Raw genomic sequence first — 230,686 nt, forward strand, 5'->3', positions numbered from 1 at the left:
CGATGACCATCGTTGTTCTCGTAATCCTGACCGAGACCACCGCTGACATCCTGGCCGTGGGCGAAATTGCAGACACCAAGGTCGACTCCAAGCGCATCGCCAACGGCCTGCGTGCAGACATGGTTTCCTCCGCAGTTGCACCAATCTTCAACACCTTCACCCAGTCCGCCTTCGCACAGAACGTCGGCCTGGTAGCCATCACCGGTATCACCAGCCGTTTCGTAGTTGCAGCCGGCGGCGGCATCCTGGTTGTCCTTGGTCTGCTGCCAGTGCTGGGCCGCGTCGTCGGCGCCATCCCACCACCAGTCTTGGGCGGTGCAGGCATCGTACTGTTCGGCACCGTGGCGGCATCCGGTATCCGCACCCTGTCGAAGATCAAGTACGACGGCATGAACCTGATCATCGTGGCAGCTTCAATCGCCTTCGGCTGCATCCCGATCGTGAAGCCTGACTTCTACGAGGCCTTCCCAGTATGGTTCCAGACCATCTTCCACTCGGGCATTTCCTCCGCAGCGATCATGGCAGTCCTGCTGAACCTGCTGTTCAACGTCATGAAGGCGGGCAACACCAAGGACGCTTCGGTCTTCTCCGCAGCCCCACCTCGCATGGTTCGTGAAGACGAAGTGTGCGGCCTGATCGACGGCGACCACTACGAAGGTGGCAAGCTGATCGACAAGGACGGCTACGAAATTCCAGTGCTGAACCACGAGGACTACGAAAAGGTCCAGACGGGTGCTATCGAGATGCCTGTACCCAGGCTTGCCAAGACCTCGGAACACTGAGGCGGAGCTCGACGGCAACGCAGCTGACAAAGCAAAGAATGATACGGATGAGGACCTAGACAAGGATCCCTCCTAAGTCATCCAAGGAAGACCCGCAGGCAACGCCTGCGGGTCTTCCTTGTGTACTCGGCGGTAACTTGAGGCTAGTGTGGTGCCATGGGCCTACGCGAGATTCACTCAAGGACGGTTCGGATTCTGGTGACCGCCAAACACAGCGTGACCGCCGCGGTGTACGAACCCGCGACCGCGCCCAAGGGGGTGCTGCTGGTTCACCCGGCCACCGCAACGCCCCAGGGCTTCTACAAGGGCTTTGCCCAGTACGCGGCGCGGGCTGGATACACGGTCATCACCTACGACTATCGAGGAACCGGCGTATCTGGTGTGCCCAAGGACCACCGCAGCATCAGGATGCGCGACTGGATCCAGCAGGATGTGGCTGCCGTGTCCCATTGGGCCGCGGAACACTACCCCCAGCTGGCGCATTTTGCCGTCGGACACAGCGTCGGCGGGCACGCGCTGGTGCTTAATTACGGCACCGAGAACCTGCGCGGCGCGGTGATCGTGGCCAGCCACGTGGCAGCCATTCGCACCATCAAACCGGTGGGCGAAAGGCTGCGGGTCATGCTGATACTGAACCTCATCGGCCCCGCGGCGAGCAGGGTTGCCGGATACATGCCTGGGCGCAGGCTGGGCCTTGGCGAAGACATTCCAATCGCGGCGCTGCTTGAATGGAGCCGCTGGACCAGAAAACGCGACTACTTCTTTGACGACCCGAGCATGCAGGCACAGGAGCGGGCCGCGCAGATGACGGTGCCGGTGCTCGCGATGGGGGCCAGCGACGACCCCTGGGCCTCGCCGCGGCAGATGGATCTGCTCACCGGGCGGCTGCGCTCGGCCCCGGTGCAGCGCATGACCCTGAGCCCGGAGCAGCTGGGCGTGCAGCGCATCGGGCACCATGGCCTGCTCCGCCGCGGCGTGGGGGAGAAGGCCTGGGAACAGATCCTGACGTGGGTGGACTCCCGGAACCAGGACTAGAGTTCAACCATATTTTTCAGCACCGGCAGCTTTTCGCGCGCCCGATCGACCAGGTCGAGGTCCAGATCGACGACCAGCAGCTCGGGTTCACGCCCCGCCTGGGCGATCACCTGCCCCAGGGGGTCGACCACCATCGAATAGCCCACGCCCCGCGGGGCGGTGCCCGTCAGTTGGTGCCCGACGCTTTCCGGATCCGCCTGATCCACTGCGACGACAAAGGTTGTGGTATCCATGGCCCGCGCCTGGGCCAGGGCCTTCCATTGCTCCGCCTTGCCAGGGCCGGCACCCCAGGAAGCGCTGACGATGCTGATCTTGGCCCCGGCTTTGGCATGGGTGAGGAACAGCCGTGGAAAGCGCAGGTCATAGCAGATCGCCAGCCCGATCGTGGTCCCGTCGAGCTCGAACTGCACCGGCGCATCCCCGGGAGTCACCGCGTCGGATTCCTGGTAGCCGAAGGCGTCGAAGAGGTGGATCTTGTCATAGTGGGTGTCCACGCCGCGGCCGGCGGCCAGCAGGGTGTTGCGCACCCTGCCGTTCTCTCCCGGGGTGAACATGCCTGCAACGATGGTGATGCCCAGGTCCCGGGCCTGCTGCCGGATGATTCCCGCCCAGCGGGCATTGACCGGCTCGGCAAACGACGCCACGGGGTTGCCGAAGGCCACCTGCATCGCCTCGGGGAAGACCACGATGCTTGCACCCGCGGCGGCCGCCTGCTTGGCGTTGTCGCGGATGATGGCAAGGTTGTGCTGCGGGTCGGAAGTGCTCAGCACCTGTGCCAGGGCGATCTTCATGGGTTGTGCCATCCCTTCAAGGCTGCGGCCGGTGTACCACCTCGACTCTACGGAACACGGCTGCCGGCTGCCAGCGCACAGGAAGAAGAGATACACTTTTTCTGCACGGCATCCGGCCGCGCAATGGTTTGTGGAGGTGATACCCGATGTTTGCAGTACCGACAGCGGGCGCATCACACCCAAACACCGCGGACTAACAATGCGATGGCGCCCGAAGAATCTTCTATGAAGGGCCATGCCATGAACACTTCTTCTTTTCCCACCCCGCAGCGCGCCCTGGTTCTGGGCGGCGGCGGATCAACCGGCAACGCGTGGCTGATCGGCGTCGTCGCCGGCCTGCAGGCCGCCGGACTGGACGTCAGCCGGGCCGACCTGACGGTCGGAACCTCTGCGGGATCCACCGCGGCGGCTCAACTGACCACGACCAGCGCGCAGGAACTCTATGCGGCGATTCTCGACGCACCCGACACCGGTGCGCGTCCGGCGGCCAACAGGCCCGTCTCCGAGCACATGACGCGCATCCAGGGGATCATCGATTCCTGCGACAGCCTGGAACAGCTGCACCGGGCCATGAGCTCTGCGGCGCTGGGGCTTCCCGGGGCCGACGAACCCGAATTCAGCGAACGCTGGCGGGGGATTGTCGCAGCCAGGTTCCCCGGGGCGCAGTGGCCGAAGGGGCGGACGCTTAAGCTGACGGCAGTGGATGCATCCGCCGGGAAGCCGGTGGTTTTCGAGAACCACAGCGGGGTCGACCTGGCCGATGCCGTGGCGGCCAGCTGCTCCAGCTCGCTGCCCTACTGGCTCGACGGCCGCGCCTACATCGACGGGGGCTACCGGCGCAATGAAAACGCCGACCTGGCTCAGGGCTGCGCCAAGGTCCTGGTGCTCTCCCCGCTGGGAGGCAGGACCCTGCACCCGCTGGCCTGGGGCAGCGGGCTCGACGCGCAGGTCAACGAGTTGCGCGAGGGCGGAAGCCAGGTCCGCGCGCTGCTGCCCGATGAACCGGCGCAGCCGTTCATGGGCGCCAACGCGATGAACCCTGCACTGCGCCCGGCCGCGGCCCGCGAAGGCCACCGCCAGGGGAGGGACGCCGCCGCGCAGCTCGCACAGTTCTGGGGCTGAGCCGCTAGCGGATGATTTCGGCCAGCTGCAGCTCCTCGCGCCCCTTGGACACCGAATAGATGTCCTTCTGACGCTCGCCGGCCACCTGGCCGGCGAGCCTATCCAGGGCGGCCAGCGCCTGGGTCGAGAGCTGGATGTCTGCGGCCGACAGGTTTTCGTCGAAGTGCTCGGCAAAGCGGGTGCCGGGGATCGGGGACACCGCCAGCCCGAAGTCGCGGGCCTTCACGTAGACCCAGGCCAGCGAGGCCTGCGCGGGGCGGATGCCCTCATCGGCAGCCACCGCATCGATCTGTCGGCGCAGCGCAATATTGGCGGTGATGTGCTCCGGGGCGAAGCGGGGGAAATGCCTGCGCAGGTCCTCCGGCTCCAGCTGCTCCAGTGAATCGGCCTGGCCGGTGAAGAAGCCGCGGCCCAGCGAGGCATAGGGCACCAGTCCGACGCCGAGCTCCCGGGCCGCCGGGAGCAGGTGGGATTCGATGTCGCGGCTGAAGATCGAGTACTCCATCTGGATCGCGGTGATCGGGTGCACCGAGGCGGCGCGGCGCAGCTCGTTGCTGGTCACCTCCGAGAGGCCGATGTGCCTAATTTTGCCGGCGGCCACCAGTTCAGCGTAGGCGCCGACGGTGTCCTCGATGGGCACCCGCGCATCCACCCGGTGGTAGTAGTACAGGTCGATCTCGTCCACGCCCAGGCGCTGCAGGCTTTCATCCAGGCAGCGCTTGATGAAGGCGGGGTCTCCGTTGGCGCGCGGCTCGTTTGGGTTCTTGGGCCGTACGATCCCCGCCTTGGTGGCAAGGACCACCTCGTGGCGGCGGGTTTTAAGCACCTGGGCCAGCAGCGTCTCGTTGTGGCCGTTGCCGTAGACATTGGCGGTGTCTAGGAAGCTGACGCCCGCGTCGATGACGTGGTTGAGCGTGCGCAGCGACTGCGCGTCCTCGGCCGCCCCGTAGGTGCCGCTGAGGGACATGGTGCCGAAGCCCTGTGCAGTGGTTTCAAGGCCGTGGCCGAGGTTGATGGTGTCCACCTGATTCCTTTGTACGAAGTTGGTATTGCCTAGAGGCCCGTGTAGCGGTGCTCGTCGTGTCCGTAGGCTGCGGCGGTGCGGGAAAACACGATCAGCCAGGAGAACAGGAAGCTGGCGGCCACGAACTCCATGCCCGTCAGGTTGTAGTAGCCGATCGGGATCCACAGCAGGGCGGCGATGACGACGGCGACCACCACGACGGCGGCGAAGATCAAGAGGTCCAGGGGTGCCTGCGGGAGGAAGCGCGCAATGCAGGACATGAAGACCACGTAGAGCAGCACCATGCCGGTGGCGAAGCTGACGTGGACCGCGGTGTTCTGCGCATCGGTGACCAGCCCGACGCCCATCATGCACAGGCCCATGCCCGCAAACATCCAGCTCAGCGCGGTGATGAGCCTCTGGTTTTCCACCCCGCGCAGCTTCATGCCGCGCTGCAGGTCGTGGGCGATGTAGGTGGACAGGGCGGTCAACGTCAGGCCGGTGACCGCAAGGGTGAGGTTGAACTGGGCCCCGGAGCGTGAATCGCTGTTGCCCAGGGCCGAGAAGTGCCATTCCCACCAGGCCTGATCCGGTGCCGTGATCATGCTTGCCATGGTTCCGGCGAAGACCGTGGACACCGCCAGCTGGGCGATCGACTGCGAGTTGACCTTCGCGCCGCCCTGGGTGCTGATGTAGGTGGTGGCGGCCGTGGCCACCGATGCCAGTACGGCGCCGCCGAGGCGGTCGACGGTCAACCCCACAAAGCCCATCTGGAACAGGTAGGAGATGGCGACGATCATCAGGTGGCTGAGCATCATGGAAGCGGCGCAGAGGATCAGCAGGTCGGCGATGCGCTTGACCAGCGGCAGGCGCAGGCGCCATTGCTGCGGGTTGTACCGCGATTCCAGATAGTAGGAGGTGCCGAATCCGACGCCTGCGAAGACCATCGATGACCAGGCGGCCAGCGAACCCAGCGAGTGGGATCCGGCCACCGGGCGGCGTTCTGCTCCGAAGAGCATCGGCAGGATGACCAGGCTGATCACGAAGGCGATGACCGCCCATCGGGTGGCGCGTGCTTCAAGCAGTGCGGCGGGTCGCAGTGCGGGGTTCAGTGTTTCCGCGCTGGCTTGTTTGCTCACTGGTTCTCCTGGGTCAACTGCCGTCAAGGTTCAACTGGCCGCCTGCCACAGGTGCATCGCCGCGTAGGACCGCCATGGTGAATAGTTTAACGCGTACCTCTCCAGCTCCCGATGACGCTGCGGAATTGAGAACCCCGGGTCGATGATCCCCAGCTTCAGGGCGCCTGCCACCAATGCCACGTCCCCGGGCAGCCAGGCATCGGGGTTCCGTGCGACCCGCATTCCCACGTAGGCAGCGGTCCAGGGGCCGATGCCGGGGGTGTCCAGCAGCTGCGCCCGCAGCTGGACCGGATTTGCCCCCGGGCTGACCCGCAGCCGGCCGGAGGACAACGCCTTGGCGGTGTTCACCACGGTGCCGATGGACCTGCGCGGCAGCCGCAGCGGGCGAGCCGGATCCAATTCCTCCTGCGGCCCGGGCACGTGCAGGGTTTCGGCGATCTGCCCTGCAGTGGGGAAGAGCCTGGCCAGTGAGCTGAACCGCGAGTGGTAGGTGCTGCCGACGGCGGCCGTCAGGCGTCCAAGGTGCATCGTGGCGGCCTTGACTGAAATCTGCTGTCCGACGATGGCGCGGGTGACGATTTCGTGGGGGTCGACGGTTCCCGGCACCCTGATCCCACCGGTGGCCGCCACCCTGGGGGCGAGCAGCGGGTCCGCCGCCAGCGCCGCATCGATCTTTGGGGCGTCGGCGTCGAGGTCGAATGCGCGGCCGATCAACTCCAGCGCCGCCTGTTCGTCGTCGGCCGCCGCCAACTCCAGCTCAACCTGCAGCCGCCAGCGGCCTGTGTCGCGCAGCGCGGTGAGCTCGAAGGCGCTCGGTCCGCCGGGTAGCAGCAGCGTCCTGGCGTAGCGCAGCCGATCCGGGTCGCCCAGGTCCGCAACTTCCACCCCTGCCACGGCGCGGGCGGCGAAGAAGGCGAAGATCCCCGGCGCGTCAAATGGCTGGCTGACGCTTAATTGCATCGGCCGGTTCCCGCGCGATCGGTAATGAAGAAGGACAGGCACTGTTCCAACCCCGAAATTTCGACGTCGGATGAGTCAACTGCGGCGAATTGCCGGGCCGAAAGCCTCAACCGGTCGGAGATTATTGGTTCGCCATGGAGGATGTCGCGGCTGATGCCATCCTTGCGGTACCCGAGCTTCGCGGAGACAGATTGCGAGGCAAAGTTGTCTTGGAACACCTCGGTGAGTGCATACTGCGCATCTAAGGCGCCGAACGCCAGCTTCAGCAGGGCGCGGCGGGCTTCGGTTCCATACCCATGGCGCTGAAACTCCAAACCCAACCAGGATTCGGTCTTCACTTCCCGCAGGGAGGAAAAGTCGCGGCCCTTGAGCGCCACCATGCCCATTGGCTGTTCTTGACGATAGACCGCAAGTTCCAGGGCCCAGTGGTCGACAGTCCACGCACCTCGGCGGGCCCAATGCTGTTGGATGACATGGCGGGCCCGCTGCATGGGCGGCAGCTCGGTCCAGGGCGTGAGGAACGGTTGTTCGCCCGGCCTGCTGACGCCACCTGCCGCAACCTGAGCCACGGCAAAAAGTTCGGCTTCGGTGGGGACCCGCAGGGCCAGCCGCTCGGTGTGCAGCCGCAGCTTGGCCAATGGCCAGTAGTCGTTGATCACCACGCAAGTATTGCATAGCGGTTATTGGTGCTTCAGGCGGGAAAGCTAGCCCTCAAGTTCCAACAGCTGAAGAACTCGTGCAACCTCTGCACGCTGCGCCCCGTCCAGTCCCTGGATCGGGTAGGGCAGGCAGTCGGCAGGAGCCAATCCCAGCAGCTCCGCGATGGCGGCGACGACGCGGATGCTTCCGCCGAACCTGGCAAACAGCTCCCACAGTGGAGCCAGCCGCTCGGATTCCGCCAGGGCCGCGGCCTGCTGTCCCGACTGGGCAAGCCTGGTCAGGTGCAGGGCGAGGTGCGGCAGGATGCCGCCGATCACCGAGTACCACCCGTCGCAGCCCGCCAGCAGGCCCGCCGCGGCCAAGGCGTCCTGCGAAACGCCCAGGCTCACCCTCCGCGGCAGCGCATCCCGCAGCGACTGCACGTGCTCCCGCGCGGCGGCGGGGTCCGCCGGCACCCCGGGAATTTTGATCGACGCGATGTTCTGAAGTTGGGCGATGCGTGCGTAGAGCTGCGGGCTGAAGTTGAAGTGCGTGGTGCCGGGATTGTCGTAGATGATGATCGGCAGCTCGCTGTGTGCGCTGGCGGCCGCGAACAGCCCGAACACCTCCTCGTCGTTCATGCGCTGGTAGCTCAGCGGCGCCAGCAGGACGCCGCTGGCCCCGGCCGCCTGGGCGCCGTCGATGCGTGCGAGCACCCGGGAGGTGCGCAGGTCGCCGACGCCGATGAACACGGGGGTGCCCGCGGCGTGCTCCACCGCCAGCTGTGCGACGTGATCGCGTTCTGCCCCGTCGAGATAGGCGTAGGAACCGGTGGAACCCAGGGCGGTGATCGAATCGACGCCGGCCGAATGCAGCCGCCGGATCAGCGCCGCAAAGGACGCCTCATCCACCCGGTCGCGATGCAGCGGGGTCAGCGGGAAGGCGCTGAGCCCGGTGAAGACGCTCATGGCTTGCGCGGGGCGGGGTTGATGCTGATGGAGTCGAGGTTCGCAGCCTCGCCGAGGCTCAGCGCGGTGAGCAGCGTCTGCGCCACCTGTTCCGGGCGTACCCAGGCGTCAGCGTCGTATTCCTTGTTCTCCCAGGCGTGCAGCTGGGCCTGCATGTCGGTGCCCACGCGGCCGGGATGGATGGAGGTGACCAACACACCGTGCTCGGCCTCTTCCAGGCGCAGCGCATCGGCGAAGGCCTTCAGCGCGAACTTGCTGGCGCTGTAGGCGCCGGAGCCTGCAATGGTGCGCAGCCCGAGCCCCGAGTTGATCATGAACACGTGCCCGCCCGCCGCGCGCAGGGCCGGGAGCAGGGCGCGTGTCAGCTCCACCGGCGCCAGCACGTTGACCTGGAAGCTTTCGGCCCAGTCCTCCTGCATGGTCTGCTCCACGCTGCCCATGCGCAGCACCCCGGCGCTGTGCACCAGCACGTCGAGGCCGGTGACCTGTGCCAGGTCCGCCGCCCCTGTCCCGGTATTCAGCTCCGCCTCGATGACTGTCGCCTGCGGATAGCCGTCGGCGAGCTGCTGCAGGGCCTGGGTGTTGCGGCCCAGCAGGTACAGCCGATGGGTGGGTGCCAGCAGATCGGCGATGGCGCGGCCGATGCCGCCGGTGGCTCCGGTGATCAGTGCGGTGGGTGTCATGGTTTCAGCCTCTTTCGCTGGTGGGGTGCTCGATGATTTCTTCCGGACCCTGCGGTTCGCTGCGCGCCGCCCCGCGCTGGGCTGCGGCCCCGGCAGTCACCACAATAGCGATGCCGAGCACCTGCGGCACGGAAGGCGCCTGCCCGAGCACGAGCAGACCCATCAGTACGCCGAAGGCGGGTTCGATGGACAGCAGCGTGCCGAAGGCAGTGTGGTTCATCCGCCGCAGCGCCAGCATTTCCAGGCCAAAGGCGATCACCGGGGTGATCAGCGCGATGCCCGCCACGGCCGGAAGCACCCACCAGGTCAGGTTGCCGTGGATGACCTGCGGCAGGCCCACCGGCGCGGTGGCGATGGCGGCGATCGGGATGGTCAACGACAGCCCGCTGATCCCGGAGAAGCGGTCGCCCACGCGCTGGGTGTACACGTTGTACAGCCCCCAGCAGGCGCCGGAGAGCAGCGCCAGCCCGACGCCGACCAGGTCGATCTTTCCGGCCCAGGGCTCGGTCAGCAGGACTACGCCGAGCAACGCCAGCCCGGGCCAGAGCAGCGCCGCGCGGTTCTTGCTCATGATGCCCGCCACCGCCAGTGGCCCGAGGAATTCGATGGCCACCGCAGTGCCCAGGTCGATGCGTTCCACTGCACCAAGGAAGAACGTGGTCATGAAGCCGGTGACCACGCCGAGGGTAATCAGCGAGGGGATGTCTTTGCGGCGGATGGTGCGGATGGCCGGCCTGGCGATCATCCAGAGGAAGAGCACGCCAAAGCACATGCGCAGCCAGGCGGTGCCGGCGGGGCCCACCTCGCGCAGTACGCCGACCGAGAGTGCGTTGGCGAATTGGATGGAGAGCATCGCCGCCACGGCCATGGTCCATGGCGGCAGGGTGGAAATGCGCGGCTTCATTATGAGTCCTCTCCGACCCCGGGCTCGTAGACCGCCAGGCTGAATCGGGTCGGCGCCGCCGCGGTATTGGCATAGGAGTGGAAGATGTCCCCGCTAAAGCACAGGGCATCGGACGCGTTCAGTTCGTAGGTTTCGGCGCCTACCTGCACCGTGAGCACACCGGTGATGACCTGCAGCAGCTCCTCGGTGCCGGCGGTGTGCGGGTCGATGTGGTGTTCTTCTCCGGGGTTCAGCGTCCAATCCCAGAGTTCGACGACATTGGGGGAGCGGGTGCCGCCCAGCAGCAGCCCGGTTCCCCCGTTCTCGCCGTTCCACAGGGCGACGCCTTCGCCCTTGCGGGTGAGTCTTGCCGGCTTGCTTCGCGGTGGTTCGACCAGGGCGGGCAGCCCCACGCCCAGGGCGTCGCTCAGGCGCAGCAGTGTTCCGACGCTGGGGTTGGTGGTTCCCTGCTCGACGTTGACCAGCATGCGACGGCTCAGGTTGGCGTTCGCCGCCAACTGATCGAGCGTCCACTGGCGTGCTTGGCGCTCGTGTTTGACCCGCGCGCCGATGGCGCGGGCGAGAAGTTCGGTTGGTGCATCCACTAATGCAGAATACTGCACTAATAGTGCAACCGGTGAACCTTGGCACTCGATGACGGAATTGTCTGCCACCTCACTCGCGTGATCCATAGCGAATCTATGTAAATAATTGTATAGTGGAGCTATGGAACACGAAGTGCTGGAACAGCCATCGCTCAGCGATGACACGGCAGCCAGGGTTTCACGCACCGCCGGATCCATTTCCAAGTATCTGGGCCGACTTGTCGGGCAGGGCCGATCGGTATCCGCCTGGCGGGTGCTGGGACTGCTGGCAGATCAGGGGCCGCTGCGCATCGGTGATCTGGCGGTGGGGGAGCGAATTGCCCAGCCCACCATGACCTCCATGGTCCAACGCCTGGAAGGCGAGGGGCTGATTGAGAAAACCTCGGACCCGGCCGACCATCGGGCCGCACTGGCACAGCTGACCAAACAGGGGCTTGACCAGGTCCACGCCTACCGGCGTAGGGCGGCCAACGCGCTGAATCAGGCCATGGAACACCTGGACGACGAACAGCGAAACCTGCTTGCCGACGCTGTAGGAATCCTGGAGCGGGTTGCTGACCAGCTGCAGGAGAACGCATTGAACGCAAATCATCACGCGAGCACGAAGAAGAGTACTACCGAATGACACACACCGAAGAAAAACAACCCTCGCTGCTCAAGCAGCCCAGTTCCGTATGGGCCATCGCCTTTGCCTGCATGGTCTCCTTCATGGGCATCGGACTAGTCGACCCAATTCTGCCGGCCATCAGCCGCGCGCTGGAGGCCACCCAGTCCCAGACCATGCTGCTGTTCACCAGCTACCTCTTCATCACCGGCATCGCAATGTTCTTCACCAGCTGGGTATCCGGCAAGATCGGCGTGAAGAAGACCCTGATCATCGGCCTGGTGCTGATCGTCGCCTTCGCCGCGCTCGCCGGCGCAAGCTCCAGCGTCAACCAAATCCTGGGCTTCCGCGCGGGCTGGGGCCTGGGCAATGCGCTGTTTATTTCTACCGCATTGGCTGCCATCGTGGGCGCGGCCAGCGGCGGCAGCTCGCAGGCCATCGTCCTCTATGAGGCGGCGCTCGGCATCGGCATGGCGGTCGGCCCGCTGGTCGGCGGTGTCCTCGGCACCCTGTCATGGCGTGGTCCGTTCTTCGGCACCGCGGTGCTCATGGCCATTGCGCTGGTCGCCATCATCGGGTTCCTGAAACTTCCCAAGGATGCGCCGGCCCCGGCCAAGGTTTCGATCTCCGCAAGCTTCAAGGCACTGCGCAACCCTGCGCTGTTGGCGCTATCGATCACCGCCCTGTTCTACAACTTCGGCTTCTTCGTTCTGCTGGCCTACACGCCGTTCCCGCTGGAGGCCGCAGCCAAGGCGGTAGGACTCGAATTCGGGGCTACCGAACTCGGCTACGTCTTCTTCGGCTGGGGCCTGGCCCTGGCGCTCACCTCGGTGTTCGTCGCCCCGCCGGCGACCCGCAAGTTCGGTCTGCGCCCGGTGCTGTTCACCATGCTCGGCGCGTTGACCGTGTTGCTTGGTTTGATGGCGGTCTTCCACGACCAGCTCACCGCACTGATTGTTCTAGTCATTGTCGCAGGTTTGGTGCTCGGCGTGATGAACACCTCGCTGACCGAGGCTGTCATGGAGGCCACCGGTCTGCCGCGCAATGTCGCCAGCAGCACCTACTCGGGCGTGCGCTTCCTCGGCGGCGCCATCGCCCCCGCCGTGGCCGGCCCACTCGCCGCTGCTGCAGGCCCTGCTTCGCCGTACTGGCTGGGCGCCGCCGCAGTCCTCGTCGCCATCGTGGTGCTGGCGCTGGCCGGACACCAGCTCAGCCATATCGGCAAGGCCCATGAGACTCCGGAGGAAATCGGTGAAGACGTCCTGGTAGGCGACGCCTAGGCGCGGCTTTAACTGAGAGAAAACCATCGGAAACGGCAGATGGCGCACCGCGCGTCATCTGCCGTTTCCGCACCCCCGACCCGGCGGCTTAACGAAGAGCCCCGTTGAGCAACGAGGCAACGGAGAACTGTAGACTTTTTCGGTGGACCTGCCGCCAGTGCCAAGATGAGTCGAGGATGCCGTGCCGAACGAAGAAGTCTACTTGTCGCGCAAACTACGCGTGAAGCGGATGCGCCCCCGCGATCCGGCGGAGATTTTCCGCTCATCAAGTCCGCTTGAACTCTTCTTCGACCTGATCTTCGCCGTGTCGGTATCGCTGGCCTCGGCCCAACTGGTGGCCGCCGAAACCCATTCGGATATCGGCGGAGGCCTGCTTGCCTATCTCATAGTGTTCTTTGCGGTGTGGTGGGCATGGATGAACTTCACCTGGTTCGCGAGCGCCTTCGACGCCGACGACTGGCTGTATCGGGTGCTTGCGCTGACCCAGATGGCCGGGGTCGTGGTGCTTGCTGTGGGAACAACACCCGCGATGGCCAACGGGGATTTCCGCATCATCATCGCCGGATATGTGGTGATGCGCCTTGCCCTGGTTGCACAGTGGATCCGAGCCTCAAGAAGCCATCCGACGTTGAAAAGGACCGCGCTGCGCTATGCGGTGGGAATTTCCTTGGTCCAGGTCCTCTGGATCTGCTATCCGCTGGTGCCTGCGCAGTTCTCCATGGCGGTGTTCTTCTTCCTGGTGCTGTGCGAAATCTCTGTCCCGCTCATAGCCGAACGGGCTGGTCAGACCCCGTGGCATCCAGAACACATCGCCGACCGCTACGGCTCATTTACCCTGATCGTTTTGGGTGAATCGGTGCTGGCCTCTACCACCGCCGCGGCCAACGCCTTTGAAAATGCATCGCAGATTCTCCAGTTCGCGCTCCTGGGAGCTGGCGGGTTCATCCTCGCCGCCGGCATGTGGTGGGTGTACTTCTCTTCGGATGCCAGCGTCTGGCTGCAGAAGCGCAAGGCTCCGATGATTTTCGGCTACGGACACTACTTTGTTTTCGCCGCGGCAGGTGCCTATTCCGCCGGTTCGAAGGTGCTGATCGACCATGAGGCGGGGAACTCCGGACTGACATCAACGGTTGCCGTGGCCACCTTGACCATTCCCGTGGCGATCTTCCTGCTGGGGGTCTGGGGCTTAATCCTGAAGCATTGCCTGCGCGGCATCTACAAGTGGGCGTTCCTGGTGATCTCCCTCTTGATCGGAAGCTGTTTGTTCCTGCCCTACATCACGCCCACGACCAGCACGGATGTGACGATCGCCGTTATCTCGGTGCTCAGCGCCGCCGGGTTGATGGTGCTCCTGGTGGTGTTGATCGAAGCCTCGGGCGTCCGCGACCAACAGCGGCCAACGGCCTAGGCCTTCAGAAGCCGAAGAACATGAAGGCCGGGTCCAGTGTGGACCCGGCCCTCGCTGCCTTGCCCGCTGGTTGCCTACTTGGCGGCGCTCAGTGACCGTGCCTTCTGCGCCGCATGCGTGGCGATGATGGTGCCGTAGACCAGACCCTGGCTGATCGTCGCTCCGGCACCGGGGTAGACCTCGCCGAAGATGTTCGCCGCCGAGTTGCCCTGGGCATACAGGCCCTCGATGACCTCGCCCGAGGTATCCAGCGCGCGGCCGTGGCCATCGGTCAAGATGCCGCCGCAGGTGCCCAGATCCGAGAGGACTACCTTCACCGCGTAATAGGTCTTGCCATCCAGCGGACGCAGATTCGGGTTAGGGCTCTGGGTTGGATCTCCGTAGTAGCGGTCGTAGGCGGAAGCGCCGCGGCCGAACCGGTCGTCGATTCCCGTGCCCGCCGCCTCGTTGAAGGCGTGCAGGCTCTGCGCGAGGGACTCGGCGGATACTCCCATCCCCGCGGCCAGCTCGCCGATGCTCGATGACTTGTGCGCGATCCCGGCGGTGTACCAGGCCTCGGGCAGCGCCATGCGCGGGAATACCTGGCCGGCGAACAAGTAGCTGTCGCGGTAGGTCTGATCGAAGACCAGCCACATCTCGCCCACCGGGTCGCCGGCGGCTTCGCGGCGCAGCACCTCCTGGCCGAAGCTCATGTAGTCGGTGGACTCGTTGATGAAGCGTTTGCCCGCCGAGTCGACCATGAAGGAGCCGGGCAGGGAGCGTTCGGCAAGCAGAATCATCGGCGAGGCGCCTTCTTCCAGCGGCGCCACTGAAGGGAACCACCAGGACTGCCCCATCCCTGCCAACTGGGCATCGAGCTTCTCGGCCAGCACGATGGCATCTCCGTTGTTGCCCGCAGCGCCCAGGCTCAGGTCCTGATGCATTGACGGGCTCTGGTATTTACGGCGCATCGGCATGTTGTGGTCGAATCCTCCGGCGGCCAAGACGATTCCGTACTTTGCGTGCACCGCAATGCGTTCGCCATCCTGTTCCAGGACTGCTGCGGTAATCACCCCGGCGCTGGATTCCAGCTCGACCAGCGAAGCCTCGGTCCAGACGGGAATGCCTGCCTCCAGGGCACCCGCATACATCCCAGCGGCGATGGCCTGTCCGCCGGCCCCGTAGTCGCGGCCGATGACTAGGCCGCCGACTCCCTGGGCGACACGTTTGATGGCGCGGGGCAGCGCCTTGACAGGCGTCTTAGCGATCAGGTTGAGCCATTTGTAGTCTGCGCCGGTGACGGGCATCGGCATCGGCGCCTCCATCGTGGCGGGCTGGAACCTGCCGCGCTGTTCTCCGAGTTTGTTCAGGTCGAAGGGGTGGGCCTCCACCGAACGTCCAGCAGCGCTGCCGCCGGGCTTTTCGGGGTGGTAGTCCGAATAGCCCTTGGCCCAGAAGAAGCTGAGCTGGGTCATGCGTTCGAGCATGCGAACTGTTTCATCGCCGAACTCAAGGAATGCCTTCCAGCGTTCTGCGGGGCTTGTGCCGGCGACGACCGCCTCGATGTATTTCTCGCCGCGCTCGGCTGAATCCACCGCGCCGTCGCGCTGCAGCACCGGGTTGGCGGGAATCCAGAAAGCGCCGCCGGAACGAGCGGTGGATCCTCCGACGTACTGGGTCTTTTCCGCCACCGCAACATTGAGTCCTAGTTCCTTGGCGGCCAGGGCTGTAGCTAATCCGGTACCCGAGCCGATGACGAGCAGATCGACCTCGGTATGGTTGATTTTTACCGGTGTGAGTACTGTTTTTGATGCCATGGGAATGCTCCTTGAAAGGATGGCTGGGTCATAAATACTCCAATCCACCCATACTAGCCAATCGGCTAGTTTTGTCTAGGGCTAGGCACTGGCATGATGCTTTTCCGAGCCTTCGCGGGGCTCGGGAGCAGCGAAGAAAATCTTGTCAACGACTGCGCCGACGCCGACGCCGAGCAACAGCGGCAACGCCATTCCCGAATCCAAGACCAGCACCAGCACCAGCAAGGTCGCCAGAGGACGACGCCATCCAACTGCAAGGGTTGCCGCCATTGCTCCGGCCATGGCACCAGCCGGATCTACCCCCGGAAGCATCAGCGCGGTAGCCGCGCCGGCAGCGGCGCCGACGAAGACCAGCGGGAAGATTTCACCACCGCGCCACCGAGCGACCAGACACAACACCACCGCAATGATCTTTGCCAGAGCCAGGATCCACAGGGCGCCGGTTTCACCGCTGGAATAGACGTCGATCACCTCGGTGATCTCATGGTGTCCGGAGAACAGGACCAGCGGGATCGCCGCCGAGAGCGCCGCAAAGAGCACGGTGCCGATGATGGTGACGACCCAGGGACGCGCGATCTGCGAGGCTAGGCGATTTGCCCCGTGATGCAGCCAGCGGAAGAGCACGCCCATGCCGACGCCAACAAGCACCGGCACGATGAGCAGCCAAGCGGTGCCGTCTCCCGGTTCAGGCAGCGGGATGGAAGCAAGTCCCGTGGAGTCGAAGATCGCGTGCGACAAACCGGTGAAGGCGAGGAAACCTGAAATACCTGCAACGAAGGACATGAGACGGCTCGGTGCGAGGCTTTCACCGTCACCGGTAATAGCGGCGGCGGCCGGCGGCGAGCCGTACAGGCCGCCCATGACGCCGGCGGCTCCGGCTTGAGCGATCGCGCGGGCCTGGGCTTCGTCTCGGGCAATGAAGGCGGACACAATCACGGCGCATTCTGCGACGACGGCCAAGAGGCCCGCCTCGGGGCCGATGGCACCGCCAAAGGCAACAGACACGATGGCCGCCAACGCGGTGATAGCGATCTTGCGCGGCGAACGGCCCAGCGGCCTATTGGCGTCACGCAGCAGCTGATTTACCGATTCGGACGGTTCAATGCGCGTCAACAGCAAGAGCAGGATGCCGCCGAGAATAATTGTGAGGAAGATGCGCAGCGGTGCGGCGAATGACCCATCGGAGGCCGGAGGCCAAACCAAGTGCTGCAGCGCCATCATTCCCTGATAGGTCAGCAGCGCGACAGTTCCCGCTAGGCCGCCTGCAACGACGGCGGTAACTGAGGGTTTAAGCCGAACGGCCAAAGTGCGATTGCGCGGGGTCACTGATCTATACCCGAGTTTCTACTACGTCGTTCGGAGGCGTGGCGGGAAATCTCGCCGCCAACCAAACCCAAGAAAATCACGTCAAATACCAAGGCAAGCGACACGAGGATCCTAGCGAGCTGGCCCGTGGGATGGACATCTCCGTAACCGGTTGTGGTCATGGTGGTCAGAGTGAAGTATAGGGCATCGACTCGGGTACTGATGCCCTCGAACTGACCGGGCATATGGACCGCGACGCCATAGAAGCCGAAGGCAAAACCCATGGCCACGATCATGAGCAGATTGAGCAAGCGGAAGAGGCTCGCCCCGTGATTGATGAGGCGTACCAGCGCCGTGAGCAGGACGGCCACCGATGCCACGGCAAGAAGAATCAACCACCACGGGCTTGGATCCAGGTGGCTAATCGGAACGGTGAGGAAAAGGACCATCAACGAGATGGCAACTACAACCGATCGAAGGACATCGCGCTTGCGGTTTTTGTGCTTGCCTTGAGGCGGCAAATGCTCCTTGTTCATCCTCGAATTCTCCCATGAACTCGGCGGCAATATGATCTGCGCCTGCAGTTAATATGTGCGGCCAGCTTCCCGCCGCCACGTGCAACTATCCGGCCCAGTGGCTAGGACTTCCCTAGGGCTAAGATGATGTCGTGGAGGGACGCAAAGAATGAGCACACGGCAGCCGCCCAAAAAACAGCGATTGGCACCTGGGCGTTCGGGGGTGCTTGAAGCGGCGTTGGCACTATTTGCCCGTGACGGAATCGACGGGGTATCGCTGCAGCAGATCGCCGATTCCCTCTCGGTGACCAAAGCCGCGGTCTACCATCATTTTCAAGCCAAGTCGGATATTGTCCTTGAAGCGCTGAAGCCGGGCCTGGAGGTATTGGGCGACGCCGTGCGGCAGGCTGAAACTTTGCCGGCAGGTCCCCGTCAGGCGCAGACCGTCATCGCGGGTCTCGCAGATTGCATCGCCAAGAACGCGCGCTCCTATCAAATCATCATGGCCGATTCGGCTGCCGCACGAATCCTTGAAACCGATCCGCAGCTGGTGCGGATGTTCATCTGCATCCGCGCAATGCTTGCGGGGGAGCACCCCGATGCCCAAATGAGGTTGGCAGTCAGCTGCTTCCTCGGCGCATGCCTTGGACCGAGCCTTGATCCGGAATTCGACGCGTTTACCGCGCAGCAGCTTCACGACACTGTAATTTCCGCGGGAGAACTGATCGTCCTGAGCCGACTGACATGATGTAGTTCATCGCCTCTTCGCCAGAGCACTGCTCGAGGCGACCTGCCTGAACTTTGGCTACCGCTCGCAATGATGATTTGATGAGGGTGACTTTTGCGAAAAGTTGAGGTCAGCGCCCTGTAGCGGGCACGAGATGAACTGGCGAAAGGGTGATCGTACGATGAAGGTTGCACGTACCCGCGAAGAGCGGATCCTGTTGAAATTGATTGCAGGAACGGCTCTTGCTTTCGTGATCGCCGGATTCATCGTACAGCCGCCCCAAAGTGTCCTGCTGGGAATCGGACATATTCTCTCACCGAACAATATTCTGGTGACTGACTTCATCGAACTCGGCGGGGTAGGCGGTGCCTTTGCTCAGGCGGGGTTGCTGACCTTGGTCGGATGCGCACTGTATTACCTAACCGGCGCCAAGGTCGATGGTGCGGCAGTGGGCTGCCTTTACATGTTGCTGGGATTCGCTCTATTCGGCAAAACGCTCATCAATGTTTGGCCGATCATGCTCGGTGTGGCGCTGTACGCAAGGTACAAACGAGAACCGGTGCGGGAAATTGTGACGGTGGCAATCTTTGCCACCGCATTGTCTCCGATCTTCACCCAGGTAGCTTTTAATTCGGCGCTGTCGCGGTGGATATCGGTACCGTTGGGATTCTTCCTTTGCGTCCTCCTCGGATTTGTCATCCCTTCAATTGCTAGGCAATTGTTTCGGGCGCACAACGGATTCACCCTGTACAACATGGGGTTCGTGGCAGGCATTCTTGGCTCGGTCGTGGTGGCGGTGCTTTCAAGCTATGGGCTTCGTGCGCAACCTGCGATGGTTTGGTCGAGCGGATCCGACAAGCAAATACTCGTGATGATCGTGCTGATTCTGGTGTCGCTAGTGGCCGCAGGATTGCAGATCGAGCGGAATCCATGGAAGGCATATCGGGACCTGCATCGCCAGACGGGACAGGCGCCTACCGATTTTCTGGCAGCTTCTGGATTCGGGGCAACACTGCTGAACATGGCGTCGGTCGGAGTCATCGCCACCTGCTATGTCCTGTTCATCGGAGCCGATCTCAATGGGCCGGTTCTTGGCGGCATTGTGAGCGTCATCGGTTTCGGCGCCTGTGGAAAGCACTCGCTTAATATTCTGCCGATTTTCGTCGGCGTAATACTGGGAGCGCTGCTTAAACCATATGGCCTGACAGACCCGGCGGTTGTCTGGGCGGCGCTCTTTGGAACCTGTCTTGCGCCGATGGCAGGACGCTTTGGTCCGCAGTGGGGCATCCTTGCAGGGTTCCTACTGGTGTCGGTGGGTCAGACCACCGGAGTGCTGTCCGCCGGTCTGAATCTGTACGGCAATGGATTTGCTGCAGGATTGATAGCTTCCGTACTGAGCGCCGTGGCGCTCAGCATCTCAAAGCAACGTCGAGGTACCGACCAACCTCAAGAAGTGCAACAGGTCCCGGCAGCATAACCAGCGACTGTATCGTAGAACCGCCGAGGGCAGGAGAGCTGTCAGAGAATCAGCGTGCTGTACCGCAGACGACCGGCCTGGCGTTCAAGCTGGCTCAAGAGAACGGTCTAAGCCGAGCCTACCTAGCATTTAAGGGTGGGTAACTGTCACTATGAGCAGGTTGAACCACCGAAACAACCTGAGCAAGATCGCGAGTAGACCCACATGAGTATGGAAAGCGCCGCATGGCATTCCTTATGGAAAATATCGGGCGACAAGGGGCGTGCCTACGCCGAGACAACTCCAAAGCGAGTGCTTAAATTCGCTGTGGGTTATAAATCGCGTTTGATAGTTTTCGTGATCTTCTCGGTCGTCTCGGCATTCTTGGCGGTGATCACCCCGGTGCTTGCGGGCCGCATCGTTGACGAGATTGTCGCCCGCAGCGGAGTTGAGGTCATCATCAAGCTTGCGTTGATGATCGCAGTCGTCGCCGTGCTTGATGCCGTCGTTTCAGTGGTGGTTCGCTGGTTCTCATCAAAACTCGGTGAGGGAATCATCTACGATCTTCGTACGGCGGTTTTCAACCACGTACAGAAGATGCCGATTGCGTTCTTTGCACGCACACGCACCGGTGCATTGGTCAGCCGTCTGAACAATGACGTCATCGGCGCCCAGTCCGCTTTTGCGGGAACTCTCTCGGGCCTTGTCTCAAATACGGTGGCGCTGATCCTCACCGCGGCGGTCATGTTCACCACCTCGTGGCAGGTTACCGTGCTGGCCCTGGTACTGCTTCCCATCTTCCTGCTGCCTGCACGGCGCTTCGGAAAATCCGTGGCACTACTGCGCAAGGAATCGGCAGATCTCAACGCCTCCATGGGTACGCAGATGACCGAGCGCTTCTCGGCACCTGGCGCCACGCTGATTAAGCTCTTTGGACGCCCGAAGGACGAGGCCGACCAGTTCGCGCTGCGCGCAGGAAGAGTGCGCGATATCGGTGTGAAGATGACAATGCGCCAGTTCTATTTCGTCGCAGCGCTGACCCTTGTTGCGGCGCTTGCCCTGGCATTGGTTTATGGCCTTGGCGGTGTTTATGCGGTGCGCGGCGAATTGGCGGCCGGCGATGTGGTGGTGCTTGGGATGCTGCTGACCCGTCTCTATGTTCCGCTGACCGCCCTGGCCAACGCCCGGGTGGAAATCACCAGCGCACTGGTCAGCTTCGACCGTGTATTTGAAATCTTGGATCTTGAACCGTTGATTGCAGACGCGCCGGACGCTCATCGACTTCAGCCCGGACCGGTGGCAGTGAAGTTCGCCAACGTCAACTTCTCCTACCCGAGTGCAGACAAGGTATCTCTTGCCTCCCTGGAAGAAGTGGCGGTGCTCGATACCCGTGGCGGCCAAGAGGTACTGCACGATATCAACTTCGAAATTCCTGCCGGTAAGACCGTCGCCCTGGTGGGTTCCTCCGGAGCCGGAAAATCGACCATTGCTTCATTGCTGGCACGCCTTTACGACGTGGATTCCGGGAGTGTGCAGCTGGCTGACACCGACATCCGACACCTCAAAATGGATTCGCTGCGAGAAGTCGTCTCGATGGTGACGCAGGACGGTCACCTTTTCCACGAATCGATACGATCGAACCTGCTGCTTGCCCGTCCTGGAGCCAGCGACGAGCAGTTGTGGGAAGCTCTGGAGCGCGCACGCCTGCGTCCTGTCATTGAAGAGCTGCCGGATCAGCTGGATACCGTCGTCGGCGAACGAGGGTACCGGCTTTCAGGCGGTGAACGTCAGAGAATGACCATTGCGAGGCTACTGCTGGCGGCTCCCCAGGTCGTGATCCTCGACGAGGCCACCGCCGCCCTTGACTCGGCCAATGAAGCGGCGGTTCAGGCTGCCCTGACCGAGGCTCTGGAGAACAGGACGGCGTTGATCATCGCCCACCGGCTGTCGACGATTCGATCTGCCGATCAGATCCTTGTCGTTGAAGGCGGCAGGATCATTGAACGAGGAACGCACAGCGAGCTTCTCAGCCTTGGCGGTCGGTACACGACGCTGTATGAAACCCAGTTCGCGCAGTAGCGTCAATCAACGACAGCTGCCGCTGATCAATGGATGACCTGTGGCAAATTGTCGCCTCTTCACCCTGGTTACGCGCGGTTACTGCTTTTTCTTGCTCCGGAACCACGGAGTGATGGAACCTACGACGAAACCGATGGCCAGCAGGGCGATGAACCAGAGCCACCCGGGCAAAGCAATGTCGATGCCGACGAAGCTCAGGGTCATGGTTTCCGTATTTGAAAATACGAATAGCAACGCGATGAGTGCCAGGATCAGCGCGAGAATGCGTTTCGGAGTAAAGAAGCCAGCCATCTTGAAGGTCCACCCTGTTTTTGCGAGATGATTAGGGAAAAGTCTACCCGGCGGACATGCTATTCAGGGATTTCACCCGGACGATATTTTGGAAGCCGCGAGGCGGGGATCGCCGCAACGGCACTAAGCCCGGCCAAGATCAGGAAGCCAAGCTTCAAAGTGCGCAGGCGCTGCTCTTCATTGATGGCCACGGCTTCTGCAACCTGTTCACCGGTGGCGGTGGTCTCCTGCAGCCTATCTTCCAGCGCCTCGTTGCTCATGAAGTTAACGTTATCCAGGTCCACCTGGGCTACGAGTTCCTGAGGCAGATCCGGATGATCCTGCACGCTGGTGGCAATTCCGGCGCTGAGCGTTGAAACAAGTACTGCCCCCATGACCGCTGTACCTACCGCTGACGCCAGATTCTGCGTGGTGCCGCGCAGGGAGCCGACGTCGCCTGCCAGATGTTTGGGGGCGGCGGTGACGAGCACGTTAAAGACCAGCGTGACCAGTGCGCCCTGACCAATACCGAAGGCGATCAGTCCGAGGATCGTCGGCAGGGTTTCCCAGTTGTTTGTGACGACGAACGACAACCATGCCAGCGCCGCGGTGGTCAGCCCGAAGGAAAACAGAGCGATCGTGCGCGGGGTGTACTTCTTGTAGAAGCGCACGATGAGCGTTGCGGTGATGAACACCGTCAGGTTGAAGGGCATCATCGCCAGCGAAGTATCAAATGGCGTGCGTCCCTGAACTACCTGGATGTAGATCGGGACAGTGAAGTTCACCGCGGCCTCCATCGACACGATGATGAACATCGCGTATACCGCCGAGCGTTCGGTCGAATGGTCCAAGACGCTCAGATCAACCAGCGGCACCTTGCCTTGGCGCATACGGCTGCGGGTGCGCAGGAAGAACAGCTGGCCGCACACGATGCCAAGCACCACGAGCACCGGGGCGGGAGAGAGCGAACCTAGGACAAATGGCGCGCTGTCGGTCGCGAGAAGGACGCCCCAGCCGTTGAGATTGTTGAATCCCAGGGTCAGCATGACGATGGCGATGCCTACCAATGCCGATGCCAGCAGGTCGATCTTGACCGAAGCATCGCCCTTGTCTCCGCGCAACTTGAAGCTCAGTGCGATGACTATGATAGCAAGCACCAGAGTCACCACGAAGATCGGACGCCAACCGACGAGGGTGCCTAGGGTGCCGCCGATCAAGAACGCGCTCACCCCGGAAATGGCGCGCGCAGAACCCAGCGAGCCCACGGCAGTAGCCTGCTGTTCTCCCTTGTAGTTTTCGGCGATCAGCGCTACCAGGGCCGGGACGATGATTGCCGCCGCGGCGCCGGCAAGCACCTGTCCGCCGATCGCCCAGGCGACGGTTGGACCGAAAAGCATCATCAACGAGGAAACGATGAACAGCAGCAGCACGCAGCGGAAAATCAGCACCCAGCCGACTCGTTGGCCCAGTTTGGCGCCGGTCATCACCAGGGCGGCGACCGAAAGTCCGTAAACCACGATGGTTGAACTGGCAGTTGTGGGTGGTACCCCGAAATCTTGAACCATGCCGCCCAGGGAGATCGGCAGGGCCGCGACATTGAATGACATGAGCACCTGAGCCAGAAACAATCCGACCATGGGAGCCCAGGAGCGCTTCTCAAATGCTGGTGTCTGGGCCGAGGGCCTCGCGGTCATGTCGTTGAGCCTTTCCGTGGGTGGAGAAAATCAGAACTGCCATGTCACTGCCGTCAAAAACCAACGCGTAGGGAGGTCAAAGATTCCAGCTACTGTCCAACCTATACCCTCCGGACGGTTAAAACAGGAGGTTGCTTTAGCTCAACTTTTCGTACCTTCGTCATATTCGGTGACTAGTCGTCAATCGCTGCGATAGTTCGACTCGCTCAGGTGGACGCAAAAATGCGCCCGATTGCTCTGTAGCATTCGGGCGCAGCGCGGCTAGCTGGGAGGGATTAGTCGGCGGCGGCGACCAGCTGCATGCCAAGCTCGCGGGCAGCCTGCTGCAGCTCGGGAATTGCCATGTCGATGAATGCCTGGTCGACGCGGGTGACCGGACCAGATACGGAGATGGCCATCGGGGTTGGTGCGCCGGGAACTGGTACGGCGATGCAGCGTACACCCAATTCCTGCTCTTCCTCGTCGATGGAGTAGCCGCGCTCGCGGCTTGCCTCGACATCGGTGAACAGTTTGCCCAGCGTGGTGATGGTGTTGGCGGTCTTCGGTGGCATGCCGGCCTGAGCCACCAGACGCTGTACCCGCTCGTCGTCAAGCACCGAGAGCACTGCCTTGCCGACACCCGAGTTGTGCAGCATTGCGCGGCGTCCAACTTCGGTGATCATGCGCATGGAGTGCGGCGACTGGACCTGGGCGATGTAGGTGACCATATCGCCGTCGAGTACCGCAATGTTTGCGGACTCGCCAAGCTTGGCCACCAGTTCCTTCAGTACTGGGGAAGCCAGGGCGCCGAGCTGGCGGTTTGCCACCTCGCCCAGGCGGATTAGGCGTGGGCCCAATGAGTAGCGGCGGTTGGGCAGCTGACGGACATATCCGACGCCGACCAGTGTGCGCAGCAGTCGGTGGATGGTGGGCAGGGGCAGCGGGGTATCTGCGGCCAACTCGCTCAGGGCCGCCTCGCCGCCGGCGCGGGCGATGACTTCTAGCAATTCGAACGCGCGTTCAACGGACTGGACTCCGCCGGTCGTCGATTTGCTGGTTGTCTGCGTCATCTTCTGCTCCTTTAAGTACCCGCTAATTTTGGAAGTCGCTAGCCGTAAACTTCTGCGATGCGAAATCTTTGATCTAACAATAGCCGGAAAATCCCCGGAAGTTCCGGGATGCGAGAAAATTTGTGTCCAAAACTTGTGTCTTGGTGCACAAAACGGTGTTGCGTTTTCATTTTGAGGATATTAGTATCCACTATACGGAAAAGATTAACAGGAGGCACCGGTGGAAGCACCAAGCTCGGGACATTCCTCGGCGAGGCAGGATCAAAATCCAGCAGCCAAGGCATCGAACGAACTTGCAGCGGCCGCTGGACCGACTGGAACCAAAACACTAGCACCCTAATCCTCAGGGGTCTTTGGAACGGGCCGATGACGAAGTCGCCGCAACCGTGAAGCAGACCACGAGGCAGGAGCTAGTCAGATAAGTTGTAAGGGGCTAGTCACCCCTGCCCCGACATGGGGAAATTCATCACTGGAACAGAGCAAAGAGGTTAAGGAGCAACCATGAGTATTTCACTATCCCGCGTTCCGCAGATTGACGGAGCCGCAGACATCCTCTCCGATGAAGCACTTGCCTTCATCGAGAAGCTGCACCAGAAGTTCGCCGGCACCCGCGATGAGCTGCTGGCAGCCCGCGCAGTGCGCCGCAAGCAGTACTCGGATGCAAAGCGCATCGACTTCGATCCAGAGACTGCAGACGTCCGCAACGGCGACTGGAAGGTCGCACCGGCTCCAGCAGCACTGACCGACCGCCGCGTAGAAATCACCGGCCCGGCAACCCCTGCCAAGATGGCCATCAACGCGCTGAACTCCGGCGCCAAGGTGTGGCTGGCAGACCTCGAAGACGCCTCCACCCCTTCCTGGGACAACGTCATCGACGCTGTGCTGAACCTCTCCGCAGCAGCTCACGGCAACCTTGCCTACACCGACGCCAAGACCGGCAAGTCCTACGCACTGCGTACCGACGCCCCACTGGCAACCATCGTCGTGCGCCCTCGCGGCTGGCACATGGTTGAAAACAACGTGATCGTCGACGGCAAGCCTGCTGTTGGTGCACTGGTTGACTTCGGCCTGCACTTCTTCCACAACGCCAAGGCACTGGCAGAATCGGGCCAGGGTCCGTTCTACTACCTGCCGAAGATGGAGCACTACCTGGAATCCCGCCTGTGGAACGAGGTCTTCACCTTCGCCCAGGCCGAGCTGGGCATCGAGCACGGCACCGTGCGCGCCACCATGCTGATCGAAACCATTCCAGCTGCCTTCCAGATGGATGAGTTCCTCTACGAACTGCGCGACCACGCAGCGGGCCTGAATGCCGGCCGTTGGGACTACCTGTTCTCCGTCATCAAGACCTTCCGCGAGGCCGGCGAGCAGTTCATCGTTCCAGACCGCGCCGATGTCGCCATGACCGCACCGCTGATGCGCGCCTACACCGAACTGCTGGTGAAGACCTGCCACAAGCGCGGCGCCTTCGCCATGGGTGGTATGGCCGCCTTCATTCCTAACCGCCGCGAACCAGATGTCACCGCAGCTGCCTTCGAGAAGGTCCGCGCTGACAAGACCCGCGAAGCAAACGACGGCTTCGACGGCTCGTGGGTTGCACACCCAGACCTGGTTTCGACCTGCCGCGAAGTCTTCGATTCGGTACTTGGCGACAAGCCAAACCAGATCGACAAGCAGCGCCCAGAGGTCGAGGTCACCCCAGAGCAGCTGCTGGACGTCGCCAGCGCACCGGGCTCCGTGACCGAGGCTGGCGTTCGCCTGAACCTGTACGTGGCAGTTGCCTACACCGCCGTATGGCTCTCGGGCAACGGCGCCGTGGCAATTCACAACCTGATGGAAGATGCAGCAACCGCTGAAATCTCCCGCTCGCAGATCTGGCAGCAGATCCGCAACAAGGTTGTCGCCACCGACACCGGTAACACCATTACCGCCGAACTTGTTGCCAACATCCTCGCCGAGGAAGTTGAGCACCTGCGCGGTGAGATCAACGACGAAGCACGCTTCGCAGCCTACTACGAGCCAGCAGCCAAGCTGATTGGCACCATGGTTTCCGGCCGCGACGAGGACTTCGCCGACTTCCTCACCACCCCTGCATACGAACTATTGGAAAAGGAATACGTGACCAAGCCATGAGCAACGTCTTCGATGAGTCAACGCTAGCCAGCGTAGAGGCACAGCTCGCCGCTACCGATCAGCTGCTGGAAAACGCCTACCCAGGCGATACCGGCGCACGCCAGCCAGTGCACACCGTGTACGTGCCGGGTGACAAGTTCACCGGCGAACTGCCAGCAGCCTGGGGCTCCAACGCCCTGGCCGCCGCCGGCGATTCGGCAGGCCTTGCCAAGCTCGCTGCAAAGCTGAACCTGGCAGAACCAGAGCGCCTGGGCGAGCTGGTTGCCGCAAAGCTGGTCAGCGAACCCATCGAAGATCTTCGCTTGGACTTTGAAGACGGCTACGGCAACCGCCCGGATGCCGAGGAGGATGCGTCCGCACTGGCCGCAGCCGACGCGGTATCCGCTGCCGTAGCCGCCGGTCAGGCTCCTGCCTACATCGGCATCCGCTTCAAGTGCTTCGAGGCGCCGACCCGCGCCCGCGGCATCCGCACCCTTGACCTGTTCGTTTCGCGACTGGTTGAGAACGGCGGTTTGCCGGAGGGCCTGCGCCTGACCCTGCCAAAGGTCACCACCGTGGCTCAGGTCGAGTCGATGGTGTTCCTTGCCGAGAAGCTTGAAGAAGCCCACGGCCTGGAAGCCGGACGCATCCGCTTCGAGGTGCAGGTGGAGACCCCGCAGGTCATCATCGCCGCCGACGGCACCCACCCGGTTGCCACCCTGATCCATGCAGGCAAGGGCCGCGTGTCCTCGCTGCACTACGGCACCTACGACTACTCGGCATCCCTGGGCGTAGCCGCCGGCTACCAGTCCATGGAGCACCCGGTCGCAGACTTCGCCAAGGACGTCATGCAGGTTGCCGTTGCTGGCACCGGCGTGGAACTGTCCGACGGCTCCACCAACATCATCCCTGCCGGCGATCCTGAGAACATCGCCGCAGCCTGGGAACTGCACGCCCGTCTGGTCAACCGCCACCTGACCCGTGGCATCTACCAGGGCTGGGATATGCACGAGAACCAGCTGGTCACCCGCTACCTGGCAACCTTCGCGTTCTTCCGTGAAGGCCTGCAGGCAGCCGCTACCCGCCTGCGCAACTACGTGCACAAGATCGAGTCCGCCATCATGGACGAGCCTGCCACCGCCCGCGCGCTGGCTCGCTACATCCACCGCGGCGTGACCTGCGGCGCAGTAACCGCCCAGGAAGTCACCGATCTTGCTCAGATTTCCCTCGACGAACTGGAAGCGATTGCGCTGAATCGCTCCCACGCAAAATAGGAGAATTTTCTCATGACAGTTCCAGCACAGGTGAAGAGCCCGTACTACAACACCTATGGTGGCCACCCACCTCAGACCGATCTGCTCACCGACCGCGCAGTGGTCACCGAGGCCTACACCGTGATCCCCAAGGGCGTTCTGCGTGACATCGTCACCAGCGTGTTCCCTGAGTTCACCGGTACCCGCGCCTGGGTCCTGAACCGTCCGGTTGCCGGCGGCCCAACCACCTTCTCCCAGGTGATCGTTGAGATCTCTGCAGGCGGCGGCGCTGCAAAGCCAGAACCACAGGCGGATGTTTCGTCCTTCCTGTTCGTTGTTGGCGGCGAGCTGACCATCACCATCGACGGCTCCGAGAGCGTTCTGACCGAAGGCGGCTTCGCTTTCGTTCCGCCAAACGCCGAATGGTCGCTGAAGAACAACGGCGCAGACATCACCACCTTCCACTGGATCCGCAAGCGCTACGAAGCTCTTGACTACGTTCCAGCACCGAAGGCTGTCGTCGGCAACGAGAAGGACATCGTTCCAGGCTCCATGCCTGACACCGACAACAAGTGGCGCACCACCCGTATGCTGGATCCAGAGGATCTGTCCTACGACTTCGGCGTGAACATCGTGACCTTCGAACCAGGTGCATCGATTCCATTCGCCGAAACCCACGTCATGGAGCACGGCCTGTACGTGCTTGAAGGCAAGGCAGTTTACCGCCTGAACGACGACTGGGTAGAGGTCGAGGCCGGCGACTACATGGCACTGCGCGCATTCTGCCCACAGGCTTGCTATGCAGGCGGTCCAAGCAACTTCCGTTACCTGCTGTACAAGGATCAGAACCGTCAGATCACCTTGTAAGTCGATGATGAACTAAGACTGCCGGGGCCAGAACCCGCGTAGACCCGCCGCATAACGGCGCACCATGTCCACCTCATGTTCCAGTGATGTTTCTTTGCTCGGACATGGTGCACCGGTATGAGGGTCACGCAGGTTCTGGCTTTGGTTTTTAACCGAACAATTGAACTGCTGGCAGATGACGCATCATCGGCAGGAGCCTGGGGTACCGAGGCGCGAACCCGAACCTGAGTCTCTTTGGACGCTTCAGGAGCCGCCAGGTTGATGGCAATTTTTGTAGTGACACCGCGCTCAGAGTTCGGCACGGCCAAGCAGGGCCGGATACTCCACGTTCATCAGCAGCTGCAGCGTTGCCTTTTGCATGTAGGACATGACCAGCACGTCGATAATGAGCGCCGCGGACAGCGCGACGATCCAGAGGTTATCCAGGACCCAGGCCGCAGGGTCGAATCCGGAAATCGTGTAGCGCAGGATGATCAGCACAATGACCGCCAGCAGCACAGGCAGTGCAACGACTCCCGAAAGCATGTTGAATAAGCGCGAGCGCTTATAGGTCTTGCGGAAACCTTCTCCTCCCACGAGTTCCTCCAGCGCAATGCACTGCTCGTAGAAATCGCCCTTGACCTGAACAGGAAGGTTTTTCGCTGGAATGGCGACATGCAATTTACGCAGTTCCTCAGCAAGGTGAAGCGTGCCAAGGGCGGTGCTGGCCATTTGATACATGGAGCTCATTGTTAGCGGGTTCCTCAGCGATGAGTAGTGCGACCCCAGCACATCGAGTGAAACAGGGGAGCGTAGTCTGTCCACAGCAATTTCCACACGGGGCTTTCAGCGAGGAGCCTGCGTGCGGTGGTCGCTGATTGAACGGCCGACATGCATCAAGCTTATCGAGCAAGCGGGGCGACAAGTATTCGCGAGTTCACCGAGTACTTCTCACGTGAAGCTGTTGGCATGACGTGTAAAGAATCTGCCCAATTTTTTACACGTTTTGTCGATATGTAAAAAACCTTGACACGTCGCTTCGAATCGTTCCACGTCGCACACGCTGCGGTGACAGCGGGCCACAACAGAAGCTTGCGCTTGCCTTGATCTTCACACATCGCAGTCAGCTCCGCGGTCATATGGTGCCGAGCCTGTCTGCGAACTGGATCGCGACTCACCGGCCGAAGTATCGTAGAAACCGAACTTTAAGGTCTCGAAGGTCATAAATCGGAAAGCACGATGCCATGCGCGAAAGCAGTGGTAAATACTGATGTATGACATCATTTACCGTCCGTGGCGGAACGGCGCAAACCGTCGGTGAGCTCCCGTCGATCGACACGCAAGCTCCTCAATTTACGTTGGTCGGAACCGACCTGAGCGATATTTCCTTGACCGATCTGGCAGGCCAGCGCATCGTGCTGAACATCTTCCCCTCCGTTGATACAGGAGTGTGCGCAGCCTCGGTTCGACGTTTCAATGAATTAGCCGCCGCGCTGGAAGACACCACAGTCATCTGCGTATCGAAGGATCTGCCATTTGCCCTAGAACGGTTCTGCGGAGCCGAAGGTATCGAGCGTGTGATTACCGCGTCAGCCTTCCGCTCCAGCTTCGGTACTGACTATGGAATTACACAAGCGAACGGCCCGCTTGCAGGTCTTCTGGCCAGAGGCATTGTCGTAATTGATCCGCGGGGAACTGTACTGCATTCCCAAATCAATGAAGACCTACATACGGAACCGGACTACGATGCGGTGCTTGCTGCCCTCTCGGACTAGCGAGCTGGGATCGATTTCAACCCCAAACGCCTGTGCCCTCGTCTCTAAAAAGAGATGAGGGCACAGGCGCAAATTGTCATCGTTAGACTTCGAAGCTTAGCTGCGGGTTCATCCGGGCGCGGATCATCTCGGCACGCGGCACAACGCCTTGATCAATTGCCTCCGGCTGCGGAGTGACCCAATAGCGCCCCTCGGCGACCTGCTCAAAGACCCGGCGGGCATGCTCCTCAGCGGTAATGCCCATCTCATCGGCACGCTGTTGCAGTGCATCGTTGAATGCCTGCGCCGCCGGAAGGGTGGCTCCTTCTTTAGCGCTGGAGAAGATATCGGACTTCACCGAATCCGGCAGCACCACCGAGACCTGGATCGGCGCTTCCTGCATCTGCAGTTCATAGTAGAGCGACTCGGTCAGCGCGAGCGTGCCGAACTTGGTCACGCTGTAGGGAGCCATCAAGGGGCTGGGGAACATTCCGCCGATGGATGAGACCTGCAGGAACCAGCCCTGGGTCTTCTGCTGAAGCATGCGGGGGATGAAAGCGCGCATAACGTTGACGTATCCGCCGATGTTGACGCGCAGGACCGAATCCCAACGCTCCGCTGGAACTTCCCAAGAGAAGCCCATTGCCATGATGCCCGCATTGTTGATGACCATGTCGACTTGGCCAAAGCGGTCGACCGCCTGGCTGGCCATGGCCTCCACCGACTGCGGGTCGGAGACATCGGTGACCACCGCTTCCACCTCGACGCCGTTTGAGCGCAGCTCAGCGGCAACCGATTCAAGCCGATCCGCGGCGATATCTGCAAGCACGAGCTTCATGCCCAGTCCGGCGGCATACCGCGCGAAGCCTTCGCCGATGCCGGCGGACGCTCCGGTGATCACGGCGGTCTTTCCTGCAAATAGGTCCGATGGTGCCAAGGTGCTCATGGAGTTCCTCTTTCTACAGCGGTGGTGCTGCCCGATGCCTCCCCCTGCAGCGAGGCTAATACCACGGGTGGGCAAAGGGGCAGGGTGTTCTTCGGCGGCAAAAATGCTGGACAAGCGCACCCAAAGCGCCTACCCGTGAACGGTGACGGCGTCCTGGGCGCGGGTATTCGCCCTAGCGCGAACTGACCTTGCCGAAGGCCCCGGCGATCATACTGAGCACGATCGGCCGGCAGGCGAACCAAGCAGCGGCGATCACCAGTAAGGACAAAGCGAAGAACAGCAGCCCCGCCCAGTTCTCCGCATAGGCGCTCGGGTCGGTCGACCCCTGCGCCGCGTACATGTGGTTCAGGTTGCGCAGCGCCCCGGTGGAGAACACCAGGATCACATGGACGAGGATGAACAGCACGAAGTACAGCATTGTGGGGAAGTGCAGCGCTCGGGCAACCTCGATCGGATACTTCTTGCTCAACCCCGTCGCATTCTTCGGCCAGTAGGCGCTGAGCCTGAATCCGGTCACCGCCGCCAGCGGGGCGGCGAGGAACACCGTGACAAAGTACGCCAGCTGCTGCAGCGAGTTGTAGTTCACCCAACCGTTTTCGGTGGGCCAGTCCAGGGTCAGGTATTGCAGGGCCGCCGAGACGGCGTTCGGGAATACCTCCCAGGAGGTCGGTACGATTCGCATCCAATGCCCGGTGGCAAAGAGCAGCACCACAAAGACCAGGCCGTTCAGAATCCACAGCATGTCCAGGCTCAGGTGCAGCCAGAGGTAGATGCTGACCTTGGGGCTGCGCTTGGAGGACCAGTAGGCCGGAGGTTTTTTCTGGTGCCGGACGTACATGGCGGAGCGGATGATGAGCACCATCAGGAAGAAATTGAAGAAGTGGTTCCATGCCAACCATGCGGGCACGCCCACCGGCGCCGAGGCTGGCAAATGGTACTCGCCCGGATATCGGGTGATGAAGTCGGACACCGGATCAAATCCGACAATCCAGCGGGAGAGCAGCACCACGGCGGTTGCCATGCCCAGTGCGCTGAACGCGCCGAAAATACCTGCCAACACCCACTGCTTGGTGGTCAGTGGACCGTGGCGCACCGGCTCCGGTTTGCTCGTCGTCGGCGGTGGCGCCTTCGGCTTTTCGACTGGCTCGGCCGCGGGCGCTGCAGTGGCGGCCGGCCGAACCGGGGCTGAGCGCACCGCAGTCGCCGGCGCAACTTCCGGCGTGGCGGCTACCGCAGGTTCCTCCTCAGCAGCAGGCTCGGTTGTCGGCTCAACTGCTGGAGCAGGGGTGGATCCCACTGCGGGGAATGCGTCGAGCGGCGGCCAAGGACTGCCGCCTGCCGCCCGAGGCAGGCCCTGGCGGACATCGTCACGCACCGCCCCGCTGGGTACCGGCGCACGTTTCGGGGCGCTGGCTGGTTCGGGGAGAGTCTGTTGTACTTCCGGGACCGGTTGAGGCGTGGCGGGCTGCACGGATTCTGCAGGTGCAGCCACCGAAGCGAGCCCGGCGGCGGGCGGCCACGGATCGCCGCCCGATACGCGGGGCAGGCCCTGGCGTATGCCGGTGGCGGGTTCCGCAACCTGTACCGGCTGCGCAGCTTCTGGCTCCAGAACAGCCTGTTCGGCCACCGGCGCGGCGGCCTGTTCTGCGACGTGTACCTCTGGCTCTGGTTCGATCACGGTCGGCTGGGCTGCGGCATCTGCCGGCGGCCAGGGGGTACCTCCGGGTACGCGAGGTAGACCCTGCCTGATGGGGCGGGTAGGGGTGCTCATCATGCCTACGCCTTGCGCTCTTCCAGGGCCGCAATCAACTGCGGCACCACCTTGAATACGTCGCCCACCACGCCGAAGTCGGCGATCTCAAAGATCGGCGCCTCGGCATCCTTGTTGATGGCGACGATGGTCTTGGCTGTCTGCATGCCAGCCTTGTGCTGGATGGCGCCAGAAATTCCCAGCGCAACATACAGCTGCGGGGATACGGAGACGCCGGTCTGGCCCACCTGGGCCGCATGCGGGACGTACCCTGCATCCACCGCCGCGCGGGAGGCGCCGACAGCGGCTCCCAGGGCGTCGGCCAGCTGCTCCACCAGTTCAAACTGTTCGGCGCTTCCCAGCCCGCGGCCGCCGGAAACCACCTTGGATGCTGAACGCAGCTCGGGACGCGAGGATGCGGATTCAATGCTTTCGACGCGCTCCACGGTGATCTCCGGCTTGCCGCTGGCGGCCACCGTGAGCGCCGACGCATTCTCCGGCTGGGATTGCGCACGCGCCTCGATGCTGCCAACCCGCACGGTGATCACCGGGGCGCCGAAGGTCGGGGCACTGGTAGTGGTGAAGCTGCCGCCGTAGACGGCGTGCATGGCCGTCACGCCGAGCTCGTCGCGCGCTATGCCCACCGCGTCGATGCTCAGCGCGCTGCGGGTGCGCACGGCAAACCGGGCTGCCACCTCGCGGCTGATCTCGGTGTGGCCCGCCAGCACCGCCTGCGGCTTGACCAGTGCGGCGGCCGCCTGCAGTGCATCGACCAGCGGAACCGAGGGCTTGCCTTCCAGCTCAACCGTGAGCACCTGGCTTGCCCCCGACGCGCTGGCCTGGGCCGCCAATGCGGGCAGTGAATCGGCGGGCCCTGCCACGAGGACGACCGGGGTACCCACCAGTGCGGCGGCGCCCAGCAGTTCGGCATGGTTCTTGGCCAGCGTTGGACCGGGGGCGGTTTCCGCAAGGACGAGGATTGAATCCGTTGCAAACTCAGACATGTTTTCCGTCCTCATGCCAGGTTGTTCTTGACCAGGAAATCAGCCAGCGCGCGGCCCGCGTCGCCGTCATCGGCGAGAACGGTTCCTGCCTCGCGCGGCGGCTTCTTCGCCACCGAGAGCATAATGGAGCGCGCGGTGTCCCCGGGCAGCGCGTCGACGCCCAAATCTGCGAGGCTGAGAACTTCAATCGGCTTCTTCTTCGCCGCCATGATGCCCTTGAAGTTTGGGAAGCGGGCATCCGGCAGCGCTTCGGTGATGGAGGCGATGGCCGGCAGTGGGGCGCTGATCTGGGCGCGGATTCCCTCGAATTCACGGGTTCCGGACAGGGCAGCGGCGGAGATCTCAATGGCCGAGAGCGAGGTGGCGGCGGGGAGGTCGAGCAGCTCTGCGAGCATCGCGGGCAGCACTCCGGCCGAACCGTCGGTAGACATGTTGCCGGTGAGGATCAGGTCGTACCCGCCGCGGCGCAGGGCGGGAGCGAGTGCCTCGGCGGTCAGCAGCAGGTCTGCTCCCAGCAGCTGCTCGTCGTTGATGTGAATCGCGGTGGCCGCACCCATGGCCAGTGCCTTGCGCAGGGTGGCTTGTGCCGAATCGGGCCCCATGGTCACCACGGTGATCTCGGTGCCGGGGTTGGCGTCGGCGTGCTTCAGCGCAACCTCCAGCGTGCGCTCGCCGATTTCATCGAGTACCGCCTCGGACGCCGACCTGTCTGCCAGGCCTGTTTCAAGATTCAGCAGGCGGTCTTCTCCCGTATCGGGGACCTCCTTGATGAGTACCGCGATCTTCATGTATCTCTCCTTGATCGAAAGCCGTTTGCCACAGGCAGCCCGGGTGGGGCCTAGATTTCGTCACCGCACAGCACTTGGGTCATCAAGGCTGTGCCGCCGTTTGTCGTTGGGCGCGCAAGGGGCAAAAGCATCTCTCGCTCCACCTCCTGATTCATCCGCAAACTACGAAAACCTGTGTCCTAGGACACAAGAGCATCTGTTGCTCATCTTGTCGGATTCGGTGGCCTAGGTCAATGGCAGTTTCCCTGAAAACCGCAAGTGAAGTGGTGGGAATCCGAATATTTGCGAGTTCATGAGGATTAACTGATCAACTCGGCGCTCTTCAAGCTGCCAGGCCCGAACCTGGGTTGGCCGGGCGTGGACCCATCCTTGGCATTCACCCTGCAGTGCCGATGGCGACCGCCCGCGTGAACGTCATTGATGGACCCCCGGGGCGGCGGTGCAGTGGTCACCTTGGGAACGCGTCGGCAATCAATGATACAAGGGTGCATCTTCTGCATTTTTGCAGCATTCGGCGGCGCCGTGTTCGGGTAGACACGGGCTCTTCGCGACCCCTGCCGTTCCGATTAAATACTCCCTGACTAGCTAGTTTAGTTGCCAAGGACTCGCTTCATGGAAGTCCTCGCAAAAAGTTCAGCAAAACTATTGCGTGATATGTGATCACAAAATACAGTTGAAGTGTGAGGGCGATTACATCGAGCTCACGCGTTGAAGATCGGCTGCCTTAGCTGCAGATCCGATCCATTTTCCCCACCCCACATTTCCCGCCATTCGTGCGCGGTTTACCATGCCCATATACCGAGGAGCCAAAAATGAAAGACGTCGTAATCGTAGGTGCTGGTCTAGCTGGTCTGTCTGCCGGCTGGCGCCTGCGCCACTGGGACAGCTTGATTTTGGAGTCCGATACCCGGGTCGGCGGGCGCATCAAGTCCGAGCGCCGCGGCGCGTACTGGATGAACTGGGGTGGGCACGTCTTTGCTGGGGAGGGCTCATCTACCGAGTCGCTACTCAATGAAGTGGGCGTCACCGCGGTGGCCATCCCGGGTTCGCTGCAGGCAATGAGCATGAACGGCAAGTTCATCCGCAGTGGACACATTGCCACCTACCCGCTGCGCCTGCCGATGTCCATGGCAGACCGCATTGCCACGGTGCGTGCAGGGTTGAAGGTCGTTGCAGGCGTTGCCCGCTACACCTCGGTGGTCAAGAAGCGGGCCGGGGAGTCCGGTGCCATGCGCCAGCAGCGCATCTACGACTTTGAAAATACCCGGACCTTTCAGGACTTCGTCGGCGATCTTCCCGAAGATGCCGCGTCGCTGTTCAAAACCACGGTGACCCGCTCCGCCGGCAATATGGATCAGATCGCGGCGGGTGCGGGAATCGGCTACTTCAGCCTGGTCCTCGGCTTCGGCCAAGGCCTGAGCAACGGCATCGTCGGCGGGCCGTCCACGCTCACCGAATCTATTGCCGCAGCGTTGGGAGATCGCATCGAACTGGGTGCGGCGGTACGCGAAGTGGTGCACAAGAAGGATTCGGTGGTGGTCCGCTATGTCCAGGACGGACGTGAACACGAGGTGGAGGCCCGTGCGGTAGTGCTTACCACCACCGCCGATGTTTCGCACCGCGTCGGCGTCGACCTGCCCGAAGACCTGCGCGATGCGCTGGGGCAGATTAAGTACGGACCGCACGTCAGCACCGCATTCCTCACCAACGAACAGGGTCCGCGCCCCTGGGACGACATCTACGCCATTGCAGCCCCCAAGCGTTCATTCGCCATCGCACTGAACCAGGCGAATATCGTGCGGGGTTCCGAAGCCGAGCGTCAGCCGGGCGGCAGCATGATGACCTTCTCGCCTGCGGCGCTGGGGCAGGCATTGCTCCACAAACCCGAAGAGGAAGTCATCGCAACCCACCTGAAGGACCTGGACGAGGTGCTCGGCGGCAAATTCGCCGACAGCGTCATCGAAGCAAAAATGTCACGCTGGAAGAACGCCTCGCCGTATTCATTCCCCGGACGTGCCAAGCTGCAGTCCACGCTGACCCGTGGATCCGACCGCGTCTTCTTGGCCGGCGATTTCATGGGCACCCTGTACACCGAAAGCTCGATCACCTCCGGGTTCTCCGCCGCGCAGTCGGCGGCAAGCCTGCTGGCAACACATCGGCAGCGTACCGCACCCGCCGTTCACGAGGTCGCCTGACAACCGAGTACGAAGGCTCACGGGCTCCCGCCTGGAGTGCAAGAAATTTTCATCATACTTATTGACGCAGAAATCTTAAGGAGGGGTTGACATGGGAAGCATAGACTTCGCTGAACTCCTATCAGAAATTTCAGATGCTATCTGGGGGCCGATGGCCTACGTGGTTCTTGGGCTTGGCATCGCCTATTCGGTAGCTACCAAGGGCGTGCAGTTCACCCGCATTCCCGACATGTTCAGGCAGCTGCGGGAGAACGACGGCAGCCAGGGCGGCCTGTCTTCCTTCCAGGCCCTGGTGCTCGCCCTTGCCTCGCGCGTCGGCGTGGGCTCCATTGCCGGTGTGGCCACGGCGATCTTCGCCGGCGGCCCCGGGGCGCTGCTATGGATGGCGGTGACGGGCCTGGTCGGCTGCACCGTGGGCTATGCCGAGGCAACCCTGTCCCAGGCATTCAAGCGCCAGGTGCTGGACGAGGACCGCCGGGCGGCCAACGAAGACATCGGCGGCATGCCCTATTACATCAAGTTCGGCCTGAAGCTGCCGAGGATCGGCGCGCTGGTAGCCGTGCTCGGCGTCATCGGCTACGGTGTGGTTTTCCCCGGGTTCCAGGTCAACACCATCGCCGCCAGTGCCAAGCTGGCATTCAACATCCCCACCTGGGTCCCCGCCGTGCTGGTCACCGCGATGATCGCGGCGGTGATCTTCGGCGGCACCACCCGGCTGGTCAAGGTCACGCAGCTGCTGGTTCCGGTGCTTGCGGTGGGCTACCTGCTGCTCGCGCTGACGGTGATCTTCCTGAACATCGACAAGGTTCCCGATGCCGTGACGCTGATCTTCGCCTCCGCCGTGGGCGTCGAACCGGTCTTCGGCGGCGTGGCCGGCGCGGCCATTGCCTGGGGCGTGCGCCGTGCGGTCTTCGCCTCCTCCAACGGGCTGGGTGAAGCCACCTTCGCCGCGGCCGCCGCCCGCACCTCGCACCCTGCCAAACAGGGGCTGGTCCAGACCTTCAGCATCTACATCGACGTGCTGCTGATCTGCATGGCCACGGGCCTGATGATGGTGGTCTCCGGAAAGTTCAATGTATCCGACGGCTCCGGCGGATTCCTCGCCAACAATGTGCCCGATGTGGCCGCCGGCGCCAACTGGGTGCAGGAAGCCATCGACTCGGTGGTTCCCGGCTGGGGTGCGGGCTTCGTAGCGGTGGCGGTGCTGCTCTTTGGCTTCGCCTGCCTGCTTGCCTACTTCTACGTGGCAAATTCAAACCTGCTCTTTCTGCTCAACGGCAGAACCGGCCATGGCTGGAAACTGTTGTTGAAGCTGGGAACGATGCTCATCGTCTTCGTCGGATCCATTGCGAATGCAAAGTTGATCTGGGCCGCGGGGGACATCGGCCTGGGCCTGATCGCCTGGGTCAACCTCATCTGCCTGGCGCTGCTCTTCCCGACGGTGCGCAAGATCCACCGCGACTACGAGCGGCAGCGCAAGCTGGGCATCAATCCGGTCTTCGATCCGCAGGCCCTGGGCATCACCGGCGCCGACTTCTGGATCAATGACTCGAAGAAGAGCGATGTCCACGTGAAATAGCCGGCCTAGGCCCTGTCCGAGTTCACAAAGAACTCAGGCAGGGCCTTTCGCTGCGCCGCAAACCCATTGTCGGCCCGGGGCAGTGGATAGAATGATGAGTATGACGCTGAACAAACTTGAACCCAACGCGCTGGTTGGCGAGCAGGTTTTCGATGCAATTCACCGCAGCATTATCAATGGCGAGTTGAAAGCTGGCGAGCGCCTGCGCATCCGTAACCTGGCCGAACAGCTTGGCACCAGTGTGATGCCGGTGCGCGAGGCCCTGCGCCGTTTGGAAGAGGGCGGCCTGGTGGAGACGGTGCCCTACCGTGGAGCGGTGGTCAAGGGATTCACCGCCCAGGAGCTGTTGCACATCTACGCCGTGCGGCGCGTGCTTGAGGTGGAAGCCGCCCGCCTGGGGACCGTGAACCTCAGCGACTCAGACGTTGTTAATCTGCATGCTGACTACGGCAATATGATGGCGGCGCTGAAGCGCGGGGATTTGAGCGAGTGTCTGGCGCAGGATGAAAACTTCCTCTCGCGCATTTACTCGGCCTCCGGCAATCCGGTGCTAACCGACAGCATCGAGAGGCTGTGGACCCAGTGCCGCGCCTATAAGCTCATCGGCGCCCAGCGGGCGGTGGCCGATGGTACCCAGAAGATGCTGTGGGAGTTCCAGGAGCAGATGCTCGCGGCCGCCGCGGCCCGCGATGGGCGGCTGATGGCTCGGCTGAACGAGTCCTCAATTCTTGCCGCCATGGAGCGCATCCGCGCCGCCCTGCCCGCCGCCGAGGACGCCTAGACGGCACCCCCGATTAATTAGCCCCGCTATTTCCCTGCAACCTATTGTGTGATTTGTGATCACATATTACGCTTGAGTGAGACGCCGCACATCGGCGCATTGTTGTCGCACCGGCCATCGGGCCACCTTAGGTTTCGCTGCATTGTCAGCAACCGCCATCTGGAACACACAACACCATTCAGCAAGGGAATTCTCACCATGTCTGTTAATCTGCACGGCATCCTGACCGCACTCGTCGCCCCATTCGCCGCCGACGGCAGCCTCGATGAAGCAGCACTTCGCGCCCTCGTGGAGCGCAGCATCGCCGGAGGCGTCAACGGCCTGGTGGCCAACGGCTCCACCGGTGAATTCAGCGCCATGACCCACGAGGAGCGCATGCGCGTTGTCGAGGTAGTCATCGAGGCGGCCGCCGGACGCGTTCCGGTCGTCGCCCAGACCGGTGCCACCACCGCCCGCGAAGCCATCGAGCTGACCCAGCACGCCGAACGCTCCGGCGCGGACGTGGTCATGATCGTCACCCCGTACTACGAGCCGATCAGTGAAGAAGAGACCGTCGACTACCTCAAGACCGTGTGCGCCAGCGTCGAGCTGCCGGTCATGCTCTACAACATCCCGCCGGCCACCGGCATTAATCTGCACCCGGCGCTGGTGGCCCGCCTAGTAGCAGAGATCCCGAACGTGAAGTACATCAAGGACTCCTCTGCCAATATGGAACAGGCGGTGCAGCTGATCCACCACCATGCGGACCAGGTCAAGACCTTCGTCGGCTGGGACGTGCTCACCCTAGCAGGGCTGCTCGAAGGCGCGGAGGGCATCGTCGCCGGAGCTGCCAACGTCGTCCCCGAGGAACTTGCAGCTGTCTACGCTGCGGTGCAGGCAGGGGACCTGACGGCCGCGCGCAGCCGGTGGAACCGCGTCTACCCGGTGGTCGACGGGCTGATCACCGAACCGTTCATCCCCGCCATCAAGGCGGCGCTGCGCCTCAAGGGCGAGGACTACGGCCAGCCGCGTCTGCCGATCCACCCAGCCAGCGAAGAAACCACAGCACGTATCGCGGGACTGCTCGATGAGCTGTCCGCCGCAGCGGTAGCGAACTAAGGGGGGCGACATGCAGAGCACCGAACTCTTACTGCCGCCGGCCAAGCACTTCGTCAACGGCGAGTTCATCGACGGCACCGACTTTTTCAGCGTTCTTGACCCGAGTACCGAGCGGGCGGTGCTCGATGTGCCGCGGGCCGGCGTGCAAGACGTCGATGCCGCGGTGGCGGCCGCCAAACGGGCATTCACCACCTGGGGCCGCACCCTGCCCGGTGAACGCGCCGCGGTGCTGCTGAAGATCGCGGACCGGCTCGAAGCGCACCAGCAGGAATTGATGGCGCTTGAGTCGCTGAACACCGGAAAGCCCGCCGCCGTGGCGCAGGACGACGTGGCATCGGCCATCGACTCCTTCCGCTTCATGGCAGGAGCCCTGCGCTCCGGCACCAGCCTGTCGGCAGGCGAATACGCCAAGGACCACTTCTCGGTGATTGTGCGCGAGCCGCTGGGCGTGGTCGGCGCCGTCACCCCGTGGAACTACCCGCTGCTCATGGGCGTGTGGAAGATCGCCCCGATCCTCGCCGCCGGCAACACGCTGGTGCTCAAGCCCTCGGAAACCACCCCGCTGAGCACCCTGAAGTTCGCGGAACTCACCGCCGACCTGATGCCGGAAGGCGTGTTCAACGTGCTGACCGGCAGGGGATCGGTCATCGGCACCAGGCTCAGCGAGCACCCGGACGTCGCCATGGTCGCGCTGACCGGTTCGGTGGGCAGCGGCGTCTCGGTGGCAAGCGTGGCCGCCCAGTCGGTGAAGCGGGTTCACCTGGAACTAGGCGGCAAGGCCCCGGTGCTGGTCTTCGAGGACGCAGACATCGACGCGGCGGTCGACGGGCTGCGCGCCGCAGGCTACTGGAACTCCGGGCAGGAGTGCGGGGCGGCCTGCCGCGTGCTGGTCCACGAATCCATCGCCGAAGAATTCACCGCCAAGCTCGGCGCGGCGGTGGCCACCCTGGCCGTCGGGGCACCCGACGAGGGCGAGAGCGTGGAGCTCGGTCCGATGATCTCCCGTGCCCATTACGAGCGCGTGCTGGCGCACCTGAGCAAGGCGGAAGCTGAAGGCGCACGCTTTGTCACCGGCGGCGGCCCCGTCGAGCGCACCGGCTACTTCATTGAACCGACGGTAATCGCAGCCCCTCGCGGGGCCTCCTGCACCCAGGAGGAGATTTTCGGTCCGGTGGTGTCGGTGGAAACCTTCGCCACGGAGGCCGAGGCGATCGAACGCGCCAACGAGGTGCCCTTCGGGCTGGCCGCCTCGGTGTGGACCAAGGATGCCCAGCGCAGCCACGATGTGGCATCGCGCATCGACGCCGGCACCGTCTGGGTGAACTCCCACCTAGCGCTGGCCACCGAAATGCCCTGGGGCGGGTTCAAGGGCTCGGGCTACGGGCGGGACCTGTCGGCCTACGCCATCGACGACTATTCGCGCACCAAGCATGTAATGCACCATACGGGCCGCTGACGCCGATCGCACGTGTGGATTCAGCAGGATGCATTCGACGGCGTGCTTCCCCTGGAACCCATCTGCGCTTGCGTCAGCTCCGAGAGGTAGTCCGCGAAGCCGCCTTTCAGCCGCCCGGACAGGCGCCCGGAGGTCACAGCATGAAGCCGGTCGGTAGCCACCACTTCAAGGCCATGGTTGCGCAAGCGTTGCACCAGCTCCACGTCCTCGCCGGCGCTCAGCGGTGCAAATCCTCCGGCCCGCAAGTAGGCTGCAGCGCTGAATCCGAGATTCGCTCCGTGGATATGCGGGTGCCCGGCGGACAACGTGTACTCGCGGTGCCAATTGGCAAAGATCTGCTGCGGCACTTCGTCGCGGTCGGGCTCCACGGTGCCGGTGACAACTTCGGCACCCGCGGCGTAGGCCTCGGCGAAGCCGCTCAACCAGTGTTCCGGAACCCTGGTATCGGCGTCGGTGCAGGCGATCCACAGGCGCGCGGGATCTGCCGTGTCGCTGAAGGACTGCAGTGCGTACTCAATGCCCAACGCCCTGCTGGACCCGACGTTTCTGAACTGCGCAGCCAAGATCCGCAGCATGGCTCCCTTGCAGCCGGTGTTTCGCGCCGTGCGCTCGGTGCCATCGGTGCAGGAATCGAGCAGCAGCGTCACCTGAACCTGGAGCTGCGGGTGAAGTTCATGCAGGTTGGCCGTGCTGGCCGCCACCGAGCGAAGACAGTCGGCGATCCGCTGCTCCTCATTGTGTGCGGGAATCACCACGAGGATTCCCTTCAGTTCTCTAGCCATCACCGACCCCGGGCTTGCGAAGGACTTCGAGTAAGAAGTCGGGCTCTTCGTGGAGCACCACGCGAGGCCAATTCAGTCGGTGCGCGATGCGGTGGACGTCACGTCCATCCAGCGGCCATCCTTCAATCGGGTGCAGCCAGTGGCACAGGAGCAAATCTCCCCCTGCCCGGAGCGTCTGGCTGCTGTGATACAGCAGTTCGGCGAGCTCATCGGCTGCAAGGAAGTAGCCGATCTCGCTGAGGACGACGAGATCTACGCTGTCTGGGTCCAGATCGGGCCACTGTGCCGGCAGGTTGGCTTGAAGCAATTCAACCCGCTGCATTCCCGAGGTTTCCCTGTGTGCGTGTTCCAGCGCAGATTGGCTGGAGTCGATGCCGAGCAGCGCATCGCACCGCCTGCCGAGGGCGGCTGTCTGAATGCCGATCGAGCACCCCAGCTCAAGTGCGGAGCTGTAGCGCTCCCGGGGGAGGGAGGCCAGTAAAATTCTGCGTTTGCGCTGTTCATAGGCGCTGGACCGGTAGTTCCAGGGATCCGGCCTAGCTTGATAGAGCTGCTCGAACACAATCTCTGCTGTGGCGGCGTCCCGGTGCCCCGGCCTGGTCAACCTGAAAAATTCCTGCGGTCGAGCAAAGTGCGCTAGGAACTCGGGGCTCAGGAGTGCTTCGTCGCCCGGTTCATTTGATAGTGGCTGCGTTTGCGAGGTGTGCTCCGACAGGGCGGCGGATTTGCGCTGCAACATAGACTCATCTAGCGGCAGCTGGTACCAGTGACGCCATTGCTCCTGCTCTTCCGGGGCGGCCCAGTGCCAGTACCACAGCGGAAACTCCAGATGGACGATCCCCGATTCTTGTGCCGCCTGCGCAGCGCTTTCGCCCACCGTCTCATGATCGCTGTGCCCGTCTCCGCGGTAGGTGCTGGCGATCAGGCAATCACCGCCCGCCGCTTCGGCACGCAGGATGGCGTCCAGCTTTCCTCGATGCTCGGCGAGCTTTCCGTCGGGCAGGCCAAGCGAGCGAAGGCAGATCCCCTTTCCGCTGGCATCAAGATCGATGGCTGCGATGGCTTGAACGAGTTCAGCCACACGCCGCTCGGAGAGCTGCTTCGGGCAAAGCGTGGGGGAATGCGGATGGGAGGCTTCTCCATTGCTGCACAGGATAAGTTCTACCTCCATTCCGCTGCGCTGGGCTTGCTGAATCAGCCCGGCAGTGCCGAGGGTTTCATCATCCGGGTGTGCCGCCACCACGATCAGCCGACGTGCGTCGCCGAAAATTTCCTGCAGCGGCAAAAGTTCCAGATTCTGCAACCCCTGCCGGTCCCATGCGGCAGCGGTGGTGCCCGCATCTAGATGACTAAAGTTCACCATGGGTTCACCCCGGTCTCCTGCGTCTCTTCCAGCAGTATGCTCCCCAGCGCCGCCTCGTCCCGGGCGGCGTGGTGCTGACGCAGGTAAATGCTCAGGTCTGCCACCCGGCGCGCATGATTTTCATCGAGACTCAGCGGCCCGGGTCCGGTGGCGTGGGCACTGATCTGTAGCATGCGCTCGCATATACCGGCGATCTGGCCCCTGACTTCGGAAGCCTGTCGTGGCCCCAACTGCAGTGCATCGGCTTGTTCCGCGGCCCTGAAGAGCGTCGCTGCTCCCGAAGCCAGCAGGGTATCGGCCTCCCCAAGCCAGGACAGGGCCAACTGGTCCGGGGCCCGACGCTGGGCGCTGTGGAAGAGGTGCCGGAACAGTCCCACGGCACCGCCAAACCAGCAGGCGGCCACCCCGACGCCGCCCACAGCAAACCCTGTGCGTTTCAGGTACCAGTCGACCTCGCCGACTGGTTCGGCGGAAACCTGCTCAAAATGCACCGGCACGCTGGGGATGGACGCCAGTCCGCGGCTGACCCATGCTGTAGCGGCGGGCTGCACCCCCGGATCATCAAGCCGGACGGTGAAGAGGCGCCGTCCGCCGGGAACATGGGCGCTGAGCAGTGCGTGTGTGAGGTCGCCCGCGAGCGAACACCAAGGTTTATCCCCGTTCAACTGCCAGCGTCCCCGATGCTCGGAGGCTTCAAGACGCAGCCCGGGACCTTCGGCGGCAAAGACTCCCCAGGTTGTGCCGGGATGCCAGGGCAGACCCGCTTGCTCCAAGATGGCTGCCGCGTCGAAATGCGGCTCCAGAGCTCTGGCCGCGACAAGGTCTTGTGCGGCCACCGACGCGAAGAACTCCCACAGTGCCCCGGTGCCGCCGCGGCCCGGCGTCGGGGGAGTCGCAGGGTACTGACGCAATGCGTCGAGAGTAGGTTGCGCAGCTCCTTCGCTAGTGCACACCGCATCCCATAACGAATCCGAGGCTGACTGGACGGCGGGATTGGTGCGGCCCCAACTTTTCGCTGCTGCGCCGGAAAAACTGACTGCCTTAACCTTCACTGCGGCTCCTTGCTCGTTTGCCGGTCAGTCTAGAACAGCACTAGTCGGCGGCGGTGAAGCCTGAAAGTTTCCGCAGAGCCGGAAATGAACATTTGCGATGATTCGTCCCAAGGGCAATGCCCGTAGGCTTAAACCAAGATATTTTTCGACAGAAGGACGACCATGGCCAACAAGAAGCGTCAAAGCAAGAAGAACTCGGGCCCGGGTAACCCTGCCAAGGCTGCCCCGCGCGGGCGCAGCGTGCACCGCATCCAGGCCCAGCAGGGCATCGACGCGCTGCGCGATGACTATGTGCGCTGGGTTGCCGCCCAGGTTCCCGGGTTCTCCACCGCCGACGCCGCCCAGGCATCGGAGATCCAGCTGGAGGTGGTGCAGGCGGTGATCGGCGACTACGCCGAGGCCGCCCGCAGCGCGCAGATCTTCAACATCGACGCCGAGGTCTTCGGCGAGGCGCTGGCGCAGTTCCTGATCGCCCTGCCCGACGAGGTGGCTCCGGAGCCGATCTTCACCACCTGGCTCGACTTCCTCAGCTTCATCGAAGAGCACGAGCTCTGGGAGGGCGATCAGGAGGACTACGAGGAGCTGCGCGAAATGCTCGAGGATGCGCTGGAAGGCTTTGCCCAGGGCGACGCGGAGATCTGCGAGCTGCTGCGCGCCACCGAACTGTTCGCCAAGGTCAAGTCCTTTGCGCTGGCGCTGGGGGATGGCATCGACGTCTCCGACTTCTCCGAGTCGAGCAACGCACCGCGCGCCCGGGTGCTTGAGGCCATGGGCGTCGACCCCGACTCCATCGAAGAGGACGCCCCGGCCCCGCTGGTCTTCAACTACGTCTGGAACGCAGCGATGATGTCCGTGGTTGAAACCGAGGGCGAGAAGATCGTGCGCGACGACGAGGCATTTGCGGCATTCGTCGAGGGCGAGGACGCCGTCAGCGCCCAGCTCCTTTTCGAGATGGCGGTCGGCGCGGTGCAGGGCCACCTGAACCCGACCATGGACGACACCCTGCGCGACGAGGCCCACTACCTGGTGCTGCGCAACCTGCTGGTCACCGCCTCCACCGGGCGCGAGGGAGACATGGATGGACTGCGCCGCAACGTCGGGCCGAAGATCTACGACCAGGTTCTCCCCGAAGCGCAGGCAGCTATGGCGTCCCTGGCATCCTTTGGGCTGCTGGAGTTGAACGACGGGGCCTACAGCATTGACGAGCGCCTGACGCCAATCATCTCGGCGGGCATCAGCGAAGTAGAGGCATTCTTCGAGGAAGCCGAGTAGCATCCAGCGGGGCCGTGCGCGGCCCCGCTCTTGCTTTAGTAGGACATCAGCGCCTCGCGCAGCGCCACCTCGAAGGCGCGCACATGCTCCTCGGAGAGCCGCGCCGCACGTTCTTCATCCCCGTCGATCACCGCGTCCAGCAGGTCCAGATGTTCCTTGATGTGCTCGGTCAAATGCGGAAGTTTGTCCGCCACGGTGCACCAGATGCGCGTGCCGAGGTTGTTGTAGCGCACCAGCGAATCTTCCAGGTGCGGGTTCCCGCAGGCGCTGTAGATGCTGCGGTGCACCATCGAGTCGAAGGTCAGCAGGTCTTCGATGCTGCTTTCGGAATTGTCCCGTTCCTCGATTTCACGCGCCAGGCTGCGCAGGCTTTCGCGGGTTGCTTCATTGGCGGTGCGCGCGGCTCGGGCCGCCGCCATCGGCTCCAGCCCCTGGCGGATTTCTGAGATATAGCCCAGGTCGCTGATCTCTACACGCGTGGCGAAGGTGCCGCGCTTGGGGTAGCTGACCACCAGTTTGTCGATTTCCAGGCGTTTGAGCGCCTCGCGCAGCGGGGTGCGCCCGACGTTCAGCTCCTGCATCAACGCGTCCTCGCGAATCGGATCTCCCGGGGCGATGACAAGGGTGAGCAGCATCTGGCATAGCTGCTCGTAGGCGAAGTCAGCCATGGTGACCCCGGGCTGGCGCGTAGCTGCGATGGTTGACTGGCTCATGACGACCTCCTGATAACTTTTCGAAAAAGTCTTGACCTCAAAAATTCCTGTGACCTAGACTACATTGCAATTCATAATATATTAGTCGGATATCTTTCGAGTATATCGATAGGGAGTTGTCATGAGCGTACTAAACCTTTCCAGCCAGACCGAAGCGGCACAGGACGCGGGTCTGGACACCGAATTTGTGCTGACCGCCTCCTGCCTTGACCAGGTGGGCATCGTCGCCGGCGTCGCCGATTTCCTGTCATCGCGCGGCTTCAATATCAAGGAGCACCAGCAGTTCGACAACCGCGGAGTCGGTAAGGTGCACATCCGCACCGCCTTCACCACGCCCGAGCCGATCTCGGTCCAGGCGCTGGAAGCAGACTTCGCCGCCGTCGCGCAGCGCTTCGATATGAACTACCAACTGCGCGGCTCCCAGCCTACCCGCCTGCTGATCATGGTCTCCAAGGGAGGGCACTGCCTGAACGACCTGCTCTTCCGCTGGCGCCAGGGCGAGCTGAACGCCGAGATCGCACTCGTGGTCTCCAACCACGAGGACCTGCGCCAGATGGCGGAGGGCGCAGGCATTCCGTTCGTCCACGTGCCGATCACCAAGGACACCAAGGAGCAGGCCGAGGCCAAGCTGCTGGAACTGATCGACGAGCACGAGATCGACCTGGTGGTGCTGGCCCGCTACATGCAGATCCTCTCCGATGACTTGACCCGCAAGCTCGAGGGCCGCGCCATCAACATCCACCACTCCTTCCTGCCGGGCTTCAAGGGTGCCCGCCCCTACCACCAGGCCCACGACCGCGGCGTGAAGATGATCGGCGCCACCGCCCACTACGTCACCGCGGACCTCGACGAGGGCCCGATCATCGAACAGGAAGTGATCCGCGTGGACCACACCTACGACCCGCGCGCGCTCTCCCAGGTGGGCCGCACCGCAGAGTCCCAGGCCCTGTCCCGCGCGGTGCAGTGGCACTGCGAGTCCCGCGTCCTGCTCGACGGCACCAGCACCGTCGTCTTCCGCTAAAAACCACCAGCTTAGAACCTAATCAGGAGAAATAATGTCCAACGAGCAGCACATCGTCATCATCGGAGCCGGTATCGTCGGCACCAACCTGGCCGATGAACTGGTGGCACGGGGCCACAACAACATCACCGTCATCGAGCAGGGCCCGCTCACCCTGCCCGGCGGTTCCACCTCGCACGCTCCGGGTCTGGTCTTCCAGGCCAACCCTTCCCAGTCGATGATGAAGTTCGCGACCTACACCCGCGACAAGCTCGAAGCCATGGGCTGCTTCAACCCGGTGGGCGGCCTGGAGATCGCCACCACCGAAACCCGCCTGCGCGACCTGCGCCGCCGCCACGGCTACGTCAAGTCCACCGGCGTGGAAGCCTTCCTGCTCTCCGCCGAACAGTGCCTTGAAAAGTACCCGCTGCTCAACGCGGACAAGGTGCTTGGCGGCCTGTACGTCCCCACCGACGGCCTGGCCCTGGCCACCAAGCAGGTGGCGGCGCTGATTCAAAGCACCCAGGCCGCCGGCGTGGTCTACCGCGAGCAGACCGAGGTCACGAGCATCGCCAAGGAAGAGGGCAGGATCACCGGCGTCTGGCTGGGCGAGGAATTCCTGGCCGCTGACATCGTGGTCTCCTGCGCAGGCTTCTGGGGCGTGAACGTCGGCGAGATGGTGGGCGTGGACATCCCGCTGCTGCCGCTGGCCCACCAGTACGCCAAGACCACCAAGGTCGCCGGGCTTGAGGGCCGCAACGAGCTGCCCAACGGCGCTTCCCTGCCGATCCTGCGCTACCAGGACCAAGACCTGTACTACCGCGAGCACGGGGACCGCTATGGCATCGGCTCCTACGCCCACAAGCCGATGCCGTCGCCGGTGAACAAGCTGCCCAAGATCGCCGCAGCCGACTACACCGAAGAAAACATGCCATCGAGCCTGGAATTCACCATGGAGGACTTCCTGCCCGCCTGGGAGGCCTCGCAGGAGATCCTGCCGGACCTGGCGGACACCGAGATCGAGCACGGCTTCAACGGCATCTTCTCCTTCACCTCCGACGGCGGCTCGCTGGTCGGACAGTCCCCGAAGGTCCAGGGCTTCTACATGGCCGAGGCAGTGTGGGTGACCCACTCCGGCGGCATCGCCCGCGCCGTGGCAGAGCTGATCACCGAAGGCCGCAGCTCCATCGACCTGGGCGACAGCGACGTCAACCGCTTTGAGGACGTCCAGCTGGCACCGAGCTTCGTGGACGAGACCTCGGCGCAGAACTTCGTGGAGATCTACGACGTACGCCACCCGCTGGAGCCACGTCTGGCCCTGCGCGACCTGCGCGTCTCGCCGTTCCATGCCCGCCAGCGCGAGCAGCAGGCATTCTTCCTGGAGGGCGGCGGCTGGGAGCGCCCCTACTGGTACGAGTCCAACGCCAAGTACCTCAAGGACCTGCCGGAGGACTGGAAGGAGCCGCTGCGCGATACCTGGTCCGCGAAGTTCCACTCGCCGATCGTCGCCGTGGAAGCCTGGAAGACCCGCACCGCAGTGGCCATGTACGACATGACCCCGCTCAAGCGCTTCGAGATCTCCGGCCCGGGCGCCGCGGCCATGCTGCACCGCCTGAGTACCGGCAACGCCAAGAAGTCCGTCGGCTCGGTGACCTACACCCTGCTGCTGGACGAGGCCGGCGGCATCCGCAGCGACATCACCATCGCCCGCCTGGAGGAGAACACCTTCCAGGTCGGTGCCAACGGCAACATCGACCTTGCCTACTTCACCGTCGAGGCCGAGGCGCAGAACTCCGGCAAGATCCCCGGCGGCTGGGTGCAGGTACGCGACATCACCGGCGGCACCTGCTGCATCGGCCTGTGGGGCCCGCAGGCCCGCAAGGTCATCGAGAAGCTGTCCGACGACGACTTCAGCAACGAGGGCCTGAAGTACTTCCGCTCCACCAAGGCCCACATCGCCGGAGTGCCGGTCAGCGCCTGGCGCCTGTCTTACGTCGGCGAGCTCGGCTGGGAAATCTACACCACTGCGGATAACGGCCAGCGCCTCTGGGACGTCTTGTTCGAGGCCGGCCGCGAATTCGGCATCATCCCCGCCGGCCGCGCGGCCTTCGCCTCGCTGCGCCTGGAGAAGGGCTACCGCTCCTGGGGCTCGGACATGAACACCGAGTACAACCCCTACGAGGCAGGCCTTGACTTCGCCATCGCCAAGAAGAAGGAAGAGGACTTCGTGGGCAAGGCGGCCCTGGCGGAAATCGCCAAGCAGCCGGTCACCAAGAAGCTGCGCTGCCTGGTGCTGGACTCCCCGAACCAGGTCGTCCTGGGCAAGGAGCCGGTCTACGCGGGCGATGACGTCGTCGGCTACGTGACCAGCGCCGCCTTCGGCTTCACCGTGGGCCGCCCGATCGCCTACTCCTACCTGCCTGCCAGCTACGAGTTCGGCGATAAGGTTCAGATCGACTACTTCGGCCAGCGCCTGTCCGCCACCGTGACCCAGGATCCGCTGTACGATCCGCAGATGAAGCGCCTGCGCGACATCCAGGACGCACCGGTGGCTGAAAAGGTGTCGGTGTAACGGTGCCAGTCATTTCCGATCTCTCGATCCAGGACTACCTGGCCGGGCTGTCATCCAACGAACCGACCCCGGGCGGAGGTGCGGCCGCCGGGCTGCACCTCGCCCAGGGGGCGGCCCTGGTGGCCATGGTCGCGCGCTTCTCCACCGGAACCCGCTATCGCGACGTCGAAGAGCGGGCACTGGAAATCGCCCGCCTCGCTGACGAGCTGCGCGAAGGTGCGGTGCAGGTGGCGCAGGACGACCAGCTGGTCTTCGCGCAGGTCATTGCGGCCTACCGGCTGCCGCGGGGCGACGACGAACAGCGCGCCGCCCGCGCCGAGGCCATCGAGGACGCCACCATCAAGGCCTCCATGCCGCAGTTTGAATCGGTGTCCCTCGCGGAGCAGATCCTTGCCCTGGCCGAGGAACTGGTGAAAATCGGCAACCGCAGCGTGCTCAGCGACGTGGCAGCCGCCGCGGAGGCGGCCCGGGCCGCCCTGGGCACCGCGGTAGTGACCATGGAAATCAACGCCAACTCGTTGAAGACCCAGGCGCTGCGGCTCAAGCTCGCGGAGGCGGTGACCGAGGCCGAGGAGGATATGGCCCTGGCTGAGACGATCAGCCGCAAGGTGCGCAAGGAGCTGGCGCAATGAGTTCACAGCTGCTCACCGGCCTGCCGGTGGCCAAGAACCTGCGGGCCGACACCGCGCGGAACATCAAGGCGCTGTCCGGCACCGGGGTGGTCCCCAAGCTGGCGGTGGTGCTTGCCACCGACAACGAGTCCACCGCCTGGTACGTGCGCTCCATCGTGCGCCAGGCGGCCGAGTCGGCGGTGCACTGCGACGTGGTCGACCTCGGGCCCCAGGCTTCGGGGTGGCAGCTGCAGGAAGCACTGCAGGCGCTCGCCGAAGACCGAGCGGTGCACGGCATCATCCTGCAGACGCCGCTGCCTGCAGGGGTCGACGCGGCCGCTCTGGCGGCGCTGATCCCGCCGCACAAGGACATCGACGGGGCCAACCCGGAGAGCCTTGGCCGCTTGGCCGCCGGGCTGCCTGCCTATGCCGCGACCACCGCCCAGGCGGCGATCGAGGTCCTGGAGCACTACCAGGTGCCGCTGGCTGGCGAGCACGTGACGGTGATCGGCCGCTCGATGGTCGTCGGCAAGCCGCTGGCGCAGCTGCTGCTGGCGCGCGACGCCACCGTCACCACCTGCCATTCGCGCACCAAGGCGCTGGCAAGCCACACCAAGGCTTCCTCGGTCGTGGTGGTCGCCGCGGGCAAGGCGGGGCTGCTGACGGGCGCCGAACTGCATGAGGGCAGCGTGGTCGTCGACGTCGGCACCAATGTCGACGAGGCGGGCCGCCTCATTGGAGATGTCCATACGGAAAGTGTGCTGCCGGTTGCCAGGGCTCTGAGCCCGGTGCCGGGAGGGGTTGGTACTGTGACCACCTCGCTGCTGATGCTGCGCACTTCTCAGGCGGCGTTGGACACGCTTGTGGCCAGCGGTCAACCCGTCTGATCTCCGTATGGAATAACAGGAAGACCGTCGTGAACTTGGGTAGGTTCACGACGGTCTTCCGCTATGTTCCGAGCAATCACGGTGTCTCATAATTCGTATAGATCCTTCTCGAATAGTGGGCAAAAATCTATGCTTGAAAGATGACTATTCGAACGCCGGATTTGAGCCTCTTGTGAACGTCGAGTGGTTGGAATCTCGGCGTGACCAGTGGTTGTTGCCGACGTGCGCTGGCTACCTTGACGGATCCTCCGGAGCAGAAGAATATCGCCGCGGACATATTCCAGGTGCGGTCTTCGTCGACCTGGACCGCTGGCTCTCGGCGGAATCCGGGTCGCAAGGTCTTAACCCGCCGCCCAGCCCCGAGGTATTTGCGCAGGGCCTGGGCTTGCTGGGAATTGGCGACGAGTCGACGGTTGTCGCCTATGACGACGCAGGGGGAGTGATTGCTGCACGGCTTGTGTGGATGCTGCGCGCCATTGGCCGAAGCGCCGCATTGCTCGACGGGGGAATTTCCTCCTGGGGTGGACCATTGGAAACCGGGGCTCCCGAACCCTCCTCGGTGCAGTTCTCAGTTGCGGCTTGGCCGGAATCCATGCTGGCAAGCGCCGATGTTGTTGAACGGTTCACCGGGCCGGTTGTCGACGCGCGCAACCCCGACCGGTTTGACGGCAGTCTTCAGGTGCCCAGCGACCGGCTGCCCGGGCATATTCCGGGCGCGGTCAATGTGCCCTGCCGCAACAATCTCGATGCCGCAGGTCGGCTCCTGCCGGCGGCGCAATTGCGTGAAAATTTTGAGCGAGCGGGCATCGTGGACGCCTCGCAGACTATTTCCTATTGCGGTTCAGGCGTCACCGCGTGTCACAACCTTCTGACCATGGAGCACATTGGATTGGGGCGTGGTCGGCTTTATCCCGGGGGCTGGTCGCACTATGCGGCGCTGGAAGGGCGCACCGCGGAATTGTAAAACCGTTTCTGCATCAGCGCCCTGCTTTACGGGGCGAATGCGTCTTGTGCCCCCGAGTTTCCATCCGAGGTGGAAGGAAAATTCTCAGATTAAATTCGAATATATTTTCTAGTAATGAGAGTATACTAGAAACATGTCCGAAGCAATGGCGCTAAGACATCGCCCACCCCAGACACCCCTGCAGCGGCGGCTGACCGAACTGCGGCAGGAGGTTCACGCCCTGACCATGGAGTTGTTGGAGGCGGGGGACGCGACCGACCTGTTGGGCGGGGTCAACGAGCTGCAGTCCACGATCGCCGCGTTCCACTACCTGCAGGCGGCGTTGAGTCATCAGGCCGAAAAGCGGATCTGCTATGACCATGAAGAGCGCGGGGTCCATATTGACTATCCTGCGACCGGTGCTGCCAGCAGTGTCGCGCTAGCCCGCCGTCAGGCCCCGCAGGGGTTTATGGCCAAGCTGGCAGGGTATCGGATCCTCTTTGAAGACACCCCCAACCTCGCAGGCACCTACGCCACCGGCGCGTTGGACGAAGATCGCATCGACATCGTCCTGACCGAGCTGGGACGGGTCAAGGCCGCGCAGCGGCAGGACTTTGACGTGTTCTACGGTGAGAATCCTGATCTGTTCACGAACAAGGGCCCGGGCAAGGTCCGCGAAACCGTCCGGGAGTTCACGCTCCCGTTGATGGATGATGACGAAGCGGTCAAGCTGCAGGACGCGGCGGATAAGCAGTATGTGCGGTTCTACCGTGACGGGGCTTCGATCCGTTTCAGCGGCAGCCTTCCCTCGGTGCTGGGGGTAGCGTTGCGGGAGCACCTGCGCCATGAATCCTTCCAGGCTAAGCAGCAAGGTGATCCTCGCACGCGGGCGCAGATTGAAGCGTCAGCCTTGGTGGGGAACCTCGTGGCCGGGCAGCATCGCAAGCTGCCGCTGAGGTTGAACCTGAGTTTGATCATGACCGATCGGTCCTTGTTTATGGGGAAGAAGCAGCCGGCCTATCTGGAGGGGTATGGGTATATTTCTTCCCAGGTGGCCAGGGAGCTGGTGGCGGGGTCCTTTGATGGGGTCGGCACCGATATTCGCAAGCTGCGTGAGGGTGAGTATCAGGATTACCTGGAGAATCTGGAGACGGTGACCGAGATGGTCCGGTTGTATACCGCTCCGGGTGGGAGTGAGTTGGTGGCGATGGATTCGAAGGCCAGGTTGTTCCCGCCGAAGTTGAAGCGGTTTATCCGGGTGCGTGACCGGAATTGTCGTACCCCGTTTTGTGATGGGATGGCGACTGAGGCCGATCATATTGTGCAGCATCATTTGGGTGGTGCGACGGATGCTGATAATTCTGCTGGCCGGTGTCCTATTTGTAATAAGGCGAAGGAGAAGTGGGGGTGGAATGAGTATGTGGGGTTGGCGCATCCGCAGACGATGGTGATTGAGAATGCTGGGATGCGGTTTGTGTCGCAGGCTCCGCCGGTGTCGGGGTATGTGCAGGCGGTGTTTCCTGAGTTGAAGGTGCGGCATGGGTGGTGGCGTGCGGTGCAGGAGCGGTTGAATGATGCTGCGTAGGGGATGTGGTGGGCGCTCACGTGGGTGAGCGCCCTTTTTGTTGCGTCTATTAGCTCGCGGGAAAGCGGCCCTGGCGGCCGGAATTGATCAAGGGGAATCGAAGAGGCGACTCAAATGCTTATCGATGGCTGCAAGTGCCGCAGATGGTTCGATGACCTTCAGGTCTAGGAGCGGGGCGAGGCCGCTCAAGGCAAGGATCAGGTCGGTTTCGATGGCTGGATCGCAAGTGGAGCTCAACTGTCCATTATCTATCGCCTGTCGGATGAGCTGTTCAACCATTGCGCGTCCTGCGCGCATCTGATTGCCAACCTGGTCGCGTAGTGACGAATCGTGCATGGCTTCGAGAACGTAGGCCGCGTTCATTCGGCTGGTTGCACGGGAGTCGGGTTGCAGAGGCAGTAGATCGACAACTACAAGGCGCAGCACCTCGCGTGGATGCGGCTCAGGACCAAGCGCAGCCAACCCTTGAGCGACGCGATGAGATGACTGCTCGGAAGCAAACTCCATCGCAAAGGCGAGCATCTCGGCACGCGATGAGAAGTAATGTTGAAGCTGACCCAGCGACACCTTGGCCTCGCTCGCCACCTCGCGCATGGTCGTTCTTGCCCAGCCCTTCTGATCAACAACCTGCCACAACGCGTGCGCTATCAATTCGCGTCGCTCACGGTGATCTACCTGCTTCGGCATCTCATCTCCTTTTTCAATACACGTGTAATAATACAGGTGACTTAAGAATTGGAAAGGAATGGTCATGGCGGAATCGAATTCAATTCAGCCACTCATGTTCTGCAATCCCTCAGCCTTCGTGTATGACACAGAAACGATCATTGCGCTGCTCGCCGACGTGCAAATACGTAGGGCGATCAAACGCGGTGAATTCGACAATCTACCGGGCAGCGGCAAACCGATCGATATTTCGGATGCTCACGACCCCGATTGGTGGTTCAAAAGCCTGGTGAAGCGCGAGGGACTGGCGCTGCTGCCTCCGTCCATTCAACTACGCAAAGACGACGCGGCATTGGACGAGGTCCTTGACCAGCTTCCGACCACGGCGGCAGTGCGCCGTGAGGTCGAGGAGTTCAACGAGCGCGTCATCCGCGCAAGGTATCTTCTCCCAGATGGCCCGCCCCTGACCACCATGCCGCGAGATGTTGAAATCGCGGTCGCCGCATGGGCGGAGCGTCGGGCCGCTAGAACAGCGATGGCCCGTCAGAAAGCTATTGAAGAGGAGCGAGAACGCGAAGAACTGATGCGAAACAAGCGTCGCCGGTTCTTTTCTAGGCGTGGCAGGGGCCGCTCTCGGCGCGACGCTGAAAACTGATTCTGCCGGATCGGGGAAACAAAAAATCAGCCCTTGCGGGTGGCGATGTTCGCCGCCCGCAAGGGCTGAAATTATGCGTCGATGACCAGGTCGGTCTTTGCCGTGGAGCAGCAGGCCAGGAACTTGCCAGCTGCCACCTCGCGGGCGCGGATTCCGCCTTGGTGGTTCATCTCAATCTCACCTGAGACCTTAACTACCTTGCAGGAACCGCACATTCCTTCCTGGCAGTTCGTTGCAATACGCACGCCAGCACGCTTTGCAATGGGAAGGATCTTCTGGTCCGGGTCGATCTTCACCTTCAAACCGGTCTTGAGGAATGACAGTGTCAATGTTCCCTCGCCGACGGTCTTGAAGGCAGAATCATCCACCGGCCCATCAGGATCGGTCTTTCCGGATGCTTCGGCTGAACCAGAATCTTCCGCACCGGTCTCATCCGGGAAGGCGCCGCCCTTGGCGACTTCCAGCGGGAGGCCGGCCGCCTCCACCACGCCGTCCTTATCGAATGCCGGCTCGTAGAGTTCAAGCTCCACCGGTTGATTCTCAAAGTACTCTTCGGTGGAGTCGGCAAGTTCATCTGCCAGCTCTCCTGCGAGTTCCTCGGCGATCGCAACTTCCTGCTGGTACTCAAGCAGGGTCTTGCGGTCGCCGGAGAAGAATTCCATGTGGATGGAGGTCTCGTCGACGCCAACCTGCTTCAGCAGCTCAGCGGCGTTGTTCAGGTAGCCCTCCGGACCGCAGGCGTAGACCTGGCGTCCGTTGGCATCCGGTGCCACCTGCTCGATCATCTGGCTGGTAAGTCGTCCAAGCATCCACTCCCACTTCTCGGGAACGTTGCGGTCGCCCAGGGACCAGAAGACCTGAATGCGCTCGTCTACCGATGCGAGGTATTCCAGCTCCTTGGCGAAAGCGAACTGTCCCGCCTGTGCGCCGTGGTACAGCACCACGACGTCTGCCTGGCCCGGCAGGCTGTGGATGGTGCGCAGCATCGACATGATCGGCGTGATGCCGGCACCCGCAGCCAGGAACAGGAAGCGAGCTCGACGCTCAACATCCGGAAGGTGGAACGCCCCCACGGGGCCGAGCACGTCGAGCACGGTACCAGGACGGACGTTCTCGTGGACCCAGGGTGAAACTTCGCCCATATGGTCGCGCTTCACGCTGATGCTGAAGGTCCAGGGCTCGGTTGGCGCACTCGAAATCGAGTAGCTTCGATCCAATGGATCTTCGTCTTCGCCGTTGACCGGGAAGGCAAAATTCAGGTACTGGCCCGGGCGGAACGCCAGCGGCGCTCCGTCGGTGCGGCGGAAGACAAAGGTCATGATGTCGCCGAGGTCTGGGATGACCTCAACGCATTCAGCAGTGAATTCCTGGGGATGCCACGGACCCAGGGCGCGGGCTGCGCCTGCGGCTTGCTCGCTTGAGCTCAGCACGCGGTTCCACGGCATCTCCAAGCCCCGAATGCGATGGGTCTCCGGGGCCTGGATGCTTACGGTAGTGACTGTCATGCCAGGTGCTCCTGCATGCGCTGGGTGTACCAGTTGATGAATGCCTCAACCTGGTATTCGCTCTTCATGTAGGGACCCTGCTCGTAGTTCGGGCTGGCAGCACCCTGCTGGCACAGTTCGACGAACGCACGGTCCTGGATGTTGGTCTGCTTCCAGGTGTGGGTCAGTGCCTCGACATCGTAGTCGTCGCCCTCGACGGCGTCGTCGGCAACCAGCCAGGTGGTGCGGACCAGGGTCTTGCTTTCGGTGATCGGGAAGACGCTGAAGGTGACGATGTGGTCGCCTAGGAAGTGGAACCAGCTGTTTGGCTGCAGGTGCATGGAGCAGCGGCCGAGGCGGAAGTCGCGCAGATCGCCCAGGAGCTTCTTGGACAGGCGGCGACCGTCGGGGGAGAATGACTCGCCCTCGCCATCGAGTGGTTCGCGGGAGATGCGGATGCCCGCGATGCGGTTATCCAGCTCCTCGACTACCTCGTATGGCAGGCCGTAGCGGCGGCAGCGCTCTTCCAGGGCGCGCTCGGATTCCTTATTGCGCTCCCAAATTTCTTCCAGGTGCGGTGGAACCGTTTCTTCGGTCAGGCCCCAGGTGGGGAACAGCGAGCAGGCAAGTTCCGGGTGGCCGTCGCAGTGGTAGCACTCGCGGTTGTTCTCCATCACCAGCTTCCAGTTGCCCTCTTCGACGATGTTCTGCTGGTAGGCGATCTTGGTGCGGGCGATATCGTGCGGGGCCAGGTATGGCTCGAAGATTTTGGAGGTCTCGTCGAAGTCGGTTGGCGGCTCGTCGGCGATGCAGACGAAGATCAGGCCTGCGACGATACGGCTGTGAGCCTTCTTCAGGCCGAAGCAGCTCTTGTCGAAGTTCATTTCACCCGGTGCGGAGGCGTGGATTAGGTCGCCCTCCGAGGAGTAGGTCCACGAGTGGTAGCCGCAGACCAGGTTGCCGGTGGTGCCGGACTCTGCAGTCAGTACGCGGGCTCCGCGGTGGCGGCAGACGTTGTGCATCACGTTGACGCCGCCTTCATCGTTGCGCAGAACGATCAAAGAGATCGGGCCGTACTCGACGGTGACGTAGTCGCCTGGCTCCGGAAGCTCAGCGACGCTGGCGGCAAAGAGCCAGTGGTTGCTGAAGATTCCTTCCATGTCCATCTTGAAGATCGTAGGGTCCGTGTAGAACGGGGCTTCAAGCGAGTAGCCTGCGCGGCGGTTGTTAAATAGCTCTTTTGCGTTCTCTAGAGCTTCTGCTGGCAGGCCTGCAGTGAGTCTGCCCTTCTGGGTGCGCGGCGCTGGGGCTGAAACGGACATGTGGTAACTCCTAGGCAAAGCTGAATTTCCGGCGGGATGCCTGCGATGCAGACGTGCGGGGGTCTATGGCGTGAAGCCACGAAATGATGTTATACGAATCACAATATGTCCTGATATATGACAAGAAAAGCGTAAGAATTTGGAGGAAGTCGTGCAAAATATCTGCATGATCGATCAGCGCCTCAAAACCTTGAGGATTTTTGCCAATTGCGGCACCGTCGCCGCTACCGCGGAGCTCACCGGATACTCTCCATCGGCTGTTTCTGCGCAGCTTCGTGAACTGCAGCGAAGCCTTGGAATGCAGTTGCTGTCCAAGGAGGGACGCGGTGTAAGGCTCACCGCAGCCGGCCGGCAGCTTGTCCGCGGGGCGGACAAATTGGTTTCCGAATGGGAGCTGCTGCGCTCCTCCGCCCTGAATGCCGACGACCAGGTTCCAGCCCACCTGGGCCTAGGTGGCTTCTCTACCGCGGCAGCGCACCTGCTGGCTCCGCTGGCTCAGAACCTTCGGGTGAACCGCCCCTCGGTGGAAGTTGAGTTGGTCGAGGCCCATCCCGAACAGTGTCTGAATCTACTGGTTGCCGAAAGGATCGACCTCGCGGTCATCGTCGCCGCGCATGCGGGGCTGCAATCTGACGAGGATCCAAAATTCGAGCAGGTGACGCTGCTGAACGATCCGCTGGATGTCATCGTTCCCAATGACCACCCGTTGGCGGGCCGGTCGCATCTGCACCTGGAAGAACTTGCCGGCGAGCCATGGATCACCGACTCTGAGGGGTCGGTCTATCGCGCGCTGTTTACCGCCGCGTTTGCGGCGATCGGCCAAATGCCGCGCATCGCCCATCAGGCCAAGGAGTGGGAAACCATGTCGGCCTTCGTGGGTGCGGGGCTGGGCGTGGGATTGCTGCCGCGGCTTGCTGTCCTCAACGGGCTGGAAGGCGTGTCCCGGGTGCGCCTTGCCGGGGCGAATCATCCAACGCGCCGGATCGTTGCCGCGGTGCGCCGTGGATCTATGGGAGCTCCGTTGATTCGAGAGTCGCTGGAATTCCTGCAATCGGAAGCGTCCAGGATTCTGAAAGTGCGTTTGGCGGAAGGCGGATAATCGTTCGGGCCCACTTTGACTGCCATTCGAAAAGTGTCGATTAAAACCTTGACAGCTCCTGTGACGGCAGACACACTGATGTGTAGTCGACTAAAGGTATCCAACTAATATTTTAGAAGTAGGTGGTTCCCACATGGGTAACAAGGCAGTCAGCTACGCCGGTGCAGGCAAGGTCGAGGTCATTGACACTCCGTTCCCGGAGTTCATTCTGCGTGACGGACCGGGCGTTCATCCGGACAACATCGGCCGCCAGGTGAATCACGGCGTGATCATCAAAACCATCGCCACCAACATCTGTGGTTCGGACCAGCACATGGTGCGCGGCCGCACCACCGCACCAGAGGGCTTGATCCTCGGCCATGAAATCACCGGCGAGGTGGTTGAAGTCGGGCGAGACGTTGAGTTCTTGAAGGTTGGAGACATCATTTCGGTGCCTTTCAACATCTCCTGCGGCCGCTGCCGCAACTGTAAAGAGGGCCAGACCGGTATCTGCCTAAACGTCAACCCTGACCGCCCAGGCTCCGCCTATGGCTACGTTGACATGGGCGGATGGGTCGGAGGCCAGGCCGAGTACGTGTTGGTTCCCTACGCGGACTGGAACGCGCTGAAGTTCCCGGACCGCGATCAGGCCATGGAGAAGATCCTCGACCTGGCAATGCTGGCAGACATCTTCCCAACCGGCTTCCATGGCGCAGTCGGCGCCGGCGTCACCGTGGGCTCCACAGTGTACGTCGCAGGTGCTGGTCCGGTCGGCTTGGCTGCCGCGACTTCGGCACAGCTGCTGGGTGCAGCAGTGGTCATCGTCGGCGACCTGAATGAAGACCGCCTGGCCCAGGCCCGCAGCTTCGGCTGCGAAACCGTCAACGTATCGCTGGGCGACCCGGCAGGCCAGATCGAGCAGATCCTCGGCGTTCCAGAGGTCGACTGCGGCATCGACGCGGTGGGCTTCGAGGCCCGCGGCCACGGCCACGACGCTGGCAGGGAACAGCCCGCAACCGTGCTGAACTCGCTGATGGAGATCACCCGCGCCGGCGGTTCGCTGGGCATCCCGGGCCTCTACGTCACCGGCGATCCAGGAGCCGAGGACGAGGCAGCCCGCGTGGGCTCGCTGTCCATGCGCTTCGGCCTTGGATTCGCAAAGTCCCACACCTTCGTCACCGGCCAGTGCCCGGTTATGAAGTACAACCGCGGACTGATGCAGGCGATCTTGAATGACAAGGTATCCATCGCTAAGAACGTCAACGCTGCATCCATTTCCCTGGATAAGGCACCCGAGGGCTACGCGGCATTTGATGCTGGAGCGGCACAGAAGTTCGTCCTCGACCCACACGGCCTGATTCGGGCCTAACGATCGATACACGGAAAGGGCCGGCAACGCCCAGACGTTGCCGGCCCTTTCCGTAGCTGAAAACAACATGCCGTCTAGTAGGTTCCTGCCTTGCACCTTGGGTCAAGGCGCGGCATGAACATCAACTGACTATGTGCATTCCCTGAACTCGCAAAATTCCGGCGCGCATGAAGTCTTTACCGGAACTGGTGATCACCGTTCCCCAACGGATAAAGAAGAACGCAAATGAGCAAACGCGACGAGTCGCTTCAAGGTTTGGTCGGTGAATTACGTACCGCCCGAAAACGTCTAAACAGAAAATACAACCAATCCGGAACAGACTTCTGGGTGTTCGGAATCGCTGCAGCTGTTGTCGTAGCATTTATTATTTGGGGCGTCTCCACGCCCTCCGGGCTGGGCTCGGCAGCAAGTTCCGCCCTATCCTGGGTGATGACCAATACCGGTTGGGTATTCGTCATTGCCGGGGCAATTTTCGCCACCTTCGTGCTGGTGGTGGCGATCAAGAATTTCGGCAGAATCCCACTGGGACGCGACGGCGAAAAGCCGCAGTTCTCGACGGTGTCTTGGATTTCAATGATGTTCGCGGCCGGCATGGGCATCGGACTGGTGTTCTACGGCGTCGGCGAGCCGTTGTTTTTCTACATGTCCCCTCCGCCGGGAACGGTTGACGGCGAGACGACCAAGGCCCTGAGCACTGCCATGGGAACCACGCTGTTCCACTGGACCTTGTTCCCATGGGCCATGTACGCCATGGTTGGCCTGGGCATGGCCTACGGCAGCTATCGCCTGGGCCGCCCGCAGTTGTTTTCATCCATGTTCGTGTCCATTTTCGGCGATCGCGCAACGACCGGTTGGGGCGGGCGCATCATCAACATCCTGGCGATCTTGGCGACGCTGTTCGGTTCTGCCTGTTCGCTTGGTTTAGGCGCACTGCAAATCGGCGGCGGCATACAGTCGGCCGGTTTGGCACAGAATGTCGGCACAGGCTTCCTTGTTGTGATCATTGCGATCCTCACCGCGCTGTTCGTAGCATCGGCAGTCTCCGGTATCGAGCGCGGCATTCAGTGGCTTTCGAATATCAACATGGTGCTCGCGGTGATCATCGCACTGATCGTCTTCATCGGCGGTCCAACGCTCTTTATTCTGAACATTATCCCGAACGCAGTCGGCTCCTTCATCGCCGACCTACCGATGATGGCAGGGCGTACCGGCGTGGGCGACCAAGCAGTCGCCGATTGGCTGTCCTCGTGGACGGTGTTCTACTGGGCTTGGTGGATCTCCTGGTCGCCATTCGTGGGTATGTTCATGGCGCGGATCTCCCGGGGCCGCACCATCCGCCAGTTCGTCACCGGCGTGCTTTTGGTTCCTTCTGCAGTCACCTTGATCTGGTTCGCCATCTTCGGCGGCGGTGCCATTGGAATTCAGGAACGGGCAACGCTGGCAGGGGACACCGGCCAGAAGCTGGCCAATATTGTGGACGGCGCACCCGACATCAACTTCGATACGGTGCTCTTCGAGCTGTTTGACAGGCTGCCGTTGCCTTCGGTGATCTCCGTGATTCTGATGGTTGTCATGGTGCTGCTCATCGGCATCTTCTTCGTCACCGGTGCCGACTCGGCGTCCATCGTGATGGGTGGATTGAGTGAACGCGGTGCCGAGGAGCCAACCAAGAAATCCATCATCTTCTGGGGCGTTTCGATGGGAATCGTGGCCGCCGTGATGCTGATGGCTGGGGGAAATAAACCGGCCGAGGCGCTCAACGGTCTGAAGAACATCACCATCGTCTCCGCCTTGCCCTTCGTCCTGGTGATGCTGCTGCTTTGCGTGGCGATCTGGAAGGACCTGAGCCGCGACCCGTTGATCCTGCAGGACCGGGTGGTACGCGAGGTGCTGGAGAAATCGGTTTCGGACGGTGTGGACCGCCACGACGGTAGCGAATTCAGCCTGATGACTGCCGGAATCCCGATCGTTCAGAAAGCCAGCGAGCCGCAGATTCAGATTGAAGCTGACAGCGGGGAGCTGGAGATCTTGGACGCTGAGCTTGACGAAGGAAATACCACGTCGGTGGACCGATAAACCGGCTCCACTAGCAGAGCCCTCGACTCCCGGGTCGAGGGCTCTGGCGTACTACGAGTCAATATGTACGAGAGGGATATATTGTTTGAAGCCAAGGGTGAGAACGCCTTCGACTACCGCATGCACGAAGGTTCCGCGATGCGGGTCAGTCATCATTTCGGCGGCGCGACGCAGCTGCCGGTGGCCATCCAGACCTGGGTGATCCCTCCCGGCGGCTTCGAAGGCTACCACCGGCACGACCACGAGCTGCCGTTGACCGAGTTCTACCAGGTGCTTGAGGGCCAGGCCCGCATGCGGATCGCTGACCGGAAGTACGTGCTCGGCCCCGGTGACAGCGCGCTGGCCCCCGCCGGCATCGACCATGACTTGGTCAATACCGGCGAGGGTGAGCTGCGGGTACTGGTGGTGTGGGGGCCGCCGGGAGAATTCGACATGTCGCAGTTCGGATCGCACCGGCGTTCTGCGGAACTGAGAAGCAGTTAGAGTTTCTGCCGTGTAGCTATGCGGGTAAAGGTCTTGACCAGCATGAGCACCAGCAGCAGGACGCCGACGTAGCCGTTGATGACGTAGACGATGTTGACCATCTGGCTGAACGGAACCGCCAGCCCAATGGCGGTTCCCAGCACCGCCAGCGCGATGGTGGTGTATTTGAAGCGCGGCGTCTTATCGGGGAAGAATCTTGCCGACACGGTCCAGAGCAGCGGAACCGCAGTCGTGTAGATGCCGGCGAGGATCATGACCGAAATTCCGGAAGCCAGCACCGGACTGATATCGCGGGCGAGAACCAGCATCGGGATTTCCGTGCCCGCCACCTGCACGATGTTCGCGAGCAGTCCAAGGGCGACGATGATGCAGGCGACGGAAAACGCGACAGCTCCCAGGGCTCCGCCTGCTCCTGCTTCCTTTTTGCTCCGTGCGGTTTTGCCCAGCGCGGTGAGGAAGGCGGCGAGCCAGAGCATGCAGAATCCAACATAGGACAGGCCCGCCATGAACCAGTTGCTTGATGCCTGGGTGAGGTCCAGCGTGGGAATCAAAGCGTTCCCCTCGGCGATGCCCCCGGGATTCCGGATAATGCCCATGGCGCCCAGGGCAATGGCGACAATGACGATGACAGGCCCGATCTTGCCGATGACGTCGACCAGGGAACTGAGTCCAAACCACACGCTGGCGCCGACGAGTACCGCCAGACCGATGCCGCCGAGGTACTTTGAAAGCCCATAGTGCTCTTCAAAGACCGCCCCGGCGCCGGCGACCATGACGGTGAAGCTGAGGAAGACGAAGAGGATGGAAAAGTAGTCAAAGAAGACACCCAGGTATTTTCCGCAGTAATAGTGGAAGATCCGCGAAGGCTTCTCGAACTTCTTGGCCTGCCCGACGATGAAGAATTCGATGACCACATAGGTCATCAACGCCAGTACCAGGAGTCCTGTACCGAAAACGCCCCAATAACCGTAGGCGGTGAAATACTGCAGAATTTCCTGGCCGGTGGCAAAGCCTGAGCCGATGAGGAAGGCGATGATGGCGCCGGCGAAAGTCAGGACCCGCGAAGCGCTGAGTCGTGATCCGAGTTGAACGGGGGACTGTTCGGTTGCTTTGTCCGCCATGGGGGAATCCACTCCTTGGGTGTGTTCTCTTCATTGAGACGAATAACGCGCGTCACTGATATATCAGTGACGCGCGTTACACGCTACGGCTTCCGGGAAGCAGATTCAAAACTGTTACGGAGTGCTTAGAGCACCGAGCGGACGGTCTTTTCGAAGTGGAGGATGTGCTCTCCCGCTAGGGCCGCAGCAGCATCGCTGTCTCCTGCCAGGATGAGGTCGATCAGTGTCACGTGCTCGTCGATGTGCTGGTGGATGTCGGGCAGGCGGTTCAGGACCATGCACCAGATGCGAGTTGCGAGGTTGTCCAGCCGGACCAGCGCCTCTTCGAGGTGGTGGTTGTTGGCGGCGCGGTAAATCAGCCGGTGGACCTTGAGGTCGAATTCGATGAGCTGTCGATGGTCGTGGAGTGTCTCCAGCCCGACGATTGCTTCGCGGGTGGCCTCAAGTTCTGCGCGGTAGGCGCCGCCGTGTTCTTCCGCGGCTCGGCGGGCTGCGAGGCTTTCGAGGGAGAAGCGCACATCGGAGATCGATGCCAGTTCGGTGATGTCGACGCCGGTGGCGAAGGTGCCGCGGCGCGGGTAGGAAACCACCAGGTGGTCGATCTCGAGGCGCTTGAGGGCTTCGCGCATTGGAGTACGTCCGGTCCCCAGGTCCGCGGCGAGTGTTGCCTCGTTGATGGGGTCTCCGGGAGCAATGTCCAGCATGATCAGGCGGTCGCGCAGAATCCGGTAGGAACGCTCCGCCATTGATTCGCTGTCCGCAATTTCGGCTGTGGTCGTCATTTAGGTAGTACTCCTTTCATAACTAATTCTGCCTTGGCATGCCTTTTGGAGGAAATGTTATCTCGACCTATTGACTCAGTGTGACAACGGTCATACGCTAGTGGTAAATCCTTGATATATCAGTTGTCTATAACACGTTGCGAAGGACTGACCGATGGCAGAACTACAAACACTGGTGCCAACCTCCCTCACCCAAGACTTGAGCACCCTCGACCCAGAGGTGGCTGTGCGGATCGATGCTGAACTGGCTCGCCAGCAGCGTGGTCTGGAAATGATCGCCTCGGAGAACCACACCGCGCAGGCAGTGATGCAGGCGCAGGGCTCGGTATTGACCAATAAGTATGCCGAGGGCTACCCGGGCAAGCGCTATTACGGCGGTTGCGAAGAGGTCGACGTGATTGAGACGTTGGCGATCGACCGCATCAAGGAGCTGTTTGGTGCGCAGTTCGCCAATGTGCAGCCGCATTCCGGTGCCCAGGCCAACGCTTCGGTGTATCACGCGTTGGTGCGTCCGGGCGATACCGTGCTGGGGTTGAACCTGGCCCATGGCGGGCATTTGACCCATGGCATGAAGATCAACTTCTCGGGCCGTTTGTTCAACATTGTTCCTTATGGTGTGAATGAGCAGACGAACCTGGTGGACATGGACGAGGTGGAGCGCCTTGCCATTGAGCACCAGCCGAAGATGATCGTGGCCGGCTGGTCGGCGTACCCGCGTCAGTTGGACTTCGTCCGCTTCCGTGAGATCGCCGATAAGGTCGGGGCGTACCTGTTTGTGGATATGGCGCACTTTGCTGGTCTGGTCGCTGCGGGGTTGCATCCTTCGCCGGTGCCGCATGCGCATGTGGTCACGTCGACCACGCATAAGACCCTGGCTGGTCCTCGTGGCGGCATTATTCTCTCGAATGATCCGGAGATTGCGAAGAAGATTAATTCTGCGGTGTTCCCTGGTCAGCAGGGTGGTCCGTTGGAGCATGTGATCGCTGGTAAGGCGGTGGCGTTCAAGATTGCCGGTTCGCAGGAGTTCAAGGAGCGTCAGGCGCGGACCTTGGCTGGTGCCCGGATTTTGGCTGAGCGTTTGACTCAGGCGGATGTGGCGGCGAAGGGGATCAGCGTGTTGACCGGTGGTACGGATGTGCACCTGGTGTTGGTGGATCTGCGCAACAGTGAGTTGGACGGCCAGCAGGCCGAAGACCTTCTGGCACAGGTGGAGATCACCGTGAACCGCAACGCGGTGCCGTTTGATCCACGCCCGCCAATGGTCACCTCCGGCCTGCGCATCGGTACCCCGGCGTTGGCTACCCGCGGCTTCTCGGAGGAGGCGTTTGCAGAGGTCGCCGAGATCATTGCACAGACCCTGATCGCCGGCGCCGAGGGCAACACCGAAGCCCTGGCCGAACTCAAGGATCGTGTGTTGTCTTTGGCTGCGGCCCACCCACTGTACCCGGACCTGAAGAAAGTATCTGAATAATCATGGCTGATCTGCTACCCGAGCACCCAGATTTCCTGTGGGCCAATCCTGACCCGAAGAAGTCCTACGACGTTGTCATCGTCGGCGGCGGCGGCCACGGCCTGGCCACCGCATACTACCTGGCCAAGAACCACGGCATCACCAATGTTGCGGTGCTGGAAAAGGGCTGGCTGGCCGGCGGCAACATGGCCCGCAACACCACCATCATCCGCTCGAACTACCTGTGGGATGAATCGGCGGGCATCTACGAGAAGTCGCTGAAGCTGTGGGAACAGCTGCCCGAAGAACTGGAATACGACTTCCTCTTCTCCCAGCGCGGCGTGCTGAACCTGGCCCACACCCTCGGAGACGTGCGCGAGTCCATCCGCCGCGTCGAGGCGAACAAGTTCAACGGCGTGGACGCCGAGTGGCTGACCCCCGAACAGGTCAAGGAAGCCTGCCCGATCATCAACGTGGGTGACGACATCCGCTACCCGGTCATGGGCGCGACCTACCAGCCGCGTGCAGGCATCGCCAAGCACGACCACGTGGCCTGGGCCTTCGCCCGCAAGGCCAACGAGTATGGCATCGACATCATCCAGAACTGCGAAGTCACCGGCTTCATCAAGGACGGCGAAAAGGTCACCGGCGTGAAGACTACGCGCGGCACCATCAACGCCGGCAAGGTCGCCCTGGCCGGCGCGGGCCACTCCTCGGTGCTCGCCGAGATGGCAGGCTTTGAGCTGCCGATCCAGTCCCACCCGCTGCAGGCCCTGGTCTCCGAGCTGTTCGAGCCGGTGCACCCGACGGTGGTCATGTCCAACCACATCCACGTCTACGTCTCCCAGGCGCACAAGGGCGAACTGGTCATGGGCGCGGGCATCGACAGCTACAACGGCTACGGCCAGCGCGGCGCCTTCCACGTCATCGAAGAGCAGATGGCGGCGGCGGTGGAGCTGTTCCCGATCTTCGCCAGGGCGCACGTGCTGCGCACCTGGGGCGGCATCGTGGACACCACCATGGACGCCTCGCCGATCATCTCCAAGACGCCGATCCAGAACCTGTACGTGAACTGCGGCTGGGGCACCGGCGGCTTCAAGGGCACCCCGGGCGCGGGCTTCACCTTCGCCCACACCATCGCCCACGACGAAGCCCACCAGCTCAACGCACCGTTCAGCCTGGACCGCTTTGAAACCGGCCACCTCATTGACGAACACGGCGCAGCAGCCGTGGCCCACTAGGACCCCACCATGATGTTGATTGAATGCCCCAACTGCGGGCCACGCAATGAAAACGAATTCAAGTACGGCGGCGAAGCCCACGTCGCCTACCCCGAAGACCCGAACGCACTGAGCGATAAGGAATGGTCGCGCTATCTGTTCTACCGCGGCAATAAGAAGGGCATTTTCGCCGAACGCTGGGTCCACTCCGGCGGCTGCCGCAAGTGGTTCAACGCCCTGCGCGACACGGTCACCTACGAATTCAAAGCAGTCTACCCAGCCGGCGCCCAGCGCCCAGAGCTGTCCGAAGGGGGCGCTCGATGAGCAAGCCATACCGTCTTCCAGCCGCAGTGACCTCCAGTGCGGTGCTCGACCGCCAGGATCTGCTGACCCTGAGTGTGAACGGGCAGGAACTGCAGGCCTACCGCGGGGACACCGTGGCCAGCGCCATGCTCGCCAACGGGCTGCGCTCCTGTGGCAAGTCGCTGTACCTGGGCCGCCCGCGCGGCATCTTCGCCGCCGGGGTGGAAGAGCCCAACGCGCTGATCACCGTCGGCGCGCGCCACAGCCAGGACATCGACGAGTCGATGCTGCCTGCCACCACCGTCACCGTCACCGACGGCCTGAACGCCACCCTGCTTTCCGGCCTGGGCGTGCTGGATCCGAACACCGATCCCGCCTACTACGACCATGTCCACGAGCACACCGATGTGCTGGTGGTCGGCGCCGGCCCGGCAGGCCTGGCGGCGGCCCGCGAGGCATCGCGCTCCGGGGCCCGCGTCCTGCTGCTCGACGAGCGCGCCGTGGCAGGCGGCAGCCTGCGCGACACCGCCGGCGAGCAGATCGACGGCAAGGACTCCACGACCTGGATCGACGAGGTCACCGCTGAACTTGAGGCCGCGGAAGAGACCACCCACCTGCAGCGCACCACCGTCATCGGCTCCTACGACGCGAATTACGTGATCGCCGTCCAGCGCCGCACCGTGCACCTGGATGGCCCGGCCGGTCAGGGCGTGTCCCGTGAACGTGTCTGGCACATCCGCGCCAACCAGGTGGTGCTCGCCACCGGCGCCCATGAGCGTCCACTGGTCTTCGAGAACAACGACCGCCCGGGCATCATGCTCGCCGGCTCGGTACGCAGCTACCTGAACCGCTACGGCGTACGCGCCGGTTCGCAGATCGTCGTGGCCACCACCAACGACTCCGTCTACCCGCTGGTTGCCGAGCTTGCAGCCACCGGCGGCGTGGCGGCAGTGATCGACGCCCGCCGCACCGTCTCCGCGGCCGCCGCCGAGGCAGTGGCCGCGGGCGTACAGGTCATCTCCGGTTCGGTCGTCGCGGACACCCAAGCCGATGAGCACGGGGAACTGTCCGGCGTGAGCATCGCAGAGCTGGATGAAGAGAACAACCTGGGCGCCGGCCGCACCCTGGCCGCCGATGTGCTGGCGGTCTCCGGCGGCTTCAACCCGGTGGTGCACCTGCACTCCCAGCGCCAGGGCAAGCTGAACTGGGACACCGGCATCCACGCCTTCGTCCCCGCCGACGCGGTGGCAAACCAGCACCTGGCAGGTTCCATGACGGGCCTGCTGGACACCGCCAGCGCGCTGTCCACCGGTGCCGCTACCGGTGCCGCGGCCGCCAGCGCCGCAGGCTACAACCACATCGCCAGCGTGCCGCAGGCAGTTGAGGTTCCCGCCGGCCAGACCCGCCCGGTATGGCTGGTGCCCTCCCTCTCCGGCGACGAGGCGGTGCACTACAAGCACCACTTCGTGGACCTGCAGCGCGACCAGACCGTATCCGACGTGCTGCGCGCCACCGGCGCCGGCATGCAGTCGGTGGAGCATATCAAGCGCTACACCTCGATCTCCACCGCCAACGACCAGGGCAAGACCTCCGGCGTGGCAGCGATCGGCGTGATCGCCGCGGTGCTGGGCATCGAAAACCCCGCAGACATCGGCACCACCACCTTCCGCGCCCCGTACACCCCGGTGGCCTTCGCCGCGCTGGCCGGCCGTACCCGCGGGCAGCTGCTGGACCCGGCGCGCCTGACCCCGATGCACTCCTGGCATGTGGCGCAGGGCGCCAAGTTCGAGGACGTCGGACAGTGGAAGCGCGCCTGGTACTACCCGCAGGACGGCGAAGACATCCACACCGCCGTCTACCGCGAGTGCGCCGCGGTGCGCGATTCGGTGGGCATGATGGACGCCACCACCCTGGGCAAGATCGAGATCCGCGGCAAGGATGCGGCGGAGTTCCTCAACCGCATCTACACCAACGGCTACACCAAGTTGAAGGTCGGCATGGCCCGCTACGGCGTGATGTGCAAGGCCGACGGCATGGTGTTCGACGACGGCGTGACCCTGCGCCTGGCCGAGGACCGTTTCCTGATGCACACCACCACTGGCGGCGCTGCCAACGTGCTCGACTGGCTGGAGGAGTGGCTGCAGACCGAATGGCCCGAGCTGGACGTGGTCTGCACCTCGGTCACCGAGCAGCTGGCCACCGTCGGCGTGGTGGGCCCGCGCTCCCGCGAGGTCATCGCCAAGCTGGTCTCCGGGCTGGACGTGTCCAACGAGTCCTTCCCCTTCATGTCATTCCGCGATGTCACGCTGGATTCGGGCATCGAGGCGCGGATCAGCCGCATCTCCTTCTCCGGCGAACTGGCCTACGAAATCGCGATCCCTTCATGGCACGGACTGCGCGTCTGGGAGGACGTGTACGAGGCGGGCCGTGAATTCAACATCACCCCGTACGGCACCGAAACCATGCACGTGCTGCGTGCGGAAAAAGGCTTCATCATCGTCGGCCAGGACACCGACGGCACCGTAACCCCGCAGGATGCGGGCATGGAATGGGTGGTCTCCAAGGTCAAGGACTTCGTCGGCAAGCGCTCCTACTCCCGCGAGGACAACCAGCGCGAAGACCGCAAGCACCTGGTCTCGGTGCTGCCGGTGGACAAGAGTCTGCTCCTTGCCGAGGGCGCAGCGTTGATCGCCGACGGCGCCGTCACCACCGAGGGCGTCACCCCGATGGAAGGCTGGGTCACCAGCTCCTACAACTCGGCGGCCCTGGGACGCACCTTCGGCCTGGCGCTGATCAAGAACGGGCGCAACCGCATCGGTGAAACCCTGCAAACCCCGGTGAACGGCCAGCTGGTCGACGTCACCATCGGCGAAACCGTCCTCTTTGACCCGGAAGGGAGCCGTCGCGATGGCTGAAAACACAGTAATTGAGTCAACCCTGCGCCGCTCCCCGGCAGAGCACCTGGCGGGCCTGATGGCACAGGCCGAGGCCACCGGCGACCGCGCGGTAGCCCTGCGCGAGGTAGCCTTCGGCACCCAGCTGGGCGTGCGCGCCATCCCCGGCAGCGCAGCCCATGCCGCACTGTCCCAGGCCACCGGCGTGGGACTGCCCTCGACCGTAGGCCAGGTCGCGGGCGGCGTGGACGGCACCGCGGTGCTGTGGCTGGCCCCGGATGAATTCCTGGTGGCCACCGACGCGGAAAACGACCTGCAGGCACAGCTCGACGCGGCGCTGGGCGACCAGCCGGGCCAGGTGCTCGACCTGTCGGCCAACCGTGCGGTGTTCGAACTGTCGGGACCGGGAGCAACCCTGGTGCTGCGCAAGAGCTGCCCGGCGGACCTGCACCCGCGCGCCTTCGGTGTGAACCAGGCCATCGTCACCTCGCTGGCGAACATCCCGGTGCTGCTGTGGCGCACCGGCGAGCAGTCATGGCGCATCCTGCCGCGCATCTCCTTCACCGAGCACACCGTGCTCTGGCTGGTGGATGCGATGACCGAGTTCTCCTCGGCACCGGTGAGCTAATGGCGCTGTCCGTACTGGATATGTTCTCCATCGGCATCGGGCCCTCCTCATCGCACACGGTGGGCCCGATGCGGGCGGCCAAGTCCTTCGCGGCGGGGCTGGAGCAGCAGACCCTGGTACGGACAGCCCGCATCCACGCGCAGCTGTTCGGGTCCCTCGGGGCCACGGGCATCGGACACCACTCCGACGCGGCGGTGATCCTGGGGCTGTCGGGCCACGACCCGGCCACGATCGACACCGCCGCGGTGCCGCAGATCCTGGCCTCGATCAACGAGCGACGGAGCCTGAAGCTGGGCGGGGTCCACGCAATCGACTTCGACCCGGCGGCGGATGTGGTGCTGCACCGGCGCACCTCGCTGCCCGGGCACCCGAACGCCATGACCTTCAGCGCCTACGACGCCCAGGGCAGGCTGCTGGCAGAAAATACCGCGTACTCCATCGGCGGCGGATTCGTCGTCGACCATGAGGCGCTGAACGCACCGCTGGCCACCGAAGAGGCCGCGGTCCACGAGTTCTCCTCAGCGGCCCAGCTGCTCGAACTGTGCCGGATGAACGGCGAATCCATCGCCGAGATCATGTGGCGCAACGAGCTGAGCTGGCGCAGCAAAAATGAGGTGGACAACGCGCTGCTGCATATCTGGGAGGTTATGCAGCAGTGCGTTGAGAACGGGTGCACACGCACCGAGCCGACGCTGCCCGGCGGGTTGATGGTCACCCGCCGGGCGCCGGGACTGCGCGCCAAGCTTGAGGCGCGCGATGCCCAGCGCGGCGCAGATACCGACCCGCTGGCAGCCATGGAATGGGTGAACCTGTTCGCCCTGGCGGTCAACGAGGAGAACGCCTCCGGCGGACGGATCGTCACCGCACCGACCAACGGGGCGGCGGGGATCATCCCCGCGGTGCTGCACTATTACACCCGTTTCGTCCCCGGGGCCGACGATGAAAAGGTCATCGAATTCCTGATGACCGCGGCGGCCATCGGCATCCTGATCAAGACCAACGCATCGATTTCGGGCGCCGAGGTGGGCTGCCAGGGCGAGGTAGGCTCCGCCTGCGCCATGGCCGCCGCCGGACTGTGCGCGGTGCTCGGCGGCACCCCGGAACAGGTGGAGAACGCCGCAGAGGTGGCGCTGGAACACAACCTCGGGCTGACCTGCGATCCGGTGGGCGGTCTGGTGCAGATTCCCTGCATCGAACGCAACGCCATCGCCTCGGTGAAGGCCATCAACGCTGCCCGCCTGGCCCTGCACGGCGACGGCGAACATACCGTCAGCCTGGACCAGGCCATCGAAACCATGCGCGCCACCGGCGCCGACATGCAGAGCAAGTACAAGGAGACATCGCGCGGAGGGCTGGCCCTGACCCTAGCCCAATGCTGATGCAGCAGGCCGAAAGGAACTTTGCCATGACACAGCAGGCACGCCACGTACTGACGCTGCAGTGTCCAGAGGGGATCGGCATTGTGAACGCAGTGTCGGCATTCCTGCTGGAACACCGCCGCACCATCGTGGAACTCAAACAATTCGACGACATGTCCGCCTCCAGGTTCTTCATGCGGGTGGACTTCGCCGGCGAGGACGGCGCGGACCTGCTGCAGCGGCTGCGCACGCAGTTCGCACCGGTCGCGCAGAAGTACCAGATGGACTGGCAGCTGCACCCGCTGGACAAGCGCACCCGGGTGCTGATCATGGTCTCCAAGTTCGACCACTGCCTGAACGACCTGCTCTTCCGCTCCCGCAAGGGTGAACTGCCCATCGAGATCGTCGCCGTGGTCTCCAACCACGAGGACAGCCGCTCGCTGGTCGACTGGTACGGCATCCCGTACTACCACGTGCCGATTACCAGGGGCACCAAGCCGCAGGCGGAGGCGGAACTGCTCTCGCTGATTGAAAAGCACGATGCGGAATTGGTGGTGCTGGCCCGCTACATGCAGGTGCTCTCCGACCAGCTGTCCCGGGAGCTGACCGGCAAGACCATCAACATCCACCACTCATTCCTGCCCTCTTTCAAGGGCGCGAAACCCTACCACCAGGCTTGGGAACGCGGAGTGAAGACCGTGGGGGCCACCGCCCACTACGTCAACTCGGAGCTTGACGAAGGGCCGATCATCGCCCAGCAGGTGGTCGAGGTGGACCACACCTACGGTCCGCTGGACCTGGTCGCCGCCGGCCGCGACACCGAATGCAAGGCCCTGTCCAACGCGGTGCGCTGGCACTGCGAAGGCCGCGTCTTCCTCTACTCAAATCGCACAGTAGTCCTGCGCTAACCCCCAACCAACGAAGGAACACCACCATGCAACAATTGGCACAACGCCTCGAGCGGCTAGGCACCGAAACAGCATTCAGCGTGGCGCAGGCCGCCGCCGCCTGGAAGGCCAAGGGCAACCGCGTCTACCCATTCCACCTAGGCGATATCAACATCCCCACCGCGCCGCATATCGTCAGCGCCATGAACCAGGCCATCAACGACGGCTACACCGGCTACTGCCCGGGCCCAGGCATCCCGCAGCTGCGCGAGGCCCTGGCCCATGACATCGGCTCCCGCCGCGGCATGGAATTCTCCGCAGACAACGTGGTGGTCATGACCGGCGGCAAGCCGGTGATCACCAAGTTCCTGCAGGCGGTCATGGATCCGGGGCAGGAAGTGCTGTACCCGAACCCTGGATTCCCGATCTACGAGTCCCAGATCGAGTACCTGGGCGGCACCGCGGTGCCGTACAACTACGTGCCTACCGAGTCGGGCTTCGCCATCGACCTAGAGCAGGTGCGCGCCTCGATCACCGAGAACACCACCGCGATCATCTACAACGACCTGCAGAACCCGATCTCAGCTGAATCCAGTGCCGCCGAACGCGAGGCGGTGGCCCAGCTGGCCATCGAACACGACCTCTGGGTGCTCTCCGACGAGGCCTACTTCGAAACCCGCTACGAGGGAGCCTCAAGCTCCATCGCCGCGCTGCCGGGAATGGCCGAACGCACCGTCATCCTCTACACCTTCAGCAAGAAGTTCGCGATGACCGGTTCGCGCCTGGGCTGCGCCGTGGCGCCACTTGAGATCGCCCAGGTCATGAGCAAGCTGAACACCAACGACGAGTCGTGCACCACCCACTATGTGCAGTGGGCTGGCGTCGCCGCGCTGACCGGGCCGCAGGAGCCGGTCCAGGAAATGCTCGACACCCTCAAGGAACGCCGCGATGTGGCCTGCGAGATCGTGAACTCGATCCCCGGCTTCAGCGTCGCCGTCCCGCAGTCGACCTTCTACCTGTTCCCGGACGTCACCGAGGCCATGGAGCGCAAGGGATTCACCGAGGTCGGAGAATTCGCCACCGCCGCACTGGAAAACACCGGCGTCTCCTTCTGCACCCGCGAACACTTCGGCCGTCGCCTGCCAGGCGAGGAACGCCAGTACATCCGTTTGGCCTACTCGGGCATTGAGACCGAAGACATCCGCGAGGGACTGGGCCGGCTGCGCGAATGGATCGAGGCGTAATGGCGAAGGTAGTTGTCACCGGAAAGATCCCAGATGCCGCGCTGGCCAAGCTGCGCGCCGAACACGAGGTGGACGCGTGGGATGGGGAGCAGTCCATCTCCCGCGAAGAACTACTGAAACGGGTAGCGGGGGCCGACGCACTGGTCTCCCTGCTGACCGAGCGCGTGGATGCGGAACTGCTGGAAGCCGCAGGCCCGCAGCTGCAGGTAGTCTCCAACGTGGCGGTGGGCTATGACAACATCGTCGTAGCCGACTGCACCGCCCGAAACGTGCGCGCCACCAACACCCCCGGGGTGCTGACCGAGGCCACCGCGGACATCGCCTTCGGCCTGATCCTCATGGCCACCCGCCGCCTGGGGGAGGGAGAACGCCTGATCCGCTCCGGAACCCCGTGGAAATGGGGCATGTTCTTCCTGCTCGGCTCAAGCCTGCAGGGCAAGACCTTGGGCGTGGTGGGCATGGGAGGCATCGGCCAGGCCACCGCCCGCCGGGCCAAGGCCTTCGGCATGGAGGTCGTCTACCAGTCGCGCAGCGCAATCGACCCTGAGATTGCCGCCGAACTCGGTGCGCGGCGGGTCGAGCTCGACGAGCTGCTGGAGATCTCCGACGTCGTCTCGCTGCACTGCCCCTATGGCCCGAACACCCATCATCTGATCGGGCCGGAGCAGCTGGCGGCGATGAAGCAGGATGCCTACCTGATCAACACCGCCCGCGGCCCGATCGTGGACGAGGGCGCGCTGGCTCAGGCGCTGCGCGAGGGCGTCATCGCCGGAGCAGGGCTGGACGTCTTTGAGAAGGAGCCGTCGGTCCACCCGGAACTGCTGGAGCTGGAGAACGTGGCGCTGGTTCCGCACCTGGGCTCGTCAACCATTGAAACCAGGACGGCGATGGCCGTGCTGGCCTGCGAGAACACGCTGGCGGTGCTGCGCGGCGAAGCCCCCGTCACCCCGGTGAACTAGGCGTCGTCCCCGCGGGAAAACGCAATGGCAATCAACTGCTTGAGGACATCGACATCGATGTCCTCAAGCTTTTTAACGTACACGCAGCCGGCCCCCTCGGTGTAGCTGCCCAGCTTTGGCAGCAGTGCAGCGCCCTCGGGCAGGTCCTTGAGCCCGTAGAGCGACAGCGAGGCCTTGCGCGGGGAGAACGCGGTCTTGGGCCAGATGCCTGTGGTGCGCTTATTGGCGGGGGAGACGTACACGTATTCTCCGTAGCCGACCATCGACGGACCCCACATTACCGGTTCGACGCCGGTGACCTCGCGGAAGATCCGAGCCAGCTCCTGGCCGTCGATCCGCCGCTGGGCGGGGGTGGCCGCCGCGATGAATTCGGCGACGTTGGCATCGGTGGGCATGGTTTTTTGTGCCACGACTGGTCCTTAGGATGGTTCGAGTGCTGCATCTTCGGGGTGGGCGAAGATGGCAGATAGTTTACGGTACTGCCCGGTGGTCATCGCCAGCAGGCTCACAACCACCATGATCAGGCCGGAGACCAGGAAGATCAGCGCGATGCCGCGGGCGTCGCCGGTGCCCAGCAGCCAGCCGAAGGATTCGGTGCCCTGGTCGGTCTTCATGAACGGGATGATCAGGTACTGCGCCAGTGGGGCGATCAGGAATGCGGTGATGGGGGAGGCCGAGGCCTCCAGCATCTGAGCGAAACCGAAGACCCTGCCCTGACGGCGGAAGGGCACCACCTTCTGGATGACGGTCTGTTCGGCGGCCTCGCAGGCGGGAATCAGGCACATGTACAGCCAGATGCCCACGATATACAGCCACACCCATTCGCGCAGGGTGAAGATTCCGCCCAGGAACCCCATGCAGGCGACGAGGATCAGCAGCGTCCTGATGGGGTTCTTGCCCAGGCCGAACTTCGCCACCATCGAGCCGCCGATGATGAAACCGGTAGCCGTCAGTCCCAGGACCAAGCCCCAGGCTTCGACCGACATGATCGTCAAACCATAGGGGTCCATCAGGGCCATATAGACGCCGCCGATGAAGTTGTTGAACATGGAGAAGACGATCAGCGCCAACAGGCCGGGAATGGCCACCACGGTGGCGAAGCCAAGGCGCAGGTTCGAACCCTTTGTGCCTTCTTCCTCGGGTTCGGGCAGCTGCTCGGGAATTGAAATGCTCAGCAGGTGCACCATGGTGACCAGCACCAGGCCGATGGCGATGGCCAGCGTCCACCCCATGCCCAGCAGTCCGACTGACAGCCCGCTGAAAACGCTGGTGACGATGAACGACAGCCCCTGTACGGTGCCGACCAGGCCGTTGGCATTCGCATGGCGTTCGACGGGAATCAGCAGCGTGACGGTGGTCGACAGGGCGATGCCGCGCATCTGCTCCACGATCGCTCCGGCGAGGATCACCAGGCAGAACAGCCAGAATTCCCAGCCGCCGATATTCAGGATCCGCTGCGTGGGCAGCAGCAGGTAGGCCGCGCCGGCGAGCGTGAACATCACCGCGGTGATCACCGCCGAGAGCACGAAGACGGTCTTCTTGCGGTGCAGGTCCACATAGCTGCCGAACACCATCGAGAAGATCGCGATCAGCAGCATGAAGGCGCCGCCGATGATGCCAGTGGCCATCACGTTCTCGGTCTCCAGGTACACCCAGAAGGTCAGGGCGAACCAGAGGAAGCTGGTGGTCACATTCGCCACGGCGGTGTTGACCAGCACGTGCATAAACACGCGCTGGCCGTTGCTCGGTACTTCAGGATTCTGTTCGCTCATCTGCCGTATCCAATGTGGGTGCCGTAAAGAAAAGCATACGGACAGCTACCGACACAGTCACCAGCTGCAGGATGAAATTTCAGCTTCGGCTATTGTGTGACTTGTGACGCAGGGCACTAAATGCAAGGAGCTGAGCAATGAAGGCCTATGCCAAGGGTGAAAGCGCACCGGCGCTGCTCGAAGAAACCATCGGGGCAAACCTCGAACGCACGGTAGCGCGCTTCGGGGAGCGCGAAGCCCTGGTGGAGGCCGCGAGCGGCCGCCGCTGGAGCTGGAACCAGTTCAACGCCGACGTCGACGCCCTGGCCAAGGGACTGATCGCGGCGGGTGTGCAGGCCGGGGACCGGGTGGGCATCTGGGCCCCGAACTGCGCCGAATGGACGCTGACCCAATTCGCCACGGCAAAGATCGGCGTCATCCTGGTCAACGTGAACCCCGCCTACCGCACCCACGAATACGCCTACGCGGTGAACCACAGCCAGATGCGCATGCTCATCACCGTGACCGGGTTCAAGACCAGCAACTACCGCGCCATGGTGGAAGCCACCCGCGAAGACACAGTAACCCTGCAGCGCGTGGTGTTCCTCGATACCGACGACTGGGCCCAGCTGCTGGCCCAGGGAGCGGGGATCAGCGATGCGGCGCTCGCCGAAAGGCTCGCCGCCACGGATTCGGGGGATGCGATCAACATCCAGTACACCTCCGGCACCACCGGCTACCCCAAGGGGGCGGTGCTCAGTCACCGCAACATCCTGAACAACGGCTATCAGGTCACCGGCATGATCAACCTGACCGAAGAAGACCGGCTGTGCATCCCGGTGCCCTTCTACCACTGCTTCGGCATGGTCATGGGAAACCTCGGCTGCGTTTCCCGCGGCACCACCATGGTCATCCCCGCCCCCGGGTTCGACCCTGAAACCACCCTGAAGGTGGTCGCCGAGGAACGGTGCACCGGCCTGTACGGGGTGCCGACGATGTTCATCGCTATGCAGAACCATCCGAACTTCGCGAACTACGACCTCGACACGCTGCGCACCGGCATCATGGCAGGATCCATCTGCCCCGTGGAGGTGATGCGTCGCTGCGTCGAAGACATGGGCATGAGCGATGTGTCCATCGCCTACGGCATGACCGAAACCAGCCCGGTCTCCTGCCAGACCCGCGACGACGACGACTTCGAGCGCCGCACCTCCACCATCGGACGGGTGCACCCGCACGTGGAAATCAAGGTCGTGGACCCGGCGACGGGTCAGACCCTTGAGCGTGGGGAAACCGGCGAATACTGCACCCGCGGCTACAGTGTCATGCTCGGCTATTGGAACGACCAGGTGAAAACCAACGCCGCGATCGATGAGGAAGGCTGGATGCACACCGGGGATCTAGCGGTGATGCGCGAGGACGGTTACTGCAATATCGTCGGCCGCATCAAGGACATGGTGATCCGCGGCGGGGAGAACATCTACCCGGCGGAGATCGAGGAGTTCCTCTATCACCATCCTGATATCGAAGACGTCTCGGTCATCGGGGTGCCCGATGAGAAGTACGGCGAGGTGATCTGCGCCTGCATCCGCATGAAGGCGGGGCGTGCGCCGCTGAGCGTCGAGGCGATCCGCGAGTACTCCACCGGGCATCTGGCGCATTACAAGATTCCCGCCTATGTTCAGATCCTCGAAGAGTTCCCGACCACCGTCACCGGCAAGATCCGCAAGAACCAGCTGCGCGAGGACGCGGCGGCGCGGCTGCACCTGCCCTAGCCCGACGATGCCCGCGGGGTTCTCCTGATCATTCGCTAGATGAACTTTTGCCCTATGGGAAAGGAAGTGCGGGATGCCGTAGGCTGGGAGCCATCGGCTGATTTTTCAGGAGAATATTTATGCAGAAGCATTTCGGTCGTCTCGTGGGTATAGCGGTGATCCTCATAGTAGTGATGGCCGCTCTGCTTTTGTGGTGGGTTCTGTCTCTGGGTAATGCAACGCCGCAGATGTGGAAACCAATCGAAGTCACCCTTGGCGGTCTCTGGACCACTTTTTACAGTGCACAGTCGCCGGACCTGTCCATTTTGATCTCGGCGGTGCTCATTGCAGTCGTCCTGGTGCTGTTCGTGGTGGTGGGCGAGCGCCTGGTGACCTTGCGCTACCGGCGTTCCTCGGTGGAAAAATCGACGAACCGTCCGCTGTCGCCCAGAACTGTGATGGCCCGAACCCGTGGGGTCTATGCGGGGGAGGTAACGACCACGGTGCTGATCCCGGCCCATAATGAAGAGCAGTCGCTGCCGCACACGATCAACGCGCTGAAGGATCAGAGTTTTCCACCCGCACGAGTGCTCGTCGTCGCCGATAACTGCACCGACGGCACCGTCGAGGTAGCGCGGCGACATGGCGTGGATGTCTTTGAATCCGTCGACAACCTACATAAAAAGGGCGGGGCGCTGAATCAGGCTTTAGCGCAGGTTTTGCCCTCGATGGGGGACAACGATTGCGTCATGGTGATGGATGCCGATAGTCAGATCGGAGCCGATTTCCTTGCTGTGGCCAGGGACCGTTTCACCGCCGATCGCGCCCTGATGGCAGTGGGCGGGCTTTTCCACGGTGAACCCGGCCATGGGCTCATCGGCCAATTTCAGCGTAATGAGTACACACGCTACCAGCGCGAAATTGCCCGCCGAGATGGTCGAGTCTTCGTTCTGACCGGCACGGCCTCGGTATTCCGGGCTTCGGCCCTGCGCGCGGTGGCTTCGGCCCGTGGAAATACGCTGCCGGGCACTGCCGGTGAAGTGTATGACACCGCGGCGCTGACCGAAGACAACGAGTTGACCATCGCGCTGAAGTCATTGGGCGCCCTGACAACCTCGCCGGAGCAATGCACCGTGGTTACGGAGCTGATGCCAAACTGGAAAATGCTCTGGGCGCAGCGGCTTCGCTGGCAGCGTGGCGCGCTGGAGAACCTCGGCGCCTACGGAGTCACCCCGCAGACCATGCGGTACTGGGCGCAGCAGATCGGCATCGGCTACGGCCTCATTGCCCTCTTCAGCTACTTTTTCCTGATGGTCCTGATGATGGTGTCCATGGATACCTGGGTGTGGTTTCCGTTTTGGCTTCTGATCGGGCTGATTTTTGCCGTCGAGCGGGTCGTGACCGTATGGGAAGGCGGCTGGAAGGCGCGCATAGTAGCGGCGCTGGTGCTACCGGAGCTGATCTACGACGCCTTCTTGGATCTCGCTTTTCTCAAGGGAGTTTCGGACATCGCCTTTGCACGGAGCGCTGATTGGAAACATGTAGAACACCAACCGAGCAATGAGGCGGTATGAGCGCGATGCTGATGGTTCCCAAGGGTATTTTGCTGCCGGAGAGCGTCTTGTATTCGCACTGGTTCAGCGTGCTGGCATCGTTCGTTGCCATTAACACGGTGATCTACCTGATCCTAGGGGTTACGAAGATCTTGCCTAGAATCCGGGTCAAATCCTCCCGGGGGCGCGAACGCCGTTCAGAAACCAGACACATCGATCCCGACGCGCCGGTTTAGTTCGCGCATTCCCTCGGCCAAGTCCGCCGGAGGCAAGCCGCGGTGATAGAAATAGCCCTGTGCGTAGTCGAATCCTAGGGAAACGACTAGTTCGACATCCCCTTGAGTTTCAACGCCTTCGGCTAGGGTTTTCGCGCCACAGGACCGGGCCGCATGCAACAGCGAATGGGTCAACTCTTGTACTTCCGGCGAACCGCGATAGCCAGCGATGAGGCTTCGATCGAGTTTGACGATGTCTGGACGTAAATTCATGATCCGTTCGCTGGTCGCGTAGGCGACCCCGGCATCATCGACCAGCAGCTGCACGTTGAGCTCTTGGGTAATGCGACGGACTTCGGTGCATCCGCTTGGTTCTGAACCCTCGTTGAGTTCCAGACCCCAGCGCAAGCGCCGGTCCAAGCTGCAGGTGAGGTCGGAAAAATATTGGATGGATTCCCCGGAGGCATTCATGGTCACCAGATATCCATCGGGAATGCAGTCTGTCGAAGCAACAATCTGTTTGATGGCTTGATGCTCTAGCTCTATGAGTCGTCCTTCGGACCGTGCCTGATCAAAGTGTAGATCCGGACTGCGCCCATCGGAGAATCGCGCCAGCGCTTCAAAACCTAAAAGCGACGTGCGCTTTAGGTCGATGACCGGCTGAAAAACAAATTTCACGGCGTACCTTACGACTGATGAGCGGGTGCAATCCGTATGACGGACCTGGTGCCAATAATGAACCCGTTGCCGATCATACAGTCTTGGGAACGGCAAAACTATGTAGGCTTGGGGGGAAAGTATGCGAAGAGGTGATCGCCGGTGCGAAAGAGGTCGGAACGCAGGACAAGCATGAGTACGACATGGCGTGCGCGTTTCCCGATACGGCAATTCCGTGAAATTACCAGCATGGAAGTTGCCGTCACCGGGATGGTTGCCGGTTTCTTGACGATCTTCTACGGGTTGAACCTTTTCAATACTTTCCCAACCCCGCTGCACGAACTCACTGCGATTACGCGCTTTATCGGCGCGTTGCTGATCGTCGTACTTGTGCTGCTCAAGGGCGACCGTTTCCCGCGGTGGATCGCCCTGGTGGGCGCATTAAACGAGTTGTCGGCCTTCGTTTACTTCGTCGGCTTCACTACGACCCATGAGCAAATTGTCTTCAGGCTCCAGGAATTCCCGCTGATCGCGCTCTACCTCTCTTGGCTATTTCCTGCATCTGTCGCGCGGCTGACAATCTACCCTGTGATGGTTTTTACAATGGCCTATTCCGTGTGGTTCGGGCCTGCGGCAGGGACCGATCATCAGAGCGGCTTGTTGAACGTCGTCAGCCTGGTGTTCTTCACGGTCGTTGCCATGTCAGTTGGAAGCTTCGTTAAAAGGAACTTCAAGAAGCAGACCGAAATCGATCCGTTGACAGGTGCCATGAACCGCCGTGGTCTGGGGATCCATGGCGACGCAATTCTGGTGCAGTGCCAGAAGCAGCACAGGCCAGTGAGCGTTGTACTCGTCGACCTAGACGGCTTCAAGCGGATCAATGATCAGCAGGGGCATAATGCAGGGGATCGCGTGCTGTGCCAGATTGTCGATCATTTGAATACTTCGACTCGACGATCGGACATCGTTGCGCGATTAGGCGGGGATGAATTCGTCGTGGTGATGCCCGAGACGGATGAAGAAGCAGCGCAGCGCGTCATGGAACGCATCCATTTGTCAGCGGTTCACGAATGGAGCTTTGGCGTAGCCCAAGCGACTGCGGAAGACAACCTGAGCATGGTCATTCTCCGCGCCGATAGGGCGATGTACACGTTCAAGCGGGCACGTGCCGAGCGTGCCCGTGAGCGGTCGGACTCGACCGATAGAGGGTAGGCGTTTCGGCCGGACTTTGGGATTCTGGCAGTTGCCATAAAGCCCTTTAGCCATTGTTGTCCTGCTCGATAGCCTCGAGGCGGAAATAGAGGAGGGAACTATGTTTAAGCGTCACCCAACCGATCCGCCCATCAATCCCCAGGACCCGACAGGCCCCAGCGCACCACCCAGCGACCCCACCGCGCCTACCGGGCCGGTCATCGATCCAACGGCGCCGCCGGAACCGCCCTTCGACCCGACCAGCCCTAATCCCCACGAACCGCAGGTTCAGCCTGAACGCAAGGGCTACTGAAGGTTGCCGCGCAGCCGCTCGCGCATTTTCGCGCTGGCCTCGTTCAGCCCGCGGATCTCAACCCGTTTGCCGTAGCTTTCATATTTGGCGCTCACCGAGTCCAGTGCCGCCGCCGTGGTTGCATCCCACAGGTGCGAATCGCTCATGTCGATGACCACCTGCTGAGGGTCCTGGGCATAGTTGAACTGCATGTACAGGTCATTGGAGGAGGCGAAGAACAGCTCGCCTTGCACCGTGTAGACGGCGGCGTCCCCGTGCAGTTCTCGCTTGACGCTGACGAAGTGTGCGACGCGGTTGGCGAAGAGCACCATAGCGCTCAGGATGCCCACGCCCACGCCGATGGCCAGGTTGTTTGTGGCCACGGTGAGCACCACGGTGATCAGCATGACGAAGGTTTCGCTCTTGGGCATCGCCTTCAGTGTTCCCGGTCGGATGCTGTGCCAGTTGAACGTCGCGGCGGATACCACCACCATCACCGCTACCAGCGCCGCCATGGGAATCTGCGCCACCACATCGCCGAAGGCCACCGCCAGGATCAGCATGAAGATGCCGGCGAACATGGTGGAGATGCGCGTGCGTCCGCCGGAAACCTTGACGCCGATCATGGTCTGCCCGATCATCGCACAGCCGCAGATGCCGCCGAAGAACCCGGTCACGATGTTCGCGGTGCCCTGAGCCCAGGATTCGCGGGTCTTGCTTGACGGGGTATCGGTGATGTCGTCGACGAGCTTGGCGGTCAGCAGGGATTCAAGCAGCCCCACAAATGCCACCGCCACGGCAAAGGGCGTGATGATCTTCAATGTTTCAAGGTTCAGCGGCACCTGGGGTATCCCGAAGACCGGCAGCGAATCGGGCAGTTCGCCCTGATCCCCGACGGTTGGCACGTTGATCCCCGCAGTTACCGCCACCACCGTCAGCGTGACGATGGCGATCAACGGAGCCGGCACCGCCTTGGTCAGCTTGGGGAACAGGTAGATGATCAGTACCCCGAGCCCCACCAGCGGGTAGACCTGCCAAGGGACGTTGATCAGCTGTGGCATCTGGGCCAGGAAGATCGAAATGGCAAGGCCGTTGACGAACCCGATCATGACCTGCCGTGGGATGAAGCGCAGCAGTTTGGCCACGCCGATCAGGGCCAGCAGCACTTGGATGATGCCTGCCAGCACCACCGTCGCGAAGAGGTACTCAACGCCGTAGGTTCGAACTAGGGGTGCCACCACCAGTGCCACGGCGCCGGCCGCGGCGGAGATCATCGCAGGCCGCCCACCGGTGATGGCGATGACCACCGACATCGTGAACGACGCGAAGATGCCGACCTTTGGGTCTACCCCGGCGATCACCGTAAACGCGATGACCTCTGGAATCAGCGCCAGGGACACCACAAGGCCGGCCAGCAGCTCGGTCTTCAGCAAGCGGGGAGACTTCAGCGTGCGCCATACCGATTGACGTTCGATCGGACTCAGGGTTGCCGCGCTCATGCAAAGTTCCATTCACTCAGGGGTACCCAAGTATTTTAGTGGACGCCTGCACCGATACTGATGTGGAATTGAAGCATGGGTCGAGAACTGAACGCACGGACGCTGAACATCTGCGAGTCATCGGGCAGCCAGCGCTACCGGACTAAGGCGATCGCCGACAAGGCTGCGGTCCGCCGCGGCAGGCAGCTGAAGCGTGAGGTCGCAACCTATCGCTGTCCCCACTGTGGTGGCTGGCATCTTCGCTCCAGCTGAATCCAGCGTGGCGTTCATTAAAAGGAAAGTTCCCGTTGGGAGGAAATCCAACGGGAACCTTACGATCATCACTCGCACCTTTATGAGGTACTAATAGTCTAAAGTCGCACTCTGTGCTTGAGCTTTGGAATTCCGAGCCGTCGGCTAAGTATCCTTAACGGCTAATTCCGGACAGGAATCCAGCTTTCAAAAAAGGTCATTAAATTCGAATCCCCCTGAGGCAAAGCCATCAGGGGGATTCTCGATCATCACTCGCACCTTTATGAGGTAATTACCACTGTAATGCCGAATCCTATGTTGGAACTGAGCAGGATCTGGGTGATGGCAATATATATGAAACCGGTAATGAGGGGTGGAAATCCAAATCGAGGTTTAAAAGAATACTGGCTCCGTTGCCGTGCACAACGGAGCCAGAATTACATCATCATCACTCGCACCTTCAAGAGGTATTCTCTACTCTAAAGATTAAAGCTATGTGCAAGCTTTGATCAGGCTCGGCAACGACAATGAGATTGTTTGCCGCGCCAATTGCCTTGGAATTGGGCTCATGTCAGCAATATTCCTGCAGTACCTGAACCATCGAGGTTTTTCGGCGTTGGTGACCCGCAATGAGTACTTGTGCTTCACCTCGATTTGCCGGGTGACGTACGCACACCAGTAGTCTCGATCCGGCGGCAGCCAGGTCGCGGCGTCGCCGTCGCTCTTCGAACCATTTGTCGGGCCATCGACCGCCAGCAAATTCTACGGATCATTGGCGAACCGAACGCGTTGCTCGGGCGAGAGATTTTGAGCGCCCTTCTGCCAGGCATCGGAGAGCGCGATCACATGGTCGATCTGCACCGCATTGCTGGTGCCTTGTCCGCGTTCGAACGCAATTGACTCTCCGGTGTACGGATCATCCAGCACGCCGGTGAGCACAACACAGTCCCGAGTTCCCGATTTGTACGAGGTGACGTCCAGGTCTCGACGGAGGATGTCGTTGCGCGTATCGCAACCATTATGGTCGGTGTCGCTCCACGCGCTGCCAAATAGGCCGCGGTCGTAGCCGCTTTTCGGCGCGCGGCCCTTGACCTGAAGATCATCCAACAGGGACTGCGCCTGCGAGGCGGCCTTCTCCTTCGTAGGCTGCTCGCGGGACTGCGTCGGCGCCTCGCTGCTGATGGTGATTGGCGGGGCTTCGGTGCGGATGACGATCGGCGGTGCCGTCGACGATGTGCTGTGGGCGGCCGGTGGCTGCGCGCTGGATGTTTCGACCGCGCAGCCGGTGAGTGCGATCGCCAGTAACAGGACCGCGACGCGCCCGGGGCGGGCTACTCGCACGCTACGCCGTCGCCGTCACGGTCGAGCTTTCGCGAGTAACCCGGATCGCCGACGCGGATCGGAGCGGCTCCGGCCGCCCGTACGGCGCTGCAGTTCTGGTAGAAGGTGCTGGTCGGAGCCTTTTTAACGGGAGTCTCAGCTGCCTCTTGGGCTGCCTTTTTTGCCGCTGCCTTTTTCTCTGCGGCTCTTTCCTCTGCAGCTGCACGCTTTGCGGCGGCCTTCTTTTCTGCGGCCGCCTTTTCAGCCGCGGCCTTCTCCTTGGCCGCCTTTTCCGCAGCCTGCTTCTTCTCGGCCGCCTCCTGCTTGGCCAGCGCAATCGCCTCATCGTGCTCGCCCTGGGTTACCCACACCAGCGCATCGCTGGCATCGGCATCGCAGTAGAGCTTTTCGGTGCCCTGTTCCATGACAAGCTCATCGCCTTCGCAGTCCTGCCCGAGGAAGCTGGCGATCTCGGTGGGGGATTCGGAAGGCGTTGGAGTCGGTGATTCGCTGGAGAGCTCAATTGCTTCTGCGGATTCGGTGGAAGTCGTGTCGGCTTGCGTGGTAGTTGCGCAACCGGAGGTGATCAGCAAGGCAAAAACTGCCCCAAAAATTGCAGCAGCACGCTTAGGAGTGTTTGCAGGGTTTGACGGAGCTAGAGAATGAAAGATGGGCATGCGAAAAGAACCTCATAAGAGTAGGTGATGGATATCCCCAATTCTTCTATCTCGTGAAATTAAAAGCAATTTAAGACAGCGGAATATTTTACAAAAAAGGCGCAACGGCGAAAACTAGAAAAGTTAAAAAGAGAAAGATTTTATAGAAAAATTTATCGCCGACCATCATCGTCACACTTCAAGCCGGTCGATCAATGTGAACAAAAGAATTGTTTCGAGTTTTTTTGGCGTAAGAGCCTTCAAGCTGCTTCCGGAAAGATGAAGCGCGGACAAATATTGTGACTGAGGTTGTTGCGGGTCCGGTACGGGTATTGCGACCATCGGGTGCACCTTTATGAGCTGCTTTTTGATTTTAGGGCCAGGGCTCACGGGCCCCTGATGAATGTCGTCGAAACTTGGAATAAAAAAAGGTGAAGCTCCCGTCGGTGGGAATCCAACGGGAGCCTCGATCATCACTCGCACCTTCAAAGAGGTAATTACGACCATACGTCCCTAGTCTTGGTTTTAGCTTAGCTAAAGCTTCACGAAGGTCAAAGAATCCTTGAGCTCAAGCTGGGTAAGATACAGCTATGGCGCACAAAAGAACCGGAGTACTCACCCATGCGGTGGCAGTTCGCGTCGTTGACACCATCGCCCCGCGCATCGACTACCCGCTGAACATCATGGACGAACGCGGCGTCATCATCGCTTCCTCCGATGCAAAACGCGTGGGCAACCTCCACCCCGACGCGCTTAAGGCGCTGGGGGAGAACCGGACGATTTTTACCCACCACGCGGACCCCTCCACGGGTCAACAGCCGGGAGTCAATGTCCCGCTGCTGCTCGACGGGGCGTTGCAGGGCGTCGTCGGCGTGACAGGTACCCCGCAGGCAGTGGCGCCCCTGGCGCAATTGATCTCCCTGACTGTCCAGCTGCTGCTAACCCAGCAGGAAGAACATGTGCGAGACACCCTGCGCACCACGGTGGCCAGCGAGATGCTCTCGGGGCTGGTGTCGGGCACCAGCTCGTCCCAGGCGGTAGCCGAGCAGCTTGAGCGCCTTGAATTTCCCCGGCCCTGGTCCATCAGCCTACTGCTGCCGCAGGAAGGGCAGCCGCTGCCGCGATTCGGCGACAAGCACGCGGTGCTCTCGGTCAACAACTCGCTGTGGGTGCTGACCAGTGCGCATTCGGGCAAGGTGGCGCCGACTGGCGCGCTGCGTGCAATCAGCGGAGAGGCGCGCGACGATACGGCCCAGTTGCTGATCGACGCAGAAAACTGGCGCACCCTTGACGGTTTCCCGACCCTAATACCCAGGGCGGACTCGGCACAGATCTGGGATGCCGACCTCGCGTTGGCTGCGGCGCGGACTCCGGCAGGTTACAGCCGCACCCTTGCTGCACGCATCGTAAAACTCAGCGAAGAGCATGCGCGCACGCTGCTGGTGCTGGCCGCCAGCGCCTCGCACGTCGAGGCCGCCGAGCGGCTGAACGTGCACCGCAATACGCTGATTCAGCGGATGGAGCGCATCAAGCTCGTCACGGGCTGCGACCCGCGGGTCCCGGGTGAATTGCTCAGCCTGCTCACCTCCGTCTATTCCAGCGTTAAACTGGGCGAATTGCACATATTCTAGTTGCATGTCGGCCTGAATTATGGGGTTGGGCCTATAGGAGATGTGGGGAAAACTCCATAGAGTTGAATCTATGACTTCTCAGACGCCACTTCAGGTAGCCATCGTTCCAGATTCCTTCAAGGGCAGCGCCCGTGCGAGCGAGGTGGCAGGGGCCATCAGCGCCGGTTTCCTTGCCGCAGCGACAAGCAAGGGCCGCGAGATTTCGGTGACGGCCGTTCCCTTCGCCGACGGCGGCGAGGGAACCTTGGAGGCCCTGATCGACGCCTGGGGTACCGAGGCGGTGCCGGTGGCCACCACCGACGCGATCGGCCGTCCGGTCCAGTCCCGGTTGGGCTTGTCTGCCGATGGCAAGATTGCCGTGGTCGAAGCGGCCGAGGCGGCCGGCCTGCCGCAGGTTTCGGATGTACAGCGCCAGCCGCTGGCCGCGACCACCTACGGGCTGGGCGCCCTGGTGAGCAAGGCGTTGGACCTCGGGGTGCAGCAGATCATCCTGTGCCTGGGCGGCTCGGCCACCACCGACGGGGGCACCGGCCTGCTGCGTGCACTCGGTGCGAAATTCCTCGACGCCGACGGCGGGGAACTGACCCCGGGCGGCGGCCCGCAGAATAACCTGGCATCCATTGACGTCTCCGGGCTGGACACCCGCGCGGCAGGCATCAAGTGGCAGATCGCCTGCGATGTCACCAACCCGCTGCTCGGCCCCACCGGCGCCGCGGCGACCTTTGGACCGCAGAAGGGCGCCAGCCCAGAGCAGGTCGCATACCTCGACGCAGGACTCGGCCGCCTGGCAGATGTGCTGGAGGCTGACACCGGCCGCGCGCTGCGCGAGCAGTCGGGCATGGGCGCCGCGGGCGGACTCGCGCTGAGCCTGGGCAGCTACTTCGACGTCGACCTGGTTCCCGGCTGGGAGCTGGTGGCGGAAGTTCTCGACGCCCACCGCATCCTCGGCGGGGCCGACCTGGTCATCACCGGCGAAGGCCGACTGGATTCGCAGTCCCTGCACGGCAAGGTCGTCTCCGGAGTGCTGCAGGCCTCCGGCGAAGACGCCGACGTCATCGTCATCGCCGGATCGGTGAGCCTGGACGAACAGACCCTGTCGGACTCCGGCATCCTGTCCGCCTACTCGATCGCACCGGGCCCTGCCACGCTGGCCGAACTGTCCGCGGACACCCTGAAGCTGGTGGAACGCACCGCCTTCTCCGTGGCGCGCACCTACCTGCGCTGATTGCTCATACCGCAGGGGGAGAACCTGCGCGTACAGGTTAACCCCCTGCTCCGAGGTGCGCGGCGGCCGAAATTTCTAGGCTGGAAGCATGCTCAAGAAAAAGTACCTCGCCGCCGGCGCACTGACCATCCCCTTCGCGCTACTGCTTTCAAGCTGCAGCGCCGCCGACCTGACATCTGAGAACTACGACAAGTCCGAATCCAAGCAGGCTGCCAGCTCGGAACAGGGCGTCGCTGACGGCCTGTTGCCCGGCTGGGTCCCCGCCGGCGGCACCGAGGTGAAGCTTGAACAGCGCACCACCGGGCACGAGCGGATCTTCGTGATGGACTATGCCGGGCAGCTGCCGGGCAAGACCTGCACCCCGATCAAGCAGGTGGGCAAGCCAAGCGCCAAGGAGCTGGAAGCCTCCTATGTTGCGGACGCCCGCTCCAAGGACTGGAAGGTCGACGAGGTCGCCGCCGTGCCCACCCTCAGCGCCGACTGGTGGCCGGCCGGCGCCGAGCAGAAGACCACCGATCTGTGTGGACGCTGGTGGGTGCATCAGGACTCGGGCAAGCTCTACGCCTTCGCCCCGGATACGAAGAACATCGCCGATCGCGTTGCCAAACAGCGTGAAAACGCAACTTCGAAGTCATAAACTGGCCCCGCCGCGACGCTTAACGTCATCAAAGCCGTCATAGGGCCTTGTTTATTACGTCATCATCTCCCCGCGTTCCGCCAGATGACCGGTGCCTTCCGGCGCGGCGGCCGGCGGTGCTTGAATGGCACTGCCAAACCCCCAGGGAACCAGGAGAGTGCCATGACTGTATTAACCAGACCGCGCCTGGCCGCGCTGCGCGAGCGCTTCGCCCCGCACTTCGAGGCGATCGCCGCCGGGTCGGCCGAGCGCGACCGCAGCGGCGAGCTGCCCTATGCGCAGGTCGCAGAGCTGGCGGCGGCGGGCTTCGGCGCAATCCGCGTCCCCGTTGAATACGGCGGAGCCGGGGCCACCCTGCCCGAACTCTTCGAGCTCTTCGTGGACCTGGCCGCCGCAGACTCGAACATCGCCCAGGCGCTGCGTGCACACTTCGCCTTCGTCGAAGACCGTCTGGTGGCCGCACCGTCCGCCGCCCGCGATGCCTGGCTGGCCCGCTTCGCCGCCGGGGAGCTGGTGGGCAACGCCTGGACCGAGGTCGGCGCGGTGAAGGTCGGGGACGTGATCACCAAGGTCGTCGACACGCCGGAGGGCCCGAAGGTCAACGGCACCAAGTACTACTCGACCGGCTCGATCTTTGCCGACTGGCTGGATGTCTACGCCGAATACAACGGCAAGCGCGTGATCGCCGCCGTATCCCGCCACCAGGACGGCGTTGAATTATCCGACGACTGGGACGGATTCGGGCAGCGCACCACCGGCACCGGAACCTCCACGTTCAGCAACGCCCAGGTGGCGGAGGTGATCGACTTCGACACCCGCTTCAAGTACCAGACCGCGTTCTATCAGCAGGTGCTGCTGGCGGTGCTTGCCGGGTCCGCCAAGGCCGCCGAACGCGACTTCGCCGCCGAGCTGAAGCGCCGCAAGCGCACCTTCAGCCATGCCGCGGCCAACGTCGCCGGGCAGGACCCGCAGCTGCTGCAGGTGATCGGCGAGGTCTCCGCCGCCGCCTTTGCCTCCGCGGCCACCGTCGAACGCGTCTCCCAGTCGCTGCAGGGAGCGTATGAGAGTGCGTTGGCGCTGCAGGCAGGGCAGATCGACGCCGAAGCGGATGAAGCGGCGAACGACGCCGCCGAGCTTGCCAGCGCGCAGGCGCAGGTGGTGCTCACCCCGCTGGTGCTGGGCGCGCTGACCCATGCCTTCGACGCCCTGGCCGCCTCCGCCACCAGCGTCTCAAAGAACCTCGACCGCCACTGGCGCAATGCCCGCACCGCAGGCAACCACAATCCCTGGGTGTTCAAGGCGCGGCTGATCGGCGACTTGGCGGTGAATTCCACGGCGCTGCCGCGGATCTGGGAGGTCGGCGCCTCGAAGTAATCCACAGTCGGCGCCGCTGCGGCGCCGGCAGGCGGTACCCGCCGCACACTGGGGTCATGAACATCGTGAATCTGCTGGCCGAAGCCCACGCGCTGATCGACCAGGCTGCACGGCAGCTTGCGCAGGTGGAGATCCCCGCCGCGCAGGCTGCCTTTGCCGCGCGTTTCACCGAGGTTCTGGCCATGGACCTGACCCGTGCCCAGCTTTATACCGCCGACGCCGTGCGCCGCACCAACGCCCACCAGCTGAGCGAGGGCTCCTTTCAGGCGATCTCCGCCGCAGGGCTGCACCCCAGTGCGGAAGAAATTGAGGCGCTGCCCAGTGCAATGTGCTCGGGGCGCAGCGCCTACAAGGGAACCGTCGACCTGCTGCATGACTGGCTGGGGATGCCGCTGAGCAGCGCCCGCGACCGGCTGGTGTCCACCGACGCCTTGGTTGCCGGGGTGTCCACCTCGGGCGATCGAACCGGGCCCGGCCTGAACATCCTAGCCGGGGCGATTCACGAACTTGATCCGCGGCTTCTGTGCTCCGCCGCCCGCGCCATCCACGGGGCACAGAAGGACCTGGGCACCTCCGCCCAAGGCCTGCGGGTGCGCGAAGAACTGCAGGTGGAAGCCGTCGAGCTGATCCGCGAGCAGCCTGCCACGGCGCGAAAGCACATTTCGGCGATGATCAAGGCGCTGAAAAGCGGGGACCGCCCCACCGAAGCGCTGTTGTCCGAGATCGGACTGTTTAAACGCGCCCCGCGCAAGGACGGGCTGATTGAATACCTGCTGCGCGTCCTGCCCAGCCAGGCGGAGGCCATCGAGGCGAGCTACCGCGAGGCCGAAAACCCGAAGACCGATGCCGGCAACCGCGATGAGCTGCACCGGCTGCTTCGCGAGGCCGCCGGAGAGAACTGGGACGACGCCGACTCGATGCCCGAATGGGCGCGCGAGGACGGCAAGGCGGCCGCTGCTCCCAAGCCCGAAGCGCTGCTGGGCTTCGAGCAGATGCGCCCGGAGCTGCGCCGCCTCATCGCCTTCCTCCAGGTGCTCAAGTCCACCGGCTCCAGGGCGCGGGCCCCGGGCATCGGCATCCTGATCGACTTCGATTCCATGCGCGGCACCTACGCCAAGACCGTCGGCGGGCAGCCATTGGGTGCCGCCGAAACTCGGGCGGCGCTGTGCCAGGCTGACATCTATCCACTGGTGCTCAGCGGCAAACGGAGGATTCTGGACCTGGGTCGGTCGCAGCGGCTGTTTTCCAAGGCCCAGGCCATCGCCATCCGTGCAGTGCACCGGGGCTGCGCCTTTCCCGGGTGCACGATGCCGGCCAACCGTTGCGAGATCGACCATTTGGATGCCTGGGAAAAAGGTGGTCCAACCGACGTAGACAATGGCGAGCTGTTCTGCCCGGTGCGCCACATCGGCCGCCACGCGGGGTTGTTCAGTGCGGTGAAGGTGCCCGGGTACGGCACCATGATCCAGCTGCCCAAATCGCTGGATGCCGCTGGCCGGCTGCAGGTGAACACGTACTTCATGACGCCCCAAGAGGCGATGGCGGCGCTGCGCCAGGCAGCCGAGGCAACAGTCGCGGTTAACCGCGGTGAACTGACGGTGCAGATCATGCCCAAATAGCTCGGTTCTTTTCCGCAGGGCCGGGCGTACAGTGAAAGAACGGGGTCATTTTTCATACAGAGGAGATGATCAGCGATGCTCGCTGAGTATAAGATGCCGTTCAATTACGTCCAGGTGCTCATTGCGGCCTTCGGTGCGATGAGCCTGAGCGTGCTCACCTTTTTCATTGCCGAGGCGGCCGGGGCTTCGATGCAGTTCTCCGGGGGAGCGTTCGCGAACCTCGACTTCATCCACATCATCCGCTTCACCGTCTTTCCCTTTGCAATCCTCGGATTCCTCACCTACGTGATCGGCAAGTCGCATCCCGGGATCTGCAGGGTAGCCCAGTGGGTGGGCGTTGCGGTGGTTGCGGTCTCCATGGTGGCCCAATTCTTCTTTGCCGAAGACCTGGGAAGCGCCATTGCCGTCGCAATTATGCATGTCATCGTCGGAGTCTCTTGGTTCATCGCGGTGGATAACTCGAACAAGCGGGCCAACGAGCGCGCAGTTCAGGGTGCATAGCGAAGCTAAGTGTCGCGAATTTCACGTTTAAAAAGGGGCTGAACCGCGTGCTGACACCGCTAGAATCGTTGAGGAATTTCAACGAACAGGATAACGATGTCAGCACCCAACAGCCCATTCAACTTCATTCAGGTCATCATCGCCGCGCTGGCCCTCGGCTACCTGAACGTCATCACCTACTTCATCGGCGGCTCCGCCGGTGCTTCGTGGGAGCTGACCAATGGGCAGGTCGTATCCTTCGCCCTGGTGCTCGAAGCATCATGGATCCCACTGGTGTTCTTCGGTCTGCTCGTCTTCCTGCTCGGTCGTAAGAACAAGGGGATCTGCAAGGTGGCCCAGTGGATCGGCTTGATCGTCGCCCTGGTTTCCATCATTTCGCCGGTCATGCTCTCCGCGGACGTGGCTACCGCTGTGACCCTGAGCGCCATGCATGTGATCACCGGAGTTATCTGGTTCTTCGCCGTACACTACGGCAACAAGCCGCTGCACGTCGCTGCCGCCGCAGCTTAATTACTGGTCAAAAACGCCGAGGCTAAGCCTCGGCGTTTTTGTTATTTAACGCGGCAACTAGGTGCGTTCCGCGGCGGCAAGCACCGCCCGGGCCTGACGCAGCAGCGGCTCGTCGACCATCTGTCCCTCAAAGCTGAACACGCCCGGGTGTTCCTCGGCGGCGGCAAGCACCGCCCTGGCGCGGGCTACGGATTCTTCGCTCGGGGCGAAGGCCTTGGCGATCACCGGCATCTGCTTTGGATGGATCGATGCCTTGGCGCCGAACCCGCTGGCGGCCGCGTCCTCGGCCTCGGCTGCGAGCCCCGCGAGGTCGTCGATATTCAGGTACACCGAGTCGATGGCCAGTTTTGAATGGATCGATGCCTGCAACAGCACGTGCGAGCGGGCGTAGCGGGCGATGTCCCGGTAGCTCCCGTCGGGCAGGCGGGATGAGGTGCCGCCCAGCGAAGCGATCAGGTCTTCGGCACCCCACATCAGTGCGGTGACATTTTTCGTGGCCGCAATCTGGTCCGCCGCGTGGATGCCCCGGGCCGTCTCGCACAGGGCGATCACCTGGTAGGGGGCGAGGTTGTGTGCCTGTTCGGCGGACTCGCATTTGGGCAGCATCAGTTGGGTGTAGCCGGTCTGGCGCACCGCGCGCAGATCGGCGGCGATGTGGTTGGTGTCGAAGGGGTTGATCCGCACGATCGTGTGCTCCGGATTCAGCGAACTTGCCGCCAGCGCCGCCCGGGCCGCTTCCTTGTTGGCGGGCGCCACGGCGTCTTCCAGGTCGATGATCACCGTGTGCGCCGCCGCTGCCGCCTTGGCATAGCGTTCGGGCCGGTCGGCCGGGCAGAAGAGGATCGATGGGCCGATCATTTCGCCGCCTCGTGGGCTGCCTTGGTCCACATCAGGCAGGTGCGGGAGGCGGTGGCCACGACGACGCCGTCCTGATTGCGGCCGGTGTGGGCCATGGAGGCGATGCCCTGCCCGGGGCGGGACTTGGAGGGGCGCACCGCGGTGATCTCGGTTTCGGTGTAGAGCGTGTCCCCATGGAACAGCGGATGCGGGAAGTTCACATCGGTCAGCGAGAGTTGGCCGATGATGGTGCCCTCGGTCAGCTGCGGGACGGATTGCCCGATCATCACCCCCAGGGTGAACAGCGAGTTGACCAGGGGTTTGCCGAAGGGCTGGGTGGCGGCCCAGGCGGCGTCCAGGTGCAGCCCCTGGTTGTTCATGGACAGCGTCGTGAACAGGACGTTGTCCGCCTCGGTGATGGTGCGGCCGGGGCGGTGTTCGAAGACATCGCCCACTCGCAGTTCATCAAGGTACAGTCCGCGCTGGACGATCCTCATGCTTGCTCCTCAATACTGGCTAGTACCTGTTGCGCCTTGACCAGATCGCCCTGTTTCAGCGCGTTCATGCGCACGATGCCGTCGGCCGGTGCGCGCAGCTGGTGTTCCATCTTCATCGCCTCCACGATCAGCAGGACCTCCCCGGCGGCGACCTCATCCCCGTCGGCCGCGGGGACGGCGATGACGGTGCCGGGCATGGGGGAGGAAACCTGCAGCGAAACTTCGCCCTCGCCGGCGGCGTGGGTTGCGGTGGTGCGGATGATGTTGGCGGTGAAGCCGTCCTGGCTCAGCCACAGCTCATCGCCCACCCGCACGGAATGGAACTTGGCCAGCATGCCATCCAGTTCGATCCCCGCCGCGGTACGGCGGGCGGTGATGGTTTCGCCGCCCACGTGCACGGTGTCATTCTCGACGACTACCAGTTCGGTGCGCCCGTCCACCTCTAGCATCAGCCGCCGGGGAGCCGGGGAGCTCAGCCGCCACCCGTCGCGGGTCCAGGGCCCGGGGGCGCCGGTGTCGGCGAATTCCAGGGCGGCGAAGGCGAGTTCTGTAATGCCCGCGGCGCGGAAGTCGAAGGTTTTGCGTTCGATCAGCGTGGTGTCCAGCCTTCCGGCGGCGACGTCGGGATCTGCCAGCAGCAGGCGCAGGTATTCGGCGTTGGTCTTCACGCCCAGCACGACGGTGTCGCCCAGCGCGCGGTCAAGCGTCGCCAGCGCGTGGGCGCGGTCGGGCCCGTGGGCGATGAGCTTGGCGAGCATCGGGTCGTAGTGCGGGGTGATGACCAGGCCCTGGCGCAGGGCCGAGTCGATGCGCAGGTTCTCAGGTTCGTGCAGCCGATGGATCGTGCCAGTGGAGGGAAGGAAGTCCTTGTCTTCGGCGTAGAGCCGCGCCTCGATGGCGTGGCCCACCAGTGCGACGTCGTCCTGCGCAAAGTCCAGACGCTCCCCGGCGGCGCTGCGGATCTGGTATTCGACCAGGTCGACCCGCTCCCCGGCGACGCGCAGCACCTCTTCGGTCACCGGGTGCTCGACCTGCAGCCGAGTGTTCATCTCCATGAAGAAGAACTCCTCCGGGGCGTCGTCGCTGACCAGGAATTCCACGGTGCCGGCCCCCACATAGCCCACCGACTGCGCGGCGGCCACAGCGGCTTCACCCAGCCGGGCGCGGATTTCTGCGCCCTGGGGCAGGTTTTCCAGCAGCGGCGCGGGGGCCTCCTCGATGACCTTTTGGTGGCGGCGCTGCAGCGAGCATTCGCGTTCGCCCAGGTGGACAGTGCTGCCGTGGGCGTCGGCCAGCACCTGCACCTCGATGTGGCGAGGCGAAGCCACCAGCCGCTCAAGGAAGAGTGTGTCGTCGCCGAAGGCGGAGGCGGCGGTGCGCCGGGCGCTGGCCAGCGCCTCGGGCAGGTCGCCGGGGGAATGCACCGCAAACATGCCTTTGCCTCCGCCGCCGGCCGAAGGCTTGATCAGCAGCGGGAAGCCGACGCCGGCGGATGCGGCGACCAACTGAGCATCGCTCAGCCCGGGCTCGGAGATGCCGGGCACCACCGGGACGCCGTGGGAGGCCACGTGGTTTTTGGAGCGGATCTTATCGCCCATGAGGTTGATGGCCTGCACCGGAGGGCCGATGAACACGATCCCGGCGGCCTCGAGGGCGCGGGCGAAGTCGAGGTTCTCGGAAAGGAAGCCGTAGCCGGGGTGCACCGCCTGGGCCCCGCAGGCGCGGCAGGCGGCGATGACCGCGTCGATATTCAGGTAGCTGTCCGCGGCGGCGGCGGGGCCGATGCGCACCGCCTGGTCTGCCAGCGCCACGTGCAGGGCGCCGGCATCGGCGTCGGAATAGACCGCCACGGATTTGATGCCCATGGTGCGCAGGGTGCGGATGATGCGCACCGCGATCTCCCCGCGGTTGGCCACTAATACTGTGTCGAACATGCTCACATCCTAAAGAGGCCGAAGTTGGTGTCCGGCAGCTCGGTTTCGGCGGCCACGCCCAGCGCGAGCCCGAGCACGCGCCGGGTGTCTGCCGGGTCGATGACCCCGTCGTCCCACAACCGCGCGGTGGAATAGTAGGGATTGCCCTGGTCCTCATACTGCTGGCGGATCGGCGCGGTGAATTCGGCTTCCTGAGCGGCGCTCCAGGTCCCGCCGGAGGCCTCGATGCCGTCGCGCTTCACGGTGGCCAGCACGGAAGATGCCTGCGCGCCGCCCATCACGGAGATGCGCGCGCCGGGCCACATCCACAAGAAGCGCGGGGAGTAGGCGCGCCCGCACATCGAATAGTTGCCAGCGCCGAAGGAGCCGCCGATGACCACGGTGAACTTGGGCACCCGCGCGGTGGCCACGGCGGTGACCATTTTGGCGCCGTGTTTGGCGATGCCGCCGGCCTCATAGTCCCGGCCCACCATGAAGCCGGCGAGGTTCTGCAGGAAGATCAGCGGGATGCCGCGCTGATCGCACAGCTCGATGAAATGCGCGCCCTTCAGCGCTGACTCGGAGAACAGCACCCCGTTGTTCGCGATGATGCCGACCCGGTGGCCGTAGATCCGGGCGAAGCCGGTGACCAGGGTGGTGCCGTAGTCGGCCTTGAACTCGTGGAACTCGCTGCCGTCGATGATCCGCTCGATCACCCGGTGCACGTCGTAGGGCGCGTTCACGTCCACCGGAACGATGTTGGCCAGGTCCGCCGCGTCAAACTCCGGCTCCTTGAAGGTGCCGTGTGCCGGGGCAGGGGGATCGGGCAGGGTGGCGATGATCTTGCGCACGATCGCCAGCGCGTGTTCGTCGTTTTCCGCCAGGTGGTCCACCACCCCGGAGCTCTTGGCGTGCAGCTCGCCGCCGCCGAGCTCTTCTGCGGTGACGATCTCCCCGATGGCGGCCTTCACCAGCGGAGGGCCGCCCAGGAAGATGGTTCCCTGGTTGCGCACGATCACCGACTCGTCGCTCATCGCCGGGACGTAGGCTCCGCCGGCGGTGCAGGAACCCATGACCGCGGCGATCTGCGGGATCTTCGCCGCGGAGAGCGTCGCCTGGTTGTAGAAGATGCGGCCGAAGTGCTCGCGGTCCGGGAAGACCTCGTCCTGCATGGGCAGAAAGGCGCCGCCCGAATCCACCAGGTAGACGCAGGGCAGGCGGTTTTCCAGCGCAATCTCCTGGGCGCGCAAGTGCTTCTTGACGGTCATCGGGAAGTAGGTGCCGCCCTTGACCGTGGCGTCATTGGCCACCACCATCACATGCCGCCCGTGCACCAGCCCGATGCCGGTGATGATGCCCGCGCCGGGGCTCGCGTCGTCGTACATTCCATGCGCCGCCAGCGGGGCCACCTCCAGGAAGGGCGAGCCGTCATCGAGCAGCTGGTCCACGCGGTCCCGCGGCAGCAGCTTGCCGCGGGCCACATGGCGTTCCCGGGACTTTTCAGGGCCGCCGGCCGCCGCGGCCGCCAGCTTCTGATGCAGTTCGGCGACCAGTTCTGGGTAGTTCATCGCTCTCCTTCGCTTGCGACGCGCTGGGCTGTGGGCAGCTCGTGGGGGCTTAATGGTGTTTCGGGGGCGCCGAGGATGCGCATGGCCATGGCGATGAAGTGCAGCTGCACTTCAGGCAGGGGCAGGCGGCCGTCGGCGCGGTACCAGCGGCCCACGCCGGTGCCCATCTCCATAATGGCCAGGCGCGCCAGGCCGGGATCCGGGGCGGTGAAGATGCCGGCGCGCTCGCCGTCGGCCAGCGCCGCGGCGAACAGCGCCTCGTACTCGTCGCGCAGCGCCTGCATGGGCGCCGGGTCGGACAGTGCGCGCATTTCCCCGGTGGCCACCTGGGCCGTCAGCGGGTTGACCGCGGTGAAGCTGACGTGGAATGCCACCAGCGCCGCGAGCTGCCGCGCCGGGTCCTGAGTGCGGGAGATCGCGTTTCTGGCTCCGTCGAGCATCGCACTGAGGCAGTCGCGGATGATGCCCAGCAGCAGCTCCTGCTTCCCGCCCACATAGTGGTAGAGGGTCGCAGAATTCAAGCCAACGGCGGCGCCGAGTTCGCGGATGCCGGTGGCGGTGTAGCCCTGCCGCGCAAAGCAGGCGACTGCCGCCTGCTGCACCTGGCCGAGCTGCATCACGTCTCCCAATCGATCGATTGAGTCCAGTACACAGCAGCCTCGTTGTGATGTCAATCACTTGATTGAATGTGGAAGCATGGATGCATGATCCGCGCCCGGCTGACAACCTCCGCCCTGTTCCTGACCAATGGAGCCCTCTTCGCCAACCTCGCCCCGCGGCTGCCCGAATTCAAGGAGCAGTTGGGGCTCGACGCCTCCGGCTATGGCCTGCTGGTGGCTGCCTGGCCTGCGGGCGCACTGGCGGCGGGTCTCGGTGCGGGATGGCTGATCAGAAGGTTCGGCTCCGGCACCGTGGCAGTCTTCGGCACGATCCTCACCGGCCTGGCGATCCTGGGTGCCGCGCTCGCCGCACCCTCGGTGGCCCTGGTGGCCGCCGCCTTCGCGCTGGGCGGGGCGATGGACGCGATCACCGACGTCGCCCAAAACGCACAGGGACTGGTGGTGCAGCGGCGAATCGGACGCTCGATCATCAACTCCTTCCACGCGCTGTGGTCGGTGGGCGCGGTGCTCGGCGGACTGATGGCCGCGGCGGCGCTGAACCTGCCGCTGGCGGTGCACTTTGCCGGATCCTGGCTGTTATTCTCGGCCCTGGCGCTGGCGGTGTGGCGCTTCTGTCTGCCCGACGAACGGGTGCGCCGGAAGGTTGTCGGTGCGCCGACGGTCAGGATTCCGGTCAGCGCACGCACCATCATCACCATTACCGCACTGGTGCTGATCGCCGTCGCGGCGGTGGCGGTGGAGGACGCTGGAAATTCTTGGGCCACCTTGTACCTGAGTTCCCTGGGAGCGCCGGGGCCCTTGGCCGCCGCGGGCTTCATCGTGCTGGTCGGCGCGCAATTCATCGGCCGGCTGCTGGGCGACGGCATGGTCGAACGCGTCGGCCAGCGGGCGGTGGCTCAGGGCGGGACCTTGCTGCTGACCGTCGGCATGGGGCTGGCGCTGGCGTTTCCCAGCATTCCGGGCAGCCTTGCGGGGTTTGCGGCGGCCGGATTCGGCGTGGCCACGTTGGTTCCGGCCGCCATGGCACAGGCCGATCAGCTGCCTGGCCTGGCGCCCGGAACGGGTTTGAGCGTGGTGTCTTGGCTGATGCGGGTGGGCACCCTGCTCTCCCCTCCGCTGGTGGGACTGCTCGCACAGCACTATTCCCTGCGCGCGGGGCTGCTGCTGGTGCCTCTATTGGGGGTCATCGTGCTGCTGTGCTCACCGGTGCTGCGCGCCCGCCGGTCCCGCGTTCGATGAGCTCTGCGGTCACCGCCACCGCGATGCCCTGCACCACCATGAGGTTGACCAGCACAATCAGCTGAACCAACCCGGCTTCCAGCGGACTTGCACCGCCCAACACTAGACCGACGAAGGCCCCGGGCAGCGTCACCGTGCCCACGGTGCGCGTCTGGTCGATGCCCGGCAGCAGCGCCTCGGCGGCCACCGGTCGGGCCACCAATTGGCGGGCATCACGCAGGCTGAAGCCGAGCGCCAGCCCCGCCTCGACTTCGCCGCCGCGCTGCTCCAATTCCTGATGTAGCCGCCGCCCTGCGAGGTTCGTCGCGCTCATAGCTCCGCCGATCAGCTGCCCCACCACTGCGATCATCGCCAGGGCGGAAAAGGGCAGCACCCCGAAGCTGAGCATCAGACCCACCACGGGCAGGACTCCGGCGAGAATTGCCGTCGCCGGCACCCACCAGGCAAGCTGGCGGATGCGTTGGGTGGCGGTCAGTGTTGCCACGGCGAACATGAGCAGCAAAAATGCGCAGGTGAGAACCCAGGATCGGGAGACCTGCGCGATGATCAGCGCAACAGTGACCATTTGCACCAGAGCGCGGGCGATGGCGAAGATCATCTGCCGTGCTGGCAGCTGGATGAATCGGTGGTTGATCAGCGTTGCTGCAGCCGTAGCTACACCCAGCATGACCCACATGCCAGGGCCGGTGTTGAGCAGTGAAGTGCCCATGAGTCAGTCCTTGGAACCAAAAGTATAAGAAAGTATAAGGCTGTATAGAAAAATCCTATACAGCCTTATGTTTCGTTATACGACCTAGTAATACACCGCCAGCGGGCCCTTCGGGCCGTTGATGACGTTGATCGGCGTCTCGAACACCTCGGTGAGAATCTCATCGTTCATGATGTGCTCAGGGGCGCCGAACTCGACGACCTTGCCGTGCTTCATCGCGCAGATGTAGTCCGCATAGTGTCCGGCGAAGTTGATGTCATGCAGCACGATCACGATGGTGCGGTTCAGCTCTTCGGCGGCGCGCTTGAGGTGGCTCATCATCACCACCGAGTGCTTCATGTCCAGGTTGTTCAGTGGCTCGTCGAGCAGCACGATATCGGTGTCCTGGGCCAGCACCATGGCCACGTAGGCGCGCTGGCGCTGTCCGCCGGAAAGCTCGTCAAGGTAGCGGCCCTCCAGCTCGCTCAGCTCCAGGAAGTCGATGGAGCGGGAGACGATCGCCTCGTCGTCCTTGGTCAACCGTCCCTTCGAATGCGGGTAGCGGCCGAAGCCCACCAGCTGGCGCACCGTCAGGCGGGTGACGAAGTGGTTCTCCTGGCGCAGGATGGAGACGATCTTCGCCAGATCCTTGGAATTGGTGGTGGCCACGTCGTAGCCCGCCACCTCGATGGTGCCCGAATCGATGCCCAGCAGGCGGCCGACCATGGTGAGCATGGTGGACTTGCCGGCGCCGTTCGGGCCGACCAGCGCGGTGATGCCGCCGGTGGGGATTTGAAGCGTTACCGGCCCGATGGCGACGGTGGAGGAGTACTTCTTGTGGACGTCTCTCAGGGTGATCACAGCCGGCCCTTTCGCAGGATGAAAATGAGGAAGGTGATGCCGCCCACGGCCTCGATGATGATGCCCACCACGCCCTGGGCGTAGAACACGTTCTTCATGATGAAGTAGGAGCCGGCGAGAACGACGAACCCGGCGAGGAATGACATCGGGTAGATGTAGCGGTGGTCGTAGGTGTCGGCCAGCTGGTAGGCAAGGGTCGCCACGAGGAAGCCGAGGAATGTCAGCGGGCCGACCAGCGCGGTGCTCACCGCCATCAGGATGGAGATGAAGAACAGGTTCACCATGGTTTCGCGGCGGTGGTTCAGCCCCAGATTGGTGGTGGTCTGTTGGCCCAGCGAGAGGATGTTCAGCTTCTTGGAGTTCGCCACCAGGTAGCCGCCGGCCACCAGCACCAGCGGGATCGCCAGCGGCATGTAGCTCATGTCCGCGTTGGTCATCGAGCCGAAGAGCCGAGCGGTGAGCACGTCGAACTCGCTCGGGGTGAGCATGCGCTGCATGAACGTGGCCACCGAGCCCAGACCGGTGCCGATGATGATGCCCACCAGCAGCATGATTTGGATATTGCCCAGCTTGCCGCTTAGCAGCCAGCCGTACAGCGCCACCGAGAGGGCGACCATGATCGCCACCTGCAGGCCGAACTGCCCGATGCCGGTGAAGAAGGTGATGCCCGAAAGCCCAAGGAAGAACACCGCGCCGGTCTGCACCACGCGGTACAGCGCCTCGAAGCCCATAATCGACGGGGTGATCAGCCGGTTGTTGGTCACCGTTTGGAAGGCGACGGTGGCGATGGACTGGCAGGCGGCGACGATCACCATGACCAGGATGGAGCTGGCCCGCATCTTCGCGATAATCCAGAACCCCGCCGAACCCAGGGGCATGGGGTTGTCCCAGGCGAGCAGACCGAAGCCGAAGCCTGCGGCCAGCGCGCACATGATGGTGAAGGTGATCCAGTAGCGCCGGCGTACGCGCGCGGTGGGCATCGAACCCGAATGGCGTCCGGTGCGGCTGGCAGGGTGCGGGGGAGCTGAAACTAGGTTAACCACGAGCACGCTGCCTGAGAAGAAGGATGATGAAGACCACTGCGCCGATCACGCCCAGGATCAGCGAGACTGGAATCTCGAAGGGGGAGATGATGGTGCGGCCGATCAGGTCGCACACGGTGGTGATGGCGATGCCCAGCAGGCACACCCACGGCAGGTTGCTGCGCAGGTCGTCGCCGCGCACCATGGAGACGATATTCGGCACGATCAGCCCCAGGAATGGCAGATTGCCGATGACCACGGTGACCACACCGGTGGCCACGGCGATCAATGCGGTGCCCTGCAGCATCACGTTCCGGTAGTTCAACCCGACGTTGGTCGCGATCTCCTCGCCCAGGCCAGCCACGGTGAAGCGGTCAGCGACGATGAACACCGCCACGGTCACCGCCGCCACGATCCACAGCACCTCGTACTGGCCGCGGACCACCGCGGTGAAGGAGCCGGCCAGCCAGATGCCCAGCGATTGCAGCTTGTCTGTGGTCAGCGCCAGGAAGGTGGAGAACGCGCCGACCACCGAGCCGAGCATGATGCCCACGATCGGCACCGTCAGCGATGCCTTGAGCGAGACGCGGCGCAGGAATAGGAAGAAGATCATGGTGCCGACGAACGCGAAGACGATCGCCACCGCCATCTTTGACAGGATCGTCGCCTGCGGGAAGAGCACGAGCATCAGCAGCAGGCCCAGGCCAGCCCACTCGGTGGTGCCGGTAGTGGTCGGCTCCACGAAGCGGTTCTGCGTGAGCAGCTGCATGACCAGTCCGCTCATCGACATGGCGGCGCCTGCCAGCACCAGTGCGATGGTGCGCGGGATGCGGGTGACGGAGAACATTTCCGCTCCGTCTTCGGCGCCGAACACGTCGTAGACGCCGGTGAACAGCGAAAACGCCAAAAGGACAAGCACGCCCAAAATGCCCAGGCCGAGCTTGTAGTCGAAGAGTTTGCCCTTGTGGGCGATGGTAGTCATGAAACCGCCGATGGTGTGTGGTTGAGATGCAACAAGGTGGCAGGACTAGCCTGCCACCTGTTTTTATGCCTAAAGGCGCATGTTACTTGGCTGCCTGAAGCGCGTCGGCGAACTGGTTGAGGAACTCGGTGTAGGTCTGAATGCCCTCGTTGGTGTAGGTGTCGGATGGCATGACCAGGACCTGTCCCTCCTTGGCGGCGGTGACGTTCTTCAGCGCCTCGGAGTTCTCCAGCAGTTCCTTGGCAGGCTTGTAGCCTTCTTCGTCGGCGGCCACCGCAGCGTCGCGGTCCATCACGATGATCCAGTCGGGGTTCGACTTGGCGATGGCTTCGACCGAAACGTCGTCGCCCTCGTGGTCGGTGGATGCTTCTGGGACGTCCAGCGCAGGGGTCAGGCCGAGGAATTCAAACATCGGGCCGACGGTGCGCCCGGTGTTCGGTGCCGAGTAGCCGAACTTGCCGCCGGAGGCGATCAGGCCCATGACGGTGTCTTCGGTGTCGTAGGCATCGGTGACGCGCTTCTTGGCTGCCTCGAAGTCGGCAACCAGCTTGGCTGCTTCATCCTTCTTGTTGAAAACTTCGCCCAGGACGGTGGTCTGGCGCTCCAGCTCTTCATCGAAGGGCTGGCCTTCGCGTGGGTCGAGGTTGACCAGGGTCGCGTTCGGGGAGAGTTCCTTGAGCTTGTCGGCGTGCTGGGTGAAGCGCTGGCCGTTGATGATCAGGTCTGGATTGACCTCGACAACTGCTTCCAGATTCGGCTCGCGGTGGCTGCCCAGGTCGACGACGTCCTTGTCCTGGGTGTAGCCGATGGTCTCCGGCATCAGCGACACCGCTCCGGCCTTCAGGTCTACGCCCCAGTCGTAGAGGGTCTCGAAGGTGCGGTTGTCCGTGGCGACGACCGACTGCGGTGAAGCCGGAACTGACTTCTCGCCTTCGTTGTCGGTGATGGTCACGGTTTCGCCGGTGTTCTCGGAGGCCGAGGAGGTGGTCGAACCGCAGGCGGTCAGGGACAGTGCGGCGATGCTCAGGAGAGCTGCTGCGCGAAGCTTCATGGAGGCCATGTTTTCCTTCGTCGTCGGGCAACATGTGAAGTTGCTGAAAATGAGTGATCTAAAAATTAGCTTAGCCTTAGCTGTCCAAATTAAGAAAAGCGGATCGCGTGTTAGATGACTCACCGAAGTCAGGGTTGCTTATCTTTTTGTGTCGGGAAAATGGCCTAAATCCCCGTGTTCTCGCGGATGCACCACTAAAGATAGCGTCGAAATACAATGCAGATTTGTTATCTATTTTTGTGAGTTGTGTGGCATTAACAGTGTCACCTAACTCATTTAGGCTTCTTTCATGAGTGATGCGCTGAATAAAATTGCCTGGCCGGTCCACACCCAGAGGCTTTCGCTGCGGCGTCTGGCCGCCGAGGACCTGCTGGCGACGTGGCGCTATCGGCAGCTGCCGGAAGTCTATGAATGGATCACCTCGGCGCCCACTGAACTTGCGGACTACGAGCGGCTGTATTTCGAAGAAGGCAGGATGCAGCGCGACGTAGCGGTTGAGCTGGTGGACGAGCAGGGAACCGCAACCCTGATCGGCACCGTCATGGTCAAGGTCCACGACGGCTGGGGCCAAACCGAAATTATTGATCAGACCGTTGGCGTTGAAGCTGAGCTGGGCTGGAGTTTCGACCCTGCCTACTCGGGCCTCGGCTACGCAACCGAGGCGGTGCAAGCGGTGATCGAACTCTGCTTCGGCGCCCTGGGGCTGCGCCGCCTGAGCGCCGAGTGCTTTGCCGACAATGAACCCTCGTGGAAGCTGATGGAGCGTGTCGGCATGCGCCGTGAAACCTATAGTAGGGCCAATGGTCTGCACCGCAACGGCCAGTGGATGGATGGAATGATCTACGCGCTGCTTGACGACGAATGGGGAGGCAAGTAGGGCTTCCCTGCTCTCAGTATCGGGATCGGGATGCTGCGTACGCGCCGTCCTTCGGCGTCCAGAATCTGTCCGCCGCGCTTAATTGTGCTGAGTGTGAGAAAACGTTCTTGCACATAGCTCCTCGGCGATGTGTTCAGTACTGAGTTCTCGTGGTTGTGGGCGCTTTTGAGGTTTCTTAACCAGAAAGTCGCTGTCAGATTCGAGGAGTCAATTGTTTTGGCGCTAATCCTGCAGGAGGGATCATTGGCCAGCATTTGACCGATAACATCAACATCCAACGAAGGCGCCGACCATTGGATACTAAATTCCTGCAACCCGGTGCTCGAAAGCCGTCCGCTGTCGCAACGGAATGCAATGAGCCCGCTGGAAACGAGTTTCTTAGTTCTTCGCTGGATTGTTTGGGCGGATGCGCCGAGAATTACCGCGATATTCTGCCAGCTTTGGCGGGCGTCCGAAAAGAGAATGCTGACGATTTCAGCATCGAGTTCGTCGGGCAGGAAATACTGGGAGGCAGAAGGGAGTGCGTCCTCGAGGCTCTGTTTTTCGGTAGTTGCAAGCGTTCCGTTGTTCCACTCATTCGCCTGCCGGTAGACTCGCGAGATTGGACTGATGTGCCTACTTCTAATTCCTGGCAACCGGCGGAAAATTCCCTGTAGCATTTCCATTCCTTCATTGTGGGAAGGAGCGAAGCAGTCAATATAGAACTGACGGTGGTGGGTGACAAGCGCAACGGTGCCGAAGGCTGGTTCATTGCACAGTGCCTTGGCTAGTTCCTGCTCGCGTTGGGGATCGCATTCAATGGTGACGAATGCCGACCAGCCGGTATCAAGGAAGCGGGCTCCGGGGATCACGGTGGTCCATGCGGCTCCCTCGGACTGCATTAAATCCCAGCGTCGGGTGATCGTCGAATTAGATACCCCGAGGATCTGGGCAACTTTCTTAAGTTCTATTCGCGGCTGAACCTCGAGGGCTCCCAGTATTGCGAGATCCAGTTCGGTTCCGATGGATGATTTTTGCATATTTTCATTCTTTTTGGATGATATTGCCCAATTTTTCGAGAGCTCACGGATCATTTTTACTCTTGTGATGGCGGGCACACAAGTTGTTTCGCTTCAGCTCAACGTTGGGAATTTAATGAGCGATTCAGTTTCGCCTCCTATGAAAGTTGCTCCTAGGACGACATTTTTTGGCCTTCTAGCGCTTCTGATTACTATCGAATCACTTAGTGGCGTTGTCCAAGGCTTTCTCAATCCGATCCTTCCAGCTCTGGGGCCGGTTTTTCAGGTTGATGCCCCGACGATCAACGGAATTTTCCTGATTTCTAACGTCAGTTTTGCCGTATTGACCCCACTGATCTCTCGCCTGGGGGACAGCTTCGGCTACAAGCGAGTGTTGCTTGTTTCCACCTTGTTTGTCGCAGCTGGTGTCATGCTCATGGCTTTCGCTCCCAGCCTGATAGTGCTGATCCTGGGCGTCATTCTCATAACCTGCGTCGTAGGGTTCATCCCTCTCATGATGGGCATTCTTCGATTGACTCATCCGGATGAAACGCGCAGGGGCGTTAGTTACTTGATCGGAACGCTCATGGTGATGGTAGGAATCGGTGGATTGATTGCTGGAATTCTAGGGGCCGTCGATCCACTGCGTGGCTTCATGATCGGAATCCCCTTTGCGTTGGCCGCAATAGTTTGTTCATTCTTCCTGCCCGAGGTTCCCAAACCTGAAAAAGAGCCAATGGCCATTGTTCCAATGGTCAGCTGTCTCACGGGAATAGTTCTGTTTATTGCCGGATTGGCTATGGCCCCCGATTGGGGTTGGGCATCGATCAAAACCTTGAGCTCTGTGTTCATCGGAACGGGGCTGCTGGTACTGTGGGCCTTTTTGGACTGTCGTGCCGAAGATACCGTGCGTCGATTTACCGATTTGCGGATGTTCAAACTGCGATCGGTGCGAAGTGTATCCATTGCAACGTTCTTCTTTGGCTTTGCCTCAGTGAGTTATTTCGGTACGAATGGGCTAATCCTGAATGCGGATCGTGACTCCACGGGATATGGTTTCGGTCTTTCGTCATCGAGCATCGCACTGGTTCTCGCGCTGACCTCTGTTTTTTCATTGTTTTCATCGCTGGGTGCGGGACAAATGATGAACCGAATCTCGGAACGATCGGCCCTCGTCTTTTCTGGGCTCCTCCTGGCAAGCGGTTTCTTGGTGTTCTACTTCGCGGGTCAATCATTGGCCGGATACCTGATTGGATTCAGCATTTTCAACCTCGCCCTCGGAGCGTATCAAAGCGCTACCCGCGCGCTGAGCGTCGAAGGAGTCCCCGTAGAGGAGACTTCCTCGGCGGCAGGAATCAACGAATTGGCACTGTCTGTGGGCATCGCCTGCGGAGCCGCGGTCATTAAGATGCTGTCCAGCATGAATGTCGATGCGGGAGGCGCGATAACTACCAGCGGTATTCAGCTGATCTGGGCGGTACTCGCCGGCGGATCCGTTATCGCCGCGGTGGCCGGAAGCCGCTACCCGAAACGTCAATTTACCCGACCGACTCGACTGGCATAGGGGAAGGAAAACATGACTACAACGAAAGAACAGCCGAGTCTGTGGAAAGCCATCGAAGGAACTATCGAGGAAATTCGCCCAGAACTAACCGGTCTCAGCCACGATATTCATGGGAATCCAGAACTGAGCGGGGAAGAAGTCTTTGCCCGGAAAGCGGCAATGCGGCTCTTGAAGCAACACGGCTTCGACGCTGATGGTGAGCAACCCAGCGCTCCAACCGCCTTCAGCATGCGCAAGGGCAGCGGAGAGTTGATGGTTACCTATTGCGTCGAATATGACGCTCTACCGAATATCGGCCACGGATGCGGGCATAACGTTAATGCAGCCGCCAGTGTTGGTGCGGCCATCGCCCTAAGCTCGATCTGGCGCGAATTGGATGTGACCGTACACGTACTTGGCACTCCTGCTGAAGAAAATATCGGCGGCAAGGTTGATTTGATCGAGGAAGGATTCTTCAATCAATCGCACATTGCACTCATGGCCCATGCGAGTGCGAACGACATCGTGGGAAGCTCATCTTTGGCACTGAACGCATGGGACGCCACTTATCGCGGCAAAGCAGCACACGCAGCGGCAGCGCCGGCGCTAGGCATCAACGCATTGGATGCGATTAATATTGCCCAGCACGCCATTGCCTTATTGAGGCAACAGTTGCCACCGGGATCGATCGTTTCGACGATCGTGCTTGAAGGCGGTGAGTCGGTGAACGTGATTCCGGATCGAACAACATTGAGAATAGAAATGCGCGCCCCGGATAGTATCCAGCTAGAAGCCATCAACCAACGTGTGCGTAACTGCTTGGAAGCGGGAGCGTTGGCCTCTGGGTGCAATCTTCGAACTGAACAATTGGGACACACCTTCGCCGAGCTGCGGCAGGATCAAGATCTATCTGCTGCTTACGCAGCAGCACTCCAAGGGCGCGGTCGCCATGCAGTTTTTGATTCCTGTGCCGTGGCATCGACTGATATGGGCAACGTTTCCCACCAGGTTCCGACCATCCATCCAATGATTGGGTACGAGGTTAATGGGGCCGCACATCACACGGAAGAGTTCGCCCGCTACGGAACCAGCCCCCAAGCAGACTCCGCACTGGTGGACGCGGCGTATGCGCTGGCAGGGGCCGTGCTGCTAGCTGCAACTGATGAGAAACAACGCCTCCGATTGATCAACCACCTTTCTAAATAGTCCAAAAGCTGCTGGTGGGTGGAATAGTAGGCAGTCGCGGGCGGTTATGCAGTGCAGAGACGAGAGGATTTCCTATGACCGAAACACCACGAGTAGTCATTCTTGGCGGGCACGGCAAAGTCGCGCTGCTGGCCGCCCCCAAGCTCATCGCCCGCGGTTTTTCCGTGGATTCATTGATCCGCAAACAGGAGCAGGCACCGGCAGTGCAGGCCACCGGAGCGAACCCGGTGGTGCTGGATATTGAACATGCTGGGGTCGATGAACTTGCGGCGGCCTTCGAAGGCGCCGCTGCGGTGGTCTTCTCGGCGGGCGCCGGCGGAGGCGACCCGCTGCGCACCAACGCCGTCGACTATGAATCTGCGGTGCGTGCAGTGCGAGCGGCAAAGCAGAGCGGCGTCGACCGCTTCGTGATGGTTTCCTACTCGCGCGCTCTGGTCGACGTGGATGTGCTGGAGCCTTCGCACTCGTTCTACCCCTATGCCAAGGCAAAGCACCGCGCCGACGCGGTGCTGCGTGATTCGGGCCTGGACTACACGATCCTGGGGCCGGGAGCGCTGACCCTCGAACCCGGCACGGGGAAGATCACCGTGGCTGATGCCCAAGGCAAGCTGGACGGCCTGGCGCCCGAATCCACGAGCACCTCGCGGGAGAACGTTGCCGAAGCCATCGCCCTGGTGGTGGGGGAACACCTGCTCAGCTCGGACACCGCAAACTTCTTCGACGGTGTGACCGAGATGGAAGAAGCCTGGCGCTAAGAAGTGGACGTTAGACCCCCGCGGTTCATTAACCGTGGGGGTTTTGCCATGTCCAGCAGATTTCAAGCAATACCCGAAAATGACGCAAAAGCGACGCGATGGCGCCAAATATGACGTCGAACGGTGAAGACTATGACGCCTGCAGCCCGCGCGGCACTTGAATTGTGACGCATTTTCCCGCCGCCTGTGACGGCGTCTGACTTTTCATTTCAGCCCCCTTCAAAGCTCAGTTTCCAGCTTCTATCGTGGATCCAACCCCTGAATCCGCAACTGGAAGTACCTCGCCATGTCCCAAAACCTCACACTTGCCCCGGCCCAGTCCGGAACGGACGCCGACGCCAGCGGACGACTGCGCGGCAGCCTGTCGGTGGCGTCGATCGTCTTCATCGTCGTCGCGGCGGCCTCCCCGCTGGGCGTCATCGGCGGGCCGGTGCCCCTGGGCATTGCCGGAGGCAATGGGACGGGCTTCCCGTTTTCCTTCGTGATCGCCACCGTGGTGCTGCTGTTGTTCTCCGTGGGATTCACCCAGATGACCCGCTTTGTGCCCAACGCCGGAGCGTTCTACGCATACATCGGGGCAGGCTTGGGACGCGGGATGGGACTCGGAGCGGCATTTGTCGCGCTCTTCTCCTACCTAGCGCTGGAGGCCGGTGTGTTCGGGCTCTTCGGCCCGGGCCTGGCAGAGCTCGTGCAGGCCTATGGCGGGCCCGAACTGCCGTGGTGGTTGTGGGCGGCGCTCGGCTTCGTCGTCGTGAGCATCTTCGGTTACCTGAACATCGAACTTTCGGGCAAGCTGCTGGCGGTGCTGCTGATCGCCGAGGTGGCGATCGTGCTGGTGCTGGACGCAGTGGTGATTTTCGGCGGCGGCGGGCCCGAGGGCTTTGCCACCGGCATCATCACCCCGTCGCAGATCGTCTCCGGCGCCCCGGGCGTGGGGATCCTGTTCGCGATCCTCAGCTTCGTCGGCTTCGAGGCCACCGCGGTGTTCCGCGACGAAGCCAAAGACCCGGACCGCACCATTCCGCGTGCCACCTACATCTCGCTGATCTCCATCGGCGTGTTCTACACCCTCTCCAGCTGGGTGCTGATCAGCGCCAACGGCGAAAGCGGCATCGTCGAGCAGGCCGCCGCAAATCCCGGCACGCTGCTGCAGAGCACCACCGAAACCTATCTGGGGGCCGTGGGCGGGCACATCGCCCAGCTATTGTTCGTGACCAGCCTGTTCGCCTGCATCCTCTCATTCCACAACATCGCCTCGCGCTACTTCTTCCAGCTGGGCAACCGCCGGGTCCTGCCGGCGGCCCTGGGCAGGCCACACCCGAAGTTCGGCTCGCCCAGCTCCGCCTCGGTCGTTGCCTCTGCGGTGGTGGGGGTGCTGGTGGCGCTTGCGGTGCTGCTACGCCTGGACCCGATCGCGCAGTTCTACACCTGGCTCGGCGGCATCTCTTCGGTGGGCGTGGTGCTGCTGCTGACCCTGACCTCCGTGGCGGTGCTGGTGTTCTTCAGCGTCAAACAGCCAGGCGGTCCGCTGTGGCAGCGCCGCATTGCCCCGGCCCTGGGCCTGGTGGGGCTGCTCGGGTTCCTGAGCATCATCTTGATCAACCTGCCCTCGCTGGTCGGCGAAGAAGGCTACGGCCCGTTCTCCATTGGCGTGCTGTTGCTGCTGGGCGCCGGCCTGGCGGCAGGCCCGATCGTTGCGGCGCGGCGCCGCACGCTGACCCTGAACTAGAGAACTACAGAATTTTGGAGATACCCCATGAGCAACAACCTCGTCAATGAACTTGCCCCGCTGTGGACCGGCTTCGCCGATGCACAGGAGCTGGCCCACTACAACGCCGTGGCCCAAAAAGTGGCCGAGGAATTGGCCCCCGGCGCACTGCAGCGCGATGAGAGCGGCGAGGTGCCGCTGGAGGCGATGGCGCTGCTGCGCGAACACGGACTTGCCAAACTGGTGGTCCCCGCACGGTTCGGCGGCAGCGGCGCACACTGGGAGACCGCCTTCAGCGTGGTGCGGATCCTTGGGCGGGCCGATGCCTCGATCGCGCAGATCCTGGGCTACCACTACCTGAACTCCTCCTGCCTCGGCTTCTACGGCCAGGGCAGGGACCAGTCCCGCTTCTTCGAGAAGATCGTCGAACAGGATCAGCTGTGGAGCGATGCGCTGAACCCTGTGGATCCGGACCTGAGCCTGGTGGACGAGGGCGAGCACTACCGGCTCAACGGGCTCAAGCGCTTTGCCACCGGGGCCGCGGCCACCGATGTGATCATCTCCGCGGCTCAGGCCGCAGGCGGCGAACACGACGGCAAGGTGGTGATCTTCGCCTTCGAACGCACCCGCGAGGGGGTCGAGTTCCAGGACGACTGGGACCACCTGGGCCAGCGCGCCTCCGCCAGCGGGTCGGTGAAGTTCCGGGACATCCTGATCACGCAGGAAGACGTCGTCGGCTTCGACGACCAGTCGCCGTTCTCCACGATCGTCACCCCAGGGGTGCAACTGCTCTTTGGAAACATTTACCTTGCAGCGGCCGAAGGTGCGCTGGCGCAGGCGCGTGAACTGACCCTTGCGCGCAAGAACTCGTGGTTCCTCTCCGGGGTTGACACCTATGCGCAGGATCCGCTCGTGCACCGCACCCTTGGCGAGCTGGTGGCCAAGACCCAGGCCGTCGAGGCGCTGGCGGACAAGCTGAACCGCCGCTATGACGAGGTCATCGGCCTGGGCGCCGCTGTCACCGCCGAAGACCGTGCGCAGCTGGAGCTTGAGATCGCCGGGCTGAAGGTGGTGTCCACCGAGGTGGCGCTGGAGGTCACCAGCCGGGTTTATGAGGCGACCGGAGCCAGCTCCACCAAGCGTTCGATCGGCCTTGACGTGTTCTGGCGCAATGTCCGCACGCATTCGCTTCACGATCCGGTGGACTACAAGAAGGTAGAGGTCGGAGCCTACTTCCTGAATGGAACGGTGCAGCCGATCTCGCTGTACACCTAAATCGGTTGTGGCCTTGTCGACAGCGGGAATGAATGCCGGGCGCGCGGTGGTTGGGATTTAAGAAAGGGAAAACCGAACAAAGGAAGTGCAATGCGCGCAGTTGTGTATGACAAGTACAGCCAGGACCTTTCAAGCCTTGAGGTTCGCGAGCTGCCCATGCCCAAGGTCGGCCCGGGCAGCGTGCTCATCGAGGTGAAGGCCGCCGGCGTGAACCCGGTGGACTGGAAGGTCATGGCAGGCTACCTCGACCCGCTGATGGACGCGTATTTCCCCGTCATTCCCGGCTGGGATGTGGCGGGCGTGGTGACTGCCGTAGGTTTCGACACCCCTGAGTTCCAGGTGGGCGACGAGGTCATGGCCTATGCGCGCAAGGACGTGGTTCAGTCCGGCACCTTCGCGCAGTTCGTCGCGGTGCCCGCCAAGGCCGTGGCGCACAAGCCGGCGGAATTGAGCTGGGAGCAGGCAGGAGGCCTGCCGCTGGCTGGCGGCACCGCGCAGCGTGCACTGGACACCCTGGGGGACCTGAGCGGCAAGACCCTGCTGGTGCACGGCGCAGCTGGCGGCGTGGGCAGCCTTGCGGTCCAGCTGGGTGTGGCCCGGGGAGCAACGGTGATCGGCACGGCCTCGGAGAAGAACTTCGACTTCCTGCGCGGGCTCGGCGCGGTGCCGGTGGCCTATGGCGAGGGCGTCGTCGAGCGCGTGCTGGATGCCGCCGGTTCTCCGGTGGATGCCGTGGCGGACTTCGTCGGCGGCCAGCTGGAGACCACCCTGGCGGTGCTCGCACAGGGCGGGGCGCATGTTTCCATCGCCGACTCAGGCGTGGTGGAGCACGGCGGACGCTACATCTGGGTGCGCCCCGACGGTGAAGAAACCGCACGCCTTGGTGAGCTGTTTGTGCAGGGCAAGCTGAAGGTGGAGGTTGCCGCGAGCTTCGGGCTGGATGCGGTGGCGGAGGCATTTGAGCTCAGCCAGCGCGGGCACGTGCGCGGAAAGCTAGTGATCGTCCCGTAACTGCCGGTTAAATTGAGGAGCCCCGCTTGGGAAAGCGGGGCTCCTCGTGTCATCACTCGCACCTTCATGAGGTACTAATGAGTCTAGCCGCGAAGTTTATGGGCCAGCTGAGCGGGTCCTCGGCACTTACTTGGTATCGGCGGGCACCTGCTGCGAGGCATCGCGCTGGGCCAGGTTCTTGCGGACCAGCGGCCAGAAGGCCACCAGCGCCAGCGTCGCGATCAGGCTCGTCCACACCTGGGTGCGGCCCGATTCGGTGGTCAGCATGATGGCCAGCACGCCGAGCACGCCGGCAATCAGCAGGTAGTTCAGCCACGGGAAGAGCCACATCTTCAGCTTCAGGTTCGCTACCTGCTCGGCAGACATCTTCTTGCGCATGCGCAGCTGCGTCAACGCGATGAAGACGTACACGAACAGGGCCACCAGGCCCGCAGAATTCATAATGAAGTCGAAGACGCCTGAATCCGGGAAGCCGAAGTTCACGATGATCGCAGCGAAGCCGCCGACCGTCGAGGCGATCAATGCGGCCACCGGGACGCCGCGCTTGGAGCGCTTGGCGATGATATTGGGCGCGAATCCCTGATCGGCCAGGGCCGCGAACATGCGGGACGCCGAGTAGAGGCCGGAGTTGAGCACCGAGCAGACGGCGGTGAAGATGATCAGGCTCATCACCGTGTCTGCGCCGGGCAGCCCGTAGAGCGAGAACACGTAGGTGAACGGCGCGATCTGTTCGGGATCAGGAAGCTGGTCCCACGGCACAATGGTGACGATCACCAGCACGGCGCCGACGAAGAAGAGCAGGATGCGCCAGATGACGGTGCTGGTGGCCTGCTTGATGCCGGTGGCAGGGTCTTCCGATTCGGCCGCCGCCATGACAGCGATTTCGGTGCCGAAGTAGGAGAAGATCACGATGGCTACGCCGGTGATGGAAATCCAGAAGCCGTTGGGGGCGAACCCTCCGTGCGACCAGAGGTTGTCGACCGAGAACTCGGTGTTGGGCCACAGGCCCAAGATGTACAGCACGCCGACGCCCAGGAAGACCACGATGGCGATGACCTTGATGCTGGCAAGCCAGAATTCAACCTCGCCGAAGGTGCGCACCGAGATGAGGTTGGTGGCGATGAAGATGACCAGCAGCAGTGCGGAGAAGGCCCAGGATGGCAGGGCCGGGAACCAGCCATGGAGCATTTCGCCGCCCAATACTGATTCGTAGGCCAGCACGCCCACCCAGAAGTACCAATACAGCCAGCCCACCAGGTAGGCGGCCCAGTTGCCCAGTCCGTCGCGGGCGTATTCCATGAAGGAGCCGATGGCCGGCTTCGCTGCCGCCATTTCGCCCAGCATGCGCATGGCCAAAAAGACCAGCAGCCCGCCGATGAGGTAGGAGATGATCGCCGCGGGACCGACGCTGCGGATCACGTTGCCGGAGCCGACGAAGAGGCTGGCGCCGATGATGCCGCCCAGGGTGATCATGGTGACGTGGCGTGAACGGAGCTTGCTGGACTTGCCAGCCGGCTCGCTTTCGGCCACCGAAGAAGAATGTGAAGTCATAAAGTTCCAGAGATGCGTTGCAATAAATCAACGGGGCAAACACCGGTGCTCTCGGTGTTTTGCCCCTGAGTTAGGGTACACGGTCGTAGGAACTGGAGCGCATTCGGGCTGTTGCTTAAATTGAAGAACCCCGCCTTGGGGAAGCGGGGTTCTTCGTGTCATCACTCGCACCTTCATGAGGTACTTACGAGTCTAGGACGCGTATCTGTGCAGAAACTGGGTTATTACTTCTGGTTGCCTGCACGGGCCGGCTGACGGGTGATCGGCCAGCCGGTGACCTGCTTGGGACGCGGGTTCGCGTAGGTGCGCACCTTGGAGGTGCTCAGGCCCAGGCGGACCAGCGACTCGGCGATGGTCACCGCGGCGCGCACGCCGTCGACGATCGGCACGCCGGTCGCCGCGGCGACCTTTTCTTCCAGCTCGGCCATACCGCCGCAGCCAAGGCAGATAACCTCTGCCTTGTCGTCCTCGACGGCCTTGCGCGACTGCTCCACGATGGCTTCAACAGCGCGCTCTGGATCCGATTCAAGCTCCAGCACGCCCAGTCCGGAGGCGCGCACCGAGGCGAGGCGGTCGGTCAGGCCGGCGAGCTTCAGGCGGTCTTCGATCAGCGGCACCGCACGGTCAAGCGTGGTGACCACGGAGTACTTGTGGCCCAGGAACTGGGCGGTGGAGGCTGCTGCCTCGGTGATGTCCACCACCGGGACGTCCAGTAGCTCCTGCAGGCCTTCGCGGCCGTGCTCGCCGTAGCCGGCCTGGATCACTGCGTCGAATGGTTCAGGGTAATTCACTACCTTGTCCATGACGGCGATGGCAGCCAGGTAGCTTTCAAAGTTGCCCTCGCAGGAATCCGCGCCGAAGTCCGGGGTCAGCTCGATGATTTCGGTGCCCGGTGAGGCTACCTGGCGGGCTGATTCGCCGATGGCGTGGGTCATCGAGGCAGTGGTGTTGACGTTGAGTACAAGAATGCGCATGGTTTCGCCCCTTCTAGTGAGTTGGCTTCACGGCGATTGGCTCGCCGTCGATGTCTGCAAGGTCGTGCTGGCGCTTGGCCAGCAGCAGGTAGGCGATGGCGCCGGAGCCGGAGCCCAGGAACCATGCGAATTCGCTGACGACGTGCAGGGCTGGAACGAAGGCCAGCATCAGTGCAATCGCTGCGCTGATGACCAGGGCGATGACAGCTCGTGGGTTGAAGCCGCGGGTGAAGTAGTAGGTGCCGTCCGGCTCGGTGCGGTACAGGTCGATTACGTTGACGCGGGCGCGGCGGATCAGCCAGTAGTCGGCCATGATGATGCCGAACAGCGGGCCGAGCAGTGCACCGAGGCCGCCGAGGAAGTAGTTGATGATCTCGGGGGAGTTGTACAGGTTCCACGGCAGGATGATCAGACCGATCACGCCGGAGATCAGCGCCGCCTTGCGGAAGTTCAGGTGCTTCGGGAAGAGGTTGGTCAACGCGAAGGTCGGGGCCACGAAGTTTGCCATCAGGTTCACCGCGATGGTGAGCACCAGCAGGGCGCCGGAGGCCAGCAGCAGCAGCGCGGTGTTCGGGATGGCCGAGACCACATCGGACGGCGAGGTGATGACCGTGCCGTTGATGGCGAACTGGGTGCCGGAGAGCACGACGACGATGGCGCCGAAGAAGAGCATGTTAATTGGGATACCAAAGAAGTTGCCCTTGACGATGGCCTTCTTGGAGCGTGCCGAGCGGGTGAAGTCGCAGAAGTTCAATACGAAGGTGCCGTAGATGGCAACCCACAGGGAGGCCGCACCGAGCATGCCGGTCCACATCTCGACGCCGGACTTGGGTTCGCCGGTGTGCATCGCGACGGTGAAGCCGGATTCGAAGAGCATCCAGACAGCAAGGGAGAGGAAGGTCAGCAGGATGATCGGGCCGGCGAAGGCCTCGTACTTACGGATCATTTCCATGCCGTAGGAGACGATGACCAGCTGGATGACCCAGAGGATCACGAAGCAGATCCAGCCCAGGATGTTCAGGCCCAGGAAGCTGGAATCCTGCAGGGAAGCGGCGCCCGGAGCCACGGCGATGACCATGACGGACAGCACCTGGGAGGCTAGGTAGGTCTGGATGCCGAACCAAGCGATGGCCACGGCGCCACGGATCAGCGCCGGGATCTGCGCCCCGTTGATGCCGAAGGCGATGCGGCTCATGACGGGGAAGGGCACGCCGGTCTTTTCACCCATGAAGCCCGAGAGGGTCAGCAGGGCGAAGAGCAGCAGGGCGCCGATGCCCAGCGCGCCGAGGATCTGGAAGCCGCTCATGCCCAGGGCAAAGAGGCCGATCGCGAAGGCGTAGTTGCCCAGCGAGTGCACATCGTTGGCCCAGAGGGTGAAGATGCTGTAGGCGTTCCAGGTGCGGCCTTCGCGGGTGGTGGGTGCCAGATCCTTGTTGTACAGCGAAGCGCTGAGCTTGAAAGGGTTTGCCGGGTCGATGCCCTGGCTTGCGAGCTGTGCGGATGAAGAATCCGAGGTGAGGGCCTGTGGCGTATCTTGCGCCATGGTGGTTGTCCTTGTCCGAAGGACCGCAGGCACGCCGGGCGCGCAGCGTCGATGCTGCTTGCCTTTTCGGGCGCGCACAGATGCGGTCAAAAATCTTGCTGAAAAAATTGCAAAGAATCTTGCAGACATGTGCCGCGCAATCGGCACATTCAATGTGCCAGGCGCAGCTTAAAAGGACTTAAGGAAATACGGGCTGGCCGAAGTTCGCGTAGAACTCGGCTGCTGGTCCAAAGTCGTGCATCAACTGTTGTTGCTTCCCTAGGTAGGGGCGCTTGCGGATTTCCGCGCGCACTGGGTGTTGCATGGCTGCTCCTGAGTCTGGCTCCGAGATATGTGCCGGGTGGTATACCACTGTATGCGGTGGCTCACATTTTCGCAATAGTAGAGTTTAATTTCACCAAGCGGTAATAATTCCTATCGTTCTGACTTGCGAAAATTGCCGGAAATTGCGCCGAAACTTTTGGCGGCGCCTCGCCGATTCTCCCGTTTCCCTCCTATATGCAGCGTAAATATCAGCTTTATTGAGCCAGCCTGAGTAGTTGGTGAAAGTGTGTCGTCGGCGTCTTGACAGTGATCTAAATCCCGTTCTAGAGTTTTCATAAAGCAAAACGAAACTTCCATAAAGTGGAAATTCAATCTAGTTCTCGAAGGGGAAGCCAGTGTCATACACTCTGAACTGCTCGATCCTGCTCACCGAACTGCCAATCCTTGAGCGTGCAGCTGCCGCCAAGGCTGCAGGATTCGACAGCGTTGAATTCTGGTGGCCCTTCGCTGAAGCCGTACCAACCGACAAGCAGGTTGACGAATTCGTAGCATCCATCAAGGACGCAGGCGTACAGCTCGACGGCCTGAACTTCTTCGCTGGCGACATGCCAGGCGGCGACCGCGGACTGGTGTCCTGGAAGGGACGCTGCGGCGAGTTCAAGGACAACATTGCTGTTGTAGCAGCCATCGGCGAGGCTACCGGCTGCAAGTCCTTCAACGCCCTGTACGGCAACCGCCTTGAGGGCTTCACCGCCGAAGAGCAGGACGAGCTGGCGCTGAAGAACCTGGTTGCAGCCACCGAAGGCGTTGCAAAGATCGGCGGCACCGTGCTGATCGAACCAGTTTCCGGCACCGAGGCCTACCCGCTGAAGAAGGCCGCCGACGCACTGAAGGTCGTTGACGCAGTCAAGGCCACCGGCAACACCAACATCGCAATGCTTGCAGACTTCTACCACATGGCAGTGAACGGCGACGACGTCGCAGCGGTCATCGAGGCACACGCCAAGGACTTCGGCCACATCCAGATCGCCGACGCTCCAGGCCGCGGCGCTCCAGGCACCGGCGACCTGCCGCTGTTCGACTGGATCAACCGCTCGGTCGAGCTGGGCTACACCGGCAAGGTTGCGCTGGAATACAAGCAGGATTCCGCCACCGCCTTCGACTGGCTGAAGACCGCTTCCGCCAACGCCTAATCCACTAAAGACTTTCGAAAAGGACAGCTAACATGTCGCAGAACGTAGCATTCATCGGCCTGGGTATTATGGGCCTGCCAATGGCAAAGAACCTGCTGAACGCAGGCTTCGCAGTCAAGGGCTTCAACCGCAGCCAGAAGGCCATCGACGACCTGGTCGCCGCCGGCGGCGAAGGCGCAACCTCGATCGCTGACGCGGTCAAGGATGCAGACATCGTCATCACCATGGTTCCGGACTCCCCAGACGTAGAGGCAGTCGTCACCGGCGCCGAGGGCGTTTTCGCCAACGCTAAGGCCGGCGCACTGTGGATCGACAACTCCTCGATCCGCCCAGACGTTGCAGTGAACCTGTCCAACCTGGCCCGCGAAGCCGGCCTGCGTCCGCTGGACGCCCCGGTTTCCGGTGGCGAAGCCGGCGCAATCGACGGCGTACTGTCCATCATGGTCGGCGGCGAGCAGGCAGACTTCGATGCAGCTTCGGCAGCACTGAACGCTGTTGGCAAGACCATCGTTCTGGTTGGCCCATCGGGCTCCGGCCAGACCGTAAAGGCTGCAAACCAGCTGATCGTTGCCGCCAACATCCAGGCCCTGTCCGAGGCAGTCGTCTTCCTCGAGGCCTACGGCGTCGACACCGATTCGGCCATCAAGGTCCTCGGCGGCGGCCTGGCAGGCTCCAAGGTTCTTGACCAGAAGGCCCAGAAGATCCTAGACCGCGAATTCGCACCGGGCTTCCGCCTGGCCCTGCACAACAAGGACATGGGCATCGTCACCTCCGCTGCCCGCGAAGCCGGCGTCGTGCTCCCACTGGGCGCACTGGTTGCCCAGCTGGTCACCTCCACCGTTGCTTCCGGCGACGGCGCACTGGACCACTCGGGCCTGTTCCGCGGCGTACAGCGCCTGTCGGGCAAGGTCGACGAGACCGTCTCCGCCTAGTTCTAGGCACAAAACTTCCTGCGGCGAAGGCTTCCCAGGTAACTTCAACCCCTCGGATCTCGGTGGTGTGCCGACCCTGAACGATGTTGCTGACTCGGTGTTTTGATGACACGGCAAAACACGAGAAATCATCATTGGCACGCAATGAGCTTTGTTCCAGTTCATTGCCGAGTTCCGGTGCTCAAGGGGGCGAAGTCATGGTGACTCATGCACCTGGCGCCTCGCCGCAGGGTACCTCTCCCTCTCCCTGTATTGATCTCGTGCCTCCCAGCGGTTCCCGCTCAGAACCGCTGCGCGAAGGCACTCATAGTTTTTAGGACGTGAACCCCATGGCAAAGATGCGCGCTGTAGACGCCATTGTGCTGATTTTGGAAAAGGAAGGCGCAACCGAGGCTTTCGGCCTGCCAGGTGCCGCCATCAACCCGCTGTACTCGGCGATGAAGCAGCACGGCGGCATCCGCCACACCCTGCACCGCCACGTTGAAGGTGCATCGCACGCAGCCGATGGCTACTCGCGTGCCACCGGCAAGATCGGCCTGTGCCTTGGCACCTCCGGTCCTGCAGGCACCGACATGATCACCGGCCTGTACGCTGCTGCAGCCGACTCGATCCCATTCCTGGCCATCACCGGCCAGGCGCCGACCAACGTGCTGCACAAGGAAGACTTCCAGGCCGTGGACATCGAGTCCATCGCCAAGCCGGTCACCAAGTTCGCCTCCACCATCCTGGAGCCGGGCCTGGTACCAGGCACCTTCGCCAAGGCCTTCCAGGTCATGCGTTCCTCGCGTCCGGGCCCGGTACTGCTGGACCTGCCGATCAACGTTCAGCTTGCTGAGATCGACTTCGACATCGACGCATACGAGCCGCTGCCAGTGGAGAAGCCGAAGGCTACCCGCGGCCAGGCAGAGAAGATCGTCGACCTGCTGCTCTCGGGTGAGAAGCCGCTGATCATCGCCGGCGGCGGCGTGATCAACGCCAACGCTTCGGAGAAGCTCGTTGAGCTGGCCGAAGAGCTGAACATCCCGGTTTCCCCAACCCTGATGGGCTGGGGCGCGATCGCCGATGACCACCGCCTGCAGGCTGGCATGGTCGGCATCCAGACCCACACCAAGTACGGCAACGCCACCTTCCTGGAATCCGACGTGGTTCTGGGTCTGGGCAACCGCTGGGCCAACCGCCACACCGGCGCCCTGGACGTCTACCGTGCGGGCCGCAAGTTCATCCACGTTGACATCGAGCCAACCCAGATCGGCCGCGTGTTCACCCCGGATCTGGGCATCACCTCCGATGCGGGCGCTGCCATCGAGGCCATCTTGGACGTTGTGCGCGAGCGCAAGGCTGCAGGCCAGCTGCCTGACTACAGCGCATGGGCTGACTCGGCAACCGCCCGCAAGGGTACCGAGCACCGCAAGACCAACTTCGACAACATCCCGGTCAAGCCACAGCGCGTGTACCAGGAAATGAACGCAGCGTTCGACCGCGACACCACCTACGTGTCCACCATCGGCCTGTCGCAGATCGCTGGCGCGCAGATGCTGCACGTCTTCGGTCCACGCCGCTGGATCAACGCAGGACAGGCAGGCCCGCTGGGCTGGACCGGTCCGGCTGCCCTGGGCGTCGTTCGCGGCAAGCCAGGCCAGAAGGTCGTCGCCCTCTCCGGCGACTACGACTTCCAGTTCATGATCGAAGAGCTCGCAGTGGGCGCTCAGTTCAAGCTGCCTTACGTGCACGTAGTGGTGAACAACTCCTACCTGGGCCTGATCCGTCAGTCGCAGCGTCCATTCGAGATGGACTACCACGTACAGCTGGGCTTCGACAACATCAACTCCCCAGAGACCAACGGCTACGGCGTGGACCACGTCAAGGTCGCCGAAGGCCTGGGCTGCAAGGCTGTTCGCGTTGAAGATCCTGCCAAGCTGGCCGACGGCTTCGCCGAGGCACAGCGCCTGGCCGAAGAGTTCCAGGTGCCAGTAGTTGTTGAAGTGATCCTGGAAAAGGTCACCAACATCGCCATGGGCGCAGCACTGGATGCTGTCAACGAGTTCGAAGACTTGGCATTGACCGCCGAAGATGCACCAACCGCGTTGGTGCCGCTCGGCGCAGATGCCACCGTGAGTGCCTAAAGGTTAGTCGTCACTAGCTAGACACGCACAAATGTTTTGGCGCGGGGCACCGGTTCACCAATAAGGGTGTGCCCCGCGCCACAACCATCTAGAATTACAAAGGCTGCGTAGTGCAGCCGCCAAAGATTTTAACGAGTAGGAACGCCTCATGAGCATCAACGAAGCCGTTGAACGCGAAGCAAATTCCGCCGCAAAGGCCCAGTTTGACCTGGTTCTGCGCGGCGAACGCATTCTGACCACCGCGGGTATCACCGCACGCGAAATCGGTGTCCGGGACGGCAAGATCGTCGCCATCGAGCCACTGGGCAACAACCTTGAGGGCAAGCGCGTGATCGAGGTAGGCGCCGACGAGGTCCTGCTGCCGGGTCTGGTAGACACCCACGTGCACGTGAACGAGCCTGGCCGCACCGAGTGGGAGGGCTTCGAGTCCGCCACCAAGGCAGCAGCAGCAGGCGGCGTGACCACCATCGTTGACATGCCGCTGAACACCATCCCGCCGACCGTGACCCTTGAGAACCTTGAGATCAAGAAGGCCGCCGCGGCTCCGAAGGCCTTCGTCAACGTCGGCTTCTGGGGCGGTGCGATCCCTGGCAACAAGGGCAACCTGCGCGAACTGCACGACGCCGGCGTCTTCGGCTTCAAGTGCTTCCTGCTGCACTCCGGTGTGGACGAGTTCCCAGCCCTGACCGTCGACGAGATGGAAGAGGACATGGCTGAGCTCAAGTCCTTCGACTCGCTGATGATCGTGCACGCCGAGGACTCCAGCTCCATCGACCACGCTCCAGAGGCAGAGGGCGACCAGTACGACCGCTTCCTGAAGTCCCGCCCACGCGGTGCCGAGAACGTTGCGATCGCCCAGGTCATCGAGCGTGCCCGCTGGACCGGCGTGCGTGCCCACGTGCTGCACCTGTCCAGCTCGGATGCGCTGGCAATGATCAAGACCGCCAAGGCCGACGGCGTGAAGATCACCGTTGAGACCTGCCCTCACTACCTGACCCTGCTCGCTGAGGAAATCCCCAACGGCGCCACCGCCTACAAGTGCTGCCCACCGATCCGCGAGGCTTCGAACCGCGAACTGCTGTGGAAGGGCCTTGAAGAGGGCATCATCGACTGCATCGTCTCGGACCACTCGCCGTCGACCATCGACCTGAAGGACGTGGAGAATGGCGACTTCGGCGTAGCCTGGGGCGGCGTAGCCTCCCTGCAGCTGGGTCTGTCGCTGATCTGGACCGAAGCTCAGAAGCGCGGCATTGCCCTGGAGCAGGTCATCCAGTGGATGTCCGGCAAGCCAGCCGAGCTTGCAGGCCTGAAGAACAAGGGCGCCATCGCCCTGGGCAACGACGCTGACTTCGCGCTGTTCGCTCCTGAGGATGCCTACGTTGTAGACGTCAAGAAGCTGCACCACAAGAACCCAATCTCGCCGTACCACGGCAAGACCCTGGCTGGTGTGGTCCGCAAGTCGATCCTGGCTGGCGAAGACATCGACTTCCAGACTCCTAAGGGTAAGCTGATTCGCCGCGGCGAAGCCTAAACCCTGAAGAAGCAGCACCGCTCGAACCATTTGGTTCGGGCGGTGCTGTCGTTAATGCTGATTATGCCTTGCCGGTGTTCCACTGGCGTGTCAGCGGACCGGTCAGGGTGCCGGTGCCCCTATTCGGATCGACCACGAGGAAGGGGATGACTGCGCCCTGTGGGTAGTCTCCGCTCACCGGAACCACAGCCTTGCCGCTGATCTTCACCGAGTGCAGCTCGGGAGCGTGGCCGGGAACCATGAGCCACCTGATGGATCCCATCGTCGGCTCGATGCTGCTGTAGCTGGTGATGCCGGTGAAGGTCATCTTGTTTTTGCTGACCTCGATTTTCTGCCAAGAACCATTCTGGACCTTGTTCCAGTCGATGCCGTACGTAGGCCTGGTGAAGTCGACATGCTTGTTGCTGCCCGTGTATTCGATGGTGATGGTGAATACCGTGCCAGCCGGAACAAGTTTTGGATTCTTTGGATCCAGCGGAGAAATTCTCACGCCGTTGGCTTCAACGTAGGCATTGGAACCACCGGAGGCCACATTGAAGGCGGTGATGTTGAGAATCGACTCGCCCTTCTCGTTGGTGGGCTCTGTGGTGCTGGCCGCGGCCAGCGGCACCGCAGTTGCAGCAGCGATGACAGGAAGAGCCCAAGCTGCCGCTGTGACGACCTTGCGACGTGATGGTTGTACGGGTGCAGAAGTCAGTTGATAGTTTTCTGGCACGGTAAATAGACCCCCAAGTATTGAAACAAACAGTTACAAGTTCGCCGGCTTACCCCTTAGCGGCCGGCAACGAATGATTACATTACCCGTTGGTAATTTAAGTTCTCGCGTGCCGGGAATGGCCGAATGCGAGACAAAGGGGGTGGGCGATATGAAGGGGATTTAGCGAAAGGGGATGCGAAGCGAGCCAATCCGAAAGACTGGCGGGTAATTAATCGAAATAACGAAAATATCAAAGACGAATCGTTGGTGCACCAACGTGTCAAACGCTTAACATGGAGGCAAACTGCTGGTGGTCGGAAGGTTCCTGAAATGTTCCCGCCCAGCACCGCATTGAATCACTAGATGCAAATCTGGTGTGTGCGGAAGATGCGACCGGGGATCGACTGCGGCGCAAGCCCCAATTTAGGCCGTGGCAGAAAATATAGCGTTGCTAGTAGATGCGCCAGTGTGGAGTCGAAGTCGCTAGATTGTTGAATATGCCTTTGGGTTATCCGCGGTCTGGGTCGGCCAAGAGTAAGGGATCTCACTCGGAATTTTGTGTATTGGCGCCAAAAACATGTTGAATTAGATGAGTACAAGTAAATGCGGAGGGACAGACTGTTGGCTGATTCGGAATTCAAACCAGAGTCGTTGCGGGTAACCGAGCGAATCCGCGATGAAATCATCGACGGAGTGCGCGCTCCGGGTAGTCGTCTCGTTGAGCGAGAGCTCGCGGAAGAACTGGGTGTTAGCCGCCTGCCAATTCGTGACGCGCTGCATATATTGGCCAATGAAGGCTTGATTACACCTCGTCCTCGGACCTGGGCGGTGGTGCGTGAGTTCTCCGCATCAGATATCGCAGACCTTCAAGAAGTTCGCGAAGCCATGGAGGTCATGACCTTTAAGTTGGCTGCTCAGCGGCACACTCGCAGCAACCTGGAAGAGCTACGCGCGGTGCTTGAGACCGAAATTGAGGCGTCGAAGCGTCAGGACTTCGTCACCGCACGCCGAGCTGGTGCTAAGTTCCATGAAGTCGTGGTGAATCTGGCGGGCAATGAATTGCTCATCGAGATGCAGGCTACTTTGTCTTCGCGCATGCGCTGGCTGCTTTCTCAGCATGACGACCTTGAAATTATGGCTGAGGAGCACGTTCAGATTCTTGAGGCATTGGCCAGTCGCAATCTCGAGCTGGTTGAACGGCTGGTGCTCCAGCATATTACGACCAGTAAGGGTGTCATCGATGAGAAGCGTTCAAGTATGCAGTAATTGATTCAGTAGAGAATCTACGACCCCTTAACGCGTGTTTATGCGTTGAGGGGTCGTTGTCGTCTTCTGGAAATAATTCTCATTAATTGGTATACAGCAGTCGTGTGATTGAGAAGGTTTTATTGCTAGTTTTGGGCACCACGAGTGCCGCCTTTAACCTAGGCAGCATCGTTAATCCGTTGCGCGCTCGCCACAAGACCGAGTTTTCGAGGAAAAGCAGAGGAATTCGAAAGTGTGACCTAGGTCGCGAAATATCTTTATTTGGAATACCAAATTTGCTACGCTTGTTCAAAGACCTCTTACTCGTGAAAGATTTTGCCCCATGACCTTGATCCTCAATGCTTCAACGCTGCACAACGTTCTCGACATGCCTTCAACGGTTGAAGTTGTTGACCAAATATTTACCAATATTGGCAACGGCAGTGCTTCCCAGCCGGATCCAACTGCAATGAGCGTTCCTTCCGCTGATTCGACTTTTGTTTTGATGTCCGCCGTTGGCGGGGAAGAAGGCGTTGCTTCGGTCAAGCTGTTGGCTGATATTCCTTCGAACAATGAGCGTGGCCTTCCATCGCAACGCTCGGTCATCATGCTGGCTGACCACGTTACCGGTGGCCCCCTGGCCATTTTGGACGGTCGCGTCCCGACTCGTATGCGTACTGCGGCGGCCACCGCAGTTGCAACCAAATATCTTGCACGCAAAGACTCTCGAATTCTCGGGCTCGTCGGAGCTGGCGGATTGGCTGCCGCACATGTAGAAGCAATCAAATGCGTAATGCAGATCGACAAGATCGTTGTGTGGTCCCGAACCAGCGCTCGGATTGAGCAGTTCACCGAAGCTGTTGCAGAGTTCGGAATTCCAGTCGAACCAGTTGACGCAATTGAAGATGTCTTCGCAGTCAGTGACGTTGTCTGCACTCTGACCCCATCGGTTGAGCCGAACATTAAGGGTGAATGGTTCCGTCCGGGACAGCACATCAATGCCATTGGCTCGCGCCCCCGCCCGAATGAACGCGAGATTGATTCTGCAGGTATGGCGCGAGCCAAAGTTATCGTTGATCATCTTGGCACCGCAAAGGCTAAGTCAGGCGAATACCTCATGGCCGTTTCCGAAGGTGCAATCACAGAAAAGGACATTGCCGGAGAGCTCAGCGCGGTAGCTGCCGGCCGAATTCCGGGACGTGAAAGTGACGAAGAAATTACCCTCTTCAATTCGGTGGGCATCGGTGCACTCGATCTGGCCATCGGGCGTCTTGCATATGATCGTGCCATTGCCCAGGGCTTGGGACTTGACTTCAACCTTTCAAACTAAGGGCGTCTAATCGACACAACTTATAGAAAACCTCACCAAGATTCTTGATGTATTTAGGAATCTTGGTGAGGTTTTTGGTTCTGCTGTGCCCGCTTGATTGGTGACCTGCTGAAAACGGCAGAATTGGCTGAGCTACCTAGGCGCGAAACCCTGTTCTGATGGCGTAGTGAAAAAACTAAGAAAGTTTCTTTGAACTCGCGTCACGAAATGGAGACTTGAGTATCTTAATGAATAGCGGACTCGGAAAGGGATGTACCACTCGCAGGGTTTCCCGCAGGCCGAGATGTCGCCGAGATGCTACAGCAGCCGAGCAGCTTGCATGAAGATCCATGGGGGATGCAAGACGCTTGGCTGCTGAAGCATCTAAATTCAATGACTTTGCGCTGAATTTCAGTAAATTCTAGAAGACACTAATCTCCGCGCAGAAAATATCGGCAATTCGAATTATTCGACTCGTTCCAACTAGAATCCAATTGAAATGATCATTTATGGATGGTTATTTCTGGCCTGTTCGGGGCTGCTTTTGGGGGAGAGTGAATCTTTTGCTTTCATCGCAACCACGACCGCTCAGTAGAAGTTGAAGTTTTGGGGAAATAGATGACTATCGATTCAGAAGCACAGTTTGTCGAAATAGACGATGCTGATCTGATTCAGGGTGTACGCGCCGGAAACCGTGATTCTGAAGCCCAACTTTTTCGTCGTCACAAGAACGTCGCATTATCTGTCGCCTACCGGCACACTGACACGCCTTCCGAAGCTGACGACATCGTCTCTGAGTCATTCCTAAGGGTATTCAGTGCCATTCGCTCAGGGTCGGGGCCAGCTGAATACTTCCGGGCCTATCTACTGACAGCAGTTTCTCGTGAGGCGTTCTCGAGAAACAAGGCAGCGTCCCGGGTGACGGTCGCCGAAAACATTGTGGAATTCAATTCCGGTGATCCCAACGCGGATGAAAACGTCAAGCGTGCCGAGTCAGCGTTTGTCATTCGCGCGTTTCAGTCCTTGCCAGAACGATGGCGGGCAGTATTGTGGCACACCGAGATTGAAGATCTTCGCCCGCGCGAAATTGCACCAATTCTGGGGCTGACGCCTAACGCGGTCTCCGCGCTTGCGGTGCGAGCTCGTGAGGGTCTGCGAGAGGCTTATCTCGCCGCGCATCTTAATGAGCAACAGAAGATTGCAGCTATTTGTTTCAAGGTCAGGCAACTTTTCCCGACAATGCTGCGTTCGAGCGCTACCAAGCGAGACAAGCAACTTGTCAATGAACACCTGCGAACCTGCGAACAGTGTGTTGCAGTATTCGCCGAACTTGAAGAGGTCGGAACGAAGCTCCGTGCCTTCGTTCTTCCATGGGTGGTCGGCGGTATTACAGTTTTGGGTGTTCCTGCCGCCGGTGGCGTCGGGGCAGTAGGAACGGCATCGGCAGTTTCTGCCGGGACTCCTACCCTCGAACCCGCCGCAAGTACGCTCACCTCGGCAGGTGCCGTGGGCGGGGCAGGCATGAGGATTGCCAGGGGTGCGATCCTGTCAATGTCTGCGGGTCTAGTTATTACGGCTATTGCTGTCGTTGCTTCTGCCGTAGGTATTTTTTCGAAGCCTACTATTGACGAACCTGCAGCCGAACACCGGAATGTGGAATCAACAGAGTTGGGGTCGCAGCAGAACAAATCCGCAGAAACTAATGACGTTGTCCTGACGGAAATGATCGTCGATTCAACTGTTTCTCCAACATCGAATTTCGAAGATGATAACGACATGGAAGGCGTCAGTTTTCCCGGCACAGCGCAAACGGCGGCTGCCGCCCTCCTTCCAGTTCTGCCGGATGACGCAACAATAGTTCCGAGCGCATCCTTTTCGGAATTGCTAGAACCGCTGCCAAACGGGCGTACTAGTCATTCGGACGAAACCCAGTTCTCGGTCAGCGAGCCTCCTGATATCTCCAGCAATCCAGATGTGGAACCAACTCATGACAAGAGTCTTGAACCATCAGTACCCGTTACTGAGCCGACTGATGAACTCGGAATTTCGCCGAGTGTGCAGCCTTCGGAACCGATAATTGAACATACCGTCGATCCAAGTACACCCGTGACTATGGAGCCAACAGAACCGGCGGTTCAACCAACAATTGAGCCGAGTATTGTTCCAACAGAGGGACCGACAAGCCCAATGATCGACCCAAGTGGTGATACCACAGATCGGCCCACCGTGGAACCAACTAAACCGGTGCTAGAGCCGACGGTGGACCCTTCATCGGAACCGACTGACGAACATACGGATCAGCCAACTGTAGAGCCAACAATCGGGCCGAGTATCGAGCCTACGGATCAGCCGACATTGGAGCCAACCGCGCCAACCGAGTCGACTGAGCCGATCGTGAAGCCAACGGAAGAACCGGCTATTGAGCCGACTGTCGAGCCGACTGGTGCTCCTACGGATCAGCCGACTTTGGAGCCAATCGAGCCGACTGAGCCGATCGTGAAGCCAACGGTAGAACCGGCTATTGAGCCGACTGTCGAGCCGACTGGTGCTCCTACGGATCAGCCGACTTTGGAGCCAATCGAGCCGACTGAGCCGATCGTGAAGCCAACGGTAGAACCGTCTATTGATCCGACTGAGCCGGCTGTGGAACCTACGGATCAGCCGACTTCGGATCCGACCGAGCCGTTTGACATTGTGGAAATGCGAGATCTTTGGATCAAGATAGAACGGGTATACGGGCAAAAATTCCCTACCTATTCATTCACGCTGACTCCGAAAGAAGGAATCGAGGACTTCAGCGTTGAAATTGGCTTCGACAAGATTGCTTGGGGCCAGGTAGATGTTCTCGGACAATGCGAGTCGAAGCACAGCGGCCGCAACGTCATGAGGCTGACCTGTAAGTCAGAATCCGTGATTAGAGTCGGTCTGCCACCAAGTATCGATGAACAACCCGTGTGGCTAATGCATCCTAGGCAGCCAAAGACCCGGGTGGAATTCACGGTAGAGCGCTTCTAGTTAGAATTTGGCCTATGAGTTCATTGCCTGAAGTTAATCGGGAAGCCGCGACAAGGATGTGGCGAGAATATGTCGATTCACTCTTGTTGGGAGCCGCAGGGGTGGAACCTCCCTTTGTTGTTGAGTGCTTCGGAGACAGCACAGAACTTGCTGATGAATTGCTCGGCGAAGTGATGCACGGGGTGAAGCGGGGAACTTCGTCGCTGGCGAATGAATATGCCCACTACAACGAGGAAGAGCCCAAGGTTGGCAATCACTGGGTAATCTGCGATGGCAGGGGAGAGCCGCAGGTAATCGTCAAAGTCGTTTCAGTCGAGCGCTCTAGTTTCTTCGACGTTGATGCGCAATTCGCAGCGGCGGAGGGCGAAGGTGATTTGTCCTTGAGCTATTGGCGGCGAGAGCATGAGACATTCTGGAGGCGCACACAAGCTGCCATGGGCCGAAACTGGACGCCGGAGATCACAACCGAACCTGGCGAAGAGTTGCTACTTGAACGATTCGAAGTCTGTTGGCCGCCTCGTTTTGCGGACAAAACTTCGGGCTCTAAACAGCCGAAATGAAGAACTTCGATTTAAAATAGTTCGGTCCACCGCCAAATGGCGGTGGACCGAACTATTTGAAGCTAGTGCAGTGACTAGGCCAGTGCCTTAGCCTTCAGAGCTGCGTACTCCTCAGCGGTGATGGTACCCGCGTCGAGCAGCTTCTTTGCATCGGCGATTGCCTGAGCTGGGGAAGTCTCTGCAACGGAGCGGATGTAGTTCTCGGTTTCGCCCTGTGCCTGGCGAACCTGTGCAACCTGACGTTCTGCCATGCCCTTACCGCGAGCGATCAGGTACACCAGCAGGGTGATGAATGGTACGAAGATCAGCAGCACCATCCACAGTGCCTTGAGCCAGCCGTTCAGCTTGTGGTCGCGGAAGAGGTCACCGATGACGGAGAACAGCGCAATGAGGTAAGAAAAGAATGCGAAGATCAGCAGGGTGTACCAGAAAAGGCTCCAGATATCGCCAAGAATATTCAACTGAGAATCCTCTCAATAGTGTGTGAGTCATGTAGATGTTCAGACAAAGGAATAAATTAAATTCCTGATCGTTCGAATCATACCGACCGGAACGCATATAGCTGAAATGCCTCACCCCTTATGGGTGATCTAATATGTCGCTTTTTGCTTCGAATGAGAGTGAGTTCACGTTTTAGTGCCGGCTATCTGAAAGCTTGGAGAGTGTTGCATCGATGGTTTCGATGAAAAAGGACAAATCTTCCTGACCGCGTGATGTGATTAGCCGCCATTCAAGGGTGTTGCACGTGATGACGGGTTCATCAACCCAGTTTCCTCCAGCATTTTCGAGATCTGGGCGAATTGACTGGCTGGAAGTCAAGGATTTTCCATTAAGTAATTTAGAACTCGCCAAGAGCCACGGTGCATGGCCAATAGCCGCAACAGTTTTGTGGGTGGCGGCAAATACGTGGGCGATACGCTGTGCACAAAGGTTGGTTCGCAGTAAATCCGAATTCACCGTGCCGTCCGGAACCAGCAATAGATCGTAGCTGTGCTCCGAGACTTCGTCTAAAGTTTGATCGGCTACCCAATTTTCGCCCGATCTGCCATCCACCAGCGTATGTACGCTACCGAGCTTCGGCGCGGCAATGCTTACCAGCGCACCGGAATTGCAAAGATGTTCGACCGGGAGTTTGAGGTCATCTTGTTCCACCCCGAGGTTCGAGACGATTGCCAGTACCCGTGAAGCTGCGAGATCCGTCATGAGCATTGATCCTTCAAATAGAACGTGATTCCAGATTCATCAACACTCCTTGCGTGTTCAAGGACCTTGAGGAAACCTCAAGAATTAGGGCATCGCTGAGTTTGACTCCCTGATGGAACGGCAAGCGGCGCTATAAGGAACGCCGAAGGTGCAACACGACGCTGGCTCCTGGCTTATTCGACAGGCGCATCTTTGCTCCCATCACCGCAGCCTGGCCGCTGGCAATAGTTAACCCAAGTCCGATGCCACCTCCCTTGGAAACGAAGCGCTCAGGTCCGGTGGCGAGGATGCTATTGGGGAAGCCAGTGCCGTGGTCGAGTATTTCGATGCTGCCCGGTCCGGTCTGCACAACTACCGGTCCGGTACCGTGGGCGTGCGCATTGTTCAATACGTTCTCAAGAATTCTTTCAAGGCGGCGTGCGTCCACCCAGACCATCTGCTCTGGAGCGTTGAGCTGAACCTCAACGTCGTGCAAGGCGGACGCATTGCGGGCACCGATTCGTTCCAAGATCTGGGAAACGCAGGCGTCCAGCGGCAGCTCAACGAGTTCCGCCGAATCGATTCCAGACTCAAGACGCGAAACTTCAAGGAGGTCTTCGACCAATGTGCGCAGCTTGTCCACTCTGTCCTGCACTAGTTCGGCTGGACGCGAGGGTTCCAGCAGGCTTGCGGCGGTGACGAGCCCGGTCAGAGGAGTGCGCAGTTCATGGGCCAGGTCGGCCGAGAAGCGCTGTTCGGCGGCGATCTTGGACTTCAACTCGGCGGCCATCGCGTCGACCGCGGCGGCGAACTGGTCTACCTCGTCCTTGCCCGCAAACGGCTTGCCGATGGCCTGCCCTACAGCGATCTCGCGTTGGCCCGAAGAGATGGAACGGGCAGCCATGGCTCCCAGCCACAACCGCTTCACCAAGCGCGTGGCAAAAAGAATTCCCACGGTGGAAACGAGGATCAGCGTCGCAATGCCGGCCCAGAGCAGCGCGGTGTCGACGCTCGAACGCACTTGCAGGGAATTGGCCCAGGAGACTGAGAGGGAAAGCACCGCGGGCTGTGAACCCAATTCGACAGGTGCTGCGGCGAAGACGACGGGAACATTTTCGAGCGTTCCCCGATAGGTCACCACTTGTCCCTGTTGCGCCGCGTCCATGGCGTCTGCAGGAAGGTTGGGGTCGTTGACCTTGGCGCCCAGAACGCTGATGCCGGTCTCGTCGAGGATCTTCACCGCCTGCTGCAGCGAGGCGGTGGCTTCATCGCGCAGCCGGTGTTCTTCGGAAATATTGATCATTTGCCTGACTAGGAGAGCTGATACCACCAGCGTGAGCAGCACCGCCATCACCGTCATGAGGGTGATTTTCCAGCGCAGGCTCATGCGATGCTCCCCAGCAGCCGGTAGCCGAAACCGCGAACCGTCTCGACCCGTTCCGCGCCGATCTTGCGGCGCAGTCGCTGCACGTGGACGTCGATGATGCGGTGGTCTGAGTCCCAGCTGTAGCCCCATACCTCGGTGAGGATTTCACCGCGGGAGACCACGACGCCGGGGTCGCGGCTGAGCATGAGCAGGATGCGCATCTCGGTGGGAGTCAGATGGATCTGCTGCCCCTGAAGGCTGATCATCAAGCGGTGCGGGTCGATTTCCAGGCCTTGCACCGCGGATGCTTCCGGCGCCGCCTGGGGCTGCCCTGCCGGACGGCTGCGGCGCAGCACCGCTCGGATGCGGGCGTCGAGCACCTGAAGGTCGAATGGCTTGGCAAGGTAGTCGTCGGCGCCCGCATCCAGTCCGGTGACCATGTCGATGCCGTCCGATCTGGCAGAGAGCATGATGACTGGAACGTCGCTGAAGCTGCGCAGCTCGCGGCAGATCTGGGTACCGTTCATGGTGGGCAGCATGACGTCCAGCAGCACCGCGTCCACCGGATCCTCGGCCTGCATGGTGCGCAGCAGCGTCAGTCCTTCCAGCCCGTCATCGACGCTGTCGACCTGGTAGCCGAGGCGCTCCAGGCCGATGGTGGTGGCCTCACGGATGACCTCGTCATCTTCAACCATGAACAATCGGATTCCGGCGGCCATCACTGGTTGTCCCCTTCGCTGGGAGTCGGTGCATAGGAACTTGAGAATCGCTCGCCCTGGGTGAACTTCCCGTCGTGGTACCTGAAGAGCCGCACCGACCAGCCCGATGGACAGCACAGCGGATCTTCGGTGCGATAGATTGCTTCCTGCGCGACCAAGCTGCCTTCCTTGCCGACGCTGAGATATACGTCGGTTCCACCTACCGCCAGTGCCACCGCGGGCTTGCCGTCATGATCGGCAATGACGAAGGAGGCGAAGCTGTAGCCGTCGCCCATGGTGTTGAGCGTATAAATCTGAAAGCGCTGCCCGTCCACCTCATAGCTGGGGGAGGCGGTAACGCATTTGGCGCAGGTGGTGAGGTACTCGCGGATCTCTTCAGGTTTGCTTCCCTGCTCCGCAAGCTGCGAAAGGTCGGTCTTGAGCAGCAGCTGGCGGACCTGGGCAGGGCCGAAGGGCTTCTCCCACCCTTCGGCTTCCTGATCGCTAGCGGTGCTGGGAACCGAGCGCAGCGGCAGCTGTTCCGTGGCGTCGGTTTCAACGCGCAGCGCTTCCGAGGTGGAACACGAGGTCAGCGAGAGTCCAAACAGAAGGCTAAGGAAAATGCCGATGACGCTGCGCAGTGCCACAGAGTTCCTTTCACTGGGGGTATAGCCCAATTATGCCCGGGTGGCACCTCGCCCGATGCGCGAATGGAAGGTTTTGAACCTATCGTTTGTGTAACAAAAGTGATGGATGTTCGTCACGGATCCGACGGAGAACCGTTGCGGGCGCTTGGAAATATAGATGCGGTGACCTCCCAAACCCAGTTGCCTTCGAAGCACAGCGCCCATCGCCGCAATCCAGCCTTGGACGGGCTGCGCGGTCTCGCCGTCCTCGCGGTGATTGCCTACCACCTGTGGCCGGCGCAGCTGCCCGGAGGGTTTTTGGGCGTCGATCTGTTTTTCGTACTCAGCGGGTACTTGATCACCTCCGGCCTGCTGCGCAATCATGGCAGGGCGGCGCTGCGATCGATGGGCGGATTTTGGGTGCGTCGCGTCAGGCGGCTGGTGCCAGCGATGCTGCTGATGCTCTTGGGGGCAACAGCACTCGCGCTGGCGGCGGCGCCGAATCTTCCGGCGAACCTGCGGGCACAGTGGGTGGGCGCGCTGAGCTACACGAGCAATTGGATGCAGATCGCCAATGGCAACAGCTATTTCAGCGCCGCCCAACCGCCGTACTTCCAGCACCTGTGGTCATTGGCGGTGGAGGAGCAGTTCTATGTGCTCTGGCCGCTGCTGCTGATCGGCATCACGCTGCTTGTTGGGACCGGGCGGCGGTTGATTGGCGGCATCCTGGTGCTCGGGTTCGCTTCGAGCGCCACCATGGCGGCGCTCTATGACCCGCTGCAGGACACCAGTGCCCTGTACTTCGGCACCTGGACCCACGGCTTCGGGCTGTTCTTCGGCTCCGCCGCCGCGGCCTACGCCGCATACCGGGGAGGCGGCACGGTTCGGTGGGGCAGGTCGCGGGGGACGCGCCAGCTGATTCCGCTGCTGTTGATCGGGTGTATGATCGCCGGGTTCTTCCTGCTGCCGGACACTTCTGCGGCCGCCTATCGAGGCGGCATGGCGTTGTTCGCGGCGGCCGGCGCGCTGTTGATCCTGGCGCTGCAGGCACCGGGCTCGGCAGTCTACCGGCTGCTCAGCATTGACTATCTGCGCTGGGTGGGCCACCGCAGCTACGGCCTGTACCTGTGGCACTGGCCATTGCTGGTGTTGTGCAAACTGGTATTCCCTGCGACCGCTCCCAGCGCGGCGGTGCTCTGCGCCATCCCGCTGGCATTCCTTGCCGCCGCAGCCTCCTGGTATTTCGTGGAAGAGCCCATCCTTAGCCATGGGTTCAGGGCAACCCTGCGCTCCTGGGGCGCCGGGGCGCTGCAGGTAGTCCGCTCCTTGTTCTTCGGCACCCAGCGCCGCTACTCGGCCGCCGTGGGAATGAGCCTGACCATGATGGTTCCGGTAGGCATCGCGATGGTGCTTGCCAACTCGCCCATGCAGAGCCAGCTCGAAGCACAGCTGGTTCAGGCTCAACAGGTCCTTGATCAGCAGCAGACCTCCGCGCCGGAGGTCGCACCGGAGCCTGTGGCCGAAGAAAAGCATCACACTCGGAGCAAGGGCTTCAGCGGCAAGGATGTCACCGCGCTGGGGGACTCGGTCATGCTCGCCTCCTCGCCGCAGCTGCTCAAGCAACTGCCTGGGGTGTATATCGACGCCCACGTCGGTGCGCAGGTATGGGACGCTGCACCCAAATTGCGGGCCATGAAACGGGCTGGGACGCTGCGCAAGGTCGTCGTCATGGGGTTGGGGACCAATGGCGACTTTCAAAATGGAACCCTGGTTGAGATTCGCAGGGCCATCGGACCGGACCGCGAGCTGCTGTTGATCACCGCCTACGCGCCGCGCACCTGGGTGGACTCGGTCAACGACAAGTATCACGCGGCGGCGCAGCAGCAGAAGCACACGCACATTATCGATTGGGCCGAACAGGCCGGATCGGTAGAGGATCTCGCCTCGGACCGCATCCATCCTGGCCCACAGGGCGCCGCCGAATATGGTGCCCTGGTGCGGCGCGCGGTGAAGAACCTATAAATGAAACACATCAACGCCGACGGCGGAAGATTAGTTAGGAAAGATTTCTCAAGGCTGGACTAATATATTTTTCATTCCATATACTGCGCTGTGGGGATGTGAAGATTTTCCTCCGCAAGTCCCGGGCATGGTTGTATTTCAGTTGCCGCAGCCGTTCAACGATACTCCGACTCTTATATCGGGTCGGGGCGGTTGACCACCGATGGATCGTTCGGCAGCGACTAATTGTATGGATGGTGAAATGGTCAACGTTCCGAGTTCGGCGTTAAAGTCACCCGCGAAAGACCCGGCGCAGTCAGCCTTCGCGACCGATCTTGAATCCCGCGTCGGTACCCAGATCAAATCGTGCGAGCAGGCGGTCACTACCCTGAAAACAGATGCACTTCGCCGCTATGGCATTTCGGTGGCGCAGCACGGAGTGCTGCTCGCACTGTATTGCTCGCCCGGTCAGTCATCAGCCCAACTGGCGCGATCTGCATCGGTCACGCCGCAGGCAATGACGCCGATTCTGACGAAGCTCGAACAGCAGGAGCTGATCAGGCGCGCGGTGTCGCCGCTGAATAACCGCATCCTGACGGTGACGCTCACGGCCCTGGGCGAAGAAATGGTCATGGTCGCCGACAGCGCCATCCGGAGCGTTGAACAGCGGTTGTTTGATGAGTTTACCGAGGATGAACGCGAGCAGTTTAAGCAGCTGCTGGAACGGGCCGCCAACGCCGTGCGCAGACCCGGCAGTGCAGTGTCCTAGCGGGGGCTGCCCTGTTCGGTTCGTCATGTACTCAACTGCGGCACAGGCTTCGGGCGTAGGCTGAAATTGGTAGCATCCACACCCGGAAAAGTCCGGGTCACGAAAGGTGAGACATGTCGATTGTCGTCATAAATGCCCTGTCGATTCCGGGCGAAGCAGGTCCAGAACTGGAGCAGCGATTTGCAGCCCGCAAGCATTCGGTGGACTCCGAGCCCGGCTTTGAAGGTTTCAAGCTGCTGCGCCCGGTGAACGGTGAAGACCGCTACTTCGTCTACACCCAGTGGGCTACCCGTGAAGACTTTGAAAACTGGCGTTCAAAGCGCTCGGACGCTGCGCACAGCCACAACGATGCCAAGAAGCCCGTAGCCACCGGGGCGGACCTGATGGAATTCGAAATCGTCGAGCTCTAAATCTCCGCCGATACGGCAACGGCTGCGACCCCCAGCATAGCTGGGGGCCGCGGCCGTTTATTTTCGCTATTTCTGCAGTGAAGAAACGAAGTCGAGCGAGGCCTGAGAAATCTGTGAGCGGGCTTCGTCGTGGGAGATCGTCGCGGTCCCGTCGCCGTGCTGGGTGCCGTAGTCGCCGAAGTAGGCGTGGGTGCCGCCCTGGATCTGTAGGAACTTCGCATCGGCGGGCAGCAGGGGCTTTGAGTCCTGGATCTTTTCCGGGGTGGCAAGCCCATCCTCGGAGCCCGAGAGCGACAGCACCGGCATGTTCGTGGAGCTCATATCCGATGAAGGGTAGGAGGCAAAGAGCAGCAGGCCTGAAATCGGGCGTTCGGCGTCGAAGGCGAAGGTCTGTGCATCGGAGGCTGCGGCGACGCCGCCGAGGGAATGTCCGCCGACAACCCAGCTACTGATCGATTCGTGCTTCATCTGCGCCGATTCAAAGGCGGTCATGGCAAGGAACGCGATGTTCAGCGGCTGCTTGGGGATCACCACGGTGTATCCGGACTCGGCCAGCGGGCGAAGCACCGCGGCATAGGCCCGCGAGTCGACCAGCGCACCGGGTTGGAAGAAGACCCCCGTCTGCCCGTCGCCGCCAGCAGGGGTCAACACGACATCGGTGGCGGTTTCGGTGACGGTGACCTTGGAATCTGAGTGCATCGCCGTCAGCGCGGGTTCCACCGCCGAGGAGGGGATCAGCCAGCAGAAGCCTGCCAGCAGCAGCGCCACGGCGGCGGCGCCCACCACGCGCAGGCCCTTCAGCCCCTTGGGCGCCGCCAGCGGACGGCGCAGCGAAAAGATCAAAACCGCCAGGCTGATCAGCATGGTGGTGCCGAGGAACACCGTGTAGAGCGGGTGCCCGTGTACCAGCATGTCCCCGGTGAAGATCGCGGCGATGGCGGGGACCAGGATACCGGCGGCGGCCATGATGCGCGTCAGCCAGCCAAATGCCACGTTGCCGCGGCTGGCGGGCGCCGCGCCCTGCGGCTGATTCGGTTGCTCCACGAGATTGCTCCTTGCGCTGGGCTGGCCGCCGGCCAATGGTGCCGACGGCAAAAGATTCTACCAGTGGTAGAAGTGGGGCATTGGGATCTTGAACCCTCCGACCGTGGGTGGAGTTCGATCAAAGGATAATCCCTCGCGAGATCGAGTTGCTCTGTGGCGTGCGTGAGTAGGCTGGAAGTATCGACAGCGCCGTCATAGATTTATCGCATCCAGCCTCAGGAGATCGTCAATGTCCAGCCCTTCGACCCGCAACCGTGTTTTCAAATCAGCCGTCGTCAGCAGCGCCGCACTGGCCTTGGTTATCGGCGCCACCGGATGCGGCGCGGTGAAAGATTTCCAGAAATCGACCTCCGATGCGTGGTCGGTGACCTATGAGGTCAGCGTCAGCGGTGGCGACACCTCAACGATCAGCGACGTGACCTACCTGGAGGCCGAGAAGCGCGGCGAAGATTCGGTGGAGAAGACCTCTGCCTCCGAGGCAACCACCACGGATGCCAAGACCAAGGCGGCCACCTGGTCCACCGAGGCCATCGTCACCGCCGAGAAGAAGGCGGCCGTCAGCGCTACCCCTGCCAAGGGCACCACCGCCACCTGCAAGATCCTGCTCGACGGGGTCAAGGAGATCGCCTCCGCGACTGCCAAGCCGGGCGAGCGGGTTGAATGCTCGGCAGACACCCCGGCGTTCTCCAAGAAGTAGCCCAAATAGCCTGTGAAGCGCCGGCCCTGCACCAAGGGTCGGCGCTTTTCGCTGCCCTAGAACACCAGCTCCACTGGTGGTAGCTTGAAGGCTAATCGAGGAAACCGAAGCAGGTTTGGCCCTCTTCGTCTCCCGGAATACTGGAATGCAGATAGGGACGCACGATGATCGAAACGCCGGAAACCGACATGAGCGATCTGGGGATCGCCTCACGCGCGGTGCTCAAGCCTATCACCCAGATCGCCGATGCTGCGGGGATCCCGCAGGATGCGGTGGAATCCTACGGGAAGTACAAGGCCAAGATCGACCCGGGTCTGGTGCCTCCGCGAGGGGTCGGAATGGGCAAGGTGGTTCTGGTCAGCGGCACCTCCCCGACGCCTGCGGGCGAAGGGAAGTCAACCATGGTGGTGGGGCTGGGGGATGCACTGGCGGCGGCCGGGGCCAAGACCATGATTGCCCTGCGCGAACCATCGGTGGGCCCGAGCTTCGGGATGAAGGGCGGAGCCACCGGCGGCGGCTACTCGCAGGTGCTGCCCATGGATGAGATCAACCTGCACTTCACCGGCGACTTCCACGCCATCACCAGCGCCAACAACCTGCTGGTGGCGTTGATCGACAACCACCTGCACCAGGGCAACTCGCTGGGCCTCGACCCGCACCGCATCACCTTCAAGCGGGTCCTGGACATGAACGACCGCGCCCTGCGCCACGTGGTGATCGGCCTTGGATCGCCCTCTGATGGCGTCCCGCGGGAAACCGGTTTTGAGATCACCGCGGCTTCAGAGGTCATGGCGGTGTTCTGCCTGGCCACCGGGTTGGAGGACCTGCGCGCCAGGCTGGGCCGGATGACCATCGGGTACACCTATGACAAGTCGCCGGTCACGGTGGACGACCTGGGTGCCGCCGGCGCCATGGCTTTGCTGCTCAAGGAAGCCATCAAACCCAACCTAGTGCAGACCATCGGCGGAACCCCCGCGTTCATCCACGGAGGTCCGTTCGCGAACATCGCGCACGGCTGCAACTCGGCCATCGCCACGAACACCGCGCGGGCGCTCGCCGACGTCGTGGTGACCGAGGCAGGCTTTGGCACCGATCTGGGCGCAGAGAAGTTCATGGACATCAAGGCCCGCTATGCCGGGTGCGCGCCCTCCGCGGTGGTCATCGTGGCCACGGTTCGAGCGCTGAAGATGCACGGCGGTGTGCCCAAGGACCAGCTGCGCGCGGAGGACACGGCTGCCGTCCGCGCCGGCCTGCCGAACCTTGCGCGGCATGCCTCGAACGTTGCGAAATTCGGCGTCCGCCCGGTGATCGGCATCAACCGGTTCACCACCGACACTGAGGCGGAACTGGCAGTGGTCACCGACTGGGCTGCGGCGCAGGGCATCGAGTGTGCGGTGGCAGATGTCTGGGGACAAGGCGGAAACGGGGCCGGCGAGCTCGCGGCGGCGGTCCTGCGGGCCATCGACGAGCCGTCGGGCTACGCCCCGTTATATGAGCTGGATCTGCCCATTGAAGACAAACTGCTGACGGTGGCACACGAGATGTATGGTGCGGAGGGCATCGAGTATTCTTCTGGAGCCAAGCGGACCCTTGAGCAGATCCATGCCAACGGCTGGGACCATCTGCCGGTGTGCATCGCCAAGACTCAGTATTCATTCTCCGACGACCCGAAACTGCTGGGCGATCCCGGGGGATTCACACTGCAGGTCCGCGAGCTGATCCCCAAGACCGGTGCCGGGTTCATCGTTGCCATCACGGGAGTTATCACCACCATGCCCGGCCTGCCGAAGGTGCCAGCCGCCATGCATATGGACGTGGATGATCAGGGCAACGCGGTGGGGCTGTCCTAGGGAAATAGCAATATTCTTGCGGTTGTGGAGATCTAACTTTTCTTATCGTGTCTTAGTGCAGAAACATCGATAGTTGCAGATTCGGATAGGTCAGTCGAGTTCTCGGGCGACTGTGCGGGAGTTTAGATCCATACTCACACTACTTACTGGAAACACACACTCACACTAGTAAGAGTTAGTGTGTGAGCAAGGGTAGGAGTGCTGGAAAAGAAGTGTTCGATCCGGAGATGAACGGATTTGGAAGCTTAATAGAGCTTGTCGATCGCCTCCGAGCTGCGGGGATGGACTCTCGTTATGTTGAAGGGAAGGCGGCGACCGGTGGGTTTCCTAAATCAGCACGTGAGACCATTGGCGCTTTTAGCAATTCGTTTGGAGGCGGTCTAATCATCTTGGGGCTGGACGAACGCGACGGTTTCAAACTTGCATCTAATTTTGAGGCCGAAGTAATCGCGGAGTCATCGATAGCTATCATTCGTCCACGACGGATAAACGAAAAGTCTGGTCCACTGCATCCGAGTCCGGTAGCCGAAGTTACTCTTGGGGACGAGTCGAGTAGATCCATGAACTTCACCATTGCAAGTCTGTCCATGCTGACCTTGAGGTGATCCGAGATTTGATTGTCAAGCGGCGGTGCGACGGGAGATCCGTTGCACCGCCGCTTTCGTGTTCCCGTTGGCTAGATCAGGATCTACTCATCGGTCTTGGTGTTGGGCAGGTATTCCTGCTCAGGCAAGGTGTCCCAGAAGGAGGTATCTGCGGTTTCCACCGAACCGTCGGAGATCGCCTTGATGACGCTCTCTAGGGTCAGGATGGTCTGCTGGCGAAGGTAACCGTTGGATTTCTGTCCCAGAACGTACTCGGGGTTGCTGTGGTCGCTCATGCCTCGCATCTCGAAGAGCAGGGTGGAGATGTCGTACTGGGCCGCGATGCCGTTGCGGGCAATGGTGTTGGCGGTGCCGCCCACGTACTTGCCCAGGTGGCCCCAGCCGGTGGCGTCGACGTTCTGGTAGACGATGGAACCAAGGCGCTTGGAGCCTTCCAGAACCTCTGGCTTCACGTCAGGCGTGGTGGGGTAGAGGATCGAGCCGGAGACCAGCTTTCCATCCACCGCTGAGCGGGTTCCTTGGTGATGCAGGTCGATCATGTAGTCGATGTCGTAGGCCGAGAGCACGTTGTTGTGCAGGGCCTGGATTTCGGGTTGGGTCTTGGCCACGTGGTCGCGGTTGATGTCCACATTGTTCGCGTTGTAGCGGGTCAGGTGGCGATCCCCTGAAGCGATGTAGTCACTGAGGTCGAAGTCAACATCTCCCATGGCCCCGTCCGGGTTGAGCATCGGCACGATCAGGATGTTGATGTTCTTCAGGGTGTTTGCCATGCGGCCGGTGCCCAGATGCTTGATGACCTCCAGTGCGCCCTCGGTGGTCAGCTGTTCATTGCCGTGTTGCTGGGTCAGGAACAGCACAGTTGGGTTGGAAGGGTCTGAGAGGTATTTAGCGACGTAGAGATCGCGGCCCTTGACCGACTGTCCGATGACCTCCAGCTCCATTGCCGACTGCTTCGCATCCTGCTTGCGTAGTTCAGTCACCATGGAGTCGTAGGTGTGCAGGATGGACGTGTTGACTGTTTCATTGCCTCCGTAGTCCGGGCCGTTGCCTACTGCGGATGCTGGTGCACCCGATAATCCGATCAGCAGTGCGGCGCTCGCCGCTCCGCAGGTGAGTTTCTTGATCAGGGAGGTGCTTGAGCTGGTGTGCTTGGTAGTCATGAAGTCGCTTTCTGGTTGTGGCGCTGCAGATCCCCATCGCATGCGTGATGTAAATCACTCAATCATGAGTCGGTGAATGTATCAATCAATGTCGCGTTTGTTTCACGCGTTGATTGCCGTTTTGCGCACAGGTGAAAGCGCTGTGGAGGAAATTTCTGTTGCAGGTGGCGCGGCCGGGGCTTCCTGCCCGGTCTGCGAGCGGCGCGGACTGCGGGGAGAGCGTGTAATTAATTCTTATATAGTGGAATCATTGTTCACTATAGTGTCAGAGGTAATGATGGATGAGCTCAGTGCGGGCCTCGCCTGGGCAGTGAAAACTGCGAGGGTCAGCAGGTCCCTGACGGTTGAGGCGCTGGCGGAACTCAGCGGGGTCTCCCGTGCAATGATCTCCAAGATCGAAAGATCCGAGGCGCAGCCAACGGCGGTGCTACTCTCGAAACTCGCGACGGCCTTCGGGGTGACGCTCTCCGAGCTAATCGTCCAGGCAGAAGGAAATCAGGAACGAGTCAGCCGCTGCCGTGATCAACCGGTCTGGACCGACCCCGACACCGGATACACCAGGCGAGCTGTCTCTCCGACCTCCAGCCCTTCGCTTGAACTTGTCGAGGTGGTGCTGTCGGTGGGCGCCGAAGTCAGTTATCCACGCGTCGCCTACCAGTTCACCGATCAACAGATTTGGGTGCTCTCTGGGAAACTCCGCTTCCAGGAGGGCCAAGACGTACACGATCTCGCGGCAGGCGACTGCCTCCAGCTCGGGGCCGCCGCCGACTGCACTTTCAGCAACCCCGGAAGCAGAAACTGCCGTTATCTGGTGGTTCTGAACAAGATGAAGCCAACGCGCTAAGACGTCAAATGCAATACAAGGAAAACACCATGAAGATTCGCGCAGCACGCATCGACGATATGCCAGAGGTGACTGCCATCCACAACGATGCAGTCATGAACACCACCGCCATCTGGACCGAGACCACCGCCGATCTTGCCGATCGCGAGCAGTGGCTGCGCGAACGCACCCAAGCGGGGTTTCCAGTTTTCGTAGCTGTGGACGACGCCGACGAGCCGGTCGGCTTCGCCAGCTATGGTCCGTGGCGAGCCAAAGAAGGCTATCGGCTGACGGTGGAGCATTCGGTCTACGTCCGTTCTGACCAGCGAGGCAGCGGTGTGGGCAAGGAATTGATGCTGCTCTTGATCCAGAGCGCCAAGGAAGCAGGACTGCACGCGATGGTTGCTGGCATCGAGGCGCAGAATATCGGCTCGATCAAGCTGCACGAAAAGCTCGGCTTCGAACAGGTCGGCCTGCTCAAGCAGGTGGGGCAGAAGTTCGGGCGCTGGCTTGACCTCGCCTTTCTTCAGCTCACCCTCGACGAGCGCGAGGCGCCGCAGGAGCGCTGAATCTCAGCGGTGATGTTCCGGTAGCTACTTGGCTTCTTCCTCCGCCGCATGGAGCAGGAAGCCGTGCCTGCGGGCAACGATGAGTGCTTCCTGACGGGAGCTGGCGTCAAGCTTGCGATAGAGCAGACGAAGCTGCGTTTTGACCGTGTTGAGCGAGAGCCCAAGTTCCCGAGCAATCTCTGTCTGCTTCGTTCCTTGCGCGAGCTGTTCGAGGACTCGATGTTCGGCCTTGGTCAGCTCGGGCTTTCGCTGTAGGGGTCTACGCAGCGGCAGTCCTTCGAGCACCTTGCGGCACCGCAGCTGTTCTGATTCAGGGATGCGCGAGAAGACATCGTCATAGTAAGAGCGCGGAAAGCCGCAGAGCAGCTGGCGGTTATTGCGCTGGATGCATGCTGCCACAAGGTAGGCGCTGTCGGTGGTGACCTTCCCAAGCCTGATGAATTCGGCCCATGTTGTCAGCAACGTGAGTTCGGCCCGGTGATGGGGGCTGAGCGACTCGTCCGTAGTGAGTGGATTGGCAAGCTGGGCGGCTCGGTCGAACTGTGACCTGCAGATGGCTAAGCGGATGACCGCCAGTTTGGTGTAGGTCCCGACCTGCGTACAGGCAGCGGCCAGATGCGCGGCCTGATCGGTGTTGCCGAGCAAGGTGTAGGCTTCAATCCGTTTTGCATTGGCAATGTCATAGGCCAATGAATGTGGATCCAAGTAATGGGCTGCCATTGCTATGGTCACAGCTTCCAAAGCGGCGTGTGGCTGTTGGTGCGACAGATCGTAGTTTGTTCTGGCGAGAAGAATGAACGGCCAGGCGACGTCCACTGCATCGAGTGGTTTGAGCCTCTGCAGTTTGTCCTCGACGTTGTTTTCGAAGGCGAGGACTGCAAGCAACGCCTTGGCGCAGTCGCTGGTGCTATTCGAAGCTTCCCGAAAGGCATCCGATGCCGATTCGACGGAGTCTGCAAGTTCCAGACTTCGGCGTGCTTCTTCCAAGGATCCTCTGGCTGCGTGGATGAGAGCCTCGCGCTCTGAAGCGCAGCGAACAGCATCTGCTGATTTCATAGTTTGACCCAGCTGACGCGCAGCGGCGAATTCGCTCATTGCCGCCGCTGTGTTCCCGGCCATGAGCATGGTCGCACCAATTTGGTGATGATAGAACCACAGCGGAGAAGGCCTCGAAGGATCCAGCCTCAGGGGCGACTGAGCGAGATAGGTTTTCAACCTGAGTGCATGTCTGCACGCAGTGTGGATTTCTCCGTTGAGCCTGAAGGCAATGATCTGCATAACGGCTATGAGATGCGGATCCACTGATTTTGACTCTAAGTATCTGGCGAACTGCGTGGTTTCTAGATGATGGGTTGAACGCACCGCGGACGGAGTCATGGGGTGCAGAATCTGGAGTACTGGATGCTGCTCAATGACGTCAGCAGGAAGCGAAGATATCGCTTGCCTCAGCTCGGAGAACGCGGTGTTGAAAAGCTCCCATAGGTGATCTTCGGCGAACCGAGCGATGCTTTCAGCACTACCCTGAGTTATTTCTCTTCTAAAGCGTTCAGCTGTAGATGCAGGGCACAATGTGGTCGTTCCTCCCTCGGAACTGTATCAGTACGTTGACCAAGTCCGAGGAACTAGTCTAGCGACCATAGCGATCCATCTTCCGTCTTATGAGGTCCTAGACATGCCCGCCGAGCCCTAATTCTGGGGCAGATACATTGATAATGTGCTCGGTAATTTTTCGTAGTAGTTTTCCGATAGCTCATAAACTTCAGCTTTTCTCAGCGCGTTCCAGCCGTTGCGCTGCATTATGAGAGAGCAAAACAGCCGTTGAGGTTTTCCAGTCTAGGGAAAACCACAACGGCTGAATTAATGCTGCGCTCAGTTACTGAACTCCACTGGATTCTTTGGTTTCCTGAGCAGCCATATCAATGTGCGGCAGGTCCTCTGGGGCTGGTCCGCCGCCGAATTTCGGAGATGGCTCTCCGCCTTCGGCTAGCCGCTTCGCTTCCATGGCCTCCCATTCTTCTTCGCGTCCCAACATGCGAGCCGAATCTTCGTTGGTGATTTCGCCTGCGAAAGCGCGTTTCATGACGTCTCGGTCGAACTGCCCTTCCCACTTGGCGACGACAAAGGTGGCAACACAGTTTCCCAGCAGGTTGACGCCAACGCGCATGGAGTCCATGATGCGGTCTGCGCCGAGCAGAAGGGCCACACCGGCGACCGGGAAGATCCCCAATGCCGCTGCCGTAGCCGACAATGCCAAGAACGATGATCCTGGAACGCCCGCCATACCCTTTGAAGTCAAGAGCAGCACGCCCAGGGCAGCCAGCTGCTGGCCGAAGCTCAGATCATGACCGAAGGCTTGGGCGAGGAACAGCAGTGAAATAGACAGGTAGATGGCGGCGCCATCCAGATTGAAAGAGTATCCGGTGGGAACTACCAAACCGGTGGTGGCGCGTGAGCAGCCTGCATTGGTCAGCTTGGTCATGATGCGTGGCATGACCGATTCGGTGGAGGCGGTGCCCAGCGCCAGCAGGAATTCTTCGCGGGTGTATTTGATGAATTGCCACAGCGGCACTCGGGCGATGCTCCAGGCAATGATGAACAGGATGCCGATGAAGAGGATCGCCGCGGCGTAGCAAGCTGCAATGAGTTTTGCGTAGGTGCCGAGTGTGCCGATTCCGTACTGCCCGATGATGAAGGCCATGGCTCCGAAGGCGCCGATGGGGGCCAGGCGCATCACCCAGGACATGATCTTGAAGATCAGTTCAAGGATGTTCTCAAAGACCGAGAGCAGCGGTGCGCAGCGATCCTGCCCCACGACGACGATTGCTGCACCGAAGAAGACGGAGAAGAACAGCACCTGCAGCAGGTTGTTGTCGGCAAATGCGCCGACAACGCTGACTGGAATGATGCCGAGGATGAAGCCGGCTGCGTCTTTGGCTTCACCGGTTTTTTCGGAAATTGCCCCTGCGTCAAGTGTCGTTGGGTCGATGTTCAGGCCTGCGCCCGGCTGGAAGATATTTCCGATGATCAGTCCGAAGATCAGCGCAAAGACCGTTGCGCAGGTGAAGTAGACCAAAGCCTTGACGCCGACTCGACCAACCGCCTTGACGTCTCCTACCGCCGCAATGCCGGTGACGATTACCAAGAAGATGAGCGGCGCGATGATCATCTTGATTAACATGATGAATCCGTCGCCCAGCGGGCGGAGTTGCGCCGCGATAGTGGGGTAGAAATGTCCGATCAAAACGCCTGCGACGATGGCGACGCCGAGTTGAAAGAACAGCGAGGTGTAGAAAGGCTTTTTAGGTTTAGGTGCTGCGACTTTAAAGTCGTCGGCAGACTTGATTTTCATGGCTGCTCCTGAGGATGTTGCGCTCCGAGATATATGCCGGGATGCGATGAATGATTCCAACTGTAAGTCACATCACTTTATTCCGCAATGAAAAATTAAAATTTCAAAATACGGAAAGAATGGCTCTTGGATGTTGAAAAATGGGTGATTAGAGGGGTGATGCCAAGGGTGAAAAATTCCGCGGTGTTGCGCGCCGTCCTTGACGCTCCGGTCTGCCGATGTTGGATCATCCATACGCAAAGCAGGAGGGTTTTTGCCTCTATAAGGAACACTCGCCGAGACATCGATTTTCTGTTCGTTTCTAGGTTTGATCACAAATCCCAATGATCTGAGAGCACGTGGGGCGTTGGCGCCGGCAGAACCTCAGGGCGTCGAAACGAAGCGGCTGGGCTATGCATTAAACATGGAACGACCGCCGTGCCCCGGCGCGGCGGACAGTACCGCCAGCCGGCCGTACGGCATGGGAGCGGAAGTTGATTGCATGCGCATGTGCTCCGGAACCTAGAAGGTATCGAGCTTCTCGTCGAGCTTGTCGAATCGTTTGACCTGTGGCTGCTGGAGCACATGGCCGCGGGTGGCCACCAGGTACGGGTCCGTGAAGGCGCGAAATCCTGCCTGCAGCGGGTTCGTGTCAAGCACCACCAGGTCGGCGTCCTTGTCAGCTTCCAGGGAACCGGTGATGTTGTCGATGGCCAGCAGCTGCGCATTGGCTTGGGTGGCCGCGTGCAGTGCATGGGCTGCGGTCAAACCGCCATAGCGCTGGACATAGTCCATCTCTCGCCAGGTGTTGTAGTGGGTGACGTGCGTCAGCGCCGAGTCGGTGCCCATGCCGATCATGATGTCGTGCTCCAGCGCATCCCGGATGCCTGCCAGCATCTCTTCATAGATCATTTCAGCGTTGGCGCGGACGATCTCATTGATGCCGGTGACCTTCGGATCCAGCTTCACCAGCGGCAGGCACGCCTGCAGAGTGGGGATCAGCGCGGAGGAGCCGCGCAGCGAGTTCGGGTTGTCCTTGAACAGCCCGACGATCTCGTCGTTCATGCTCGCCCCGTGCTCGATGGTGTCCACGCCAGCCCGCAGCGCCATGGCGATGCCCTCGGCGCTCTGAGCGTGGGCTGCCACGATGATGCCAGCCTCGTGCGCCGTTTCGCAGATGGCGCGCATCTGCTCCTCGGGCATTTCCGGGGTGCCTGCCTGGCCGATCTCGCGGGCGTCGGTGACGCCGCCGGTGGCAGCGATCTTGATGGCGGTGGAGCCTGCCGCAAGGTTGTCCCGCACCTGCTGCGCCGCCTCGGCTGGGGTGGTGGAGCACAAAGCGATCTGCGGTGCACCGTGGCCGCCGGGCATGGCAAGCAGCGGACCGGAAGGGTAGACGCGCGGGCCCAGATAGTCGCCGCGCTCGATGGCGTCGCGCACGCGCACCGCCTCGTAGCGGGCGTCACCCAGCGAGCGGATGGTGGTCACGCCGCTGTTCATCTGGGTGAGCACATTGGTTTTGGTGCGCTTGTTCAGCAGCAGCTCGCCCGGCTTGCTGTGCATGAACTTGGCGACCAGGTTTTCTGCCTTCTCGCTGGTCATGAACGCCGGCAGCGGCTTGCCGTCGGAGAACAGGTGGGCGTGGGCGTTGATCAGCCCCGGGGTGACAAAGCGGTTGCCGCCGTCGTAGTAGCGGTACCCCACCCGCGCGGTCATGTCCTTGCGGGGACCTGCATATTCAATTTTTCCCTGGGTGTCGACAACAATTGCCGCATCGTTGATGGTCGTTCCGGCGCGGTCGCCGGTCAGGATCGTGACGTGGTCCAGGACGAAAGCGGTGCTCACTTAAGACTCCATTCGGTGGATTGGCTGATGTTGTCCGGTAGCTGAGTACGGTGGCTAATTCTGTAGCTGCAGAGCAGTTTCCCGTGTTTTTCTTAAGCAAAGCACGCCGCAGGCGTAGTTGGGTATATCCCGGTCGTCGCCCTTCGTTATCTGCGGTGGAACTGGTACTCAAGTCAGCTTTCATTCTATGGAGACCGAAGGAAAATTGATTGATTTATTGAGCTGTGGCAAGACAACAATGATTGGTCGGCGAATGAAATGAAGTTACAGGCAGAGTTTGAGGAGTATTAGTTCATCTGGGTAAACGGCGAATTGCGCCGTGCAAGCAGCAAGGTCAAGAGCACGCCCAGCGTCGCGAAGCTGCAGGTGATCCACCAGGTGGAGTTCCATCCGCCGGTAAGCGTTGCCAGTCCCGCCAGGAGCATGGGGCCGGTGAAGTTGCCGACGTTGAAGATTTGCTGCATCAACCCCATGGATGCCGGGGCCGATCCTCCCGGCGGGGCAAGGTCGACCGCAATGCGGGTCATGGTGGTGGGGATGGCGGCGCCGCTTAGGGAGAACAACCCGACGACCAGCATTTGAATCCACAACAGCTGCGCCGGGTAGCTGAAGATAAACGTCAGGGTCGAGGTCGCGGCCATGAGGACAAAACCTATGAGCAGCAGGGACTTGCCGTTGACGCCGCGGTGCAGCAGGGCGCCGCTGAGGATGGCACCCACTGCATTGAGTCCGCCCACCGTGGCGGAGATGAAGCCGCCGGCGACCGGGGTGAGCCCGAAGCCCTCATAGATGGTGGGCAGGAAACTGACCACAGCCATCCACTGCACCGTGTAGCAGCCGAAGATCAGGCCGCTGATCCATACCCTGCCGGACTTCGCGGTCACCGCGATTCTCTGGGCTGCCTCGCGCATCCGCGCCGCACCTGCGGGCCGGTCGGGTCCGACGAATTTGAGCACCAGGGGGATGGACAGCAGAGTGAACACCGCAAGGACCAGCCACCAGGCGGTCCACGAAAGATGCTGCAGAACCAGCGCGGTAGTGAAGACGCCGATAAAGGTTGCCATGCCCATATAGGCGGCCCACCAGCCCACCGCCATATTCATGTTTTTCAGCGGAGCATGAAGGCGCACCAGTCCAGGTCCCATGACCGTGCTCATGATGACCCCTGCACCTTCGAGGATTCGCGTTGCCAGCAGGACTCCGGCGTTGGGGGAAAAGGCGCCGAGGGCTGAACCGAGGGACAGTAGGATCAGCCCGACAAGCAGGGTTCTGCGCTGCGAGATCACCTCAGCCAGCAGGGCGACGGCTAGGCCGCCGACCATGCCTGCCACTTGAACCACACCGAGCAGGGTTCCGGCGAAGAGCAAGGAGAATCCCAGCTGTTCTTGGATCACGGGCAGGGCCGGGGCGAGCTTCCATATATGAAGCCCCGCCACGACACCCGATGCCACGATGATGATCCACGCCGCGTTGGTGCGTGGCTGGGCTTGCTGCAACGCTGCAGTCACTGGTCTCCTCCTGCCGAATGAACAACGCCAAGTTCTTCATCAGCGCTCACGTTCTCAACGGATTGTTCCATGTGGACTTGGCACTTCCTAGGTGGAAGTCATTGAATGAGAGAACGAGGCTGCTGAAGTTCTGGGCCTCATGACATGGATAGGCGAGGATCAGAGCATGGTTGAAAATTCTGTAAGCCAGACACCCGAGCGGGTGCGTTTGCTGGTCGACAACGATACCGGCATTGACGATGCACTGGCGCTTGCCTATCTGTGCGCCTGCGACCACGTTGAGATCCTCGCGGTCACCAGCACCCCCGGCAACGTCGCCGCCGAGCAGGTTGCTGCAAACAACCGGGCGCTGTTGAAACTGTGCGGACGTCCTGAGGTTCCGGTGTTGATCGGTGCACGGGAGCCGCTGCAGATTCCGCTGGTCACCACCGAGGAAACCCACGGCCCGCAGGGTGTCGGTTACGCCACCCTGCCGGATTCAGGCGCGGCGGCTGCGGAAGACATCAACGCCATTGACTTCTGGATTGAGGCAGCGAGGCAGAATCCGGGGGAGCTGACGGTTCTGCTGTGCGCGCCATTGACCAACTTCGCCCTCGCCCTGCGCAAGGAACCGAAGCTTCCGTGGCTGCTGCGCAAGGTGGTCATCATGGGAGGTTCGTTCTACTATCAGGGCAACACCACTCCCACCGCCGAGTGGAACACCCATGTGGATCCGCATGCGGCTAAAGAAGTCTTTGCTGCATATACCGCGGCGGCGCAGGAAGGATTAGACGAGAGCAGGTTGCCGACAGTCTGCTCGCTGGATACCACCGAGCGCTTTGAAATGCAGCCGCAGTTCGTCAATGAACTGGCGCTGGCCGCGGGAGAACCTGAAGAATCGGTCCGGGCAACCGATATCGAGGGGACCCGCAGCACAGCCGAGAATCCTGTCATCCGCTACCTCTCTGATGCACTTCGCTTCTACTTCGAGTTCCACAGAGCCTATGACCAGGGATATATTGCCCACGTCCACGACTACTTCACGGCCGGAGTTGCAGTTGGCACACTCGCCCATGAGACTAGGGCCGCCAATGTGGATGTAGAGACCGACTCAAAGCTACTCTTCGGCACAACTGTGGCGGATTTCCGGGCGCTTTGGGGCAAACCGAATAATGCACACGTGGTCAGTTGGAATGATCCGGAGCAGGGGTTTGCCGAGCTGAAGGATAAGCTGGCGAAGCTTGCGAAGAGAACAAGCGAAAACCACGGCGACATGACGGTGAGCTAGACTCTTATACCGGGCCAAGGTGACATAGGTCCGCGCAGTAAGTGCTCTCGCTGACTATGCAGAGCCAAGACGCCAATTTCTTTGAGGATCAAATCCATCATGTCACCGAATCTTGTTCTCCCTGACGAGCGCGCTGGTAGTTCGCTTCGTAGCAAATTACTGGCCGCCGCCGGAACGTCACTGCTTGTGGTTACGTATCTTGTTTTAGTGATCACGCAGCCAACAAACCTCACTAGCGGAATGGGCCAGGGTGTAGCGTTGGCAACGTTCGCGGCTTACCTGATTTCCGCGTTGCTGCTGCTGGCGGCAGTTTTGCCGGATCTTCCCGTGTCCACGTTGACGCTGATTCCAGTGGCCTTGGCGTTGAATATCCTGTTGGGCCAGTTCGTCGGGTCGGTGATGGTGCCGCTGTATCTGGACTCGATCGGAACAGTGCTGGTTGGCTTCTTAGCCGGACGCCGTGCAGGTGCCGCCACAGGTGTCTTGGGCACCTTGATCTGGTCGCTCTTCGCACCGACGGTCCTGCCATTTGCCTCCGGCGCCGCACTCGTAGGTTTCTTAGCTGGCACCGCCGCACGTTTCGGCGCAGTGCGCCGTGTGTATCTGGCCCCGATTGCGGGCCTTGTTACAGGTGTCCTTGTGGGTGTTGTCTCTGCTCCAGTCGCAGCATTCGTGTTCGGCGGAACTTCAGGTGTGGGCACCGGAGCAGTCGTGGCAGCATTCCGCTCCATGGGAGATTCGCTGCTCTCGGCGGTGACGAAGCAGGCCTTGATTTCTGACCCGGGCGACAAGGCAATTGTGTTCCTTATTGCGGCGCTGCTGGTGTACGCACTGCCTAGCCGAATTACCCAGAGTTTTGAATTCGTCCGCCGCTACCGTGTTTTGGGAAAGCGCGGAGCAAAGCAGAACGCTTAAGCATGTCCTTGTTTCAGCGGTTGCATCCCTTCACAGTTCTATCTGTCGTCATTGCTGCGGTCGCCATCACGACGGCCATAGGTAATATATGGGTCAGTGCTGCGGTGATCGTTCTTTGCCTGTTTGCTGCTGCCTTCGCAGGAAAGGTGCTGAAGCTTGCTGCGCTGTCCGCCGCCATCGTGTTGCCAGCATTCGTCTCGCAACTGTTGATCCATGGGCTTGCGTCAACTGGAAGCCTCAAACTCACAGCGGATGGAGTGTATACGGCAACAGCGCTGGGCCTTCGAACAGCGGTACTCGTTATAGCAGGCCTTCTTTGTGCATTGACTATTGACCGGCATCAGTTAGTCGCGGCAATTGATCTTTCGAAGGCACCGCCTCAGCTTGGCTATCTGGTTGCTGCATCACTTTTCTTGCTGCCTCAATTAGCTGAACGTCAAAAGATCATCGGTGAAGCTCAAGCCCTGAGACATGTTCATTTCCGACGTGGTGTTCTGGGATGGCTCCAGAAGGCGAGGATGCGGGCGGTTCCGCTGGTACTTACTTCTTTGGAAGAATCTTCAAAACGAGCGCCTCATCTGGCTGCCCGTGGCTTTCCTGCCAATAACCGGATGAGTCGGCTGCGAACTGTGCCTGATTCACGAACACAACGGGTGATAAGAATCAGTGCACTCGTGACGGCTGTGATTGGTCCGGTGCTGATTTTGATTGGTCTGCAGTTTGGAGCCTCAGCATGAACGACAAATCAGTAACCCAACAACAGCCTGTAGTAGATCTGAAACTCCGGAGCTTCAAGTATGCGGAAGCCGAGAACTCGATACTCCAAGACTTCAATCTGACATTGCTCCCTGGAACCTTGACAGTAATAAGAGGCGGTTCAGGCTCGGGAAAATCCACACTTGGGGCGATTCTTGCTGGCATTCTTCCTCGCCCGGGGCTGGACAGGCTAGATGCGACATTCATAGTTAACGGACAAACTATTGAACATACGGCCACAAATTCTCCACGGATAGACCATTCAGCCTGGGCAAAACACATTGGGTTCCTTCCACAAGATCCCGGAGAGTATCTCTCCGGTATCCGTGAGACCGTTAATGAAGAACTTGTATTCTCCCTGGAGAACTCTGGTGCTCCACGAGCCGACATGGAAGAACGGACCAAGTACGTCGTAGAAATGTTTGGTATTGGCCATCTCCTAAATAAGGATCCTGCGAAACTCTCCGGCGGCCAGGAACGGATCGTAGGTCTTGCAGCCTTGGTTATGAATGACCCGAAGGTACTGGTTTTGGACGAGCCGCTGGCTGGACTCGACTCGGTCGCGCGAGAAGTTGTTCTCAGAATAATAAATGTACTGACAACTGCAGAGAAGACAGTTGTTGTGCTGTCTCGAGAAGCCGGTCAGTTGTCAAAGTCGACTGAACACACTTTGTGCCTTGAACGCAACACGTTGGCAGACGAGCTTCGAACTGGAGTACCCCGAAAAGTCGATAATGTTTGGCCAAAACTAGGAGCTTATACAGGGCGAATCGGTGACGTACTTCTATCGTTTCAAACCGTTTCATTGAGATATGGAAAGAATGCTACTCCGATTGTGGAGAACTTCAGTCTTGAGTTGCATTCTGGCGAGTGTGCAGCGTTAACCGGTCCGAATGGTTCGGGGAAGACCACTTTACTGAAATCTGCAGCGGGTTTGATTAATCCTGTTGGAGGTCGCATCTCGCGTAATGGCAAAGTCGGCCTTCTTTTGCAGAATCCGAATGACCAGTTGTTTAACCGTTCGGTACGACGAGATGTTGGCTATGGCTTGTCCGAAAGTAGACGCTCCAGGAGCAAAATTGTCGAAGTACTAGAAAGGCTGGATCTGATCGAGCTAGCTGAAGTGCATCCTTATGAGCTTCCTATGTCGAAGCGAAAACTCGTAGCGCTAGCGAGCGTACTCGTACACGAACCTGAGATATTGCTAATGGACGAGCCAGAAGAAACGCTTGATCAGCGGGAAGTTCTGGTGCTACGAGACGCATTAGGCGAACACGTTCGTTCTGGAGGAGCTGTACTCATGACTAGCCACAATACCAGCGGATTTCCGCAAGGAATTGTTTCAACACTGCGCTTTAAACCGACCGCGATGAACAAGGGATAGTTCAGCCGAGCCCAATTAACTTGCACCTCTGAGTTCATATCACGATATGCGATAGAAGGTACGGAAGGGATTCGCGAAAATATGTATCGGCGTCTTAAATATAAGCTGGCTCGACTCGTGTGCTGTTCGTCGAGGCTACTCTCGCTGGATACCGGGCTTGGTGTTGGATAACGCTCAAAAAATGATTCAATGGAACGGCATCTGCGTCCGACCGCGGCAATTCATGGTCGAACTGCGCTCCCAGCTAGTGTGTATTTCACGTGGAAAGGGATCTCGAGTCGCTTAGGTCTAACCGCGCGACTTGGATGTTATTTAAACTTTCTGGCGTAGGCGTAGTACACAAGTGGGTGTTGCTCAGTACGAGGCGCGAACATTTCTGGTCGATGTAGAAGCATGAATCCAACGATTGATACCGGTTGCCGACTCGTGTGAATGCCAAACAGAAAGTAGCTTGGCGGATTGAAGATTCTAATATCCGTCGCGGGTTGCTTCCCAACTTCCGTACGAGGTCTCTCGTGGAGTTTGAACAGTGAATTAGACGCCATTGAGCCTGGTTAAGGGGCGGGAAACTTTATTTACGCTAGTTGCACGGGCTGGATCTTGTATCACAAACTCATTGTCGAAATGATTGAAGTTCTACTTTCACCTTCCCGGCAGGCATCCTGAATTCGATTCAGTATCTATTGGCAGTGAACCGCTCTACGCGTTGAGTATTGAAGTTATTAAATAACGGAGTCGCGAGAAGCTATTTGAGCCTAGAGCGTCGGTGTAGTCGACTAACCTGAAAATATGGACACAACGGCATCAAATAGTTCGTTCGGCTTGGGCGTGGGAATCTTTGAAAGCTTACTGACGGATCAGCTAGCTAAAAGACTTGCACCACTGCAAGGGTTCAAACAGTCTGTGCAGTCCATTGACCCTGAAAGTGCTCCTGCCGAGCTAACTCGTTTCTTAGGTGATGCAATTGAAGCGCGACTGGGTACTCTTGATGCTGATCAAATGATCGAGTTAAGTAACAAGATTCTTGCTCTGATTGGTCACTCTGAAGATGTCCTACCTGGTCCCCGGCAACTTCTTGAAGTTCAGCACAATAATAATATTCGGATTAGGTCTTTCAAGCGCCCGCAGACTCCGATGAGTGCTGCCGCTCTGCTTACCAACAGTCGTGAAGATCCGCAGCTAGCAGCAGAGTTAAGAGCTGAGCTTTCTTCTGCGGATAGAGTGGATTTACTTTGTGCATTTATCAAATGGGAAGGCCTGCGGCTGCTTACCGATTCACTTCAGGAACTGAAGGATTTCGGAATTCCCATTCGCGTCATCACAACGACTTATATGGGAGCTACGCAACGTCATGCAATTGATGAGCTGGTGCGACGGTTTGGTGCCGAGGTACGTATCAATTACGAAACGAACGCAACCAGGCTCCACGCCAAGGCGTGGCTTTTTCGTCGAAACTCCGGATTCGACACTGCTTACGTAGGCAGTTCGAACCTCAGCCGGCCTGCATTGCTCGACGGACTCGAATGGAATGTTCGGCTTTCAGGGGTAGCAACGCCGGGGCTATTGCAGAAGTTTGCGTTGACTTTCGATAGCTATTGGGAAGATAGCGCTTTCGTTCCATATAACCCAGATACTGATGCTGAACGTTTGGATGCTGCATTGAAGCGTGCTGGAGGATCGACCGCTCAGCGCATGCTTGGATCTACAGGGTTGGAGGTCACTCCGTTACTGCATCAGACGGAAATGCTAGAGGAACTCGATGCTGCGCGCAGTAACCGCAATGAACACAGGAATCTTGTCGTCGCGGCAACGGGAACTGGGAAGACTGTGCTGGCAGCGCTGGACTATAAACGCTTATGTGACGCGGCAGGTCGTCAACTCACACTTCTATTCGTAGCCCATCGAAAAGAAATACTCGAACAATCGCTAAAAACCTATCGCAAAGTCTTGGGAAAAGGTTCATTTGGTGAATTGCTGGTTGATGGGCATAAGCCCGCAGCTTGGAAGCATGTTTTTGCCAGCGTGCAATCACTAGCTGCACTTGGACTCGAGAAGATCCCAGCCGAATCATTCGAGATCGTGGTGATCGATGAGTTCCATCATGCGGAAGCTTCTTCTTATCGGGCTCTAATTGATTATTTGGAACCCATCGAGCTTCTAGGCTTAACAGCTACTCCCGAACGTGGAGACGGGATCAATGTGGCTGATACGTATTTTGATGGGCGCATTGCCTCGGAACTACGGCTTTGGGATGCACTGGACGCTGATCTGCTGGTGCCGTTCCATTACTTCGGAATTGCCGATGACGTGGACCTGAGTGCGATTGAATGGAAACGCGGCAGTTACGATCTTGAACAGTTGAGTAACGTCTATACGGGCAATGACATGCGTGCCCTGAAGATTATTACCGAGCTTCGAGACAAAGTGCTCAGTACCTCGGAAATGCGCGCGTTAGGCTTCTGTGTTTCCGTTCAGCATGCACACTACATGGCAAAAGTGTTTAATGAAGCTGGTATTCCATCTATTGCAATTTCAGGAAGTTCAAGCACCGAAGCCCGAGAAAACGCCTTGGCTAAGCTGCGAACGCGAGAATTGAATTGCATCTTTGCTGTTGATCTGTTCAACGAGGGTTTGGACGTTCCGGAAATTGATACGATCCTGCTGCTACGTCCTACGCAAAGCTCAACAATTTTCCTACAGCAACTCGGGCGCGGTTTGCGTCGCGCAGACGATAAGGCCGTGCTGACAGTTCTCGATTTCATCGGACAACAGCGTAGGGAATTCCGGTTTGACGTCAAATATCGTGCCCTTCTAGATGTTTCGCGCAAGAGACTAGAACGAATCATTGATGAGGGGGCACCTGGTCTACCTTCGGGCTGCCAACTTGTGCTCGACCGAGTTGCCCGAACTATCGTGTTGGACAATATTAGGTCGCAACTTAAGCTCAACAAACCTGCGCTTATCCGTGAAGTCAAAGCCTACGGGTTGATTAACCTGGAAGAATTCCTCGATGAGTCAGGAAGGGATCTGAAGGATGTTTATCGTAAGACCGGAGATTCTTGGACTGACCTCATTCGTAGGGCGGGCCTAATCTCAGCTCGCTCTCCATGGGAAGAAGGCCGCGTTGAAATTGATAATGCACAGGAACATGAGGAAAAAGAGCTACTCAAACGAGTCACGCGATTCCTTGGCGTCGATGATGCAGAACGGGCCGAAGCATATTCGGTTCTTCTGTCCGAGGATGCTCCTCACTACGAGGAACTAAGTGAACGCGATCGTATCTTTGCCAGGATGCTGTTCTATACCTTTTGGGATCAGGGCGGTGGGTTCTCGTCGTATGATGACGGACTTGACCGTGTCCGAGCTAACGGGTACTTAGTTGATGAGTTGAGAAGTACATTCGCGCGTGGGGTGGCGCAAAATGCTCATTCGCCGAAAAACCTTCCTTTCGGAATGCAGCAGATTCCGCTCTACTCACATGCAACCTATTGGCGAACCGAGATCCTCGCGGCACTTGAGTATGGGTCGCTGGAACAGGGTAAAGGTGTTAGCCACCGTGAAGGTGTCGCGTGGTGCCCTCCAACGAAAACTGATGCGCTTTTTGTGACCCTAAGCAAAGACGAGACAGTTCATAATCCGAATACTCTCTACAAAGACTATGCAATCAGTCCGAGCCTATTTCATTGGGAATCACAGAACGCGACAGCTCCAACTAGTACTAAGGGTATGCGTTATCTTGATAGGAAATCGCATGATTCGAACATTCTGCTCTTCACTCGCAACGTGGCCGAAGAAGATGGACTTGTTGTCCCATTCACTTGTCTAGGAAGTGTCGATTACGTCAACCACCAAGGATCGAAGCCAATAGCCATTACTTGGAAGCTGCATCGGGAAATGCCTGTCAGTGTGTTTACTTCGGCGAATGCTGTCGCGCGTTAATGCATGCTCTGATGCTGTCGTCGCAAGAGGATTCACAAGTATGTCACCAGAAGTGATTTTGTAAAGACTTACACGTTCTCTGGGTAGAGCCCATCTCCCAAATGAGGATCCGCCAGGACTTGCCACGGATCGTGGAGCAGCACATGGCGCTTGTCCAATCGCAGCCGGCGTAGGCCCTCAAGTGCCATCCGACGAGCAACATCTGTAAATGAGTAGACGCCCGAAACGTCCAAGAGAACTGCATTTTGGGCAGTCGACTTTTCCATAAGGTCAAGTAATTCAGCGGCAGCAGTGAATTGAACATTTCCTTGTAGAGAGAATGTCTCTTTGAGGGTTTCGAGCTTGACGTCTACGACATCCAGCCGACCGTTACTTGGGGCAAACAGGTGCATTCCCATGTCTTTTGACAGCTGTTCAAATGCGCGTCGGGCTCGCTGGCTGTTACCGTGTTTATCCAAACGTGGTGAGAAGGCGCCGATGCCAACCTGATCGGGAAGCACCCCGACAAGACCGCCGGCAACACCGCTTTTCGCGGGGATTCCGACACGCGTTAGCCAATCTCCAGCACCGTCATACATGCCGGCAACTGCCATCACTGACATCACTTGTCGAGCTGTATCGGCGTCAAGAATTCTTTCCCTAGTCCGAGGTTGCACGCCGCCGTTTGCGAGTGTCGCGGCCATTATTGATAGGTCTTCAACAGTCACCAATATGGAGCACTGGCGTGTGTAGCCTGCGACAACTTCATGGGGATCATCGTTCAGAATCCCGTACTTCTTGAGCATGTGGGCCATTGCGAGATTGTGATCTGCTGTTTCCAATTCGGATTGGAATACTTTGTCGTCAATACGCAGCTGCCGACCTGCCAGCCTTGAAAAAAGCTCTAAGACCCTTGCTACCCGTTCTTCTGGATCGGCTTTGTCTCCAAGGAGTAAACCATGAGCTGCGATAGCGCCGGCATTGATCATTGGATTTTTGGGTCGGTTCGTCTCGGGGTCCAATGACAATTCATTGAATGCCTCACCTGACGGTTCTACTCCGATGGATTCAATGACACGGTCCAGGCCACGGTCCATGATCGCTGCCGCGTAGGCAAAGGGCTTTGAGATTGACTGGATTGAGAATTCCGCGTTGGTGTCGCCAGCGGAGTATGTACCGCCAGTTGCCGTAGTGATCGCGAGTGCAAACTGATCAGGATTCGCGTTCGCAAGTTCGGGGATGTAATCCGCGGTCGCTCCGGAGACGTCGTCGCGTAGCTTGTCGAGGACTTCAGCAAGGTAATCGGGGATGGGAGTCTGCATGGAACGAGTCCTTCAGTAGATTTATCGCTTGCAACAGGTCAGGAACGTGTTGTTCGAAATCCTACACGGTCCGGAATCCAGTCTTGTAGGGCGACTGGATGGTAAGTCGCATAGGGCAAAATAACTGTATGGACCGCTGCGCATCTACGCTGACAGTGTGGAAGCTGGTGGTACGAGTGATCGTTGAATACTACCGCGAACCACAGGTTGGTGGCGCAGGCTAACGGCTCTACCTAATCATCGAGAAGGCAGAGTCGCCTGCCTGCGCCCTAACTAGATCTAGTTACCCAAACCAAGGTTTCTCGGCTGCCGCCAAGGTCCCATCATGCTTGGAGATGTTCAGCCACTGGTTTACGTACTCCTGGAATTCGTCATCGCCCAGCGGGAGGAGGTAGGCCTTCTGGGAGAAGTTGAACGGCTTGTCGGGATGAACAGCGCAAAGTTCCGGGTGCTCGTTGGCGACCCAACGCGTTTCAGAAGCATCGGTGGTCATGACATCTGCGCGACCGGCGATGATCTCGTCGAAGATCTTGTTATTGTCTTCGAAGCGAATGATGTCACCGTTCGGATAGTTCGCATCCGCGAACTTTTCGTTGGTGCCGCCAATTGGCGTAATGGAGCGGACGCCCGGCTTGTTGATTTCCTTGATGGTGTCGTACTTGTCAACGTTTTCACACAGGGTGATGGGAGTCTTGCCCTCATCCAATGTCGCATCGCTGAAGTAGGCTTCCTTGGCTCGTTCCAATGAGATGGAGACGCCGCCCACTGCCATATCGCACTTGGACTTGAAGTCTGGCATCAAGTCTTTCCACGTTGTTTGAATAAACTCCGGCTCGACATCCATCGACGCGGCCAAGCTGTTGGCCATGTCGATATCGATTCCGGTCCATTCGCCGGATTCGGGATCGAGATAGGTAAACGGCCGATAGTCGCCGGTAGTACATACCTTGAGGGTTCCAGAATTGCCGACCGTAGCCAGCCGTGAATCTGCGGAGGAAGATGATTCTTCCGCACTGGAGTCGGTCGTGGGAGCTGAACAACCTGAAAGGAACAATGCTGCGCCCAAGACTAGCATGGGAAGTCGGCGAACGAACAAGGTCTTCTTTGAACTGACTGTCATAAATCTTCAACCTATAAGTTGCCCAAGTCAGATGGCAAGAACCTTTGCGATTTCCTAGGTTTTGGAATGGAGAGATCCTTAGCCGGTTACACAGACACAAGCCGAAACGGCGCTGTTCCTTGATTGCCACGGTTGCAGGCAGGGACAGCGCCGTTTCGAATTCATTGCTAAGTTTGCGGGACTTCCATCTGCGTTTCGACTTCCGGTGCCGGTGCATCACCTGCACCGTTTCTACGCTTTTGGGTGACGACGTACATAACCGCCACCACCGCGGCGAACGGGATGCCGAAGATCAGCGTCATCTTGAAGTCTTCGGTGAACAGCGTCGTGATCAACAGCGCCGCCATGAGCACCGCTCCCAGCATCGAGCCGATCTTGGTGAAAGGCAGCTTGTACTTCAACGCCTCGCCGCTGCGCGCATGGGATTTGCGGAAGAACAGGTGGGTAATGAAGATCAGCATCCAGGTGGACATGGCGCCGAACATCGACAAGGCCATCATCAAGGTGAACCCGGTTTCCGGGTTCGAAATGTACACCAGGGTTGCCACCGCTACGCCGCCTGCTGAGAGCAGCAGTGCGTTGACCGGGGCGCCGTTCTTCTTGACCTTGCCCAGAGCCTTCGGAGCCTGACCGGCACGGGACAGCGAGAACATCATGCGGGTTGAAACGTAGAGCTGCGAGTTCATGGCGGACAGCGCCGCTACGATCACCACGAAGTTCAAGATGGAGTCTGCGTAGGGGATTCCGACTACCTGCATGACGGTGACGAACGGGCTGCCGCCCTCCAAGATGGCACTGACCGGTGCGATGGCAAGGATCAGTCCGAGGGTCAGGATGTAGAAGAGGAAGAGCCTGAAAATCGTGACTTTGAAGGCCTTCTTGACGGCGACCTCTGGTTCCTTGGCTTCACCCGCTGCTACCGCAATCATTTCAATGCTCAGGTAGGAGAAAATCGCAACGATCACCGCGAACCAGACTCCGCTGGCTCCGCCCATGAAGAACCCGCCGTCAGCTGTGTAGTTCTGGAATCCGTAGTCGCCGTCCTTATCGCCGAACACCAAGAACGCCGCGATGATGATGAAGGCGACGATGGCGAAGACCTTCAGGGCCGAGAACCAGTACTCCAGGGTGCCGAAGGCCTTGACGTTGAACATGTTCACGCCGATGAGCACAGCGGAGAAACCGACCACCCAGATCCATGGCGGAACGCCGGGGAACCACATCTGCATGTAGTCGCCGATGGCGGTGACTTCTGTACCCACCGCCAACACAATGCAGGACCAATACAGGTATTTGATCATGAACCCTGCAAAGGGGTTGATGTAGTGCTCGGCAAAGGCGCCGAAGGATCCGGTGGTGGGGCGGGCTACCGTCATTTCCGCTAGGGCGCCCATCAGCATAACGGCGATGAGCCCGCCGATGGCGTAGCTGATCAGGACGCTGGGACCGGCAAAGGAGATGGCGAATTTGCTGCCGAGGAACAGCCCGGTGCCGATGGCGCCACCGAGGGCAATCATGCTCAGTTGGCGGGAAGTCAGTTGTCGGGATAGTCCAGATTCACGTTGTTGGATGCGATCCATAGAAGAACTCATGGTGACCTTTGAAAAGAAGTGGAATGTACCGGAGGGGTGGCGAGTGCCAGATGAATCTGAACGTGGGACAGGCGGTGGCTTATCAAACTGTCAGAAAGGGAAGCGGCGGTAGGGATCTCCTGCCGCCGCTTTCCGAAAAGCCAAGTTTAGCTAGGACTGCTGAAACTCCAGCTTGTCCGCGGGAGTCCAGCGCAGGTGGGTCTGTTCCTGCGCCTCGTCCTCGCGCAGCAGCGAGAGCCGCGGACGGACCGCATCGGTGCGTGCCGCCGGCGGCTTGCGGCGGCCAGCCTTGTAGGGCAGCGGCCAGGTGGCGCCCTCGCCGACGTAGTCCTGTTCGGCCGCCGCCTGCAGGGTCCACTGCGGGTTGTACAGGTGGGTGCGGCCCAGCGCCACGAGGTCTGCACGGCCGGCCAGTAGGATCGAGTTCACGTCATCATAGGAGGAGATGGCGCCCACCGCGATGACTGCAACGTCCGCACCGGCGGCGACCTTGTTGCGGATCTTGTCCGCAAACGGGGTCTGGTAGCTGCGTCCAAAGGCCGGCTTCTCCGACTTCACGACCTGGCCGGAAGACACGTCGATGAACTGGGCCCCATGCTCGATAAACGCTGCAGCGATGTTGACCGCGTCTTCTTCGGTGTTGCCGCCCTCGGCCCAATCGGTGGCCGAGACGCGCACGCCCAACGCCTTGTCCTGCGGCCAGACCTCGCGCACCGCATCCAGCACCTGAAGCGGGAAGCGCAGTCGGTTGTCGAAGCTGCCGCCGTAGTCGTCGGTGCGCTGGTTGGAGAGCGGGGAGAGGAAGGAGGAGAGCAGGTAGCCGTGGGCCATGTGCACCTCCAGCAGGTCGAAGCCCGCCTCATCGGCACGTCGGGCGGCGGCGACGAACTGTTCCTTCACCTCTTCCATCTGTTCCCGGGTGATTTCCTTGGGTACATGGCAGCCTTCGCCGTAGGCGATGGCGCTGGGCGCAAGAACTTCCCAGTTGCCCTCGTCCAGCGGCTGGTCGATGCCTTCCCACATCAGCTTGGTCGAGCCCTTGCGGCCCGAGTGGCCGATCTGTGCACCGATCTTCGCCTTTGACTGGGTGTGTACATAGTCGGTGATGTGCTTCCACGCATCACCCTGCTCATCGGTGTATAGGCCGGTGCAGCCCGGGGTGATACGGCCGATGTCAGAGACGCAGACCATCTCCGTCATCACCAGGCCTGCGCCGCCCATGGCCTTGGAGCCGAGGTGTACTAGGTGGAAGTCGCCAGGGACCCCGTCTACCGCCGAGTACATGTCCATGGGGGAGACCACGATGCGGTTGACCAGCTTGGTGCTCTTCCCCAGGGTGAAGGGTTGGAACATGGCAGGAGCCTGGTTCTCGGAGCCCGAGAGCCGGGCGAAGTTCGCATCCACCTTTTCGGCGAATTCGGTGTCGCGCAGCTTCAGGTTTTCGTAGGTGATGCGCCGCGAGCGGGTGAGCAGGTTGAAGCAGAACTGCACCGGGTCCTGGTCCTTGTACTGGCCGATATTCTCAAACCATTTAAGGGATGCCTGGGCTGCACGCTGGGTGGATTCGACCACCGGGCGGCGTTCGGTCTCATAGGCTTCCAGCGCAACTTCGAGTTGCTCGTGTTCGTGCAGGCAGGCCGCCAGCGCCAGTGCGTCTTCCATGGCAAGCTTGGTGCCCGATCCGATGGAGAAGTGCGCGGTATGGGCCGCGTCTCCCAGCAGCACAATATTTCCGTGCCGCCAGTGCTCGTTGCGCACGGTGGTGAAGTTGATCCACTTGGAGTTGTTGGTCAGCACGTTATAGCCGGCCAGTTCCTCGGCGAAGATGTCCTTGACCTTGGCTACCGAGACCTCGTCGTTGACGCCCGGAGGGAAGACCTCGTTTTCCGTCTCGTCAAAGCCGGCGGCCCGCCACACGTCCTCGTGCATCTCGACGATGAAGGTGGATCCCTCGTCCGAGTAGGGGTAGCCGTGGATCTGCATGGTTCCGGCGTTGGTTTCCTTGACGAAGAACTTGAAGGCTTCGAACACCTGGTCGGTGCCCAGCCACATGTACTTGGAGACCCGGGGATCAAGGGACGGTTTGAAGGATTCGGGGAAGGTGGAGCGCACCGCCGAGTTCAGGCCGTCCGCCGCCAGCACCAGGTCGTAGTCGGCCGACAGCTCCTGAACCGGCGGTGCCACCGTGGAGAAGCGCACGTCCACGCCCAGCTCCTGGGCGCGGCGCTGCAGCAGTTCGAGCAGCTCCTTGCGGCTCATGGCGGCGAAGCCCTGGCCGCCAACGGTATGCATCTGCCCGCGGAAGTGGATGTCGATATCGCTCCAGCGTGCGAAGCGGCGGGACATGTAGTCGGCGACTACAGGGTCTGCGTTGCCGATGCCGCCGAGGGTTTCATCCGAGAAGACCACGCCGAAGCCGAAGGTGTCGCTGGCCTTGTTGCGCTCCCAGACGGTGACCTCATGGTTTTGGTCCAGCTGCTTCATCAGTGCTGAGAAGTACAGGCCGCCCGGGCCGCCGCCGATGACTGCGATTTTCATGATTGAGTCCTTTTGCGATAACAGATCAGAGAAGAATGTGGATGCCGGAGCCTAGCGCGCGGCCTGGGCCAGGGATTCGCGGAGCTTGAAATGCTGCAGCTTGCCGCTGGGGTTGCGCGGCAGTTCGCTGACGAAGCGGATCTGGCGCGGGTACTTATAGGGGGCAATGGTTGCCTTGACGAAGTCCTGCAGTTCCTTGATCTTCGCGTCGCTGCCCTCGACCCCTTCGACCAGGACGATAAATGCGCAGACCACCGAACCGCGGTGTGGATCAGGGCTGGCAATGACAGCGTTCTCCAGCACGTCGGGGTGCTGGTCCAGGGCAGCCTCCACCTCCGGTCCGCCGATGTTGTAGCCGGAGGAGATGATCATGTTGTCGCTGCGCGCCTGATAGTGGAAGTAGCCTTCCTCGTCCTTGAAGAAGACATCCCCGGTGACGTTCCACCCGTTGCACACATAGTTGTGCTGGCGCGGGTCGTCCAGATAGCGGCAGCCGGTGGGGCCGATGACCGCGAGCCTGCCCGGCTCATTGACCGGAGCTTCATGGCCCTGATCATCCAGCACGGTGGCCCGGTATCCGGGGACGGCCACCCCGGTGGCGCCTGGGCGGATGTCCTTGCCGGCGGCGGAGATGAACACGTGCAGCATCTCCGTGGAGCCGATGCCGTTGACCAATTCCAGCCCTGTCTCCTCCTTGACATGCTCCCAGGTGTCGGCGGGCAGGTGCTCCCCGGCGGAGACCGCAACGCGCAGGGACTTGAGCAGGTCAGCTTCGCCGTTTTTCAAGATGGCGCGGTAGGCGGTGGGCGCAGTGAAAAGGATGGTCGCCCCGGCATCATGCGAGTACTGGGCAAGTTCTACGGGAGTGGTCTTTTCGGTCAGCAGGCTGGCCGCCCCGACGCGCAGCGGGAAGACCACCAGTCCGCCCAGGCCAAAGGTGAAGGCCAGCGGGGGTGAGCCGGCAAAGACGTCGTCCTTGGTGGGCTGCAGGATGTGCCGGGAGAAGGTGTCCGCATTGGCAAGGATGTCCCGGTGGAAGTGCATCGTGATCTTCGGGACGCCGGTGGTGCCGGAGGTCGGGCCCAGCAGCGCCACGTCGTCCGCCGCGGTGTCCACGGCGGCGAACTCGCCAGACTTCTGTGCGGCCAGTGCCGTCAGGTCATCTGGTGCTTCGGAGCCGTAGGGAATGACCGGATAGGTGCCTTTGCTGGCTTCCAGCGCATCCTCGGTGAAGCGTGCATCGCAGATCAGCAGCGTCGGCTTGGTCAGCTTTGCCAGCTGGGAGATTTCCTTGGACCGCAGCGCCGCCATGGTGGTGACCACCACTGCGCCGGCCTTGAGCACGCCCAGCCAGCAGGCCACCAGCCAGGCATTGTTCGGGCCGCGCAGCATCACGCGGTTGCCCGGAACCACGCCGAAGTCTTCCGCCAGCACCTGCGCCAACTGATTCGCGCGGCGCTGCAGCTCGCCGTAGCTCCAGGACGAGCCGTCCGGTGCGAGCAGTGCTGTGCGGTCTGCGCCGAACTCGGCCGTCGACTGGTCGATGAGCACCTGGGCGGCATTGAGCCGATCCGGATAGTGCAGCTCGGGCAGGGTGAATTCCATGGTCGGCCACAAGTCCTGAGCCGGCAGGTGGTCGCGGGTGAAACTGTCCACATGGGCAGAGCGTGATAGTTCCATTACTAATCTTCCTCTGGTGGTTGTCCGGTGTTGCGAGGGGTGGCTGTTGCCAGCTACTGCTTGGCCGCGCGGATCATGCCTTCCTGGGCCACGGTGGCCAAGAGCTTACCGTCGCGGGTGTAGAAGCGGCCGAGGGCCAGGCCGCGGTTGTCCTGGCTGGAGATGGCCTCCTGGGCGTAGAGCACCCAGTCGTCCATGCGCCCGGCACGGTGGAACCACATGGAGTGGTCCAGGCTTGCGGTGACCAGTCCGGCATCTCCCCAGGCCAGCCCGAGGCTGCGCAGGATCGGCTCCAAAATGGTGTAGTCGCAGACATAGGTCAGCGCAGCCTTGTGGGTCAGCTCGTCATCCGGCAGGTCGGAGAATGCGCGGATCCACACCGCCTGATGCGGCACCGCTTCGCGCTCGCCGGGTAGGTAGATAGCCTCCGGCACGTGGCGCATGTCGAAGCTGCGTCCTCCCGACCAGTATTCGGCCGCCGGGCCTTGAACATGCTTGAGCGCCTTAGCGGCGCTGGCAAGGGTTTCGGGGTCGATGTCCAGGGAGCCTTTCGGGGCCTGCGAGGTCATTTCGGGGCCGTCCTCCGGCACGTGGAAGGAACCCAGCGCGGAGAATACCGGCTTGCCGTTCTGAAAGGCGCGGACCTGGCGGGTGGAATAGCCTCGGCCGTCGCGTAGGTGCTCCACCTCGTAGCGCACAGCTTCCAGCATGTCCACGGGGCGCAGGAAGTAGGAGTGCATGGAGTGCAGGTGGCGGTCATCTCCCACCGACTTCATCATGGCCAGGGCGCCCTGGGCCACTATGTCACCGCCATAGGCCTTGGGCCATGGCACATACTGCGGGATGGCGGTGAAGGCCTGGTCGAAGACCTGTGCTTCGGTTTCGGTCAGCTCGATGGCGGCGAGGAAGGTCTGCGAGTTCAGGGTACTGGTTAGGTTCATGCCCGGCGGTATCCTTCCAGGGTCTCGTCGGCGACATCTGGCAGGTTGACCACGATGTTCTCCGGAGTCCGGGCGGTGAGCCAGACCAGCTCCTCGGTCACCGACATGTTCGCCTCAACGTGCGGCATGAACGGAGGCACGAACACCCAGTCGCCGGCCTTCATGTCCTGGTACTGCTCGTAGTTTTCGCCGTAGTAGATGCGTCCGTGACCGCACAGCACATAGCCGCCGGTTTCCGCCTCGCCGTGGTGGTGCGGCAGCGAGCGGTAGCCTGGGACGTTGGAGACCTGGCCGAACCAGATCTTGGTGGCCGGGGTGTGCTGGATGCTCACGCCGGAGACGCGCACGCAGTCGCCGGACTGCGCGGTGTTGGTGTCTTCTTCGCCCGCGCGGGTCACGACCGGGACTACCTGCCCGTCAGCTCCGGCGTAGATCGAGTTGTCGCCTTCGGTGGCGTAGGTTGCTGGTGCTTCACTCATCGGGATGCTCTTTCCTTCTAGTGGTTGGTGTGCGGGTAGCTTCTGGGCTTTTTACTGGGCGGCGGCGTCGGCTGCCACGCGGATTGAAATCTTGTTGGACAGGGTGCCGATGCCCGGGATCTCGGTTTCCAGCACGTCCCCGTCGTTGAGGAACCGCGGCGGCTCCATGCCCATGCCCACCCCGCCGGGGGTGCCGGTCAGGATGATGTCGCCGGGGATTAGGGTGGTGAACTGCGAGGCGTAGGCCAGCAGGGCCGCGGCCGAGAAGACCAGGGTCTTGGTATTGCCGCGCTGCACCTCTTCGCCGTTGATCCGGCAGATCACCTCCACGCCCGCCTCCGGGTCGATCTCATCCGCGGTGGCGACCACCGGGCCGATGGGAGTGGAGGCGTCGTAAGCCTTGCCCTGGAACCACTGCAGGGTGCGGCGCTGCCAGTCGCGCATGGACACGTCGTTGGCAACGGTGTATCCGGCAATTGCGCCGGCCGCTTCCTCGATGGTTGCGCCGCTCAGGCGCTCGCCGACCACCACAGCAAGCTCTGCTTCCCAGTCGACGTTCTGCGAGTGGCGGCTTGTGATCGTCTCGGTCGGACCGGTGAGGGTGTCGGCGAACTTGGCGAACAGGGTGGGGTGCTGAGGCAGCTCGCGGCCCATTTCCAGGATGTGCTCCGAGTAGTTCAGGCCGCAGCAGATGACCTTGGCAGGGGTTGGCAGTGGGTTGAACAGCGCAACCGAGCTAGCTGGGAGGATTTCGGATTCCTGGTGCGAAGCCATGGCCGCTTCAACCTGCTGCTCCCACGCGCCGTCGGCAAGCAGCTCGGACACGCTGCCGGCTGCGAGGGGCAGATAGCCCGAGGCGAGCTGGACTGCCGCCCGGGCTTCGCCTTCCAGTTGGATCGTGGCAAGTTTCATCGCTTGGTTCCCGACTTCCGTAGCTTGAGTTTTCGATATGTCGACTTTTTTACCGTCGTCACGTAAGCTCAATGTAGCATGCGTCACATCGACAGCGCTAGGGTCAAGTTCCAGCGATTTTCGAAAGCCAACCGAAGGAGAAGACGATGGATACCAAGCTGCACAAGAACCAGACCATCAACCCGGCATCCCTGCCTAAGCCCTCCGGCTATGCGCACGGAATGAAGGCCGGCGACACCGTCTACCTGGGCGGGCAGACCGCGCTGGACAAGGACATGAAGATCGTTCCGGGCGGCATCGTGGAGCAGTTCAAGCAGGCCTTCTCCAATGTCCTGGCCACCCTGGTGGAGGCCGGCGGCCAGCCCGAAGACCTGGTGTCCGTGACCATCTACCTCACCGATGTGGACGACTACATGGCCAACGGCCGTGAAATCGGGCGGCTGTGGCGTGAAATGGCTGGCACCGAATACCCTGCCATGGCAGGCATCGGCATCAGCCGCCTGTGGCAGAAAGAAGCGCTCATCGAGATCCAGGGCGTTGCGGTGATCCAGGACCGCGGCTAGCAAAGGCTTAACGCGATCAGCCGCGAACCAACTTCTGTTGTTGGTTCGCGGCTGATCGCGTTAATGGGGAGTTCTGCGGGCCTAGGAGCCTAGGGTGATGACGCGTTGCGCATGCTTGGAGGCTAGGGGGGAAAGCAGCGCGTGCAGCTGCTGGAAGACGGACTCCGCCTTCAGCGCATTCCAGCCATCGGGCAAGTATTCGGCGGGAAGCCCCGGGTCCGAATAGGGAAGCCGGCGCCACTGGGTCAACAGCACCAGGTGGTCGGCGAAGGCGCGGGCCTGAAGCTCCGGGTCGTCATCCTGGGCCGCGGCCAAGCGGGCTTCCCAGTTTTCAAGGCGGCCCTGGTTCGCGTATAGGAACTCGGAGTACATCTGCTCCAGGCTGCCCAGATCCCACCAGGAGCTGATGTTGTTCTTGACGTCGGCTCCGCCGATGTGCTCGCCGACGAAGAACTGGAGGTAGCCGTCCAGTTCGCGGCGCCTGAAGTATTCAAGGGCCGAGTCCTTGATATGTTCCGGTGCGATCCACAGGCCGGGAACCACTGAGCCGAAGCCCATGCTGATCAGCGCCGTACGGATCTTGTGGCGGATGTTCCGCTGGGTCTCCGGCACGGTGAAGGTGGCCAGCAGCCAGCGCTCATCCTTGGTGGCCCGGCGCGGGTGGAAGATTCGCTCGTCGCCCTCGGCGAAGTTGCTCAACACTGCCGGGGAGAGCACGTAGCCGCTGCGCCCGTTGACCTGGACACTGTCGATCACCCCGCGCTTCTTCAGCCGGGAGATCGAGGAACGGGTGCCCGTCGGCTCGACTCCGACATCCTGCATCAGGGAAATGATCGTCGCCACCGGCAGGGCGCCGCCGTATTGACGTGCGTAGAGGCCGAAGAGTGTCACGATCAGCTGGTGGTGCCTTGGCGCGGAAGCTTCGCTGGCGGCAACTGTGGTGCTTTTCTGGGTTGTCATTCTCGAAGTCCTTCCGGATCGTGCAGGCGTGATCAGTTTATATCGCGTATTTGTGATTGCCGACATCCTTGGTTGATGGTCTATTGAGATGAAGCCTGCGGTGATTCTTAGGTTTGGGCAATGTCGGATCGGTGGAAGGGCAAGCTTTCTGTATCCGCTCAATTTTGATCATTCAATGAAATATATGATCAATCTTTGAAAAATTTTCACCCGGCTTCCAGCCCTCTAATCCTCGTATTCCGCCAGGGTCTATGGGCGGAAGAATCTTCTTGACGAATCGAAATGTCCAAGTCAAATTCCATTTCTTTAAATCTTGTGGAGCCGAGGCCGAGTGAATCTCGGTCCGCGTGAAGGATGTGGCCGGTCATTATCGCTGACCACTTGATGCTCACGGACTCCCCAGCTGCGGAATTCTTCAATTTTTACTGTTGACGCTGTGGCGTAGCACACCCTATGCTGTGATCAATAGATAAACATATCGTTCATACAGTGAACGTTAGAATCGTGAGGTTAGAGATGACTCAAGAAATGCGCGTATTCGCATTCGACTTCAATGGACCAGCACACCTGTCTGCCGGAACGTGGCGCCACCCCAGCGACCGCGGGCATGAATACACCAGCCTGAAGTACTGGATTGAATATGCTCAGCTGCTGGAAGACGCTTGCATTGACGGCATCTTCTTCGCGGATAACGACGGCTACCACGAGAACTACCGTGGCTCGGTAGCCGATTCGCTGAAGGACGCAGCGCAGATCCCTACCAACGATCCGGCCTACCTGATTCCTGCGATGGCTTCGGTGACCAAGAACCTCAGCTTCGGCGTGACCTCGTCAACCGCCTACGACGTTCCCTACAAGTTGGCCCGAAAGTTCTCCACTCTGGATCACCTGACCGACGGCCGAATCGGCTGGAATGTCGTGACTTCCTACTCGACTGCTGCGGCCCGCAACCTTGCTGGCAAGGAGCAGATCGAAGCGCACGCTGACCGTTATGCTCGCGCCGAAGAATTCATCGACGTAGCAACCAATCTGTGGGAAGGCTCCTGGGAAGACGACGCCGTGGTCGTTGACCGCGAAAACGGCATCTATGTTGATCCGTCCAAGGTTCATGACATCAATTTCGAGGGCGAGCACTTCAATGTCCCGGGCATCCACCAGTGCGAACCGTCTCCGCAGCGCACCCCGGTGATTTTCCAGGCAGGCGGTTCGCCGCGCGGCGTGGAGCTTGCCGCCAAGACTGCAGAGGCAGTCTTCATGAATGCGATCGACAAGGCAACGCTGAAGAAGCAGGTCGACGCACTGCGTGCCGAGGCCATTGAATTCGGCCGCGATCCCGAGCACATCGCCACGCTGCAGATGATTACAGTGATTTCAGCGGCCACCGATGAAGAAGCACAGGCCAAGTACCAGGAGTATCTAAACCTCGTTTCCTACGACGGGGCAATGGCCCGTTACAGCGGTTGGACCGGTCTGGACATGTCCAGCTTCGACCCGGACAAGCCGCTGAAGGATGTGGAGGCCAAGGGCACCGCAACCATGCTCACCTTCTTCCAGAAGGTCGATGCGGAGAAGGAATGGACCCCGCGTGATATCGCAGAGTACATCGGCATCGGCGGCACCTCGCCGGTCATTGTCGGCGGACCTGAAACCTGTGCCAATGAGCTGATTTCCTGGATGGAAGAAACCGGCGTCACCGGATTCAATGTAGCCAATGCGGTGAAGTTCCAGGACATCAAGGACTTCACCGAGTTCGTCGTACCCGAACTGCAGCGCCGCGGAGCAATGCGCACCTCATTCGCCGGCTCCACCCTGCGCGAGCATCTTTTCGGCGAGGGCGTCGCACGCCTGCCCGAAGACCACCCCGGAACCGCCCACCGCAAGCTGCAGCCAGCTCAGGCCTAAGGAGAACATCATGTCGATTATCGTCACCCCAGACACTCAAGACATCGATCCCGCCGAGTACCGTAAAGTTTTCGGCGCCCTGCCTACCGGCGTCACCGCTATCACCGGCATGACTGCCGAAGGCAAGCCGATGGGATTCGTCGTAGGAACGTTCATGTCACTGTCGCTTGAACCGCCATTGGTGACCTTCTGCGTGGACAAGGGATCCAGCACCTGGCCGACGCTGCGTTCGCTGGGCCGATTCACCGCGAATATCCTTTCCACCGAGCAGCTTCCGGTCTGCCGTGCACTGTCGCGCAAGGGGGATGAAAAGTTCGCCGGCGTCGATTATGAGATCGGTGAAAACGGCACCCCGCGCATTGCCGGAGCCACCGCCTGGATCGACTGTGAGGTCCTTTCAGAGGTAGTGGCCGGAGACCACTACATGATCGTCGGCGGTGTGGACTCCATGGAGGCCACCGAGAAGGAAGCGCTGCTGTTCCGCGGCGGCAAATTTGGCGAGTTCGATCTGTGGCCAGCCCCGGCCCCAGCAGCACAGAAGGGTTAATCCGATGTCGGAAATGCTAGAGAAGGTTACCAGCGCATGGACCCGGGCTTGGAGCCAAGGGGAAACCAAGGCGTTTGAAGAATTGGTCAGCGAAGACTACCGCCGTCAGTCAAAGTCCGGCCATGAAGGTTTGGCTCAGGTGGTGTCGCAGATTGAGGACTCGCACCGCGCGTTCAGCGACTTCACCATGGAAATCCTGCGATCGGTCGAAGGCGAGAATGAAGTGGCCATCCACTGGCGCAGCGTAGGTCGTCACACCGGAGAATTCATGGGAGTGCCTCCTACCGGTCGCGAGGTCATCGTCAGCGGCGCTTCCTTCATCCGCTTCGCGGACGGAAAGATCACCGAGGAAGACGTGATCTGGGACCCGCGTGAAATGCTCTCGGCGATGAGCATCTGGCACCTCGGCGATACGCGCCGCCGCAAGTAGCACCCTTCCACCTTTAGATTTTGAAGGCCCTATACCTATGACGTTGAATATTGCAGAAACCGCGCAGAAGCTCATTGACGCCCGAACGCTGCGACAGCCGCTGGATTCATTGATTGATGAATCGTTGAATCCTACGACGGCGGACGCCTTCGCCGTGCAGCAGGAACTAGTACGGCGGAACGTCGCGGCGGGAGACGCCGTCGCGGGGTTCAAACTGGGCAACATCGCCAAGGCGATGCAGGATAAATTCGGTGTGGACGAACCCGACTACGGATATATTCTGGCCAGCCAGTTCTACCCGGAGAACCTGCGCATCAAGGAAACCGAGTTCATCGAGCCGTTTATTGAGCTTGAGCCTGGATTCGTCCTTAAAAAAGACCTCGGTGGGCCGCATGTCACGGCAGCAGAGGTCATGGCCGCCACGGACTTCGTTGTTCCTGCCCTGGAAATCATTGACTCGCGTATTAAGAACTGGAACATCGGCCTGTTCGACACCTTGGCAGACAACGGCTCCATCGGTGGCATTATCATCGGCGGACAGCCCCGCAAGCTATCGGAAGTGAATCTTGCCAATCAGCCCGGCGTGATTGAATTCGACGGCAAAGAGGTGGCCCGAGGCAACACCAATGAGGTCTACGGCAATCCGATCTCGGCGATCGCTTGGTTGTGCCGCAGGATTGCCGAATATGACGTGACCCTCAAGGCGGGACAGTTCATTCTCCCCGGCAGTTGCCTTGCCGCGGAGAAGATGATCCCGGGGACTTCCATTACCGGACGCTTTGAAGGCTGGGGAGAGATCTCCTTCGAGTACGCGGCAGCAAACTAATAGACCTGCACCAAGATTCAACGCAGAAAAGAGAACATCATGGCAGTGGCCATCGCACAGAGTACCGAGAACACCACCGAAGAACAGCTTGAAACCTATCTTGCCTCCGCGCAACGGGCCTTTGGACCCTGGGCCGCGACCAGCCCCGGCGAACGCGCCAATGTATTAGATGCGGTAGGCGATGGTTTGGACGCAGCGGCCGATGAGCTGGTCGCCGTCGCAATGGCAGAAACCAACCTTCCCGAGGCCCGCCTGCGCGGGGAGCTCAAGCGCACCAGCTTCCAGCTGCGCATTTTCGGTGAATTGCTGCGTGCCGGCGGATACTTGGATGCGCGCATTGACCATGCCGATGCACAGTGGCCCATGGGGGCGCCGCGTCCAGACCTGCGACGCACCCATATTCCACTGGGTCCCGTTGTGGTGTTCTCCGCCAGTAACTTCCCGTTTGCCTTCTCCACCGCTGGCGGAGATACTGCCAGCGCCTTGGCAGCAGGTAACCCGGTGATCGTCAAGGCCCATTCCGGACACCTTGAGCTCACCCGCTTGACCGGCGAGGTGGTCGTCAAGGCGCTGCAGGGTGCAGGTGCTCCCGAGGGATTGTTCCACGTGGTCTTCGGCACCGAAGCCGGCCGCCGGACACTGCTTGATCCGCGGATCAAGGCCGCAGGATTCACCGGTTCGATCCCCGGTGGCCGTGCGCTGATGAAGCTGGCGATGTCCCGCCCCGAACCTATCCCGTTCTACGGTGAATTGGGAAGCAACAACCCAGTGTTCGTCACCAAGGCAGCTGCAGACCTGCGCGGAGCGCAGATTGCCGCTGAATTCGTCGGATCTTTCTCGCTGAACTCGGGGCAGTTCTGCACTAAGCCGGGTACGCTGTTCATTCCCCGCGATTCCAACCTGCGTGAGCAGCTGGTGGAGCAGCAGTTGCCAGCAGGTTCGTTGATGCTCAACCAGCGTATTCATGAGGGCTTTACCCAGGTGCTTGGTGAGTTGTCGAACCATGAGCGCGTCGAGGTGCTGGTGCAGGGTGACGAACCTCTGGGTCAGGCCCCGTCACCAACCCTATTGGTGACGGGTATTGAAGATCTGCTGGCTGAGCCACATGTGCTCCAGGCCGAATGCTTCGGCCCCAGCGCACTCGTTGTGGAATATGACAATGAAGAGCAGCTGGTTGCCGCAGCCAAAACCTTTGAAGGGCAGCTCACCGCGACGCTGCAGGCAGAGGAAACTGACCAGGTTGCACCGCTGGTGGCAGAATTGGCGCACAAGGCGGGACGCGTCTTGTGGAACCAGTGGCCCACCGGAGTTTCGGTGACCTATGCGCAGCAGCACGGAGGCCCGTACCCTGCAACCACGTCAGCAGGTTCCACCTCGGTGGGCACCGCGGCGATCGAGCGCTTCCAGCGTCCTGTGGCCTTCCAGAACTTCCCGCAGCATCTGCTGCCGGCGGAACTTCAGGATGCCAATCCTGATTCGGTGCCGCAGCTGGTCAACGGGAAGCTGGGTACTGAGGTGGCGGCGATGGATTCAACTACAGCAGCGCCTGCCCGGGCAACGGTATTGCGCAACCTTCAGAACGCTTCGCTGAGCGATCTGGTGCTGAAGCCTACCGCCGTAGACGGCACTACACCCTCTGATGCCACCGACAATGTGATCTCATTGGACGCAGTAAAGGTGGACATCGGATTCTGGGCTTGTTCTCCTGGGGTTTTCGAAACTGCCCGGCAGGGTGTGAACGAGGTGATCTTGGTTCTGGAAGGATCCGGCACCCTGGTATCAGAAGACGGACACCGTGCCGCTCATGGTGTGGGAGACATCGTCGTCATACCGAATGGATTCCGCGGCACCTGGCATATCCACGAACAGTTTAAGAAACAGTACATTACTGCGTCGCTCTAACCTCGGCGCACTACGGGCGGGCCCTCTGACGATGAAATGTCGGAGGGCCCGCCGCAGTTAATAGCGGAAATCTCATTGACTGTGGGGTGCGGCACATCATAGAATGTAGTCATTAGATAAACACAATGATCAATAAGTGAACATTGTTAGGCACCGCTGGTGGCCCGGCGGGGTGGGCAGGAATCAAGAAAGGAGCACGCCATGCATGTGATTGAGGGAATTGTGGAGCACGGGGATGCCCGGGGCAGGGAACTGGGATTCCGCACCGCAAATATTGCCATGTCTCAAAATGATGAGCTCGATGGCGTGTGGGGTGCGCAGGTGCTGTTGCCTGACGGCCGACGCATCCTGGCTACGGTGTCCGTGGGGCGCCGCACCACTTTCTATCGCGAGGGTGGGCACGTGCTGCTCGAAGCTCACCTGCTTGATTTCAGCGAGGATCTCTATGGCCAGAAGCTTGTGGTTTTTCTTACCGACTTCCAGCGTCCGCAGGTCACCTACGTAGATGGCGCCTCGTTGATCAATCAGCTGCATCTAGATGTTGCGCAAACGCGTGAGCGTTCGCGGCATCGGTCGGCGGTGCCGGCATGAGCCTGCAGGCAGCGCCGGTGCGAACGGCGCCACCTACCTGGGCGGTGCAGCGTGTTGCCACGGTGATACAGCGCAATGACACGCTCTCGGGTAGCCGCCCCGATGCCAAGCGTGTTGCGCAAAAGGCGGGACTGAGTAAGAGTCTGGCTCGTCGGTGCATGATGTACCTGGCGACAAAGAACTGAATTGAAAAAGAGGAAGGCGCCGCGGGCGCCTTCCTCTTTCGGTGTGCGGTGTCGTCCTATGCCTTAGGGGATGAGTACCAGTGCGCCGGAGGTGCGCCGAGATTGTAAATCTTCATGGGCCTGAGCGGCATCCGCCAGTGCGTAGCTGCCACCAATATTAACGTTGAGTTCACCCTCTTGAATGCCGCGCAGCACCGACTCGGCGCGCCAGAGCAGTTCGGTGCGGTCTCGGGTGTAATCGCCGATGGTTGGGCGGGTAAGGAATAGCGATCCAGCGCGATTGAGATCCTGCGGGTCCATGGGCGCTACCGCGCCGCTGGCCGCTCCGAAGAGGGCAACGGTTCCGCGCACCCGGGTTGCCTCCAGCGAAGCGCGGAAGGTGGCCGTTCCAACGCCGTCGTAGCTCACCGCAACTCCTTCGCCACCGGTCAGTTCGCGTACCTGATTGGCGAGGTCGGGGCCGTAGGAGAGCACGTGTGAGGCACCCGCGGCGGAAGACAAGGCGGCCTTTTCTGCGCTGGAGACGGTAGTGATTACGGTGGCTCCGCGAGCCGCAGCCATCTGGGTTAACAACAGGCCGACCCCTCCCGCACCCGCATGAATCAGCACGTTGTCGTTCGGTTGAATGGAATACGTCGAGTGCGCCAAGTAATGGGCGGTCATGCCCTGCGCCAGGCTGGATGCCGCCCGCTGCGGGTCCAAGCCCAAGGGAACCCTAACGGCCGCCGCGGCAGGCACTGCAACTAACTCTGCGTAGGAACCGTGCGGCGAGGTCCATGCGACGCGGTCCCCGACGGCAATATCGGAAACCTCGGCACCTGCTTGAACTACTACACCCGAAGCCTCGTCTCCCGGGATGAAAGGCAGATCCGTCGGGTAGACGCCTTCTCGGTAGTAGGTGTCGATGAAGTTGACACCAATAGCTTCTGCGCGCACCAAGATCTCGGTAGAAGAAATGACGGGTTCGGCTACATCGGCGAGCCGCAACACTTCGGGCCCGCCGAACTCGGTGATCTGGATTGCCTTCATGACGCTACCTTTCGTTGAAACACGGCGAGGCAGACCCGGTGAAGCATTCTATGGAGCTGCTTATCCAGCACTCCAAAGCTTGGGTGGACCCCGTGAACTAGGGCGACAGGTCGATGTGCCGCTGAGGCGGCGTCGCCGGCATTCGGGGGATCGGTAATTTCACCGAGTCTGCCTCGTGGCGGTGCTTCTCGTCAAAAGCCCGCAATTACAGGGTAACCAAATATTCAATGAATGACCATAGTGTTCATTCTATGACTTCATATTTCACCTGTGGGCTCACTTGTTCGTTGGATTGTTGGTGATATGACGGGGTTCTAGAAACCATGGGTGGTGGCATGTCTGCTAACAACTGACATGAATTGCGCGGCGACTCTAATTCGGCCTTAACGGCGGAAATACCTGTTCGGAGTGGCTGCTTCGATGGCGGGGTGAGCGATTATTTTGGGGGATACGTTTGAGGCTCGGGCAAAGATCCGTTGCCGTGCCGCATGCCATTCCACTGTTGAATTATGGCCTTGAGCGAAATACCTGACATACATGCAGGACAAGCGCAAGAGGTCTCCCAAGGCTATCCAGGGGGAGTGGGCGTCCAGCCTTCGTTGCTCGGGTGCTTAATTGCGGAGTTTGACCGAAGTGTCGTAGTCGGCGTTTCGGGCATGTAGGTGGTCTTCTTTGGCATTACGCACGGTGCGGTCAACACGCAAGAATTCTCGAGCCCAACGAGCGGCATCTTGCAGCCCAGCATCTCGGTTCGGGGCGTTGTGATCACCTTCGATGTCAAAAATGAGATGGCTTTGGACATCGGTGATCCCGCAGTACGCGAAAGTGCCTACGTCTATCTGAGTCCGCATGGCTTCGTCATACCCGTACTTCGAGTAGGTTCGCTGAGTAGATCCGGCTATCCCCAGTAGGAGTGTGGGGATGCTTGGTAGAAGCGAGGCCGGGAGGTCTTGGGTACCGCGATCTTCTACGCCACTTCCGAACTGATAGGCCCAGCCGCCGGTGAAGACTCGTTCTATCCACCCCTTCATCATTGCAGGCATGCCCCACCAATACACAGGGTAGATGAACGCAAGTCGATCTGCGGCTTCAACCCGATCATGCATTTGCTGGATATCCTCGGGGACGGGTCCACCCCAGAAATGGGCATGGTCTGCATTGGTGAATCGGGGGTCGAATTGCTCCTGATGCAGATTTAGTAGATCGATTGAATATCCAGCATCGAGGAATGGCTGATGGAAGGCTCCAAGAACGGCATTGGGGTACGTGCCAGGTACGGGGTGGGCGAATACTGTTAAAAGATGTGGCATCGTTGTCCTTCTTTTTCTGAATTTCGATAACAAATTCGACGACGCTATCGTTTCGATGCGTCCAGTAGGGTGGCAGCCGCTGATCTGGCAGAGAATACGGCTTGGAGTCCCGCATACGGTGCTGCCGCTACGGCTCCTTCAAAGAGAACCAGAATCTGCGTCTGTAACTCGCTGTTATCACCTGTAGCGTCGTGGTCCACGAGGTCGGCCACAAGATCGCGAAGCTGCCGATGGTACTGGTCGATGATGAGCGCTATCTCCGGGATGAATCCCAACCCTTCGCCCCGAGCACGCAGGAATAGGCAGCCGCGTGCACCTTCCTCGCGTAGCCATCGTTCTAAATCCCCGAAGAATTCATCCACGTTGGTGGCTGCGATGCTGCTGAAGAACTTCTCGCTGCGAAGTTTTAGGGATGCTGCAATGAGCGAGTTCTTATTGCCCGCATGTTTATACAGGGTGCGAGTGGAAACGCCGATGGCTTGAGTGAGCTGATCCATCCCACTTCCGTTGAATCCATGTTGGTCGAAGAACTTTTCCGAACCACTAACGATCTGTTCCCTCAGGGTATCCATGCACCTAGAGTACAACGATCGTTTTACTTTGGCTACCGTGCTATTGGGTCGTTGTGAATCGACGACCTTTCGGCCAACGAATACGAGGTGTTCAGAGTTGGAAAATGAAATTTCGCGCTGCTTGACTCCAGATGGGTGCTGGGGCTTGCAAGTTACATCAGACGGGGGTCGAAACCGTTTGGTTACGACCCCCGTCTGAGTTCGCGCATGTATGGTGGATTATTTTGCGCCCGCTAATGGGAAGGTATTGGTGTCGATTTTTGGATCGTCGTCTTGATTGCCGGCGAGTGCCACAGCTTCTTCGTGCGTTGCCACGACTGGGAAGGAACCCAGCAGCGGTCGCCCAGCCGTTTCTCGCATCTTCACAAGCGCAATGAGCGCGATGAGGGAGAAAGCCATGACGTAGAGCGCTGGGGCATACCAATCCCCGGTGGTCTGAACCAGTGCCTGTGAAACCAGGGGCGTAGTACCTCCGAAGATTGAAATGGCGAGGTTGTGGGTAATGCCGACCCCCGTGTAGCGCGAGGCGGTAGGGAAGAGTTCGGACATGACGCATGCTGTCAGTGCCAAGAACGCTGAGCTTGGGACGGATACCATGAATAGCGCTAGGTAGAGTGCTGGCAGGGTTCCTGCCTGCATCACGGCGAAGGCTGGCAGCAAGAGCGCAAGGTTGCCGATGGTTGCGATCATGTACACCTTTTTACGACCCACTTTGTCTGCCAGCAAGGCGAACATTGGAATCATCGCCGCCTGGATTGCCAAGATGACTACGGCCGCAATGGCTGTGTGTGACGCGTGAACGCCAACCTGGGTTTCTAAATAGGTCGGCATGTAGCTGGTAAGGGTATAGGAGCTGGTTCCATCCGCTGCGATTAAGGCCATGCCTACCAGAATGTGGGGCCAGTACAGCTTGACGACCCTCGGCAGACTGTGACGGATGAAGATCGAATCTGGGTCGTGCTTGACCGGGGCTTCCGCGGCGGCTTCAAAGGCGGGGGACTCGGGCAAGCGACTGCGTAGTGAGACAGCGATGATACCGAGGGGCAGGGCGAGGAGGAACGGGACGCGCCATCCTCCGTTGAGCATGGCGTCGGGTCCGAAATTATTCTCGGCGATGATCGTAGTCAAGGCTACGACTCCGGCACCGGCTGCGAATCCCAGTTGTGAGCCCACATTGAGCAGCGAGGTCATGAAGGCCCGGCGTTTGTCGGGTGAGAATTCTGCAATATAGGTCGCGGCACCGGAGTATTCGCCGCCGGTGGAGAAACCTTGCAGCATTTTCAGCAGATACAGCGGAATGATGACCCAGAGTCCTACCTGAGATGCGCTGGGCAATAATCCGATAAGCGTCGTGGCCGCTGCCATTAGCATGATGGTGAACAGCATGACCTTGCGCCGGCCGATGCGATCGCCGAGCGGGCCAAGGACCATTCCGCCGATGGGGCGTACAACAAAAGATACGGCGAAACCCAAAAGCGTAACGAGCAGACCCCATGACTGGTCCATACCTTCGGTGAACACCTGAGTCATGAGTACCGCGAGGTATCCGTAGACTCCGATGTCGTACCATTCGATGAAGTTGCCGACTCCCGCGCCTATTTGGGCTTGGTGAAGGGACTTCTTATCGGCAACTATGCAGTCTTCTGCCCGTAGCCGCCGTGAAGGCCCGCTGAGCTGATTTCGTTGTGGTAGTGACTCTGACATTTTCCGCCTTGTAAATCTTCTGCAGCCGTTACTGGTGTCCACGTCAGGGGCAGCGAAGTGCTCTCTGTCTGACCCCGGTGTTCAGGCCCGCTGCGTTTCCTGCTGAAATGCTCTCGTGGGGACTCGATGTGTTGGACGAGTGGTGGTCTCGGGTCGCGGGGCCGAGGTGGTGCTGGTGGGTTTTCGCGAGCCTTAGTCCATAAATTGTGTTCATTGAATGATCATGATGATTACCTGATGGATAAAAGAGTAGAGGGAATCCTGTGATCCAGTCAACACTACTTCTCGCATTGTGAAACAAGCGTGCGCTTCATGGTTGTTCAAAATGGGCGGTGAATACTCGGCGCCTTGCAGGAACTTGGCGAACCTCTGCCATGGATCAACTCGGCAATAGCGCGATTTGAGTCGATGAGGAAATGCGGCTCCAGCAGACTTGCTTGTCTCACCAGAATCGAGGCCGTGCTGCTAAATTCTGAACGGCCAATGTGGGCATTCCAGAGAGCCCACTATCTCTTGGAGGGAATAACGCTCCTGAGGTATTGGGGCAAAGGAGGGGCGAGCGGTGAACCTAAAGCAACCTACGTTGAAGTAACTGCGGGAAGGCTTCTAATATGGTTTCACCGGCCGAGTGCTACTGTCCGGTTCTGCTTACTCGCGCTTTAAATTCTGCCAAGCCTGACGGGCAAGATACAACTCGGATAGATCGGCCACTCGCCGCACGCTGCGTGAACACAGAGACTCGGCCTGGCGAATCCGATAAACCAAGGTCTGGCGGTGGATGCCCAACGCGGCGGCGGTGTTCTGCCATTGCAGATCATGGTCCAATAGTGCGAATAGCGATTCCCGGTAGGTTCGCACTGACGCCGTGTCTGCCATGAGGGGACCGAGCACGCTGGTGATGATCTGCTCGGCTTCGCTGGTCGACCGGGCAAGAAGGGACACTTGTGTGCCGGAAAACTTGCTTAGTGGCTGTTGGTCTGTGGCATCTTGTAACGCACTACGTGCTTCTTCGAAGGCGCCGGAGAGATCTGCAAATTTGTAGTGCGCAGCGCTCACCCCCAGGTGGATGCCGGTATTGTGGGAGAGCTCTTCAACAACTGACAGGTCTCGTTCTCGCACCGCAGCGACGGCCTGCTGTTTCCAAGTCGCGGCGAGGGGAGTGAGGCCAAGCAGTGCAAGAGTCATAGCTATGAGCCCCAATTCCGATTCTGCAGCGCATACCAGGCGGAATGGCTCATCTGAACGCAACCATCGTCCAGACTGAATTTCACCCTCGCTCAGCCTCCCGTCTAGCGCCAATCGCAGCGAGGTATCGGCAGCGGTGATGGCGTTGTCGGCTTCCTGAAGAAGTGTATTGGCGTCTACTGTCAGGATTTGTTTGAGGTGAACCAACACCAGCGAATCAATCTGTGCATCCACCGAAAGCAATAATTGGGTGGCCCGGAGCGTAGGTAGGGAATGACGGCGGATTGCGGTAGCCGGCATCGCCCCGATCACTAGGCAGCCGGTAGCGGTATCTTGCACTGCCACTTTGACCCCACAAAGCTTTTCCAGCCATACACCTCGACGCTTTTCTGCCTTGGAGCGGCTTCCTGCCTCTTGATAGAGCCGTGACAAGATGAGCACCCCCCGATTTAGTTCATTGGTCGTCACCGCTGCAACAGTCCTAGCAATGACAATAAATGGGGTCTGTGGTCCGGTCGACAATAACGGGAAAGCGAGCTTGTCCGCTTCGGCAAGCATCTCCGGGCTTAGGGCAGGTGCCAAGCCATCTTGACCAACTGTCATTCCAGCAATGCCTGCCTGGTGGGCGCGCTGAATGAACTCAACTTGTGCTGCAGGTACCACCGGGAGGTTCAACCCCAAGGTCATCAGCAGTTCTTCTTCGCCAAGCCAATGCCACGGATCTGCGGATTCGCTTGTCTGAGCCCATCGCACCGTTCGATTCAAACCGCGTGACCCGGCAATGACCGTAGTGTCAAGCGTGGGGTCGGCAATGACATCGGCAACGGTTAACAGTGATGACAACTGCAACTCCTTAGCAAAGAGAATGAAAATTTACGGAATATCTTACCTTTGTACAAAGGATTATTGTTGCGATCTTTCCTATTGTCGTTTTCAAGAGAATTCATTGAATAGAAGGAAGCTTGGCATGAGCGAAAACTACGATACCGATGTCATTGTGATCGGAGCGGGACTGGCTGGAGCTACCGCGGCCCGCGAATTGGGCGCACGCGGCATCGAAACGATCGTCTTAGAAGCCCGCGACCGCCTGGGCGGTCGACTCTTTACCGAACAGCGATTCGGCAAGCACCTTGAACTCGGCGGCAACTGGATGCACTGGACGCAGCCACATGTGTGGGCTGAAGTTACCCGCTATGGCCTAGAGGCAGACCGACTGGCCCGAGCAGAAGAAACCTTCTGGTTTGCCAACGGGGAGCTGCAGAAGGGTGATCTGCCGGGGTTCATGGAATTGATCGACCCGGGGATGGAGGCATTGGTAGGAGATGCAGGCAAGTTGCTGCCTCGTCCGGACCTTGTTGCCGACGGGGAAGAATTTGCGTCCGCCGATCAATTGACCTTGCAACAGGCGCTAGACGCATTGGATCTTAGTGATGATGAACGTCAGGCCAATGAAGCGGCTTGGGTAGGTCACTGCAACGGACCGTTGGACCAGGTTGGATTCAGCGCGGCAATACGCTGGACCGCTGCAACGTCCGGTGCCTGGAAGGTCATGCACGAGGCAAGCTCGGTGTACCGCCTTAAGGATGGCAACGACCAGCTGGTGAAGTCCATTGCCGCAGACGTCAAGGGTGAAATTCGGCTCAATTCCCCGGTGACGGCAATTGCCCATGACGCGCAGGGCGCCACCGTCTCGTTGGCAGATGGTTCGACGCTGCGAGCGAGAAAGGTTATTCTGACGGCTCCGTTGAATATCCTGCATGAATTGGATATCACTCCGGCGCTTTCGGAGACCAAGCGAGAGGCCAGCCAAGCCGGAACTGCTTCTCAAGGTGTGAAGTTGTGGATCCGTGTCAAGGGTCCCATTAAGCCTTTTTTTGCCTACTCCACCAAGGATCACCCGCTTTCGGTGGTGCGCACGGAGTTTGTCGGTGAGGACGACGCTGTTCTCGTATCCTTTGGCGCCGATGCCTCGCGTATCGACGTCACCAGCATTGAGCAGGTATCCAAGGCGCTGAACGTATGGCGTGATGATCTTGAGGTACTTGAGATTGCCGCTCATGATTGGAACGCGGACCCCTACGCCAAAGAGACGTGGCTGATCCATCGACCAGGTGCCTACTCGCAGAGCCAGGCAGAGCTGCAGCGTCCAGAAGGTAACCTGCATCTTGCCGGTGCTGACATTGCCAATCTCTGGGCTGGATTCTTCGACGGTGCTATCGAGAGCGGTCTACGCGTCGCCAGGGAAGTAGCTGACGAGCTCGCAAGCTAATACATTGCCTAATACGATAGCTGTCCGGTAGCCTTTTGGTTGCCGGGCAGCTGTCTGTCTGCGCCGAGTTGGCGAGGCTTCAGGCCTCGGAGTTCCTCGGTCCGAGAATGCGACCGATTTCTGCGGCCGCCTTAATGAGGTGCCCTGAAATGGCTTGCTCGCCTTGCATTTTCATTCGTTCAGAGGGGCCATAGGAAGCAATGGCTCCGATGATTTTTTCCTCGGCATCACGAACCGGAACGCTCAGTGAGTAGAGTCCAATTTCTAATTCACCATCGAGTACGGCGAACCCTTGAGTTCTAATCTGTGCGAGTTCTCGGAGCAGCACATCTTGTGACGTGATGGTGTGGGCGGTGAACTTTTCAAGTTTCTCCGGCAGTAAATGGAGGACTTGCTCCTTCGACAGTTCGCTGAGCAAGAGCTTTCCTGAGCTACTTGCGTGCGGAGGAAAGGGTTTGCCGACCAGCTGTTCTTCGATAGTGAGTATCCTTCGTGCTGTACCCTCAGCGACGATGTCAAAAGATCCGCCTGGTCCAGACAGCGCGAAATTGACGGTTTCGTTGACGACTTGGGCGTACTTATCCAAGATCGGCTTGACCTTCATTGCCAAGCCTTGATCCAAATGTGGCAGGCGACTGAGCCGTAGAAGTTCCCAACCCAAATGGTAGGTTGCGTCAGTCCGTTCAACATAGGACGCTGCTTCGAGGCTGAGCAACATGCGAAATACTGTGGGGCGCGAGTTCCCTGTAGCTTCGGCAAGATCCGTTGCGGTAGCGCCGTTGGGGAACCTGCCTAGCGCTGAAAGTATTCCCAGCGCCTTCAACACCGACTTATTCGCGAGATTATTCGGCTCGCTGGCGGGGGCTTCACTCATCGTTGGCAGACCTTCCTGATGTTTCAGTCATTTTTTCACATTGACCGTCGAGAAACATTTCTGCTCGTTATTGGCTAGGTCTTGACCCGCCCTCGTTTGAATTCTAGATTAGCTTACAGCGTTCAACTTTTAAACGCATGCGTTCAATTTTTGAACGAAAGTGAATCTCTTCTTCCTGAAGCACCCCAAAAGAGGCTGCCGGGAAATGTTCTATGAGAAAGGGCTTATGAATGACTGAAATCCAGACAATGGCGGCGGTGCTTTTGACCGGACACGGCGGCATCGACAAGCTTGATTACCGGACCGACGTTGCGGTGCCTCACCCACAGGCCGGCGAAGTGTTAATTAACGTCAAGGCCTCGGCCGTCAATAACACTGATGTGAACACGCGCATCGGATGGTATTCAAAGCAGATTTCCGTAGCTACTGAACGTGGAGGAGCAAGCGGATTCGAGGATACCGATGAAGAGGATGCCAGCTGGTCCGGAGCGTCGCTAAAGTTTCCGTTGATTCAGGGGGCAGATGTCTGCGGTCGGATCGTTGCCGTGGGGGAGGGCGTGGACGAGTCACGTATTGGTGAGCGGGTGCTGGTTCGCAATATGCTGCGTAGTTATGTGGATTACCGCCCCTGGGAGTGCTGGACGTTTGGCAGCGAATGCAATGGCGGTTTCGCTCAATATGCGGTTGCTCCGTCACGTGAGACCTATGCAGTAAACAGCGATTGGAGCGACGAGGAGCTTGCTGCAGTACCTTGTGCGTACTCAACGGCGGAACTCATGCTTGACCGCGCCGGTGTAGAAGCTGAAGAACGAGTGCTGATCACTGGCGCTTCCGGGGGCGTGGGTTTGGCTGCGGTGCAACTTGCTAAACGTCGTGGAGCCTACGTGATCGCCTTGAGCGGCGCATCGAAGGCTCAGACTGTTCTGCAGCAAGGGGCTGACGAGGTACTAGACCGGACGGCTGACTTGTCCAAGGACTTGGCGGAACCGGTGCATGTAGTGCTGGACGTCGTATGTGGCGACGGTGTAAATGAGCGGTTGTCGGCGCTGCGCAAAGGCGGCCGTTACGCGATTGCGGGAGCCATTGGGGGGCCGAGCACACAGGTGGACCTGCGCACTATTTACCTGAATGATCTACGTGTTTTGGGCTGCACTTTTCAGGATGACCACATCTTCGAAAACCTGATCGGCTACGTGGAACGCAATGAAATTCGACCATATGTCGCCAAGGTCTACCCTCTGGAACAAATAGCTCAAGCGCAGGAGGACTTCCTGTCGAAATCGAATATGGGCAAGCTCGTTCTCGTACCGCCGGCCGTTAACTGATAATGGCAGCCGCTGCGGTGAAATAGACACGGAGAGAAACAAAGATGGCATATAGAAGAATGTTTGATGCCGTGGAGGTCCATGAGGGTGCTCCATTGCGAGTGATTACCAGCGGAGTACCGACCATACCTGGCGACTCGGTATATGAAATGGCACGTTGGATGGAAGCCAACGATGACCAGCTACGAAAGTTGATGCTGTGCGAGCCGCGGGGAGTGCCCGCGTTATGTGCCAATCTCATCGTTCCAGCAAAAGACCCGCGTGCCGAGGCGGGGTTCATCATCATGGAGCAAGTTGAATATCCGGTAATGAGTGGTGGCAACGTGCTGGCCGTGGCAACTGCCCTGCTGGAAACGGGAATGGTGAGAATGCAGGAACCGGTAACCGCTTTCAACCTTGAAGCCCCCGCTGGTCTGATTCCGATTACCGCCGAGTGTAAGAATGGAAAAGCCACACAGGTAACTTTTCAAAATGTTCCATCTTTTCCTGTGTATATCGACGAAGTTATTGATGTCCCTCACCTTGGGCCAGTCACAGTCGATGTCGCATGTGGAGGCATGTTCTACGTGATTATTGACGCCACGCAGTTCAAGGATTTGGAATTGGCTCCGGATCGCGGCAAAGAGATCATTAGGATTTCCGCATTGGTGACCAAGGCCGCTCAGGAACAACTGCCTGTAAGCCACCCTGACTATCCAGGGATCGGAATTACCCTATCGATCATGCGAGAACCATCGCCGACAACGGGCGTGGATATCCGAACCTCAAACGTGATGCTTTCCGGAGAGGTGGAATTCGACAGGCCTGAAACATGGACAGGGGCTTTAGACCGGGGATGTTGCGGTACCGGAACCTGCGCCATCATGGCGGTGGAATATGAAAAGGGAAACCTGAAAGTCGGAGACTCCCTGATTAACGAAGGACTCATGGGAATTCGCTTCACTGGCAAGGTTGTAGACGAAGTCGTGCTGCACGGCAGGAAGGCGATTGTTCCCACTATCGGCGGTCAGTGTTGGATTTCAGGCTTTAGCAAGTATGTATTGGATTCAACGGATCCTTTCCCTGAGGGCTTCACCATCGGCGATATTTGGTAGCCATTAAGCAGCTACAAGGTGGGTGCCAGTAATTTATGATCAGTAGGAACATCGGTGAAGCCGTGAGCTCGTGCGAGTTCACGGCTTCACCGATGTTCCTATGCCCTTGCGCTAAATGCAGATTCTTAGGCGGAGGATTCTACAAAATCAACTAAAATACATTGTTTTCGAACCCGCTCGGATTGAAGTGAAGGGCCTCGAACGAGGATCACTCGGTGAAACATGGAGCCTGTTCCGTACTTTTGTGGGAGGGCGCCGGTGGAAGTGGGATGATCTCCATCAGCATAGTGATCGGTGTGACAGAGAAACGTGGTTTGATTGCACAAGCTGCCAAGCTGAACCCCGCTGCAACATAGAACGGCATTGCGGCCCCATAGTGATCCATGAGCAACCCGAGAGCGGGGGTAGCTGCTGCTTGTCCCAAGGCGATCACTAGGAACGCCATGCCGACTCCTACTGATTGAGACCGGTAATAGACCTGAGTCGACCAAATCAACAGAAAGCCTGCAGCTGTGGTGTATGCGGCACCAAACAACGCCATGGATAGCAACCCTAGGATAGCGCTGTGTGGGGCGAGAACTAACATGACGGACGCTGCGCTGACGCTCAAGCTCCCAAACAACCAGCAGGTCATGAGCCCAAAGTGAGAAGTGAGGCTACCTGCAGCGGCCCCAACCAAACCTGTTGCGCCTAGTAGCACCCAGGCTGCAGTCGTGACATTCGCTGAGTGCTCGCCGATGGTAACCAGAAATTCTCTACCGAAGGTTAACATTGCTGTGGAGCTTGCGCCGAGCAACGCAGAAGCAATAAGTAGCCGCGCGCTTCCACTAGGGAATAACGGTCGGGGAAGCCATCGCGCCTTGAACGATCGACGTTCGATCTGAAACGGCGGCGCCGAGTTCGGTGTGCGCTTCGGAGCGCTAAGGGAGATCCAAATCGTGGCTCCCACTGCCAGAACTGCAAATAGCAGCCAGGCAATGCGCCACTGGCTAGCAGCCATCAAAGCGATCGGAACGCTAATAACCACGCCGACACCCGAGCCAGAGTTCACCACGGTCTGCACACGATTCTGATACTTCTGTGCCACGCTTTCAGCAACAACCGTGGCCAGGGGCGGTGACACCAGCCCTGTGCACAACCCCGTGGCTCCCACTGCGATTCCAAGGACGGTGGCATTCGGGGCCACCGCAATGCCGGTCATGGAAGCTGCGGCAAGAATCCCAGAGGCAATGATTAGATTGCGGGCACCGAGGGTAGCCGTCAGCAAAGTTGCCATGATGATCGCTACGCAATAAGCAATATATGAGGCTGAGGCGAAGATGCCAACGGTTGACGGCGACAAGCTGAACTCGGTTCGGAAAACTGGGGTAAAAAATCCAAAGCCGAAACGGGCGAGCCCATAACATACCGCGATCAACGCGACGCCGGAGCCGGTGAGATTCAGTGTTGGGTAAGCGCTCAGGGGCTTGCGCTTACGGAGCAGGGTGGTGTTCACTTCACCTTCTCAATCAAGGAAGCGGGTTCAAGGGAATGACGATTGAGGTCGCCAGAAAAGTTGACCTGTGCTCAAAGTGAGTCAGGTTCAATGCCGCCCTAGAATTCTCGGGCGGTGTGATGGATGAGAACGGCCGTCGCTAACGCGTGAGCGTTAACGACGTGCCGGGCGTTCGCCCTGCCCTGGCGCTGAAACTGCTGGTAAGAAAGGCTGCAAGCGTCTCTATGGGTGCAGTTTGATGAGCCGTGGCCGTGGCATAACGGCGGGTGTCATCAAAGCAGCTGAAGCAGATCATGGTGGTGCCCCGCGGATCAGAGGTGCGAAGGGATGGGGTTATTCAGCGGACGCATTAATCACTGTGTGAACGCTGAATACAGCCACGCTACCAGCTGATCTGCACTTCACGCTAGGTGGCGTCGAAAGCAATTCAAGGTTTGCATCGACGGATGCCGAAGAAAAAGCTTCCATGAGCCTTCGAGATAATCCGACTCTTCAACTCCTTCCATGTCAACACCGAATCCTCGAGGGAAGCGGGTTCCGGAATTTCTGTGCGGGACGTAGGGACAACTAGAAATTTTTTGAAAACGTGTTGTAAATCACCGGGTATTAATGTTCACTAGATAAATCAAGTGATCATTAGTTGAACGCTTGAGGTGGTGTTTCGGATCTCGGTCAGTGAAAGATTCAAGCACCCATCAGGGCTAATGGGGCCCCTACTATTCCCGGCAGGAAAGAGAACACGGTGAGCGAAACATCGAAGGCGCAGCGCCCAGCGTTGCCAAAAACCACTCGACGGCTGCGTGCCGATGATTGCATTGTCGTAGATAAGGTTGAGCTGCGCCGAGCGCAGATTGGTGCTGGCATTGGCAACTTTATCGAGTGGTATGACATCGGCGTCTATGGTTACTTGGCGGTGACTATGACCTCGGTATTCACCGCAGGCATGGATCAAAGCATGGGCTTGCTGGTCACGCTGCTGGGTTTTGCCGTGTCATTTGTGGTTCGCCCGCTCGGAGGCATGATTCTTGGGCCGATTGGAGACAAGATCGGTCGACGGAAGGTGATGTTCTTTACGATTGCGTTGATGGCCGCGGCAACAACGCTGATTGGGTTGCTGCCTACAGCGAGCCAGGTTGGGCTCTGGGTCATTATTCCGTTGTATCTGCTGAAGATGATGCAGGGCTTCTCTACGGGTGGAGAGTACTCCGGCGCCGCGACGTACGTGGCTGAATTCTCTCCGGACAATCGTCGTGGTTTCATGACCGCCCTGCTGAACTCCGGATCCATGCTGGGATTCGCTGCCGGCGCAGCAGTGGTAGCGGTGACGACGATGCTTACAACCTCGGCATGGGGCGAGAATGCCATGCTTGACGGTGGTTGGCGAATTCCGTTCCTGGTCGCGTTGCCGCTGGGCATTATTGCCATCATGCTTCGCCATCGAATTCCTGAATCTCCGAGTTTTGAAGCGGCTCAAGAACTATCCGATGCCGATAATGTGAACCCGATCTTTGTTCGACACAATCTGCCTAATATTTTCCGTTTCTACTGGCCGCAGATTCTGATCGGATGCGCGTTGATTGCTGCGGACGGAACCTCTTCATATATGCTCACCAGCTATATGCCAACGTATCTTGAGGCCGAGGTTGGTTCACCGGCGGTTCATACGGCCATTGCGGCTGTAGCGGTGCTTGTCCTTCAGGCGATCCTCATTCCTGTCGTTGCTGTTTGGTCCGATAAAATCGGTCGACGCCCGATCTATTTCATGGCCACCATTGGTAACTTGATCCTGCTGATTCCAGCATTCTCGTTGATGCATGTGGGCGAGTTGTGGTCGCTCTACCTTTCATTGGCCATGGTGATGGTGCCCAGCGCGTTTTTCCTCGCGTTGACCGGTTCGGTGATGTCTGAGCTATTCCCTACGGCATCCCGCTACGGGGGAGTGGGCGTAACCCACAATCTGGCGATCTCGATTTTCGGTGGTACAACTCCGTTGGTGAGCCAGATTCTGGTGAATGTTACAGGAAATCATTTCGCGCCAGCCTACTACATTATGTTCTTCTCGGCGGTGGCTCTTTTGGTGACCTTCAAATTGCGTGAAACCGCCTCTCGTCCTCTACTCGGATCAGTGCCGGTGGTTCGAAGCATGGAAGAAGCCGGGGCGCTTGCCAGTGGCCAGGATTCCAATGAGCATCTGGATACCTCCACAATGATGCTGGTTACCCGAGGGTAGCTTTGGTCTTAGGCATGGAAGGGTGCTGTGCGTTGAATTGGTATTCGGTTCATTGCACGGCACTCTTTTTGTATTCATTCTATGAACATATTGATTACTAAGTGATCGAAAGAGTATTCTTTAGTGTGACCCGGCCAACGATAGTTGTTGGGCGTGGCGAAGAAGGTGGAATATGAAAATTCACGGTACCAGTGCACGTACTAGCAACCAGCAGCTGCCAGTAATGAGATTCAGCGACGATGTTCCGATGCTAGGGCTGTGGGTGATCTACCGAGACGCAGCCATTGTGGAGACCGCGGCAGCGGAATCCTTTGACTGGATCTGCGTCGACGGACAACATGGTCATGCTGAACTGGCGGACTACCGGGCGCTATTCGAAGCGGCGCATTTATATGGAGTTCCAGCTGGTGTGCGCGTTCCAAGCCACGAGGTTGGACATATTGGACGAGCCATTGATGCAGGCGCGCGTATTGTAATTGTGCCTACCGTTGAAACTGCACAACAAGCCAAAACCATTGTTGAAACTTGTCGTTTTGCTCCGCGAGGCAAGCGCAGCTTTGGGCCAACGCGATTGATACCGCGCTATCCAATGGAGGAGCCCGGAGTGGCTGAGAGCGACCCATTGGTAGCTCTCATGATTGAAACCAAGCTGGGAATGGAGAATCTAGATGAAATCCTCGCAGCTAAACCGGACGCAATATTCGTCGGTCCGTACGATCTAGCGCTCAGTTGCGGGTGGAGTATGGAGCAACTGACCACGGGCGACAAGCAGTATGTGCTGCGTGAGATCGCCCAACGTGCGGCAGCTGCTGGAGTAGTTCCGGGGCTCTATGCCGGTGAAATAAATTTGGCCGGCAAGATGATTGAGCTTGGCTTCAGATTCATGCCCGTAAGCACCGATAGTGCATTGATTTCCAATGGGGCACGGCAAATTCTCGGTGGTTGAGGAGCATCCGCGTAATGTCCACATGAAGTTAAAGAAGGAATAGGCTGTGAAAAATGCTGCGGTGGTGCAAAAGTGGGAAGAACTGCGCTCTGGCGATCTAGTCTCGGTACATACCCGGACTGGTGCACGATTTCACGCGGTGGTTGATGATCTCGATGCAGAAGGTCGCTTCCTGTGGATCAGGCGGCGCGGCCAGGCCGATCGAAAGCTCATTCATAAGCTAGACGGGATCCGTTTGCTTCCGTTGAGCAGCGGTCATGCACAGGGCGCTCGTTTAAGGTCGTAATTACGGGCTTGTTGAGGAATTAGGGATGTCAAAATAACCGCGGTGACAACGGGCGGAATGTTCACTGTGCGGTCAAACGGCTAGGCTGGTAGTAAGCGACCTGAAAGGCTGTGACCCTGATATGGGCGAGACGACCGAAAAAACTTCCGGCGGAGTTTCTGCCAACCGTTCTGTATCCCGAGCTATTTCTGTGCTGCGCGCACTGGCTGTCAAGGGATCCGGGCAGACGGTGACCGAGATTGCCAAACGAGTCCAGCTGCCGCGGGCCACGGTATTCCGCCTGCTTCTCACTCTAGAGGAAGAGGGGTTCGTCGATCGCCAGGACACCATGTATTTCCTCGGCTGGGATCTGGCGCGTATCGCACAAGACGTAGACCCGACTGCGGGGCTGGTTTCCCGGGTCAGCGATGTCGTAGAGGAAATCGCAGATGCGATGAATGAAACGGTGACCTTGAGCGTGCGCCGAGGAAAGTACGATTTGGACCTGGTTCAGCAGGCGGCGCCACGCTCAATCGGTGTGACGATGTCTGACATGAAGGGCATGCGCTGGCCGTTGCATGCTTCCGCCACCGGAAAGTTGCTCCTGGCAGAACTGGACCGCGACGAGATCCGCGTGGCCACCGGCAACAAGTTGGAAAAGCTGACGCCCGTCACCATCACCACATGGAAAGGCCTAGAGGCAGAGCTGGAAGCAGTGCGAGATCAGGGGTGGGCCAGCACGGTTGATGAGTTGGAAGAAGGAATCATCTCGGTTGCGGTACCGCTACGCGGTGCTGGCGGAGATCTGGTGGCTTCCCTCGCATATATCGCTCCGCGCCATCGAATCGGCACGGACAAAATTGAAACGCAGAAAATCAATGAGCTGCTCGACGGCGCCCAGCGCGTTCGCCAGCGAATTGTGTCATTGACCGATACCCTGCCGGCCACACGCTAGGAGTCATTCTCCTTTGCGGCCGGAGCAGATGATCGTAAAGGAGAAAGAATGACTTTTCAAGGGAAAACCGCCATTGTCACCGGTGCCACCGGAGGCATTGGCAAGGAACTGGTCAGCCGCCTCATCACGGCGGGAGCCAATGTAGTGGCGGCCGGCCGCAATGCTGACCAAGGCGCCCAATTGGAACAGCGCATTGGTCATCAACTGAGGGCGCTGTCCGGCGACATTACCGACGCCAAATACTGCCAAGATCTAGTGGACCACGCGGTACTTCATTTTGGGGGAGTCGACCTGCTCTTCAACAACGCTGGAAGTATCCCGCGCGGCACTGCGGAACAGACTACCGATCAGATGTGGGACGAAGCGTTGGAGGTCAACCTCACCGCTGCCTTCAGGTTTTCGCGGGCGGTGCTGGCGCCAATGAGCGAAAACGGCGGCGGAGCAATCGTGAACACGGCCTCTGCTTGGGGCTTGTATCCAGGCCCGGGGCACCTTGCCTACTGCACCGCCAAGGGCGCACTGATCACGATGACCAAATGCATGGGCCGCGACCATGCGGCGCAGGGCATCAGGGTGAATGCGGTGTGCCCCAATGAGGTCGATACGCCAATGCTGCGCAGTGGATTTGAACACCGCGGGCTTGATGCCGAGAGCGCCATTCGGGAACTGGATGCCACGGTCCCACTTGGACGTATAGCGTCTCCCGAGGAGATCATTGACGTGATGCTGTTCCTCGCCTCGGACCAAGCGCGTTACGTCACTGGAACAGTGGTCGAGGCCACCGGGGCCAAGCCCGTGTACTAGCGATCAAACCCTGTTCGACTTATCGGCAAGTGCGTAGCGTGGAGTACATACGGGCAGTTCAGCGTGGCTGCCGGGGTGGAACACGTCAGGAGCGATCATGCGAGCAGCACGTTTTTACGACCAAAAAGACATCCGCATCGAGGATATCGATGAACCGGTCCTGCAGCCGGGCGCCGTGGCCATCGACGTCGCCTGGTGCGGCATCTGCGGCACCGATTTGCACGAGTACCTCGAAGGCCCGATCTTCGTGCCGCCGGCGGGGCACCCTCACCCGATCTCCGGCGAAAGTGCGCCGGTGACCCTGGGGCACGAATTCTCCGGCACCATCACCGCGCTGGGCGAGGGCGTCACGGACCTGAGCGTTGGCGAGCGCGTTGTCGTCGAACCGTACATCATCGCCGACGACGTCGACACCAGCGAGGGCCAGCCCTATCACCTGTCGAAGGACATGAACTTCATCGGCCTGGGTGGACGCGGCGGCGGGCTCTCGGAGAAGATCGTTGTCCAGCGCCGCTGGGTCCACCCCATTGGTCAGATCCCGCTGGATCAGGCGGCGCTGATCGAACCTCTCTCGGTGGCCCACCATGCGTTTGTGCGCTCCGATGCCAAGGCGGGCCAGGTGGCGATCGTCGGCGGTGCGGGTCCCATCGGCCTGCTCACCGCAGCGGTGCTCAAGGCCAAGGGACTGACCGTCTACATCTCCGAACTTTCCGAGGCCCGCAAGGCCAAGGCCAGGGAAACCGGGGTGGCGGACCAGGTCTTCGATCCGCGCGAAGGCGATGTTGCGCAGCAGGTCCGAGAGCTGACCGGAGGTCGCGGCGCCGATGTCGGCTTTGAATGCTCCTCGGTGCCGGTGGTGCTGGACATGCTGCTTGATGCGGTGCGCCCCGCCGGGACCATCGTCAACGTCTCGATCTGGGGCCACAAGCCGCAGGTGGATATGCCAAAGCTGGTGCTCAAGGAAATCGATCTGCGCGGCACCATCGGCTACGCCTCGGACCATCCGGACACCATCGCACTGGTGCAGAGCGGAAAGATCGACCTGTCCAAGTTCATCACCGGACGCATTGGCTTGGATCAGCTGGTCACCGAGGGATTCGAGCAGCTGATCAACAACAATGAACACCACGTGAAGATCATTGTGGATCCGAGGGCCTAGAACCTGGCGCTTAATGCATGAACGCCGGTGGGCCTCCGAAAAAGATCGGAAGCACACCGGCTTGATGTTGAGTCTAGATTAGACTCCGAGGGTTTCGCGCAGGCGGGCAACGTGGCCCTGTGCGTCAACGCCGTACTCGACGTGGCTGATCTTGCCGTCGGTGCCGATGACAGCGGTGGAACGCAGGGTGCCCACGATGGTCTTTTCGCCAATGGTCTTCTCACCGAAGGAGCCGTAGGCCTTGGCCACCTGGTTGCCTGGGTCGGAGAGCAGTGGGAAGTTCAGCGACTCGTCCTCGGCGAACTTGGCGATCTCTTCCGGGCTGTCCGGGGAGATGCCCAGCACGGAGTAGCCCGCACCGCGCAGCGAGTTCAGGTTGTCGCGGAAGTCGCATGCCTCGGTGGTGCAGCCTGGGGTTGCAGCCTTCGGGTAGAAGTACACGATGACGTTCTTGCCGGCGAAGTCGCCCAGGGAGACGGTCTCGTTGGTGGCGGTGTTCAGTGAGAAAGCTGGTGCTTCCTGGCCAACGGTCAATGGGGTTGAGTACTCAGACATTTCTTCAACTTTCGTATAGCGGTATTTTCTTTTCATTCTAGGACTTGTTGTTGCTGTTCGCTAGCGATCGATTGAAAGAAGACAACCTGCACAGGGAGATGTCAGATTAAAAGGAAAGGATGCTGGGGCCATGCGGCCCCAGCATCCTGTGGTGAGTGCGGATGGTCAGTCATTCTGATGGCTGTGTTCTCCGCCCCGTACTTTGGCCTCGTGAGGTTGAGCTTCGGCGCCCTTCTTGCCTGCCTTGCTCGGATCGGCGCTGTTTTCTTCGCCGAAACTTCCGGTACTTGCCTCGCCGCCCTTTCGGGCTTGCTCCTCGGTGTCAGTTCGGTTGCCAAACTGTCCGGGGTTGTTTTGGTCTGCCATGGTCTTGCTCCCTTCTTGACTGTTCCCGGTCTCTCCGGGAATGCACTCTCGACGTTACGAACGCGAATGAGGAGTTCCAAGATGACCTCGAAACGAATGACCGAAGAGCAAGCTTCAGGTAAGGAACAGTTGAGGAAAGAGCCAATAGTAGGCCACCATGCTATAGTGCCGCACACTGCGAAGTGGGTCCGGCAGCGCAGAAATTCGCCAGCGTTTTTTGACGCCCGGGCAGTCTCAGTGGGACTCTGCCTTCGCCTCAAGCTGCCTGGTCCAACGCTTAGTCAGCGCCTGAATTACTGCCGCACTCGCGCCTGAAATAGCTGCAAAAGTTAACACCTTGGCAAGCGCCTCTTCATGCTGAGCCGAGGGGTTGCCTAGCGACGGGGGAGTCTCACCAGTGCTTTTCTTCCAGATTTCACTCACTAGCTTCGCGCCTACCCAACCTGCGACGAGGGACAATGTCATACTGAAAATTTTGATGAGTGCTTTCATTGCTTCTCCTTAGATGATTGTTCCCACCGGACTTCGCCTGGTTCCTTGTCTTCGCGCCAGCCACGCCATACCGGGTGGCGCAAATTCTGGTCGTTGGTCAGTTCTGAGTACTGAACTTCCGCCACGTATTTCGGAGTCACCCAATGGACATCTCGCAGGAACCGTGGCGGTATCCCACTCACCGCTGGAGTCTTTCTCTCAATCTTGTCCAACCGATGCCTGATCTCCGACAGCTCGGGGGCCGAAAACCCTGTTCCGACGCGGCCAACGAATTCCAGCTGGCCAGCCTCCGGAACTGCCAGTAGCAGAGACCCGATGCTCTGGCTGCGTTCTCCGTTGCCCCTGCGCCAACCGATGACGATGACTTCTTGATGCAGGTGGTGCTTCAGCTTGATCCAGCTGCCAGAACGCCGTCCCGCCTCATACCGGCTGTCTGCAGTTTTCGCGAGGATACCTTCCAGCCCCAGGTCCAGGCTGTTCTGCAGTGCTTCATTCAGGGAACCGGAAAACGACTCAGGGATTTTGATGTGTTCTCCTTCCTGAACTGAAGCACGCAACTGTTGCCGCCGAGTTTGATAGGGCTGACTCATGAGGTTTTCACTCTGCGCTTTGCCGTTCTTGCCTTTCTGCGGCACCCGGAGAGCGTCGAAGAGCATCAAGCGGAGGGGAATCTTCTCGGCGTTGCGACGCGCGTTTTTCCGCTCATGGGAGATCCGCTGTTGAAGGAGAGAAAAGCTGGGACGTCCCTCGGCGTCGAGAGCGATGATCTCTCCATCAAGGATGCACCCGTCGCCGGCTAACTCAGCAAGTTCCTGAAGTTCGGGGAAATCCTTTTCCAGATGTTTTCCGTTGCGGCTGTATAAAGACACCTGCCCATTGTGGACGATCGCAATCGCACGATATCCGTCCCACTTCATTTCAAACTGCCAATCATCCTCCTCAGCCAAATCTTCGCGGGTACCAATCTGGGCAAGCATCGGCTTCGGCGGCTCGGTGATTGGGTCAGGGCGCACTGCCTTCGTTGTCTGCGGCTGCTCCTTGGTCAGTTGAAGCAGCCAATTCTCCTTCTCACCCATGCCGTGGGCGTGGATCAAGACGTAGCGGCGTGGTGCCCCTTTAAGCCCGCCGTCCGATGCTCCGGTCAGAACAGCAATGACTTCTTGATCATCACGCCACTTTTCAATGACGCAGAGTCCCGAGTCCCAGATCTCAACATCTCCGGCGCCGTACTGGCCCTTGGGGATGGTGCCCTCAAAGTTGGCATAGGACAGCGGATGATCTTCTGTCTTGACGGCCAAGCGTTGCGCCCCTTCGGTCAACGGTGGACCCTTGGGCACAGCCCACGAGACAAGCACCCCGTCATGTTCCAGTCGGAAATCCCAATGTAGGGCCCGGGCATGGTGTTTCTGGATGACGAAGCTCGATTCCCTCGTTGTATTCGCCACAGCTTTTACGGACACGGCTTCACTCGGAACGGGTTCCGGGGTCGCTGCGGCATCGCGTTTGGAACGGTAGAGGGCCAGTTTGTCTTGCTCCTGCTGATAGCCGGCGGCCAAATCTGCGAGCGGATCGATACCCTCATCGAGGCGGTCGAGGACCTCTCGATAATCGAGCTGAGCCAGATTGCCAGCTTCCAGCTCTTTCCACGTCCGTGGCGCAGCCACGGTCGGATGAAGCTTCCCGCGTAGCGAATACGGAGCAACGGTAGTCTTCGAGCCGTTGTTTTGGCTCCAATCGACCAGAACTTTTCCCTCACGTAGGGAGCGTTTCATATTTGCCACGATCAAATCGGGATGTTCCTTTTCTAGAGAGCGGGCAAGTTCTTTAGCCACCTCGTTGACCTCGTCCGAGGTGGAAGTGCCATCCAGCGCCGCATAGAGATGGATGCCCTTGGAACCGGAAGTTACCGGGTAAACCTTCAGATCCATGCCGTGAAGGACCTCCCTGCAGAGGAACGCAACTTCCACGCATTGTTTGAGCTCGGCCCCGGGACCGGGATCAAGATCCAATACCATCCGATCTGGATTACGCGCCCTTAACGACGCGTCCAACCGCCACTGCGGGACATGGATCTCCAACGCAGCCATCTGCCCGGCCCAAGCAAGCGCTGCTTTGTCATTGATCAGCGGATATGTATTTGTATGCGTTTGGTGTTGAATCTCGGCACGCGGGAGCCACTCGGGGGCTGAATCTTCGAGGTCTTTGCGGAAAAACACTTGGCCCGGATTCTCTGCAGTGCCTACGCCATTGACCCACCGTTTGCGGGTCGCTGGACGCCAAGCGGCATGAGGAAGCAACGCAGGGGCGACGTGCAAGAGGTAGTCGAGTACCTCGCCCTTGGTGGTTCCAGTTTCCGGGTACATTAACTTGTTGAGATTGCTGACCCTCAACGTCTGTCCCGCGACGGTGACTTTCTGTTCTTTCTGTGCCATGGGGATCCTCGCTTTGCCGTTAGTGGCAAATGTTCCCTGCCTATCCGTGAAAAGCTACCGTTCCTAGAGAGCTTTGCGATTTCTCTCGCGGGTGCCTTGGCAGGTGCTGGAAAATATAAATGTTCCTGTTGTTATCTGGCAATTGGTGTTTCACTGGCGGCATGAGAGCCATATGGACTGGATCAATTGCCTTTGGACTAGTGAACGTGCCGGTCAAGGCCTATGGAGCTACCGAGGACCACGATATTGAGCTGCATCAGGTTCATGCCAAAGACGGCGGGAGAATAAAATACGAGCGCCGCTGCGAGGTCTGCGGCAAAAAGATCGCCTATAAGAATATCGACAAGGCCTACCAGGATTCAGACCGCACGATCGTTCTGACCGATGCGGATATGGACTCACTTCCAGCTGAAAAAGCCGCGAAATCGAGGTTCTTCAGTTTGTGCCAGCAGAGCAGATTGACCCGCTCATGCTGGAAAAGAGCTACTACTTGCAACCGGACTCAAAATCACCGAAGGCTTATGAGCTGCTGCGCAGAACCCTGCAGCAGACGGAGAAAGTAGCGGTAGTCCGTTTTGCCCTCCGTCAGAAAACACGGCTTGGGGTCCTGAGGGTTCGTTCTAAAACCATGGTGGTACAGGCGGTGATGTGGGCCGATGAGGTCAGAGACGCCGGGGTCGCGGCTCCCGAGAAAACTGCGCGTATCAGTAAACAAGAACTTGCGATGTCAGCCACGTTGGTGGAGCAGTACAGCAGCGACTTCACTCCAGAAGACTTTGAAGATGACTACCAAAAGCAGCTGCACCAGCTCATCGAAGCAAAGATTGAGCAGGGCGACGGCATCGATACCGAGGCCACCTTCGGGAAGGAAAGCTCGACAGAGCCCGGCGAAGTCGTGGACCTGATGGATGCGCTGAAACGCAGCATTGCGGATCGCGGCAAAGCTCAGAACAAGTCCACTCAAGGGACGAATTCGAAAAAGGGCAACGCGCAAAAGCGCTCCTCTAAGAAGAAGAGCGCTTGACTTGAATCAGGACTGCGGAAGCACAGGCATCATCGTCCTAGTCGGTATTGAATTGCGATGTGTCTTCATGGTCTGGGTCTTTTCTTTTCGCTTTGTCCTTCTCCCTCTGTTTTTCAGCCTTCTCGTCCTCCAGCTCATCTTGTTCAGGGATCTTGACCTTGCTCGGGTCTGGCACTCGCGACGGATCGACTTCTGGATCTGGCGGTTCCTTGGTCCCATCCACAGGCGTTTGCAGTTTGTCCTGGGCGTGTTTTGAGTACTCCATGGTCTGCCCCTTTTCTCTTGCAATAAGCACGAAACCTGATGCCACCGAGGGTTGCACGCTGCGCTGCATGGAGCAACCCCTTTAGGGTCTTTATCGGGTCGGCCGATTCGAACCCTGAAACGACACGGAAATCTGGTTCTCATCCACTATGAAATCCTGAATAATCGCTGGACATACGGCCCCCGCATCTGGTGCCAGCCGTAGGCTGGCACGGCAAGATGTCCCAGAATCATTGAGAGGCAGGGCTGGTGGGCGATACAGAGCCGGAAGTCCGCACCGTAGGACTTATCGCGGATCCAGGGCTTGCCCATTCATTCGCGGATCGTGTGTGTCGGTATTTAGAGAGGAGACTGAACAAACTCGATGAGTATGCCTACTCATGGCATGTCACTGCCGACCCGCTGACACTTCCGTTGCATGAGTCTGGCCGGGTGAACCTTGACGACCATATTCCAAGGCTCCGCGCAAAGTACGGATGGGACTACATTATCTACCTCACCGACGGGCCGCATTATGAACAGAATCAGCCCGTACGGTCGGTGATCAACAAGTTGCAGACCTCGGCTACCCTGAGCATTCCCAGCCTGGGGGTTGCCACTCCTGCATCGGTGGCCAAAGCGTTAGTGGAGATCGTGCGTGAACTTGCCACTGGGGATCCGCCACGTTCGACTGCTTTTGAGCGGGCCTTCAGCATGCGCGGACGGAAGACCGACGGAGATGAATCCTCCAAGATCAACAGCATCGAGGGATTGCGCGCACGGCTATGGCTCATCGCGGGAATGATTCGGAGCAACCGTCCATGGAAACTTGTGCCGCAACTGTCCTCTGCCATGGCTGGTGCCGCCGCAACGGGAGCCTTCGGCGTGTTCTATACCAGTATCTGGTCTATGGCCGATTATCTGTCGAACGCGCGACTCACTCTTATAACTTTCAGCAGCATTACCATGTTGAGTCTGTGGTTGCTCTTCCACAACCATCTTTGGGAGAAGCCTGAAGGACACCGCCGGCGTGAACGAAAAGTTGTGTACAACGTTGCCACCGTGCTGACCGTGACGCTGGCGGCAACTGCCATGTATATTCTCCTGTTCCTTGCATTGCTCGCCGCAGCCCTAGTGGTGATCGACCAAGAGTATTTGTCGACGCAGTTGGGGCATGAGTCGAGCCTTAGGGAGTACCTTAACCTGGCGTGGCTTGCCGCCTCGTTGGGAACCCTGGGAGGCGCAATCGGTTCAAGCTTTGACGACGTAAAGCTGGTTCAGCGTGCCACGTTCAGCCAACGTGAATTTGAACGAAGGAATCTTCATATAGATGATGAGTCAGATCAATAAGAGAACCGCCGTGTACACGGTGCAGCGCCCGCGGCCGAGAGGCCCCGGGCGCTACTGCACTGTCCTATTGTCTAGGGTTGGTTTTTGCCTCCGTTGACGTGCAAGGTCGAACCGACCACGTAGCTGGCTTCATCACTGGCCAAGAACACGTAGGCCGGGGCGACTTCCACCGGCTGCCCGGCCCGGCCAAGCCAGGTGTCATGCCCAAATTTAGGCAGGGCTTCGATCGGCTGACCCTCCGAAGGCTGTAATGGGGTCCAAATTGGTCCTGGTGCCACAGCGTTGACGCGAATGCCGCGAGGCGCAGCCTGTTCCGCCAAAGTTTTGGTGAAGTTACTGATGGCCGCTTTGGTCGCTGCATAATCCATTAGGTGCGCGGAGGGTTCGAAGGCCTGGATCGACGTTGTGTTGATGATCGAACCACCCTGGCCCATCACCTTGAGCGCGGCCCGGCTCAGGGCAAACATGGCGAAAATATTCACGTCAAACGTTGCTTCAACTTGCGAATCTGGAAGCTCGTCCAATGACTCAACGGAGATTTGCTTTCCCGCATTATTTACGAGGATGTCCAGTCTCCCCAGGGCGGCTGCGGCGTCATCAACCAACCCATCGCGGTACTTTCGATCTCGAAGATCACCAGGGAAGCGATGGACCTGCACACCAGCATTTTCGAGGATTGACTCAATGTTCTGCGCATCCCGCTCTTCTACCGGTAGGTAGGCCAGCGCCACGTCGGCGCCCTCACGAGCGAAGGCAATGGCTACGGCGGCCCCGATTCCCGAGTCGCCTCCGGTGATCAGGGCCTTTTTGCCCTTCAGCCGTGCTCGGCCCTCGTAGCTGCTTTCACCGTGATCCGCCAGGGGCGTCATTTTCGCGTCAAGTCCCGGTTCGGGCTGCTGTTGTTTGGGAGGAGTGATGCGCTCTTTCCCTGCGCGATCGGCGGATGTTGATTCGTTATTTGGATGGTCAATCATGGTGTTCCTTCCAGAATCGCTGCGGTGCACTGAGAATCCGCACTGACAGTGCGGGGAAGTGAGATGCTGCCAGTCTTAGGGGATCCTGAGCAGATCAACACTCTAAGGCCTGCTTGTCGTGTTCTTCTTCAGCCAACGTTCGGCGGGGCTCCAGCTTCCAGACCATGGATACAAATTGTGCTAGGGCAGAAGTCTGAGTTTTCGCGCAAAGGCTTGACGGCGTGCTGTCAACCTTCGGCGGCTCTCGCTACCGTGGGTGGCATCGACCGACGTAGCAGTTCATTGTTTTGGAGGAGCATCATGGCCAAGAAGACAGACAACCGCATCAAGGATGAAGAACTCTATGAGGAGCTTCGCGACGAAGGAAACTCCAAACAGAAATCGGCTCGAATCGCCAATGCTGCCGCGCGAGACGGCCGCTCTAAGGTAGGAGAGCGCGGTGGCAAGGCTGGCAACTATGAAGATTGGAGCAAACACGAACTGCTGGAACGGGCCCGAGAGATTGGAATTAACGGCAGATCAACAATGAACAAGAACGAGCTCATTGACGCCTTGCGCAATTCATAAGTGCAGCGCTGAAAACCAAGGGAGATGGCTTGAAATGCGCGAACGAAAGAAATCCGAAGAATCCGCTCGGACCACGGAGCCTGACCAGTCCGAAGCCGGGCAGGAACGAGTCGAGGACGAAGACCTAGCTCGGCAGGGAGAATACAAGCGCCACGGAGGTCACGCACCCGATGAGGACGAAGAGGGATTTGACGCCGGATAAATAAGCGAGGGAAATCATGACTTACGAAAACACTCCGGCCCATCAGAAGCGGCCGGGCTTGTGGCTTGTTCTCATCGGCGCGGTGGTGGCGATAATCTTCGCTGTCCTCGCTTTGACAATATCCTCGGACAGCACTGCGGGTCCCTTTTGGATAGTAGTCGGTTGGGCCGGATTGGTCTTCCTCTTTGGGCTCTACCGAATGATTCGCGGACGGAGCAATCTGGACCACCGCCGTGGGGGTACCGATGCTGGAGGCCGATGAATCAGCCGTACGAAGCACTTAGCACTGCAACAACAACTTTGGCTGCCACCGGTATCGGTGACAGCCAAAGTTGTTTATTAGGTTATGCATCGTGCTGAGTCCCGACCCTTAAGGTTCCGATACGCCGGACACCAGATGACCCGTGTCATTCTCGTCTGAGTACCTAGCAATATCTGCCTGAGCCAACATTCCCACGAGCTTGTGTCCATCAATGACCGGTAGCCGGCGCACCTGATGTTGTTGCATGGTCTGGATGGCTTCTTCTATTGAATCGTCGGCGCCGATGGTAACAGGCTTGCCTTGAGCGTAATCGGCCACCTTAGTACTTGAGGTGACCACCCCGTCGGCAACACAGTTGATCACGATGTCCCGGTCGGTAATCGTGCCGGCTAGGAGATTGTCCTTGCCGCAGATGGGCAACATGCCAACGTCGAGGTCCTTCATCAGCTGGGCGGCGAGCTGGATCGAGTCCTGCTCATTGACGCATTTTGCTGATGAAGTCATCAATTCACGCGCTGTAGCCATGGTTCTACTCCTTTCGAATTTTTGTGGTTGGAACGTTTTCCACGCTGGTAGAGAGCGCAAAAAGAAACAAGGATTGCCAGTATCCTTCAAGGCTTAAGGCCGGGAAACCTTATAGCTCGCTCTTAACCGTGTACGTGTTCAAAAAAGCCCTGTTACGTGGAAGTGGAAGGACCGACCTACCAGATGTTTGTGGAAGGACATGAGCATGGGCTTTTTAGATAAGGCTAAAGAGGTTATTAGCAATGCGGCCGAACGGATCAAGGATCCTGACGGAACGATTGTGGAAGACTCCTGGCCAGCGGGTGAAGATCCAGAACCCGGAGACACCAAATACGCGCAAGAAGAGCCTTCAACGACGGAACCGGTTCAAGGAAACGACCCTGACCTTGACGCGTCGGTTGAGGACCAATATCAGGAGGGAGACGAGCGCTAACCAGCCGCCGCTCCGGTAAAAAGCAAAGGAGAAGGAAGATGGCAACATGTAGTACCTGCGGTAATGAAACCGACAGACCGTTGGAATTGGCCTATGACGGACGCACCGGAAAATACGACAGTTTTGAGTGCGCCATTCACGATCTAGCAGAGCGCTGCGCCCATTGCGACTGCACGATTATCGGTCATCCGGTCTACACCGGCGGCGCTGCCTACTGCTGCGAGCATTGTTCCGGGATCAGCTGAATCATGTCCGTCCCCAGTCCCTTACGCTATCCGGCATTGGTGCTCATTGACCTTCAAGAAGGATTCTTTGAAACTCCGGCCCTCGCGCGGGAGCGAAATCGCTTGGTAGCGAACTGCAACTGGTTGATAGCGGCTGCCCGTGCGACTTCTACCCCTGTCATTAATGTGCGTACCGTGCATAAAAAAGACAAGTCCACATGGACCTTGAAAATGCTCGAAGACGACCAAGGGTATCTGTTTGAAAACACCAAGCAGGTGGCGAATCTTGAAGAACTCGACATTGAGGGCAGCGTTGAGGTGGTTAAACGGCGAGACAGTGCATTCTGGAACACTGAAATGCTCACCATATTGTTGCGTCACAGGATCAGCTCGCTGATCTTGGCAGGAGTTTCCTCAGAAACCTGTGTTTCAGCCACCGCGACGGATGCCTTCGCCGCCAATTTGGAGGTGGTGCTGGCTTGCGATGCATTGGCTGCGGAGGATGAAAGCTTCGAAGAGATGACGTTGAAATTTCTCAATGCTCAGTACCGGCAGGAACTGCGAAAGACCAAGGAAGTGGTTGCTGCGCTGTTCATGGTAGGTAACGAAATTCTCAAATGAATCTGTGTAACAAGACGCGAAGAGGAGATTCTACGATGACCTTGAATAATGAAGAATTTGAAAATGTCCGCCGCGACAGGGATGAAGACGAACCGTTGGACGGCCGCGACAGCCAGCCGAGCGAGGGTACCTCCGACGATGTGCAGTCGCTTGAATCTGATGACCCGTTGCACGGCGGTTCGGCAATACTTGATGACAACGACAGGGATCCGCTAGCACTTAATCCCGAGACATTGCAGGTAGAACCACTCGATGAACAGCGGACTATCGACGATGTCGAGCTGGAGGACGATCCCGGAATCGACGCTGAACGAGGTACTGATGCTTCTGATCGACGTGTTTCTCCGGATGCGGACTAGGGGATGACATGAAATTGCTCGTTGCCGATCACATGGTTTCACGGCTCAAGGACTGGGGAGTATCAAGAATTTTCGGCTATAGCGGCGACGGAATTAATACATTTCTCGCGGCCGTCAGACGTAGCGACATTCCATTTATCCAGGCCCGCCATGAAGAAGCGGCAGGGTTCATGGCGGTAGCGCACAGCAAGTTTGCCGCGGGGCAATTTGGGTTGAACGATCCGGAACCCAAGGTAGATTTCGGCGTCGTCGTCAGCACTCAGGGGCCCGGCGCCGTTCATCTGCTCAACGCACTCTACGATGCAAAACTGGACTCGGTACCTGTGCTGGCCATCGTCGGGCAACAGAGCAGGCCCTCCCTGGGCAGCGACTACCAGCAGGAAATCGACTTGGAGGCACTTTTTGCCGAGGTCGCCTGTTATCGAGAGGAAGTCGCCACACCTGTTCAAGTACGCCCGGTGATGGACCGCGCTATCCGAAGCGCATTGGCTAAGTCTGGGCCGGCAGTCGTCATTGTTCCACATGATGTCCAGCAGATGAGCTTGGACGAGCCAGATGGGGTGCATGCCCAAATTCCGACGGCCGCACTGTGGCAGCCTCCACGTACGACAGCTCCCGATGCGCAGATCAAAGAAGCCGCCGCCTTATTGGACGCTTCCCGGCGGATTGCCTTCCTTGTTGGTCAGGGAGCACGGCATGCCCAGGAGGAAGTGGGACGACTAGCCCGCCACCTAGATGCCGCCATCGTGACGAGCCTTTTGGGAAAACCCTATGTTGATGAGTCATCATCGATGGCTGCGGGCGTGATGGGTCATCTGGGGACGACAGCAAGTGCGGCAGTGCTCAGTGAATGCGATGCGCTGCTGATTATCGGATCGAACGACCCGTGGACAGAATTTTATCCGGCGCCGGATCAGGCACGGGCTGTGCAGATTGATATGTCTGCCGCGCGTTTGGGAAACCGTTATCCGATTGAGGTTGGTCTGGCAGGGGAAGCGGCCGCCACATTGCGGGAACTCCGGGCAAATTTGGCAGGAGAGCCAGGGCATCGAAGAGACTGGCGTAATCGAGTTCAGCACCATGTGGCGAATTGGCATCAGCTGCGTCGACAAAGGGCAACCATACCTATGAACGGAGTGAACCCCGAGGCGTTGGTTGCCGAGCTATCGTCACAGCTGCCCGAACGAGCTCAGATTGCGATGGATGTGGGAAGCTGCGTGTATTGGTATGCTCGGCAACTATCGTTGCCACCGAAGGCATCGGCACATCTTTGCAGCACCCTGGCCAGCATGGGCGCCGGTGTCTCCTACGGGCTAGCGGCCAAGCTTCTCCACTTGGATCGACCGACCATTGTTTTGGCCGGGGATGGCGGCATGCAGATGTCTGGGCTCGCCGAGTTGATCACCGTGGCGGATCGATGGCGGCAATGGGAGGATCCCCGGTTCGTGGTTTGTGTGTTGGCAAACAAGGACCTAGCCGAGGTGAGTTGGGAACAACGCGAAACCGAAGGGGAGCCGCGCTTTGAACAGAGTCAGCGGCTTCCACGTTTCTCATATTCCCAGTACGCCAAGATGTTGGGTCTAGTTGGCGTAGAAGTGCAACCTGGCGAGGATTTAAAGGATATGTGGGCTTTGATATTAGCCGAGCACCGGCCGGTGGTACTAGAAGTTCACACCGATCCAAATACGCCGCTACTGCCTCCGCACGCCAGCGACAAACAACTTGAATTAATGATGTCTGGATTACGTGCAGAAAATAATCTCGAAGGCCTAGACCTCCTGCGCCAATACGTTGAATTGGAACGCAGCATCGCAGGAAGTTAGCTCCGAATTGATTTCCGCGACAGGTATTCAGCCTGCGCGCATCAGCTTCCCATACCGATCAAATGATCGCGCGTCTGCGGCGCGACGAGGAGAAGAGACGCGTACTAAAGTGCAGGAGCACGCCTACGACGATCAGTAGGCCTGCGCGGAGCCAAACTGCCGCGTCCTGCTGTGACATTAATAGAAGACAGGAAGCCAACCCAAGATAGGGGATAGGCAAAGCCACTGTGAAGTGGCGATGATTTACATTGTCTTTTCGCAAAACGATCGCCGCAAGGTTGGTGCTCAAGAAGACAAACAACAGTAGAAGTACAACTGTCTTGGCTAACGTCGCTAGATCTCCGGTGATCGTCAGTGCCATGGCTACAAGCGTTGTAGCTGCGATGGCAACCCAGGGCGTACCTCGATTTTTGAGTACTTTTCCCAGTGCTACAGGTAACAAATGCTGTTTTGCCATGCCATAGGCTAGCCTGCTGGACATGATCATTGTCAACAGCGCACCGTTGGCAACCGCTACCAATGCGATAATGCTGAACAGCGATTCAGGAACCGCAAAACCCGTAGCTGCGACAACATCAAGTAATGGGCTGGATGACCCGGCGAGTTCTCCCGTATCTATTGCAATAGACGACAGTACTCCAAGAGCAGATAGATGATGCCCGCCGTGAGCAGGGCGGCGAATAATGCTCTCGGATAAACCTGCGGTGCATCGATCACCTCCTCGGCGACGTTTGCCGATACCTCAAAACCGACGAACGAATAGTAGGCCAACAAAGATCCAGCCAAAATAGCCGATACTGGTGTGGTCTCTTGAGGAAAATCATTGAGTCGCGAAATTTCGCCATTGCCGGTTCCCACAAAAACTGCTGCCGCGATGATCACCAGCAGCAAGCCTGTCAGCTCTATTGACGTCATGACCACGTTGGTCTGCACAGATTCTTTGATGCCTCGTGCATTTAGCAATGCCACCAAAGCTAAAAACCCCAAGGCCACCGGAATATTGGGTGCATCGAAAAATGTAGAGAGATAATCGCCGGCGAATGCAATGCTCAAACCTGCGGCGCTGGTCACTCCAGCGGCCAACATGCAAAAACCAACCACGAACGATATCAGGGGCGATCTGAAAGCTCGCTCAGCAAAAAGTGCGGCGCCTCCGGCTTGGGGGGTACTTGCTGACGAGTTCCGCATAAGAGGCTGCGGTAAGGGCCGATAGTACCAGCGCCATGAGCAATGGAGCCCAAACAGCACCGTCAGATTCTGCCGCGACCTCGCCAACTAGGGCGTAAATTCCAGCCCCCAATACGCCTCCGAGGATGAAAAGGTAGAGTAGGGCCCCTGTGATTTTTCGTTTAAGTTTGCCTTGCGATTCCTTATTCACGATGTCGCTTCCGCTTCTGAGGTGAAGAATGAAACTTTGCCGTTGGCTTCCAGTATCGCTAGGCGTATCGAACTGTATTCTTCAATGCCGGCTTGGCGGGCAAGCATGCTCAACTCATCGAGACCAATGCGCTCGTGGTGCAACGCTTTGCGGTCAAGGAGTCCATCTCGAATCAGGACGATCGGGCGACCTTGAGTAAGTTTTCCCAACCTCGGCCACCGTACGTTGAGATAGGCAAGAAGTACCGCCATCGAGATCATGGTGAGTACGGCAAGTAGATTTCCGGTGAGCGACCGATCCTCCATCGTAATGCCCTGCTGCACCAAATCGCCAAGCACAATGAATAGCACTAACTCGAAGGAACTGAGTTCTCCAAGGGTTGACCGTCCTGCGGCTCGAGTAACGAGCCAGAGAACTATAAAGGCGATGGCTGCTCTGATGACAATTTCCATTAGGGGACCCTCCATGTCACAACCGGAATCTCGATCTTCTCCAAACCTGACTGCACCTGAATGATTCCTGGCGTGTGGAAGTCCCATTGGTCCGAGGCACGCCCGGTAATTCGAATTACGGTTTCACGCGCGTTTTTTGGAGCCGAAAGCGTGAATGCCACAGTACCCTCACCATCAGCCGTTTGTGATTCTGGGTCCGGGAACACCGCGAGATCCTCGAAGAACTTCATATACTCTTCGGTCAAATACACAGTGAGTTGTTTTGGCAATGGGTTTTGAGAGGAAACCCGAATTTCGAGTTCAACTTCATTACCTGCCCTGGCAACGCTTTGATATTCAACTTCGACCGACTGCCCCGAGGCCTCAGCTGTTCTTGTAGCTTCGCGGTCGAAAAGTCCGACGAGAGCAGCAATGATGAATCCGGCAACCACAACAAGAGTTACCAAGCTCATCGTGCGGCGTCCTTTATTCTGCTCTTCTGAGATAACGTCTTTCAGCGTTGAATTGGAAACGTCTGCGTTGAAAATGGTTCGCATGGAGTCGCCTTGTCCTTGATATCAGCACGCTAACCGTGAGATGTGCCAGACTTGTGGAAACAACGGAGTTTCATAGACTACCTTCAGCCAGACGAGAAAAGGACCATCCGAAGGATATCGAAACCGAAAATTCTGTTTCCTGCCACGCTCGCACAACGATCTGCCGTTCGTCGTTTCTGTTGGACACATTGTCATTGAACCGCGGCCAGTTTAACTAGCAATGGGGTGATGACCACGAGCCGGAAATTGCAAGTATGTGTTAATCGGTGCTAATACGGCGGATTAGAAATCATTGAATTATGTTTCGACTAGGTCGCTGTTGTGTGCTCGAAACGACGTGCAAAGTGATTCGGGGTGAACCTTGAACAGCGCAGTTCACCCCGAATCATTGACTAGTTGACCAGCGTGCGATGATAGCTCGTGCGGACCAGATCCGCTGACACCTGGAACTCTGGAATAAAGTGAGCCACCGCGCTGTACTTCCAGTACTTGACCCTGAAAGTCACCCCGCCCTTTTGTGCGACTTCGTGCATGAACCTGTCAATGCGAAATTCAGAGTCGAGTAGGTCTACGGAATGCAGATTTTCATTGGGTTCGGAAACGTGAATGAACATTAGCTTTCCAGAACTCTGCTCCAGCATCGCGACGAGGACCGCCTGAGCGTGTAGCGAGACCAGGCCCATAACATCGTCGAGCAACTCATGTTCGGCAGCCATGACAATAGGCATACCCTGCTGCCAATTGTATTGGCAAAGGTAGTCTCGGCCTTCACGCGTTCCTATCAACTGTGCTACTCGCTGTGCCGTGTTGCTTCGGGCGTATCGTCCGGGCATGGGTTTACCTCCACTTGTTCGTAACCTTCAGAGAATGTCGTTCAGCCACGCTGCATCAAAGACGGAAACTAAAAGCCCTTTCCGCTTAGACAGGGTCGCAGAGTGTCTAATCAGCTTAGAAAACTTGACCTTCTAGGGGAATGATTTGGAGGGAATTCTCAAGGTTTTTCAACTTGGCAAAGGTTCATGATGTCTCGACCTATTCTTTTCTGATGCTCCGCTTACGACGGGCGTCGAACTTATCAGGCGTACCGGGCATAGATCTTAGGGAAAACGCATGTTAAACGCCGAAATATGTGCAAGTTGCAAACCATCAGGCCTTTACCCGGGGCTGAGATCTATGCTGAGCGTGGAGCATTCTAGTTGTTCTCTGCGGATAGTAACAGGGGCGATTTTTTTGTCGATTTTCGAGCGCATAGACCGAGAAATTGGCGAAGGCAAAAAATGTGCTCAACCGTCTCTGTAAGCAATGCTTAAAGAATGATGGGAACGAGTTTCGTTTGGGATTTGGTAACTGTACCGTCCAAGTCAGGCGTAGCTGATTTCTTGGTTGTGGGAACTTGGCGGAATCTGTTCGTCAGCTGAACAGGTCGAACAGACATTTGTGCTCGTTTCGTATGAATCGTGGAGCAAGCTGCGCTATTCCAAAATTAATCTTCAGAGGAGTGAAACGAAATGCACAAAGAAAAGCCCGACGAGAGCAAACGCTCATCGATAAATAGTGAAGAGCAGTTGAAAAACACGAATGAGAATCCCTTAACTGAAGAAGATCTGCTTCGTGAGCAAGAGGCCGAGTCGTTCCCTGCCTCTGATCCGCCAGCCAACTACTAGGCGGTCGGAAGGTTTAACGGGTCGTTGAATCTCTCGGTGGCAAGCGATGCCGCTGATAGAAGGTTGAGGCGGCAGAACGTCGGAATTTTCCCTGCCATCGGTGTCGAATCGTTAGGATTTCAATGAAACACACGTTCGGCATTGAGGAAGAGTACTTTCTCGTCGATGCGAAGAGTTACTTTCCGACTCCCGTCCCCACCTCGCTTCGGCGAGAGTTATCAGCGATTCAGTCTGCTGGAACGAGTGTTCAATCTGAGTTGTTAGAGTGGCAGCTCGAAGTGGTGACGGACATTTTTCATAGACGGTGCGATGCACTGGAAGCATTAGTTGAGCGCCGCCAGAAAATGGATGCGATTTGTCGAAGTGAGGGCTACCTATTACTGGCAGTTGGAACACCAGTAATTCTTCCCCGGCAGAGAAAAGTTACCCATTCGGACAGATACGACCAGATTCATCGATTCGTTCCTGGAATCGTTCGAGATCACTTTATTAGTGGGCTTCATATTCATATTGGGATACCTGATGTTTCTGTCGGAATAAGAGCAATGAATGTGCTCAGGTTATGGTTGCCCAAATTGGCTGCAATAAGTGCTAATTCTCCGTTGTGGGATGGTGAGCTGTCAGGGTTTGAATCATGGCGCACCGTACATTACCGACGGTGGTCGGTCATCGGAATCCCTCCAGCGTTCGTAGACGTCGAACACTATAAAGCACATCGAGAGGCGATCTTATCGACGAGCGCTCTCTTGGACAGCAGACACATAGGATGGGCGGTGCGACTATCTGAACGCCATCCCACCATCGAGATTCGTGTGGCTGATTCTCAATTGACGGCCGGGGAATCTGTCGCTTATGCGGTGCTTGTGAGAGCGTTAGTTGAATCGGCATTGGAGAAGCATGTGCCGATGTTGTCGCCGCATGAAGAACTGCTGGATCTCAGCTTGTGGCAGGCTGCGAAGTCGGGGCTCATGTGGCCCCATTATGACAGTCTTTCTGGTCGTTTGCTGGACGCGGAAGGAATTACCTCTTCACTACTCGAATTCACAGGCCAAAAACTGGAATGTCACGGCGACTTTGACTACGTTCAGAGCTATTTTGCGGCCTTACATCGCCGAGGGAACGGTGCTCAGCGACAGCGGCTGAGCTGGGAACAGGGCGGTGTCAACCTGGTCGCAGAGGTCGCTGCGGAGCAATTCGCTGCCGATCTGTAAAGGACCAGAACCGCGGGGCGGAATCTAGGATGTTCCGCCCCGCAATTCTGGCTATCAGCCTTGACTAAAAACTGTCGCCGCGTCCTAAACGATTATTTATCGTCGGTCGCGTCCTTGAACGCGTCTTTTACGTTCTCGGCTGCTTGCTTTGTTTTGGCAGCCGCTTGGTCCTTCAAGCCTTCAGCCTGAAGTTTCTCGTTGTCAGTAGCCTTTCCGGTTTCTTCTTTGACCTTGCCTGATACTTCTTGCGCTTTGTTCTGAATCTTGTCTCCGAGACCCATCGTGCCCTCCTAACATGGTTGATTCTTTCAACTGCAAGATTCAACATACAGATCTAAAAACCACGGACCCCTGAGGCGGAAAATTGTCTGGAAGAAGTTTGTTAATAGCATGAGAATTTTTGAGTCAATTGCGCACATTTCAGTTAATTGTTATAGGGAAACTTGCTTCGAGTTAATGATATTTGGTCTATGAATAACTCATATTCTCGATGCGCAGGTATCTACCCTATGATTCGCTACTACACGCCATCAGTCGAAAATCGGTGCTTCGTGGAGGCTGGACAAATTCAATCACTACTAATCTTGTGGAAACTATTGAACGTTGGTTGCTGATGCTGGCACGCTGGGTGCGAAAGGAGCCTCCCATGCCTAACAACGACGTGATCACGCAGGATGAGTTGAACACCTATCTCAAGGAATTACCGCACTGGAGAGAACTTCCCGGCGCGATTGCCACCGTTTACCAAACGAGGACGGCCGCCGAAGCCATCGAACTTTTCAGCGATATCGCTGGCGCCGCCGAAATGGACAACCATCACCCCGATGTCGATTGGCGCTACAACCTGATCTTCGTCACCACTAGCTCGCATGATGTTGGCGGCCAGATCACCACGCGAGATATCGCGTTGGCCAGCAAGATTTCCGAGCGCGCCGAGGCGCTGGGAGCCAAGCCTCGCATCGATTTGATCGGCACCGTGGAAATTGGCATCGACACCGGTAATCCCGAGGCCATCGCCTCGCAGTGGGCGGCAGGGCTGGGGTACAAGTTCCTGACGGACGGAAGTCTGGCAGACCCCAACAGGCGCCGACCTGCCATCTGGTTTCAGGAGACGCGGACGCCGAATGACAACCGATTGCACCTTGACGTTTGGTTGCCCGACTCAGAAAGCCAGCCGGTGCTTGCCGAACTTGAAGCTTCGGGAGTCGGAGCCGACGCCGAAAGTGCGCCGGCGTTCACCGTCATTACCGACAGCCAGGGGAACAGGTTCTGCATCTGCACCGAAGCCGGACGTTGGCCCGACGCGGGTTAGTTGTCGTTCGTCGCTTCTGCCGCAACGGGAAAGGCATCCAGTTTAATGAGCGGTCATTGAACTGGGTGCCCTGTCTTTATTTGGCAGTCAACGTCACCTGGTCAATTGTCCAGAACGCAGAGTTGGTTCCGGTGTAATGGAAGGAAAGCTGTGCCCGCTTGGCCTTCTCGGGAATTTCCAGCTCTATGTTCTCGACTCCATTGAAATCTTGAGTGTAGGACCTTGCCAGCACGGGTGCGGTCCCGTCGAAGCTGACGAGTACCTGCGCCGATTGTGGACCGTCGATCTTGTAATTTGAGGCAAATGTCAGCACGGCCTTCTTTGCACCATTGACCTTGTATTTCGGGCTGATCAGCGTTGAATCGAATTGACCGGCCGCATGGGACTTGTCGTCCCACTCGTCGGAATCGGCCACCGCAAAAACATTGCGATTGTGCACGCTGGTCTCACGACCCTGATTGTTGTCGGTATTGCTCCAGAACTCGTCCGTGCTAAATGACCATCCGCTCCACTCGGCAACTCCGCCGGTCGGCATTTTGGAGTTGTCGATGCTCCAACCGGCAGGAATGTTGGTGGTCCACCCCTTGAGCGCGGTGCCCAGTTTCGTTTCATCGACTGCTGACTTTAGTTCGCTGCGTAGTGCATCAAAGTCATCGGGCTGAATGGAATTGATCGGAAGGCCATCAAGACTCCACCTTGAATCGATGTCAACTGACTGGTGATCGAGCACTGTCGGCGCGATATCAGTGATCTTGACGTCCTTGCGTTCGTTTCCTGCCGGGAACTTTTTGCCGTTGGCAATAACGAAGGTGGCGCGTTCGCGAGGGCTGCTGCCGCCATGCCCGCCGTTCGGGGTATGGCCGTGATCGGCGGTGACAATGACCAGCCAGTCTTCCTTTGCGAACGATTCACGTTCATGTACAGCCTGCAGGATTTGGCCTACCTGCGCGTCTGCGGTGGCGTGGGCCTTGGTGTAAGCCGTCGAATCGCTGCCGCTATTGTGACCAGCGCCGTCGATCTCATCCAGGTGGATGAAGGTGCTGTCTGGGTTTCCGTTCTTGAGGTAGTCCACTGCCTTGGCTGTGGTACCGGCGTCGTTGCCTCCGCTCAGCTTCAGGTCGGCTCCCTGCTTGAAGATGATGTCGGGGATCGGACCCCAGGTGCCAATGACCATCGTCGAGTTCTGTGGTTTCTGGTTCTCGATGCGCGTCAGGTAATCGGGATACTGTTCGTAATTCGGGTTCGTGAAGTTATTGTCCACTGCCTGATGCTTGTCGGGCCAGACGCCGGTAGCAATGCTGGACCATCCGGCTCCTGAAACCGTGGGAGCCATCGGACTCGCGTAAAGGTTTGAGCTGGAAACCATGCCGCCGTCTGCGAGTGCTGAAAGGTTTGGGGTGTTTGACTCATTGATCTGGGACAGCGCGGCGCCATCCAACCCGATGACCAAAGTTTTCTTCTTGGTGCTCCCGGAGGGCAGGCCGTTGTAGTCGGCGGCTGATTTCTTGGGCGCTGCATGAACCGAAAGATTGCTTGTCGCCGGTGCGGTGACGGCTGCGGGCGTAATGACTGCCAGTGCTAGAACGGATGCTGCGATTGACGTCTGCAAGCGCGAGGATGATTTCACGATGTTGCTCCAACTTCTTAGGAAGGGATGCCCATCGAGAACCGACGGGCTAGGACTATGGTGCCTGCTGCCCGAGTGGTAATTTCGGTGTTTCCTGCTCTTGTGTAGACAAGTTCCGAGAGAATTAATCGCTACGCAATTCCGTGTTTGAAGTTCCTGCGCAGTGTTTGCCTGCAGGTTGATTGGAATTTAAAAACTTGTTTGTACCAGTGGGTTATATCAGGAGAGAAATTCCACGAATTTCACCGATTGGCAAAAATCAATCGCAAGGATGACTTCTCTTGTCGGTGGATGCGATTAGACTTGCTATCGCTCTTGACTTGTTGCGCCTTTAAAACGAAGGTCAACGACGGTTGGGAGTCCGATGCTAGCGAGGACTATCCACATGCTTCTAAAGCTGATCCTTAAACATTCAAAACCCTATACGGCATGGATTATTGTCGTGGTCATCCTGCAGCTGGCCACCACCATGGCCACCCTGTATCTGCCAAGCTTGAACGCGAAGATCATCGACGTCGGTGTGGTCACCGCCGACGTCGGATATATCTGGCGCACCGGCGGCCTCATGCTGCTGGTCGCGCTGGTCCAGGTCATTACCGCGGTCGGCGCCGTGTATTTCGGTGCCAAGACCGCCATGAGCGTGGGCCGCGATGTGCGCCAGGCGGTGTTCGAGAAGGTCTCCACCTTCTCCGCCCAGGACGTCAACAAGTTCGGTGCAGCCACCCTGATCACCCGCGGCACCAATGACGTGCAGCAGATCCAGATGCTGACCCTGATGACCCTGAACTTCATGGTCAACGCCCCGATTATGTCCATCGGCGGCGTGATCATGGCCATCCGCGAAGACCCGGGGCTGTCATGGCTGGTCTGGGTCTCCGTACCTGTAGTCCTGCTGGTCGTCGGCCTGATTGTGGTCAAGCTGATGCCGCTGTTCCGCGACATGCAGGTGCGCATCGACGGCATCAACGGCGTGCTGCGCGAACAGATCACCGGCATCCGCGTGGTCCGCGCCTTCGTGCGCGAGGACCACGAAACCGAGCGTTACGCGGATGCGAACGAGAAGCTGACGATCTTGGGCATCAAGGTCGGCAACCTGTTCGTGCTGATGTTCCCCGCCATCACCATGATCCTGCATCTGTCCACCGCGGCGGTGCTGTGGTTCGGCGGTCACCGCGTGGACAACGGCGATGTCGAGGTTGGCGCGCTAACGGCCTTCCTGCAGTACCTGCTGCAGATCCTCATGGCGGTCATGATGGGCACCTTCATGGCGATGATGGTCCCGCGCGCCATGGTCTCTGCTGACCGCATTTCCGAGGTCCTGGACACCGAACCGAGCATGCTCGACGCGGAGGACAGCGACGTTCTGCTGCCGCAGCCGGGCACCGTCGAGTTCCGCAATGTCACCTTCGGCTACCCGGGCGCCGAGGCGCCGGTGCTGTCGAATATCTCCTTCACCGCCAAGCCGGGGCAGACCACGGCGATCATCGGCTCCACGGGTGCCGGCAAGACCACCCTGCTGAACCTGATCCCGAGGCTCTACGACGCCACCGAGGGGGAGATCCTGATCGGCGGGCGGCCGCTGCGCGAGCTGGGACGCGAAACCATTTCGCAGAACATCTCCTCCGTCCCGCAGCGCCCGTACCTGTTCTCCGGAACCATCGCCAGCAACCTGCGCTTCGGCGCGCAGCAGGCCAGCGAGGACGAGCTCTGGGATGCGCTGAAGGTAGCCCAGGCTGCGGACTTCGTCAGCGAACGCGACGGCCAGCTCGACTCAAAGGTCTCGCAGGGCGGCACCAACGTCTCCGGCGGCCAGCGCCAGCGCCTGTGCATCGCCCGCGCGCTGGCTGCCAGGCCGAAGACCTACCTCTTCGACGATTCATTCTCCGCGTTGGATGTGAACACCGATGCCAAGCTGCGTGCAGCCCTGGTGGAGCCGACCAAGGACGCGGCGGTGATCATCGTGGCGCAGCGCGTCTCAACGATCACCAACGCAGACCAGATCCTGGTGCTGGACCACGGCGAGATCGTCGCCCGCGGCACGCACGAGCAGCTGCTGGAAAGCTCGGAGACCTACCAAGAAATCGTGACTTCACAGCTCAGTGCGGAGGAGGTGGCCTAAATGGCAAAAAAACCTGAACAGAACACGGCGCCGGCGCTGGACGCCGAGCTGGCAGACGTCGACGAGTTCGACGCGGCCGCAGGTTCCGACGACTGGAGCGGCGGGGCGCCGGTGCGCAAGGCGCAGCACTTCTGGCCTTCGGCCAAGCGCCTGATCGGACTGATGTCCCCCTACAAGTTGGGCATGGTCGCGGTCTTCGCCTTGATCACCGTGTACGTGGTGCTTTCGGTGGTGGCTCCGCGAATCCTCGGCAAGGCGATGGACGTCATCTTCGCCGGCTATGTGGGTTCGCAGATGCCTGCCGGAGCGCCGGCGGACGTGGTCATTGAGCAGCTGCGCAACTCCGGCCAGGGATCCCTGGCTGACATGCTGACGCGGGTGGACTTCGTGCCGGGAGAAGGCATCAACTTCTCCCTGCTCTCGCAGTACATCCTCATTGTGCTCTCCATGTACTTCATCGCCTCGCTGTTCTCGTGGGCTTCGGGCTGGCTGCTGAACCGCCTGGTGATGCGCGTGGTCTACAAGCTGCGCCAGGATGTGGAAACCAAGCTCAACCGCCTGCCGCTGAACTACTTCGACACCCGTCAGCGCGGCGACCTGCTCTCGCGCGTGACCAACGATGTGGACAACATCCAGAACGCCCTGCAGCAGGCCCTGAGCCAGTTGGTGCAGTCGATCATGACCGTCATCGGCATCGTGATCATGATGTTTGTGGTGTCCTGGCAGATGGCGCTGATCGCCCTGGTCGCGCTGCCGCTGTCAGCGGCCGCCGCGGGCATCATCGGTTCGCGCGCGCAGAAGCTGTTCACCGCCCAGTGGAAGAACACCGGTGCGCTGAACGGCCAGATCGAGGAGTCCTTCTCCGGCCACGAGCTGATGAAGGTCTTCGGCCGCGAAGAGGACATGGTCCAGCGCTTCACCGACCGCAACGAGGAGCTGTACAAGGCAAGCTTCGGTGCACAGTTCGTTTCAGGCATGATCATGCCGGTAATGAACTTCATCTCCTACCTTGCCTACGTGGGCATCGCGGTGGTCGGCGGCCTGCGCGTGGCCTCCGGCGCGATGAGCCTGGGCGACGCCACGGCGTTCATCCAGTACTCGCGCGAGTTCACCCAGCCGCTGGGGCAGATCGCCGGCGTGGCGAATATGCTGCAGTCGGGCGTGGCCTCCGCCGAGCGCACCTTCGAGCTGCTCGATGCAGAGGAACAGGATCCGGAGGATGCCAGCGAGCAGCTTCCGGAGCGCGCCGACGGCCACGTGACCTTCGAGAACGTGAGCTTCTCCTACACCCCGGACAAGCCGCTGATCGAGAACCTCTCCTTCGAGGCGGATCCCGGGCACACCGTGGCCATCGTCGGTCCTACCGGCGCGGGCAAGACCACGCTGGTGAACCTCGTGATGCGCTTCTACGAGCTGAACTCCGGACGCATCACCCTGGACAACGTGGACATCACCAAGATCACCCGCGCAGACCTGCGCTCCAAGGTGGGCATGGTGCTGCAGGATGCGTGGCTGTTCGGAGGCACCATCATGGAGAACATCCGCTACGGACGACTGGACGCCACCGATGAGGAAGTCATCGCCGCGGCCAAGGCCACCTTCGTGGACCGCTTTGTGCGTGCGCTTCCCGACGGCTATGACACCGTCATCGACGAAGAGGGTACGAACGTTTCGGCGGGTGAGAAGCAGCTGATCACGATCGCCCGAGCCTTCGTGGCGAACCCATCGCTGCTGATCCTGGATGAGGCGACCTCATCGGTGGATACGCGTACCGAGCTGTTGGTGCAGCAGGCCATGGCCGCGCTGCGCAGCGACCGCACCAGCTTTGTGATCGCCCACCGCCTCTCAACCATCCGCGATGCCGACACCATCCTGGTGATGGAGGCCGGCAAGATCGTTGAGCAGGGCAACCACGCAGAGCTGCTGAAGACGCAGGGCGCCTACTACCGCCTGTACCAATCGCAGTTCTCCGGTCCGGCAGAAGATGTGGATGCAAATCCTGCCACCGCGGCCATTCCTGCCGCCACCGGTGGAATTCCTGTGGTCTCGGCCCCTGCCCCGGAGGCAGAGGACAAGACCGAGTAATTCGTTGGGGCCTTGATGCTTGGCTTGTGCCGATCATCAAGGCCCCTTTTGCAACAATCCGAATTCCTTACTATCACTTATTCGCTAAGTGATAGTAAGGAATTCTTTTGCTATCACTTGGCTCCCGCGCTATAGGTCATCGATGGCGCTACCTGAAGCAGAAAATGATGCAATGGAGCCATGATGCTTAGACAGCTGGAGTACCTCGTTGCATTGGCCAATGAGCGGCACTTCGCACGTGCCGCCGATGAATGTTCGGTCTCCCAACCTGCATTATCCGAAGGAATCCGCAAGCTTGAAAAGGAACTTGGGACCCCGTTGGTCCGCCGTGGTCATGCGTTTCAAGGGTTGACCGTGGAGGGCGAGGCAGTCCTCAAGTGGGCGCGCAAGCTGCTGAAGGATCAGGAATCGCTCAAGCAGGAAATCTCATCGCTTCAGGGCGGGCTGAGCGGAACCCTGCGCGTTGGAACGGTTCCCGCAGCTTCGTCGACGGTAGCCACCCTCACCGACAGGTTTGCCCGGGTACATCCCGAAGTGAACATCAAGGTGCAGGCCAGCCTGCACTCGGTTGATATCGCTCGTCAGATCAGAAATTACGAGCTCGATGCCGGCCTGATCTATGCGGAGCCTCAGGACCTTGGAGGCTTGCGGGTCTACCGACTTTACGCAGAAGAACATGTGCTGCTGACGACTCCGGGCATGATTGACCCGGATGTTGCAATTGCATGGGAGGAGGCCTTGAAGCTGCCTCTGTGCCTGCTGGATTCTTCGCTGCGTGGGCGCCAGGTGCTTGACGAAAAATTGAAACAGTCGGGAATGAAGGTTTCGCCGCGCATTGAATGTGATTCCATCGTGACCTTGCTGGCGCATGTGTCCACTGGACACTGGGCAAGCATCGTGCCGCAGCAGTGGTTGCCGCCCTTGGGGGAGCTTCCTGGAATCGTCATCACGAAGCTGGACGCGCCGGAAGTGACCTCGCAAATTTCGCTCGTCATGGAAGACAGCGCTCCCTTAACACTGATGTCACAGGCATTAACAAAAATTATTCTTGAGACGTTTCCGCAATCCGAAATTACGTTCAGTAGGCATGATAACCAATAGTTATTGAGCTATTGCTTGTAATTGTTGGACGTAATCAAACAACTTCCTCGACCCTAGTAACAGGCCCGCATTCGCCAATGAATGAGCGGTGCCGATGTATGCCGGGGAGAGAATCGTGGAAATAAGAAGTGCATTACTGCCAAGCGGCCCAAGGGGTGGACACTCGCAGCCAAGCGCCGCGTCGAACCGGAACGCGTTCTGATGACCAGCGGACATTCGCCCATGCCTGCAGCTGGACCCACGTTCAAGACACGATTGGGTTCGCTGGCTGACTGGCAGCACTTCATCATTTCCCACAGCCCTGAAGTTCGGCCTGCGCTGAGAGTTGGAATGGGACTCGCCATCCCGGGAATGCTACTGCTACTCATGGGGCGCACCGACCTCATGGCCTATGCGGTCTTCGGATCGGTGGTAGGCATGTATGGGCGCAACCCGCACCGGCTGCTGCGCCTGAAGAACCAGGTGTTGGCCGCAGCTATGATGCTTGGAGCCGGAACCTGCGGCATCATTGTCGCCCCGTTTGGCCTGCAGGGGTGGCCGCTTCTTGCCGGAGGAATGTTCTGGGCCGGCTTCAGTTCCATCATTGCCGACCGCTACGGGCTCAAGCCCGGCGGCGCGTTCTTCCCACTCTTCGCCTTCGGCGCCCTGGGCACCCTGCCGGTGGGAGAGGGGCCGGCAGTGGACGGGTTGGCGGCCTTCGTCGCCACCGCGCTGTTCAGCATCCTGCTTGGACAGTTGGCCCGTTTTGGGCCTGCCGCAGAGCATGGCATCGAAACGGTAGCCTTCCCCTGGCCGAACGTTCTGCGTCGTGCCGGTACCTATATGGTGGTTGTCTTTCTGGCGGGCGCCATTGGCATCCTGCTTCAGGTGGAGCATCTGCAGTGGACCATGGCGGGAGCCGCCGTTCCCCTGGCTGCAGGCAATGCGCGCGGAAGGCTGCGTCGAGGCGTGCACCGCATCGCCGGAACGCTGGTCGGCATCGGCGTGCTGTTGGGCATTTACTATCTACAGCCAAGCGATATGGTTCTCGGGTTTCTGATCATCCTGCTGATGTTCCCAACCGAGGCGTACATGGTGCGCAACTACGGTCTGGCGCTCAGCTTCTTCACGCCGTTGATTATCGTGATGCTGCAGCAGGCGAATCCAGCGATCGGTGCGCAACTGATCTGGGATTGTGCCATGGGCAACCTGCTCGGTGTAGTGGTGGGCATCGCGGCCGCCGCCATTTTCGACCGCCGTCCGCGAACCCAATATGCCGGCGGGGCCGTCGGCTGATCCATTGCCAACGCGGGGGCCACTGCATATTGTGGAACTCTACATAGGACGACGAATGATTCTAGAACTAAAACGTTCAGATAGAAGTAAGAATTCGTACGTCTAAACGTGGCCTTGTGAGTACGTTGGCCAAGAATAATCGGCACAGAACAGGGGAAATATTACTTCGAATTAGTTTCATGAGTTATTTTATGGTGAGTTTCACTCTAATTTTCGCCCCTAGGTAGACAAAATGGGCCATGGCTAGAGAATAATAAGTACGTGCACTCGCTCAAAACCTTGAGGAAAGGAAACGCAGCATGTCAGACACCGCGGCACCGTCAACCGGTGCAAAACTCTCAGCAGAATTCTTAGGAACTTTCGTTCTTGTCTTCGGAGGCTGTGGCGCAGCAATCTTCGCCGCCCAGGTCCTCGCCGATGGACCGATCAACATGGGCATCGGATTCCTCGGCGTTGCGCTTGCCTTCGGTCTAACCGTGCTGGTCATGGCCTACGCAGTGGGACACATCTCCGGCGGCCACTTCAACCCAGCTGTCACCGTGGGTACAGCTATCGCAGGCCGCACCCCATGGAAGGACGTTCCTGCCTACATCATCACCCAGATCATTGCAGCCTCGGCTGCCGGCGCGGTGCTGTTCGTGATTGCCAGCGGCAAGGACGGGTTCAACGCGGTTGAGTCCGGCTTTGCGAGCAACGGCTACGGCGACCGTTCCCCTGATGGCTACTCCCTGCTGGCAGGTCTGGTCGCTGAAATCGTCTTGACCGCGATCTTCCTCTACGTCATTCTTGGCACCACCGACCGCCGTGCGCCAAAGGGCTTTGCCCCGCTGGGTATAGGTCTGTCACTGACCCTGATTCACCTGGTCTGCATCCCGATCACCAACACCTCCGTCAACCCAGCTCGTTCGCTGGGCGTTGCATGGTTCGCAGGTCCAGAAGCACTGGGCCAGGTATGGCTGTTCCTTGTGGCTCCGATCATCGGCGCCGCCATCGCAGGCTCCACCTACAAGCTCCTGTTCCCAGATGTGGTGACCGAGCGCGTAGCAGCATAAGCACCTTACAGCCGCGCACCGCGCAGCTAGATCAAGCAAGCCTCGGACCTGTCGGCAACGACAGGTCCGAGGCTTGCTTGTTGTTGAATATAGCCAGGCTAAGCGTGGACTGGGGAAACGAACAGGCAAGCCAGCTAGGCTAGAAGCATGCATCAGCCGCCGCCATACCCGAATTACTACCAGCCGGCTCCGCGGCGCAAACAACGAGTCTTCGATGCGGGCAGGTTCACCCGCGGAGATCTGCTGACGGTCATCGCCTATATCCTGTTCTTCATACTTGGCGGAGCTTCGCTGATCGGGCTGATCCCCGGCTATATGCAAGCCTTCGCCACCGCAGAACAGGCGTTGTTCGGAATCAACCTGATCCTGTACGTCACCTTCTTCATCCTGGCGATGATCCAATGCGGCCCCCAGTTCTTCGAGTCCTTCAAAACCATGCGCTACCACCCGGTGGCGAAGTGGCTCATGCTTCCCGGCGGCTGGTTCCTGACCATCATGTCCACGGGACTGATCTCGGCGCTGCTGGGCCAACTGCAGACCAGCGAAAATCAGCAGGCGCTGGAAGGCATGTCGCACGCGGTGCCGCTGCCAGTCATGCTGGTGGTCACGGCGCTCTTCGGGCCCTTTGTCGAGGAATACTTCTTCCGGCACCTGCTGATCGGAAAACTCTCCCGCAAGCTCAACGTCTGGGTCTGCGCAGCAATCTCGGTGGTGCTGTTCATGAGCATCCACTTCGTGGGGGCGGGCGTGGGCAACTGGACCGAGGTGGTTCCCTACGTAATGCTGGGCATCATGATGTCCGTGGCCTACATCCTCTCGGGCAAGTCGATGGCCTATTCCTACATGCTGCACGTCATCAACAACACCGTGGCGCTGCTGATGGTCTACCTGGTGTACCCGCTGCTTCCATCCCAAGGCATCTAACCCGTGCCTTTCACCGGACACGAACCTCACACCCCCGCCTACAGGGGCATGCTGTGGGCACTGTTTGCCGGTGGCGTGGCGACCTTTTCCCAGCTCTACGCGGTGCAGGGCCTGCTGCCGGTCATTGCGCAGAACTTCGGGGTCTCCTCCTCCGACGCGGCGCTGACGGTGTCGGCGGCGACCTTCGGGCTGGCGCTGGCGGTCACTCCGTGGGCCATCGTCTCCGATGGGATCGGGCGGCGGCGGGTCATCAGCATCGCGCTGGTTTCCTCGGTCGTGCTCGGCCTGCTGTGTGCACTTGCCCCGAGCTTTCAGATGCTGGTGGCGCTGAGGTTTCTTGAAGGGCTGGCGCTGGCGGGCGTTCCAGGCAGTGCCTTGGCGTTTCTGGCAGATGAGGTCAGTGCGCGGGCCGTGGCGGTAGCCAGCGGAACGTATATCTCAGGCACCACCCTGGGTGGATTAGCTGGACGCCTGGTGGCAAGTTTCGTCGGGGAACCCGCAGGGTGGCGCTGGGGCGTCGCGGCGGTCAGCCTCATGGCCGCCTGCGCTGCGGTGTTCTTCCTGGTCAAGGCTCCCCGGGCGCAGGGCTTCACACCGATTCGGAACCGCAGCCTTGGCTCGATTGCAGGGAAGTTCGCTCAGGCATTCCGCGGCAAGACGGTTCTGGTGTACGCCCAGGGTTTTCTGCTCATGGGTGGATTCGTCGCGGTGTACAACTACTTGGCATTCAGGCTCGAAGCCCCGCCTTTTCTGATTCCTACCTCCTGGGCCGCGCTCGTGTTCTTGGCCTATTTGTCGGGGACCTACACCTCGGTGGCCAGCGGGCGTTTGGTGGCGAAGCTCGGGAGGATGAATACGCTGCGGTTAAGCATCCTTGTCAGCTTTGCCGGACTCCTGCTGACCCTGAGCAGCAATTTGCTGCTGATCATTTGCGGACTATTGATCTTCACCGCCGGGTTCTTTGCCGCGCATGCCGTGGCCAGCGGCTGGGTGCCGGTGCTGGCGGTTGATGCGAGAGCGCAGGCGGCAAGCTTGTACAACCTCTTCTACTACGTAGGTTCCTCAGTGCTGGGGTGGCTGATCGGCATTCCGTTCATGAACAACGGCTGGTCTATGGTCGTTCTCTGCGTTGCAGGGCTGCAGGTTATTGCCTTGGTCCTCGCTTCGTTCTTGAGTCCAAAAAACGCTAAATAGCCATTTCAACATCAATATTCCGCATAGGGAATATTTAGGTGAGGGCGTCGAATTCACCCGAAACCCAACGGGCATAGCGTTCCGCCGAAAACTGCACCACCTGCTGGGCATCGCTGGGGACGACACCGGAGAAATTGTTGTACAAACGATCAAAGGTCCAGCCGCCAACCTGGGCGGCGATCCGACGGACTACCGCGGCCGAGAGCGGAATGCGATTGGGGTAGCTGCGCAGGAAGGTGACATTGCCGTCCGCCACGGGGAAGATCGCATCGCCTGCCAATAGGACTCCCCGCCCTTCGGCTCCCTTGTCCCACACCGCGACGGTGCTCCCTCGGAAGTGGCCTCCCACCTGATGCAGCCAGATTCCTTCGGTGATTTCAAAGGGCTCGTCCCACTGCACGATGGCATCGGATGAATACTGCACCCACTGGAGGTCTTTGCTGGCAATGAAGACCGGCGCACCGTCGAAGGCACGGCTGTATTGCTGCTGCACCCCGTACATGTGCGGATGGCTGGCAACGATGCCCAACAGCGGACCGCGTTCGCGGATGTAGTCCAC

206 protein-coding genes and 4 pseudogenes (1 of these 210 cut by a window edge) are annotated in these 230,686 nt (G+C 60.1%); 116 read left to right on the forward strand and 94 right to left on the reverse strand.

From position 1 onward, the window contains the following. Positions 1–782: solute carrier family 23 protein (locus RUH64_RS00005; RefSeq protein ID WP_313810355.1), on the forward strand; the 782-nt coding region annotated here is incomplete at its 5' end. 198 nt (positions 783–980) lie between these two features. Then, a complete protein-coding gene (locus tag RUH64_RS00010; RefSeq protein WP_313810357.1) occupies positions 981–1,817 on the forward strand; it encodes an alpha/beta fold hydrolase in 837 nt (278 codons plus the stop codon). Here the strand turns inward: RUH64_RS00010 and RUH64_RS00015 are convergent. Beyond that, entirely contained in the window at positions 1,814–2,608 is a 795-nt protein-coding gene (locus RUH64_RS00015; RefSeq protein ID WP_313810872.1) for a carbon-nitrogen hydrolase family protein, read from the reverse strand. The two genes, RUH64_RS00010 and RUH64_RS00015, sit on opposite strands and share 4 nt — an antisense overlap. A 240-nt stretch (positions 2,609–2,848) precedes the next feature. On the opposite strand from RUH64_RS00015, the gene RUH64_RS00020 reads away from it, so the two are divergent. Continuing rightward, positions 2,849–3,730, forward strand: coding sequence for a patatin-like phospholipase family protein (locus tag RUH64_RS00020; RefSeq protein WP_313810358.1), 882 nt, complete (start codon positions 2,849–2,851; stop codon positions 3,728–3,730). Positions 3,731–3,734: 4 nt separating this feature from the next. Here the strand turns inward: RUH64_RS00020 and RUH64_RS00025 are convergent, their stop codons facing one another. From RUH64_RS00025 to RUH64_RS00060, 8 genes are read right to left on the reverse strand one after another with little or no spacing between them, the layout of a single operon-like run. Next, positions 3,735–4,754 (reverse strand): aldo/keto reductase, encoded by a 1,020-nt coding sequence (locus tag RUH64_RS00025; RefSeq protein WP_313810359.1) that lies wholly within the window; start codon positions 4,752–4,754, stop codon positions 3,735–3,737. A 29-nt stretch (positions 4,755–4,783) separates the two neighbouring features. Then, on the reverse strand, positions 4,784–5,872 hold the full coding sequence (locus tag RUH64_RS00030) for a DUF998 domain-containing protein (protein ID WP_313810360.1): 1,089 nt from the start codon (positions 5,870–5,872) through the stop codon (positions 4,784–4,786). A 30-nt stretch (positions 5,873–5,902) separates the two neighbouring features. Further along, complete coding sequence (locus RUH64_RS00035; RefSeq protein WP_313810361.1) at positions 5,903–6,832, reverse strand: AlkA N-terminal domain-containing protein; 930 nt, start codon at positions 6,830–6,832, stop codon at positions 5,903–5,905. Then, positions 6,823–7,491: a GNAT family N-acetyltransferase gene (locus tag RUH64_RS00040; RefSeq protein ID WP_313810363.1), complete on the reverse strand. Its 669-nt coding sequence runs from the start codon at positions 7,489–7,491 to the stop codon at positions 6,823–6,825. The genes RUH64_RS00035 and RUH64_RS00040 overlap by 10 nt, the downstream gene beginning before the upstream one ends. 45 nt (positions 7,492–7,536) lie before the next feature. Further along, positions 7,537–8,439 carry a dihydrodipicolinate synthase family protein gene (locus RUH64_RS00045; protein WP_313810364.1) on the reverse strand — a complete coding sequence of 301 codons (903 nt, stop codon included), beginning with the start codon at positions 8,437–8,439 and terminating at the stop codon, positions 7,537–7,539. Continuing rightward, positions 8,436–9,122, reverse strand: a complete 687-nt coding sequence (locus RUH64_RS00050) for an SDR family oxidoreductase (RefSeq protein ID WP_313810365.1) — start codon at positions 9,120–9,122, stop codon at positions 8,436–8,438. The genes RUH64_RS00045 and RUH64_RS00050 overlap by 4 nt, the downstream gene beginning before the upstream one ends. A gap of 4 nt (positions 9,123–9,126) precedes the next feature. Then, positions 9,127–10,026, reverse strand: a complete 900-nt coding sequence (locus RUH64_RS00055) for an EamA family transporter (protein ID WP_313810366.1) — start codon at positions 10,024–10,026, stop codon at positions 9,127–9,129. Next, positions 10,026–10,610 (reverse strand): XRE family transcriptional regulator, encoded by a 585-nt coding sequence (locus RUH64_RS00060; RefSeq protein ID WP_313810368.1) that lies wholly within the window; start codon positions 10,608–10,610, stop codon positions 10,026–10,028. The genes RUH64_RS00055 and RUH64_RS00060 overlap by 1 nt, the downstream gene beginning before the upstream one ends. A 121-nt stretch (positions 10,611–10,731) precedes the next feature. Here RUH64_RS00060 and RUH64_RS00065 point away from each other — a divergent pair, with 121 nt between their 5' ends. The 3 genes from RUH64_RS00065 (at position 10,732) to RUH64_RS00075 (ending at position 13,902) form a co-directional block, all read left to right on the forward strand. Continuing rightward, positions 10,732–11,235, forward strand: coding sequence for a MarR family transcriptional regulator (locus tag RUH64_RS00065; RefSeq protein WP_313810370.1), 504 nt, complete (start codon positions 10,732–10,734; stop codon positions 11,233–11,235). Beyond that, complete coding sequence (locus RUH64_RS00070) at positions 11,232–12,494, forward strand: MFS transporter (RefSeq protein ID WP_313810372.1); 1,263 nt, start codon at positions 11,232–11,234, stop codon at positions 12,492–12,494. Before RUH64_RS00065 ends, RUH64_RS00070 begins: the two co-directional genes overlap by 4 nt. A gap of 181 nt (positions 12,495–12,675) precedes the next feature. Further along, a complete protein-coding gene (locus RUH64_RS00075; protein WP_313810373.1) occupies positions 12,676–13,902 on the forward strand; it encodes a low temperature requirement protein A in 1,227 nt (408 codons plus the stop codon). Positions 13,903–13,976: 74 nt separating this feature from the next. On the opposite strand, the gene RUH64_RS00080 is transcribed toward RUH64_RS00075, so the two are convergent. The 3 genes from RUH64_RS00080 to RUH64_RS00090 form a co-directional block, all read right to left on the reverse strand. After that, positions 13,977–15,698 (reverse strand): 3-ketosteroid-delta-1-dehydrogenase, encoded by a 1,722-nt coding sequence (locus tag RUH64_RS00080; protein WP_313810374.1) that lies wholly within the window; start codon positions 15,696–15,698, stop codon positions 13,977–13,979. Positions 15,699–15,779: 81 nt separating this feature from the next. Further along, entirely contained in the window at positions 15,780–17,024 is a 1,245-nt protein-coding gene (locus RUH64_RS00085; RefSeq protein ID WP_313810375.1) for a chloride channel protein, read from the reverse strand. Further along, entirely contained in the window at positions 17,021–17,539 is a 519-nt protein-coding gene (locus RUH64_RS00090) for an ion channel (RefSeq protein WP_313810376.1), read from the reverse strand. The genes RUH64_RS00085 and RUH64_RS00090 overlap by 4 nt, the downstream gene beginning before the upstream one ends. 148 nt (positions 17,540–17,687) lie before the next feature. On the opposite strand from RUH64_RS00090, the gene RUH64_RS00095 reads away from it, so the two are divergent. The 3 genes from RUH64_RS00095 to RUH64_RS00105 all read left to right on the forward strand — a co-directional run bounded on the left by RUH64_RS00095 (position 17,688) and on the right by RUH64_RS00105 (position 21,780). Then, entirely contained in the window at positions 17,688–18,266 is a 579-nt protein-coding gene (locus RUH64_RS00095; protein ID WP_313810378.1) for a helix-turn-helix domain-containing protein, read from the forward strand. Positions 18,267–18,426: 160 nt separating this feature from the next. Then, a complete protein-coding gene (locus RUH64_RS00100) occupies positions 18,427–19,722 on the forward strand; it encodes a DUF1576 domain-containing protein (RefSeq protein ID WP_313810380.1) in 1,296 nt (431 codons plus the stop codon). A gap of 204 nt (positions 19,723–19,926) precedes the next feature. Further along, positions 19,927–21,780 carry an ABC transporter ATP-binding protein gene (locus RUH64_RS00105; protein WP_313810382.1) on the forward strand — a complete coding sequence of 618 codons (1,854 nt, stop codon included), beginning with the start codon at positions 19,927–19,929 and terminating at the stop codon, positions 21,778–21,780. A 78-nt stretch (positions 21,781–21,858) separates the two neighbouring features. On the opposite strand, the gene RUH64_RS00110 is transcribed toward RUH64_RS00105, so the two are convergent. From RUH64_RS00110 to RUH64_RS00120, 3 genes are all read right to left on the reverse strand, one after another. Beyond that, on the reverse strand, positions 21,859–22,071 hold the full coding sequence (locus RUH64_RS00110) for a hypothetical protein (protein WP_313810384.1): 213 nt from the start codon (positions 22,069–22,071) through the stop codon (positions 21,859–21,861). Positions 22,072–22,130: 59 nt separating this feature from the next. After that, positions 22,131–23,744 carry an MFS transporter gene (locus tag RUH64_RS00115; RefSeq protein ID WP_313810386.1) on the reverse strand — a complete coding sequence of 538 codons (1,614 nt, stop codon included), beginning with the start codon at positions 23,742–23,744 and terminating at the stop codon, positions 22,131–22,133. 275 nt (positions 23,745–24,019) lie between these two features. Next, the gene (locus RUH64_RS00120) at positions 24,020–24,793 is read right to left on the reverse strand and encodes an IclR family transcriptional regulator (protein WP_313810388.1); all 774 of its coding nucleotides are present in this window, start codon (positions 24,791–24,793) and stop codon (positions 24,020–24,022) included. Between the two features lie 501 nt (positions 24,794–25,294). On the opposite strand from RUH64_RS00120, the gene aceB reads away from it, so the two are divergent. From aceB to RUH64_RS00135, 3 genes are read left to right on the forward strand one after another with little or no spacing between them, the layout of a single operon-like run. Beyond that, entirely contained in the window at positions 25,295–26,926 is a 1,632-nt protein-coding gene (aceB, locus tag RUH64_RS00125) for a malate synthase A (protein WP_313810389.1), read from the forward strand. After that, on the forward strand, positions 26,923–28,179 hold the full coding sequence (locus tag RUH64_RS00130; protein ID WP_313810390.1) for a DUF6986 family protein: 1,257 nt from the start codon (positions 26,923–26,925) through the stop codon (positions 28,177–28,179). The genes aceB and RUH64_RS00130 overlap by 4 nt, the downstream gene beginning before the upstream one ends. Before the next feature lie 12 nt (positions 28,180–28,191). Continuing rightward, positions 28,192–29,025, forward strand: a complete 834-nt coding sequence (locus RUH64_RS00135) for a bifunctional allantoicase/(S)-ureidoglycine aminohydrolase (RefSeq protein WP_313810391.1) — start codon at positions 28,192–28,194, stop codon at positions 29,023–29,025. Positions 29,026–29,313: 288 nt separating this feature from the next. Here RUH64_RS00135 and RUH64_RS00140 read toward each other — a convergent pair whose 3' ends face one another. Then, entirely contained in the window at positions 29,314–29,754 is a 441-nt protein-coding gene (locus RUH64_RS00140) for a DUF6097 family protein (RefSeq protein ID WP_313810393.1), read from the reverse strand. Positions 29,755–30,278: 524 nt separating this feature from the next. On the opposite strand from RUH64_RS00140, the gene tpx reads away from it, so the two are divergent. Next, on the forward strand, positions 30,279–30,779 hold the full coding sequence (tpx, locus tag RUH64_RS00145; RefSeq protein WP_313810394.1) for a thiol peroxidase: 501 nt from the start codon (positions 30,279–30,281) through the stop codon (positions 30,777–30,779). Positions 30,780–30,861: 82 nt separating this feature from the next. Here the strand turns inward: tpx and RUH64_RS00150 are convergent, their stop codons facing one another. From RUH64_RS00150 to RUH64_RS00165, 4 genes are all read right to left on the reverse strand, one after another. Beyond that, positions 30,862–31,704, reverse strand: coding sequence for an SDR family NAD(P)-dependent oxidoreductase (locus RUH64_RS00150; protein ID WP_313810395.1), 843 nt, complete (start codon positions 31,702–31,704; stop codon positions 30,862–30,864). 172 nt (positions 31,705–31,876) lie between these two features. Further along, complete coding sequence (locus RUH64_RS00155; protein WP_313810396.1) at positions 31,877–33,478, reverse strand: cytochrome b/b6 domain-containing protein; 1,602 nt, start codon at positions 33,476–33,478, stop codon at positions 31,877–31,879. A gap of 2 nt (positions 33,479–33,480) precedes the next feature. Beyond that, a complete protein-coding gene (locus RUH64_RS00160) occupies positions 33,481–34,458 on the reverse strand; it encodes an electron transfer flavoprotein subunit alpha/FixB family protein (RefSeq protein WP_313810398.1) in 978 nt (325 codons plus the stop codon). 11 nt (positions 34,459–34,469) lie between these two features. Next, a complete protein-coding gene (locus RUH64_RS00165; RefSeq protein WP_313810399.1) occupies positions 34,470–35,246 on the reverse strand; it encodes an electron transfer flavoprotein subunit beta/FixA family protein in 777 nt (258 codons plus the stop codon). 812 nt (positions 35,247–36,058) lie between these two features. On the opposite strand from RUH64_RS00165, the gene RUH64_RS00170 reads away from it, so the two are divergent. The 5 genes from RUH64_RS00170 to RUH64_RS00190 all read left to right on the forward strand — a co-directional run bounded on the left by RUH64_RS00170 (position 36,059) and on the right by RUH64_RS00190 (position 42,355). After that, a complete protein-coding gene (locus RUH64_RS00170) occupies positions 36,059–37,441 on the forward strand; it encodes an FAD-dependent oxidoreductase (protein WP_313810400.1) in 1,383 nt (460 codons plus the stop codon). A gap of 91 nt (positions 37,442–37,532) precedes the next feature. Then, positions 37,533–39,020 carry an alanine/glycine:cation symporter family protein gene (locus RUH64_RS00175; RefSeq protein WP_313810402.1) on the forward strand — a complete coding sequence of 496 codons (1,488 nt, stop codon included), beginning with the start codon at positions 37,533–37,535 and terminating at the stop codon, positions 39,018–39,020. Between the two features lie 100 nt (positions 39,021–39,120). Then, complete coding sequence (locus RUH64_RS00180; protein ID WP_313810404.1) at positions 39,121–39,801, forward strand: GntR family transcriptional regulator; 681 nt, start codon at positions 39,121–39,123, stop codon at positions 39,799–39,801. 198 nt (positions 39,802–39,999) lie between these two features. Continuing rightward, entirely contained in the window at positions 40,000–40,899 is a 900-nt protein-coding gene (gene dapA / locus RUH64_RS00185) for a 4-hydroxy-tetrahydrodipicolinate synthase (RefSeq protein ID WP_313810405.1), read from the forward strand. Positions 40,900–40,909: 10 nt separating this feature from the next. Further along, the gene (locus RUH64_RS00190; protein WP_313810406.1) at positions 40,910–42,355 is read left to right on the forward strand and encodes an aminobutyraldehyde dehydrogenase; all 1,446 of its coding nucleotides are present in this window, start codon (positions 40,910–40,912) and stop codon (positions 42,353–42,355) included. Between the two features lie 20 nt (positions 42,356–42,375). Here RUH64_RS00190 and RUH64_RS00195 read toward each other — a convergent pair whose 3' ends face one another. The 3 genes from RUH64_RS00195 to RUH64_RS00205 are packed head-to-tail and all read right to left on the reverse strand — an operon-like array spanning position 42,376 to position 45,552. After that, a complete protein-coding gene (locus tag RUH64_RS00195; protein WP_313810407.1) occupies positions 42,376–43,137 on the reverse strand; it encodes a glycosyltransferase in 762 nt (253 codons plus the stop codon). Then, positions 43,130–44,500, reverse strand: a complete 1,371-nt coding sequence (locus tag RUH64_RS00200) for a bifunctional PIG-L family deacetylase/class I SAM-dependent methyltransferase (protein WP_313810408.1) — start codon at positions 44,498–44,500, stop codon at positions 43,130–43,132. Before RUH64_RS00200 ends, RUH64_RS00195 begins: the two co-directional genes overlap by 8 nt. Beyond that, positions 44,494–45,552 carry an acyl-CoA dehydrogenase gene (locus RUH64_RS00205; protein ID WP_313810409.1) on the reverse strand — a complete coding sequence of 353 codons (1,059 nt, stop codon included), beginning with the start codon at positions 45,550–45,552 and terminating at the stop codon, positions 44,494–44,496. The genes RUH64_RS00200 and RUH64_RS00205 overlap by 7 nt, the downstream gene beginning before the upstream one ends. Before the next feature lie 162 nt (positions 45,553–45,714). On the opposite strand from RUH64_RS00205, the gene RUH64_RS00210 reads away from it, so the two are divergent. After that, positions 45,715–46,824 carry a hypothetical protein gene (locus RUH64_RS00210; RefSeq protein WP_313810410.1) on the forward strand — a complete coding sequence of 370 codons (1,110 nt, stop codon included), beginning with the start codon at positions 45,715–45,717 and terminating at the stop codon, positions 46,822–46,824. A 35-nt stretch (positions 46,825–46,859) separates the two neighbouring features. Here RUH64_RS00210 and RUH64_RS00215 read toward each other — a convergent pair whose 3' ends face one another. Further along, complete coding sequence (locus RUH64_RS00215; RefSeq protein WP_313810412.1) at positions 46,860–47,537, reverse strand: GntR family transcriptional regulator; 678 nt, start codon at positions 47,535–47,537, stop codon at positions 46,860–46,862. Positions 47,538–47,658: 121 nt separating this feature from the next. On the opposite strand from RUH64_RS00215, the gene purU (RUH64_RS00220) reads away from it, so the two are divergent. The 6 genes from purU (RUH64_RS00220) to RUH64_RS00245 all read left to right on the forward strand — a co-directional run bounded on the left by purU (RUH64_RS00220) (position 47,659) and on the right by RUH64_RS00245 (position 55,135). Then, complete coding sequence (gene purU, locus RUH64_RS00220; protein ID WP_313810414.1) at positions 47,659–48,558, forward strand: formyltetrahydrofolate deformylase; 900 nt, start codon at positions 47,659–47,661, stop codon at positions 48,556–48,558. 34 nt (positions 48,559–48,592) lie between these two features. Next, positions 48,593–51,109 (forward strand): FAD-dependent oxidoreductase, encoded by a 2,517-nt coding sequence (locus RUH64_RS00225; RefSeq protein ID WP_313810415.1) that lies wholly within the window; start codon positions 48,593–48,595, stop codon positions 51,107–51,109. 2 nt (positions 51,110–51,111) lie between these two features. Next, positions 51,112–51,741 carry a cyclodeaminase/cyclohydrolase family protein gene (locus tag RUH64_RS00230; protein WP_313810417.1) on the forward strand — a complete coding sequence of 210 codons (630 nt, stop codon included), beginning with the start codon at positions 51,112–51,114 and terminating at the stop codon, positions 51,739–51,741. Further along, the gene (locus RUH64_RS00235) at positions 51,738–52,607 is read left to right on the forward strand and encodes a bifunctional 5,10-methylenetetrahydrofolate dehydrogenase/5,10-methenyltetrahydrofolate cyclohydrolase (RefSeq protein WP_313810418.1); all 870 of its coding nucleotides are present in this window, start codon (positions 51,738–51,740) and stop codon (positions 52,605–52,607) included. Before RUH64_RS00230 ends, RUH64_RS00235 begins: the two co-directional genes overlap by 4 nt. Before the next feature lie 133 nt (positions 52,608–52,740). Continuing rightward, complete coding sequence (locus tag RUH64_RS00240) at positions 52,741–53,571, forward strand: sulfurtransferase (protein WP_313810420.1); 831 nt, start codon at positions 52,741–52,743, stop codon at positions 53,569–53,571. Between the two features lie 133 nt (positions 53,572–53,704). Then, the gene (locus RUH64_RS00245; RefSeq protein WP_313810422.1) at positions 53,705–55,135 is read left to right on the forward strand and encodes an HNH endonuclease; all 1,431 of its coding nucleotides are present in this window, start codon (positions 53,705–53,707) and stop codon (positions 55,133–55,135) included. A gap of 87 nt (positions 55,136–55,222) precedes the next feature. Here RUH64_RS00245 and RUH64_RS00250 read toward each other — a convergent pair whose 3' ends face one another. Continuing rightward, entirely contained in the window at positions 55,223–55,822 is a 600-nt protein-coding gene (locus tag RUH64_RS00250; protein ID WP_313810424.1) for a TetR family transcriptional regulator C-terminal domain-containing protein, read from the reverse strand. 64 nt (positions 55,823–55,886) lie between these two features. Here RUH64_RS00250 and RUH64_RS00255 point away from each other — a divergent pair, with 64 nt between their 5' ends. Continuing rightward, a complete protein-coding gene (locus tag RUH64_RS00255) occupies positions 55,887–56,456 on the forward strand; it encodes a DUF1992 domain-containing protein (RefSeq protein WP_313810426.1) in 570 nt (189 codons plus the stop codon). Positions 56,457–56,527: 71 nt separating this feature from the next. Here RUH64_RS00255 and RUH64_RS00260 read toward each other — a convergent pair whose 3' ends face one another. Together RUH64_RS00260 and RUH64_RS00265 are read right to left on the reverse strand one after the other, a co-directional pair. Then, positions 56,528–57,961 carry an iron-sulfur cluster-binding domain-containing protein gene (locus tag RUH64_RS00260; RefSeq protein WP_313810428.1) on the reverse strand — a complete coding sequence of 478 codons (1,434 nt, stop codon included), beginning with the start codon at positions 57,959–57,961 and terminating at the stop codon, positions 56,528–56,530. Continuing rightward, the gene (locus tag RUH64_RS00265) at positions 57,958–59,262 is read right to left on the reverse strand and encodes an aromatic ring-hydroxylating dioxygenase subunit alpha (RefSeq protein WP_313810429.1); all 1,305 of its coding nucleotides are present in this window, start codon (positions 59,260–59,262) and stop codon (positions 57,958–57,960) included. The genes RUH64_RS00260 and RUH64_RS00265 overlap by 4 nt, the downstream gene beginning before the upstream one ends. Before the next feature lie 166 nt (positions 59,263–59,428). On the opposite strand from RUH64_RS00265, the gene RUH64_RS00270 reads away from it, so the two are divergent. From RUH64_RS00270 to RUH64_RS00285, 4 genes are all read left to right on the forward strand, one after another. After that, complete coding sequence (locus RUH64_RS00270) at positions 59,429–60,361, forward strand: LysR family transcriptional regulator (protein ID WP_313810430.1); 933 nt, start codon at positions 59,429–59,431, stop codon at positions 60,359–60,361. 133 nt (positions 60,362–60,494) lie between these two features. Further along, positions 60,495–61,709: a formaldehyde dehydrogenase, glutathione-independent gene (gene fdhA / locus RUH64_RS00275; RefSeq protein WP_313810432.1), complete on the forward strand. Its 1,215-nt coding sequence runs from the start codon at positions 60,495–60,497 to the stop codon at positions 61,707–61,709. A 225-nt stretch (positions 61,710–61,934) separates the two neighbouring features. Then, on the forward strand, positions 61,935–63,785 hold the full coding sequence (locus RUH64_RS00280) for a BCCT family transporter (RefSeq protein WP_313810434.1): 1,851 nt from the start codon (positions 61,935–61,937) through the stop codon (positions 63,783–63,785). A 63-nt stretch (positions 63,786–63,848) separates the two neighbouring features. Next, on the forward strand, positions 63,849–64,268 hold the full coding sequence (locus tag RUH64_RS00285; protein ID WP_313810436.1) for a cupin domain-containing protein: 420 nt from the start codon (positions 63,849–63,851) through the stop codon (positions 64,266–64,268). On the opposite strand, the gene RUH64_RS00290 is transcribed toward RUH64_RS00285, so the two are convergent. Continuing rightward, positions 64,265–65,389 (reverse strand): hypothetical protein, encoded by a 1,125-nt coding sequence (locus RUH64_RS00290; RefSeq protein ID WP_313810437.1) that lies wholly within the window; start codon positions 65,387–65,389, stop codon positions 64,265–64,267. The two genes, RUH64_RS00285 and RUH64_RS00290, sit on opposite strands and share 4 nt — an antisense overlap. Positions 65,390–65,514: 125 nt before the next feature. Continuing rightward, a complete protein-coding gene (locus RUH64_RS00295) occupies positions 65,515–66,171 on the reverse strand; it encodes a GntR family transcriptional regulator (RefSeq protein ID WP_313810438.1) in 657 nt (218 codons plus the stop codon). A gap of 154 nt (positions 66,172–66,325) precedes the next feature. Between RUH64_RS00295 and glyA the strand changes: the two genes are divergently transcribed. Genes glyA through RUH64_RS00340 form a run of 9 tightly spaced genes read left to right on the forward strand, consistent with a single transcriptional unit; the run spans position 66,326 to position 77,114 of the window. Then, positions 66,326–67,642 (forward strand): serine hydroxymethyltransferase, encoded by a 1,317-nt coding sequence (gene glyA / locus RUH64_RS00300; RefSeq protein ID WP_313810440.1) that lies wholly within the window; start codon positions 66,326–66,328, stop codon positions 67,640–67,642. 2 nt (positions 67,643–67,644) lie between these two features. After that, positions 67,645–68,862 (forward strand): sarcosine oxidase subunit beta family protein, encoded by a 1,218-nt coding sequence (locus RUH64_RS00305; RefSeq protein WP_313810441.1) that lies wholly within the window; start codon positions 67,645–67,647, stop codon positions 68,860–68,862. A 9-nt stretch (positions 68,863–68,871) separates the two neighbouring features. Beyond that, entirely contained in the window at positions 68,872–69,165 is a 294-nt protein-coding gene (locus RUH64_RS00310; protein ID WP_313810442.1) for a sarcosine oxidase subunit delta, read from the forward strand. Then, the gene (locus RUH64_RS00315; RefSeq protein WP_313810443.1) at positions 69,162–72,059 is read left to right on the forward strand and encodes a sarcosine oxidase subunit alpha family protein; all 2,898 of its coding nucleotides are present in this window, start codon (positions 69,162–69,164) and stop codon (positions 72,057–72,059) included. The genes RUH64_RS00310 and RUH64_RS00315 overlap by 4 nt, the downstream gene beginning before the upstream one ends. After that, a complete protein-coding gene (locus RUH64_RS00320; RefSeq protein WP_313810444.1) occupies positions 72,052–72,666 on the forward strand; it encodes a sarcosine oxidase subunit gamma family protein in 615 nt (204 codons plus the stop codon). The genes RUH64_RS00315 and RUH64_RS00320 overlap by 8 nt, the downstream gene beginning before the upstream one ends. Then, positions 72,666–74,045 (forward strand): L-serine ammonia-lyase, encoded by a 1,380-nt coding sequence (locus RUH64_RS00325; protein ID WP_313810446.1) that lies wholly within the window; start codon positions 72,666–72,668, stop codon positions 74,043–74,045. Before RUH64_RS00320 ends, RUH64_RS00325 begins: the two co-directional genes overlap by 1 nt. 26 nt (positions 74,046–74,071) lie before the next feature. Continuing rightward, positions 74,072–74,932, forward strand: coding sequence for a formyltetrahydrofolate deformylase (purU, locus tag RUH64_RS00330; RefSeq protein ID WP_313810448.1), 861 nt, complete (start codon positions 74,072–74,074; stop codon positions 74,930–74,932). Positions 74,933–74,958: 26 nt separating this feature from the next. Beyond that, positions 74,959–76,155 carry an aminotransferase class I/II-fold pyridoxal phosphate-dependent enzyme gene (locus RUH64_RS00335; protein WP_313810450.1) on the forward strand — a complete coding sequence of 399 codons (1,197 nt, stop codon included), beginning with the start codon at positions 74,959–74,961 and terminating at the stop codon, positions 76,153–76,155. Continuing rightward, on the forward strand, positions 76,155–77,114 hold the full coding sequence (locus RUH64_RS00340) for a D-glycerate dehydrogenase (protein ID WP_313810452.1): 960 nt from the start codon (positions 76,155–76,157) through the stop codon (positions 77,112–77,114). Before RUH64_RS00335 ends, RUH64_RS00340 begins: the two co-directional genes overlap by 1 nt. On the opposite strand, the gene RUH64_RS00345 is transcribed toward RUH64_RS00340, so the two are convergent. Both RUH64_RS00345 and RUH64_RS00350 read right to left on the reverse strand, forming a co-directional pair. Continuing rightward, entirely contained in the window at positions 77,111–77,524 is a 414-nt protein-coding gene (locus tag RUH64_RS00345) for a DUF1801 domain-containing protein (RefSeq protein ID WP_313810453.1), read from the reverse strand. The two genes, RUH64_RS00340 and RUH64_RS00345, sit on opposite strands and share 4 nt — an antisense overlap. Positions 77,525–77,533: 9 nt before the next feature. Then, positions 77,534–78,886, reverse strand: a complete 1,353-nt coding sequence (locus RUH64_RS00350) for an MFS transporter (protein WP_313810454.1) — start codon at positions 78,884–78,886, stop codon at positions 77,534–77,536. A gap of 137 nt (positions 78,887–79,023) precedes the next feature. Here RUH64_RS00350 and RUH64_RS00355 point away from each other — a divergent pair, with 137 nt between their 5' ends. From RUH64_RS00355 to RUH64_RS00365, 3 genes are all read left to right on the forward strand, one after another. After that, positions 79,024–80,640, forward strand: coding sequence for an AMP-binding protein (locus tag RUH64_RS00355; protein ID WP_313810455.1), 1,617 nt, complete (start codon positions 79,024–79,026; stop codon positions 80,638–80,640). A gap of 119 nt (positions 80,641–80,759) precedes the next feature. Next, entirely contained in the window at positions 80,760–82,193 is a 1,434-nt protein-coding gene (locus RUH64_RS00360; protein WP_313810456.1) for a glycosyltransferase family 2 protein, read from the forward strand. Continuing rightward, complete coding sequence (locus RUH64_RS00365; protein ID WP_313810458.1) at positions 82,190–82,408, forward strand: hypothetical protein; 219 nt, start codon at positions 82,190–82,192, stop codon at positions 82,406–82,408. Before RUH64_RS00360 ends, RUH64_RS00365 begins: the two co-directional genes overlap by 4 nt. Here the strand turns inward: RUH64_RS00365 and RUH64_RS00370 are convergent. Continuing rightward, positions 82,370–83,065: an EAL domain-containing protein gene (locus RUH64_RS00370; protein WP_313810460.1), complete on the reverse strand. Its 696-nt coding sequence runs from the start codon at positions 83,063–83,065 to the stop codon at positions 82,370–82,372. The two genes, RUH64_RS00365 and RUH64_RS00370, sit on opposite strands and share 39 nt — an antisense overlap. 171 nt (positions 83,066–83,236) lie before the next feature. Between RUH64_RS00370 and RUH64_RS00375 the strand changes: the two genes are divergently transcribed. Both RUH64_RS00375 and RUH64_RS00380 read left to right on the forward strand, forming a co-directional pair. Then, positions 83,237–84,256 carry a GGDEF domain-containing protein gene (locus tag RUH64_RS00375; RefSeq protein ID WP_313810461.1) on the forward strand — a complete coding sequence of 340 codons (1,020 nt, stop codon included), beginning with the start codon at positions 83,237–83,239 and terminating at the stop codon, positions 84,254–84,256. Positions 84,257–84,356: 100 nt separating this feature from the next. Beyond that, the gene (locus tag RUH64_RS00380) at positions 84,357–84,548 is read left to right on the forward strand and encodes a hypothetical protein (RefSeq protein ID WP_313810463.1); all 192 of its coding nucleotides are present in this window, start codon (positions 84,357–84,359) and stop codon (positions 84,546–84,548) included. On the opposite strand, the gene RUH64_RS00385 is transcribed toward RUH64_RS00380, so the two are convergent. Continuing rightward, positions 84,542–86,026 carry a SulP family inorganic anion transporter gene (locus tag RUH64_RS00385; protein WP_313810465.1) on the reverse strand — a complete coding sequence of 495 codons (1,485 nt, stop codon included), beginning with the start codon at positions 86,024–86,026 and terminating at the stop codon, positions 84,542–84,544. The genes RUH64_RS00380 and RUH64_RS00385 overlap by 7 nt on opposite strands. Before the next feature lie 75 nt (positions 86,027–86,101). Between RUH64_RS00385 and RUH64_RS00390 the strand changes: the two genes are divergently transcribed. Further along, positions 86,102–86,278: a hypothetical protein gene (locus RUH64_RS00390; RefSeq protein ID WP_313810466.1), complete on the forward strand. Its 177-nt coding sequence runs from the start codon at positions 86,102–86,104 to the stop codon at positions 86,276–86,278. 471 nt (positions 86,279–86,749) lie between these two features. Here the strand turns inward: RUH64_RS00390 and RUH64_RS00395 are convergent. The 3 genes and pseudogenes from RUH64_RS00395 to RUH64_RS00405 form a co-directional block, all read right to left on the reverse strand. After that, a pseudogene (locus RUH64_RS00395) lies at positions 86,750–87,598 on the reverse strand (HNH endonuclease family protein). After that, on the reverse strand, positions 87,589–88,254 hold the full coding sequence (locus RUH64_RS00400; RefSeq protein ID WP_313810470.1) for an excalibur calcium-binding domain-containing protein: 666 nt from the start codon (positions 88,252–88,254) through the stop codon (positions 87,589–87,591). The pseudogene RUH64_RS00395 and the gene RUH64_RS00400 overlap by 10 nt, the downstream one beginning before the upstream one ends. A gap of 171 nt (positions 88,255–88,425) precedes the next feature. Continuing rightward, the gene (locus tag RUH64_RS00405) at positions 88,426–88,707 is read right to left on the reverse strand and encodes a hypothetical protein (protein ID WP_313810472.1); all 282 of its coding nucleotides are present in this window, start codon (positions 88,705–88,707) and stop codon (positions 88,426–88,428) included. 116 nt (positions 88,708–88,823) lie between these two features. Here RUH64_RS00405 and RUH64_RS00410 point away from each other — a divergent pair, with 116 nt between their 5' ends. The 7 genes from RUH64_RS00410 (at position 88,824) to RUH64_RS00440 (ending at position 95,730) form a co-directional block, all read left to right on the forward strand. Continuing rightward, on the forward strand, positions 88,824–89,864 hold the full coding sequence (locus tag RUH64_RS00410; RefSeq protein WP_313810474.1) for a sugar diacid recognition domain-containing protein: 1,041 nt from the start codon (positions 88,824–88,826) through the stop codon (positions 89,862–89,864). Between the two features lie 70 nt (positions 89,865–89,934). Continuing rightward, entirely contained in the window at positions 89,935–91,089 is a 1,155-nt protein-coding gene (locus tag RUH64_RS00415; protein WP_313810475.1) for a glycerate kinase, read from the forward strand. Positions 91,090–91,177: 88 nt separating this feature from the next. Further along, a complete protein-coding gene (locus RUH64_RS00420) occupies positions 91,178–91,726 on the forward strand; it encodes a hypothetical protein (RefSeq protein WP_313810476.1) in 549 nt (182 codons plus the stop codon). A 162-nt stretch (positions 91,727–91,888) separates the two neighbouring features. After that, the gene (locus tag RUH64_RS00425; protein ID WP_313810477.1) at positions 91,889–93,100 is read left to right on the forward strand and encodes an acyl-CoA dehydrogenase family protein; all 1,212 of its coding nucleotides are present in this window, start codon (positions 91,889–91,891) and stop codon (positions 93,098–93,100) included. Between the two features lie 56 nt (positions 93,101–93,156). Next, the gene (locus tag RUH64_RS00430) at positions 93,157–94,719 is read left to right on the forward strand and encodes an HNH endonuclease signature motif containing protein (protein ID WP_313810478.1); all 1,563 of its coding nucleotides are present in this window, start codon (positions 93,157–93,159) and stop codon (positions 94,717–94,719) included. A 75-nt stretch (positions 94,720–94,794) separates the two neighbouring features. After that, on the forward strand, positions 94,795–95,220 hold the full coding sequence (locus tag RUH64_RS00435; RefSeq protein WP_313810479.1) for a DUF6069 family protein: 426 nt from the start codon (positions 94,795–94,797) through the stop codon (positions 95,218–95,220). 96 nt (positions 95,221–95,316) lie between these two features. Continuing rightward, a complete protein-coding gene (locus RUH64_RS00440) occupies positions 95,317–95,730 on the forward strand; it encodes a DUF6069 family protein (RefSeq protein ID WP_313810480.1) in 414 nt (137 codons plus the stop codon). Between the two features lie 57 nt (positions 95,731–95,787). On the opposite strand, the gene RUH64_RS00445 is transcribed toward RUH64_RS00440, so the two are convergent. The 5 genes from RUH64_RS00445 to RUH64_RS00465 are packed head-to-tail and all read right to left on the reverse strand — an operon-like array spanning position 95,788 to position 101,162. Next, complete coding sequence (locus RUH64_RS00445) at positions 95,788–96,588, reverse strand: CoA ester lyase (RefSeq protein WP_313810481.1); 801 nt, start codon at positions 96,586–96,588, stop codon at positions 95,788–95,790. Then, the gene (locus tag RUH64_RS00450; protein WP_313810482.1) at positions 96,585–97,064 is read right to left on the reverse strand and encodes a MaoC family dehydratase; all 480 of its coding nucleotides are present in this window, start codon (positions 97,062–97,064) and stop codon (positions 96,585–96,587) included. Before RUH64_RS00450 ends, RUH64_RS00445 begins: the two co-directional genes overlap by 4 nt. Then, entirely contained in the window at positions 97,061–98,998 is a 1,938-nt protein-coding gene (locus RUH64_RS00455; RefSeq protein ID WP_313810484.1) for a biotin carboxylase N-terminal domain-containing protein, read from the reverse strand. The genes RUH64_RS00450 and RUH64_RS00455 overlap by 4 nt, the downstream gene beginning before the upstream one ends. 2 nt (positions 98,999–99,000) lie before the next feature. Next, positions 99,001–100,545, reverse strand: coding sequence for a carboxyl transferase domain-containing protein (locus RUH64_RS00460; protein ID WP_313810485.1), 1,545 nt, complete (start codon positions 100,543–100,545; stop codon positions 99,001–99,003). Then, positions 100,542–101,162 (reverse strand): TetR/AcrR family transcriptional regulator, encoded by a 621-nt coding sequence (locus tag RUH64_RS00465; RefSeq protein WP_313810487.1) that lies wholly within the window; start codon positions 101,160–101,162, stop codon positions 100,542–100,544. Before RUH64_RS00465 ends, RUH64_RS00460 begins: the two co-directional genes overlap by 4 nt. A gap of 87 nt (positions 101,163–101,249) precedes the next feature. On the opposite strand from RUH64_RS00465, the gene RUH64_RS00470 reads away from it, so the two are divergent. Further along, a complete protein-coding gene (locus RUH64_RS00470) occupies positions 101,250–102,404 on the forward strand; it encodes an MFS transporter (RefSeq protein ID WP_313810489.1) in 1,155 nt (384 codons plus the stop codon). Here RUH64_RS00470 and RUH64_RS00475 read toward each other — a convergent pair. The 5 genes from RUH64_RS00475 to RUH64_RS00495 form a co-directional block, all read right to left on the reverse strand. Next, a complete protein-coding gene (locus RUH64_RS00475; protein ID WP_313810491.1) occupies positions 102,349–103,113 on the reverse strand; it encodes an ABC transporter permease in 765 nt (254 codons plus the stop codon). The genes RUH64_RS00470 and RUH64_RS00475 overlap by 56 nt on opposite strands. 84 nt (positions 103,114–103,197) lie before the next feature. Further along, positions 103,198–103,953, reverse strand: a complete 756-nt coding sequence (locus RUH64_RS00480) for an ATP-binding cassette domain-containing protein (RefSeq protein ID WP_313810492.1) — start codon at positions 103,951–103,953, stop codon at positions 103,198–103,200. Then, positions 103,950–104,933 (reverse strand): iron chelate uptake ABC transporter family permease subunit, encoded by a 984-nt coding sequence (locus tag RUH64_RS00485; RefSeq protein ID WP_313810873.1) that lies wholly within the window; start codon positions 104,931–104,933, stop codon positions 103,950–103,952. The genes RUH64_RS00480 and RUH64_RS00485 overlap by 4 nt, the downstream gene beginning before the upstream one ends. A 55-nt stretch (positions 104,934–104,988) precedes the next feature. Further along, the gene (locus RUH64_RS00490) at positions 104,989–105,957 is read right to left on the reverse strand and encodes an iron chelate uptake ABC transporter family permease subunit (protein ID WP_313810493.1); all 969 of its coding nucleotides are present in this window, start codon (positions 105,955–105,957) and stop codon (positions 104,989–104,991) included. A gap of 82 nt (positions 105,958–106,039) precedes the next feature. Continuing rightward, positions 106,040–107,017, reverse strand: a complete 978-nt coding sequence (locus tag RUH64_RS00495; RefSeq protein WP_313810495.1) for an ABC transporter substrate-binding protein — start codon at positions 107,015–107,017, stop codon at positions 106,040–106,042. A 280-nt stretch (positions 107,018–107,297) separates the two neighbouring features. Between RUH64_RS00495 and RUH64_RS00500 the strand changes: the two genes are divergently transcribed. Beyond that, positions 107,298–107,885, forward strand: coding sequence for a GNAT family protein (locus RUH64_RS00500; RefSeq protein ID WP_313810497.1), 588 nt, complete (start codon positions 107,298–107,300; stop codon positions 107,883–107,885). Here RUH64_RS00500 and RUH64_RS00505 read toward each other — a convergent pair. After that, positions 107,849–108,904, reverse strand: a complete 1,056-nt coding sequence (locus tag RUH64_RS00505) for an AsnC family transcriptional regulator (RefSeq protein ID WP_313810498.1) — start codon at positions 108,902–108,904, stop codon at positions 107,849–107,851. The two genes, RUH64_RS00500 and RUH64_RS00505, sit on opposite strands and share 37 nt — an antisense overlap. Between RUH64_RS00505 and RUH64_RS00510 the strand changes: the two genes are divergently transcribed. From RUH64_RS00510 to RUH64_RS00535, 6 genes are all read left to right on the forward strand, one after another. Further along, positions 108,888–110,447 (forward strand): MFS transporter, encoded by a 1,560-nt coding sequence (locus RUH64_RS00510; protein WP_313810499.1) that lies wholly within the window; start codon positions 108,888–108,890, stop codon positions 110,445–110,447. The genes RUH64_RS00505 and RUH64_RS00510 overlap by 17 nt on opposite strands. A 12-nt stretch (positions 110,448–110,459) precedes the next feature. Continuing rightward, positions 110,460–111,632, forward strand: a complete 1,173-nt coding sequence (locus RUH64_RS00515) for a M20 family metallopeptidase (protein ID WP_313810500.1) — start codon at positions 110,460–110,462, stop codon at positions 111,630–111,632. Between the two features lie 74 nt (positions 111,633–111,706). Continuing rightward, positions 111,707–112,387, forward strand: a complete 681-nt coding sequence (locus RUH64_RS00520) for an SDR family oxidoreductase (protein ID WP_313810501.1) — start codon at positions 111,707–111,709, stop codon at positions 112,385–112,387. Positions 112,388–112,673: 286 nt separating this feature from the next. Further along, positions 112,674–114,116 carry an APC family permease gene (locus RUH64_RS00525; RefSeq protein WP_313810502.1) on the forward strand — a complete coding sequence of 481 codons (1,443 nt, stop codon included), beginning with the start codon at positions 112,674–112,676 and terminating at the stop codon, positions 114,114–114,116. Between the two features lie 27 nt (positions 114,117–114,143). Next, positions 114,144–115,370, forward strand: coding sequence for an acyl-CoA dehydrogenase family protein (locus RUH64_RS00530; RefSeq protein ID WP_313810503.1), 1,227 nt, complete (start codon positions 114,144–114,146; stop codon positions 115,368–115,370). Positions 115,371–115,460: 90 nt separating this feature from the next. Beyond that, positions 115,461–116,381 carry an NADP-dependent oxidoreductase gene (locus tag RUH64_RS00535; RefSeq protein ID WP_313810505.1) on the forward strand — a complete coding sequence of 307 codons (921 nt, stop codon included), beginning with the start codon at positions 115,461–115,463 and terminating at the stop codon, positions 116,379–116,381. Between the two features lie 126 nt (positions 116,382–116,507). Here the strand turns inward: RUH64_RS00535 and RUH64_RS00540 are convergent, their stop codons facing one another. The 4 genes from RUH64_RS00540 to RUH64_RS00555 all read right to left on the reverse strand — a co-directional run bounded on the left by RUH64_RS00540 (position 116,508) and on the right by RUH64_RS00555 (position 120,753). Beyond that, positions 116,508–117,932 carry an amino acid permease gene (locus tag RUH64_RS00540; protein WP_313810507.1) on the reverse strand — a complete coding sequence of 475 codons (1,425 nt, stop codon included), beginning with the start codon at positions 117,930–117,932 and terminating at the stop codon, positions 116,508–116,510. Positions 117,933–118,156: 224 nt separating this feature from the next. Continuing rightward, a complete protein-coding gene (locus tag RUH64_RS00545; protein ID WP_313810508.1) occupies positions 118,157–118,906 on the reverse strand; it encodes an aspartate/glutamate racemase family protein in 750 nt (249 codons plus the stop codon). Positions 118,907–118,919: 13 nt separating this feature from the next. Beyond that, positions 118,920–120,449 (reverse strand): NCS1 family nucleobase:cation symporter-1, encoded by a 1,530-nt coding sequence (locus tag RUH64_RS00550; RefSeq protein WP_313810509.1) that lies wholly within the window; start codon positions 120,447–120,449, stop codon positions 118,920–118,922. Between the two features lie 178 nt (positions 120,450–120,627). Beyond that, positions 120,628–120,753 carry a hypothetical protein gene (locus tag RUH64_RS00555; RefSeq protein ID WP_313810511.1) on the reverse strand — a complete coding sequence of 42 codons (126 nt, stop codon included), beginning with the start codon at positions 120,751–120,753 and terminating at the stop codon, positions 120,628–120,630. 355 nt (positions 120,754–121,108) lie between these two features. On the opposite strand from RUH64_RS00555, the gene RUH64_RS00560 reads away from it, so the two are divergent. The 4 genes from RUH64_RS00560 to allB all read left to right on the forward strand — a co-directional run bounded on the left by RUH64_RS00560 (position 121,109) and on the right by allB (position 126,492). After that, positions 121,109–121,906, forward strand: coding sequence for a TIM barrel protein (locus RUH64_RS00560; RefSeq protein ID WP_313810512.1), 798 nt, complete (start codon positions 121,109–121,111; stop codon positions 121,904–121,906). 32 nt (positions 121,907–121,938) lie between these two features. Beyond that, on the forward strand, positions 121,939–122,838 hold the full coding sequence (locus RUH64_RS00565; protein ID WP_313810514.1) for a 2-hydroxy-3-oxopropionate reductase: 900 nt from the start codon (positions 121,939–121,941) through the stop codon (positions 122,836–122,838). A gap of 329 nt (positions 122,839–123,167) precedes the next feature. After that, positions 123,168–124,961 (forward strand): glyoxylate carboligase, encoded by a 1,794-nt coding sequence (gene gcl / locus RUH64_RS00570; RefSeq protein WP_313810516.1) that lies wholly within the window; start codon positions 123,168–123,170, stop codon positions 124,959–124,961. 148 nt (positions 124,962–125,109) lie between these two features. After that, entirely contained in the window at positions 125,110–126,492 is a 1,383-nt protein-coding gene (allB, locus tag RUH64_RS00575; RefSeq protein WP_313810517.1) for an allantoinase AllB, read from the forward strand. Positions 126,493–126,553: 61 nt separating this feature from the next. On the opposite strand, the gene RUH64_RS00580 is transcribed toward allB, so the two are convergent. After that, positions 126,554–127,207, reverse strand: coding sequence for a hypothetical protein (locus RUH64_RS00580; protein WP_313810518.1), 654 nt, complete (start codon positions 127,205–127,207; stop codon positions 126,554–126,556). Between the two features lie 603 nt (positions 127,208–127,810). Here RUH64_RS00580 and RUH64_RS00585 point away from each other — a divergent pair. The 4 genes from RUH64_RS00585 to RUH64_RS00600 all read left to right on the forward strand — a co-directional run bounded on the left by RUH64_RS00585 (position 127,811) and on the right by RUH64_RS00600 (position 133,318). Then, positions 127,811–128,455 (forward strand): GntR family transcriptional regulator, encoded by a 645-nt coding sequence (locus tag RUH64_RS00585; RefSeq protein ID WP_313810519.1) that lies wholly within the window; start codon positions 127,811–127,813, stop codon positions 128,453–128,455. A gap of 322 nt (positions 128,456–128,777) precedes the next feature. Next, positions 128,778–129,764 carry an ornithine cyclodeaminase family protein gene (locus tag RUH64_RS00590; protein WP_313810520.1) on the forward strand — a complete coding sequence of 329 codons (987 nt, stop codon included), beginning with the start codon at positions 128,778–128,780 and terminating at the stop codon, positions 129,762–129,764. Positions 129,765–130,361: 597 nt separating this feature from the next. Further along, positions 130,362–132,758, forward strand: coding sequence for a sigma-70 family RNA polymerase sigma factor (locus RUH64_RS00595; protein ID WP_313810522.1), 2,397 nt, complete (start codon positions 130,362–130,364; stop codon positions 132,756–132,758). A gap of 14 nt (positions 132,759–132,772) precedes the next feature. Further along, positions 132,773–133,318 carry an ASCH domain-containing protein gene (locus RUH64_RS00600; protein ID WP_313810523.1) on the forward strand — a complete coding sequence of 182 codons (546 nt, stop codon included), beginning with the start codon at positions 132,773–132,775 and terminating at the stop codon, positions 133,316–133,318. Positions 133,319–133,392: 74 nt separating this feature from the next. Here the strand turns inward: RUH64_RS00600 and RUH64_RS00605 are convergent, their stop codons facing one another. The 5 genes from RUH64_RS00605 to RUH64_RS00625 form a co-directional block, all read right to left on the reverse strand. After that, positions 133,393–133,779 carry an SHOCT domain-containing protein gene (locus RUH64_RS00605; RefSeq protein ID WP_396275964.1) on the reverse strand — a complete coding sequence of 129 codons (387 nt, stop codon included), beginning with the start codon at positions 133,777–133,779 and terminating at the stop codon, positions 133,393–133,395. A gap of 172 nt (positions 133,780–133,951) precedes the next feature. Beyond that, positions 133,952–134,521: a DJ-1/PfpI family protein gene (locus tag RUH64_RS00610; protein WP_313810524.1), complete on the reverse strand. Its 570-nt coding sequence runs from the start codon at positions 134,519–134,521 to the stop codon at positions 133,952–133,954. A gap of 130 nt (positions 134,522–134,651) precedes the next feature. Then, on the reverse strand, positions 134,652–135,887 hold the full coding sequence (locus RUH64_RS00615) for a HAMP domain-containing sensor histidine kinase (RefSeq protein ID WP_313810526.1): 1,236 nt from the start codon (positions 135,885–135,887) through the stop codon (positions 134,652–134,654). Beyond that, positions 135,884–136,585, reverse strand: coding sequence for a response regulator transcription factor (locus RUH64_RS00620; protein ID WP_313810527.1), 702 nt, complete (start codon positions 136,583–136,585; stop codon positions 135,884–135,886). Before RUH64_RS00620 ends, RUH64_RS00615 begins: the two co-directional genes overlap by 4 nt. Continuing rightward, a complete protein-coding gene (locus RUH64_RS00625; RefSeq protein ID WP_313810528.1) occupies positions 136,585–137,211 on the reverse strand; it encodes a hypothetical protein in 627 nt (208 codons plus the stop codon). The genes RUH64_RS00620 and RUH64_RS00625 overlap by 1 nt, the downstream gene beginning before the upstream one ends. 102 nt (positions 137,212–137,313) lie before the next feature. Here RUH64_RS00625 and RUH64_RS00630 point away from each other — a divergent pair, with 102 nt between their 5' ends. From RUH64_RS00630 to RUH64_RS00640, 3 genes are all read left to right on the forward strand, one after another. Beyond that, entirely contained in the window at positions 137,314–139,212 is a 1,899-nt protein-coding gene (locus tag RUH64_RS00630; protein WP_313810529.1) for an acyltransferase family protein, read from the forward strand. Between the two features lie 229 nt (positions 139,213–139,441). Beyond that, entirely contained in the window at positions 139,442–139,960 is a 519-nt protein-coding gene (locus RUH64_RS00635; protein ID WP_313810531.1) for a MarR family transcriptional regulator, read from the forward strand. Positions 139,961–140,073: 113 nt separating this feature from the next. Continuing rightward, a complete protein-coding gene (locus tag RUH64_RS00640; RefSeq protein ID WP_313810532.1) occupies positions 140,074–140,370 on the forward strand; it encodes an antibiotic biosynthesis monooxygenase in 297 nt (98 codons plus the stop codon). 66 nt (positions 140,371–140,436) lie between these two features. Here the strand turns inward: RUH64_RS00640 and RUH64_RS00645 are convergent, their stop codons facing one another. After that, on the reverse strand, positions 140,437–141,414 hold the full coding sequence (locus RUH64_RS00645) for an alpha/beta hydrolase (protein ID WP_313810533.1): 978 nt from the start codon (positions 141,412–141,414) through the stop codon (positions 140,437–140,439). A gap of 229 nt (positions 141,415–141,643) precedes the next feature. Here RUH64_RS00645 and RUH64_RS00650 point away from each other — a divergent pair, with 229 nt between their 5' ends. From RUH64_RS00650 to RUH64_RS00660, 3 genes are all read left to right on the forward strand, one after another. Continuing rightward, a complete protein-coding gene (locus tag RUH64_RS00650) occupies positions 141,644–142,111 on the forward strand; it encodes a hypothetical protein (RefSeq protein WP_313810535.1) in 468 nt (155 codons plus the stop codon). Positions 142,112–142,275: 164 nt separating this feature from the next. Further along, complete coding sequence (locus RUH64_RS00655; protein WP_313810537.1) at positions 142,276–143,961, forward strand: formate--tetrahydrofolate ligase; 1,686 nt, start codon at positions 142,276–142,278, stop codon at positions 143,959–143,961. Positions 143,962–144,143: 182 nt separating this feature from the next. After that, entirely contained in the window at positions 144,144–144,566 is a 423-nt protein-coding gene (locus RUH64_RS00660; protein ID WP_313810538.1) for a hypothetical protein, read from the forward strand. Positions 144,567–144,649: 83 nt separating this feature from the next. Here RUH64_RS00660 and RUH64_RS00665 read toward each other — a convergent pair whose 3' ends face one another. Continuing rightward, positions 144,650–145,726, reverse strand: a complete 1,077-nt coding sequence (locus RUH64_RS00665; RefSeq protein WP_313810539.1) for a M14 family zinc carboxypeptidase — start codon at positions 145,724–145,726, stop codon at positions 144,650–144,652. A gap of 262 nt (positions 145,727–145,988) precedes the next feature. On the opposite strand from RUH64_RS00665, the gene RUH64_RS00670 reads away from it, so the two are divergent. Together RUH64_RS00670 and RUH64_RS00675 are read left to right on the forward strand one after the other, a co-directional pair. Next, entirely contained in the window at positions 145,989–146,570 is a 582-nt protein-coding gene (locus RUH64_RS00670; protein ID WP_313810541.1) for an XRE family transcriptional regulator, read from the forward strand. A gap of 29 nt (positions 146,571–146,599) precedes the next feature. Then, on the forward strand, positions 146,600–147,118 hold the full coding sequence (locus tag RUH64_RS00675) for an N-acetyltransferase family protein (protein ID WP_313810542.1): 519 nt from the start codon (positions 146,600–146,602) through the stop codon (positions 147,116–147,118). 24 nt (positions 147,119–147,142) lie between these two features. Here the strand turns inward: RUH64_RS00675 and RUH64_RS00680 are convergent, their stop codons facing one another. The 4 genes from RUH64_RS00680 to RUH64_RS00695 all read right to left on the reverse strand — a co-directional run bounded on the left by RUH64_RS00680 (position 147,143) and on the right by RUH64_RS00695 (position 153,799). Next, positions 147,143–148,237, reverse strand: a complete 1,095-nt coding sequence (locus tag RUH64_RS00680; protein ID WP_313810543.1) for a LuxR C-terminal-related transcriptional regulator — start codon at positions 148,235–148,237, stop codon at positions 147,143–147,145. Between the two features lie 754 nt (positions 148,238–148,991). Further along, positions 148,992–150,467 (reverse strand): cation:dicarboxylate symporter family transporter, encoded by a 1,476-nt coding sequence (locus tag RUH64_RS00685; protein ID WP_313810545.1) that lies wholly within the window; start codon positions 150,465–150,467, stop codon positions 148,992–148,994. A gap of 501 nt (positions 150,468–150,968) precedes the next feature. After that, the gene (locus RUH64_RS00690; RefSeq protein ID WP_313810547.1) at positions 150,969–152,291 is read right to left on the reverse strand and encodes an amidohydrolase family protein; all 1,323 of its coding nucleotides are present in this window, start codon (positions 152,289–152,291) and stop codon (positions 150,969–150,971) included. A gap of 287 nt (positions 152,292–152,578) precedes the next feature. Next, entirely contained in the window at positions 152,579–153,799 is a 1,221-nt protein-coding gene (locus tag RUH64_RS00695; protein WP_313810548.1) for an MFS transporter, read from the reverse strand. Between the two features lie 166 nt (positions 153,800–153,965). On the opposite strand from RUH64_RS00695, the gene RUH64_RS00700 reads away from it, so the two are divergent. The 5 genes from RUH64_RS00700 (at position 153,966) to RUH64_RS00720 (ending at position 162,060) form a co-directional block, all read left to right on the forward strand. Next, the gene (locus tag RUH64_RS00700; RefSeq protein ID WP_313810549.1) at positions 153,966–155,066 is read left to right on the forward strand and encodes a nucleoside hydrolase; all 1,101 of its coding nucleotides are present in this window, start codon (positions 153,966–153,968) and stop codon (positions 155,064–155,066) included. A gap of 99 nt (positions 155,067–155,165) precedes the next feature. Next, positions 155,166–155,981 carry an ECF transporter S component gene (locus RUH64_RS00705; RefSeq protein WP_313810550.1) on the forward strand — a complete coding sequence of 272 codons (816 nt, stop codon included), beginning with the start codon at positions 155,166–155,168 and terminating at the stop codon, positions 155,979–155,981. 2 nt (positions 155,982–155,983) lie between these two features. Further along, the gene (locus tag RUH64_RS00710; RefSeq protein WP_313810551.1) at positions 155,984–156,718 is read left to right on the forward strand and encodes an energy-coupling factor transporter transmembrane component T; all 735 of its coding nucleotides are present in this window, start codon (positions 155,984–155,986) and stop codon (positions 156,716–156,718) included. Then, positions 156,715–158,121, forward strand: coding sequence for an ABC transporter ATP-binding protein (locus RUH64_RS00715; RefSeq protein WP_313810552.1), 1,407 nt, complete (start codon positions 156,715–156,717; stop codon positions 158,119–158,121). The genes RUH64_RS00710 and RUH64_RS00715 overlap by 4 nt, the downstream gene beginning before the upstream one ends. A gap of 789 nt (positions 158,122–158,910) precedes the next feature. After that, positions 158,911–162,060 (forward strand): DUF3427 domain-containing protein, encoded by a 3,150-nt coding sequence (locus RUH64_RS00720; RefSeq protein WP_313810553.1) that lies wholly within the window; start codon positions 158,911–158,913, stop codon positions 162,058–162,060. Positions 162,061–162,128: 68 nt separating this feature from the next. Here the strand turns inward: RUH64_RS00720 and RUH64_RS00725 are convergent, their stop codons facing one another. The 8 genes from RUH64_RS00725 to RUH64_RS00760 form a co-directional block, all read right to left on the reverse strand. Next, positions 162,129–163,361, reverse strand: a complete 1,233-nt coding sequence (locus tag RUH64_RS00725; protein ID WP_313810554.1) for a glutaminase — start codon at positions 163,359–163,361, stop codon at positions 162,129–162,131. Between the two features lie 283 nt (positions 163,362–163,644). Next, positions 163,645–164,481, reverse strand: coding sequence for a transporter substrate-binding domain-containing protein (locus tag RUH64_RS00730; protein ID WP_313810555.1), 837 nt, complete (start codon positions 164,479–164,481; stop codon positions 163,645–163,647). A gap of 167 nt (positions 164,482–164,648) precedes the next feature. Further along, a complete protein-coding gene (locus RUH64_RS00735; RefSeq protein WP_313810557.1) occupies positions 164,649–166,073 on the reverse strand; it encodes an amino acid permease in 1,425 nt (474 codons plus the stop codon). A 150-nt stretch (positions 166,074–166,223) separates the two neighbouring features. Continuing rightward, positions 166,224–168,611: a bifunctional salicylyl-CoA 5-hydroxylase/oxidoreductase gene (locus tag RUH64_RS00740; RefSeq protein ID WP_313810558.1), complete on the reverse strand. Its 2,388-nt coding sequence runs from the start codon at positions 168,609–168,611 to the stop codon at positions 166,224–166,226. 51 nt (positions 168,612–168,662) lie between these two features. Then, a complete protein-coding gene (locus tag RUH64_RS00745) occupies positions 168,663–170,291 on the reverse strand; it encodes an AMP-binding protein (RefSeq protein WP_313810560.1) in 1,629 nt (542 codons plus the stop codon). Between the two features lie 53 nt (positions 170,292–170,344). Continuing rightward, a complete protein-coding gene (locus tag RUH64_RS00750) occupies positions 170,345–171,232 on the reverse strand; it encodes an acyl-CoA thioesterase domain-containing protein (protein ID WP_313810561.1) in 888 nt (295 codons plus the stop codon). Next, on the reverse strand, positions 171,229–171,711 hold the full coding sequence (locus tag RUH64_RS00755; protein ID WP_313810563.1) for a cupin domain-containing protein: 483 nt from the start codon (positions 171,709–171,711) through the stop codon (positions 171,229–171,231). Before RUH64_RS00755 ends, RUH64_RS00750 begins: the two co-directional genes overlap by 4 nt. A gap of 51 nt (positions 171,712–171,762) precedes the next feature. After that, positions 171,763–172,623 (reverse strand): fumarylacetoacetate hydrolase family protein, encoded by an 861-nt coding sequence (locus tag RUH64_RS00760; protein WP_313810565.1) that lies wholly within the window; start codon positions 172,621–172,623, stop codon positions 171,763–171,765. A gap of 146 nt (positions 172,624–172,769) precedes the next feature. On the opposite strand from RUH64_RS00760, the gene RUH64_RS00765 reads away from it, so the two are divergent. Next, positions 172,770–173,186: a RidA family protein gene (locus RUH64_RS00765; RefSeq protein ID WP_313810566.1), complete on the forward strand. Its 417-nt coding sequence runs from the start codon at positions 172,770–172,772 to the stop codon at positions 173,184–173,186. Positions 173,187–173,267: 81 nt separating this feature from the next. On the opposite strand, the gene RUH64_RS00770 is transcribed toward RUH64_RS00765, so the two are convergent. Further along, entirely contained in the window at positions 173,268–174,146 is an 879-nt protein-coding gene (locus tag RUH64_RS00770; protein WP_313810567.1) for a PaaX family transcriptional regulator C-terminal domain-containing protein, read from the reverse strand. Positions 174,147–174,662: 516 nt separating this feature from the next. Between RUH64_RS00770 and RUH64_RS00775 the strand changes: the two genes are divergently transcribed. From RUH64_RS00775 to RUH64_RS00800, 6 genes are all read left to right on the forward strand, one after another. Beyond that, positions 174,663–176,048 carry an LLM class flavin-dependent oxidoreductase gene (locus RUH64_RS00775; RefSeq protein ID WP_313810568.1) on the forward strand — a complete coding sequence of 462 codons (1,386 nt, stop codon included), beginning with the start codon at positions 174,663–174,665 and terminating at the stop codon, positions 176,046–176,048. A gap of 10 nt (positions 176,049–176,058) precedes the next feature. Next, on the forward strand, positions 176,059–176,595 hold the full coding sequence (locus RUH64_RS00780) for a flavin reductase family protein (protein WP_313810570.1): 537 nt from the start codon (positions 176,059–176,061) through the stop codon (positions 176,593–176,595). A 4-nt stretch (positions 176,596–176,599) separates the two neighbouring features. Further along, positions 176,600–177,025 (forward strand): ester cyclase, encoded by a 426-nt coding sequence (locus RUH64_RS00785; protein WP_313810572.1) that lies wholly within the window; start codon positions 176,600–176,602, stop codon positions 177,023–177,025. Positions 177,026–177,062: 37 nt separating this feature from the next. Further along, the gene (locus tag RUH64_RS00790; protein WP_313810574.1) at positions 177,063–177,851 is read left to right on the forward strand and encodes a 2-hydroxypenta-2,4-dienoate hydratase; all 789 of its coding nucleotides are present in this window, start codon (positions 177,063–177,065) and stop codon (positions 177,849–177,851) included. A 39-nt stretch (positions 177,852–177,890) separates the two neighbouring features. Next, the gene (locus tag RUH64_RS00795) at positions 177,891–179,753 is read left to right on the forward strand and encodes an aldehyde dehydrogenase family protein (protein ID WP_313810576.1); all 1,863 of its coding nucleotides are present in this window, start codon (positions 177,891–177,893) and stop codon (positions 179,751–179,753) included. Positions 179,754–179,954: 201 nt separating this feature from the next. Then, complete coding sequence (locus RUH64_RS00800) at positions 179,955–180,344, forward strand: riboflavin kinase (RefSeq protein WP_313810577.1); 390 nt, start codon at positions 179,955–179,957, stop codon at positions 180,342–180,344. 248 nt (positions 180,345–180,592) lie between these two features. Here RUH64_RS00800 and RUH64_RS00805 read toward each other — a convergent pair whose 3' ends face one another. The 5 genes from RUH64_RS00805 to RUH64_RS00825 all read right to left on the reverse strand — a co-directional run bounded on the left by RUH64_RS00805 (position 180,593) and on the right by RUH64_RS00825 (position 187,172). Beyond that, entirely contained in the window at positions 180,593–181,558 is a 966-nt protein-coding gene (locus RUH64_RS00805) for a quinone oxidoreductase (protein WP_313810579.1), read from the reverse strand. Positions 181,559–182,169: 611 nt separating this feature from the next. After that, the gene (locus RUH64_RS00810) at positions 182,170–182,868 is read right to left on the reverse strand and encodes an NAD(P)H-dependent oxidoreductase (RefSeq protein ID WP_313810581.1); all 699 of its coding nucleotides are present in this window, start codon (positions 182,866–182,868) and stop codon (positions 182,170–182,172) included. A 44-nt stretch (positions 182,869–182,912) separates the two neighbouring features. Continuing rightward, positions 182,913–183,440, reverse strand: coding sequence for a TetR/AcrR family transcriptional regulator (locus RUH64_RS00815; protein ID WP_313810582.1), 528 nt, complete (start codon positions 183,438–183,440; stop codon positions 182,913–182,915). A gap of 219 nt (positions 183,441–183,659) precedes the next feature. After that, positions 183,660–185,144 (reverse strand): MFS transporter, encoded by a 1,485-nt coding sequence (locus tag RUH64_RS00820; RefSeq protein WP_313810584.1) that lies wholly within the window; start codon positions 185,142–185,144, stop codon positions 183,660–183,662. Between the two features lie 648 nt (positions 185,145–185,792). Beyond that, positions 185,793–187,172 (reverse strand): PucR family transcriptional regulator ligand-binding domain-containing protein, encoded by a 1,380-nt coding sequence (locus tag RUH64_RS00825; RefSeq protein ID WP_313810585.1) that lies wholly within the window; start codon positions 187,170–187,172, stop codon positions 185,793–185,795. Positions 187,173–187,296: 124 nt separating this feature from the next. On the opposite strand from RUH64_RS00825, the gene RUH64_RS00830 reads away from it, so the two are divergent. Then, positions 187,297–188,598, forward strand: a complete 1,302-nt coding sequence (locus tag RUH64_RS00830; RefSeq protein WP_313810586.1) for an NAD(P)/FAD-dependent oxidoreductase — start codon at positions 187,297–187,299, stop codon at positions 188,596–188,598. Positions 188,599–188,677: 79 nt separating this feature from the next. Here the strand turns inward: RUH64_RS00830 and RUH64_RS00835 are convergent, their stop codons facing one another. Next, complete coding sequence (locus RUH64_RS00835) at positions 188,678–189,202, reverse strand: IclR family transcriptional regulator C-terminal domain-containing protein (RefSeq protein ID WP_313810587.1); 525 nt, start codon at positions 189,200–189,202, stop codon at positions 188,678–188,680. Between the two features lie 81 nt (positions 189,203–189,283). Beyond that, a pseudogene (locus RUH64_RS16865) lies at positions 189,284–189,472 on the reverse strand (helix-turn-helix domain-containing protein); the annotation flags it as partial. Between the two features lie 230 nt (positions 189,473–189,702). On the opposite strand from RUH64_RS16865, the gene RUH64_RS00840 reads away from it, so the two are divergent. Together RUH64_RS00840 and RUH64_RS00845 are read left to right on the forward strand one after the other, a co-directional pair. Further along, the gene (locus RUH64_RS00840; RefSeq protein WP_313810588.1) at positions 189,703–190,797 is read left to right on the forward strand and encodes an alcohol dehydrogenase family protein; all 1,095 of its coding nucleotides are present in this window, start codon (positions 189,703–189,705) and stop codon (positions 190,795–190,797) included. Positions 190,798–190,856: 59 nt separating this feature from the next. After that, complete coding sequence (locus tag RUH64_RS00845; RefSeq protein ID WP_313810589.1) at positions 190,857–191,891, forward strand: proline racemase family protein; 1,035 nt, start codon at positions 190,857–190,859, stop codon at positions 191,889–191,891. A 208-nt stretch (positions 191,892–192,099) separates the two neighbouring features. Here the strand turns inward: RUH64_RS00845 and RUH64_RS00850 are convergent, their stop codons facing one another. Beyond that, entirely contained in the window at positions 192,100–193,386 is a 1,287-nt protein-coding gene (locus RUH64_RS00850) for an MFS transporter (protein ID WP_313810591.1), read from the reverse strand. 742 nt (positions 193,387–194,128) lie between these two features. Here RUH64_RS00850 and RUH64_RS00855 point away from each other — a divergent pair. From RUH64_RS00855 to RUH64_RS00880, 6 genes are all read left to right on the forward strand, one after another. Continuing rightward, on the forward strand, positions 194,129–195,616 hold the full coding sequence (locus tag RUH64_RS00855) for an MFS transporter (RefSeq protein ID WP_313810592.1): 1,488 nt from the start codon (positions 194,129–194,131) through the stop codon (positions 195,614–195,616). A gap of 172 nt (positions 195,617–195,788) precedes the next feature. Then, positions 195,789–196,562 (forward strand): aldolase/citrate lyase family protein, encoded by a 774-nt coding sequence (locus RUH64_RS00860; protein ID WP_313810593.1) that lies wholly within the window; start codon positions 195,789–195,791, stop codon positions 196,560–196,562. Positions 196,563–196,608: 46 nt separating this feature from the next. Further along, positions 196,609–196,848: a hypothetical protein gene (locus tag RUH64_RS00865; RefSeq protein WP_313810595.1), complete on the forward strand. Its 240-nt coding sequence runs from the start codon at positions 196,609–196,611 to the stop codon at positions 196,846–196,848. 121 nt (positions 196,849–196,969) lie between these two features. Beyond that, a complete protein-coding gene (locus tag RUH64_RS00870) occupies positions 196,970–197,782 on the forward strand; it encodes an IclR family transcriptional regulator (RefSeq protein ID WP_313810597.1) in 813 nt (270 codons plus the stop codon). Between the two features lie 48 nt (positions 197,783–197,830). Continuing rightward, positions 197,831–198,586, forward strand: a complete 756-nt coding sequence (locus RUH64_RS00875; protein ID WP_313810598.1) for an SDR family oxidoreductase — start codon at positions 197,831–197,833, stop codon at positions 198,584–198,586. Positions 198,587–198,683: 97 nt separating this feature from the next. After that, a complete protein-coding gene (locus tag RUH64_RS00880) occupies positions 198,684–199,745 on the forward strand; it encodes a 2,3-butanediol dehydrogenase (RefSeq protein ID WP_313810599.1) in 1,062 nt (353 codons plus the stop codon). A 78-nt stretch (positions 199,746–199,823) separates the two neighbouring features. On the opposite strand, the gene bcp is transcribed toward RUH64_RS00880, so the two are convergent. The 4 genes from bcp to RUH64_RS00900 form a co-directional block, all read right to left on the reverse strand. Next, positions 199,824–200,300, reverse strand: coding sequence for a thioredoxin-dependent thiol peroxidase (bcp, locus tag RUH64_RS00885; RefSeq protein WP_313810600.1), 477 nt, complete (start codon positions 200,298–200,300; stop codon positions 199,824–199,826). Positions 200,301–200,465: 165 nt separating this feature from the next. Next, positions 200,466–200,666, reverse strand: coding sequence for a stress protein (locus RUH64_RS00890; RefSeq protein ID WP_313810602.1), 201 nt, complete (start codon positions 200,664–200,666; stop codon positions 200,466–200,468). Positions 200,667–200,900: 234 nt separating this feature from the next. After that, entirely contained in the window at positions 200,901–201,158 is a 258-nt protein-coding gene (locus RUH64_RS00895; protein ID WP_313810604.1) for a DUF4235 domain-containing protein, read from the reverse strand. After that, positions 201,155–203,590, reverse strand: a complete 2,436-nt coding sequence (locus RUH64_RS00900; protein WP_313810606.1) for an ATP-dependent DNA ligase — start codon at positions 203,588–203,590, stop codon at positions 201,155–201,157. The genes RUH64_RS00895 and RUH64_RS00900 overlap by 4 nt, the downstream gene beginning before the upstream one ends. Positions 203,591–203,751: 161 nt before the next feature. Between RUH64_RS00900 and RUH64_RS00910 the strand changes: the two are divergent. After that, positions 203,752–204,614, forward strand: a pseudogene (locus RUH64_RS00910) (Ku protein). Between the two features lie 37 nt (positions 204,615–204,651). Here the strand turns inward: RUH64_RS00910 and RUH64_RS00915 are convergent. Next, positions 204,652–204,948 (reverse strand): hypothetical protein, encoded by a 297-nt coding sequence (locus RUH64_RS00915; protein ID WP_313810608.1) that lies wholly within the window; start codon positions 204,946–204,948, stop codon positions 204,652–204,654. 179 nt (positions 204,949–205,127) lie between these two features. On the opposite strand from RUH64_RS00915, the gene RUH64_RS00920 reads away from it, so the two are divergent. Next, positions 205,128–206,207, forward strand: coding sequence for a hypothetical protein (locus tag RUH64_RS00920; protein ID WP_313810610.1), 1,080 nt, complete (start codon positions 205,128–205,130; stop codon positions 206,205–206,207). Positions 206,208–206,278: 71 nt separating this feature from the next. Here RUH64_RS00920 and RUH64_RS00925 read toward each other — a convergent pair whose 3' ends face one another. Next, complete coding sequence (locus RUH64_RS00925) at positions 206,279–207,181, reverse strand: SDR family oxidoreductase (RefSeq protein WP_313810611.1); 903 nt, start codon at positions 207,179–207,181, stop codon at positions 206,279–206,281. Between the two features lie 300 nt (positions 207,182–207,481). Here RUH64_RS00925 and RUH64_RS00930 point away from each other — a divergent pair, with 300 nt between their 5' ends. Beyond that, on the forward strand, positions 207,482–207,748 hold the full coding sequence (locus RUH64_RS00930) for a Rho termination factor N-terminal domain-containing protein (protein ID WP_313810612.1): 267 nt from the start codon (positions 207,482–207,484) through the stop codon (positions 207,746–207,748). A gap of 34 nt (positions 207,749–207,782) precedes the next feature. Then, entirely contained in the window at positions 207,783–207,950 is a 168-nt protein-coding gene (locus tag RUH64_RS00935; protein WP_313810613.1) for a hypothetical protein, read from the forward strand. A gap of 370 nt (positions 207,951–208,320) precedes the next feature. On the opposite strand, the gene RUH64_RS00940 is transcribed toward RUH64_RS00935, so the two are convergent. Beyond that, positions 208,321–208,737, reverse strand: coding sequence for a CBS domain-containing protein (locus RUH64_RS00940; protein WP_313810614.1), 417 nt, complete (start codon positions 208,735–208,737; stop codon positions 208,321–208,323). Positions 208,738–208,942: 205 nt separating this feature from the next. On the opposite strand from RUH64_RS00940, the gene RUH64_RS00945 reads away from it, so the two are divergent. Genes RUH64_RS00945 through RUH64_RS00965 form a run of 5 tightly spaced genes read left to right on the forward strand, consistent with a single transcriptional unit; the run spans position 208,943 to position 212,197 of the window. After that, positions 208,943–209,170, forward strand: coding sequence for a hypothetical protein (locus RUH64_RS00945; RefSeq protein ID WP_313810616.1), 228 nt, complete (start codon positions 208,943–208,945; stop codon positions 209,168–209,170). Positions 209,171–209,208: 38 nt separating this feature from the next. Beyond that, entirely contained in the window at positions 209,209–209,415 is a 207-nt protein-coding gene (locus RUH64_RS00950) for a hypothetical protein (RefSeq protein ID WP_313810618.1), read from the forward strand. Between the two features lie 3 nt (positions 209,416–209,418). After that, positions 209,419–210,015 (forward strand): isochorismatase family cysteine hydrolase, encoded by a 597-nt coding sequence (locus RUH64_RS00955; RefSeq protein WP_313810620.1) that lies wholly within the window; start codon positions 209,419–209,421, stop codon positions 210,013–210,015. A gap of 35 nt (positions 210,016–210,050) precedes the next feature. Continuing rightward, positions 210,051–210,374, forward strand: a complete 324-nt coding sequence (locus RUH64_RS00960; protein WP_313810621.1) for a hypothetical protein — start codon at positions 210,051–210,053, stop codon at positions 210,372–210,374. Between the two features lie 8 nt (positions 210,375–210,382). Next, positions 210,383–212,197 carry a thiamine pyrophosphate-requiring protein gene (locus RUH64_RS00965; RefSeq protein ID WP_313810622.1) on the forward strand — a complete coding sequence of 605 codons (1,815 nt, stop codon included), beginning with the start codon at positions 210,383–210,385 and terminating at the stop codon, positions 212,195–212,197. Positions 212,198–212,377: 180 nt separating this feature from the next. On the opposite strand, the pseudogene RUH64_RS00970 reads toward RUH64_RS00965, so the two are convergent. From RUH64_RS00970 to RUH64_RS00985, 4 genes and pseudogenes are all read right to left on the reverse strand, one after another. Further along, positions 212,378–213,385 (reverse strand): annotated as a pseudogene (locus RUH64_RS00970) (APC family permease); the annotation flags it as partial. 186 nt (positions 213,386–213,571) lie between these two features. Then, on the reverse strand, positions 213,572–214,027 hold the full coding sequence (locus tag RUH64_RS00975; RefSeq protein ID WP_313810623.1) for a YetF domain-containing protein: 456 nt from the start codon (positions 214,025–214,027) through the stop codon (positions 213,572–213,574). Continuing rightward, the gene (locus RUH64_RS00980) at positions 214,027–214,563 is read right to left on the reverse strand and encodes a hypothetical protein (protein WP_313810624.1); all 537 of its coding nucleotides are present in this window, start codon (positions 214,561–214,563) and stop codon (positions 214,027–214,029) included. The genes RUH64_RS00975 and RUH64_RS00980 overlap by 1 nt, the downstream gene beginning before the upstream one ends. Positions 214,564–214,955: 392 nt before the next feature. Further along, entirely contained in the window at positions 214,956–215,279 is a 324-nt protein-coding gene (locus tag RUH64_RS00985) for a hypothetical protein (protein ID WP_313810625.1), read from the reverse strand. Positions 215,280–216,071: 792 nt separating this feature from the next. Here RUH64_RS00985 and RUH64_RS00990 point away from each other — a divergent pair. Further along, the gene (locus RUH64_RS00990; protein WP_313810626.1) at positions 216,072–216,227 is read left to right on the forward strand and encodes a hypothetical protein; all 156 of its coding nucleotides are present in this window, start codon (positions 216,072–216,074) and stop codon (positions 216,225–216,227) included. A gap of 122 nt (positions 216,228–216,349) precedes the next feature. Beyond that, the gene (locus RUH64_RS00995) at positions 216,350–217,438 is read left to right on the forward strand and encodes a YbdK family carboxylate-amine ligase (protein ID WP_313810627.1); all 1,089 of its coding nucleotides are present in this window, start codon (positions 216,350–216,352) and stop codon (positions 217,436–217,438) included. 92 nt (positions 217,439–217,530) lie between these two features. Here RUH64_RS00995 and RUH64_RS01000 read toward each other — a convergent pair whose 3' ends face one another. Further along, positions 217,531–217,719, reverse strand: coding sequence for a CsbD family protein (locus RUH64_RS01000; RefSeq protein ID WP_313810628.1), 189 nt, complete (start codon positions 217,717–217,719; stop codon positions 217,531–217,533). Positions 217,720–218,084: 365 nt separating this feature from the next. On the opposite strand from RUH64_RS01000, the gene RUH64_RS01005 reads away from it, so the two are divergent. Further along, positions 218,085–218,750: a 4a-hydroxytetrahydrobiopterin dehydratase gene (locus RUH64_RS01005; protein ID WP_313810629.1), complete on the forward strand. Its 666-nt coding sequence runs from the start codon at positions 218,085–218,087 to the stop codon at positions 218,748–218,750. Between the two features lie 76 nt (positions 218,751–218,826). Here the strand turns inward: RUH64_RS01005 and RUH64_RS01010 are convergent, their stop codons facing one another. Further along, positions 218,827–220,377, reverse strand: a complete 1,551-nt coding sequence (locus tag RUH64_RS01010; protein ID WP_313810630.1) for an alkaline phosphatase family protein — start codon at positions 220,375–220,377, stop codon at positions 218,827–218,829. Between the two features lie 385 nt (positions 220,378–220,762). On the opposite strand from RUH64_RS01010, the gene RUH64_RS01015 reads away from it, so the two are divergent. From RUH64_RS01015 to RUH64_RS01045, 7 genes are all read left to right on the forward strand, one after another. After that, positions 220,763–222,496, forward strand: coding sequence for an ABC transporter ATP-binding protein (locus RUH64_RS01015; RefSeq protein WP_313810632.1), 1,734 nt, complete (start codon positions 220,763–220,765; stop codon positions 222,494–222,496). Continuing rightward, complete coding sequence (locus RUH64_RS01020; protein ID WP_313810633.1) at positions 222,497–224,581, forward strand: ABC transporter ATP-binding protein; 2,085 nt, start codon at positions 222,497–222,499, stop codon at positions 224,579–224,581. Positions 224,582–224,764: 183 nt separating this feature from the next. Continuing rightward, a complete protein-coding gene (locus RUH64_RS01025; RefSeq protein ID WP_313810875.1) occupies positions 224,765–225,682 on the forward strand; it encodes a LysR family transcriptional regulator in 918 nt (305 codons plus the stop codon). Positions 225,683–225,904: 222 nt separating this feature from the next. Further along, positions 225,905–226,957 (forward strand): FUSC family protein, encoded by a 1,053-nt coding sequence (locus RUH64_RS01030; RefSeq protein WP_313810634.1) that lies wholly within the window; start codon positions 225,905–225,907, stop codon positions 226,955–226,957. A gap of 299 nt (positions 226,958–227,256) precedes the next feature. Beyond that, the gene (gene aqpZ / locus RUH64_RS01035) at positions 227,257–228,009 is read left to right on the forward strand and encodes an aquaporin Z (RefSeq protein ID WP_313810635.1); all 753 of its coding nucleotides are present in this window, start codon (positions 227,257–227,259) and stop codon (positions 228,007–228,009) included. Positions 228,010–228,156: 147 nt separating this feature from the next. Further along, a complete protein-coding gene (locus tag RUH64_RS01040) occupies positions 228,157–228,933 on the forward strand; it encodes a type II CAAX endopeptidase family protein (protein ID WP_313810637.1) in 777 nt (258 codons plus the stop codon). 3 nt (positions 228,934–228,936) lie between these two features. After that, positions 228,937–230,127, forward strand: a complete 1,191-nt coding sequence (locus RUH64_RS01045; protein ID WP_313810638.1) for an MFS transporter — start codon at positions 228,937–228,939, stop codon at positions 230,125–230,127. A gap of 34 nt (positions 230,128–230,161) precedes the next feature. On the opposite strand, the gene RUH64_RS01050 is transcribed toward RUH64_RS01045, so the two are convergent. Beyond that, a protein-coding gene (locus RUH64_RS01050; protein WP_313810639.1) for a hydrolase crosses the window boundary here: on the reverse strand, positions 230,162–230,686 show its 3' portion. The gene runs 324 nt beyond the window's last position; 525 of the gene's 849 nt are visible here — the last part of the coding sequence; its start codon lies off the right edge, out of view — the gene reads right to left on this strand; it ends in the stop codon at positions 230,162–230,164.

Origin of the sequence: Glutamicibacter sp. (genome assembly GCF_032154645.1) — a bacterium.
Classification (GTDB): domain Bacteria; phylum Actinomycetota; class Actinomycetes; order Actinomycetales; family Micrococcaceae; genus Glutamicibacter.

Coding starts and splice junctions, on each gene's coding strand:
- RUH64_RS00015 (WP_313810872.1), bottom strand. CDS start 2,608: ATGAAGATCGCCCTGGCACAGGTGCTGAGCACTTCCGACCCGCAGCAC.
- RUH64_RS00020 (WP_313810358.1), top strand. CDS start 2,849: ATGAACACTTCTTCTTTTCCCACCCCGCAGCGCGCCCTGGTTCTGGGC.
- RUH64_RS00035 (WP_313810361.1), bottom strand. CDS start 6,832: ATGCAATTAAGCGTCAGCCAGCCATTTGACGCGCCGGGGATCTTCGCC.
- RUH64_RS00045 (WP_313810364.1), bottom strand. CDS start 8,439: ATGAGCGTCTTCACCGGGCTCAGCGCCTTCCCGCTGACCCCGCTGCAT.
- RUH64_RS00050 (WP_313810365.1), bottom strand. CDS start 9,122: ATGACACCCACCGCACTGATCACCGGAGCCACCGGCGGCATCGGCCGC.
- RUH64_RS00055 (WP_313810366.1), bottom strand. CDS start 10,026: ATGAAGCCGCGCATTTCCACCCTGCCGCCATGGACCATGGCCGTGGCG.
- RUH64_RS00065 (WP_313810370.1), top strand. CDS start 10,732: ATGGAACACGAAGTGCTGGAACAGCCATCGCTCAGCGATGACACGGCA.
- RUH64_RS00070 (WP_313810372.1), top strand. CDS start 11,232: ATGACACACACCGAAGAAAAACAACCCTCGCTGCTCAAGCAGCCCAGT.
- RUH64_RS00080 (WP_313810374.1), bottom strand. CDS start 15,698: ATGGCATCAAAAACAGTACTCACACCGGTAAAAATCAACCATACCGAG.
- RUH64_RS00090 (WP_313810376.1), bottom strand. CDS start 17,539: ATGAACAAGGAGCATTTGCCGCCTCAAGGCAAGCACAAAAACCGCAAG.
- RUH64_RS00095 (WP_313810378.1), top strand. CDS start 17,688: ATGAGCACACGGCAGCCGCCCAAAAAACAGCGATTGGCACCTGGGCGT.
- RUH64_RS00100 (WP_313810380.1), top strand. CDS start 18,427: ATGAAGGTTGCACGTACCCGCGAAGAGCGGATCCTGTTGAAATTGATT.
- RUH64_RS00105 (WP_313810382.1), top strand. CDS start 19,927: ATGAGTATGGAAAGCGCCGCATGGCATTCCTTATGGAAAATATCGGGC.
- RUH64_RS00110 (WP_313810384.1), bottom strand. CDS start 22,071: ATGGCTGGCTTCTTTACTCCGAAACGCATTCTCGCGCTGATCCTGGCA.
- RUH64_RS00115 (WP_313810386.1), bottom strand. CDS start 23,744: ATGACCGCGAGGCCCTCGGCCCAGACACCAGCATTTGAGAAGCGCTCC.
- RUH64_RS00120 (WP_313810388.1), bottom strand. CDS start 24,793: ATGACGCAGACAACCAGCAAATCGACGACCGGCGGAGTCCAGTCCGTT.
- aceB (WP_313810389.1), top strand. CDS start 25,295: ATGAGTATTTCACTATCCCGCGTTCCGCAGATTGACGGAGCCGCAGAC.
- RUH64_RS00130 (WP_313810390.1), top strand. CDS start 26,923: ATGAGCAACGTCTTCGATGAGTCAACGCTAGCCAGCGTAGAGGCACAG.
- RUH64_RS00135 (WP_313810391.1), top strand. CDS start 28,192: ATGACAGTTCCAGCACAGGTGAAGAGCCCGTACTACAACACCTATGGT.
- RUH64_RS00140 (WP_313810393.1), bottom strand. CDS start 29,754: ATGAGCTCCATGTATCAAATGGCCAGCACCGCCCTTGGCACGCTTCAC.
- tpx (WP_313810394.1), top strand. CDS start 30,279: ATGACATCATTTACCGTCCGTGGCGGAACGGCGCAAACCGTCGGTGAG.
- RUH64_RS00150 (WP_313810395.1), bottom strand. CDS start 31,704: ATGAGCACCTTGGCACCATCGGACCTATTTGCAGGAAAGACCGCCGTG.
- RUH64_RS00155 (WP_313810396.1), bottom strand. CDS start 33,478: ATGATGAGCACCCCTACCCGCCCCATCAGGCAGGGTCTACCTCGCGTA.
- RUH64_RS00160 (WP_313810398.1), bottom strand. CDS start 34,458: ATGTCTGAGTTTGCAACGGATTCAATCCTCGTCCTTGCGGAAACCGCC.
- RUH64_RS00165 (WP_313810399.1), bottom strand. CDS start 35,246: ATGAAGATCGCGGTACTCATCAAGGAGGTCCCCGATACGGGAGAAGAC.
- RUH64_RS00170 (WP_313810400.1), top strand. CDS start 36,059: ATGAAAGACGTCGTAATCGTAGGTGCTGGTCTAGCTGGTCTGTCTGCC.
- RUH64_RS00175 (WP_313810402.1), top strand. CDS start 37,533: ATGGGAAGCATAGACTTCGCTGAACTCCTATCAGAAATTTCAGATGCT.
- RUH64_RS00180 (WP_313810404.1), top strand. CDS start 39,121: ATGACGCTGAACAAACTTGAACCCAACGCGCTGGTTGGCGAGCAGGTT.
- dapA (WP_313810405.1), top strand. CDS start 40,000: ATGTCTGTTAATCTGCACGGCATCCTGACCGCACTCGTCGCCCCATTC.
- RUH64_RS00190 (WP_313810406.1), top strand. CDS start 40,910: ATGCAGAGCACCGAACTCTTACTGCCGCCGGCCAAGCACTTCGTCAAC.
- RUH64_RS00195 (WP_313810407.1), bottom strand. CDS start 43,137: ATGGCTAGAGAACTGAAGGGAATCCTCGTGGTGATTCCCGCACACAAT.
- RUH64_RS00200 (WP_313810408.1), bottom strand. CDS start 44,500: ATGGTGAACTTTAGTCATCTAGATGCGGGCACCACCGCTGCCGCATGG.
- RUH64_RS00210 (WP_313810410.1), top strand. CDS start 45,715: ATGGCCAACAAGAAGCGTCAAAGCAAGAAGAACTCGGGCCCGGGTAAC.
- RUH64_RS00215 (WP_313810412.1), bottom strand. CDS start 47,537: ATGAGCCAGTCAACCATCGCAGCTACGCGCCAGCCCGGGGTCACCATG.
- purU (WP_313810414.1), top strand. CDS start 47,659: ATGAGCGTACTAAACCTTTCCAGCCAGACCGAAGCGGCACAGGACGCG.
- RUH64_RS00225 (WP_313810415.1), top strand. CDS start 48,593: ATGTCCAACGAGCAGCACATCGTCATCATCGGAGCCGGTATCGTCGGC.
- RUH64_RS00235 (WP_313810418.1), top strand. CDS start 51,738: ATGAGTTCACAGCTGCTCACCGGCCTGCCGGTGGCCAAGAACCTGCGG.
- RUH64_RS00245 (WP_313810422.1), top strand. CDS start 53,705: ATGTCCGAAGCAATGGCGCTAAGACATCGCCCACCCCAGACACCCCTG.
- RUH64_RS00250 (WP_313810424.1), bottom strand. CDS start 55,822: ATGCCGAAGCAGGTAGATCACCGTGAGCGACGCGAATTGATAGCGCAC.
- RUH64_RS00255 (WP_313810426.1), top strand. CDS start 55,887: ATGGCGGAATCGAATTCAATTCAGCCACTCATGTTCTGCAATCCCTCA.
- RUH64_RS00260 (WP_313810428.1), bottom strand. CDS start 57,961: ATGACAGTCACTACCGTAAGCATCCAGGCCCCGGAGACCCATCGCATT.
- RUH64_RS00265 (WP_313810429.1), bottom strand. CDS start 59,262: ATGTCCGTTTCAGCCCCAGCGCCGCGCACCCAGAAGGGCAGACTCACT.
- RUH64_RS00270 (WP_313810430.1), top strand. CDS start 59,429: ATGATCGATCAGCGCCTCAAAACCTTGAGGATTTTTGCCAATTGCGGC.
- fdhA (WP_313810432.1), top strand. CDS start 60,495: ATGGGTAACAAGGCAGTCAGCTACGCCGGTGCAGGCAAGGTCGAGGTC.
- RUH64_RS00280 (WP_313810434.1), top strand. CDS start 61,935: ATGAGCAAACGCGACGAGTCGCTTCAAGGTTTGGTCGGTGAATTACGT.
- RUH64_RS00285 (WP_313810436.1), top strand. CDS start 63,849: ATGTACGAGAGGGATATATTGTTTGAAGCCAAGGGTGAGAACGCCTTC.
- RUH64_RS00290 (WP_313810437.1), bottom strand. CDS start 65,389: ATGGCGGACAAAGCAACCGAACAGTCCCCCGTTCAACTCGGATCACGA.
- RUH64_RS00295 (WP_313810438.1), bottom strand. CDS start 66,171: ATGACGACCACAGCCGAAATTGCGGACAGCGAATCAATGGCGGAGCGT.
- glyA (WP_313810440.1), top strand. CDS start 66,326: ATGGCAGAACTACAAACACTGGTGCCAACCTCCCTCACCCAAGACTTG.
- RUH64_RS00305 (WP_313810441.1), top strand. CDS start 67,645: ATGGCTGATCTGCTACCCGAGCACCCAGATTTCCTGTGGGCCAATCCT.
- RUH64_RS00310 (WP_313810442.1), top strand. CDS start 68,872: ATGATGTTGATTGAATGCCCCAACTGCGGGCCACGCAATGAAAACGAA.
- RUH64_RS00315 (WP_313810443.1), top strand. CDS start 69,162: ATGAGCAAGCCATACCGTCTTCCAGCCGCAGTGACCTCCAGTGCGGTG.
- RUH64_RS00320 (WP_313810444.1), top strand. CDS start 72,052: ATGGCTGAAAACACAGTAATTGAGTCAACCCTGCGCCGCTCCCCGGCA.
- RUH64_RS00325 (WP_313810446.1), top strand. CDS start 72,666: ATGGCGCTGTCCGTACTGGATATGTTCTCCATCGGCATCGGGCCCTCC.
- purU (WP_313810448.1), top strand. CDS start 74,072: ATGACACAGCAGGCACGCCACGTACTGACGCTGCAGTGTCCAGAGGGG.
- RUH64_RS00335 (WP_313810450.1), top strand. CDS start 74,959: ATGCAACAATTGGCACAACGCCTCGAGCGGCTAGGCACCGAAACAGCA.
- RUH64_RS00340 (WP_313810452.1), top strand. CDS start 76,155: ATGGCGAAGGTAGTTGTCACCGGAAAGATCCCAGATGCCGCGCTGGCC.
- RUH64_RS00350 (WP_313810454.1), bottom strand. CDS start 78,886: ATGAGCGAACAGAATCCTGAAGTACCGAGCAACGGCCAGCGCGTGTTT.
- RUH64_RS00355 (WP_313810455.1), top strand. CDS start 79,024: ATGAAGGCCTATGCCAAGGGTGAAAGCGCACCGGCGCTGCTCGAAGAA.
- RUH64_RS00360 (WP_313810456.1), top strand. CDS start 80,760: ATGCAGAAGCATTTCGGTCGTCTCGTGGGTATAGCGGTGATCCTCATA.
- RUH64_RS00365 (WP_313810458.1), top strand. CDS start 82,190: ATGAGCGCGATGCTGATGGTTCCCAAGGGTATTTTGCTGCCGGAGAGC.
- RUH64_RS00375 (WP_313810461.1), top strand. CDS start 83,237: ATGAGTACGACATGGCGTGCGCGTTTCCCGATACGGCAATTCCGTGAA.
- RUH64_RS00380 (WP_313810463.1), top strand. CDS start 84,357: ATGTTTAAGCGTCACCCAACCGATCCGCCCATCAATCCCCAGGACCCG.
- RUH64_RS00385 (WP_313810465.1), bottom strand. CDS start 86,026: ATGAGCGCGGCAACCCTGAGTCCGATCGAACGTCAATCGGTATGGCGC.
- RUH64_RS00390 (WP_313810466.1), top strand. CDS start 86,102: ATGGGTCGAGAACTGAACGCACGGACGCTGAACATCTGCGAGTCATCG.
- RUH64_RS00400 (WP_313810470.1), bottom strand. CDS start 88,254: ATGCCCATCTTTCATTCTCTAGCTCCGTCAAACCCTGCAAACACTCCT.
- RUH64_RS00405 (WP_313810472.1), bottom strand. CDS start 88,707: ATGATCGAGGCTCCCGTTGGATTCCCACCGACGGGAGCTTCACCTTTT.
- RUH64_RS00410 (WP_313810474.1), top strand. CDS start 88,824: ATGGCGCACAAAAGAACCGGAGTACTCACCCATGCGGTGGCAGTTCGC.
- RUH64_RS00415 (WP_313810475.1), top strand. CDS start 89,935: ATGACTTCTCAGACGCCACTTCAGGTAGCCATCGTTCCAGATTCCTTC.
- RUH64_RS00420 (WP_313810476.1), top strand. CDS start 91,178: ATGCTCAAGAAAAAGTACCTCGCCGCCGGCGCACTGACCATCCCCTTC.
- RUH64_RS00425 (WP_313810477.1), top strand. CDS start 91,889: ATGACTGTATTAACCAGACCGCGCCTGGCCGCGCTGCGCGAGCGCTTC.
- RUH64_RS00430 (WP_313810478.1), top strand. CDS start 93,157: ATGAACATCGTGAATCTGCTGGCCGAAGCCCACGCGCTGATCGACCAG.
- RUH64_RS00435 (WP_313810479.1), top strand. CDS start 94,795: ATGCTCGCTGAGTATAAGATGCCGTTCAATTACGTCCAGGTGCTCATT.
- RUH64_RS00440 (WP_313810480.1), top strand. CDS start 95,317: ATGTCAGCACCCAACAGCCCATTCAACTTCATTCAGGTCATCATCGCC.
- RUH64_RS00445 (WP_313810481.1), bottom strand. CDS start 96,588: ATGATCGGCCCATCGATCCTCTTCTGCCCGGCCGACCGGCCCGAACGC.
- RUH64_RS00450 (WP_313810482.1), bottom strand. CDS start 97,064: ATGAGGATCGTCCAGCGCGGACTGTACCTTGATGAACTGCGAGTGGGC.
- RUH64_RS00455 (WP_313810484.1), bottom strand. CDS start 98,998: ATGTTCGACACAGTATTAGTGGCCAACCGCGGGGAGATCGCGGTGCGC.
- RUH64_RS00460 (WP_313810485.1), bottom strand. CDS start 100,545: ATGAACTACCCAGAACTGGTCGCCGAACTGCATCAGAAGCTGGCGGCC.
- RUH64_RS00465 (WP_313810487.1), bottom strand. CDS start 101,162: ATGCAGCTCGGCCAGGTGCAGCAGGCGGCAGTCGCCTGCTTTGCGCGG.
- RUH64_RS00470 (WP_313810489.1), top strand. CDS start 101,250: ATGATCCGCGCCCGGCTGACAACCTCCGCCCTGTTCCTGACCAATGGA.
- RUH64_RS00475 (WP_313810491.1), bottom strand. CDS start 103,113: ATGGGCACTTCACTGCTCAACACCGGCCCTGGCATGTGGGTCATGCTG.
- RUH64_RS00485 (WP_313810873.1), bottom strand. CDS start 104,933: ATGCCCACCGCGCGCGTACGCCGGCGCTACTGGATCACCTTCACCATC.
- RUH64_RS00490 (WP_313810493.1), bottom strand. CDS start 105,957: ATGACTACCATCGCCCACAAGGGCAAACTCTTCGACTACAAGCTCGGC.
- RUH64_RS00495 (WP_313810495.1), bottom strand. CDS start 107,017: ATGGCCTCCATGAAGCTTCGCGCAGCAGCTCTCCTGAGCATCGCCGCA.
- RUH64_RS00500 (WP_313810497.1), top strand. CDS start 107,298: ATGAGTGATGCGCTGAATAAAATTGCCTGGCCGGTCCACACCCAGAGG.
- RUH64_RS00510 (WP_313810499.1), top strand. CDS start 108,888: ATGGATGATTTTTGCATATTTTCATTCTTTTTGGATGATATTGCCCAA.
- RUH64_RS00505 (WP_313810498.1), bottom strand. CDS start 108,904: ATGCAAAAATCATCCATCGGAACCGAACTGGATCTCGCAATACTGGGA.
- RUH64_RS00515 (WP_313810500.1), top strand. CDS start 110,460: ATGACTACAACGAAAGAACAGCCGAGTCTGTGGAAAGCCATCGAAGGA.
- RUH64_RS00520 (WP_313810501.1), top strand. CDS start 111,707: ATGACCGAAACACCACGAGTAGTCATTCTTGGCGGGCACGGCAAAGTC.
- RUH64_RS00525 (WP_313810502.1), top strand. CDS start 112,674: ATGTCCCAAAACCTCACACTTGCCCCGGCCCAGTCCGGAACGGACGCC.
- RUH64_RS00530 (WP_313810503.1), top strand. CDS start 114,144: ATGAGCAACAACCTCGTCAATGAACTTGCCCCGCTGTGGACCGGCTTC.
- RUH64_RS00535 (WP_313810505.1), top strand. CDS start 115,461: ATGCGCGCAGTTGTGTATGACAAGTACAGCCAGGACCTTTCAAGCCTT.
- RUH64_RS00540 (WP_313810507.1), bottom strand. CDS start 117,932: ATGACTTCACATTCTTCTTCGGTGGCCGAAAGCGAGCCGGCTGGCAAG.
- RUH64_RS00545 (WP_313810508.1), bottom strand. CDS start 118,906: ATGCGCATTCTTGTACTCAACGTCAACACCACTGCCTCGATGACCCAC.
- RUH64_RS00550 (WP_313810509.1), bottom strand. CDS start 120,449: ATGGCGCAAGATACGCCACAGGCCCTCACCTCGGATTCTTCATCCGCA.
- RUH64_RS00555 (WP_313810511.1), bottom strand. CDS start 120,753: ATGCAACACCCAGTGCGCGCGGAAATCCGCAAGCGCCCCTACCTAGGG.
- RUH64_RS00565 (WP_313810514.1), top strand. CDS start 121,939: ATGTCGCAGAACGTAGCATTCATCGGCCTGGGTATTATGGGCCTGCCA.
- gcl (WP_313810516.1), top strand. CDS start 123,168: ATGGCAAAGATGCGCGCTGTAGACGCCATTGTGCTGATTTTGGAAAAG.
- allB (WP_313810517.1), top strand. CDS start 125,110: ATGAGCATCAACGAAGCCGTTGAACGCGAAGCAAATTCCGCCGCAAAG.
- RUH64_RS00590 (WP_313810520.1), top strand. CDS start 128,778: ATGACCTTGATCCTCAATGCTTCAACGCTGCACAACGTTCTCGACATG.
- RUH64_RS00595 (WP_313810522.1), top strand. CDS start 130,362: ATGACTATCGATTCAGAAGCACAGTTTGTCGAAATAGACGATGCTGAT.
- RUH64_RS00600 (WP_313810523.1), top strand. CDS start 132,773: ATGAGTTCATTGCCTGAAGTTAATCGGGAAGCCGCGACAAGGATGTGG.
- RUH64_RS00610 (WP_313810524.1), bottom strand. CDS start 134,521: ATGACGGATCTCGCAGCTTCACGGGTACTGGCAATCGTCTCGAACCTC.
- RUH64_RS00615 (WP_313810526.1), bottom strand. CDS start 135,887: ATGAGCCTGCGCTGGAAAATCACCCTCATGACGGTGATGGCGGTGCTG.
- RUH64_RS00620 (WP_313810527.1), bottom strand. CDS start 136,585: ATGGCCGCCGGAATCCGATTGTTCATGGTTGAAGATGACGAGGTCATC.
- RUH64_RS00630 (WP_313810529.1), top strand. CDS start 137,314: ATGGATGTTCGTCACGGATCCGACGGAGAACCGTTGCGGGCGCTTGGA.
- RUH64_RS00635 (WP_313810531.1), top strand. CDS start 139,442: ATGGATGGTGAAATGGTCAACGTTCCGAGTTCGGCGTTAAAGTCACCC.
- RUH64_RS00640 (WP_313810532.1), top strand. CDS start 140,074: ATGTCGATTGTCGTCATAAATGCCCTGTCGATTCCGGGCGAAGCAGGT.
- RUH64_RS00650 (WP_313810535.1), top strand. CDS start 141,644: ATGTCCAGCCCTTCGACCCGCAACCGTGTTTTCAAATCAGCCGTCGTC.
- RUH64_RS00655 (WP_313810537.1), top strand. CDS start 142,276: ATGATCGAAACGCCGGAAACCGACATGAGCGATCTGGGGATCGCCTCA.
- RUH64_RS00665 (WP_313810539.1), bottom strand. CDS start 145,726: ATGACTACCAAGCACACCAGCTCAAGCACCTCCCTGATCAAGAAACTC.
- RUH64_RS00675 (WP_313810542.1), top strand. CDS start 146,600: ATGAAGATTCGCGCAGCACGCATCGACGATATGCCAGAGGTGACTGCC.
- RUH64_RS00680 (WP_313810543.1), bottom strand. CDS start 148,237: ATGGCCGGGAACACAGCGGCGGCAATGAGCGAATTCGCCGCTGCGCGT.
- RUH64_RS00685 (WP_313810545.1), bottom strand. CDS start 150,467: ATGAAAATCAAGTCTGCCGACGACTTTAAAGTCGCAGCACCTAAACCT.
- RUH64_RS00700 (WP_313810549.1), top strand. CDS start 153,966: ATGGTTGAAAATTCTGTAAGCCAGACACCCGAGCGGGTGCGTTTGCTG.
- RUH64_RS00705 (WP_313810550.1), top strand. CDS start 155,166: ATGTCACCGAATCTTGTTCTCCCTGACGAGCGCGCTGGTAGTTCGCTT.
- RUH64_RS00710 (WP_313810551.1), top strand. CDS start 155,984: ATGTCCTTGTTTCAGCGGTTGCATCCCTTCACAGTTCTATCTGTCGTC.
- RUH64_RS00715 (WP_313810552.1), top strand. CDS start 156,715: ATGAACGACAAATCAGTAACCCAACAACAGCCTGTAGTAGATCTGAAA.
- RUH64_RS00720 (WP_313810553.1), top strand. CDS start 158,911: ATGGACACAACGGCATCAAATAGTTCGTTCGGCTTGGGCGTGGGAATC.
- RUH64_RS00725 (WP_313810554.1), bottom strand. CDS start 163,361: ATGCAGACTCCCATCCCCGATTACCTTGCTGAAGTCCTCGACAAGCTA.
- RUH64_RS00730 (WP_313810555.1), bottom strand. CDS start 164,481: ATGACAGTCAGTTCAAAGAAGACCTTGTTCGTTCGCCGACTTCCCATG.
- RUH64_RS00735 (WP_313810557.1), bottom strand. CDS start 166,073: ATGAGTTCTTCTATGGATCGCATCCAACAACGTGAATCTGGACTATCC.
- RUH64_RS00740 (WP_313810558.1), bottom strand. CDS start 168,611: ATGAAAATCGCAGTCATCGGCGGCGGCCCGGGCGGCCTGTACTTCTCA.
- RUH64_RS00745 (WP_313810560.1), bottom strand. CDS start 170,291: ATGGAACTATCACGCTCTGCCCATGTGGACAGTTTCACCCGCGACCAC.
- RUH64_RS00750 (WP_313810561.1), bottom strand. CDS start 171,232: ATGAACCTAACCAGTACCCTGAACTCGCAGACCTTCCTCGCCGCCATC.
- RUH64_RS00755 (WP_313810563.1), bottom strand. CDS start 171,711: ATGAGTGAAGCACCAGCAACCTACGCCACCGAAGGCGACAACTCGATC.
- RUH64_RS00760 (WP_313810565.1), bottom strand. CDS start 172,623: ATGAAACTTGCCACGATCCAACTGGAAGGCGAAGCCCGGGCGGCAGTC.
- RUH64_RS00765 (WP_313810566.1), top strand. CDS start 172,770: ATGGATACCAAGCTGCACAAGAACCAGACCATCAACCCGGCATCCCTG.
- RUH64_RS00770 (WP_313810567.1), bottom strand. CDS start 174,146: ATGACAACCCAGAAAAGCACCACAGTTGCCGCCAGCGAAGCTTCCGCG.
- RUH64_RS00775 (WP_313810568.1), top strand. CDS start 174,663: ATGACTCAAGAAATGCGCGTATTCGCATTCGACTTCAATGGACCAGCA.
- RUH64_RS00780 (WP_313810570.1), top strand. CDS start 176,059: ATGTCGATTATCGTCACCCCAGACACTCAAGACATCGATCCCGCCGAG.
- RUH64_RS00785 (WP_313810572.1), top strand. CDS start 176,600: ATGTCGGAAATGCTAGAGAAGGTTACCAGCGCATGGACCCGGGCTTGG.
- RUH64_RS00790 (WP_313810574.1), top strand. CDS start 177,063: ATGACGTTGAATATTGCAGAAACCGCGCAGAAGCTCATTGACGCCCGA.
- RUH64_RS00795 (WP_313810576.1), top strand. CDS start 177,891: ATGGCAGTGGCCATCGCACAGAGTACCGAGAACACCACCGAAGAACAG.
- RUH64_RS00800 (WP_313810577.1), top strand. CDS start 179,955: ATGCATGTGATTGAGGGAATTGTGGAGCACGGGGATGCCCGGGGCAGG.
- RUH64_RS00805 (WP_313810579.1), bottom strand. CDS start 181,558: ATGAAGGCAATCCAGATCACCGAGTTCGGCGGGCCCGAAGTGTTGCGG.
- RUH64_RS00810 (WP_313810581.1), bottom strand. CDS start 182,868: ATGCCACATCTTTTAACAGTATTCGCCCACCCCGTACCTGGCACGTAC.
- RUH64_RS00815 (WP_313810582.1), bottom strand. CDS start 183,440: ATGGATACCCTGAGGGAACAGATCGTTAGTGGTTCGGAAAAGTTCTTC.
- RUH64_RS00820 (WP_313810584.1), bottom strand. CDS start 185,144: ATGTCAGAGTCACTACCACAACGAAATCAGCTCAGCGGGCCTTCACGG.
- RUH64_RS00830 (WP_313810586.1), top strand. CDS start 187,297: ATGAGCGAAAACTACGATACCGATGTCATTGTGATCGGAGCGGGACTG.
- RUH64_RS00835 (WP_313810587.1), bottom strand. CDS start 189,202: ATGAAGGTCAAGCCGATCTTGGATAAGTACGCCCAAGTCGTCAACGAA.
- RUH64_RS00840 (WP_313810588.1), top strand. CDS start 189,703: ATGACTGAAATCCAGACAATGGCGGCGGTGCTTTTGACCGGACACGGC.
- RUH64_RS00845 (WP_313810589.1), top strand. CDS start 190,857: ATGTTTGATGCCGTGGAGGTCCATGAGGGTGCTCCATTGCGAGTGATT.
- RUH64_RS00860 (WP_313810593.1), top strand. CDS start 195,789: ATGAAAATTCACGGTACCAGTGCACGTACTAGCAACCAGCAGCTGCCA.
- RUH64_RS00870 (WP_313810597.1), top strand. CDS start 196,970: ATGGGCGAGACGACCGAAAAAACTTCCGGCGGAGTTTCTGCCAACCGT.
- RUH64_RS00875 (WP_313810598.1), top strand. CDS start 197,831: ATGACTTTTCAAGGGAAAACCGCCATTGTCACCGGTGCCACCGGAGGC.
- RUH64_RS00880 (WP_313810599.1), top strand. CDS start 198,684: ATGCGAGCAGCACGTTTTTACGACCAAAAAGACATCCGCATCGAGGAT.
- bcp (WP_313810600.1), bottom strand. CDS start 200,300: ATGTCTGAGTACTCAACCCCATTGACCGTTGGCCAGGAAGCACCAGCT.
- RUH64_RS00890 (WP_313810602.1), bottom strand. CDS start 200,666: ATGGCAGACCAAAACAACCCCGGACAGTTTGGCAACCGAACTGACACC.
- RUH64_RS00895 (WP_313810604.1), bottom strand. CDS start 201,158: ATGAAAGCACTCATCAAAATTTTCAGTATGACATTGTCCCTCGTCGCA.
- RUH64_RS00900 (WP_313810606.1), bottom strand. CDS start 203,590: ATGGCACAGAAAGAACAGAAAGTCACCGTCGCGGGACAGACGTTGAGG.
- RUH64_RS00915 (WP_313810608.1), bottom strand. CDS start 204,948: ATGCAGCGCAGCGTGCAACCCTCGGTGGCATCAGGTTTCGTGCTTATT.
- RUH64_RS00925 (WP_313810611.1), bottom strand. CDS start 207,181: ATGATTGACCATCCAAATAACGAATCAACATCCGCCGATCGCGCAGGG.
- RUH64_RS00930 (WP_313810612.1), top strand. CDS start 207,482: ATGGCCAAGAAGACAGACAACCGCATCAAGGATGAAGAACTCTATGAG.
- RUH64_RS00935 (WP_313810613.1), top strand. CDS start 207,783: ATGCGCGAACGAAAGAAATCCGAAGAATCCGCTCGGACCACGGAGCCT.
- RUH64_RS00940 (WP_313810614.1), bottom strand. CDS start 208,737: ATGGCTACAGCGCGTGAATTGATGACTTCATCAGCAAAATGCGTCAAT.
- RUH64_RS00945 (WP_313810616.1), top strand. CDS start 208,943: ATGGGCTTTTTAGATAAGGCTAAAGAGGTTATTAGCAATGCGGCCGAA.
- RUH64_RS00950 (WP_313810618.1), top strand. CDS start 209,209: ATGGCAACATGTAGTACCTGCGGTAATGAAACCGACAGACCGTTGGAA.
- RUH64_RS00955 (WP_313810620.1), top strand. CDS start 209,419: ATGTCCGTCCCCAGTCCCTTACGCTATCCGGCATTGGTGCTCATTGAC.
- RUH64_RS00960 (WP_313810621.1), top strand. CDS start 210,051: ATGACCTTGAATAATGAAGAATTTGAAAATGTCCGCCGCGACAGGGAT.
- RUH64_RS00965 (WP_313810622.1), top strand. CDS start 210,383: ATGAAATTGCTCGTTGCCGATCACATGGTTTCACGGCTCAAGGACTGG.
- RUH64_RS00975 (WP_313810623.1), bottom strand. CDS start 214,027: ATGGAAATTGTCATCAGAGCAGCCATCGCCTTTATAGTTCTCTGGCTC.
- RUH64_RS00980 (WP_313810624.1), bottom strand. CDS start 214,563: ATGCGAACCATTTTCAACGCAGACGTTTCCAATTCAACGCTGAAAGAC.
- RUH64_RS00985 (WP_313810625.1), bottom strand. CDS start 215,279: ATGGCTGCCGAACATGAGTTGCTCGACGATGTTATGGGCCTGGTCTCG.
- RUH64_RS00990 (WP_313810626.1), top strand. CDS start 216,072: ATGCACAAAGAAAAGCCCGACGAGAGCAAACGCTCATCGATAAATAGT.
- RUH64_RS00995 (WP_313810627.1), top strand. CDS start 216,350: ATGAAACACACGTTCGGCATTGAGGAAGAGTACTTTCTCGTCGATGCG.
- RUH64_RS01000 (WP_313810628.1), bottom strand. CDS start 217,719: ATGGGTCTCGGAGACAAGATTCAGAACAAAGCGCAAGAAGTATCAGGC.
- RUH64_RS01005 (WP_313810629.1), top strand. CDS start 218,085: ATGCCTAACAACGACGTGATCACGCAGGATGAGTTGAACACCTATCTC.
- RUH64_RS01015 (WP_313810632.1), top strand. CDS start 220,763: ATGCTTCTAAAGCTGATCCTTAAACATTCAAAACCCTATACGGCATGG.
- RUH64_RS01020 (WP_313810633.1), top strand. CDS start 222,497: ATGGCAAAAAAACCTGAACAGAACACGGCGCCGGCGCTGGACGCCGAG.
- RUH64_RS01025 (WP_313810875.1), top strand. CDS start 224,765: ATGCTTAGACAGCTGGAGTACCTCGTTGCATTGGCCAATGAGCGGCAC.
- RUH64_RS01030 (WP_313810634.1), top strand. CDS start 225,905: ATGCCTGCAGCTGGACCCACGTTCAAGACACGATTGGGTTCGCTGGCT.
- aqpZ (WP_313810635.1), top strand. CDS start 227,257: ATGTCAGACACCGCGGCACCGTCAACCGGTGCAAAACTCTCAGCAGAA.
- RUH64_RS01040 (WP_313810637.1), top strand. CDS start 228,157: ATGCATCAGCCGCCGCCATACCCGAATTACTACCAGCCGGCTCCGCGG.